At 53.6% G+C, this 212,144-nt stretch carries 183 protein-coding genes, 1 other RNA gene and 1 riboswitch; of the genes, 106 read left to right on the forward strand and 78 right to left on the reverse strand.

Going from position 1 to position 212,144, the window contains the following annotated elements; translation table 11 throughout:
• Window positions 1-717: 717 nt before the first annotated feature.
• The 4 genes from G506_RS0113195 to G506_RS20490 all read left to right on the forward strand — a co-directional run bounded on the left by G506_RS0113195 (window position 718) and on the right by G506_RS20490 (window position 5,333).
• On the forward strand, window positions 718-2,007 hold the full coding sequence (locus G506_RS0113195; RefSeq protein WP_028117263.1) for an NCS2 family permease: 1,290 nt from the start codon (window positions 718-720) through the stop codon (window positions 2,005-2,007).
• Between the two features lie 189 nt (window positions 2,008-2,196).
• Window positions 2,197-3,306, forward strand: a complete 1,110-nt coding sequence (gene proB, locus G506_RS0113200) for a glutamate 5-kinase (protein WP_028117264.1) — start codon at window positions 2,197-2,199, stop codon at window positions 3,304-3,306.
• On the forward strand, window positions 3,303-4,556 hold the full coding sequence (locus G506_RS0113205) for a glutamate-5-semialdehyde dehydrogenase (protein WP_028117265.1): 1,254 nt from the start codon (window positions 3,303-3,305) through the stop codon (window positions 4,554-4,556). Before proB ends, G506_RS0113205 begins: the two co-directional genes overlap by 4 nt.
• Window positions 4,557-4,661: 105 nt before the next feature.
• Window positions 4,662-5,333 carry a DUF998 domain-containing protein gene (locus G506_RS20490; RefSeq protein WP_156904904.1) on the forward strand — a complete coding sequence of 224 codons (672 nt, stop codon included), beginning with the start codon at window positions 4,662-4,664 and terminating at the stop codon, window positions 5,331-5,333.
• A gap of 69 nt (window positions 5,334-5,402) precedes the next feature.
• Here the strand turns inward: G506_RS20490 and G506_RS0113215 are convergent, their stop codons facing one another.
• Complete coding sequence (locus G506_RS0113215) at window positions 5,403-6,287, reverse strand: U32 family peptidase (protein WP_028117266.1); 885 nt, start codon at window positions 6,285-6,287, stop codon at window positions 5,403-5,405.
• On the reverse strand, window positions 6,284-7,279 hold the full coding sequence (ubiU, locus tag G506_RS0113220; protein WP_028117267.1) for a ubiquinone anaerobic biosynthesis protein UbiU: 996 nt from the start codon (window positions 7,277-7,279) through the stop codon (window positions 6,284-6,286). Before ubiU ends, G506_RS0113215 begins: the two co-directional genes overlap by 4 nt.
• 134 nt (window positions 7,280-7,413) lie before the next feature.
• Between ubiU and ubiT the strand changes: the two genes are divergently transcribed.
• Window positions 7,414-7,872, forward strand: a complete 459-nt coding sequence (gene ubiT / locus G506_RS19740; RefSeq protein WP_028117268.1) for a ubiquinone anaerobic biosynthesis accessory factor UbiT — start codon at window positions 7,414-7,416, stop codon at window positions 7,870-7,872.
• A gap of 65 nt (window positions 7,873-7,937) precedes the next feature.
• Here ubiT and G506_RS0113230 read toward each other — a convergent pair whose 3' ends face one another.
• The gene (locus tag G506_RS0113230) at window positions 7,938-8,189 is read right to left on the reverse strand and encodes a YfhL family 4Fe-4S dicluster ferredoxin (RefSeq protein ID WP_028117269.1); all 252 of its coding nucleotides are present in this window, start codon (window positions 8,187-8,189) and stop codon (window positions 7,938-7,940) included.
• 792 nt (window positions 8,190-8,981) lie between these two features.
• Here G506_RS0113230 and G506_RS20495 point away from each other — a divergent pair.
• Window positions 8,982-9,911 carry a YadA C-terminal domain-containing protein gene (locus G506_RS20495; protein ID WP_051202125.1) on the forward strand — a complete coding sequence of 310 codons (930 nt, stop codon included), beginning with the start codon at window positions 8,982-8,984 and terminating at the stop codon, window positions 9,909-9,911.
• 208 nt (window positions 9,912-10,119) lie between these two features.
• Window positions 10,120-10,740, forward strand: a complete 621-nt coding sequence (locus G506_RS19750; protein WP_051202126.1) for a winged helix-turn-helix domain-containing protein — start codon at window positions 10,120-10,122, stop codon at window positions 10,738-10,740.
• 442 nt (window positions 10,741-11,182) lie between these two features.
• Here the strand turns inward: G506_RS19750 and trhP are convergent, their stop codons facing one another.
• Window positions 11,183-12,532 (reverse strand): prephenate-dependent tRNA uridine(34) hydroxylase TrhP, encoded by a 1,350-nt coding sequence (gene trhP, locus G506_RS0113250; RefSeq protein ID WP_028117271.1) that lies wholly within the window; start codon window positions 12,530-12,532, stop codon window positions 11,183-11,185.
• Between the two features lie 191 nt (window positions 12,533-12,723).
• On the opposite strand from trhP, the gene G506_RS0113255 reads away from it, so the two are divergent.
• The gene (locus tag G506_RS0113255; RefSeq protein WP_028117272.1) at window positions 12,724-13,614 is read left to right on the forward strand and encodes an HDOD domain-containing protein; all 891 of its coding nucleotides are present in this window, start codon (window positions 12,724-12,726) and stop codon (window positions 13,612-13,614) included.
• On the opposite strand, the gene queF is transcribed toward G506_RS0113255, so the two are convergent.
• Window positions 13,586-14,443 carry an NADPH-dependent 7-cyano-7-deazaguanine reductase QueF gene (queF, locus tag G506_RS0113260; protein WP_240473434.1) on the reverse strand — a complete coding sequence of 286 codons (858 nt, stop codon included), beginning with the start codon at window positions 14,441-14,443 and terminating at the stop codon, window positions 13,586-13,588. The two genes, G506_RS0113255 and queF, sit on opposite strands and share 29 nt — an antisense overlap.
• 54 nt (window positions 14,444-14,497) lie before the next feature.
• Here queF and syd point away from each other — a divergent pair, with 54 nt between their 5' ends.
• Window positions 14,498-15,142 carry a SecY-interacting protein gene (gene syd, locus G506_RS0113265; RefSeq protein ID WP_035387353.1) on the forward strand — a complete coding sequence of 215 codons (645 nt, stop codon included), beginning with the start codon at window positions 14,498-14,500 and terminating at the stop codon, window positions 15,140-15,142.
• On the opposite strand, the gene G506_RS0113270 is transcribed toward syd, so the two are convergent.
• Complete coding sequence (locus G506_RS0113270) at window positions 15,139-15,918, reverse strand: Zn-ribbon-containing protein (RefSeq protein WP_028117275.1); 780 nt, start codon at window positions 15,916-15,918, stop codon at window positions 15,139-15,141. The genes syd and G506_RS0113270 overlap by 4 nt on opposite strands.
• A gap of 62 nt (window positions 15,919-15,980) precedes the next feature.
• Window positions 15,981-16,277, reverse strand: a complete 297-nt coding sequence (locus G506_RS0113275; RefSeq protein ID WP_028117276.1) for a hypothetical protein — start codon at window positions 16,275-16,277, stop codon at window positions 15,981-15,983.
• Window positions 16,278-16,449: 172 nt separating this feature from the next.
• Here G506_RS0113275 and G506_RS0113280 point away from each other — a divergent pair, with 172 nt between their 5' ends.
• Both G506_RS0113280 and G506_RS19755 read left to right on the forward strand, forming a co-directional pair.
• Window positions 16,450-16,845, forward strand: coding sequence for a DUF3192 domain-containing protein (locus tag G506_RS0113280; protein WP_051202127.1), 396 nt, complete (start codon window positions 16,450-16,452; stop codon window positions 16,843-16,845).
• A gap of 86 nt (window positions 16,846-16,931) precedes the next feature.
• Complete coding sequence (locus tag G506_RS19755) at window positions 16,932-17,546, forward strand: GNAT family N-acetyltransferase (RefSeq protein WP_051202128.1); 615 nt, start codon at window positions 16,932-16,934, stop codon at window positions 17,544-17,546.
• A gap of 1,304 nt (window positions 17,547-18,850) precedes the next feature.
• Here the strand turns inward: G506_RS19755 and G506_RS0113290 are convergent.
• Both G506_RS0113290 and G506_RS0113295 read right to left on the reverse strand, forming a co-directional pair.
• Window positions 18,851-19,267 carry a DUF3301 domain-containing protein gene (locus G506_RS0113290; protein ID WP_028117278.1) on the reverse strand — a complete coding sequence of 139 codons (417 nt, stop codon included), beginning with the start codon at window positions 19,265-19,267 and terminating at the stop codon, window positions 18,851-18,853.
• Between the two features lie 6 nt (window positions 19,268-19,273).
• Entirely contained in the window at window positions 19,274-20,287 is a 1,014-nt protein-coding gene (locus tag G506_RS0113295; protein WP_028117279.1) for a DUF3549 family protein, read from the reverse strand.
• Between the two features lie 115 nt (window positions 20,288-20,402).
• On the opposite strand from G506_RS0113295, the gene G506_RS0113300 reads away from it, so the two are divergent.
• The gene (locus G506_RS0113300; RefSeq protein ID WP_028117280.1) at window positions 20,403-20,732 is read left to right on the forward strand and encodes a YqcC family protein; all 330 of its coding nucleotides are present in this window, start codon (window positions 20,403-20,405) and stop codon (window positions 20,730-20,732) included.
• Window positions 20,722-21,477 carry a tRNA pseudouridine(65) synthase TruC gene (gene truC, locus G506_RS0113305; RefSeq protein WP_240473428.1) on the forward strand — a complete coding sequence of 252 codons (756 nt, stop codon included), beginning with the start codon at window positions 20,722-20,724 and terminating at the stop codon, window positions 21,475-21,477. The genes G506_RS0113300 and truC overlap by 11 nt, the downstream gene beginning before the upstream one ends.
• 11 nt (window positions 21,478-21,488) lie before the next feature.
• Here the strand turns inward: truC and G506_RS21260 are convergent, their stop codons facing one another.
• Entirely contained in the window at window positions 21,489-21,617 is a 129-nt protein-coding gene (locus G506_RS21260) for a hypothetical protein (RefSeq protein WP_276197669.1), read from the reverse strand.
• A 114-nt stretch (window positions 21,618-21,731) separates the two neighbouring features.
• Here G506_RS21260 and G506_RS0113315 point away from each other — a divergent pair, with 114 nt between their 5' ends.
• The 3 genes from G506_RS0113315 to G506_RS0113325 all read left to right on the forward strand — a co-directional run bounded on the left by G506_RS0113315 (window position 21,732) and on the right by G506_RS0113325 (window position 25,539).
• Window positions 21,732-22,211 (forward strand): flavodoxin, encoded by a 480-nt coding sequence (locus G506_RS0113315; protein WP_028117282.1) that lies wholly within the window; start codon window positions 21,732-21,734, stop codon window positions 22,209-22,211.
• A 9-nt stretch (window positions 22,212-22,220) separates the two neighbouring features.
• Window positions 22,221-23,672: a PTS transporter subunit EIIC gene (locus tag G506_RS19760; protein WP_051202129.1), complete on the forward strand. Its 1,452-nt coding sequence runs from the start codon at window positions 22,221-22,223 to the stop codon at window positions 23,670-23,672.
• 82 nt (window positions 23,673-23,754) lie between these two features.
• Window positions 23,755-25,539, forward strand: coding sequence for an acyl-CoA dehydrogenase C-terminal domain-containing protein (locus G506_RS0113325; RefSeq protein WP_028117283.1), 1,785 nt, complete (start codon window positions 23,755-23,757; stop codon window positions 25,537-25,539).
• A 190-nt stretch (window positions 25,540-25,729) separates the two neighbouring features.
• On the opposite strand, the gene dapD is transcribed toward G506_RS0113325, so the two are convergent.
• From dapD to map, 3 genes are read right to left on the reverse strand one after another with little or no spacing between them, the layout of a single operon-like run.
• Window positions 25,730-26,566: a 2,3,4,5-tetrahydropyridine-2,6-dicarboxylate N-succinyltransferase gene (gene dapD / locus G506_RS0113330; RefSeq protein ID WP_028117284.1), complete on the reverse strand. Its 837-nt coding sequence runs from the start codon at window positions 26,564-26,566 to the stop codon at window positions 25,730-25,732.
• Window positions 26,567-26,577: 11 nt separating this feature from the next.
• A complete protein-coding gene (gene glnD / locus G506_RS0113335; protein WP_035387354.1) occupies window positions 26,578-29,160 on the reverse strand; it encodes a [protein-PII] uridylyltransferase in 2,583 nt (860 codons plus the stop codon).
• Between the two features lie 33 nt (window positions 29,161-29,193).
• Entirely contained in the window at window positions 29,194-29,988 is a 795-nt protein-coding gene (map, locus tag G506_RS0113340; RefSeq protein ID WP_028117286.1) for a type I methionyl aminopeptidase, read from the reverse strand.
• A 284-nt stretch (window positions 29,989-30,272) separates the two neighbouring features.
• On the opposite strand from map, the gene rpsB reads away from it, so the two are divergent.
• The 19 genes from rpsB (at window position 30,273) to G506_RS0113435 (ending at window position 52,836) form a co-directional block, all read left to right on the forward strand.
• Window positions 30,273-30,998: a 30S ribosomal protein S2 gene (rpsB, locus tag G506_RS0113345; RefSeq protein ID WP_028117287.1), complete on the forward strand. Its 726-nt coding sequence runs from the start codon at window positions 30,273-30,275 to the stop codon at window positions 30,996-30,998.
• Window positions 30,999-31,111: 113 nt separating this feature from the next.
• Window positions 31,112-31,987 carry a translation elongation factor Ts gene (tsf, locus tag G506_RS0113350; protein ID WP_028117288.1) on the forward strand — a complete coding sequence of 292 codons (876 nt, stop codon included), beginning with the start codon at window positions 31,112-31,114 and terminating at the stop codon, window positions 31,985-31,987.
• A 137-nt stretch (window positions 31,988-32,124) separates the two neighbouring features.
• Window positions 32,125-32,847 (forward strand): UMP kinase, encoded by a 723-nt coding sequence (pyrH, locus tag G506_RS0113355; RefSeq protein WP_028117289.1) that lies wholly within the window; start codon window positions 32,125-32,127, stop codon window positions 32,845-32,847.
• Between the two features lie 40 nt (window positions 32,848-32,887).
• Complete coding sequence (gene frr / locus G506_RS0113360; protein ID WP_028117290.1) at window positions 32,888-33,445, forward strand: ribosome recycling factor; 558 nt, start codon at window positions 32,888-32,890, stop codon at window positions 33,443-33,445.
• Between the two features lie 89 nt (window positions 33,446-33,534).
• Window positions 33,535-34,281, forward strand: a complete 747-nt coding sequence (uppS, locus tag G506_RS0113365; RefSeq protein ID WP_035387355.1) for a polyprenyl diphosphate synthase — start codon at window positions 33,535-33,537, stop codon at window positions 34,279-34,281.
• 44 nt (window positions 34,282-34,325) lie between these two features.
• The gene (locus G506_RS0113370; protein ID WP_028117292.1) at window positions 34,326-35,174 is read left to right on the forward strand and encodes a phosphatidate cytidylyltransferase; all 849 of its coding nucleotides are present in this window, start codon (window positions 34,326-34,328) and stop codon (window positions 35,172-35,174) included.
• A gap of 66 nt (window positions 35,175-35,240) precedes the next feature.
• The gene (gene ispC, locus G506_RS0113375; protein WP_028117293.1) at window positions 35,241-36,431 is read left to right on the forward strand and encodes a 1-deoxy-D-xylulose-5-phosphate reductoisomerase; all 1,191 of its coding nucleotides are present in this window, start codon (window positions 35,241-35,243) and stop codon (window positions 36,429-36,431) included.
• The gene (gene rseP / locus G506_RS0113380; RefSeq protein WP_028117294.1) at window positions 36,431-37,777 is read left to right on the forward strand and encodes a sigma E protease regulator RseP; all 1,347 of its coding nucleotides are present in this window, start codon (window positions 36,431-36,433) and stop codon (window positions 37,775-37,777) included. Before ispC ends, rseP begins: the two co-directional genes overlap by 1 nt.
• A gap of 29 nt (window positions 37,778-37,806) precedes the next feature.
• Window positions 37,807-40,275 carry an outer membrane protein assembly factor BamA gene (gene bamA / locus G506_RS0113385; protein ID WP_028117295.1) on the forward strand — a complete coding sequence of 823 codons (2,469 nt, stop codon included), beginning with the start codon at window positions 37,807-37,809 and terminating at the stop codon, window positions 40,273-40,275.
• 44 nt (window positions 40,276-40,319) lie between these two features.
• Window positions 40,320-40,823 (forward strand): OmpH/Skp family outer membrane protein, encoded by a 504-nt coding sequence (locus tag G506_RS0113390; RefSeq protein WP_028117296.1) that lies wholly within the window; start codon window positions 40,320-40,322, stop codon window positions 40,821-40,823.
• A 6-nt stretch (window positions 40,824-40,829) separates the two neighbouring features.
• Window positions 40,830-41,867 carry a UDP-3-O-(3-hydroxymyristoyl)glucosamine N-acyltransferase gene (gene lpxD / locus G506_RS0113395; RefSeq protein WP_028117297.1) on the forward strand — a complete coding sequence of 346 codons (1,038 nt, stop codon included), beginning with the start codon at window positions 40,830-40,832 and terminating at the stop codon, window positions 41,865-41,867.
• 30 nt (window positions 41,868-41,897) lie between these two features.
• A complete protein-coding gene (gene fabZ, locus G506_RS0113400; protein ID WP_028117298.1) occupies window positions 41,898-42,347 on the forward strand; it encodes a 3-hydroxyacyl-ACP dehydratase FabZ in 450 nt (149 codons plus the stop codon).
• A 4-nt stretch (window positions 42,348-42,351) separates the two neighbouring features.
• Window positions 42,352-43,125, forward strand: coding sequence for an acyl-ACP--UDP-N-acetylglucosamine O-acyltransferase (gene lpxA / locus G506_RS0113405; RefSeq protein WP_028117299.1), 774 nt, complete (start codon window positions 42,352-42,354; stop codon window positions 43,123-43,125).
• On the forward strand, window positions 43,125-44,285 hold the full coding sequence (lpxB, locus tag G506_RS0113410) for a lipid-A-disaccharide synthase (RefSeq protein WP_028117300.1): 1,161 nt from the start codon (window positions 43,125-43,127) through the stop codon (window positions 44,283-44,285). Before lpxA ends, lpxB begins: the two co-directional genes overlap by 1 nt.
• Window positions 44,286-44,295: 10 nt before the next feature.
• Complete coding sequence (gene rnhB / locus G506_RS0113415) at window positions 44,296-44,865, forward strand: ribonuclease HII (RefSeq protein ID WP_051202130.1); 570 nt, start codon at window positions 44,296-44,298, stop codon at window positions 44,863-44,865.
• Between the two features lie 169 nt (window positions 44,866-45,034).
• Window positions 45,035-48,532 (forward strand): DNA polymerase III subunit alpha, encoded by a 3,498-nt coding sequence (dnaE, locus tag G506_RS0113420; protein WP_028117302.1) that lies wholly within the window; start codon window positions 45,035-45,037, stop codon window positions 48,530-48,532.
• Window positions 48,533-48,561: 29 nt separating this feature from the next.
• Window positions 48,562-49,521 (forward strand): acetyl-CoA carboxylase carboxyl transferase subunit alpha, encoded by a 960-nt coding sequence (gene accA, locus G506_RS0113425; protein WP_028117303.1) that lies wholly within the window; start codon window positions 48,562-48,564, stop codon window positions 49,519-49,521.
• Between the two features lie 14 nt (window positions 49,522-49,535).
• Window positions 49,536-50,885, forward strand: coding sequence for a tRNA lysidine(34) synthetase TilS (tilS, locus tag G506_RS19765; RefSeq protein WP_035387356.1), 1,350 nt, complete (start codon window positions 49,536-49,538; stop codon window positions 50,883-50,885).
• A 49-nt stretch (window positions 50,886-50,934) separates the two neighbouring features.
• Window positions 50,935-52,836 (forward strand): monovalent cation:proton antiporter family protein, encoded by a 1,902-nt coding sequence (locus G506_RS0113435; RefSeq protein ID WP_051202132.1) that lies wholly within the window; start codon window positions 50,935-50,937, stop codon window positions 52,834-52,836.
• Between the two features lie 240 nt (window positions 52,837-53,076).
• Here the strand turns inward: G506_RS0113435 and G506_RS0113440 are convergent, their stop codons facing one another.
• Both G506_RS0113440 and G506_RS0113445 read right to left on the reverse strand, forming a co-directional pair.
• Window positions 53,077-54,186: a patatin-like phospholipase family protein gene (locus tag G506_RS0113440; protein ID WP_028117305.1), complete on the reverse strand. Its 1,110-nt coding sequence runs from the start codon at window positions 54,184-54,186 to the stop codon at window positions 53,077-53,079.
• Window positions 54,187-54,274: 88 nt separating this feature from the next.
• The gene (locus G506_RS0113445) at window positions 54,275-55,987 is read right to left on the reverse strand and encodes a proline--tRNA ligase (protein ID WP_028117306.1); all 1,713 of its coding nucleotides are present in this window, start codon (window positions 55,985-55,987) and stop codon (window positions 54,275-54,277) included.
• Between the two features lie 137 nt (window positions 55,988-56,124).
• Here G506_RS0113445 and G506_RS0113450 point away from each other — a divergent pair, with 137 nt between their 5' ends.
• Window positions 56,125-56,787, forward strand: coding sequence for an acyltransferase (locus G506_RS0113450; RefSeq protein ID WP_051202177.1), 663 nt, complete (start codon window positions 56,125-56,127; stop codon window positions 56,785-56,787).
• 108 nt (window positions 56,788-56,895) lie between these two features.
• Here the strand turns inward: G506_RS0113450 and tsaA are convergent, their stop codons facing one another.
• From tsaA to G506_RS0113465, 3 genes are all read right to left on the reverse strand, one after another.
• Window positions 56,896-57,594: a tRNA (N6-threonylcarbamoyladenosine(37)-N6)-methyltransferase TrmO gene (gene tsaA, locus G506_RS0113455; protein WP_035387357.1), complete on the reverse strand. Its 699-nt coding sequence runs from the start codon at window positions 57,592-57,594 to the stop codon at window positions 56,896-56,898.
• Entirely contained in the window at window positions 57,591-57,962 is a 372-nt protein-coding gene (gene rcsF, locus G506_RS0113460; protein ID WP_028117309.1) for an Rcs stress response system protein RcsF, read from the reverse strand. Before rcsF ends, tsaA begins: the two co-directional genes overlap by 4 nt.
• A gap of 721 nt (window positions 57,963-58,683) precedes the next feature.
• Complete coding sequence (locus G506_RS0113465) at window positions 58,684-59,076, reverse strand: H-NS histone family protein (RefSeq protein WP_028117310.1); 393 nt, start codon at window positions 59,074-59,076, stop codon at window positions 58,684-58,686.
• 330 nt (window positions 59,077-59,406) lie between these two features.
• On the opposite strand from G506_RS0113465, the gene G506_RS19770 reads away from it, so the two are divergent.
• The 4 genes from G506_RS19770 to G506_RS0113485 all read left to right on the forward strand — a co-directional run bounded on the left by G506_RS19770 (window position 59,407) and on the right by G506_RS0113485 (window position 63,588).
• Window positions 59,407-60,105 carry an electron transfer flavoprotein subunit beta/FixA family protein gene (locus G506_RS19770; RefSeq protein ID WP_051202133.1) on the forward strand — a complete coding sequence of 233 codons (699 nt, stop codon included), beginning with the start codon at window positions 59,407-59,409 and terminating at the stop codon, window positions 60,103-60,105.
• A complete protein-coding gene (locus G506_RS19775; protein WP_051202134.1) occupies window positions 60,102-61,004 on the forward strand; it encodes an electron transfer flavoprotein subunit alpha/FixB family protein in 903 nt (300 codons plus the stop codon). The genes G506_RS19770 and G506_RS19775 overlap by 4 nt, the downstream gene beginning before the upstream one ends.
• Before the next feature lie 81 nt (window positions 61,005-61,085).
• A riboswitch (Lysine riboswitch) is annotated at window positions 61,086-61,284 on the forward strand.
• An 89-nt stretch (window positions 61,285-61,373) separates the two neighbouring features.
• Window positions 61,374-62,924, forward strand: coding sequence for a Na+/H+ antiporter NhaC family protein (locus G506_RS0113480; protein ID WP_028117311.1), 1,551 nt, complete (start codon window positions 61,374-61,376; stop codon window positions 62,922-62,924).
• 91 nt (window positions 62,925-63,015) lie between these two features.
• On the forward strand, window positions 63,016-63,588 hold the full coding sequence (locus G506_RS0113485; protein ID WP_028117312.1) for a thymidine kinase: 573 nt from the start codon (window positions 63,016-63,018) through the stop codon (window positions 63,586-63,588).
• A 79-nt stretch (window positions 63,589-63,667) separates the two neighbouring features.
• Here G506_RS0113485 and G506_RS0113490 read toward each other — a convergent pair whose 3' ends face one another.
• Entirely contained in the window at window positions 63,668-65,302 is a 1,635-nt protein-coding gene (locus G506_RS0113490) for an alpha-amylase family glycosyl hydrolase (protein ID WP_028117313.1), read from the reverse strand.
• Between the two features lie 621 nt (window positions 65,303-65,923).
• On the opposite strand from G506_RS0113490, the gene G506_RS0113495 reads away from it, so the two are divergent.
• From G506_RS0113495 to G506_RS0113520, 6 genes are all read left to right on the forward strand, one after another.
• Window positions 65,924-68,674 (forward strand): TonB-dependent receptor, encoded by a 2,751-nt coding sequence (locus G506_RS0113495; protein ID WP_035387358.1) that lies wholly within the window; start codon window positions 65,924-65,926, stop codon window positions 68,672-68,674.
• Window positions 68,675-68,796: 122 nt separating this feature from the next.
• The gene (locus G506_RS0113500; protein ID WP_028117315.1) at window positions 68,797-70,296 is read left to right on the forward strand and encodes a tryptophan halogenase family protein; all 1,500 of its coding nucleotides are present in this window, start codon (window positions 68,797-68,799) and stop codon (window positions 70,294-70,296) included.
• A gap of 23 nt (window positions 70,297-70,319) precedes the next feature.
• The gene (locus G506_RS19780; protein WP_084631392.1) at window positions 70,320-72,272 is read left to right on the forward strand and encodes an alpha-amylase family protein; all 1,953 of its coding nucleotides are present in this window, start codon (window positions 70,320-70,322) and stop codon (window positions 72,270-72,272) included.
• A 12-nt stretch (window positions 72,273-72,284) separates the two neighbouring features.
• Entirely contained in the window at window positions 72,285-74,729 is a 2,445-nt protein-coding gene (locus G506_RS0113510; protein WP_051202135.1) for a glycoside hydrolase family 31 protein, read from the forward strand.
• Between the two features lie 84 nt (window positions 74,730-74,813).
• Complete coding sequence (locus G506_RS19785) at window positions 74,814-76,328, forward strand: MFS transporter (protein ID WP_051202136.1); 1,515 nt, start codon at window positions 74,814-74,816, stop codon at window positions 76,326-76,328.
• Window positions 76,325-78,061: an alpha-amylase family glycosyl hydrolase gene (locus G506_RS0113520; RefSeq protein ID WP_240473429.1), complete on the forward strand. Its 1,737-nt coding sequence runs from the start codon at window positions 76,325-76,327 to the stop codon at window positions 78,059-78,061. Before G506_RS19785 ends, G506_RS0113520 begins: the two co-directional genes overlap by 4 nt.
• Window positions 78,062-78,097: 36 nt before the next feature.
• On the opposite strand, the gene G506_RS0113525 is transcribed toward G506_RS0113520, so the two are convergent.
• Window positions 78,098-79,117: a LacI family DNA-binding transcriptional regulator gene (locus tag G506_RS0113525; RefSeq protein WP_028117318.1), complete on the reverse strand. Its 1,020-nt coding sequence runs from the start codon at window positions 79,115-79,117 to the stop codon at window positions 78,098-78,100.
• Window positions 79,118-79,242: 125 nt separating this feature from the next.
• Between G506_RS0113525 and glk the strand changes: the two genes are divergently transcribed.
• Window positions 79,243-80,211 (forward strand): glucokinase, encoded by a 969-nt coding sequence (gene glk / locus G506_RS0113530; RefSeq protein ID WP_028117319.1) that lies wholly within the window; start codon window positions 79,243-79,245, stop codon window positions 80,209-80,211.
• 143 nt (window positions 80,212-80,354) lie between these two features.
• Here glk and G506_RS0113535 read toward each other — a convergent pair whose 3' ends face one another.
• The 8 genes from G506_RS0113535 to G506_RS0113570 form a co-directional block, all read right to left on the reverse strand.
• On the reverse strand, window positions 80,355-82,190 hold the full coding sequence (locus G506_RS0113535; RefSeq protein ID WP_028117320.1) for a DUF885 domain-containing protein: 1,836 nt from the start codon (window positions 82,188-82,190) through the stop codon (window positions 80,355-80,357).
• 133 nt (window positions 82,191-82,323) lie between these two features.
• Window positions 82,324-83,466 (reverse strand): radical SAM family heme chaperone HemW, encoded by a 1,143-nt coding sequence (hemW, locus tag G506_RS0113540; protein WP_035387360.1) that lies wholly within the window; start codon window positions 83,464-83,466, stop codon window positions 82,324-82,326.
• Window positions 83,463-84,059 (reverse strand): RdgB/HAM1 family non-canonical purine NTP pyrophosphatase, encoded by a 597-nt coding sequence (gene rdgB, locus G506_RS0113545; RefSeq protein WP_028117322.1) that lies wholly within the window; start codon window positions 84,057-84,059, stop codon window positions 83,463-83,465. The genes hemW and rdgB overlap by 4 nt, the downstream gene beginning before the upstream one ends.
• A 64-nt stretch (window positions 84,060-84,123) precedes the next feature.
• Window positions 84,124-84,561 (reverse strand): DUF4426 domain-containing protein, encoded by a 438-nt coding sequence (locus G506_RS0113550; protein ID WP_028117323.1) that lies wholly within the window; start codon window positions 84,559-84,561, stop codon window positions 84,124-84,126.
• 241 nt (window positions 84,562-84,802) lie between these two features.
• The gene (yggU, locus tag G506_RS0113555; protein WP_028117324.1) at window positions 84,803-85,096 is read right to left on the reverse strand and encodes a DUF167 family protein YggU; all 294 of its coding nucleotides are present in this window, start codon (window positions 85,094-85,096) and stop codon (window positions 84,803-84,805) included.
• 6 nt (window positions 85,097-85,102) lie between these two features.
• Entirely contained in the window at window positions 85,103-85,651 is a 549-nt protein-coding gene (locus G506_RS0113560; protein ID WP_028117325.1) for a YggT family protein, read from the reverse strand.
• Window positions 85,652-85,686: 35 nt separating this feature from the next.
• Window positions 85,687-86,511, reverse strand: coding sequence for a pyrroline-5-carboxylate reductase (gene proC, locus G506_RS0113565; RefSeq protein ID WP_035387361.1), 825 nt, complete (start codon window positions 86,509-86,511; stop codon window positions 85,687-85,689).
• A 1-nt stretch (window position 86,512) separates the two neighbouring features.
• The gene (locus G506_RS0113570) at window positions 86,513-87,199 is read right to left on the reverse strand and encodes a YggS family pyridoxal phosphate-dependent enzyme (protein ID WP_028117327.1); all 687 of its coding nucleotides are present in this window, start codon (window positions 87,197-87,199) and stop codon (window positions 86,513-86,515) included.
• A 33-nt stretch (window positions 87,200-87,232) separates the two neighbouring features.
• Between G506_RS0113570 and G506_RS0113575 the strand changes: the two genes are divergently transcribed.
• Entirely contained in the window at window positions 87,233-88,279 is a 1,047-nt protein-coding gene (locus G506_RS0113575; protein ID WP_028117328.1) for a type IV pilus twitching motility protein PilT, read from the forward strand.
• Window positions 88,280-88,289: 10 nt separating this feature from the next.
• Window positions 88,290-89,405: a PilT/PilU family type 4a pilus ATPase gene (locus G506_RS0113580; RefSeq protein WP_028117329.1), complete on the forward strand. Its 1,116-nt coding sequence runs from the start codon at window positions 88,290-88,292 to the stop codon at window positions 89,403-89,405.
• Window positions 89,406-89,662: 257 nt separating this feature from the next.
• Here G506_RS0113580 and G506_RS0113585 read toward each other — a convergent pair whose 3' ends face one another.
• The 3 genes from G506_RS0113585 to G506_RS0113595 all read right to left on the reverse strand — a co-directional run bounded on the left by G506_RS0113585 (window position 89,663) and on the right by G506_RS0113595 (window position 93,264).
• A complete protein-coding gene (locus tag G506_RS0113585) occupies window positions 89,663-90,088 on the reverse strand; it encodes an HIT domain-containing protein (protein WP_028117330.1) in 426 nt (141 codons plus the stop codon).
• Window positions 90,089-90,292: 204 nt separating this feature from the next.
• Window positions 90,293-92,341 (reverse strand): DEAD/DEAH box helicase, encoded by a 2,049-nt coding sequence (locus tag G506_RS19790; protein ID WP_051202137.1) that lies wholly within the window; start codon window positions 92,339-92,341, stop codon window positions 90,293-90,295.
• A gap of 299 nt (window positions 92,342-92,640) precedes the next feature.
• The gene (locus tag G506_RS0113595) at window positions 92,641-93,264 is read right to left on the reverse strand and encodes a glutathione S-transferase family protein (RefSeq protein ID WP_028117331.1); all 624 of its coding nucleotides are present in this window, start codon (window positions 93,262-93,264) and stop codon (window positions 92,641-92,643) included.
• A 68-nt stretch (window positions 93,265-93,332) separates the two neighbouring features.
• Between G506_RS0113595 and G506_RS0113600 the strand changes: the two genes are divergently transcribed.
• Window positions 93,333-93,869, forward strand: coding sequence for a YbaK/EbsC family protein (locus tag G506_RS0113600; protein WP_035387362.1), 537 nt, complete (start codon window positions 93,333-93,335; stop codon window positions 93,867-93,869).
• 236 nt (window positions 93,870-94,105) lie between these two features.
• On the opposite strand, the gene G506_RS19795 is transcribed toward G506_RS0113600, so the two are convergent.
• Together G506_RS19795 and G506_RS19800 are read right to left on the reverse strand one after the other, a co-directional pair.
• Window positions 94,106-97,243, reverse strand: coding sequence for an efflux RND transporter permease subunit (locus G506_RS19795; protein ID WP_051202138.1), 3,138 nt, complete (start codon window positions 97,241-97,243; stop codon window positions 94,106-94,108).
• Window positions 97,240-98,376: an efflux RND transporter periplasmic adaptor subunit gene (locus tag G506_RS19800; RefSeq protein WP_084631395.1), complete on the reverse strand. Its 1,137-nt coding sequence runs from the start codon at window positions 98,374-98,376 to the stop codon at window positions 97,240-97,242. Before G506_RS19800 ends, G506_RS19795 begins: the two co-directional genes overlap by 4 nt.
• Window positions 98,377-98,482: 106 nt before the next feature.
• Here G506_RS19800 and G506_RS0113615 point away from each other — a divergent pair, with 106 nt between their 5' ends.
• Window positions 98,483-99,106: a TetR/AcrR family transcriptional regulator gene (locus G506_RS0113615; RefSeq protein WP_035387363.1), complete on the forward strand. Its 624-nt coding sequence runs from the start codon at window positions 98,483-98,485 to the stop codon at window positions 99,104-99,106.
• Window positions 99,107-99,120: 14 nt separating this feature from the next.
• Window positions 99,121-100,002: a DUF6268 family outer membrane beta-barrel protein gene (locus tag G506_RS0113620; protein WP_028117334.1), complete on the forward strand. Its 882-nt coding sequence runs from the start codon at window positions 99,121-99,123 to the stop codon at window positions 100,000-100,002.
• A gap of 84 nt (window positions 100,003-100,086) precedes the next feature.
• On the opposite strand, the gene G506_RS0113625 is transcribed toward G506_RS0113620, so the two are convergent.
• The 6 genes from G506_RS0113625 to dinG all read right to left on the reverse strand — a co-directional run bounded on the left by G506_RS0113625 (window position 100,087) and on the right by dinG (window position 105,873).
• Window positions 100,087-100,665 carry a chalcone isomerase family protein gene (locus G506_RS0113625; protein WP_028117335.1) on the reverse strand — a complete coding sequence of 193 codons (579 nt, stop codon included), beginning with the start codon at window positions 100,663-100,665 and terminating at the stop codon, window positions 100,087-100,089.
• 91 nt (window positions 100,666-100,756) lie between these two features.
• Window positions 100,757-101,224 (reverse strand): DUF2919 family protein, encoded by a 468-nt coding sequence (locus tag G506_RS19805; RefSeq protein ID WP_051202140.1) that lies wholly within the window; start codon window positions 101,222-101,224, stop codon window positions 100,757-100,759.
• Window positions 101,225-101,363: 139 nt separating this feature from the next.
• A complete protein-coding gene (locus tag G506_RS0113635) occupies window positions 101,364-102,164 on the reverse strand; it encodes a DUF2057 domain-containing protein (RefSeq protein ID WP_028117336.1) in 801 nt (266 codons plus the stop codon).
• A gap of 110 nt (window positions 102,165-102,274) precedes the next feature.
• A complete protein-coding gene (locus tag G506_RS0113640) occupies window positions 102,275-102,904 on the reverse strand; it encodes a primosomal replication protein (RefSeq protein WP_028117337.1) in 630 nt (209 codons plus the stop codon).
• Window positions 102,905-102,938: 34 nt separating this feature from the next.
• The gene (locus G506_RS0113645; RefSeq protein WP_028117338.1) at window positions 102,939-103,715 is read right to left on the reverse strand and encodes a TSUP family transporter; all 777 of its coding nucleotides are present in this window, start codon (window positions 103,713-103,715) and stop codon (window positions 102,939-102,941) included.
• A gap of 82 nt (window positions 103,716-103,797) precedes the next feature.
• Window positions 103,798-105,873 (reverse strand): ATP-dependent DNA helicase DinG, encoded by a 2,076-nt coding sequence (gene dinG, locus G506_RS0113650; protein ID WP_028117339.1) that lies wholly within the window; start codon window positions 105,871-105,873, stop codon window positions 103,798-103,800.
• Window positions 105,874-105,936: 63 nt separating this feature from the next.
• On the opposite strand from dinG, the gene G506_RS0113655 reads away from it, so the two are divergent.
• The 12 genes from G506_RS0113655 to G506_RS0113715 all read left to right on the forward strand — a co-directional run bounded on the left by G506_RS0113655 (window position 105,937) and on the right by G506_RS0113715 (window position 121,791).
• Window positions 105,937-108,288, forward strand: a complete 2,352-nt coding sequence (locus G506_RS0113655) for a DNA polymerase II (RefSeq protein WP_028117340.1) — start codon at window positions 105,937-105,939, stop codon at window positions 108,286-108,288.
• A gap of 493 nt (window positions 108,289-108,781) precedes the next feature.
• The gene (locus G506_RS0113665) at window positions 108,782-109,738 is read left to right on the forward strand and encodes a porin (RefSeq protein ID WP_028117342.1); all 957 of its coding nucleotides are present in this window, start codon (window positions 108,782-108,784) and stop codon (window positions 109,736-109,738) included.
• A gap of 112 nt (window positions 109,739-109,850) precedes the next feature.
• Entirely contained in the window at window positions 109,851-111,005 is a 1,155-nt protein-coding gene (locus G506_RS0113670) for a porin (protein ID WP_028117343.1), read from the forward strand.
• A 265-nt stretch (window positions 111,006-111,270) separates the two neighbouring features.
• Window positions 111,271-114,147 carry a TonB-dependent receptor domain-containing protein gene (locus G506_RS0113675; RefSeq protein WP_028117344.1) on the forward strand — a complete coding sequence of 959 codons (2,877 nt, stop codon included), beginning with the start codon at window positions 111,271-111,273 and terminating at the stop codon, window positions 114,145-114,147.
• A 427-nt stretch (window positions 114,148-114,574) separates the two neighbouring features.
• Complete coding sequence (locus G506_RS0113680) at window positions 114,575-115,348, forward strand: DUF3450 domain-containing protein (RefSeq protein ID WP_084631401.1); 774 nt, start codon at window positions 114,575-114,577, stop codon at window positions 115,346-115,348.
• Window positions 115,348-116,715 carry a MotA/TolQ/ExbB proton channel family protein gene (locus G506_RS0113685; RefSeq protein WP_028117346.1) on the forward strand — a complete coding sequence of 456 codons (1,368 nt, stop codon included), beginning with the start codon at window positions 115,348-115,350 and terminating at the stop codon, window positions 116,713-116,715. Before G506_RS0113680 ends, G506_RS0113685 begins: the two co-directional genes overlap by 1 nt.
• Window positions 116,716-116,717: 2 nt before the next feature.
• Window positions 116,718-117,242, forward strand: coding sequence for a MotA/TolQ/ExbB proton channel family protein (locus tag G506_RS0113690; protein ID WP_028117347.1), 525 nt, complete (start codon window positions 116,718-116,720; stop codon window positions 117,240-117,242).
• Between the two features lie 12 nt (window positions 117,243-117,254).
• A complete protein-coding gene (locus G506_RS0113695) occupies window positions 117,255-117,659 on the forward strand; it encodes an ExbD/TolR family protein (protein ID WP_028117348.1) in 405 nt (134 codons plus the stop codon).
• A gap of 1 nt (window position 117,660) precedes the next feature.
• A complete protein-coding gene (locus tag G506_RS0113700; protein WP_028117349.1) occupies window positions 117,661-118,281 on the forward strand; it encodes an energy transducer TonB in 621 nt (206 codons plus the stop codon).
• Window positions 118,282-118,293: 12 nt separating this feature from the next.
• Window positions 118,294-119,544: a tetratricopeptide repeat protein gene (locus G506_RS0113705; protein ID WP_028117350.1), complete on the forward strand. Its 1,251-nt coding sequence runs from the start codon at window positions 118,294-118,296 to the stop codon at window positions 119,542-119,544.
• 64 nt (window positions 119,545-119,608) lie between these two features.
• Window positions 119,609-121,393: a DUF885 domain-containing protein gene (locus G506_RS19810; protein ID WP_051202144.1), complete on the forward strand. Its 1,785-nt coding sequence runs from the start codon at window positions 119,609-119,611 to the stop codon at window positions 121,391-121,393.
• Window positions 121,394-121,515: 122 nt separating this feature from the next.
• Complete coding sequence (locus G506_RS0113715; RefSeq protein WP_028117351.1) at window positions 121,516-121,791, forward strand: acylphosphatase; 276 nt, start codon at window positions 121,516-121,518, stop codon at window positions 121,789-121,791.
• 77 nt (window positions 121,792-121,868) lie between these two features.
• On the opposite strand, the gene G506_RS0113720 is transcribed toward G506_RS0113715, so the two are convergent.
• From G506_RS0113720 to G506_RS0113730, 3 genes are all read right to left on the reverse strand, one after another.
• A complete protein-coding gene (locus G506_RS0113720; protein ID WP_028117352.1) occupies window positions 121,869-122,837 on the reverse strand; it encodes a peptidoglycan binding protein CsiV in 969 nt (322 codons plus the stop codon).
• On the reverse strand, window positions 122,837-126,286 hold the full coding sequence (gene mfd, locus G506_RS0113725) for a transcription-repair coupling factor (protein ID WP_028117353.1): 3,450 nt from the start codon (window positions 126,284-126,286) through the stop codon (window positions 122,837-122,839). The genes G506_RS0113720 and mfd overlap by 1 nt, the downstream gene beginning before the upstream one ends.
• Window positions 126,287-126,357: 71 nt before the next feature.
• Window positions 126,358-126,933, reverse strand: coding sequence for a PilZ domain-containing protein (locus G506_RS0113730; protein ID WP_028117354.1), 576 nt, complete (start codon window positions 126,931-126,933; stop codon window positions 126,358-126,360).
• 72 nt (window positions 126,934-127,005) lie between these two features.
• On the opposite strand from G506_RS0113730, the gene G506_RS0113735 reads away from it, so the two are divergent.
• From G506_RS0113735 to ppiC, 5 genes are all read left to right on the forward strand, one after another.
• The gene (locus G506_RS0113735; protein ID WP_028117355.1) at window positions 127,006-128,196 is read left to right on the forward strand and encodes a lipoprotein-releasing ABC transporter permease subunit; all 1,191 of its coding nucleotides are present in this window, start codon (window positions 127,006-127,008) and stop codon (window positions 128,194-128,196) included.
• A complete protein-coding gene (lolD, locus tag G506_RS0113740; RefSeq protein WP_028117356.1) occupies window positions 128,189-128,875 on the forward strand; it encodes a lipoprotein-releasing ABC transporter ATP-binding protein LolD in 687 nt (228 codons plus the stop codon). The genes G506_RS0113735 and lolD overlap by 8 nt, the downstream gene beginning before the upstream one ends.
• The gene (lolE, locus tag G506_RS0113745; RefSeq protein ID WP_028117357.1) at window positions 128,868-130,091 is read left to right on the forward strand and encodes a lipoprotein-releasing ABC transporter permease subunit LolE; all 1,224 of its coding nucleotides are present in this window, start codon (window positions 128,868-128,870) and stop codon (window positions 130,089-130,091) included. The genes lolD and lolE overlap by 8 nt, the downstream gene beginning before the upstream one ends.
• Before the next feature lie 95 nt (window positions 130,092-130,186).
• Window positions 130,187-130,717: a spermidine N1-acetyltransferase gene (gene speG, locus G506_RS0113750; protein WP_028117358.1), complete on the forward strand. Its 531-nt coding sequence runs from the start codon at window positions 130,187-130,189 to the stop codon at window positions 130,715-130,717.
• A gap of 46 nt (window positions 130,718-130,763) precedes the next feature.
• Window positions 130,764-131,045 carry a peptidylprolyl isomerase PpiC gene (ppiC, locus tag G506_RS0113755; protein WP_028117359.1) on the forward strand — a complete coding sequence of 94 codons (282 nt, stop codon included), beginning with the start codon at window positions 130,764-130,766 and terminating at the stop codon, window positions 131,043-131,045.
• A 188-nt stretch (window positions 131,046-131,233) separates the two neighbouring features.
• Here the strand turns inward: ppiC and ssrA are convergent.
• Together ssrA and smpB are read right to left on the reverse strand one after the other, a co-directional pair.
• Window positions 131,234-131,594: a transfer-messenger RNA gene (gene ssrA, locus G506_RS20750) on the reverse strand.
• Between the two features lie 68 nt (window positions 131,595-131,662).
• A complete protein-coding gene (gene smpB, locus G506_RS0113760; RefSeq protein ID WP_028117360.1) occupies window positions 131,663-132,151 on the reverse strand; it encodes an SsrA-binding protein SmpB in 489 nt (162 codons plus the stop codon).
• An 86-nt stretch (window positions 132,152-132,237) separates the two neighbouring features.
• On the opposite strand from smpB, the gene G506_RS0113765 reads away from it, so the two are divergent.
• Together G506_RS0113765 and G506_RS0113770 are read left to right on the forward strand one after the other, a co-directional pair.
• Complete coding sequence (locus tag G506_RS0113765) at window positions 132,238-132,669, forward strand: type II toxin-antitoxin system RatA family toxin (protein WP_028117361.1); 432 nt, start codon at window positions 132,238-132,240, stop codon at window positions 132,667-132,669.
• Window positions 132,666-133,016 carry an RnfH family protein gene (locus G506_RS0113770; protein ID WP_028117362.1) on the forward strand — a complete coding sequence of 117 codons (351 nt, stop codon included), beginning with the start codon at window positions 132,666-132,668 and terminating at the stop codon, window positions 133,014-133,016. Before G506_RS0113765 ends, G506_RS0113770 begins: the two co-directional genes overlap by 4 nt.
• A 72-nt stretch (window positions 133,017-133,088) precedes the next feature.
• Here G506_RS0113770 and G506_RS19815 read toward each other — a convergent pair whose 3' ends face one another.
• From G506_RS19815 to nadK, 4 genes are all read right to left on the reverse strand, one after another.
• On the reverse strand, window positions 133,089-133,457 hold the full coding sequence (locus tag G506_RS19815; protein WP_035387365.1) for an outer membrane protein assembly factor BamE: 369 nt from the start codon (window positions 133,455-133,457) through the stop codon (window positions 133,089-133,091).
• A gap of 143 nt (window positions 133,458-133,600) precedes the next feature.
• A complete protein-coding gene (gene yiaY / locus G506_RS0113780; RefSeq protein WP_028117363.1) occupies window positions 133,601-134,752 on the reverse strand; it encodes an L-threonine dehydrogenase in 1,152 nt (383 codons plus the stop codon).
• A gap of 172 nt (window positions 134,753-134,924) precedes the next feature.
• Entirely contained in the window at window positions 134,925-136,586 is a 1,662-nt protein-coding gene (gene recN, locus G506_RS0113785; RefSeq protein WP_028117364.1) for a DNA repair protein RecN, read from the reverse strand.
• Window positions 136,587-136,766: 180 nt separating this feature from the next.
• Window positions 136,767-137,651: an NAD(+) kinase gene (gene nadK / locus G506_RS0113790; protein WP_028117365.1), complete on the reverse strand. Its 885-nt coding sequence runs from the start codon at window positions 137,649-137,651 to the stop codon at window positions 136,767-136,769.
• A 93-nt stretch (window positions 137,652-137,744) separates the two neighbouring features.
• Here nadK and grpE point away from each other — a divergent pair, with 93 nt between their 5' ends.
• A complete protein-coding gene (gene grpE, locus G506_RS0113795; RefSeq protein WP_028117366.1) occupies window positions 137,745-138,311 on the forward strand; it encodes a nucleotide exchange factor GrpE in 567 nt (188 codons plus the stop codon).
• A 28-nt stretch (window positions 138,312-138,339) separates the two neighbouring features.
• Here grpE and G506_RS19820 read toward each other — a convergent pair whose 3' ends face one another.
• The 3 genes from G506_RS19820 to G506_RS0113810 form a co-directional block, all read right to left on the reverse strand.
• Window positions 138,340-139,197, reverse strand: coding sequence for an alpha/beta fold hydrolase (locus tag G506_RS19820; protein WP_051202145.1), 858 nt, complete (start codon window positions 139,195-139,197; stop codon window positions 138,340-138,342).
• Window positions 139,198-139,229: 32 nt separating this feature from the next.
• Window positions 139,230-139,925 (reverse strand): L,D-transpeptidase family protein, encoded by a 696-nt coding sequence (locus tag G506_RS19825; protein WP_156904905.1) that lies wholly within the window; start codon window positions 139,923-139,925, stop codon window positions 139,230-139,232.
• A 179-nt stretch (window positions 139,926-140,104) separates the two neighbouring features.
• Window positions 140,105-141,016, reverse strand: coding sequence for a DMT family transporter (locus G506_RS0113810; RefSeq protein ID WP_028117367.1), 912 nt, complete (start codon window positions 141,014-141,016; stop codon window positions 140,105-140,107).
• Window positions 141,017-141,291: 275 nt separating this feature from the next.
• Here G506_RS0113810 and dnaK point away from each other — a divergent pair, with 275 nt between their 5' ends.
• Both dnaK and dnaJ read left to right on the forward strand, forming a co-directional pair.
• Window positions 141,292-143,196, forward strand: a complete 1,905-nt coding sequence (gene dnaK / locus G506_RS0113815; protein WP_028117368.1) for a molecular chaperone DnaK — start codon at window positions 141,292-141,294, stop codon at window positions 143,194-143,196.
• A gap of 87 nt (window positions 143,197-143,283) precedes the next feature.
• A complete protein-coding gene (dnaJ, locus tag G506_RS0113820) occupies window positions 143,284-144,417 on the forward strand; it encodes a molecular chaperone DnaJ (protein ID WP_028117369.1) in 1,134 nt (377 codons plus the stop codon).
• Between the two features lie 74 nt (window positions 144,418-144,491).
• On the opposite strand, the gene G506_RS0113825 is transcribed toward dnaJ, so the two are convergent.
• Window positions 144,492-144,866: a glutaredoxin family protein gene (locus G506_RS0113825; protein ID WP_051202147.1), complete on the reverse strand. Its 375-nt coding sequence runs from the start codon at window positions 144,864-144,866 to the stop codon at window positions 144,492-144,494.
• Between the two features lie 223 nt (window positions 144,867-145,089).
• On the opposite strand from G506_RS0113825, the gene G506_RS0113830 reads away from it, so the two are divergent.
• Window positions 145,090-147,039: a S9 family peptidase gene (locus G506_RS0113830; RefSeq protein ID WP_051202148.1), complete on the forward strand. Its 1,950-nt coding sequence runs from the start codon at window positions 145,090-145,092 to the stop codon at window positions 147,037-147,039.
• Window positions 147,040-147,110: 71 nt separating this feature from the next.
• Here the strand turns inward: G506_RS0113830 and G506_RS19830 are convergent, their stop codons facing one another.
• A complete protein-coding gene (locus G506_RS19830; protein WP_051202149.1) occupies window positions 147,111-148,199 on the reverse strand; it encodes a CNNM domain-containing protein in 1,089 nt (362 codons plus the stop codon).
• A gap of 382 nt (window positions 148,200-148,581) precedes the next feature.
• Between G506_RS19830 and rlmN the strand changes: the two genes are divergently transcribed.
• From rlmN to der, 8 genes are all read left to right on the forward strand, one after another.
• Window positions 148,582-149,703, forward strand: a complete 1,122-nt coding sequence (gene rlmN, locus G506_RS0113840; RefSeq protein WP_028117372.1) for a dual-specificity RNA methyltransferase RlmN — start codon at window positions 148,582-148,584, stop codon at window positions 149,701-149,703.
• Window positions 149,704-149,732: 29 nt separating this feature from the next.
• Window positions 149,733-150,500 carry a type IV pilus biogenesis/stability protein PilW gene (gene pilW, locus G506_RS0113845; RefSeq protein ID WP_035387366.1) on the forward strand — a complete coding sequence of 256 codons (768 nt, stop codon included), beginning with the start codon at window positions 149,733-149,735 and terminating at the stop codon, window positions 150,498-150,500.
• Entirely contained in the window at window positions 150,500-151,438 is a 939-nt protein-coding gene (locus G506_RS0113850) for a RodZ domain-containing protein (protein ID WP_028117374.1), read from the forward strand. Before pilW ends, G506_RS0113850 begins: the two co-directional genes overlap by 1 nt.
• Before the next feature lie 7 nt (window positions 151,439-151,445).
• Window positions 151,446-152,558, forward strand: coding sequence for a flavodoxin-dependent (E)-4-hydroxy-3-methylbut-2-enyl-diphosphate synthase (ispG, locus tag G506_RS0113855; protein WP_028117375.1), 1,113 nt, complete (start codon window positions 151,446-151,448; stop codon window positions 152,556-152,558).
• 59 nt (window positions 152,559-152,617) lie between these two features.
• Window positions 152,618-153,895: a histidine--tRNA ligase gene (hisS, locus tag G506_RS0113860; protein WP_028117376.1), complete on the forward strand. Its 1,278-nt coding sequence runs from the start codon at window positions 152,618-152,620 to the stop codon at window positions 153,893-153,895.
• A gap of 11 nt (window positions 153,896-153,906) precedes the next feature.
• Window positions 153,907-154,524, forward strand: a complete 618-nt coding sequence (locus G506_RS0113865) for a YfgM family protein (RefSeq protein WP_028117377.1) — start codon at window positions 153,907-153,909, stop codon at window positions 154,522-154,524.
• A gap of 9 nt (window positions 154,525-154,533) precedes the next feature.
• Entirely contained in the window at window positions 154,534-155,721 is a 1,188-nt protein-coding gene (bamB, locus tag G506_RS0113870; RefSeq protein ID WP_051202150.1) for an outer membrane protein assembly factor BamB, read from the forward strand.
• A 69-nt stretch (window positions 155,722-155,790) separates the two neighbouring features.
• Window positions 155,791-157,296: a ribosome biogenesis GTPase Der gene (der, locus tag G506_RS0113875; protein ID WP_028117379.1), complete on the forward strand. Its 1,506-nt coding sequence runs from the start codon at window positions 155,791-155,793 to the stop codon at window positions 157,294-157,296.
• 280 nt (window positions 157,297-157,576) lie between these two features.
• On the opposite strand, the gene G506_RS0113880 is transcribed toward der, so the two are convergent.
• Both G506_RS0113880 and torS read right to left on the reverse strand, forming a co-directional pair.
• The gene (locus G506_RS0113880) at window positions 157,577-158,032 is read right to left on the reverse strand and encodes a BLUF domain-containing protein (RefSeq protein ID WP_028117380.1); all 456 of its coding nucleotides are present in this window, start codon (window positions 158,030-158,032) and stop codon (window positions 157,577-157,579) included.
• A 51-nt stretch (window positions 158,033-158,083) separates the two neighbouring features.
• Window positions 158,084-160,849: a TMAO reductase system sensor histidine kinase/response regulator TorS gene (gene torS / locus G506_RS0113885; protein WP_028117381.1), complete on the reverse strand. Its 2,766-nt coding sequence runs from the start codon at window positions 160,847-160,849 to the stop codon at window positions 158,084-158,086.
• A gap of 82 nt (window positions 160,850-160,931) precedes the next feature.
• Here torS and torT point away from each other — a divergent pair, with 82 nt between their 5' ends.
• Window positions 160,932-161,885 (forward strand): TMAO reductase system periplasmic protein TorT, encoded by a 954-nt coding sequence (gene torT, locus G506_RS0113890; protein WP_035387367.1) that lies wholly within the window; start codon window positions 160,932-160,934, stop codon window positions 161,883-161,885.
• A 96-nt stretch (window positions 161,886-161,981) separates the two neighbouring features.
• Here the strand turns inward: torT and G506_RS0113895 are convergent, their stop codons facing one another.
• From G506_RS0113895 to G506_RS0113905, 3 genes are all read right to left on the reverse strand, one after another.
• A complete protein-coding gene (locus G506_RS0113895; RefSeq protein WP_156904907.1) occupies window positions 161,982-162,296 on the reverse strand; it encodes a hypothetical protein in 315 nt (104 codons plus the stop codon).
• The gene (locus tag G506_RS0113900; RefSeq protein ID WP_028117384.1) at window positions 162,259-162,996 is read right to left on the reverse strand and encodes an AAA family ATPase; all 738 of its coding nucleotides are present in this window, start codon (window positions 162,994-162,996) and stop codon (window positions 162,259-162,261) included. Before G506_RS0113900 ends, G506_RS0113895 begins: the two co-directional genes overlap by 38 nt.
• Window positions 162,997-163,166: 170 nt before the next feature.
• Entirely contained in the window at window positions 163,167-167,495 is a 4,329-nt protein-coding gene (locus G506_RS0113905) for a transporter substrate-binding domain-containing protein (protein WP_084631407.1), read from the reverse strand.
• Between the two features lie 288 nt (window positions 167,496-167,783).
• Between G506_RS0113905 and G506_RS0113910 the strand changes: the two genes are divergently transcribed.
• Window positions 167,784-168,374 (forward strand): HD domain-containing protein, encoded by a 591-nt coding sequence (locus tag G506_RS0113910; RefSeq protein WP_028117386.1) that lies wholly within the window; start codon window positions 167,784-167,786, stop codon window positions 168,372-168,374.
• A gap of 163 nt (window positions 168,375-168,537) precedes the next feature.
• Here the strand turns inward: G506_RS0113910 and G506_RS0113920 are convergent, their stop codons facing one another.
• The gene (locus G506_RS0113920; protein ID WP_276197721.1) at window positions 168,538-168,900 is read right to left on the reverse strand and encodes an HU family DNA-binding protein; all 363 of its coding nucleotides are present in this window, start codon (window positions 168,898-168,900) and stop codon (window positions 168,538-168,540) included.
• Window positions 168,901-169,245: 345 nt separating this feature from the next.
• Between G506_RS0113920 and rplY the strand changes: the two genes are divergently transcribed.
• Together rplY and G506_RS0113930 are read left to right on the forward strand one after the other, a co-directional pair.
• On the forward strand, window positions 169,246-169,533 hold the full coding sequence (gene rplY / locus G506_RS0113925; protein ID WP_028117388.1) for a 50S ribosomal protein L25: 288 nt from the start codon (window positions 169,246-169,248) through the stop codon (window positions 169,531-169,533).
• Between the two features lie 225 nt (window positions 169,534-169,758).
• Window positions 169,759-172,140, forward strand: coding sequence for a GGDEF domain-containing phosphodiesterase (locus tag G506_RS0113930; protein WP_156904908.1), 2,382 nt, complete (start codon window positions 169,759-169,761; stop codon window positions 172,138-172,140).
• Here the strand turns inward: G506_RS0113930 and G506_RS0113935 are convergent.
• Complete coding sequence (locus G506_RS0113935) at window positions 172,137-172,733, reverse strand: UPF0149 family protein (protein WP_028117390.1); 597 nt, start codon at window positions 172,731-172,733, stop codon at window positions 172,137-172,139. The two genes, G506_RS0113930 and G506_RS0113935, sit on opposite strands and share 4 nt — an antisense overlap.
• Before the next feature lie 493 nt (window positions 172,734-173,226).
• Between G506_RS0113935 and G506_RS0113945 the strand changes: the two genes are divergently transcribed.
• Window positions 173,227-173,640: a hypothetical protein gene (locus G506_RS0113945; RefSeq protein WP_028117392.1), complete on the forward strand. Its 414-nt coding sequence runs from the start codon at window positions 173,227-173,229 to the stop codon at window positions 173,638-173,640.
• Between the two features lie 17 nt (window positions 173,641-173,657).
• On the opposite strand, the gene tamB is transcribed toward G506_RS0113945, so the two are convergent.
• Together tamB and G506_RS0113955 are read right to left on the reverse strand one after the other, a co-directional pair.
• Window positions 173,658-177,398, reverse strand: coding sequence for an autotransporter assembly complex protein TamB (gene tamB, locus G506_RS0113950; RefSeq protein WP_028117393.1), 3,741 nt, complete (start codon window positions 177,396-177,398; stop codon window positions 173,658-173,660).
• Window positions 177,395-179,314, reverse strand: a complete 1,920-nt coding sequence (locus G506_RS0113955) for an autotransporter assembly complex protein TamA (RefSeq protein ID WP_051202151.1) — start codon at window positions 179,312-179,314, stop codon at window positions 177,395-177,397. Before G506_RS0113955 ends, tamB begins: the two co-directional genes overlap by 4 nt.
• A 189-nt stretch (window positions 179,315-179,503) precedes the next feature.
• On the opposite strand from G506_RS0113955, the gene G506_RS0113960 reads away from it, so the two are divergent.
• Together G506_RS0113960 and cysE are read left to right on the forward strand one after the other, a co-directional pair.
• Window positions 179,504-179,920, forward strand: a complete 417-nt coding sequence (locus G506_RS0113960; protein ID WP_028117395.1) for a CBS domain-containing protein — start codon at window positions 179,504-179,506, stop codon at window positions 179,918-179,920.
• A gap of 67 nt (window positions 179,921-179,987) precedes the next feature.
• Window positions 179,988-180,773: a serine O-acetyltransferase gene (gene cysE, locus G506_RS0113965; protein WP_028117396.1), complete on the forward strand. Its 786-nt coding sequence runs from the start codon at window positions 179,988-179,990 to the stop codon at window positions 180,771-180,773.
• Window positions 180,774-180,848: 75 nt separating this feature from the next.
• On the opposite strand, the gene G506_RS0113970 is transcribed toward cysE, so the two are convergent.
• A complete protein-coding gene (locus G506_RS0113970; protein WP_028117397.1) occupies window positions 180,849-181,094 on the reverse strand; it encodes a hypothetical protein in 246 nt (81 codons plus the stop codon).
• 294 nt (window positions 181,095-181,388) lie between these two features.
• Here G506_RS0113970 and G506_RS0113975 point away from each other — a divergent pair, with 294 nt between their 5' ends.
• On the forward strand, window positions 181,389-181,868 hold the full coding sequence (locus G506_RS0113975; protein ID WP_028117398.1) for a hotdog fold domain-containing protein: 480 nt from the start codon (window positions 181,389-181,391) through the stop codon (window positions 181,866-181,868).
• A 47-nt stretch (window positions 181,869-181,915) separates the two neighbouring features.
• Here G506_RS0113975 and G506_RS0113980 read toward each other — a convergent pair whose 3' ends face one another.
• Window positions 181,916-182,425, reverse strand: a complete 510-nt coding sequence (locus G506_RS0113980; RefSeq protein ID WP_051202152.1) for an Mpo1 family 2-hydroxy fatty acid dioxygenase — start codon at window positions 182,423-182,425, stop codon at window positions 181,916-181,918.
• 59 nt (window positions 182,426-182,484) lie between these two features.
• Here G506_RS0113980 and G506_RS0113985 point away from each other — a divergent pair, with 59 nt between their 5' ends.
• Entirely contained in the window at window positions 182,485-183,411 is a 927-nt protein-coding gene (locus G506_RS0113985; RefSeq protein ID WP_028117400.1) for a LysR family transcriptional regulator, read from the forward strand.
• Here the strand turns inward: G506_RS0113985 and G506_RS0113990 are convergent.
• Complete coding sequence (locus G506_RS0113990; RefSeq protein ID WP_051202153.1) at window positions 183,408-184,616, reverse strand: alginate export family protein; 1,209 nt, start codon at window positions 184,614-184,616, stop codon at window positions 183,408-183,410. The two genes, G506_RS0113985 and G506_RS0113990, sit on opposite strands and share 4 nt — an antisense overlap.
• A gap of 131 nt (window positions 184,617-184,747) precedes the next feature.
• On the opposite strand from G506_RS0113990, the gene G506_RS0113995 reads away from it, so the two are divergent.
• The gene (locus tag G506_RS0113995) at window positions 184,748-185,329 is read left to right on the forward strand and encodes a PhnA domain-containing protein (RefSeq protein ID WP_028117402.1); all 582 of its coding nucleotides are present in this window, start codon (window positions 184,748-184,750) and stop codon (window positions 185,327-185,329) included.
• Between the two features lie 64 nt (window positions 185,330-185,393).
• Here G506_RS0113995 and G506_RS0114000 read toward each other — a convergent pair whose 3' ends face one another.
• From G506_RS0114000 to G506_RS0114045, 10 genes are all read right to left on the reverse strand, one after another.
• Window positions 185,394-188,033 carry a polysaccharide lyase 6 family protein gene (locus tag G506_RS0114000; RefSeq protein ID WP_035387370.1) on the reverse strand — a complete coding sequence of 880 codons (2,640 nt, stop codon included), beginning with the start codon at window positions 188,031-188,033 and terminating at the stop codon, window positions 185,394-185,396.
• 183 nt (window positions 188,034-188,216) lie between these two features.
• On the reverse strand, window positions 188,217-189,323 hold the full coding sequence (locus G506_RS0114005) for a M20/M25/M40 family metallo-hydrolase (RefSeq protein ID WP_028117404.1): 1,107 nt from the start codon (window positions 189,321-189,323) through the stop codon (window positions 188,217-188,219).
• Window positions 189,324-189,461: 138 nt separating this feature from the next.
• Window positions 189,462-190,613, reverse strand: coding sequence for a saccharopine dehydrogenase family protein (locus tag G506_RS0114010; protein WP_028117405.1), 1,152 nt, complete (start codon window positions 190,611-190,613; stop codon window positions 189,462-189,464).
• A 113-nt stretch (window positions 190,614-190,726) separates the two neighbouring features.
• A complete protein-coding gene (locus G506_RS0114015) occupies window positions 190,727-191,257 on the reverse strand; it encodes an acyl-CoA thioesterase (protein WP_028117406.1) in 531 nt (176 codons plus the stop codon).
• Window positions 191,258-191,478: 221 nt separating this feature from the next.
• Window positions 191,479-192,192, reverse strand: a complete 714-nt coding sequence (locus G506_RS0114020; RefSeq protein WP_028117407.1) for a tellurite resistance TerB family protein — start codon at window positions 192,190-192,192, stop codon at window positions 191,479-191,481.
• Between the two features lie 57 nt (window positions 192,193-192,249).
• Window positions 192,250-192,873, reverse strand: a complete 624-nt coding sequence (locus G506_RS0114025) for an HAD-IB family hydrolase (protein WP_035387371.1) — start codon at window positions 192,871-192,873, stop codon at window positions 192,250-192,252.
• Window positions 192,842-193,288: a hypothetical protein gene (locus G506_RS0114030; RefSeq protein WP_028117409.1), complete on the reverse strand. Its 447-nt coding sequence runs from the start codon at window positions 193,286-193,288 to the stop codon at window positions 192,842-192,844. The genes G506_RS0114025 and G506_RS0114030 overlap by 32 nt, the downstream gene beginning before the upstream one ends.
• A 61-nt stretch (window positions 193,289-193,349) precedes the next feature.
• A complete protein-coding gene (gene cls, locus G506_RS0114035; protein ID WP_028117410.1) occupies window positions 193,350-194,810 on the reverse strand; it encodes a cardiolipin synthase in 1,461 nt (486 codons plus the stop codon).
• A gap of 4 nt (window positions 194,811-194,814) precedes the next feature.
• Window positions 194,815-195,624: an endonuclease/exonuclease/phosphatase family protein gene (locus tag G506_RS19835; RefSeq protein WP_051202154.1), complete on the reverse strand. Its 810-nt coding sequence runs from the start codon at window positions 195,622-195,624 to the stop codon at window positions 194,815-194,817.
• Window positions 195,625-195,691: 67 nt separating this feature from the next.
• Entirely contained in the window at window positions 195,692-197,755 is a 2,064-nt protein-coding gene (locus tag G506_RS0114045) for a M13 family metallopeptidase (protein ID WP_028117411.1), read from the reverse strand.
• Window positions 197,756-197,949: 194 nt separating this feature from the next.
• Here G506_RS0114045 and pdxH point away from each other — a divergent pair, with 194 nt between their 5' ends.
• The 3 genes from pdxH (at window position 197,950) to can (ending at window position 201,616) form a co-directional block, all read left to right on the forward strand.
• Window positions 197,950-198,588 carry a pyridoxamine 5'-phosphate oxidase gene (gene pdxH / locus G506_RS0114050; protein WP_028117412.1) on the forward strand — a complete coding sequence of 213 codons (639 nt, stop codon included), beginning with the start codon at window positions 197,950-197,952 and terminating at the stop codon, window positions 198,586-198,588.
• A gap of 124 nt (window positions 198,589-198,712) precedes the next feature.
• A complete protein-coding gene (locus tag G506_RS0114055) occupies window positions 198,713-200,920 on the forward strand; it encodes a sensor domain-containing diguanylate cyclase (protein ID WP_028117413.1) in 2,208 nt (735 codons plus the stop codon).
• 54 nt (window positions 200,921-200,974) lie between these two features.
• On the forward strand, window positions 200,975-201,616 hold the full coding sequence (gene can, locus G506_RS0114060) for a carbonate dehydratase (RefSeq protein ID WP_028117414.1): 642 nt from the start codon (window positions 200,975-200,977) through the stop codon (window positions 201,614-201,616).
• An 87-nt stretch (window positions 201,617-201,703) separates the two neighbouring features.
• Here the strand turns inward: can and G506_RS0114065 are convergent, their stop codons facing one another.
• Both G506_RS0114065 and G506_RS0114070 read right to left on the reverse strand, forming a co-directional pair.
• A complete protein-coding gene (locus G506_RS0114065) occupies window positions 201,704-201,886 on the reverse strand; it encodes a hypothetical protein (protein ID WP_028117415.1) in 183 nt (60 codons plus the stop codon).
• Window positions 201,887-201,912: 26 nt separating this feature from the next.
• Window positions 201,913-203,670: a M61 family metallopeptidase gene (locus tag G506_RS0114070; RefSeq protein WP_028117416.1), complete on the reverse strand. Its 1,758-nt coding sequence runs from the start codon at window positions 203,668-203,670 to the stop codon at window positions 201,913-201,915.
• A gap of 185 nt (window positions 203,671-203,855) precedes the next feature.
• Between G506_RS0114070 and hinT the strand changes: the two genes are divergently transcribed.
• From hinT to G506_RS0114120, 9 genes are all read left to right on the forward strand, one after another.
• Window positions 203,856-204,209 carry a purine nucleoside phosphoramidase gene (hinT, locus tag G506_RS0114080; RefSeq protein WP_028117417.1) on the forward strand — a complete coding sequence of 118 codons (354 nt, stop codon included), beginning with the start codon at window positions 203,856-203,858 and terminating at the stop codon, window positions 204,207-204,209.
• Window positions 204,209-204,703 carry a PaaI family thioesterase gene (locus tag G506_RS0114085; RefSeq protein WP_028117418.1) on the forward strand — a complete coding sequence of 165 codons (495 nt, stop codon included), beginning with the start codon at window positions 204,209-204,211 and terminating at the stop codon, window positions 204,701-204,703. The genes hinT and G506_RS0114085 overlap by 1 nt, the downstream gene beginning before the upstream one ends.
• On the forward strand, window positions 204,703-205,134 hold the full coding sequence (locus tag G506_RS0114090; RefSeq protein WP_028117419.1) for a PaaI family thioesterase: 432 nt from the start codon (window positions 204,703-204,705) through the stop codon (window positions 205,132-205,134). The genes G506_RS0114085 and G506_RS0114090 overlap by 1 nt, the downstream gene beginning before the upstream one ends.
• Window positions 205,135-205,247: 113 nt before the next feature.
• Complete coding sequence (locus tag G506_RS0114095; protein ID WP_028117420.1) at window positions 205,248-205,508, forward strand: YkoF family thiamine/hydroxymethylpyrimidine-binding protein; 261 nt, start codon at window positions 205,248-205,250, stop codon at window positions 205,506-205,508.
• Between the two features lie 18 nt (window positions 205,509-205,526).
• Window positions 205,527-206,360 (forward strand): DUF6279 family lipoprotein, encoded by an 834-nt coding sequence (locus G506_RS0114100; RefSeq protein ID WP_028117421.1) that lies wholly within the window; start codon window positions 205,527-205,529, stop codon window positions 206,358-206,360.
• 75 nt (window positions 206,361-206,435) lie between these two features.
• Window positions 206,436-207,032: an HvfX family Cu-binding RiPP maturation protein gene (locus G506_RS0114105; protein WP_028117422.1), complete on the forward strand. Its 597-nt coding sequence runs from the start codon at window positions 206,436-206,438 to the stop codon at window positions 207,030-207,032.
• Between the two features lie 64 nt (window positions 207,033-207,096).
• On the forward strand, window positions 207,097-208,536 hold the full coding sequence (locus tag G506_RS19840) for an Ada metal-binding domain-containing protein (protein WP_051202155.1): 1,440 nt from the start codon (window positions 207,097-207,099) through the stop codon (window positions 208,534-208,536).
• On the forward strand, window positions 208,508-209,002 hold the full coding sequence (locus G506_RS0114115) for a methylated-DNA--[protein]-cysteine S-methyltransferase (RefSeq protein WP_035387372.1): 495 nt from the start codon (window positions 208,508-208,510) through the stop codon (window positions 209,000-209,002). Before G506_RS19840 ends, G506_RS0114115 begins: the two co-directional genes overlap by 29 nt.
• 44 nt (window positions 209,003-209,046) lie before the next feature.
• Window positions 209,047-209,595 carry an NAD(P)H nitroreductase gene (locus G506_RS0114120; RefSeq protein ID WP_028117424.1) on the forward strand — a complete coding sequence of 183 codons (549 nt, stop codon included), beginning with the start codon at window positions 209,047-209,049 and terminating at the stop codon, window positions 209,593-209,595.
• Here the strand turns inward: G506_RS0114120 and G506_RS0114125 are convergent.
• Window positions 209,592-210,674: an SMP-30/gluconolactonase/LRE family protein gene (locus tag G506_RS0114125; protein WP_028117425.1), complete on the reverse strand. Its 1,083-nt coding sequence runs from the start codon at window positions 210,672-210,674 to the stop codon at window positions 209,592-209,594. The genes G506_RS0114120 and G506_RS0114125 overlap by 4 nt on opposite strands.
• A gap of 105 nt (window positions 210,675-210,779) precedes the next feature.
• On the opposite strand from G506_RS0114125, the gene G506_RS0114130 reads away from it, so the two are divergent.
• The gene (locus G506_RS0114130) at window positions 210,780-211,979 is read left to right on the forward strand and encodes an alkaline phosphatase family protein (RefSeq protein ID WP_028117426.1); all 1,200 of its coding nucleotides are present in this window, start codon (window positions 210,780-210,782) and stop codon (window positions 211,977-211,979) included.
• Window positions 211,980-212,144 lie beyond the last annotated feature (165 nt).

Genomic DNA, 212,144 nt, shown 5'->3' on the forward strand with positions numbered 1-212,144 from the left:
AAATCAGGGACGATGAATCCGCGCAGTGCCGAAAGGAGCAGCACAAGGAGTGAAGGGGTGTCGCCGTGTTGGAGGCATTAGGGATTGAAAAGGGTGGAACCCTTTCCCGCCGGAGGCTAATGGCTATGAAATGCTGACATATTGGCTATCTTCGGCATTCGCTACTGCCAGCGACGCTCGCGCTCTTACTATCGACTGCGAACTAATCACTGATAACTCTCTTACCTTTGCCTCCGGCGGCCAAGGGCTGTGCCCTTTGGAATCCACTGCGCCTCTAAGGTTGACGAAAGCCCCTCGTTCCCACCGCACTTCGCGGCAGCATCGGCTCGAGGCGGCATCCCTGCCTTCGCGAGCCTCTCGGGCATCCTGCCCTCGGCTTGCCGCTGCGTTTGCGGTTTCACTCGGCGTCAACAAGTCGGCGAGAGCACTCTGAATCACTGTTACCGAGTGTGCAAACCAATACAATTCATCGGTGAGGGTTGCGCCAACGGGCTGTATCCGACTCACGGCGCTGCAACACTTAGCTACGACACAGCTTTTTTTTGCGCATTGCTAACGTTTGCGCATTTGCCTTAATGCCTCACAAAGCGTTCGCTAATACGAACAATGGCCGAGGTAAAACCTCTTATAATCCCGCCGAAATTCTGCTGATGCTGTTATCTCACTGAAATAGCGTCGAATATTTTTATTCTTTCGAACCAGAAAGTAGGCCGCAAGATGCTAGAAAAGCTGTTTAAGCTCTCTGAAAACCGCACTACCGCTCGTCAAGAAGTGATCGCCGGTTGTACCACCTTCCTCACCATGGCGTACATCATCTTCGTCAATCCCGCGATGCTGGCTGACGCTGGTATGGATCACGGGGCGGTGTTTGTTGCTACCTGTATCGCGGCGGCCATCGGTTGTTTGATGATGGGCTTTATCGCCAACTACCCTATCGCTTTGGCACCAGGGATGGGCTTGAACGCCTTCTTCACCTACGCAGTGGTACTGGACATGGGCCACAGCTGGGAAACCGCGCTGGCGGCAGTATTCTGCTCTGGGGTGCTGTTTATGATTCTGTCGCTGCTGAAGGTGCGCGAATGGTTGATGAACGCCATCCCAACCGCACTGCGTACCGGCATCGCTGGTGGTATCGGTCTGTTCCTGGCGCTGATTGGTCTGAAGAACGCTGGGGTTATCGTTGATAACCCAGCCACTTTGGTTGGCATCGGTGATGTAACCAGTTTCTCTGTAATCATGGCGGCAGTCAGCTTCGCGGCGGTGATTGCGCTGGTGAAGTTTGGTTTCAAAGCGGCGGTAATGCTGTCGATTTTGGTGACCACCTTACTGGGTCTGATCTTCGGTGACGTGCAATACGCAGGGATCTTCTCAGCACCACCATCGGTTGCCCCAACCTTTATGGCACTGGATTTCTCCAGCGTGTTTGAAGTGGGCATGCTGTCGGTGATTTTCGCCTTCCTGTTTGTTGATCTGTTTGACACCTCCGGCACCTTGGTAGCCGTTGCTCAGCGCGGCAACATGCTGGATAAAGAGGGCAAGCTGCCACGCGCCGATCGGGCGATGTTGGCCGACTCTACCGCTACTATCGCTGGTGCTTGTTTGGGTACCTCCACCACTACCTCTTTTGTGGAGTCCACTGCTGGTGTGGCCGCGGGCGGTCGTACCGGTCTGACTGCGGTGACCGTTGGCCTGCTGTTTATCGCCTGTTTGTTTATCTCGCCGTTGGCGGGCATGGTCCCGGCGTACGCCACCACTGGTGCGCTGCTGTACGTCTGTATCCTGATGCTATCTGGTCTGCAGCAAGTGGAGTGGGATGACATCACCGAAGCGGCGCCGGTGGTTATTACCACCATTATGATGCCACTGACCTTCTCTATTGCTCATGGTATCTCCATTGGCTTTATCAGCTACGCGGCGATCAAGGTGCTGTCTGGCAAAGCCAAAGACGTGAGCCCTGCGGTGGCGATTCTGGCGCTGCTGTTTATCGCTAAGTTTGCCTTTAGCTAAATCGTCAAGGTTTCACACCGTTAGCGTGCGCGCCCCGAGTTTTACTCGGGGCGCGCTGTTTTATAAGCGCTGGCAATCGTAGCTGCTGTTTTTTGCGGCACTGATAGTGAAATTTACTCAGCGGTAGCTGTGCATTCACGCCGCTTGCGGTATAACGGTCAGACTGTTTTTAAAGCTTGTTTGTAGAAGATGAAGCAATCCCCAAAACGTGTGGTGGTTAAGCTAGGCACCAGCGTTCTTACCTCTGGCAGCCCGCGCCTCGATCGCGCTCATATGGTGGAACTGGTGCGGCAGATGGCACGTCTGCATCGCGCTGGTCACGAGATCATTGTGGTTACCTCTGGCGCCGTTGCCGCCGGCCGTGAACACCTTGGCTACCCCGAACTGCCCAACTCCATCTCCAGCAAACAGCTACTGGCGGCAGTCGGACAGGGACAGTTGATCCGCGTTTGGGAACAACTGTTTGAACTGTATGGTCTGCATGTCGGCCAGATGCTACTAACCCGCGCCGATCTGGATGATCGCGAACGTTACCTCAATGCCCGCGATACCATGCAGGCGCTGCTGGAACATCGGATCATTCCGGTGATCAACGAGAACGACGCGGTGGCTACCAGCGAAATCAAGGTTGGCGATAATGACAATTTGTCGGCGCTGGCGGCACTGCTAGCGCAAGCGGATCTGTTGCTGTTGTTGACCGATCAGCAAGGCTTGTACAACGCTGACCCTCGTACCAATCCCGATGCACAACTGATTGAACAGGTTGAGCTGATCAATGACGAACTGCGAGCATTGGCGGGTGGCAGCGGTACCAATTTGGGTACTGGCGGTATGGCCACCAAGCTGCAAGCGGCCAACGTGGCGATGCGCGCTGGCGTCGAGGTGGTGATTGCTGCCGGTCACCGTGAAGGGGTGATTGAGCAACTGGTGGCCGGTGAGGCCATTGGCACTCGCTTTATCGCCAAAGCTCAAGGGCTGGATGAGCGCAAACGCTGGATTCTGGCGGGACCGCCGCCAAGCGGCATTCTGCAGTTGGACGGTGGTGCGGTCAGTGCTCTGTGCGACAAAGGTTCCAGTCTGCTGGCCAAAGGGATCACGGCGGTCTCTGGTGACTTTAGCCGCGGCGATACGGTGTTGCTGCATGATGCCAATGGCCAAGCGGTGGCTCGCGGTATTGCCCGTTATGGCAGCAACGACTTACGCCGTCTGCAGGGGCAACACTCCCGCGATATCGAACCACTACTGGGCTTCTCTTACGGCCCGGTAGCCATTCACCGAAATGACATGGTGGTGCTATGACCGACAATCCATTATTGGCAATGGGCCAAGCGGCCCGCGAAGCCAGTTTTTCGCTACTTGGCCTAGGCCGTCGTCAAAAAGACGCGCTGCTGGCGGCGATCCGTGATCAGCTACTGAACGATCAGTACAGCATCATTGCCGCCAACGCCATCGATATGGCTGAGGCCAATGCCCAAGGGTTGGCACCAGCAATGCTTGATCGCTTGCTGCTGAATGAACAGCGGTTGGCGGCCATCTGCGCCGACATCGATACCGTGATTGGGCTGCCGGATCCGGTTGGTGAAGAACTGGAAAGCCGCTTGTTAGCCAACGGTTTGCGTTTGTCTCGTCGGCGCATTCCGTTGGGTGTGCTGGGAGTGATCTATGAAGCGCGACCGAATGTCACCGTTGATATTGCGGTGCTGGCGCTGAAGACCGGCAATGCCGCGATTTTGCGTGGTGGCAAAGAGACGTTGCACTCCAACCGCGCCTTGCTGAAATCGATTCACGCGGCGCTGCTAAGCCAAAATCTGCCAATCGAAGCGGTGCAGTTGATCGACTCACCGGATCGCGCCTTGGTGACCGCGCTGCTGCAGCTGGATCAATACGTCGATATGCTGATCCCTCGTGGCGGTGCTGGTTTGCATCAGCTGTGTAAGGAACAAGCGCGGATGCCAGTGATCACCGGCGGTATCGGCATCTGTCATATGTTTGTTGACAAAGCCGCGCAGCTGGACAAAGTGGTCGAGCTGGTGGTCAACGCCAAAGTACAGCGCCCAACAGTATGTAATGCGCTGGACACCTTACTGGTGCACGCAGAGGTCGCCGAGCAGGTGTTGCCACTGGTTCAGGCGGCGATGGTTGAGCATAGCGTTACCATCAAAGCCTGTCCGCAAGCCCTACCGCTGTTGCCAGGGGCACAGGCGGCTGGCGCTGACGACTTTGACCAAGAGTGGTTGGGGCTGACCTTAGGCGTTAAGGTAGTGGCGGATGTGAATGGTGCGATTGACCACATTCGTGCCCATTCCAGTGAGCATTCGGAAAGTATCCTGACCGATGACATGGCCACCGCTAACCGCTTTATCGCGGCGATCAACTCTGCCGCGGTGTACGTTAACGCGTCGACCCGCTTTACCGATGGCTCCGAGTTTGGCTTGGGCGCGGAAGTGGCGGTATCGACTCAGAAGCTGCACGCCCGTGGGCCGATGGGGCTGACCGCGTTAACTACCTATAAGTGGCTTGGCTTAGGCGATTACCACACTCGCAGCTAGTGCCGTCGCAGCGATGTGGTCGCCGCTAGGGAGCAGTCCTTGGCGACGACCATTGAATCGGATCATCAAGGGCGCTTGCGCCCTTTGTTAGTTAGAAAAGACCTTATGTCGATAAGCTATGGAAACCCTGTGCTGCTGCGGATCTCTAACCGTGTTGGCTTGTTCGGGGTGATGTTGCTGACCTTGTCACCGCTGCTGGCTGCGGTGGCTTACCGTGGTGATGCGGGCGAGTCGTTCAGTTTCTTGACTCACACTCTGTCTGAGTTAGGGCGCTACGAGGTATCGCAACTGGCGCTGCTGGTGAACGGTGGGCTGTTCTTTGGCGGTTTGTCGCTGGTGGTCGCCTTTGTCACGCGGCTATGGCTGGTCAGCGGCGTTGGCTTTCAAGCGGCGATGTACCTGTGCAACATCGTGTTGGCGTTGTCGATTACGGCGGTGGGCTTGTTTCCAGTGAACGTCGGCCGACTGCATATCGATGCCATGCTGTTTTTCTACCTGATGACCTTTATCTGTGGCGTGTTGTATTGCACCGCGTTGTGGCGTCATCCGCCGTCACGATTAGGGTTGATCCCAGCGATGATTGCCGGTGGCTTGGGGTTGAGCGCGTTTTGCAAAGAGGAACGCGATCTGCTGTTGATGGATCGCTACGCCTTTGGCTTGTTCGGTGCCGATCGTCCCAACTTGTGGTGGCCGGCGTTTGAAGGCTGGTTGATGCTGCTGTTTGTTGGGATCTGGCTGCTGTTTGCTTTAAGCGTGATTGAGCGGGCTGACAACTAGCAACGGAATTCAAAAAAGCGGTCGTTTCTTTCGGGAAACGACCGCTTTGGTTTTGTTGCCTCAACGGTTTTAATCAGCGCATAACTCGGCGCCGATGTTGGCACGGCGCCATAGCGGTGCTCGACCCGCTTCTGGGGCGTTAAATTGCGGTTGTTGCCGTTCGATGGCTTCGGCCAGTTCGGTTAACCAGTCAAGCGCGGCCAGTGACTGTGGCAAAATCCGCAGCCAATCGACGCCAAGATCGGTTAATTGGTTAAGGTAGGGCAGTAGGTCGACCGGACTGGCGGCTTGGATCTGGGTGCCGTTAACCGCAAACATCGGTTGTCCATCCAGTGAGTGTGCTAACTCTGCCCCTTGGCTTTGGCAGATCTTTTGACAGAGTTTGCGATTGCGCCCGTGTACTCGGGCGCTGGTACAACGGGCCGACACTGCCAAGGTAGGGTAGCCCCAACCGAGCAGTTCCAGCTCGAACTGCTGCCGTAGCCCAAGCTGCTGGCAGTCGTCCATCAAGGTTTGCAGGCTATCGTGGGTGATCTCCAGCGGTGGCTGATAGCCGACCATTCCCAAGCTTAATAGCCATTTGATGCTAGCAGCGTTATAGATATTAAGGCTGCTACCAGCGACAAACGGCAGCCCGGCCTGATGGGCAGCGGCGACCGCTGCCATGTCGTTGGCTTCGATGGTGATGTTGGGCAACGCGCAGATCCGCTCCAGCAAGCGAATATCTCGGTCTGAGGCGATGAGGTTAAGGCTGGAGATCACCAACTGCTTGTTATCGGCGGCCAGTACCTCGGCAAACTCCGCCAGCTCTCTTGGACTTAAACGGTCACGTTGGCTGCAGACGGTTTCGCCCAAATAGATCCGTTGTACCGGCAGGGTTTTCAGCTGTTCCAGCTGCGCCAGTTGTTGTTGGCGCGGTTGTGGCCAGCAGTTAAATGCCAGAGACAGTTTCATTGCCAGCCCTCCATGTATGGCCCGCAGGTCAGGGTTTGCCCTTCCGCTTGCAGTTGCAGCTGCCGCTGCCAAGCTGGATCCAAACGGAATTGTTGACCTTGTACCGCCAGCGTATCTAACGCTTGGCGCCATACCTGAGTGATCCGCTGACTGTAAGCGCCGCTGCGCTGCCGGCCTTCCAATTTGACCGCGGTGACCCCGGCATTTTTAAGCTGGGCGACCAACGGCAGGGTTGATAAACCGCAGGGGCTGCAAATAGCGTGCTGGGCTTTGCCTGCGATCTGATAACGGCCTTTGCAAACGGTCGGGTAGCCACCGGCGTGGGCGTTGTCGGTGCGATCTAATAGGAACTCGCCAAGCCACGCTTCGCGGCCTTGCGGGGTTTCTTTCCAAGTTACTCGTTCAGCCGGGGAACAGGCACCGCCACTGTTGGGGCTTTGGCCACTAAACCAGGTGGACAGTTGGCAACGGCCCTCGGCCATCACGCATAGGCTACCACTGGCGAACACTTCCAGTTCGACCGGGGAATCGGCGCCGATCCGTTCAATCTGTGCCATCGATAGCACCCGTGGTAACACGGCTCGGGTGATGCCAAAGTGTTGTTGATACAGCGTCAGGCTCAGCACGCTGGCGGAGCTGGCTTGCACCGATAGGTGACGTTCCAGAGCGGGGTGATGCTGTTGGGCGTAATCCAGTAGGCCTACGTCGGCCATGATCACCGCATCGACGCCGACATCGGCGGCCATATCGATGGCACTGTGCCAGCGTGATTCATTGCCAGCGCTGGGGTAGGTGTTGATCGCCACATACAGCTTTTTGCCTTGCTGATGGCACAGCGTAGCGGCTTGGGCTAATTCATCGCGGTTAAAGTTGATGCCGGCAAAGCGGCGGGCGTTGGTGTCGTCCTTAAGGCCAACATAGACGGCGTCGGCTCCGGCGGCGAGGGTGGGGGCGAGGCTTGCCAAGGTGCCCACTGGCGCTAGCAGTTCCATGCTGTTGTTACAATATTGCCAAGTTGTTAGCTAAAGATATCAATCCGGTAAGCACATTACTTTGCGCTAGCGCAGTTCTTTAGCATGACTAAATGGTTAGTCTGGTGGCGGAACGCATCATTAGGAGAACGTCGATGAACATCCGGCCGCCATTACTGCCATTGCAGTTAACGCTGTTACCACTGTTACAACAGCATTTTGCTAAGCCGATGGCCGATGGTGAATTGGACTTTTTAGCGGGCAAGGTGATTGCCCTTAATATTCGGCCGCTGCCGTGGGATCTGGGGCTGTCGCTGCAGGCGGGCAAACTAAAGTTGCTGTGGCCGCAAGGGCCAGTTGATGCCCGTTTTAGTGGCCACCCGAAGGCGATGGCCGAGTTCGCTTTTGGGCTAGAGGATGGCGATGCGCTGTTTTTTCGCCGCCAGTTAGCGATGGAGGGCAATACCGCTTTGGCGTTAGAGCTTAAAGGGCTATTAGGTCGGCACCCGTTGCCGTTTGCCTTTAAATCGCAACTGGCGTCATTGACCGAGTTGTTGGTTAATAAGCCACGGTTGCCGCTACCAAGCGAACTGCGCAAGCGTTTGGCGCTTTAAGATGGATAGCAAAACGCCGCTGATGTCAGCGGCGTTTTAGTTTGGCGAAGGCCTTGGTTTCGGACTTAGGCTTTGCCGGTCAAGATCAGGAACTTGGCCATTAGGGTGTCATGATCTTCGTTGTGCTCTGGATCCGGATCGATGCAGTCGATAGGGCAGACGCTCACGCAAGTTGGCTTGTCGTAGTGGCCAACGCATTCGGTGCAGCGATTTGGATCGATCTCATAGATCTCTTCGCCCATGCTGATCGCTTGGTTAGGGCATTCCGGTTCGCACATGTCGCAGTTAATGCAGCTGTCGAGAATATATAGGGCCATTTAAAACGAGTTCTCTACAAAAATTTCCACAACATCAATGTGTTATGTTTATGTCGCATCAGGGATTATTGCTAAGTGATATCTCGATTATACCCGCATTCTGTGGCCAAGCGATAGGAGTACCAGAATTGGTTGTTATGTTGATGGTCAGTGGTGGGCGCGACTAATCACAGGCTCCTACAATTTTTGACTAGAAACTGAAGTTAACTAAAGTAAAACTATAACAAGGCGGGTGAATTTTCGCCAATTAATTGAATTGACAATTCGATTGTTTATTTTTTGTGAGGGGTGGGGACGAAAAGTCGATCGGATAAACGCAAGTAATTTAAGTTTGTGGGTATCTGTCAGGCAAAGCAGTAGTAATGGATCTCTTTAATTATGATTTATTTTTTTAACAATCTTATTAACTTTGAAATTTGTAGGTGTCACCTAAATCGCTTGTCAAATCTCGTATTTAGGTGGGCTTACAAATAGTTATATTTCTTTTAAAACAGTCACTTATTGCTCGCGTCGGGCCTCTTTGGGGTAGTTTTTTCTAGGTGTGATAAAGCAGATGTAACTTACCTTTGTTGTTAGTCTAATTATTTAATTTTGATTTAAGTTATCAAATTCCGATGACATGTATAGCATGGCTGAGTTTTCTATTGAACTTCTTCCCAAGTAAGTTTGTAGATATATACTCTTGCTTTAGATATGCCTTGAAAAAGCAAGGTTTTTTATCTTGTTAGTCACCTATCTAAGCGTTTTAAGTAGCCTAGATTTGTGGGTGATTACATTTGTGTTTGATTCTATATGTTGAAACTTAAAAAATTAGTAATTTTATGTTCGATGATGGGTTTTGCCTCTTTGGCAAACGCGATTGAAGTCACATTGCCTGAAGGTTGGACCGCAGTTGCTTCACCAATCAAAGGTAAGGTGATTGTATATGATGCGTCCGGTAAAGAGCATTCTCATCACGCTATTAAAGATGACATGGTCATTAATAATACCGTTGGTGCTCCGGTTGTTAAGGTAACTGGTGCAGGGAACAACTTTGATAAGATCCATGCCGAAGCTTCCGGTTGGAATGAGCAGTTTAACAACGCGTATTTTGAAGAACAGAAGGAACTGTTTGACGGACGTCCAGAAGGTACTCCTGAATATGATGCTGGTGACCGCCCTCATCCAGGAGGTCAACCATCGTTACCTGATTTCAATAATCCATCAGAAGAACAGGTGCCAGATTTCACCAATCCATCAGAAGGAAATGGCGGAGATACTGCTTATGATCCTGATGCTGAGGTACCTGAACTGGAAAATCCAAGCGCAGGTGAGGGCTTTGGTGATGCTATTCAAGGTGCTCACGATAAAGCGGATGCTAATGCCGCAGCACTTGATGCTTACAAAGGCGATCAAGCGAAAGTTAACGCGGCACAAGATGAAGCTATTTTCAGTAACGCCATGGCAATCGAAAATCTGCAGCGTGAAATGGATAAGATCGATGAGCGCGTAGATGGCTTGGCTGCAGGTATGCATGCTGTCGCTAACGCTCGTCCACAGCTTAGCTACGTTGGTCAAACCGCTATCGGTGCTGGTGTTGGTTTTGCTGGTGCATCAGAAGCGGTAGCTGTTGGTGTGGCGCATAGCTTCACCAAAAATTTATCGATGTCTGCGACCTTTAATGTAACCACTGGTGGCACTTCAGACGTTTCTGGCGGTGCAGGTATTCAGTATTCATTTTAATTGAGCGTACGATTATTTTTTAGGCTCCGAAAGGAGCCTTTTTTATGTATTTCAAATAAGACATCGATTGAGTACTTATTTGTGGGTAGGCAAGTTTACTCAGGAAAATCTACAAATTGCATTTTGGGTCAACTGGTTTGACCTTTTGTTTTGAGGCTGTATAATTAGCGCCCGCTTTTGAATTACTCTTATTTAACAAGAGGGTATAATGCAAACGCAAAAGATTTATTTACTAGGGGGGGTTTATTGGGATCCGATAACTGGAATTTTGTATTCAAGTTTTAATCGCTCTTTTCCTAATGGTATTGAAGTTGGGAAATTGACCAATAAACAGCAAGTATTATTAAAATGCCTTTTGAGCGCCTGTCCTAACCCAATTAGGAATGAGTTACTCGCTTCTGAGGTGTGGCAAGGGCGCAAAATGTCGCCGGAAAGTTTGCCACAGTTGATTAATCGTACTCGATGTGCACTTGCTGATGATGACAAGTCGATCATCGTAAACCATCCGGGAGAAGGCTACACCCTGAGCTTTGAAGAGGTGGATGTGAAAGCGCTTATCGATAGCGCACCGGATGAGAAAATTAAGTTCGAATTATCGGTAAGTCTTCTAAAGCAATTGCTAATACTAGCTTTACTTGTTCTGACTCTTGCGAACTTGTATCGGCTGTATCATGCATATAGCAGCAAAAAGGCCTATCAGGAGGTGTTGCAGGCGGTGCCATACCCCTACATTGAGAGAGGCAACAAGGGGGAAGTGAAGTCGCTAATGGTTGGAGATGTAGTTTGTGATTATGATAAAGAGCAGGCGGCACTTACATGTGGTGTTTAGTCATCTAGTGGTTTCCTTCATCGTGGTGAATCTGTTGATTTTTTATGTGTCATCTCGACTTGTTGGATTGTATGCAGGATCGATAGAGTATGAAAATTTCAGTTGGACCACGTACTTAACACAGCGGCAAAATAACCTTGTTTACGAGGTTGTGCATACTGTTTTGGGAGAAGATTACGTTCAAGAGAATAACCAAATATTAGAGTTAGCATTCGTTCGCGAGAACGACAGCACCCTTTTATTAAAGAGTAAGACCGCAATAAATGAGTTGATTTTAAGGCGGGTGCAATATTATCGGCTTGATGACCGTTGTTCAGTAGCATTTCGAGGTACTGAGAAGATGACGATGCTTAATTTTAATATGTTGTGCCATTTTAAATGATAGGCATAAACAACAGCGCCAGCCCAAGGGCTGGCGCTGTTGTTTAGCATTATCAATAGCTTAAGCGCTGACTGGGTTACGAGTGGTTTGGCCATCTTCGAAGTTGCGCATCAGGATCGCTTTATCCAGTTGCAGCTCTTCGGCAACTGGCAGGTACACGGTGTGACCGTTACCTGGAGCCACTTCAATGCCTTGGCCTTTGCGGTTTTCGATGTGGCCCAGTTTCAGGTTAAGGTTGCCCTGTGGGGTCATCAGCTCAACGCTGTCGCCTACTTCAAAGCGGTTCTTCACCAATACTTCTGCCATACCTTGGGCGTTACGCTCACCGGTGAACTCGCCAACAAACTGTTGCTTGTCACTGATGGAGTAGCCGTAGTCGTAGTTTTGGTACGCGTCGTGGGTGTGACGGCGCAGGAAGCCTTCGGTGTAACCACGGTGGGCCAAGGATTCCAGACCGTGCATCAGGCTGGCATCGAACGGGCGGCCAGCAACCGCGTCGTCGATCGCTTTGCGGTACAGCTGGGCGGTACGAGCCACGTAGTAGAAGCTCTTAGTACGGCCTTCGATCTTCAGCGAGTGCACGCCCATCTTGGTCAAACGTTCAACGTGCTGAATCGCGCGCAGATCCTTTGAGTTCATGATGTAGGTGCCGTGCTCATCTTCAAACGCCGGCATGTATTCGCCTGGGCGGTTGGCTTCTTGCAGCAGTACCACGTCGTTGCTTGGCTGACCTAGGCCTAGTGCTGGCTCGGCTGGCTGCACTGCGACGATGTCACCGGCTTCGTTCTCTTTGGCTTGATGAACGTCGTACTTCCAACGGCACGCGTTGGTGCAGGTGCCTTGGTTTGGATCGCGCTTGTTGATGTAGCCGGACAGCAGACAACGGCCAGAGTAGGCCATGCACAGGGCGCCGTGAACAAACACTTCCAGTTCCATCTCTGGGCACTGCATGCGGATCTCTTCAATCTCATCCAGCGACAGTTCGCGGGACAAAATGGTGCGCTCGATACCCTGACGCTGCCAGAACTTCACCGTGGCCCAGTTGATGGCGTTGGCTTGAACTGACAGGTGTAGTGCCTGATCTGGCCACTTGTCTTTAACCATCATGATCAGGCCCGGATCGGACATGATCAGCGCGTCTGGGCCCATCTCGATCACCGGCTCCAGATCACGCAGGAAGGTTTTCAGCTTCGCGTTGTGCGGAGCGATGTTGGACACCACATACAACTTCTTGTTCTGGGCGTGGGCTTCTTCGATGCCGGTGGCCAGATTGTCGAGGTTGAAGTCGTTGTTTCTCACTCGAAGGCTGTAACGCGGTTGGCCCGCATACACCGCGTCAGCGCCATAGGCAAAGGCGTAGCGCATGTTTTTCAAGGTGCCAGCGGGAGAGAGAAGTTCAGGTTTAAACATGGGTGTCCTCAGGGGGCTTTCAGTGCGGCGGGCATTCTAGCGGGCGGCTGTGCCTGTTGCAAATGTAGTCAGTCGCGTCGGCCATGCAGATCGGTACTAAATTTATACGGTCTGGAGCCAGCGGTTGTTTAGTGGCGGCTGTTACTCCAAGCGGTTTGCTTAATGTCGTCGGGAATCAAGGATCGGAACCCATGGCCGTTGAACGTGCGTTGTTGGTGCAATTAGTAAATAAGATCAATCGTGGCCGTATTGTGCTGCCGAGTTTGCCAGAGGTGGCGATGGCGGTGCGAGACTTAAGTCAACGGGACGATTGCAGCGCCGAACAGTTGGTGGAAGAGATCAGTAAAGATCCAGGGTTGGCGACCACCCTTATCAGCATGGCCAATTCTGAAGGTTTTGGTGGCGAGCTCAAAGCCAACAGCGTGCAGTTTGCGGTGACCCGCTTAGGGTTGGAGCGGACCCGCGACTTAGCCGCCGCCGCTGCGATGCATCAGCTGTTTTATTCTGAACAGAGCATGATTTGGGACAAACTGGAACAGCTGCGCCGCAGCAACATTGAAGTGGCCAGTTGCGCATTGGCGGTGTTGGCCTGTGAGCATGAGCAGGGAAGGCTGATCAATCTGTCGGCGGAAACCCTGTTGTTGGCCTGTCAGATCCACAATATCGGCGTATTGCCATTGGTGGATCAGGCCGAGAAACATCCGCACCTATTTCGCGATGGTCAGCAATTAGAGCAGATCATCAAGCAATTGGGGGCGCCGCTAGGGCAGGCGGTGTTGCAGCAGTGGCGTTTTCCAGAAGAGTTGGTGGTGGTGGCGCGCTATTGGGCTGACTTGAGTTACCAAACCAGCACCCCCAGTTACCTTGATTTGGTGCGCTTGGGGGCGCTGTACAGTCGTCAACTGTTGTTGGATGAACCGCTGCCCAACAGCTTGCAGTTGTTGGTCGATAAAGGGGTGTTATCCGGATTGGAAGTGTTTGGCCGTGAAACCTACTTCCTTACTTTCAACGCGGTTCATAATCGGCTGTCGCAACATGAATTGCCGCTAAGCGTTACTGGCGTGCCAAGCGGTGATTGTTAGTTGGGACGGCTTCAAAGTTACTGCGAAACGGGTTGATGTCTAAGCCGCCGCGACGGGTGTAACGGGCGTACACGGTCAACTGCTGGCAACCACAGTAGCGCTGAATGTCAGTAAAGATCCGCTCGACGCATTGTTCGTGAAATTCGTTATGTTGGCGGAAGCTGATCAGATAACGCAGCAGCGCCTCACGGTCGATCTTTGGCCCTTGATAACGAATTTGGACGCTGCCCCAATCTGGCTGGGACGTGATCAGGCAGTTTGATTTCAGCAGGTTGGAGCGCAGGGTCTCGGTTACTACCTCATCGCTGGCGGCGTTTTGCAGGTAATCGGGATTAAACTCGTAGTTACTGATTTCGATATCCAGATCGTCAATTAACTCACCAGCCAGTTCCACAACCGGCTCGGCGGCAAAATCCGCAGGCAGGGTGATCTGCACCTGCACCTGGCCATCGGCGCAGGCGCTTAAGTCACGCTCCAGCATCTGCTTAAGGGCATCGACAGAATCGACCTTGGTTTGGTTAAAGCTGTTCAGATACAGCTTGAACGACTTGGACTCGACCAAGTTGCTGCTGTTGGCATCAATCACAAAATGCACCACGGCTACCATCGGCTTGCCTTTGGCGTTCAGCCAGGAGAGTTCAAAACCAGTCCATAAGTCGGCGCCAGTAAACGGTAGCGAGTCGGTGAGATCGATGGCATCACGGTTGAGTGAGCGCGGCACCGGTTGCAGCAACTGTGGGTTGTAGTGGTCTTGGTATTGGGTCTGTTGACCTAGGGTCAGCCCTTTTAAGGCGACCGCATCCTGATAGGGATCGGAATGTGACATGATTGCGGGGATTTTCTGGCAAACTAAGTCTCTCAGTTTACCAAATCTTTGAAACTCATGTCCGCAACCGCCCTTCATCAATTCCATCACCGTTATCAACAGCATTGGCTGGCCGAAACTCAAGGCTTACCGTTGACCTCGCATGCTGAGGATGGGCCAGCCAAAACCGCCGAACATCCCGATGGCCTGTCGTTCTGGCGTTGGCAACCGTTGCTGGAGAACAAACCTCGGATCAGCTTTGAAAATGTAGCTAGCGCGCTTGAGCTGCAACTGCACCCAAGCCTGAATGATTTTTATGGTGCCGGCTTTGGTGGGGCGTTGTTCTTCAGCAGTGATTTTGGCGATGGCGAGCTATTGCAGGTGTGGAACGAGGATGACTTGCAACGCTTACAGCAGAACCTGATTGGCCATTTGCTGATGAAGCAAAAGCTAAAGCAGCCAGCGACGCTGTTTATTGGGTTGCTTGGTCAAGGCGAGCAGATGATTGTGCTGGATAACCAAGATGGTAGCGTCTGGCTGGAAGTTCCTGGGCAGCTGCCCCAGCATCAATTGGCGCCGACGCTGCACCAATTTCTTGATCGCCTTAGCCCACGGGTGGAGATCCCTGAGGTTGTGGTGGAGGAGCCGCTGCCAGAAGCGGTGGGGCTGCGCCAGCGGTTGCAGGCGATGCTGGCGCACTTGTTGCCGAAGAAGCGCGGTTAGTTAAGCAGATCCCAAGACAGGTTGGAGACCAACCGGCAGTGATCACACTTAAAGTGGAATAGCTCGTGCAACGGCTCTGCTAGCGCCCAATCAGGGTTGCCACAGCGAGGGCAAGGGCGAGCACGCTCTTGCTCGATGCTGTCTCCGCCAACCCGATACAGGTAGTAGTAGGTCGGTACTTGGGTATGGTATTCGATGCGACCACGCAGATCCCAGCCGCGGCGGAACAACACCGAATCGACTTGGGTGATCTCATTTAACGCCGCAAACTCCACCGCGCCGCTGCCGGCCATCTGCAATTCATCGCAGGCTTGCCATTCGGTTTGCCATTTCACCAAGGCTTTGTGATCGCCATTAAAGGTGGCCGGCAACCGATACAGTGGTACCGGCATCAGGCTATCGCCATCGCGCAGCGGTGAACAGCTATGGACGTAGGTGGTGTACAGCACCTGCCAGTTTTCCGGCAGCGCTTCGGCGCTGGCCTCGGAATTAATATCCCGCCCCAGCAGCTTTACTCGTGGCCGCAGCAGTTTGGCCTCGCTTAAGGCTTCTAAGCAACGGTTGCCCCAGTCGGAGTTAAATTGGGGATTCAAGCTGTCGGTTTCTGGGCTCATCGCCCGCATCGAAAATTCTGCCCCTTGTTGCACTAGCGGAAACTCCCGACCGAGCAATTGGCCGTTGTGGCGCCATGCCTCCATCAAGCCATTGATCGCCCGCTCAACGGCGGTCAAGGTGGTGTCGGCAAAACATTCAAAGCGAATTTCCAGAAGATACATACAGAGCGAACCTAAGCGAATTTAAGGCGAGCGAGTATAGCGGTGCCGTGGCTATCCGCAACTTACTCTATCGATTTAGCCAATTGTTGCTGCAGTTCGCTAACTTGCTGTTGCAGCAACTCGATCTGCTGCGCCATCTGCGCCATCTGTTGTTGTATCTGCTCGATAGGCGAGGCTGCTGATTGTTGGCGCTGGTGAGCGCTGACTTGAATGTTATCCGGGTTGGCACTAAAGCGCTTTAACGCATCAATCAGTTGTGGCAACGGCATCCCGGCGGTGCGGTTTTTCAAAAGCGCTAGGGTTGGTTTTTTGCCTTCGGCAACGATCTGTTGCAAGGCATTGTAGAGTTCGGCGTCCATTGAGCTATCCGTTAGTGAATTTCCCCAGTAGTTTGTAATAGTTACTACTGAGTCGCGAGTGCTTTAAGTTAACTTTATGATTTAAATCGAGATTAAAACTTGGCACAGGTTTGGCTTAGTGATGGTGAACCAATCTGTTGGTGACTTCAGTTAGCATTATAAGGAGATAAAAATGGCAACAGTGATAGATGCAAAGTGGCTTCAAGGGGTGCTGGCAGCTGCCACATTGGCGCTAGGTTTGAGCGGCTGTGTTATATCGGTTAATGACGGCGATTGGGACGCCGACAATACCCCGTGGAGCAAAATCGAAAAGCAAAACCGGCAACAATTAGAATTAGTTGAAGTGGGAATGACTCAACGGCAAGTCTTTTCGATTATGGGGACGGCAGACTTTAACGAGATGGTGCAAACCGATGCGGGCGCGATTCAAGTGCTCTATTTTCGTACCCAGCACCGCAGCAGTGATGGCGAAACCAGTAAAGATGAGTGTACCCCGTTGGTTTTGAAGGACGGTAAGGTTGCCGGTTGGGGCGATGTGGCGCTTAGCAGCGCAATCAATAAGTTGTAGCGGTTAATCGTTGCAATTAAGTGGCAGAGTGGGGGATGTTGGACGAAGGTTGATAGTGGCACTTTAACTAACAGGTGAGTTTACTGATGGATCAGGCATTACTCGACTCTGCGACTTTGCGGCCGTTACGTGCCGACGATTTACGGTTGGCCAATTCGGTGTTGCTTAACGCGTATCACGACGACCCCTTTTTTAAAGCGGTGTTGCCGCAGGATGACTATTCCCAGCGTTTGCGGGCGGCGTTAAGAGAAGAACTGCATGAATTATGGCAGCGGCAACAACCGTTGTTTGGGATCTTTGCCGGCGACAGTTTGATCGCCGTGGCTTGTTTGCTCGATCAACATTATCCGCTGGGACAGACACGATTTTGGAACTGGCGCTTAAAAATGGCACTGGGTTCGGGTTGGAAACCGGCGCGCCAGTGGATGGCGCGAGAGCAGGCGGTGATTGACCAGTATCAGCTGCAATCGAGCTGGTTGCTGCAGTTTATTGCAGTTGCACCAAGCTATCAGCATCACGGTTTTGCCGAGCAGTTGTTGCCGATGGTGCAACAGCAGGCAGCAGTGAACCGGGTTGAGAAAATCGCCACTTTGGTATATCGACCGGAACTTTTTCCGTGGTTTAGGCGTCATGGTTTTTTGCCAATTTTTCAAGTAAATGAAGCAGATGTGACGGCGACCGTTTTCGTTTATGGCGGTTAGTGTTGCGACTTTACTATTGCAATCTGTAAGACATTGTCCACTACTGTTGTGCGCCTAAAACCTTGCTTGATTGGCGGAATGTTACGCTGAATTATCTTTGTTCTTATATAAATCAGAATGTTACCCAGATGTCCGCAAACTTTCGCTAACATTTGGTGGTGTATTTATTTACATGAGGGCTTGTGTGTCCAAGGCAAAACCTTAAAATAGCGTTTGTTCGGAACAGGCACTGCTAGACGCATTCGACAGGGAGTTGGTGTTAAAGGCAGCGTCGCTGCGAGAGTGACCTCTACAGGGAGTGGAGTTACCCAACCAGCACCGAACTCAAGGACCCCTATTGCAGGGTTGGAAGCTCGGATTGGCTTTCTACCAGGATGGTAAGTACTAAGGTACACGGAAGCTGCAGGATGCAGCTAGGGATGATGCAGGGACTGCATACTAACGCAAGGATGGGCCAGGGATTGGCGAAAATTTAAGCCGGATAGCTTAACAAGCGCTGCTGGGCCGCAACCTTTGGTTGCGGCCCAACTTTTTTGTCCGCTGCCCAGTAGCGATGACGTTGATTGTGCTAGCAAAGCCTCGGATAGAGATCCGAATATAGGTGCTTATACCAATTCTTTAGTTGATGTAAGAGATTGCCCATAGTGGCCGTTAACATTTTGTGCATTTGGGACAAATGTCCTTTTTTTACAGTAACTTGAATCGAATTCGTAAGTTGCCAGTGTCTACTGTGTAGATTTTAACCTGTGACATCGACTTGCCGCCTGTTGTGGTTTCGCTACACTTACTTACGTCAACGGGAACATGGATTGCGATTGCTTCACCAACGGATTTGGTGGCAATCACTGTTTCAAGGACGAGCTAAGGACATCTTCAGGACGAAGAGTGATCGATTACAGGAACAGTAGTCGTGGAATGGAAGCCAGTACGTTGAGCGTATCAGTCATCACGGAACGGTAATGGAATTATCACGATGACCCTTATCATGGATTGATAAGAGCAGGACGCGGATGCGGGAGTACACGGAAGCCGATGGATAGGCTTAGGGAATGTTGCAGGACGCAATAGTACGCATGGATGATGCAGGGAGCACCAATTCAACATAGGAATGTTGGCGTTAAAGTAAGACCCGAACCGCAACGGCTACGCTGTTGCGGTTCTTTTTTGTCGGTATAAAATACGCAGGCAATCGGCTTGGCGATCACTAGCCAACAAAAACGCAGACCTGCTGCGTTTTTTATTCAGTGTTAATGGGGGCTGGCTAGATCAGTTGTTGTCGCGAGGCTGGCACAGCGCTAAGAGAATTAACAGCTGCCACAGCCGCGTTTGTTGCTGCCACAACTGCTGCTTCCGCCGCCACAACCACCACCAACGCTGATCCGCCCCTGCGCGCTTGGCGCTTGTTGCCAATCTGGTTCGGGGTACAGCGGCATCTTAATGTCGGTTAACTTGCGGCCGCTGAAATGCAGCGTGGCTTTGAGATGATTGATGCCATCGGTGCTAAACTCCAGCTGATATTCACAGTGCCAGCCTAATCCTGACCCCGCGACTTTGCCGAGGCGGGCTTTGGTGCGGGCGACATTCAAAAATTGCAAGCGACGCTGCTGACACAAACGATACGCGTGCAATGTGGCCCCTTCAGATATCGGGCGCAGTTGCCAAAACAGCATGCCAACAGCGGCGCAGCTCATTAACAGCAGCAGGTCAAACAAGTTCAACATTCGGTACTAGCCTCGGATGGCGTTCATCAACTGGGAGATCGCCGCAGTAAGTTGTTCGCTTCGATTCGGATCTCGCAATGCGGCCAGCACCCAAGGGCGAGTATTGGGCTGGGCCACCAGATCCAGATACAGCTGATTAAATAGGTTTCCAGGGTGCTCGGCAAGTTGCTGTAAGAACGCGTTGACGTTGCTGTGATCCAGTCCTAGCCATAATCGAGCACTGATGGTGATCAGTGCATCGGCAGACAGTGGCTGCTGCAGCAGTTCGGTTAACGCTGGGGTTAACTGCGAAGGGTTACCGGCGAGGCCGCGCAGTGCCATCAGCATTTGCGCTTCGTCTTCAGCAACCGCTGCCCGCCGGCGTAATACCTGAGCGACAGATTCTGGCAGTTCAAAGTGTTCGGCCACGCTGATTAAGGCATTAAATGCCTCTGCTGGCAGTTGTGGCAGTGCCATCGCCAATTGCGCGGCGTCACTACTGGTCAAACGGCAACAGTAATCCGCTAATCCCTGCAAGCCCAGATGTTGCCAATTATCCCAGCCTCGCTGACCGGCAATGTATTCTTGCACCGCTTCAAAGTGAACGCTGGCGGGCTGCGCCAGTGCCAGTCGTACGCGAGCGTTAAATACCGCCATCTTTTCGTCGGTTGGGGCAAAGATGAATGGGTTAGATGCCAGTCGCTGTTGTTGCTGTTCGCTGATGTCGCCGGTGACATCGTTACCGAGAGCTTCAATCACCAACTGTAAAAATTGATTGCGAGCGGCAGGGTTGATCAGCCCTTGTTCATCCAACGGCAGCTTTAAAAACCACACGTAGTGCTGCATTGCGATGGTTGGATCCCAGAACAAAATCCCGATCCATGCGTGACCCGCACGAGGGAATGGGTAAGGCAGTCTGCCTTGCTCAAATTGGGCAAATTGTTCGCTGGCCAGTGGCGTTACGCGGCGGCCAAGATCGAAGACACGATATTGGGTGCCGGCGAGCGACAGAAACTGGTCAAGGGTGGTGATGTCGGCCATCGTTGGACTCACAGCAGCTAAAAAAATCGCCGCAGTATAGCACTTTCAGTATTGATAGGGTCGGATTGCGCAAGATGCTATCATCCGCCGCCCAGCGTTAACCGTGGAGTCATCAATGAATGCCTTGGTGCAAAATTCGCTAACCCAAATTGAACAACAACTGCGCCAGTGCGGTCGCTGGCAAACTACCCCGCCGAGTGCTGAGGCGTTGGCGAGCACCGCCCCGTTTTGTTGCGACAGCATGCCGTTTGAACAGTGGCTACAGTTTGTGTTGCTGCCACGGATGCAAGCGCTACTGGATAGCGGGGCAGCGCTGCCAACGGCAGTGGCCATCGCCCCGATGGCCGAGTACGTGTTTGGTGCCAATCCGGATTGTCAGACACTGATTGCACACTTGGCTGAATTTGATCGTTTATTAAGTGGGAGCGAACCCCGTGGAAATTGATGTGGCCGACGCCGCTGCAGTCGCACCGCAGCGACTGCTGAAGATATTATTTGAAGATGCGCATCTGGTGGCGATCCATAAACCGGCAGGGTTGTTGGTGCATCGCAGTTGGTTGGCACGCAAAGAAACTGAATTTGCGATGCAGATGACCCGCGATCAGATTGGCTGTCACGTATATACCGTGCACCGACTGGATCGTCCGACCTCAGGGGTATTGCTGTTTGCTAAATCGTCCGAGGTGGCCCGCAGTCTGAGTGAGCAGTTTGCCAATCACCAAGTCGATAAACGCTATTTTGCCCTTTGCCGTGGTTTTGTGGATGAGGGCGGAGAGCTTGATTATCCGCTGAAACAGGAACTGGATCGGATTGCCGATAAGTTTGCCGACCAAGACAAGCCGGCGCAGGAAGCGATGACTCACTATCAGCCGCTGCGCCAAGGTGAGATGCCGTTTCCAGTCAGTCGTTATCCCTGTGCTCGTTACACGTTAATGGAACTTAAACCGATCACCGGCCGCAAGCATCAGTTGCGCCGCCATATGGCGCACCTGCGTCATCCGATTGTGGGTGATACTACCCACGGCTGCCGTCATCAAAACCAACTGTTCCGAGACCGGTTTGCGATGCAGCGCTTATGGCTGATCTGCATGTCGATGAGCCTAACCCATCCGGTTACCGGTGAGTCGTTGTTGCTGGAAACCGAGCTTGAGGACGATTGGCAACAACCCTTTGCGGCGATGGGCTGGTAATCGTCGCCGAGCTAACTGGCGCCGCGGGCGACTGGCCCTTGTTCCCGCTGTTCAGTAACGAAGAACAGGTTACGACGCACCCGTCGCTTGTGGTGCACTTTTAAGTGGATCTGCCGGCGGCGGTGACTACGTTGCTGCATGGGACCTCTCAAATCGCGGATGTGCCCAATAGAGGACAGGCCATTGGGCAAAGATTGCGCGTGGCAGAAGCATAGAGTAACTTTCGCTACAGGTGTAGCTAAGCGGTTACTTTGATGCTAAATATTCGTTTGATTGTCGGTTCGGTTTATGGCGGCGCGGAGTACGTTGCCGAACAAGTAGAGGCAGTGCTGCTGGCTGCGGGCCACCAGGTTAGTTGGCTGGCGGAGTTAACTGAACAAGACTCAGCTGCGCTCAATGGCCAAGTGTTGCTGGTGATCTGTTCAACCACCGGCGCCGGCGATCTTCCGGATAATATCGCGCCGCTGTTCTTTGCCCTTAAAGATCGTTTCCCACTACTGCCACAAAGCCACTACGGCGTTATCGCCCTTGGTGACAGCAGCTATGGCGAAACCTTTTGCGGTGGCGGGCGTCAGTTTGATCAGTTGCTTGCTGAGCTGGGGGCGAAACGGGTTGGCGAGCCGCTACAGATTGACGCTTGTGAAACCATGGAACCGGAGATACCCGCGTTAGAGTGGCTGCAAAACTGGTTGGCGGCATTGTCACGCCAGCCCTCTGCCGACTCGACCTCTTAGGTTAGCGTTATGCGCAGTAAGCTGTTCCACCGCATGCAGCGGATGGGCAAGGCGCTGATGGTCCCAGTGGCGGTGCTACCGATGGCAGGGTTGCTGTTAGGGCTGGCACAATCTGGTCTTCCGTCACCGCTGTTGGCTTCACTGCTGTTTGCCACGGGGGAGGCGATTTTCACCCTGCTGCCACTGATGTTTGCCGTTGCCGTAGCACTGACCTTTTGTCATCAAGATGGTACGGCTGCCTTGGCGGCACTGACCGGGTTTGCGGCTAAGTTGGCGGCAATGGCAACCTTAGCTCAGCATTATGGCTGGGAAACCACCGATATTTTTGGCTTTAACACCCTCAATACTGGGGTGCTCGGCGGGGTGCTGATCGGCATCGTCACCAGTTGGGTTTATCGTGAATTTCATCAGATCCGCTTGCCAGAGCTGTTTGCTTTTTTTGCTGGGCGGCGGTTTGTGCCGTTGATCAACATTCTTGCTGGAATGGTGGTCGGGATTGTGATGGCACTGCTGTGGCCACTGTTGCAGCAGCTGCTGGCTCAATTCACCGATTGGACTTTGTATCAGCGGCCGCTGCTGGCGTGGGGGATCTATGGCGCTGGCGAACGGTTACTGATCCCATTGGGGCTGCATCACATCTGGAATCTGCCCTTTATGTATGAAGTCGGCTCTTTTAGTGCGGCCAATGGGCAACTGATCCACGGTGAAGTGAATCGCTTCTTAGCTGGCGATGCCAATGCTGGCCATCTGGCCGGCGGCTATTTGATCAAAATGTTTGGATTGCCTGCAGCGGCGTTGGCGATTTGGCGCAGCGCCGAACCGCGTCAGCGCAAACAGACGGCATCGATAATGTTGTCGGCGGCATTAACCAGTTGGTTGACTGGGGTGACTGAGCCGATCGAATTTGCCTTTCTATTTATCTCACCGTTGTTGTTTACCATTCACGCGTTGCTGACCGGACTGGCCTACATCCTTGCCAATTGGGTTGAGCTGCACCACGGCATCGTGTTCTCTCACGGGCTTATCGATTTTCTGCTCTATTTCCATTTGGCGGACAACTTGCAGCAACTGCTGTGGTTAGGGCCGCTGTTTGCACTGATTTACTACGTGGTATTTCGCAGCATTATCGTTGCCCTTGATCTGCCGACGCCGGGACGCAACCGTCGACCACCGAAATCGTTAGGTGATAAGCACCTTGAGCCATTGTTGCTGGCACTGGGCGGCGCGCAAAACTTGAAGAGTGTTGACGCTTGTTTAACGCGGCTTCGGCTGTCGCTGCATCAGCCCGAACTTATCGACAAAGAAGCACTGACTATCCTTGGCGCTAAAGGGGTGCTGGTTTATGGCGAAGGGGTGCAGATTGTGCTGGGACCGCAGGCCGAGCGGATCAGCGGCCTGCTGCAACAAGCCCTTAAAGGCGGCCAACACGCCGATAAAAACGATGGCATCAATGCCACTTAGGTTTGGCGTTTTTGGCTGTTTGGTTGCCAATAGCGCCATGCAACACTGGGGCAATTTGTAGCAACGACGTAAGGGACAACCGATGCGACACTATCAAGCGCCTCAGCGCGATACCCTGTTTGTGATGAAAGAGTTGCTGGGCTTTGAACAGCACTATCAAACCCTTGGCTTTGATGAAGCCAGCCCTGATATGGTGCAGGCGATCTTTGCCGAATCGGCCAAATTTGCCGAAAATGTGCTGTTGCCGATTGACGCTAATGGCGATGCCGGTTGTCAGTTTGATGAGGGCGTGGTGACTACCCCGGCGGGTTTTAAAGAAGCGTATCAGCAGTACGTCGAGAGTGGCTGGCCGGGGATGACTCATGAGTTAGAGTTTGGTGGTCAAGGTTTGCCTTACTCGTTGGCCGGGATGGTATCGGAGTGGAATTCGTCGGCCAACCACGCTTGGGCGATGTACCCCGGACTCACCCAAGGTTGCATTGAGACTATCCGCGAATATGCCCCAGAAACGTTAAAGAATAACTACTTACCTAAATTGGTTGAGGGCACGTGGACCGGCACCATGTGCTTAACCGAACCCCATTGTGGTTCCGATTTGGGGATGTTGAAAACCAAAGCTGAGCCAAATGACGATGGCAGTTATCGCCTTAACGGTACCAAGATCTTTATTTCCGCCGGTGAGCACGATCTGTCCGACAACATTGTTCATATCGTAATTGCGCGGTTACCGGATGCGCCGGCGGGCACCAAAGGCATTTCGCTGTTCGTGGTACCTAAGTTTAATGTTGATGAAGAAGGTGAACTGGCGGGACGTAATGGTGTGCACTGTGGCTCGATTGAACATAAGATGGGCATTAATGGCTCGGCGACCTGCGTGATCAATTTTGACGATGCCAAGGGCTATCTGATTGGTGAACCTAACCGCGGCCTGAATGCGATGTTTACCTTTATGAACGTCGCCCGTATTGGCGTTGGCGTAGAAGGGCTGTCAGCGTGTGAGGCGGCCTATCAAGGGGCGCTGAGCTATGCCAAAGAGCGTACGCAGTTCCGGGCTATGGATGGGGTGAAGAATCCCAATGCCGCTGCCGATACCATTATTCATCACCCTGATGTGCGGCGGATGTTGCTGACTCAAAAAGCCTTCGCCGAAGGCGGTCGGGCGTTGGTGCTGCACTGCATGCAATTGGCGGATCTAACCCTGTACGGCCAAGGCGAAGCCAAACAAGTGGCGGATGCAAAGTTGGCACTGCTGACCCCAATTCTTAAAGCCTTTATGACCGAAGTAGCGCAAGAGGCCACCAGCTATGGCATTCAGGTGTACGGCGGCCACGGTTTTATTAAAGAGTGGGGGATGGAGCAGTTGGCTCGTGACACCCGCATTTGTACTTTGTACGAAGGCACTACCGGCATTCAAGCGCTGGATCTGCTCGGTCGTAAAGTGCTGGGTTCGCAGGGCAAATTGCTCGAAGCGGTTGGACAGGATTTACAGCAGATTTTGGCCGAAGCCGGCCGAGTGCCATCGTTGGCGGCTTATGCGCAAAGCTTGGGGGGCCATCTGCAAGAGCTGCAGACCATCACCAAAACCGTGGCTGCGAAGGCCGCAGCCAATCCGCTGGAGGTAGGGGCCGCTTCGGTAGATTACCTGATGTACTGCGGTTATGTGGTGATGGGGCACATGTGGCTGAAGATGGCGATAGTGGCGCAGCAGCAACTGGATGCTGGCACTGATGAGGCCGATTTCTATCTAGCGAAGCTGCATACCGCTGCGTTTTATTTTGCGCGATTGCTGCCACGGGCCCAAACCCACAAAGCAGCGGCATTGGCGGGGATGGATAGCCTGATGGCGATGCCGGAAAGCCAGTTTTAACGCTCTATTAGTTGTCAGTTTGTAGTCAACAGCTATCAGTAAGAGCTTAGGGGCAGTTATTAGTCCGTAATTAACAGCGATTAGTAAAAGCAAAAAGCCCAGCTAGGTTAACCTAGCTGGGCTTTGCTATGACAGTAGCTCAGTCTTCTGAGCTGGTGCTCTTAACTAACCACGAATCACTGTTAACTGATTACTGCTCTTGAGCTTCCGCTTGACGCAGCAGTTCGTTGATGCCAACTTTAGAACGAGTCTTGGCATCCACTTTCTTAACGATAACCGCAGCGTACAGGCTGTAGGTACCGCACTTGGATGGCAGGCTGCCGGATACCACAACTGAACCGGCTGGGATGCGGCCGTAGCTCACTTCGCCAGTTTCACGATCGAAGATGCGGGTGGATTGGCCGATGTAAACGCCCATTGAGATCACTGAGCCTTCTTCAACGATAACGCCTTCTACCACTTCAGAGCGGGCGCCGATAAAGCAGTTGTCTTCGATGATGGTTGGTGAAGCTTGCAGTGGCTCCAGTACGCCACCGATGCCAACGCCGCCTGACAGGTGTACGTTCTTACCGATCTGAGCACAAGAGCCAACAGTCGCCCAAGTATCAACCATGGTGCCTTCGTCCACGTACGCGCCGATGTTGACGTAAGATGGCATCAGCACGGTGTTTTTAGCGATAAAGGCGCCTTGGCGTACGGTCGCTGGCGGTACTACACGCATGCCTTCAGCGCGGAAGCGCGCTTCGTCGTAATTAGCAAACTTCAGCGGTACTTTGTCGAAGTACTTGGTCTCGCTGCCTTCTATCACTTGGTTGTCGAACAAACGGAACGACAGCAGTACCGCTTTTTTCAGCCATTCGTTAACGACCCACTGACCATCAACTTTCTGTGCCACGCGCGCTTCACCGCTGTCCAGCATTGCCAGCACATGTTTTACATCGGCCGCCAGCTCGGCGGGGGCGTTGGCTGGAGTCAGTTCGGCGCGTTGTTCAAACGCCGCTTCAATGCGTTGTTGCAGTTCGGTCATGGATGACACTCCTAATTAGTTGGTTGAAGAGTTAACGCCTCAATCAGGGCGCTGTGAAGCCGTTGTTCCGCTTCACTGGATAGGGCTGTACCGCCGGGATTGGACAGTTGGAAGAAATCCTCCGCTTTTTCGCCGACGGTGGTGATTTTGGCGGCTTTTACCACCACATCACATTGTTCAAAAATTTCGCCGATATGAGCCAACAAACCGGGGCGGTCGAGGGTGACCAGTTCAATCATGCTGCTGTTTTTGCGCTGTGACGGCAAAAAACCAACCCGAGTCGGAACGTTAAACGATCGCAGCCGCCGTGGCAGTGCCCGCTTCGGCCGTGTCGGCGTTTGTTCGCGGGTCAGCGCTTGCAGCAAACTTTTACGAATGCTGGCGATCCGCGATGGGTTTTGGATTGGCGTGCCATCGTGCTCGTGAATGATAAAGCTATCAAGGGCAAAGCCATCTTTGGTGGTAAAGATCTGGGCATCATGCACCAGCACCTGCTTAGCGTCGAGTACCGTTAAGATGCGGGTAAACAATCCTTGGGTGTCGTGGGCATAGATAAACAGCTCGGTGCCACCACGGCTGTGCTCTGGGTGGATCTCCACCAGATAATCGGGGATCTGTTGTGCTAGCAGGCATTCACTGTGCTGTTGGATCTGTTGGGCATTAAAGCGCAGAAAGTAATCGGCGCTAAAACGGTGCCATAAGGTGTCGATCTCATCATCAACGAACCCCTGGCGAAGCAATTGTTTGCGCGCTTTGGCTTGATGTTCGCGGATCCGAGCGCGGCTATCCACCGGGATCGCCATCCCCGCATTTAAGCGGTCACGCGTGGTGTGGTAAAGCTCTCGCAGCAGTGAGCCTTTCCAGTTGTTCCACAATTTGTCGTTGGTGGCACAGATATCGGCAACCGTCAAACAGTACAGGTAGGCCAACTGGTTTTGGTCTTTGACCACCTGAGCAAATTTTTCAATCTCATCCGGATCGGTAATGTCACGGCGCTGGGCGGTGACCGACATCAGCAAGTGATGCTGCACCAACCACGCGACTAAACGGCCATCATGCTCGTTCATGTTGTGTTGCTGACAGAACAATCGCGCTTCTTCGGCGCCGATGTCGCTGTGATCGCCACCGCGACCTTTGCCGATGTCATGGAAGATGGCTGCCAGTACCAGTAAGCCTTTTTTTGGCAACTGTTCGATTAGGACGCTGCCAAGCGGAAAGATCTCTTTGTGCTCGGGGTCGGCGAATTTCTGGATAAATTGCAGCAGTCGATGGGTATGTTCATCAACGGTATAGGCATGAAACAGGTCAAACTGCATCTGTCCAGCAATATGCTGCCATGGCTTGAGGTAGGCCCCCATGATGCCGTGGCGGTGCATCAGTGACAGCGCTTTAATGCCATTACCATGGCGTAAAATCGCCATGAATTGTTTGCGATTGGCGGCATCTTCCGCCAACGGTTGCTTCAATTTGCGACGGGCATTACGCAGCAGCCGCAAGGTCGAGGCGGAGACAATCCGCAGCTCTGGATGCATTGCCAAGGCGACAAACAACTTAAGAATGTTTTGTGGGTCATCGAACACCCCATTGTGGCGCGCTTCGATGTATTTGCCACGGCGATAGAAGTGTTCGCAGATTGGCTCGGGCGCCGGCATCGCTTTATCGCCCAGTGTCTGCCGGAACAGCAGCAGCAACATCTGGTTCAGTTCCCGCACGGCCCGCACAGTGCGGTAGAAGCGCTTCATCAACTGTTCGACCGCTTTAAGCTGCTCACCGTCTTGATAGCCCATCAGCAAGGCAACGTCGCGCTGGTAATCAAACAACAACCGGTCTTCGGAACGGCCCGACACCTGATGCAGGGCAAAGCGCAAGCGCCACAGGAAATCGCGACAGGCATTCAGTTCTTCCAGCTCTTCGCGGGTCAGATAGTGATGGCTAACTAACTCGGCCAGGCAGGTGGCATTAAAGTGACGCAGTGCCACCCAAGTCACGGTTTGAATATCGCGCAGACCGCCAGGGCAGGATTTTAGGTTGGGCTCAAGATCAAATGGTGTGGCCTTTTTATGGCGGCCTTTTTGTTCATCAAATTTGGCTTTAAAAAATGCCGATGATGGCCAAAATTGGCGGTCACTCAGGGCTTCAGTCAGCTGTTGATAAAGGGCGTTGTCGCCACTGATAACTCGGGATTCAAGTAAATTAGTGGCGATGGTGACATCGTCGCTGGCTTGGCGCATGGTTTCCGCCACGGAACGGACGCTGTGGCCGATCTCCAATTTGGCGTCCCACAGGGCGGTCAGAAATTCACTTAACCCTTGTTCTTGAGCAGCACAGATCTGCTCGCTGGTAAGGATCAGCAGGTCAATGTCGGAGCGCGGGTGCAATTCGCCACGGCCATAGCCACCAACGGCGACTAACGTCAGCGGATGATCATTAAGGCCGCTGTCGTGCCAAAAGTCGCTTAGCAGCTGGTCGATGACGACCGCGCGCTCCGCCAACAATACCCCAATCGCTTGGCCTTGCTGAAACTGCGCTAGCTGTTGTTGATCCAGTTCAGTTTGACGGGCGCGACAGGCGGCGATCCGTTGCCGGTGTTCCATGATTGTGGTACCTCGGGTGGGCGCAGGTAGCGCTTAGCTGTGCTTGATGATCTGTGGCAGTTGTTCGGCTTCTTCGGCACGCCAAGTCAGCACTTCACAGCCATCTTCGGTGATCAGCAAGGTGTGCTCGAATTGCGCGGATGGTTGGCCATCTTTGGTGGTCGCAGTCCAGCCATCTTTTTTGCTGACTTTGCAGCGGTAATCGCCGGCGTTGATCATTGGTTCGATGGTGAAGATCATGCCCGCTTTCAACGCCAGACGTGCTTTGTTTTTGTAGTGAACGATTTGCGGCTCTTCATGGAAGCCTTCGCCGATACCGTGACCACAAAAATCGCGTACTACCGAGAACCCTTCACGTTCTGCGATAGGCTGGATGGTGCCGCCGATGTCCGACAAACACACGCCAGGCTTAAGCATCTTAATCGCGGCATACAACGACTGCTGAGTCACCTCGACCAGCTTTTTGTTGCGCGGCGTGGTTTGACCCACGATAAACATTTTTGAAGTGTCGCCATGGTAGCCATCTTTGATGACGGTGACGTCGATGTTGACGATATCACCCTCTTTGAGCTTCTTATGCCCAGGGATGCCGTGGCAGACCACTTCGTTGATGGAGATGCAGGTGGACTTTGGGAAACCGTGGTAGTTCAGCGGTGCCGGGATCGCCTTTTGCACCTTGGTGATGTGGTCATGCATGATTTGGTTGAGCTCATCGGTGGTCACGCCCTTTTGTACGTACGGGCCGATCATCTCCAATACTTCACCAGCCAAACGGCCAACTACGCGCATCTTTTCGATCTGTTCTGGGGTCTTGATGACAATACTCATTGGGCTACTCTTAAATTCGGTTTTGCTGGGCTAATTGAGGTCGACAGATTGAGCTTCGCGGCGGCTTGTGGTAATTTGCGCGCCGACTGTCTGCCCAGCCAGTTTCCCCGCCATTATGGCGAGGCGCCGGTTAGGACGCAAAGGCGGTCATTATATCGTTAAATTCATTTTATAAACCACACACGTACTGACACATGATTCGGGGTGCCCCAAGCACGTTTTAAACGTCGCTGCTATGGGTCGGATTATGGAGTATGTGGAGGCTTAACCCCATAGAGGTAATCATGGCTACTGTTTCCATGCGCGACATGCTGAAAGCTGGTGTTCACTTCGGTCACCAGACCCGTTACTGGAACCCAAAGATGAAGCCATTCATCTTCGGCGCTCGTAACCGCGTTCACATCATCAACCTGGAGCACACTGTTCCAATGATGAACGAAGCTCTGGCTTTCATCGAGAACATCGCTTCTAAGAACGGTAAAGTTCTGTTCGTTGGTACCAAGCGCGCTGCTGGTGCTGCGGTTCGTGAAGCTGCTCAGTCTTGCGACCAGTACTTCGTAGACAACCGCTGGTTGGGCGGCATGCTGACCAACTGGAAGACCGTTCGTCAATCTATCAAGCGTCTGAAAGAGCTGGAAATCCAGTCTCAAGATGGCACCTTCGAGAAGATGACCAAGAAAGAAGCCCTGATGCGTACTCGCGAAATGGCTAAACTGGACAAGTCTCTGGGCGGTATCAAAGACATGGGCGGCCTGCCAGACGTAATGTTCGTTATCGGCGCTGACCACGAGCACATCGCAATCAAAGAAGCGAACAACCTGGGCATTCCAGTTGTTGCTATCGTTGATACCAACACCAACCCAGATGGCGTTGACTACATCGTTCCTGGTAACGATGACGCGATCCGTGCTATCCAGCTGTACACCTCTGCTGTTGCTCAAGCTGTTAAAGACGGCCGCAACCAAGACGTAGTTGTTCAAGCTGAAGACGGTTTCGTAGAAGCTGAATAATTGGGTGGGGTGTTAGGCCCTTCCCCAACTAACCAAGTGTTATTTGGTTAAAGCGGGGGCCCTTTGTGGCCCCTGTTTTCTAAGTTAAGACTCCTGTCTAGAGGAATATGACAATGGCAGTTACTGCTGCTCTGGTTAAAGAGCTACGCGAGCGCACTGGCGCTGGCATGATGGATTGTAAGAAAGCCCTGGTTGAAGCGAACGGCGACATCGAGCTGGCTATCGAAGACATGCGTAAGTCTGGTCTGGCAAAAGCGGCTAAGAAAGCTGGCCGTGTTGCTGCTGAAGGCGTGGTAATCATCAAGCAAGAAGCTGGTGTTGCTGCCATGGTTGAAGTTAACTGTGAGACTGACTTCGTAGCTATGGACGCTTCTTTCCAAGCTATGGCGAACGGCATTGCTGACATCGCTCTGGCTGGCAAGATCACCGACATCGAAGCACTGCGCGCTGCGCCAATGAACGGTTCCGACGTTGAAACCGTACGTGCTGAGCTGGTTGCTAAGATCGGCGAAAACATGGCTGTACGTCGTGTTGAAATCGTTGAAGGCAACACCATCGGTGCTTACATCCACGGTCGTAAGATCGGTGTAGTAGCGATTCTGAACGGCGGTACCGAAGAGCTGGCTAAAGACATCGCTATGCACGTAGCTGCTTGTTCTCCACAGTTCGTTCGCGAGTCTGACGTTTCTGAAGAAGTGGTTGCTAAAGAGCGCGAAATCCAAGTTGAAATCGCAATCAACTCTGGCAAGCCAAAAGAGATCGCAGAAAAGATGGTTGAAGGCCGTATGCGCAAGTTCACCGGTGAGATCTCTCTGACCGGTCAGGCTTTCGTTAAAGACCCATCCATCACCGTTGCTCAGCTGCTGAAGCAGCACGGTGCAGAAGTAGTTAACTTCGTACGTATGGAAGTTGGCGAAGGCATCGAGCGTGAAGAAGTAGACTTCGCTGCTGAAGTAGCTGCTCAGGTAGCTGCTGCATCTAAGCAGTAATCGTCCGCTTTGGATAATAAAGACCGCAGTAATTCACTGCGGTCTTTGTCTATCACCCTGCCAGAGATTATCGCTAATCGCTTTAGGCTGTAAGCCATTACCGATGATGTTTGCTTTTCGCTACTAGGAAAATATCTATGACTACCAATCCAAAACCTGCCTTCCGCCGCATTCTGCTGAAACTCAGTGGCGAGGCCCTGATGGGCAATGAAGGTTTCGGCATCGATCCAAAAGTACTGGATCGTATGGCTGAAGAGATCAAAGAACTGGTTGAACTGGGCGTTCAGGTTGGGTTGGTGATCGGCGGCGGCAACCTGTTCCGCGGCGAAGGTCTAGCCAAAGCGGGCATGAACCGCGTTGTTGGCGACCACATGGGCATGTTGGCGACCGTAATGAACGGTTTGGCGATGCGTGATGCGCTGCACCGTGCCTACGTGAATGCCCGTCTGATGTCAGCCATCCCACTGAATGGCGTGTGTGACAACTACCAGTGGGCGGAAGCGATCAGCCTGCTGAAGTCTGGCCGGGTGGTGATCTTCTCAGCCGGTACCGGTAACCCATTCTTCACCACCGACTCGGCAGCCTGTCTGCGCGGCATTGAAATTGAAGCCGATATCGTACTGAAAGCCACCAAAGTGGACGGCGTTTACACTGATGATCCAGTTAAAAATCCAGACGCAGTTAAGTATGATAAGCTCAGCTACAACGAGGTACTGGATAAAGAGTTGAAAGTGATGGATTTGTCCGCATTCACTCTGGCTCGTGATCACCAGTTGCCGATCAAAGTCTTCAACATGAATGAAGCCGGTGCCCTGCGCCGAGTGGTGATGGGCGAAGCCATCGGCACTCTGATCAGCTAACCGCATAGCGACATACACGTTTTAAGTAGGAACTAGTCCCGTGATTGACGAGATCAAACAAGACGCGCAAGAGCGCATGGCGAAGAGCGTTGACGCAACTCGCAACCAGTTTTCCAAAATCCGTACCGGCCGCGCTCACCCAAGCCTGCTGAACGGCATCTCCGTATCTTACTACGGTGCTGATACCCCGCTGAATCAAGTAGGTAACGTGGGCACTGAAGACGCACGTACCCTGACCGTAACCGTATTCGATCGTTCGATGATCCAAGCGGTAGAGAAAGCGATCATGGCATCTGATCTGGGTTTAAACCCATCTTCTGCAGGTACCCTGATCCGCATTCCGTTGCCACCACTGACCGAAGAGCGTCGTCGTGATCTGGTTAAGATCGTTCGTGCTGAAGCGGAAGGCGGTCGTGTTGCAATCCGTAACATCCGTCGTGACGCCAATGCCGACATCAAGGCACTGGAGAAAGAGAAAGAGGTATCTGAGGACGACGCACGCCGTGGCGAAGACGAAATCCAGAAGATCACTGACAAATTTGTGAAAGAGATCGAAGTGATCTTGGCCGACAAAGAAAAAGAGCTGATGGAAGTCTAAGCAAACGCTTGTCTTTAATTAGAAATGACGCCGTGTAGGGTTATACTACACGGCGTTTGTTTATCTACCTTGCTATGAGTTGCCCATCCATGTCCGATAGTTTTACCTCCGCTACAGCAGTTCCGCGCCACGTCGCCATTATTATGGATGGTAATGGTCGTTGGGCTGAGACCAAGGGGCAGCCACGGGTGATGGGACACCGTGCCGGGGTAAAATCGGTGCGCGAGATCGTTCGGGTTTGCCGCGAACGTGGTATCGAAGCACTGACTCTGTTCGCATTTTCCAGTGAAAACTGGTCGCGCCCAGAGAGAGAGGTGCAGCTGTTGATGCGCTTGTTTATGGCGGTGTTGCGCCGTGAACTGAATGACTTGCATGAAAACAACGTACGCTTGCGGATCATCGGCGACATCAGTGGTTTTGATGATAAGTTGCAGCAACGCATTCGTGCTGCTGAAGCCAAAACGGCCGGTTGTGATGGCTTGCAATTGAACGTCGCTGCCAATTACGGTGGTCGCTGGGATATTGCTCAGGCCTCGCAGCAAATGGCTGTATTGGTACAACAAGGTGAACTGTCGGTTGAGCAGATCGACGAACAAACCATGGCGCGATTTATGACCTTGGCGGATCAGCCGGAAGTGGATCTGCTGATCCGCACCGGTGGTGAAAAGCGCATTAGCAACTTCTTGTTGTGGCAATGCGCTTACGCTGAGCTGTTTTTCTCATCGGTGCTGTGGCCTGAATTTGATGAAGCGGCAATGGCGGAGGCCCTAAGCTGCTTTGGTGGCCGTCAACGCCGTTTTGGCCTGACCGGCGCTCAGGTAACCAATAATTTATAAGTCGGACAACCGACCCCAATATCAGAAATACAATCGAGGTTCGTTTGCTGAAGCAACGTGTTTTGACCGCTCTGGCGTTAATCCCAGTGGCACTGGCAGCTATCTTTCTGCTGCCATTGCACGGGTTTGCCATTGCCGTGGCGGTGTTGATGGTCCTCGCAGGACGCGAGTTTGGTGCCTTTATTCTGCCGGATATGCCTGCGGCAAAGGTGGTTTATGGTGTCTCGATTGGCGCCATTTTGGCGGCCTTAGTGTTGCTGGTTCCTGCTGCAGAAATTTGGCACGACGGCCAATTGCACCCGCTCTACCAAGGGATCACCATCGCCGGGGCGGTTTGGTGGTTAGTTGCGCTGGCGTTGGTGCTCAGCTATCCGGGCAGTGCCAAAGCGTGGCAAGACCGACCAATGGTTAAAGCGATCTTTGGCCAACTGACCATCCTGCCGGCATTTACCGCGATGGTGGCACTTAAAGGCTGGCAAGGTGAATTTACCGGAGCCTGGTTAGTGTTGGCGGTGCTGCTGCTGGTATGGGGAGCTGATACCGGTGCCTATGCTGTTGGTAAAGCGATTGGCAAACGTAAACTGATCCCAAAAGTATCGCCAGGAAAAACCTGCGAAGGCCTTGCCGGTGGCATGGCGGTGTGTGCGCTGCTGAGCCTTGGAGCTTGGTGTTTTGTCCCGAGCTTAAATCCGCTGGAAGCCGCCATTCTAGGGATGGTGACCGGTTTGGCGTCGGCACTGGGCGATCTGACTGAAAGCATGCTTAAGCGTTCGGCCAACATCAAAGACAGTGGCCGGATGTTGCCAGGTCACGGCGGTGTGCTTGATCGCATTGATAGCGTGACTGCGGCGATGCCGGTATTTACGGCGCTGCTGTTATGGTTTGCGGCCTAAACTAGCGACCCGATTTTAGCCCCAAGGCGTGTGTCTTGGGGCGTTCGTTTTTACAGCGTGAGTTCGATGCAAAATTTGGCAATCTTCGGCGCTACCGGTTCCATTGGTAGCAGCACCCTCGACATCATTCGTCGTCATCCACAGCAATACTGCGCTTATGCGCTGACCGCCAACAGCAACGCCGAAGCGATGGCGAAGTTGTGTTTAGAGTTCAACCCAAAGGTCGCGGTGCTAGTGGACGCCGAGGCGGCGCAAACCCTAACCCAGTTGTTGGCCGGCAAGTGCGCCACTGAAGTGTTGGCTGGCGCCGATGCGCTAGTTACAGTAGCGCAGTTGGATGCGGTTGATACTGTGATGGCGGCGATTGTCGGGGCGGCAGGGCTGCCATCAACCATGGCGGCGGTGCGCAAGGGCAAACGAATTTTGCTAGCCAATAAAGAGGCGTTGGTGGTTTCTGGGCGCCTGTTTATGGACGAGGTAGCCAAATCCGGTGCCACCTTATTGCCGGTGGACAGTGAACACAACGCCATCTTCCAAAGCTTGCCGCTTGAGGTTCAGCAAAATCTCGGTCACTGCGATCTGGCGGCTAATGGCATCTCCCATCTGCTACTGACCGGCTCTGGTGGGCCATTCCGCACCACCCCGCTGGATCAGTTTGCTGGCATTACTCCGGCGCAAGCTTGTGCTCACCCGAATTGGAGCATGGGCCGTAAGATCTCGGTTGATTCTGCCACCATGATGAATAAAGGCTTGGAGTACGTTGAAGCCCGGTGGCTGTTTAATGCCAGTAGCGAACAGATCCAAGTGGTGGTGCATCCGCAATCGGTGATCCACTCGATGGTGCAGTATCACGACGGTTCGGTGCTGGCGCAACTCGGCCAGCCAGACATGCGTACGCCAATCGCCCACTGTATGGCCTATCCGCAGCGGATCCAGGCGGGAGTGGAACCATTAGACTTTTTCAAGGTCGGACAATTAACCTTTGAACGCCCCGATTTCGCCCGTTATCCGTGTCTGCAGTTGGCTATTGAAGCCTGTCAGCAGGGACAAGAGGCGACCACCGTGTTAAATGCCGCTAACGAACAAGCGGTTGCGGCCTTTTTGGATGGGGTGATTGGCTTTAGTGACATCGCCCGAGTAAACCGTTACTGTCTGGAAAACAGTGATTTAACCACCTGTTCGAGCCTTGAGGCATTAGCGGATCTGGATAGCCGCAGTCGGGGATTGGCGCAGCATTGGATTAAACGAGGACGTTAATGCTGGAATTTTTGTGGAACGCCGGTGCCTTTATTGTTGCGATTGGCCTACTTATAACCATCCACGAATACGGTCACTTCTACGTTGCCCGTCGCTGCGGCGTCAAGGTTGAACGCTTCTGCATCGGCTTTGGCAAAACGCTGTGGCAACGAGTGGGCAATGATGGCACCGAATACGCCATTGCGATGATCCCGCTGGGCGGTTACGTACGGATGCTTGATGGCCGCGTCAGTGACGTTGCTCCAGAGGATCAGCAATACGCCTTTGATAAAAAGCCAGTGGGACAGCGGATGGCGATCGTTGCTGCCGGTCCATTGGCCAACTTTGCCCTAGCGTTAGTGCTGTGGTGGGGGCAGTATCTGCTGGGGGTACCATCGGTTAAGCCGTTGTTGGCTGAACCGGTGGCGCAATCGATAGCCGCCAACGCCCAATTGCCAAGCAATGCCCTGATTACTCACGTCGATGATAAAGCGGTTTCCACCTGGGAAGGGTTAACGGTCGCGCTGGCTAACCAGATTGGCGCCGATACCATTATGTTGACCTTAGATGTTGATGGTCAGCCACAGCGTTTCCAATTAAACACCCGCGATTGGAAAGTTGATCCCGATACCGAGTCGTTGACCAATAGCTTGGGTCTAAAGCTGTGGACACCGGCGATCACCATGACCTTAGCGATGGTCAGCGAAGAGGGTGCTGCTTACCAAGCCGGCATTCGCCAAGGCGATCGAATCACCGCTATCGATGGCCAAGTTGCCGATGATTGGTTCAAGTTGGTGGACTTGGTATCTGCCAGTGCCGATAAACCACTGCAGTTTACCGTTGAGCGTGATGGCGCTCGCATCGATTACCAAGTAACGCCCAAAGGCGTGGTCGAAAACGATCAACTGGTTGGTAAGATTGGTGTCGCCCCGACCCGCGAAGCGTGGCCTGAAAGCTTAAAAGTGACTCAGCAGTTTGGCCTGTTTGGGGCGCTGCAACAGGCCGCGCAGAAAACCTGGGACTTTTCGGTGCTGACGGTTGGCACTTTTGGCAAGCTGTTCACTGGCGATCTGGGGTTAGATAATTTGGGCGGGCCGATAACCATTGCCCAAGGGGCAGGGAACTCTGCCGGCTTTGGATTGGTCTACTTCCTAGGGTTTATGGCGGTTTTGTCGGTAAACCTTGGGATCATCAACCTGTTCCCACTGCCAGTGCTTGATGGTGGTCACCTACTTTATTACGTTATAGAACTTTTCACCGGCAAACCGGTGCCTGAGAAGGTACAAGAGATCGGTTTTCGGATTGGCTCGGCGCTGCTGTTGTTGTTAATGTCCTATGCCATTTTCAACGACTTCGCCCGACTATAGGGACTTAGGAATAATAAGAACTCGCGGCTATGAGACTGAATAAAATTATGGCGTCGATGTTGTTGCTCGGCGCCACCTTTAGCGGTGCCGGTCAAGCGGCAGGCTTCGAGCCCTTCGTTGTTGAAGACATTAAAATCGAGGGATTGCAACGGGTCGCACTGGGTGCAGCGTTGTTGAACTTGCCGGTAAAAGTTGGCGACACCCTAGATGCTGTTGCCCTACAAGGGGCGATCAAAACCCTTTATCGCTCGGCTAACTTTGAAGATGTTCAGGTGATCCGTGATGGCGGTACGCTGATTGTTAACGTGCGCGAACGTCCAACCATTGCCAGCATCGATCTGGATGGCAACAAAGACATTAAAGATGAACAACTGCAAGAGAGCTTGCAGGGTTCCGGTATCAAGGTTGGTGAGTCGCTGGATCGCACCGTACTGACCGAGATTGAAAAAGGCCTGCAGGACTTTTACTACAGCGTTGGCAAATACAATGCCAAGGTGACGGCGCAGATCGTTAATTTGCCGCGTAACCGAGTTGAGCTGAAGTTAAAGTTCGATGAAGGTGATGCGGCTGAGATCATGCAGATCAACGTTGTCGGCAACAACGTTTACTCCGATGAAGAACTGCTGTCGCAGTTGCAACTAACCGACTACGTCGCTTGGTGGGATCTGTTTGGTCAACGCCGCTATCAAAAGCAGCAGTTGGAAGGGGATCTGGAAACCATCACCTCCTACTACCAAGATCGTGGCTACATCAAGTTCAAAGTCGATTCGACTCAAGTGGCGATGACCCCAGATAAGAAGGGGTTGTACGTTACCATCAACGTTGATGAAGGCGAGCAGTACAACGTCAAAGAGGTCAAGCTTAGCGGCGATCTGTTAGAGAAGCGCGAACTGCTGGAATCTCTGGTGCCGTTAAAGCCCGGTGCCTTGTATAACGCCGCCGAGATCACCTACACCGAAGAGCTGATCAGCAAGTTCTTGGGGCGTTTCGGTTACGCCTATCCAACCGTGAAAACTTATCCGGAAATTGACGATGAAACCAACGAGGTCACCCTCAACATCAATGTCGAACCGGGCAAGCGAGTTTACGTACGTAACATCAACTTTAGCGGCAACACCGTTACCAAAGATGAAGTATTGCGTCGTGAATTACGACAGATGGAAGGGGCGTGGCTCAACAGTCGCAATGTCGAACAGTCGGAATTTACCCTAAACCGACTGGGTTTCTTTGAAACTGTAGAAAGCAAAACCACCCCGGTACCGGGTACCGATGATCAGGTGGATGTTGATTTTGCCGTAAAAGAGCAGCCGTCTGGATCGTTTAACTTTGGTGTTGGCTTTGGTACCGAAAGTGGCTTAAGCCTGCAGTTGGGGCTGTCGCAAAGTAACTTCTTCGGCACCGGTAACAGCGTTGGCATCAACGTTAATACCCAAGATTACTCCAAGGGCATCGATCTGTCGTTTACCGATCCGTACTTCACTCGCTACGGAGTGAGTGCTGGGGTAAATGTCTATTGGTCATCCTTTGACGCTGACGAATATTACCTAGAGTCCTATAAGAACGAATCCTATGGGGTGGCGTTCAACACCTCATGGCCGGTCAACGAATACAACCGCTTGGGCTTAGGCACCGCTTATCGTCACAACGAGTTGTCTGATACCAGCGATTACTTCCAGATTATCCAGTTCCGCAACATCTTTGGCGCAGAGCCGGATGAGAATTTGGTATTCGATAACTTTGAATTGAACGCTTACTGGAACCGCAGCACCCTGAACCGTGGTCAGTTTCCAACTGCCGGTAACAGTCAAAAGCTGTCTGGTAAGATCACCACCCCTGGCAGTGACGCGGAATACTTTAAGCTGACCTTTGATCATAACTACTATCAGCCGCTCAATCGCCGACACAGCTGGGTCGTGCTGCTGCGTGGTCGCTTGGGCTACGCCAATGGTTATGGTACTGCCCCTGGTGGCGATCAGGTTCTGCCATTCTGGGAGAACTTCTACGCCGGTGGTAGCACCGTGCTGCGCGGCTTTGAGACTAACTCGGTGGGTCCGCGGCCAATCTACTTTGATTGCACTACGACTGGCAGCGGCGCCTCGCAAACCTGTGGCGAGCCGTATTCAGTGCGGGTTGAAGATGGCAGCGCCATTGGTGGTAACGCCATCGCTACCTTGTCAGCGGAACTGATTGTACCAACCCCATTCTTGGATGAGGCCTACAGCAACAGCGTTCGTACCTCGCTGTTTGTTGATGCCGGTAACGTGTGGGATACCGAGTTTAATTACGACGCCTTAATCAATGACCCGATTATCGGCGAGGAGGCTCGAGCAAATATTGCGGATTATTCCGATCCAGCACGGATCCGCGCTTCCTATGGCTTGTCGGTGCAGTGGCTGTCGCCAATGGGGCCGATGGTGTTTAGCTTGGCTCGCCCAATTAAAGAGTACGAAGGCGACCGTGCCGAGGTGTTCTCATTCAATATTGGCCGCACCTTCTAAGCGCGGTTTGCAATTTATAAAATCAGAAAAACAGGAGTTATCACATGAAGAAAATCATTGCTACCGCGGCGCTGGTACTGGCGACTTTGGCCCCAGCGGCACAGGCGGCGCAAAAGATTGCGGTTATCAATATGCAAGGCTTAGTGGCCCAGCATCCAAACGCTGAAGGTCTGCAACAGCGGGTGCAAGACGCCTTTGCTGAGCGCGTGACCGAGATGCAAAAGATGCAAGAGCAAGGCATCGAGATGCAGCAGAAACTGGAAAAAGACGGCGCCATGATGTCCGCCGATCAGCGCACCGAGATCGAGCGCAAGATGCAGTCGCTGCAAGCCGATATGCAGTTGAAAGGTAAAGCACTGCAAGAAGATATGCAGAAAAAAGGTCAGGAAGAGCAGCGTGTGATCCTGATGGAAATTGGCAAGGCGGTAGAAAAAGTAGCCAAAGCTGAAGGCTACGACATCGTTTTGGAAGCGCGTAGCGTGATGTGGGCGGATGAGTCCAACAATATCTCTGCTAAGGTTTTGGAAGCGGTTCAACAAGGCAACTAATCCACTATGAAATCTCTGTCCTTGGCGCAGCTTGCTGACGCCTTGGGCGCGCGCCTACAAGGCAACGGCGACACCCTCATCGAGGGTGTCGCTACGTTAGAGCGTGCCCAAACCGGTCAAATTGGCTTTTTGGCCAATCCGAAATATCGTTCACAGCTGGCGTCTACCAAGGCATCAGCTGTGTTGCTGTCTGAGGCCAACGCCGAAGGCTTTGCTGGCAATGCCCTGGTGATTGCCGATCCGTATGTGGCGTTTGCCCGAGTGGCGCAGATGTTGGATACCACCCCAGCGCAAGCCAACGAAATTCATTCCACAGCGGTGATTGCCGACTCGGCGCAGCTGGGTCAGGGCGTTCGCATCGGTGCCAATGCGGTGATCGAAGCGGATGCGGTGATTGGCGCTAACACCCAAATTGGTCCGGGTTGTGTTGTCGGTCAAGGGGCAACTTTGGGAGCCGATAGCCGTTTGTGGGCGAACGTTACGCTTTACCATGGCGTGGTGGTGGGTGACCGCTGTATCATTCACGCCGGCAGCGTGATTGGCTCTGACGGTTTCGGTTACGCCAACGAAAAAGGCAACTGGATTAAGATCCCGCAAACCGGTCGAGTTGTGATTGGCAATGACGTTGAGATTGGTGCCAACACCTGTATCGACCGCGGTGCCATTGATGACACCATTATTGAAGATGGTTGCATCATCGATAACTTGGTGCAGATTGCCCATAACGACGTCATCGGTGCCCATAGCGCGATTGCTGGAGCGACGGTTGTTGCTGGCAGTACTAAGATTGGTCACCACTGTATTATTGGTGGTAATAGCGCCATCGCCGGTCACATCGAATTGGCACCGGGCACTCATATCAATGGCATGAGTGGCGTTACCGGAAGCATCGATAAACCGGGGCTGTATGGTTCGATCCCGCCGCTGCAAGACGCCAAAACCTGGCGCAAGAACAGTGTGCGCATGCGTCAGCTGGACGATATGTATCGCCGCTTGCGTGCGCTTGAGAAACAACTGGCGAATGACGCCGACGACGCTAAGTAAATAATGAGTAACGCTTCAAAGGAGAACGCGATGTCCGAATCTGTAAGCACCATGGACGTAAACGCGATCCTGGAATACCTGCCGCACCGCCACCCGTTTATGTTGGTGGATCGAGTATTGGATTACACCGCCGGTGAACGCCTGACTGCGCGCAAGAACGTCAGCTACAACGAGCCGTTCTTCCCTGGTCACTTCCCGCAGGCACCGATTATGCCGGGGGTGCTGATCCTAGAAGCGCTGGCGCAGGCCTCTGCTATTTTGGCGTTTAAAACCTACGGTAAGCAGGAAAATAGTCTGTATCTGTTCGCTGGTATCGATAACGCTCGCTTTAAACGCCAAGTGGTACCAGGTGACACCCTGACCCTTGAAGTGGAATTTGTTAAAGAACGCCGTGGCATCGGTTTTTACAGCTGCCAAGCGTTGGTTGACGGCCAAGTAGTCTGCAGCGCCGATCTGATGTGCGCCAAACGAGAGATGTAAATCAGTGATTAGCGAACACGCGTTAGTACACCCAGAGGCTAAAATTGGCGCCAACGTCGAGATTGGCCCGTTTAGTTACATCGGCCCAGGGGTTGAGATCGGCGATGACTGCTGGATTGGCAGCCACGTGGTGATTAAAGGCCCTGCCAAGATTGGCAAAGGCAATAAGTTCTTCCAATTCAGCTCGATCGGTGAAGATTGTCAGGATAAGAAGTTCAAGGCCGATGAGGTGACTTGGCTTGAGATCGGCGACAACAACATCTTCCGTGAATGTTGTACCGTCCATCGTGGCACCACTCAGGACAACAGTTTGACCAAGATCGGTTCCAACAACCTGTTTATGGCCTATACCCACGTGGCCCATGACTGCATCGTTGGCAACAACGTGATCCTGGCCAACAACGCCTCTATTGCCGGCCACGTAAAAGTGGACGACTGGGCGATTTTGGGTGGCATGACCGGCGTCCATCAGTTCGTTCATATCGGCGCTCACGCCTTTACTGCAGGCTGCTCATTGGTGCTGCAAGACGTGCCGCCGTACGTGATGGTGTCTGGTCAAAGCGCGGCGCCACGAGCGATCAACTCCGAGGGCTTGAAGCGTCGCCAGTTCTCGAAAGAGACCATTTTAGCGATCCGTCGTGCTTACAAGGTGCTGTACCGCAGTGGTTTAACCTCCGCTGAAGCGTTGACTGAGATCCGAGCCATCGCCGCAGAGCATCCAGAAGTGGCGTGCATGGCCGATTTCGTTGAAGGCTCTGGCCGAGGCATTGTTCGCTAATGAGCCAAGCGCTCACTTTTGCTGTTGTCGCCGGGGAACTCTCCGGCGATATTTTAGGTGCCGGTTTAATTCGCGCCCTAAAAGCCAAACACCCGAATGCCAGTTTCGTTGGTATCGGCGGCCCATTGATGCAAGCCGAAGGCCTTGAAAGCCTGTATCCGCTGGAAGACTTGGCGGTGATGGGGTTAGTGGAAGTACTTGGCCGCTTGCCGCGTCTGCTGCAGATCAAAAAAGGCCTGATTGCCGAGCTAACTCAGCGCCAACCGGATTGTTATATCGGCATCGACGCCCCAGATTTTAATCTGCGGATTGAACTGGCGTTGAAGCAAGCGGGCATTCCGACGGTGCACTACGTTAGCCCGTCGGTGTGGGCGTGGCGACCAAAGCGGATCTTCAAGATCGCCAAGGCTACCGATCAGGTGTTGGCGTTGCTGCCGTTTGAAAAGGCCTTTTACGATCAGTATCAGGTTAACTGCTGCTTTGTCGGCCATACCTTGGCGGATGAGATCCCGGTTGAGATCGACACTCAGGCGGCGCGTGCTGAGCTTGGCATTAAGGGTAATGCCAAAGTGTTGGCACTGCTGCCAGGCAGCCGTGGCGGCGAGATGAGCCGCATTGGCCCAACCTTCTTAGAGTGTGCCCAGCGTCTTAATCAGCAGCACCCTGATCTGCAAATTGTGGTGCCGCTGGCGAATGAGCATCGCCGCGCTCAGCTTGAGCAGCTACTCGGTGCGATGGCAAACCCGCCAACACTGACCTTGGTGGACGGTAACTCCCGTACCGTGATGATGGCGGCCGATGCGATTATGCTGGCTTCCGGCACCGCCACCTTGGAAGCGATGCTGTGCAAAAAGCCGATGGTGGTGGCCTACAAGATTGCGCCGTTAAGCTATCGGATTGCCACCGGCCTGAAACTGATGTTGATTGAGCGTTACAGCCTGCCGAACCTGTTGGGTAAGCATTACTTTAACGATCAAGACTTGGTGCCGGAGTTTATCCAGCACGACTGCACCGCCGATAATCTGGTACCGGCGATTGAATCGCGTCTGTACGACGATCACAGCGCGGTGGTGGCCAAGTTCACCGAGCTGCATCAGCAGATCCGCTGTAATGCCTCCGCCCGTGCCGCCGATGCGGTGCTTGAATTGATCCAACCATAAGAGAATAACCATGCTGATTGCCGGTGTTGATGAAGTGGGCCGTGGCCCACTGGTGGGCGATGTGGTTACCGCAGCGGTGATCCTCGATCCCAATAACCCGATTGAGGGACTAGCGGACTCGAAAAAGTTGTCCGAGAAAAAGCGCTTGGCACTGTTTGCTGAGATCAAGCAAAAGGCGCTGGCGTGGTCCGTGGCTCGTGCCAGCGTGGCCGAGATTGACCAGCTGAACATCCTGCACGCCACCATGTTGGCGATGACTCGGGCGGTTGAAGGTTTGTCGGTGCGGCCCGATCTGGTGCGTATCGATGGCAACCGTTGTCCTGACTTAGGCGATCTGCCCGCTGAAGCGATCGTCAAAGGCGATAGTAAAGAGCCGGCGATCAGTGCCGCCTCGATCCTTGCCAAAGTGGTCCGCGACCAAGAGATGGTCGAGCTGGACGCTCGTTACCCGCAATACGGTTTTGCTGGCCATAAAGGCTACCCAACCAAGGCGCATATGGAAGCGCTGGCCGAGCACGGTGCTATCGCTGAGCATCGTCGTAGTTTCAGACCGGTGCGTAAGGCGCTTGGACTGGAGTAATCCCCAAGCTTGTCACTAGAAACCGACTCCGCTTCCTCGCCGAGTCGGTTTTTTTATGCCGACTAACGGACTGATTTAACTCTTGCCATAGCTGCCAACACCCCCAACAACTGCTATCATCCGCGGTTACCCCAAAGTTTTCTCCGTTTTCTCGATAACGCCTGTTTTCATGACCGATCCCAAGTTCGTCCATCTCCGAGTTCACACCGACTTTTCGATGGTGGATGGCCTGCCGAAAGTAAAATCCCTGATGTCCCGCACCGCGGAGCTGGGGATGCCTGCCATCGCCATTACCGATATGACCAACCTTTGCGGCTTGGTGAAGTTCTATGGCGGTGCCCATGAGAATGGCATCAAGCCGATCGTTGGCGCGGACTTTTGGGTACAGACCCCAGAGTTGCCAAAAGAGCAGTTTCGCATCACCTGCTTGGCGATGAACAACCAAGGTTACGCCAACGTCACTGAACTTATCAGCCGTGCTTACCTGCGCGGCCACGTCGGCGGTCGGCCAATTCTGGATAAGCAGTGGTTGGCCGAAAATGGCGAAGGGGTGATTGTCCTTTCTGGTGGCAAAGATGGTGATGTCGGTAAAGCGTTGGTTAAAGGCAACGATGCCTTGGCGAATAGCTTGGTTAGTTTTTACCAGCAGCACTTCCCAGATCGCTACTATCTGGAGCTGCTGCGCACTGGCCGTGCCGATGAAGACACCTATCTGCATGGGGCAATGGCGCTGGCCACTGCGCTCGAGTTACCGGTGGTGGCCACCAACGAGGTGGTGTTCCTGCATAAAGAGCAGTTTGAGAACCACGAAATCCGAGTTTGTATCCACGATGGCTACCCGCTGGATGACGCCCGCCGGCCGCGACTCTACTCTGAACAGCAGTACCTGCGCAGTGAGGAGGAGATGTGTGAGCTGTTTGCTGACATCCCCGAAGCGCTGCAAAACTCGGTGGAGATCGCCAAGCGCTGTAACGTTACCGTGCGTTTGGGCGAATACTTCCTGCCAGACTTCCCCACCGGCGACCTGAAAATCGAAGATTTTTTGGTGAAGGTGTCGCAAGACGGCTTGGAAGAGCGGCTTGAGTTTTTGTTTCCTGATCCTGCCGTGCGCGCCGAACGCCGTCCAGAATACGACGACCGCTTGATGATCGAGCTGGAAGTAATTAACAACATGGGGTTCCCTGGTTACTTCCTGATCGTAATGGAGTTTATTCAGTGGTCTAAGGACAACAACATTCCGGTGGGGCCGGGTCGTGGTTCTGGTGCCGGTTCGTTGGTGGCCTATGCCCTGAAAATTACCGATCTCGATCCCCTTGAATACGATCTGCTGTTCGAACGCTTCTTGAACCCAGAACGGGTATCGATGCCCGATTTCGACGTCGATTTCTGTATGGATCGCCGCGATGAGGTGATTGATCACACTGCTGAGTTGTACGGCCGTGATGCGGTATCGCAGATTATTACCTTCGGTACCTTGGCGGCGAAAGCTGCGGTACGCGACGTTGGCCGCGTACTTGGCCACCCGTTTGGTTTTGTAAACCGGATCACCAACCTGATCCCGGGCGATCCGGGCATGACCTTGAGCAAAGCGTTCGAGGTTGAGCCGGCGCTGACCGAGGTGTACGACCGCGATGAAGAGGTGCGTAACCTTATCGACATCGCCAAGGCGCTGGAAGGCACTACCCGTAACGCCGGTAAACACGCCGGTGGTGTGGTAATTGCGCCAACCAAGATCACCGATTTTGCGCCGCTGTACTGCGATGACGAGGGCAAAAACCCGGTAACCCAGTTTGATAAGAACGACGTTGAATACGCCGGTTTGGTGAAGTTCGACTTCTTGGGCCTGCGTACCTTAACCATCATCCAGTGGGCGCTGGATATGCTTAACCCCGCGCTGGAGCAGGAAGGTAAAGCGCCGGTGCGGATTGAATCGATCCCGCTGACCGATCAGAAAAGTTTCGACATGCTGCAGCGCAGCGAAACCACTGCGGTGTTCCAGCTGGAATCTCGCGGCATGAAAGAGCTGATCAGCCGCCTAAAGCCCGACTGCTTCGAAGATATGATCGCACTGGTGGCGCTGTTCCGTCCGGGGCCACTGCAATCGGGGATGGTAGATAACTTTATCGACCGTAAACACGGCCGCGAGGCGATCTCCTACCCGGATGAAACCTGGCAGCACGAGTCACTTAAGCCGATTTTGGATCCAACCTACGGCATTATTCTCTATCAAGAGCAGGTGATGCAGATCGCCCAGACCCTGTCCGGCTACACCTTGGGCGGCGCCGATATGTTGCGTCGTGCCATGGGTAAGAAAAAGCCGGAGGAGATGGCCAAGCAGCGCGCCACCTTCGAGCAGGGCGCTATCGACAACGGCGTTGATGGCGAGCTGGCGATGAAGATCTTCGACTTGGTGGAGAAATTCGCCGGTTACGGCTTTAACAAATCCCACTCCGCCGCTTACGCTTTGGTGTCCTACCAAACGCTGTGGATGAAGGCGCATTACCCAGCCTATTTTATGGCGGCGGTAATGTCGGCGGATATGGACAACACCGATAAGGTGGTGACCTTGGTGGATGAGTGCAACCGCATGGGACTGCCGGTATTGCCGCCGGATGTGAACCAAGGGTTGTACAAGTTCAACGTCAACGAGCAAAAGCAGATCGTTTACGGCATTGGTGCCATCAAAGGGGTCGGTGAGGGCCCAGTGGCGGAGATCCTCGCTGCCCGTGAACGTGGCGGTAACTTTATTGACCTGTTTGACTTCTGTAACCGCATCGATCTGAAAAAGGTTAACCGGCGCACCTTGGAAAACCTTATTCGTGCCGGGGCGCTGGACAACCTTGGGCCACGTTTGGCCGATGGCAATCCGCACCGCGCCTGTTTGATGGCAACCTTGGATGAAGCGATCCGCTCGGCGGCGCAAAACGCCCGCAACGTCGCCCAGGGGATTGATGATCTTTTTGGCTCTTTGACCCCAGAGCCAGAGCAAGCCCACAGCGCCTTTGCCAAGGTGCCGCCATACTCGGATCAAGAGTGGCTTAAAGGCGAAAAAGAGACCCTTGGTTTGTACCTGACTGGTCACCCGATCAATCAGTACTTAAAAGAGTTTAAAAAGATGGGCACCACCCGCATTCGTGATGCGGTGCCAACCGGTCGTGGCCGTACCGCCAAGATCGCCGGGCTGGTGATCGCCTCGCGGGTGATGATCACCAAGAAGGGCTCGAAGATGGGGATTGTCACCCTCGATGACGGCTCCGAGCGGATGGACATGACCTTGTTCGCTGAGGGCGTTGAGCAGTACGGCGAGCTGATCGGTACCGATAATATTGTGGTGGTTGAGGGAGAGGTCAGCTTTGATCATTTCAACGGCGGCAATAAACTGTCGGCCCGTGAAGTGCTTAGCATCGGTCAGGCGCGTGAACGTCATGGCAAAGCGGTGGTGTTAACGTTACAACAATCGCTGGCGACACCACAGCTGCTAGAGCAGCTTAAAGGGTTGCTGGCAGAACACGGTAATGGCGCTTGCCCAGTGCAGATCCATTATCAGCGTGAGGATGCCCACGGGGTATTGCAACTTGGCGATAGCTATCGGATCCTCCCAGCAGATGAATTACTTACGTCATTGCAAAAGCTGCTAGGACAGCAGCAGGTTGCGATGACTTTCTGATGAGCCTTGAACGGCGACGAGAAGAGAATATGAGCCTGGATTTTTTGGAATTTGAGCGGCCAATCGCAGAGCTGGACGCCAAAATCGACGAGCTGCGTAAAGTCTCGCAAAACGGTGAGCTGGAAGTGGATCTGGCTGACGAGATCGAGCAGCTGCAAAGCAAGCGCGACAACATGACTCGCAAGGTATTTTCCTCGCTCGAGCCATGGCAAGTATCGCAGATGGCGCGCCATCCGCAGCGCCCTTACACCGAGGATTACATCAAGCTGCTGTTTACCGAGTTTGATGAACTTTGTGGCGATCGTGCTTTTGCTAACGACGAAGCGATCGTTGGTGGTACTGCTCGTTTTAACGGTCAACCGGTGATGGTGATTGGTCACCAGAAAGGTCGTGATACCAAAGAGAAGATCCGTCGTAACTTCGGCATGCCGCGTCCGGAAGGCTACCGCAAGGCGCTGCGTCTGATGGAGATGGCCGAGCGCTTTAAGATGCCGATCATCACCTTTATCGACACTCCAGGCGCTTACCCTGGCGTCGGTGCCGAAGAGCGTGGTCAATCGGAAGCGATCGCCAAAAACCTGCAGGTGATGGCGGAGCTGAAAGTACCGGTGATCTGTACCGTGATCGGCGAAGGCGGCTCTGGCGGCGCGCTGGCGATTGGTGTTGGCGACCGAGTTAACATGCTGCAGTATTCCACTTACTCGGTGATCTCGCCAGAAGGCTGTGCCTCGATTTTGTGGAAAGATGCCGGTAAAGCGCCGCAAGCGGCGGAAGCGATGGGCATTACTGCGCCACGCTTAAAAGAGCTGGGCCTGATTGACCGGGTAGTGGAAGAGCCGATGGGTGGCGCCCACCGCGATGTCGAACTGATGGCGGCTAACCTTAAGCACCGCATCAGCGAAGATTTGGCGGCGCTGCAAGCGCTGGATAGCGATGACCTGTTAGAACAGCGCTTTGAGCGCCTGATGGGTTACGGCTACTGCCGTTAAGGTCACAGCAGTCGATGACTTCGGAACTATTAGCGCGGTTACAAGCCGCGCTTTTTTCGTTTTTAGCCGGCGCACCGAGAGTGGCGGTGGCCTTTTCCGGTGGAGTGGACTCCACCGTACTGGCTTACCTGCTGGGGCAATGGCAGCGTCAAAACCCGCAGGTTCGCTGCCGGGCATTGCACGTCCACCATGGTCTCTCCGCTAACGCCGATCACTGGTTAAATCACTGTCAGCAGCAAGCGGCGGACTTTGGTCTTGGCTTTGTTGGCCACCGCGCCACGCTAAAGCTGGGGGCACGGATTAGCGTCGAAGCCGCTGCCCGCGAAGCGCGTTATCAATTTTTCCGCGATACTTTAGAAGATGGCGAGTTACTGCTGACCGGCCATCATCTTGATGATCAAGCCGAAACCCTCTTGCTGGCGCTCAAGCGTGGCAGTGGCCCGACTGGCCTTGCCGCCATGGCTGTCCGTCAGCCGCTGGGGCAAGGACAATTGCTGCGGCCATGGCTGGGAGTAACCCGAGCCGAGATTGAACAAGCGGCGGCGCAGTTGGGGCTTAAGCACATCGAAGATGAGTCCAACGGCGATGACCGCTTTGATCGCAACTTTTTGCGCAATCAACTGCTGCCGCTGATGAGCGAGCGCTGGCCAGCGGTCAAGCGCAGCATCGCCCGCAGTGCGGAGCTGTGCGCCGAGCAGCAGCAACTGTGTGATGAACTGGCCGAACAAGATTGGCAACGCTGTCAGCTCAATGCCGAGGCGCTTAGCGTCAGTGCTTCGGCTGATTTGAGCAGTGCGCGCCGCAACAATCTGCTGCGTTACTTTTTACGTCGCCGCGGGGCGTTAATGCCGTCGCAGGTGCAGTTGAGCCAAGCAACTCAGCTGTGGCAGGCTCGGGAAGACAGCCAACCGCAACTGCGTTGGGGCGGCGTCAGTTTGCGGCGTTATCTCGATGGCATCTACGTACTCCGCGAGCCGATGCCGCCATTACCGCCCGCAAATCAAACCATGGCGTTTGGCGATGGCCGTCTAATAAACGGTCAGCAGTGGCAGCTGCAACCCTGTTATAGTTGCTTAAGACTGCGGCAACCGCGTGCCGATGAAACCGTGACGGTGCGCTTTGGCATAAGTGGCAGTACCAAGTTGCAACCCGCCGGTCGCGATCGCCGCCGCGAGCTAAAAAAGCTGTGGCAGGAACAGCAAGTGCCGCCTTGGCAACGGCCCCATGTGGCGCTGCTTTGTTATAACGACACGGTGGTGGCGGCACTGGGCTATTGGCTAGAGCACTCGGCGCTGGCAAATGGCGATGAAGCCGGGGTTGTGCCGGTGCTGGTCGAGCCTTCAATGGAGGCTCTGAAGATCTAATTTCAGCAGACAAGGAGGTTGTTTGGTTGAGACGTTAGCCCTCGCGGCGATGGCGATTGTGGCACTGTTGCTGTGCCGCCGATTGGCACTGCCGAGCATCCTTGGTTGGCTGGTGATCGGGGTGGCGGCCGGGCCACAGTGGCTGGCCTGGCTTAACAACGATCAGATCCATCTGGTGGCGGAAACCGGCATCGTGTTCTTGATGTTTTCGCTGGGGTTGGAGTTCTCGCTCCCCAGACTGTGGGCGATGCGCAGTCGGGTGTTTGGCTTGGGTTCCTTGCAGGTATTGGTCACCGGCGGCTTAGCGGCTGCGGTGGCCTTTTTATTGGGCATCGATCTGCGGGCGGCGATCGTCGTTGGCGCGGCGATAGCGCTGTCATCGACCGCGATTGTATTGAAACAGCTGGATGAACTGGGCTGGCTGAATCGTCGCCACGGTGAGCTGTCGGTCAGTATCTTGTTGTTTCAAGATTTGGCGGTGATCCCACTGCTGATTGTGATCCCGATGCTGGGCTCCGATACCCAAGGGGCCGCGCTGTTGTGGGAATTGACCTTAGCCGTCCTCAAAGGCGGCGCAGTATTTGCGTTGTTGTTGTGGGCCGGTGGTTATCTGCTGCCACGGCTGTTTGATCAGGTAGCGACGTCACGCTCGGAAGAACTGTTCCTGTTAACGACTTTGGTGGTGGCACTGGCGACCGGCTATCTGACCTTGGCGGTGGGCTTGTCGATGGCGCTGGGGGCTTTTCTGGCGGGGATGCTGCTGGGGGAGAGCCAATATCGGCAGCAATTGGAAGCGGATATTCGACCGTTTCGAGATCTGCTGATGGGGGTGTTCTTTGTCTCGGTGGGGATGCGCTTGGACTTTGCCACCGTCGCTGAATTTGGTGGCTTGCTGTTACTGCTGCTGCCGGCGCTGCTGCTGTTTAAGGCGGCGGTGATCGCCGCGCTGGCCAAGGCTACCGGTGAGAAAAGCAAAGACGCCATTGCCACCGGTTTATGTTTGGCGCAGATCGGCGAGTTCAGTTTTATTTTGATTGGCATGGCGCTGCAGTGGCAGGTGATCGACAGCGACATTGGCAACGTGCTGGTGGTCTCTGGGGTGATTTCGATGTGTCTGACCCCAGCGCTGGTCAATAACAGCATCGTTCTGGCCAAGCGACTGCTTGGCGGTGGTGCCAGAGGCACCAATGTTGATCAACTGGCACCGCCATTGCCGCTGCAAGACCATGTGTTGTTGCTCGGTTATGGTCGAGTCGGTCAAACCATTGCCCGTTTTTTGCGTAACGATGGCACTGCTTTTGTGGCGCTCGATTTAGATCCGGTGCGGGTGCGCGAGGCCCAGGCCGGTGGTGAGCCGATCCACTTTGGTGATGCCCGCCGTAGCGATATTCTGCGCCATGCCGGGATAGGCGATGCCAAGATGGTGGTGATCACCTTTGATAACCGCCGCACCGTGTTTAACTTGCTCGATTGCATTAAGCAGGAAAACCCGACGGTGCCGATCATTGTCCGTACCCGTGATGACACCACCCTAGAGGCGTTGGAAAGCGCTGGGGCTGATCAGGTTATTCCTGAATCGTTAGAGGGCAGTTTGATGATGGTGTCGCAAGTGCTTTATCGCCTTGGGGTGCCGCTGCCTAATATCTTAAAGCGACTGGAGCGGGTACGCCGCCGTCATTATCGGACCTTGCACGGCTTCTATGCTGGCGAGCAGGGCAATCGCGAGAATCTCCATTGGGTTAAATTACCGGCTAAGGCATGGGCGGTGGGCAAATCACTGAAACAAGTGTCGCTGGATCATTGGCAAGTCAGCATTGAAGGCGCCAAACGCGGCGACCGACGGATATCTGCTACCCCTGAGTTGTGCCTAAAGCCCGGTGATATGCTGCTCCTGCAAGGGGCATCGTCCAAGCTGGAACGGGCCGAACGGCGACTGTTGGATGGCTTTTGAACGGAACTTTCAGTTGTTAGTTGGTAGTGATTAGTCGGTAGTTTTTAGTTGTCAGTTGTCAGTTGTCAGTTGTCAGTTGTCAGTTGTCAGTTGTTAGTTGTTAGTTGTTAGTTGTTAGCTGCTCAGTGGCAATGGTGCTGCCACTGCGCTGCTCTTGAGCTCTGGTTCTTTCTAAAATCTAATAACTGCTAACTGCTAACTGCTAACTGCTAACTGCTAACTGCTAACTGCTAACTGCTCTTATCGCTTTAAAAACTGCTGCAGTGCCGGCTGTTGCGCCTTGGCGTCTTGCCTTCCTAGTTCTATCAATTCTTGGCAATAGGGGCCTTCAAACATCAGGTAGCTTAATAGGCTGGAATCGCTGTCGCCGTCGACGCCGATGGTGCGCAGCAGGTAGCGGACGCTGCGGGGCAGGTGTTGGTAGTGACTGCGGGCGATGGCATCGAGATCTTCGCTGGGCTTAACCACCAAGGTGTCGATGGTTTTTAGCGGTTGTTGGCTGCGCAGCTTTTCCGGCAATAGCGATAGGCTGTGGTTGATCCGAGTGAGCCGCTCCAGATCGGAATTGAGGGTATCGCTAAATACGGTATCCAACATGGTGCCGGTCAGCTCACTGATGTGGGGCGCGCGGCGCCGCTGTGCCAATGGTTGGGTGCGGTGCGGGCTTTCCAGATTGATGATCAAGATCTTATCGGCGCCCAAATGGATTGGTGGGCTCAGTGGTGCCAACTGCAATATCGAGCCATCGCCATAGTGATCGTCGCCTAAACGGATGCTGGGAAACACCAGTGGAATAGCGGCGGAAGCCAGCAGGTGCTCGATAGTGATATTGGCGTGTTGACCAAAACGGCGACTGCGTTGCCACGGCATAATTTGCCGTTGGCCTTGGAAAAAGTTAACGCTGCAGGGGTGATAGTAACGACTGGCGGATATGGTTAGCGCGGTCAGATGACTGCGCTCAATCTGCTCAGGTAGACGATCTAGTGGCAGGATCTCAGTCAGTAGTTGTCGCAGTGGTTGGTTGTCAAACAGGCTTGGAGGGCGGCGTTTACGGCGAAATAGCTGCGACAGCAGATGCCGACTGAGGCCGTGAAAGTCACTGCGATAGACTTGGCCGGTGCGAAACTGACGCCAAACAAAATCGAGTTTACGTACCCCCAGATGAAAGCAACTGGCGTGGCAGGCCAGTGCCGCGGCGTTGATGGCACCAGCGCTAGTGCCGCATAGGATCGGAAACGGCAAACCGTGATTGCGCGGATAAAATTCGGCAATGGTCTGTAGCACCCCGATCTGATAAGCCGCTCGGGCGCCACCGCCGCTAAGTTGTAACCCACATACCGGTTGATTCACGGGTACTCCGAAAAGTCTTTGATTATCAAAGTATAGATACAAAAATGCCGCATCCTAGGATGCGGCATTTGGCGTCAAGCAACGAGGCTTAGACCAGCAGTTGTTTGATGTGAGCGACGATAGCGTCGGTGGCGATCTCTTGTTTTTCGCCAGAGGCGCGAGATTTCAGCTCCAGTACGCCAGCATCGATGCCGCGCTCGCCGATAACGATGTTGTATGGAATACCCATCAGTTCGTGATCGGCAAACATTACGCCTGGACGCTCTTTACGATCATCGAACAGTACATCGATGCCGGCGGCGGTCAGTTCGGCGTACAGCTTCTCAGCCAGCTCTTCGACACGATGCGACTTGTGCATGTTCATCGGTACGATGGAGATCTGGTATGGGGCAATCGCCACTGGCCAGATGATGCCGCGATCGTCGTGGTTCTGCTCAATCGCCGCAGCGATCAGACGAGACACACCGATACCGTAGCAACCCATGATCAGGGTTTGTGCTTTGCCGTTTTGATCCAGCACGGTAGCGTTCATCGACTCGGAGTACTTGGTCCCCAGCTGGAAGATGTGACCAACTTCGATGCCGCGGGCAATTTCCAGAGTGCCGTTGCCACATGGGCTGGCGTCGCCGGCAACCACGTTACGCAGATCGGCAACTTCTGGCAGGGCAACATCGCGCTCCCAGTTGATGCCGAAGTGGTGCTTACCATCGATGTTCGCGCCAGCGCCAAAGTCGTTCAAAGTCGCGACAGAGCGGTCGATGACCAGCTTGATCTTCAGATCCACAGGACCCAGAGAGCCCGGACCGGCACCGATAGCCGCGCGGATCTCTTCTTCGGTCGCGAAAGTCAGCGGCGATGCAACATCGGCTATTTTTTCCGCTTTCACTTCGTTCAGTTCGTGATCGCCACGAACCATCAGCGCAATCAGCTGCTGCTCAGACTCTTCAGTGGCTTTGACGATCAGAGTCTTAACGGTTTTCTCGATGGCGATGCCGTGTTGCTCAACCAGCTCGGCGATGGTTTTGGCGTTCGGGGTGTCCACCAGAGTCATCTGCTCGGTTGGCTCGCCACGCTCGCCGATCGCCAGCGCTTCGGCTTTTTCGATGTTAGCGGCGTAGTCGGAAGCGGTGGAGTAGGCGATCGCATCTTCACCAGACTGGGCCAGTACTTGGAACTCGTGCGAGTTATCACCGCCGATGGCGCCGGTGTCAGCCAGTACCGGACGGAATGCCAGACCCATACGCTCCAGTACCGCGCAGTAGGCTTGGTACATGGCGTTGTAGGTTTGATCCAGTGACTCTTGGTCAGCGTGGAATGAGTAAGCGTCCTTCATCAGGAACTCACGGGCACGCATTACGCCGAAGCGTGGACGACGCTCATCGCGGAACTTGGTCTGGATCTGGTACAGGTTCAGCGGCAGCTGTTTGTACGATTTGATCTCGTTACGAACGATGTCGGTGATCACTTCTTCGTGGGTTGGGCCCAGAACGAAATCACGGTTGTGACGGTCTTTCAGGCGCGCCATTTCAGCACCCATCACATCCCAACGACCGGTTTCTTGCCACAGATCCGCAGGCTGAACCACTGGCATCAGGGTTTCCACCGCGCCAGCGCGGTTCATCTCTTCGCGTACGATCGCTTCGATTTTGCGCAGTACTCGTAGGCCGGTTGGCAGGTAGGTGTATAGGCCGGCGGCCAGTTTACGGATCATCCCCGCGCGCATCATTAGCTGATGGCTAACGATCTCGGCGTCAGCTGGGTTTTCCTTTAAGGTGGAGATCAGAGTTTGACTAGTACGCATCTCGCAATTCGCTTAGCTTCAGAAATAGCCGAGCATTTTAGCAGATGGCAGCGCCGTTGCAGAAGCGGCAATCTAGTCGAAGCGGTGATTGATGCTTTATCCTTGCCGACAATTTAGATTTTCCTTCCTGAATGCAAATGGCCAACGACATCGACCGCCCGTGGCGTAACTATCCGCCGGAACAATTGATTGAGCAGCACAAGCAGCGGCTCAACTTTATGCCGTGGCTGTATCCATCGTTAAAAGCCAAAGCATTGGCCTGGGCCCTGCCGTGGCAGCAGAGCTTACAAGCTCGGCTTAGCGCTTTTGAAACGGTCCACTTTGGCGAGCGCTGCTTTATCGCTGAAACCGCGCGGCTGTTTGCTGAACGCGGCCGCGATATTGTGGTTGGTGATGGCAGCCACATCGGTGCCGACAGCTTTCTGCACGGGCCAGTACGCATCGGCAAAGGGGTGGGCATCAATCATGGTTGCAGCTTTGATGGCGGCAAACTGGGGATCACCATTGGCGATCATTGCCGGATAGCTGCCAACGTGAAGATCTACGCCTTTAATCACGGCCTTGGCAGCAACGCCTTGGTGGTGGATCAACCGGTCACCAGCCGCGGTGTTACCTTAGGCAACGATGTGTGGTTGGGAACGGGGGTGTCAATTTGCGATGGTGTGGAGATTGGCGATCATGCGGTGATCGGCATGGGCAGTGTGGTCACCAAAGCGGTGCCCGCCTATGAGATTTGGGCGGGCAATCCAGCTAAGAAGATTGGCGATAGACGGGACAAGCCGGATTATCATCCGGGGTGAGCAGTTAAGAGCAGTTTAAAGCAGTTGTTAGTTATCAGTTGATAGTGAGAGCCAGAGCCAGAGCAACGGTTCATGGCTCACGACTAACTACTAATCGCTACCTACTGATTACGTAATTATCTCGACGGCGGTGACGCAATTTTCCCCATCGATCACTTGCCAGCGCAGATCCAGATCATGCAGTTGCACCCCATATTCGCGGTCATCCTGCTGCTGGTAAGCGGGTCGGGGGTCCTGCGCCAATACCTGCTGGGCAAGTTCGGCAAACTCTGGGTGACGCTGCTGGGCGGCTTGCCATTGACTTTCGGCCTGGGCGAGTACCCGCATCGGCATTGGCGCTGGGGCGCTGTCGGCGTAGCCGCCAATGGCATCGGGCAGCGCATCGGAGTAGGGGATATACGGCTTGATATCAAAAATTGGGGTGCCATCGAGCAGATCCAGCCCGGAGACCTCAATGATCTGCTGTTTGCCCTCGCATACTAGCCGATGCAATTTCACCACTGACATCGCTAGACCGTTGGGGCGGAAAGTGGCGCGTGAAGCAAACACGCCGATGCGCTGATTGCCGCCCAACCGTGGCGGTCGCACCATCGGTTTCCACCCTTGCTCCAAGTTTTGGTGGAAGCTCCAGATCAGCCACAGATGGCTAAATTGTTCTAATCCGCGAAGGCACTCAGCCCGGTTACACTCACCTTGAAGAAGCAAACGGCCAATCGCCGCTGGAACTAAGTTAGGTTGGCGCGGAATCGCAAATTTTTGTTTATAAGGTGACTGGCAGATCGCCACTGGGGTTATCGATTGCATCATGGTTGACTAATACCGAACGCTTCGGCGCTGCATTGAATGGCACTGAGGCAACCTGGCAGTTCAGCAAGGGCAACGCATTGGCGGATCACCACAGTGTTGGCGCCAAGGGTGGCTGCGGCTTTACGCAGCGCAGTGCGAGCGTCGGCCTCGTTGGCAACCGGTTGCTGGTTCCCGCTTTGGCAGCTTAACCCATCGACAAAGCCCAGTGATTGGGCGTGTGCCGGGGCTGCATCAGTCACCTGAACCTGACCAACGGCGAAGTATTGGTCTATCCGTTGACCGTCTAAGTTGCTGTTAAAGCTGTAGTTATTACTACATCCGAGCAATGCCGTTAGCAGCATGCTGGCGCTGAATAATCGGACGCGCATATCGACAACCTTGCGTTTGTATAAATAAGGTAATGGCCAATAGTATCAAAGTTTAACGATAATCGAGTGGGTTCAATTTTAAATACCAAAGTGGTTAGACTGACATTTATACAAGACATTGGCGTTGATTATCGCCAGTAAGGTAATTGCTGCAGTTATCTGGTGGCGCTAATTTGATGCTGGGTTACCGAAACTAACCAAATCGGTGATAGCAAAGGATCAATTGTCCTATTGCTAGCAATGAGCCAGTTTGATGAGGACTCGTGATTCTTAGGTTAAATAAAAACCAGCGGAGCAAGGCGCCAATAACTAAGCTAATTTGTGCAACTAAAAGTAACAAAGTTGCACTGACATTTTTGCCAGTTGCGCTAGTTGCATTTTTAGCAAGCGATTGTGCGCTGCTGATTGGGTTGTTCGGTAATCAATTAGTTTCGACTAACTATGCTCGTTGTTGTGTGAATTAGAGGCGAAGCAACCCTGTGATGAAGAATAACTAAGCGGGATGACCAAAATTTTATCAACGCGAATAGCGAATCTACTGAGTGACGATTAAGCAACAAGCCCACAGTTGGAGTGTTGATATTTGAACTGAAACTGAAGCAAAGCTAGGCTAAGTCTGGATTTGCTGGTAACGGCAAGGCTACAGCGGGTCTTACCTCAGTGGTGGGGTATAAAAAACGGCTGCAATTTGCAGCCGTTTTTGGGGAACTTTACTGATTAATTAGATCAGGAAGTCTTCCAATTTTGCACCAGCGTCCAAACGCTCTTTGATGGCTTTTGGAGTTCGACCTTGGCCGGTCCAAGTTACCATTTCGCCGTCAACTTCGATTTGGTATTTCGGTGGACGTGGAGCACGCTTTTTGCGAGCTTTAACTTCGACTGGGGCACCCAGGTCATCCATGGTGATACCATCTTCAGCCATCATTTTACGCAGTGCTTCGATTTTAGCGATGCGCTCAGCGTTGGCTTCCAGTTCTGCTTCCATCTCTTCAGCACGCTCTTCGGCGATGGCTTGCATTTTGGCAATCACTTCTTGCAGTTCATCCAAAGGCAGTGCTTTCAGTTGGGCTTTCAGACGACGACCATGAGTTAATACTTCTAGGAATTCAGCCATGGATTCTTCCCCTTCAATTTTTTAAAAAGTTAATAATTTAATATCCTGCAAAAAATAATAAGAGGTTTTGCAGGGAATGCAACTTTTATTCTGGTTTTGGCAAGTTGCTAGTTCACTGGTTGTAAATTAACTGACCAATGATTTATCGAAATAGTTTCTTGGGCAAGCGCTAGAAAAGTTTCCAAAGTGATTAAATGTGATCCAGATCAGTTTTTCTGGTCTGCTATTCGGGGGTCTTGGCAAGACATGTGATAATCGAAAGTTAGCTGAATTAACCCCCATTTAGGTTAATTCAATTTTAGTTAACTAATTGATTTTTTTGGTATCTAGATGAAGTGCTTGGTGGCGGTTAAATCGATTCCGCAGCAATCGCCGATTGCAAAAATAGGCCAAGATAAGTGGGTTATTGATCCATTTAGTGAAGTGGCAATCGAACGAGCACTGCAACTGCAAGAAGCGGGATTGTTAAGCGAAGTGGTTGCCATCAGTGTTGGTGAGCAAGAAGCAGCGTTACGCAGCGCGTTGGCGCTCGGGGTTAATCGTGCGGTGCGGATCGCGGCCGCTGGCGACGACGGTCATAACGTTGCTCGACTGTTGGCTGACTATATACAGCAGCAGCCGTTCGAGTTGTTGCTGCTTGGTAAGCAATCGGCGGACACCGATAACCATCAACTGCCACAGCGGTTGGCTGCCTTGCTTGGCTGGCCGCAATTTAGTGGCGTTGATCAACTGCTGATCGATCAGGGCCACATTATTGCCTCGGGCTTGACCCTAGGCGGGCGCGGCCAATACGTCGCCGCTGCGCCGGTGGTGGTGAGTGCCGATCTGCGTTTGGCTGCTCCTCGGTTTGCGTCGTTGCCAACCTTAATGAAGGCGCGGCGGGCGCCGATTGAGGTGCTCGAGGTGGCCACTGCCGCGTCGTCGCTCACTTGCTTGCAACAACAAGCGACTGTGATTCAGCGTCAGGGGACCCAATTAACCGAATTGTCGCAGCTGGCGGCGTTGCTGCAGCAAGGTGGTCGCTCATGAAACCATTACTTATCGTTCACCATTTGAATCATCGCCAGTGGCTATCGTTGCAAACGGCAGCGCAGCAGTTAGCGCCAGAGTTTGATCTGTTGCTGTGTGCGCCTGAGCCACAACCGCTAATGTCAGCTGCGGCATCGGTTAACCATTTGCCGTGGCAGCCAGCGTTGAGCAGCGAAACGCTGGTGGCGGCGCTGTTGCCGCTGTGCGTTGGCCGGCCGTTGGTGTTGATGGCTGCCGATCTGCTGGGTAAAGAGGTACTGCCGCAATTGGCAGCCAAGCTGGATTGGCCGATGCTCTCTGGTGTGACAGCCTTCACCGAACAGCAGTTTGTCCGCCATGGCTGGGCTGGCAGTGTTGAGCAGCATTGGCAACACCAGGGTGGCTCGTTGTGTTTAACTGTTGAGGCCAATGCGTTTAAGGCTTGTGCCGATCTGCAGCAGGTAATGCCAACGACGCTGCCGCAGCCAGCAGAGGATGGCCGAGTAACAAAGCAACTGCTGCCATTGACATCGCAGCGGCCACACCTGAGTGATGCCGATACCGTGATTGCGGTTGGCCGTGGTGTCATTGGTACCGACGCGTGGCTGCAGGTAGAAGCTCTGGCCGATCGTTTGGGTGCTGCCATCGGTGGGACCCGGCCGGTGATTGATGCGGGGCTACTGCCGCCGCATCTGCAGATCGGCCAAACTGGTCAGCAGATCGCGCCGAAACGCTACATTGGTTTAGGGGTGTTTGGTGCCAGTCAGCATCTTGCTGGCATAAAACAAGCGCAACTGGTCGTTGCCGTTAATTGCGATAATGAGGCACCACTGATGCAACAGGCCGATTACGCCTACTGTGGTGATTTACACCAAGTCCTGCCTGAGTTATTGAGCTTGTTAGAAAAAACTGAGATCTAATTCACAAAATGGCGTTATCTTCGGGGCAGGGGAACCTGCCTTGTGATTAGATAACGACTGTCGCTTACTAGGCGACAACCTACTTAATGTAGAGGTGCATTGCCTATCAGTAATTCAATCAAGGCTGACCGCCGTTGCGATTGAATGAAAGGAGTCCGTGCCGAAGTGACGATGGCCGTCAACCGTCGTTGCTGGGGTTGTATCGAATAGGTACAACACTGCCATAGTTATCTCTGTCAAGCAGACAGGTTCATTATAACTATGGAGCGCTACTGAAAAGGACGGTGAAACATCTCTTCTGCTTGTTTGCCCCCCTAGGCCATTCCTTGGCTGCGTCAGTGCCTCCATCTTAAATAACGATATAAAAAGATGGTTTCTTTCGAATTTACAAATAGCGTGTTTTCTTTGCTGCCGCCGCTGGTGGCGATTCTGATGGCGGTGCTAACCCGCAAAGTTCTGTTGTCTCTTGGTTTAGGTATTGTGGTTGGCGTGTTGATGCTGACCGGATTTAACCCGATTGATGGTGCGGTTGATATCGCCGGTCGAGTGCAAGGGCTGTTTTGGGATGACGGTGCGATCAACTCGTGGAACGTACCACTGCTGGGCTTCCTGATCTTCTTGGGGATGACCATTGCCCTGATCAACGTCTCCGGCGCTGCTCGGGCGTTTGCGACTTGGGCACGCAAGCGGATCAAAACCAAGCGTCATGCGCGTCTGATGACCATGATGCTGGGTTTCATCATCTTCATTGATGACTACTTCAATACCCTAGCGGTTGGCTCGGTAGCTAAGCCGGTGGCGGACGATCACCAGGTATCCCGCGAAGAACTCTCTTACGGCGTTGATTCGACTGCAGCACCAGTGTGTGTGATGGCACCGTTGTCTTCATGGGGGGCTTACATTGTTGGCCTGATTGGTACCATCTTCGCGGATAAAGCGATTGGTGGCAGCCCGCTGACCGCGTTCTTGGAAATGATCCCGATGAACCTGTACGCCATCTTTGCCTTGGCGACCCTGTTCTGCGTCATCATCTTTGACATCAAGTTCGGGCCAATGCGTGCGGCGGTAGAGCGTACTGAGACCACCGGTGCCCTGTGGGATACCAGCAAAGGCAATCCGCCGGGGGTGGATCAAGATCTGACCCCAGCTGATAACGGCTCAGTATGGGGCTTGTTGCTGCCGATTCTGGCACTGGTAGTAGCGGCGGTTTACTTTATGCTGGCCGTTGGTGCCGAAGCCATGGGGGATGCGCCATTTACTGTGATGGGTGCCTTGGAAAACACCAGCGCGACCATCGCCCTGTGTCAGGCGTCCGTGGTGAGTTTGCTGGTGGCGCTGGGCGTGGTGTTTGCGCAGCGTCTGCCGCTGGCGGCAATTGTTAATGCACTGGGGCGTGGCGCGGCGTCGATGATGCCGGCGGTATACATTCTGGTGTTTGCGTGGACCATCGCTGGGGTGATTGGCGATCTGGAAACCGGTAAGTTCTTGGCGTCGATGGTGCAATCCAGTCTGCCACTGTGGTTGCTGCCGCTGCTGATCTTCACCTTGGCGGGGATCACCGCGTTTTCGACCGGTTCCTCTTGGGGTACTTTCGCCATCATGTTGCCAATCGCCGCTGATGTGGCATTGGCGTCAGATATGGCGATGCTGCTGCCATTGATGTCGTCAGTGTTGGCTGGGGCGGTATTTGGCGATCACTGCTCGCCAATCTCTGACACCACCGTGCTCTCTGGTACTGGCGCTGGCTGTCACCACATTGATCACGTGACTACCCAGCTACCATACGCGCTGACGGCGGCATTTATCGCGGCCATGGGTTACTTGGCAGTGGGGATTACCGGCTCTGCGGTTATCGCTTTTGTTACCTCGGCGATCACTTTGGTTGTGGTGATTACTCTACTGCGCCGCCTGTACGCGTAAATTAATCCAGCGCAGATAAACGACCGGCGGGGGTAGTGACCTTTGCCGGTTTTTTTTATACTTCAAGCCCGAATTACTGGGGAGACTCCACTTGGCGCAACTGTACTTTTACTACTCGGCGATGAACGCCGGTAAATCCACCTCTTTGCTGCAATCGGCCTACAACTACCACGAACGTGGGATGAACAGCTTGGTGCTGACGGCCGCCATCGATGATCGTTACGGGGTTGGCAAAGTGACCTCACGCATCGGTTTAGAGCGTGATGCGCTGCTGTTTAATGGCAATGATGATCTGCACCAGATGATCGCCAACCAGCCGCACAAGCCCGATTGTGTGTTGGTGGATGAAAGTCAGTTCCTAAGTAAAGCCCAAGTGCGGCAACTGACCCAAGTGGTGGATTGCCTTAACATCCCAGTGCTCTGTTACGGTCTGCGTACCGATTTTCAAGGTGAATTGTTTGAGGGCTCCCAATACCTGTTGGCGTGGGCCGATAAGCTGGTGGAACTGAAAACCATCTGTCACTGTGGCCGCAAAGCGATCATGGTGGTGCGGATGGATGAACAGGGCAACGCTGTACGTGGTGGTGCGCAGGTGCAGATTGGCGGCAACGACAGCTACGTATCGATGTGTCGTAAGCATTACCGCGAACTGGCGTGGGATTGAGATCGCCCTAGGGCTGCCCAGAAGTTGCAAAAAGGCCTCCGTAATGGAGGCCTTTGTCGTTGCGAAATCGCGCCAATGGTTAGCGCGTTAGTTCGGCATAAAAAACACCGTAGGGCGGGAATTGCACACGGCCGTGCTGCAGCTGCGCACTGGCAAGGCCGTGATCCGTGACTACGGTGAGAGCACCAGGACCGAGGTTGACAGAGGTGGGCTCAAAATCGATTGGGGCGGCACTGAGGTTAAAACCACAAAGCAGGGTTTTGCCCTCGAAACTGCGGCTGAACAGCAGCAGTGGCTCTGGCGTTTCGAAAAACGCAATGTCGCCCCACTTCAGCGCAGGTTGGTCGCCGCGCCATTGGCTAAAGCGTTGAAACTGACGCAGCATCGACTGAGGATCCGCCAGTTGCTTGGTGACCGCCGCGGATTTTTGTAAGGCATCAACTGGCAGCCATGGGGTGTGACTGCTAAAGCCTGCGTGGGGCTGACTTGGATCCCACGGCATCGGCGTGCGGCAGCCATCGCGCCCTTTGAAGTTGGGCCAAAAGGCGATGCCATAAGGATCTTGCAGCAGTTCAAAGGGCACCTGCGCTTCGGTTAGTCCCAACTCCTCCCCTTGATATAGGCAGACGCTACCGCGCAGCGAACAAACCAAGGCGTTTAGCTGTTTGCCCTGTTCAACACTGGGTTCACCGTGGGCCCAACGGCTAGCAACCCGCACCACGTCATGGTTGCTAAGTGACCAACAGGGCCAGCCTTGAGTGACCCGCTGTTCAAAGGTGGCGACGGTTTTTTTAATGTATGCGGCGCTGTTGTCGTTGGTCAGTAGCTCAAAGCTGTAACCCATATGCAGGCGGCCCGGTTCAGTGTATTCGGCCATGGTTGCCAATGAATCTTCGGAGGAGATCTCTCCCAGCGCCGCGGTGTTAGGGTAACGATCCAACAGCGACCGCAGTCGTTCTAGGAATGCCAAATTTTGCGGCTGAGTATTGTTGTAGAGGTGCTTTTGATAGGCGTAGGGATTGTCATTACTAAAGCCACGGCCATCACGCTCATGGGGTAACTTGGCTGGATTGTCTCGTAACTGCTGATCGTGGAAACAGAAATTGATGGCGTCTAGCCGCAGTCCGTCGACTCCAAGCTTGAGCCAGAACTCAACGTTGTCCAACATTGCTTGTTGGACATCCAGATTATGGAAGTTGAGATCCGGTTGGCTGCTCAAAAAGTTGTGTAGGTAGTACTGCTCGCGGCGGGGTTCCCATTGCCACGCGCCACCGCCAAAAATCGACAACCAATTGTTTGGTGGAGTGCCGTCTGGTTTGGGATCAGCCCAAACGTACCAATCGGCTTTGTCGTTGCTCTTATCCTGGCGGCTCTCTAAAAAGTAGTGGTGTTGATCACTGGTGTGGCTAAGCACTTGGTCGATCATCACTTTCAGCCCCAGTTGGTGGGCCTTGGCCAGCAGGTGCTTAAAGTCTTCGAGGGTGCCAAACATCGGATCGACATCGCGGTAATCGGCAATGTCGTAGCCAAAGTCTTTCATTGGTGAGGTAAAGAATGGCGAGATCCAGATGGCGTCAACACCAAGGCTGGCAACGTAATCTAACTTGGCGGTGATCCCCGGCAGATCGCCGATGCCGTCGCCATTACTGTCAGCGAAGCTGCGCGGGTAGATCTGATAGATAAGGGCGCCTCGCCACCAGTCCATTGCACTCATCGGTTGTCCTTCAATATTGATTGTTTGCCAGTGGCACGCGCTGCGTTACGCCAATTGATATCGATGTACGTTACAGAGATGGTGGTTTTGAGTCACTGTGCATACGTATGCAGCGGTGGTTATTTGTTGTGGTAGTTGTGTAATAACGCAGGTGCAAGTTTAAGTATTTGATATTTATTGATTTTGTTTTTGTTTTCTGCTGCTGTGGTTGTGGCTGCGATATGCGGTTTGACTCAAGATAAGGCGCTGCGCCCCAACTTGGTGCAACGTCAGCCGGTGTGCGTGCGTTGTTACATTGGCGTTGTGAAATTGTGTGTCGCTGTTTGATTTTGTTTCGAGCAAATACTCTTAATGCCCATCATTGCTGGGAAATACTGTGATTACCTAACGGCTAACTTGTTCTTATATCGCCCCTTTTTGTGTCCATTTTGTGGCAAAATGGTTATGAATACGTATGCATGGCATTGTCCCCCGGTTTTGGCGCTGTTTATTCTCGCTGCATAACCAATTTGGCTGACAGGTTGTGGGCTGGATAGTTTGCTTAAGTGTTGCAGGTGAACTGTTTCAGTCAGGAGGTTGCGGCCAGACCATAAACCAAAACCTCAAAAGGGAGCAGGGAAGATGATCAAGTCACCGTTTAAGTTAAGCGCGATGACGATGGCACTGGTGGGTGCGGGCTTTAGCAGCGTGGCGTACGCCAACGAGCCGGCCGCCGAAAATGCCGTTGCCGATAACGTCGAAGTGTTGGAAGTGCGCGGCATTCGCCGTTCGATGGCAGAGGCGCAGGCGGTCAAGATGGAGGAGACCTCTATTGTCGAAGCGATCTCCGCCGAAGATATTGGCAAGCTGCCTGACGTATCGATTGCCGAATCCTTAGCGCGATTACCTGGTTTGGCGGCACAACGGTTGGATGGCCGCGCCAACGTCGTTTCGATACGCGGCTTAGCGCCGGATTTTACCACCGCGACCTTAAATGGCCGTGAGCAAGTCACAATCAGCGATAACCGTGGCGTTGAATTTGATCACTTCCCATCAGAATTGATTAATGGCGTAGTGGTATATAAAACCCCCGACGCTAGTGTCACCGCCCAAGCCATTGGCGGCACCATCGACATGCAGACCATTCGACCGCTGGCGTATGGCGAGCAAACTATCGTGGTTAATGCCCGCGGTGAATACAACGATCTGGGCAAGCTCAATTCAGATGGTGAAGAGTATGGTTATCGCGCTTCAATTTCGTACGTTGATCAGTTCTTCGACGATACCCTTGGTATCGCTCTGGGGTATGCCAAGATGTCCTCACCAAACCAAGAGGAGCGCTGGAATGCGTGGGGTTACCCGGAGGATGGCACTACCGGTGATTTGGAGCTAGGTGGTGCTAAGCCGTTTGTTCGTTCAAGCCTACTTGAGCGTGACGGTTACATGGGGGTGATTGAGTTTGCACCGAACGATAAATTTACCTCAACCATCGATGCGTTCTATTCCGATTTCCAAGATGAACAGCTGCTGCGAGGCATTGAGATCCCGGCGGCGTGGGGGACAGGGGTTGACCCAGTGGTTAGCGAAAACGGCTTGGTAACTCAAGGTTTGATCCCCAACGCTAAGGTGGTTGTCCGTAATGACGTTAACCGCCGAGAAGCGCAGACCTTTTCTTGGGGGTGGAATAATAAATTGGCGCTCACTGAACAGCTTACGGTTGAGCTGGATCTGAGTTATTCCCACATCGATCGAGTTGATTTTGGCTTAGAAAGTTACAGCGGTACCGGTCGCAGTGGCGTTGGTGCTACCGACAATATCGGCTACCAGCTGACCGCAGATGGCTCAGCGGTGTTCAGCCCCACTTTGGATTACAGCGATTATGACCTGATCCGTTTGGGTGGACCATTGTGCTGGGGGAACCCGCAGGGGCCTTGCAGCCAAGACGGTTTTATTAACCGTCCTGACGTTGAGGATGAATTAAGCGCGATTCGGTTAAGCGCCGAACATCTGTTTGACGAGGGAGCGATAAGCAGCATTGAGCTTGGTTTGAACTATTCCAACCGCGAAAAACAGAAGATCAACGAAGGCTTCTTCTTAACGTTGAATAGTTACGATGCCGATAACCCACAGGCGGATCTGTCCGTGGTGCCAGAGCAGTATCGTTTGGGTACGGTCAATCTGGGCTTTATCGGTATGGGCAACATGATTGCCTATGATTCGATGGCGCTCTTCAACGATGGCTTCTACAGCTTGGTTTCAGAAAACGAAACCGACCCAACTCGCTCCACCAATAGTTGGCTAGTTAATGAAGATGTCGCCACCTTGTTTTTCAAGGCCAATATCGATAGCGAATTATCAGGGATGGCGCTCAAGGGCAACTTTGGCGTGCAGTTTGTACACACCGACCAAAGCTCTGATGGGCTAGAGGTTGAAGTCGCGCAAAACGGTCAAGTGTTGGTGAATCCGGTGACCGATGGTGATGATTTCATTGAATGGCTGCCAAGCGGCAACATCGGTTTGGAACTGGTTGATGATATGTGGCTGCGATTTGCCACCGCCCGCACCATGGTTCGGCCGCGGATGGATCAAATGAACTCCAGCTTCGTGATTAATTTTGATAACTCGAAGAACAGCAACGAGGTCAGCGATGACTTTAATGCTTCACCTTGGAGTGCCGATTTGGGGAACGCCAAACTGCGCCCTTACATCGCTTGGCAGTATGATCTCAGTTGGGAGTACTACCTGGAAGAAAACGGCTATCTGTCGGCTGCACTGTTTTACAAAGACATCAGTGATTTCATCTATAAAGAATCCTTCGCCGGTAACTTCAGTGAGTATGCCGATCCAAGCTTTACGGAATGGACTTCAGGTACTTACAACCAATGGCAAAACGGTGACGGCGGCCATATTCAAGGGATTGAGCTGTCAGCGCACCTTAGTGGTGGTTTGCTAAGCGATAGCTTGTCTGGCTTTGGGGTGATCCTGTCCTCGGCCTTTAATGACTCGGCCATTAAAGAGACCAGCGATGCGGAAGAGATTGAAATGCCGGGTCTGTCAAAGACCGTGGTTAACGGCACGTTTTACTACGAAGACTATGGTTTCTCCGCCCGTATCTCGGCGCGCTATCGTGATGACTTTCTTGGTGAAGTAACCGGCCTTAGTTTACGGCGTGAGTTCCATTATGTGGCCGCAGAAACCGTGGTGGATGCGCAGATTGGTTACGATTTCTCCGAAGCGGGCATTGCCGGTCTTGAAGGTCTGAATGTCTTCTTACAGGCGACCAACCTGACCGATGAACCCTTTACCACCTACACCAACGAAGATAAGCGCCAAGTGCGCGACTACCAAGTCTATGGCACCAACTACATGTTGGGCCTGAGCTACACCTTCTAAGTCTGCACTTGGTCAACTTAAGCCCCTGTTAACTCAGGGGCTTTGTTGGTTAAGGCTTGGCTAAGGGAGCAGTTAAGTGCCCTTAGCCAAGCCAAATCCAAATCGGTTGGGAGCGAGTTACGATGAATGCAATCAAACGGGTGGTTATTGCCGGTGGTGGCAGTGCTGGTTGGATGGCGGCGGCCCTATTGTCTCGGACATTAGGTAAGCAACTGTCGATCACTTTGGTGGAATCAGAGCAGATCGGCACCGTCGGTGTTGGCGAGGCCTCAATCCCACCGTTGCGCAATTTCAACCAAGCACTTGGATTGAACGAGGCTGAATTTATGGCCTTTACCGGCGCGACTTTCAAACTCGGCATTCAGTTTGAAGGTTGGGGCGGCGCTGACGATTGTTACCACCATGCGTTTGGTGAAATTGGCACGCAGCTGGGACTCACCCCCTTTCATCAGCATTGGTTACGGGCGCAGCTAAATAGCGACAAATTTGATGGCCAGAGTCTGTGGCGTTACTCCCTTAACCAGCAAGCGGCGGTGGCCAACCGCTGCGGGCTGATTAACTATCCAGAACGTTGCCCAATTAGCCCACTGGAACACGCTTATCACTTTGATGCCGGTCGTTACGCCCAGTTTCTGCGCCAGTACAGCGAAGGCCGTGGGGTTAACCGAATTGAAGGCAAAATTATTCAGGTGCAGCAGCACGGCAGCGGCGATATCGCTGCACTGCAATTGGACAATGGCAGGGTAGTCGCGGGTGATCTGTTTATCGATTGCAGTGGTTTTCGGGCGCTGCTGATTGGTGAAACCCTTGGGGTTGGCTATCACAACTGGCAGCACTGGTTGCCTTGCGACAGCGCTTGGGCGGTGCCCAGCGAATTGGGGCAACAGCTGAAGCCTTACACCCGCGCGATCGCCCATGAGGCGGGTTGGCAATGGCGTATTCCGCTGCAGCATCGGCAAGGCAACGGCATTGTTTTTTCCAGCCGCGACATGACCGATGAACAAGCCAAAGCGAAGTTGCTTGATAGCCTTGATGGTAAACCACTGGCACCGCCTAAGTTGATCCGCTTTAGCACCGGTCGGCGGGATCAGATGTGGAGTCATAACTGCATCGCCATTGGTTTATCCTCCGGCTTTTTAGAACCGCTCGAGTCCACCAGTATCCATCTGATCCAATCGGCGCTGCAGCGCTTAGTGAAGCTGTTTCCGGCCAGCAGCGAGATGGCGGTTGAGCGGCAGCGCTACAACCAGCAAGCGCAACTGGAGATGGAGCAGATCCGTGACTTTATTATTCTGCATTACCATAAAAACCAGCGCCCGGAACCGTTCTGGCAGCGCTTGGCGCAGATGGCGATCCCAACCAATTTGCAGCGCAAGATGGCGCTGTTCCAACGTAGCGGTCAGCTAAGTCGTGATAACGACGAACTGTTTGCCGAGATGGCGTGGCTGCAAGTGCTGATCGGTCAAAATATGCAGCCGCAGCAGTATCATTTGTTGGCGGATGGCCTCAGTCAATCGCAGCTCAGCCAGTTGCAACAAGACTTGCAATCGATAGTGCGGCAACTGCAAGAAGCGTTGCCGCCGCATCAGGATTTTGTTCAGCGCTACTGCGCATCCAAGTAAACCCAATTATCAAGGAGCGATAAATGGCGTTGCTATCACAGCATACTCGCACCAGTAACAGGGCTGTTGGCCAGCGCAAGCGTGGCTTGGCGCTAACTGCGGCGTTGTTGGCAAGCGGTTGTCACAACGTTTCGAGTGTTAATTCGGTCGGCTCGAATGCCGATGTTACCGCCACCAACCGTCAAGCTAGCCAGCTGCAGAGCAGCAGTAACCAAGTAAAGCCGGTGGTGTACCAGATGTTTACCCGCTTGTTTGGCAATACCAATCAAACCAACAAGCCGTGGGGCACGCTGGAGGAGAACGGCGTCGGTAAGTTTGCTGATATTAACGATGCCGCGCTGGTGGGGATCAAGGAGCTCGGGGTCAGTCACGTTTGGTATACCGGGGTGCTGCATCACGCCACCGCCACCGATTACACCGATTACGGCATCAGTAACGACGATCCCGAGGTGGTCAAAGGCCGTGCTGGCAGCCCTTATGCGGTGAAGGATTATTACAGCGTCAATCCCGATTTGGCCGTCGATCCCGGCAATAGGATGGCGGAGTTTAAGGCATTGATTGACCGTACCCACCGCCACGGCATGCAGGTGGTGATCGACATTGTCCCTAATCACATCGCCCGCGATTATCACTCTTTGGGCAAGCCCGACGGGATCGCGGATTTTGGCGTTAATGACGATCCCAGCCAGGAGTATGCCCGCGACAACAGCTTCTATTACGTGACGGGGCAGGGGTTTGCGTTGCCACAGTGGCAACCGGGGTTCCAGCCACTGGGCGGTGAAGCGGATCCGCGCATTGATGGTCAGTTTGCCGAATTCCCAGCGAAATGGACCGGCAATGGCGCTCGCTCGGCGCAGCCGCACTACAACGACTGGTATGAAACGGTCAAGGTCAACTATGGCGTTCGTCCCGATGGCAGTCATGACTTTCCCAGCTTGCCCGCCGGTTACGATAAAAAATCCGCCGCTGATCATTACGCCTTTTGGCAACAGCAAGATGTCCCCGCCTCATGGGTCAAGTTCCGCGACATCGCCCTGTTTTGGTTAGCCCAAGGGGTGGATGGCTTTCGCTACGACATGGCCGAGATGGTGCCGGTGGAGTTTTGGAGCTACCTCAATAGTCATATTAAGCAGGTAAACCCGCAGGCGTTTTTGCTGGCGGAGATCTACAACCCCAAGGCGTACCGTGACTACATCCATCTGGGCAAGATGGATTATCTGTACGACAAAGTCGAGTTGTACGACACCCTTAAAGGGATTATTCAAGACAAGCAGAGCGTCGATGAGATCGACGCCATTCAAGCGGGTCTTGCGGACATTAATCAGCACATGCTGCACTTCTTGGAAAACCACGACGAGCAGCGGATCGCCAGCCCGGAATTTGCCGCTAAAGCGGAAAACGCTCTACCGGCGTTGGTGCTGTCGGCCACCATCGACCAAGCGCCAATGATGATCTACTTCGGCCAAGAGGTGGGTGAACCGGGCGCCCAAGACGCCGGATTTGGCAAGGCCAGCCGCACCACCATCTTCGATTACTTTGGGGTGCCACATCATCAGCGCTGGATGAACGATGGCAAATTTGATGGCGGCAAGCTGTCTGACAGTGAGCAAGCACTTCGAGGTTATTACGCTAAAGTGATGCAGTTTAGTGCCTCGCACCCGGCATTGGCGGGGCCGTTCCACAGCCTGCAAAGTGCCAACGCCAGTAATCCTAATTACCCCGATAAGCTTTATAGCTTTGCCCGTTGGCAAGGGGATAAGCGACTGCTGATCAGCAATAACTTCAGCCAAACCGATGGCGGCAAAGTGCGGCTGCAACTGGATAGCGAACTGATTAACGCTTGGCAATTGACCGAAGGTGAGTATCCACTGACTGACGCCTTGGCCAACGACAGCGCCACCTTGGTGGTTACCGCTGACGGCGCGTTCGTTGAGGCGCAATTTATCCCGCTGCAATCGCGCATTTGGCAACTTTAAAGGCTTGAAATAATGACAACAATAACAACAGCCCAAGGGGTAAGCGGTTATTTGGCGGCAGTGATCGCGCTGGCATTCAGCTCGCCCAGTTTGGCGGCGGTAGTCACTCAAGCGAGCCTGAGCGAGGATGGCAGCCAGTTGACGCTCAATACCGATGAGGGCCGCGTTAGCTTAACCGCTTATGGCGAGGGCACCTTGGCGGTGACTTACCATTTAGACGGCGAGCTGCCGTCGTTTGCGATTGCTGAAGACGCGCCACTGGGGCAGGCGAGCCTGAGCGAAATCGACGGCGGTTGGCGTCTGCAGTTGCCGGATCTGCGCGCCGAGATCCAAGCCGAGCCACTTCGCATCAGTTTCTATCGAGGTGAGCAGCTACTTACTGCCGAAGCGCCGGGATTGATTAGCCCTGCGCTGGATCGCAATCCAAGCGGTGGTGAGTCGTGGCAGGGGCAAACCGGCACCGGCTTTGCCTTTTCGCTTAGTGACGGCGAACAACTGCTAGGTGGTGGCCAGCGGGTGCTCGGGATGGATCGTCGTGGCCTGCGCATGCCGCTGTATAACAAGGCCAGTTACGGTTACGGCAACCATGCCGAGCAGATGTATTACAGCCTGCCAGCGGTGCTGTCGGATCGTCACTATCTGTTGGCGTTTGATAACAGCGCCTCCGGTTGGCTCGATATTGGTGCCAGCGAGCCAGATAGGCTCAGCTTTGAAGCGATATCGGGGCGGCAAAGTTATCTGATAAGTAGCGGCACTGATTACCCTGAATTGATTGAAAACTTTACCGCGACCGTTGGTCGCCAACCATTGCCGCCACGGTGGTCGTTGGGCAATTACGCTTCTCGTTTTGGCTATCGCAGCGAGGCCGAAACTCGCGATGTGGTGGCGCAGTTTCAGCAGCAGGATATTCCGTTAGATGCGGTGGTGCTCGACTTGTACTGGTTCGGGCCAGACATCAAAGGTCATATGGGCAACCTTGATTGGGATCGCCGTAACTGGCCGGATCCTGAGGGGATGATCAGCGATTTTGCCGCGCAAGGGATCAACACGATGATCATCACCGAACCGTTTATTTTGACCAGTTCCAGTAACTGGCAAGCCGCGGTCGAAGCCAACGCCTTGGCGGTCACGGCGGATGGCCAGCCGCAGACGTTTGATTTTTATTTTGGCAATACCGGTTTGCTGGACGTCTTTAGTGACGCTGGTCAGCAGTGGTTTTGGCAGGCTTACCAGCGCTTACTAGAGCAGGGCATTAGCGGTTGGTGGGGCGATCTCGGCGAGCCGGAAGTGCACCCCGATGGCACCCTGCATCAGCTCTCAGCCAGTAACCAACTAGTGCGCGGCGATGAGATCCACAACGCCTACGGTCATCAATGGGCCAAGATGGTGTTCAACGGCTTAAAGCAAGCGCAGCCACAACAGCGGCCGATGGTGATGATGCGCTCCGGTTTTGTCGGTTCGCAGCGCTACGGCATGATCCCATGGACCGGCGATGTCGACCGCAGTTGGGCCGGGCTGCAGCCCCAGGTGCAGTTATCGCTGCAGATGGGGATGTTGGGTTTGGGCTTTACCCATTCTGATCTCGGTGGTTTTGCCGGTGGCGAACAGTTTGATTCAGAACTGTATACCCGCTGGCTGCAATACGGGGTGTTTCAGCCGGTATTTCGTCCGCATGCGCAGGAACACATTGCCCCAGAGCCGATCTTTGCCGATGAGACTACTAAGGCGATCGTCCGTGATTTTATCAAGTTGCGCTACCGCTTGATGCCCTACCTGTATAGCGCGGTTTATCAAAACAGCCTCACTGGCTTGCCGCTAATGCGACCGCTGCTGATGGAGGATAACCGCTTGTTTGGCGTTGATGACGCGTACCGCTTTGGCGATGCGATGATCGTCGCGCCGGTGACCGATAAAGGGGTAACCCAAGTGACCTTCGATCTGCCGCAAGGAGTCTACTTCGATTGGTTTAGTGGCAAGCGTTATCAGGGCGGGCAGCGAGTTTCAGTGCCGGTATCACTGACTACCATTCCGGTGCTGATTGAAGCCGGAAAGTTTGTGCCGCTGGTGGCGGATCATAACCATGCTGGGGACTATTCCAGCGAGCAATTAACCCTGCACTACTACCATGATGACGGCGTTACCGAGGGATCTGGCCAGATGTACGAGGACGATGGCCACGATCCCAATGCCATCGTTAATGGCCGCTATGAGAAGCTGGAATTTATCAGTCAGTTCAACCAACAAGCCAATCAGCTGCGGTTTACCTTCAGTCGCCAAGGCGGTTATGACGGTATGCCGGCAACTCGGCAGTTGACGCTTAGGCTGCATCAGGTTGGCTCGGTGGCGGCCGTCAGCGTCGATGGCCACCCTGTACCGTTTACCCAGCAAGGCAACGATCTGCAACTGTCCCTTCGCTGGCAGCAGGCGTCGCTGCAACTGACGCTACAGCGGCAATAACCTGTGATGAATACGTATGCAGCGGTTTGCTGGTCAGTGACCGCTGTCGGTATGGTGGGATCACTTCCATAAAAGGATTACAAGATGGTTAAGGAAAAACCGCAGTTATCGTTCTGGCAGATCTGGAACATGTGTTTTGGCTTTTTGGGGATCCAATTTGGCTTTGCTTTGCAAATTGGTAACGTCAGCCGGATCTTTCAGACCTTGGGCGCTGATATGGATCAATTGCCGATCCTGTGGATTGCCGGTCCCGTTACCGGCTTGCTAGTGCAGCCGATCATTGGTCATTTCAGTGACCGCACTTGGACTCGCTTAGGTCGGCGGCGGCCCTATTTTCTTTATGGCGCCATCGCCACCTCGTTGTCGCTGGTGCTGATGCCTAACTCCTCGGTGCTGTGGATGGCGGCGGGGATGCTGTGGATTTTAGACGCCTCTTTGAATGTGTCGATGGAACCGTTCCGCGCTTTCGTTGGTGATAATCTGCCAAAAAAACAGCAGCCTCAGGGCTATGCGCTGCAAAGTTTCTTTATTGGCGTCGGTGCGGTGGTGGCGTCGATGCTGCCGTGGTTGTTTGATTGGGCTGGGGTCAGCAATACCGCTGCCGATGGTGCGTTGCCAGATACCGTGGTTTACTCCTTTTACGCTGGCGCGGCGGTGTTACTGCTGGCGGTATTGTGGACGGTATTTACCAGCAAAGAGTACAGCCCTGAACAGTTGGCGGCGTTTCATCAAAATGAGCCGGCGCAGCTCGAACCGGTCAACCGCAGTACCAGCAAATGGCGTAGTGGCGGTTTTGGTTGGTTACTGGCCGGTGTCGTTGCCACCGTGTTGGTGTGGTCGTTAAGCCTTGATAAAGAGCTCTACATTCTAACCATCGGCCTTGGGCTATTCGGCGTGCTGCAATTGTGGCAAGCGCAAACCTGCGATCAAGGTAAGCCCAGTGGCCTCAATATCATCATCAACGATCTGTTCGCGATGCCGCCGGTGATGAAGCGGTTGGCGGTGGTGCAGTTCTTCTCGTGGTTTGCGCTGTTTGCGATGTGGATTTTTACCACCTCGGCGGTCACCTCAAGCCATTTTGGTAGCAGCGATCCGACCAGCGAAGCCTACAACCAGGGGGCTAATTGGGTCGGGGTTCTGTTTGCCGGTTACAACGGCTTCGCGGCGCTGGCGGCGATATTTATTCCGATGATGGTCAACGCCTTGGGCATCCGGTTCACCCACCAAATTAACCTGCTGCTGGGGGCGCTGGGGTTGGCGTCATTCCTGTTTATTGACGATCCAGATTACCTGATGCTGTCGATGATTGGGGTTGGCTTTGCGTGGGCGTCGATATTGTCGTTGCCCTACGCCATGCTCAGCGGCGCGTTGCCGGTGCAGAAGCTTGGGGTGTATATGGGAATTTTTAACTTCTTTATTGTTATCCCGCAATTAGTGGCTGCGACGGTGCTCGGCCTGCTGCTGCGGTTGGGCTTCAATAACGATCCAATCTACGCCTTACTGCTGGGGGCGATCAGTTGGTTGATTGCTGCGTTGGCGGTATTTGCTCTGAAACCACAAACCGATTTGCAAACCAATGGAAAGGAAGCCCATCAATGAACCGGTTGCCAACAACGATGATCAAACCGCTGCTGGTAGCGATCAGCAGCGCCTGGTTGAGCGCTTGCGCCAGCACTGAGCCCCCGTTATCGGCGCCTGCTGCGGCAGGCAGCGTACAGCCAGCAGCTTTAGTCAGTGGCTCTGGCTTACCTGACCTACCAAGCTACTCTGATTTACCAAGCTACTATGGCACCTTGCACCCGTTTGCCAGTAAGGCGGTTTATTTTGTTCTGACCGACCGCTTTGTTGACGGCGATCCGGCTAATAATTTTGCCGATAGCAGCGGCTATAACCGTCCGATTGAATTGATTGCTGGCAGTCCCGCCAATGTTGGTTATCTGGGCGGTGATTTTAAAGGGCTGCTATCGCAGGCGGATTACATTGCCGAGATGGGCTTTGGGGCGGTATGGATGACTCCGATCGTAGATAACCCAGCGCAAGCGTTTAGCGGCGGCGATCGCATTCAACTGGATGGCTTTGGCATGGACTTAGGCAAGTCCGCTTATCACGGCTATTGGGCCAGTAATTTCTATCAGGTTGATGAGCATCTGCCCTCGGCCGATCTTAACTACCAACAGCTGACCGCAGGGCTTCAACAACATGGGCTGACCACGGTGCTGGATGTGGTCATTAATCACGGCTCACCGGCGTATAGCATGCCGACCAAGCAGCCGGAATATGGCCAAATTTTTGCTGAAGATGGCCGCTTGCTGGCGGATCACGGCAATCTGGCTCCAGAACAGTTAGATCGCAGCAAGCCGCTGCAGGCGATGTTTGCCAATAAGCGCGATTTAACCCAACTGGCGGATTTCGATTTCTCCGATCCGCAAGTGATGGATTATCTGGTCGGTGCTTATTTGAAGTGGCTTGGTCAGGGGGCAGGGGCGTTTCGTCTGGATACCGTTAAGCACGTCAGCCCCGAGGTGTGGCAACAGTTCAGTACCCGCATTCGTACCGAATACCCGGATCTGTTTATGTTTGGCGAGGTGTACTCCTTTGATGCCGAGGAGATTGGCAAGTTTACCTTCGACAACGCCGGCGGCATGAGCGTGCTCGACTTCCCGCAGAAGCAGGCGCTGGCGCAAGTACTGGAACAAGGCGCCGGCTTTGAAACGTTGTTGCCAACGCTGTTCCTTGATGGCAACCAAGGCACCTACGCCAATCCCTATGAGCTCACCACCTTCTATGACAACCATGATATGCCACGGGTTGATACCAGTGACGAGGGCTTCATTAATGCCCACAACTGGTTGTTCACTGCCCGTGGTATTCCGGTGATCTATTACGGTTCAGAGATAGGTTTTGAACGGGGCAAGGGCGAGCATCTGGGCAATCGTAACTACTTTGGCGTCGAGCGTATCGAGCAAGCCAAACAGCACCCGATCCGCCAAGCGATGATGCGCATTGCTAAGGTTCGGCAGCAAAGCGTAGCACTGCAGCGTGGCTTGATGTTGCCACTGGAGATGCAGGGCGATCGTGCCGCGTTTATGCGCGTCTATCAGCACGATGGCGTAGCGCAGCAGGCGCTGGTGTTGCTGAATAAAGGCAACAGCAAGCAGCGTTTTAGCCACCGTTTGCAAGCGGGCGATTGGCAAGAAGCGTTGTCGGCCGCGACCAGCAACGGCGTTATCGAGGTGGAACTGCCAGCCAATTCGGTGCAGGTGTGGCTGCTGGATGCGCCAGTTATGGACAGCAATCTGGCCGAGCAATTGCAGCCGCTGCTGCGGCTGTAATTGAACGCAAGAGCGGAAGAGCACTTGGCTAACTATTTAGTTTTCGCAGCTTTGGCGGATGATAAGTTCGGTCGGAATGGTGATATCACTGACGCGGTTACCGGCGATCTGTTGTACCAAACTTTCCACCAAGGCTTCACCGGCCAGATGCGGATCTTGGCGGACGGTGGTCAGTGGTGGCGAGGTAAATTGCGCCACTTGGATATCATCAAAGCCGACCACGGCGATATCAGCGGGGATTTTAAGACCGCGCTCTTTGATCCCCTGCATGGCGCCGATGGCGATCAGATCGCTGGCGGCAAAGATTGCATCAAACCGAATGTTGTCATCGAACAACTGGTTAACCGCATGATAGCCGGCGTTTTCGGTGGTGATGGCGCTTTGCTGCAAGCGCGGTTCTAACGCCATGCCATGGGCCACTAGCGCCTGCGCATAGCCTTGGTAGCGTTGTAAAAATTCCGGCGAATGCTCTGAAGCGTCGCCCAAGAAGGCGATCCGCTTTCGGCCCAGCTCCAACAGATGGGCGGTGGCATCGTAACCACCGCGCAGGTTGTCGCAGCCAACAGCGATGCCAAGGGCCGATTGCGGCCCCCAACGCACAAAGTGGGTGCCCTGTTGTTCAAGCTGTTTGAGCTTAGGTTGATAGTTCAGATCGTCGCCATAGCCGAGCAAGATCAGGCCATCGGCTTTGTGGTTATCGTCGTAATCGGCGGTCCAGTCGTCGGACAGTTGCTGGAATGACACCAGCAGATCGTAGCCATGACGGGCACAAGCACGGGTAATGCTGCCGAGCATCGCATGAAAAAATGGATTGATCAGCGAATCATCGCTGGTGGGATCTTCAAACAGCAGCAGCGCGAGTGTTTCAGCGCGTTGCAAACGCAGAGCGGAGGCGTTTTTATCGACTTTGTAGTTCAGTTGCCGCGCAATTTCATGGACGCGTTCAATGGTTTCCGCCTTGACCAAGGGGCTGTTACGTAGCGCACGAGAAACTGTGGATTGGGAGACACCAGCCAGATGGGCGATGTCGAACGAGGTCGCTTTTCCTTTGGTCATAGTGTTGTCCCGATAGACGCATGCCGAAGACCATCTTCATTGGCAAATCAGAAGCTTAACAAATTCATCACACTATAACTAAAGCGGTTAGGGAAGGTAATCCCCGTCGCCGATAAGGACAGCCAATGCAGCCTCATCATAAGCAACAAACCCTACTGGTGGCCGACGTTGGCGGTACCAATGCCCGTTTTGCCATCGCCAGCGACGGTGCCAGCCACATAACCCAAGTACGGCGCTTGGCCAGTGCCGATTTCACCTCGCTGTCACAAGCGCTGGCGACCTACGTTGCCAGTTTGCCGCCAACGATAACCCTCACCGGGGCCTGTTTGGCGGTGGCGGGGCCGGTCACCGCTGGCAGTGCCAATTTAACCAATCTGGGCTGGCAAGCCAGCGAAGCCCAGTTAAGCGAACAACTTGGGGTGCCAGTGCGGCTGATCAACGATTTTGTGGCGTACGCCTACAGCGTACCGCAACTGCCACCAGACCAGATCCAGTGCATTAAGGCGGGCGAGGCGTTGGCTGAGGCGCCGCTGGTGGTGCTGGGGCCCGGCACCGGCTTTGGGGTGGCGCGGTTGTTGCCGCAAATTGGCGGCTGGCAAGTGACACCCTGCGAAGGCGGGCATATGGGGCTGGCGGCGAACAATGACGTACAGGTGGCGATTTTAGGGCAGTTGCAGCAGATGTTGCCCCACGTCAACGTGGAGTCGGTGTTGTGCGGTTCGGGGCTTATCAATCTGTATCGGGCGATGGCGCGGATTGAGGGACAGGCCGCGCGTTTTGATATGCCGGCGCAGCTGACTAATGCGGCGGCCAATGGCGATTCGTTGGCGGTGCGCACGGTGGCGCTGTTTTGTCAGTGGCTTGGGACGGTCGCTGGCGACTTAGTGCTGGCTCACGGCGCTCGGGGTGGGGTGTGGTTGGGCGGCGGCATTTTGCCAAGAATTGTCGATGCGTTGCAGGCCAGCGGTTTTAACGACGCGTTTGTCGATAAGGGCTTAATGGTGGATTACATGACTCCAGTGCCGGTTCACTTGGCATTGAAAAGTGACACCGCCGTCATTGGCGCGGCGGCTTATTACCTCGACCGCCTGTAACTTTCAGGCTTAAAAAAGTGGCTGGTCAGAACCCTGACCAGCCACTATTGCATTAACGTGAAATTAGCACTTTATTGCTTGCCGAAAACGCGTTTTCGGCTTCAGCGCTTACTGATAACTAAACACTGCTGACTATCAACTTTTTACATGTTGAGTTCGATGTACGCATCCACCTGCTGTTCCAGCATATCCAGTGGCACTGGGCCATTGGCCAGAATCGCATCGTGGAAGTTTGGCAGGCTAAACTCATCCCCCAGTTGCTGCTTGGCGTGTTCTCGCAGCTGCAAAATTTTCATCATCCCCACCTTATACGCGGTCGCTTGCCCTGGCATCACGATGTAGCGCTCAATCGCTTTGACCACATCGTTGTATGGGTTTGGGGTGTTCTTGGCGAGGTAATCGATAGCTTGTTCGCGGCTCCACTGTTTGTCGTGGATACCGGTATCCACCACCAGCCGGCAGGCACGCCACAGTTCCATCGCTAGGCGGCCAAAGTCGCTGTAGGGATCTTGGTAGTAGCCCATCTCTTTTGGTAGCAGTTCGCTGTACAGACCCCAGCCTTCAGAGTAGGCGGTGTAACCACCAAAGCGGCGGAACTTCGGTAAGCCCTCCAGCTCTTGCGAGATCGCCAACTGCATATGGTGGCCGGGAATGCCTTCATGGAATGCCAAGGCTTCCATCTGATAGGTCGGCATATCGCGCATGTTGTAGAGGTTGGCGTAGTAGATCCCAGGGCGGCTGCCATCGGGCGCGGGGCGTTGGTAGAACGCTTTACCGGCGGATTTTTCGCGGAACTCTTCTACTCGTTTAACCTTGAGCGATGCCTGCGGTTTAAGGTTAAAGGCTTCATCAAGGCGCGACTCAAAGTCTTTGATGATGGCGGTCGCCTGTTGAATATATTGGTTGCGGCCGACTTGGTCTGAGCTCAGATAGAACTGCGGATCGGTGCGCATAAATTCAAAAAACGCCTGCATGTCGCCGTCGAAATTGACCTGCTGCATGATGTCGCGCATCTCGCTGTGGATCCGAGCGACTTCATCCAGCCCCAACTGGTGGATCTCGGCAGCGGATAGCGTGGTGGTGGTCATCCGCTCTAGGCGCATCTGATAGTACTTATCGCCGTCAGGCAGCTTCCAAGCACCATCGCGAGTGTCGGCGCGTTGCGCTTGGGCGCTTAAGAAGCCGATCAAGTTGTCGTAGCCGGCTTTGACTTCGGTCAGTAGTGCATTTTTGGCAGCAGCCAACAGTTCATCTTTGTCTGCTTGTGGGATCTGCAGTTTGTTGACCTTGCTTTTGAAGTTGGCCCACAGCGGACTGTCGGCGCCGTCATCAAACGGGGCTCCGCTGATGACGTTTTTGCTGTCACTTAAGACGTAATCGAAGGTGAACTTTGGTGCGATGACCCCCAACGATTCACGCTTTTGCAACTGTTCTATTGCTTGCTCAAAGCGCACCTCAATGCCTTTAAGGCGGCTAATGTAGGCTTTGGCGTCATCAACGTTAGTGATGTTGTGTTGGTTTATCAAAAACGCCGGAGTACCGGATTGGTAGCCGTACATCTGGGTTACCGGATAGCTGTGATATTGCCACTTAAAATCATCAACCTGCTGCTGCAGTTTGGTTTTAAGTAAGCGGTAGCTGATTAGGGTTTGTCCTGACAGTGCGGTTTCATCCACAGCCAACACTTGCGCCAGTTGCGCTTGCACACGCTGCTGATCTTTGGCATCGCCAGCCAAGCTCATATCGTCCCACTTGTCTTGGTCTTGTTTGATGCCCAGATAGGTTTGGTACTCTGGCGAGGCCATCACCGATTCCATAAACAACTGCTCGAACAGCGCTTCGGCTTGTTGATTGGCACTGGTCACTGAGGCCGTGGCGGCATTGGCAACCGGATCAGTGGCGGTAGTGACGGGATTGGTGGCGCTGCTGCAACCGCTGAGGGCGGCTCCAAGGGCAACGGCGAGGGCGAGTTTTTTCATCCGAGCGCTCCATGCAAATATTTGGTTATCAAGACCATTTTGCATGGAGCGATTTTGACTCGAAAGTGCAGTTATTAACAAAGATGTAACCGAGTGTGGCAACTGCACTAAACAGCGATTAAACCGAGTTTGGTTAATCCGGCAGGAATTGACCCAGCAGTTCGTTAAGGTAACGGTGTCCCAGGTCGGTGAGCTGCATCTGCACGTCATCGCGCTGGATAAGCCCCCGTTGTTGTGCCCAATCCAGCGGTTTGGCAACGTCGGCAGCGCTTAGGTTGGTGCGTTCGGACAGCTCGCTAAGCGGCATTGGCTCGAGCAGCCGTAGCCGGTTCATGTAGTACTCCAGCGCTTGGTCCTCAGCGGCAACCTCAGTTTGCTCATCCAGATAGGCGCGGCTTAAGTCTAAGTAGCCTTGCGGGTGTTTAACCTTAACGGTACGCAGGATCTTGCCATCGGCTTGGGTCAGTTTGCCGTGGGCGCCGCAACCGATACCAAGGTAATCCCCAAAGCGCCAGTAGTTAAGATTGTGCTCGCACTGATAACCCGGCTTAGCCCAAGCGGAGATCTCATACTGGCGGTAACCAGCGGCCTCTAACATCGCTTTGCCCTGCTCGAAGATCGCCCACTGGGTATCTTCATCTGGCAGCTGTGGCGGTCGCGACGCAAACTGAGTGTTGGGTTCGATGGTCAGTTGGTACCAACTTAAGTGCGGCGGCGCTAGCTCAATCGCTTGCGCCAAATCGTACAGGGCGTCGCTGACGGTCTGATTGGGCAGGGTGTGCATCAGATCAAGGTTAAACCGTTCAAAGCCAGCCTTGCGCGCTTCGGTGGCGGCGCGGCGTGCTTCATCGGCACCGTGGATCCGGCCTAAGATCTGCAGCTTGTCCTGCTGAAAGCTTTGCACTCCTACCGATAAGCGATTTACCCCCGCCTCGCGGTAAGGGCGAAAGCGATCCGCTTCCAGGGTTCCCGGATTGGCTTCCATGGTGACCTCGCAGTCGTCGCGCCATGGCAGCAAGGCTTTGGTGCCATCCAGTAGGCGTTTGATCCCCGCCGGTGAGATCAGCGATGGCGTGCCGCCGCCGATGAAGATGCTGTGAACCGGTCGAGCGCCAGCGAGTGGCAGATCGGTGGCGAGATCCTCCAGCAGGGCTTCGATGTATTGCGCTTCTGGGATCACCCCTTTACGGGCGTGGGAGTTAAAGTCGCAATAGGGGCACTTCTGCTCACACCACGGGATGTGGATATACAGCGACAGCGGTGGCAATGACTTCACAAGATGCCACGCTCTTTTAGGTTGGCCAGCAGCAATTTAAGCGCTTTGCCACGGTGACTGACGGCGTTTTTCTCATCGTCGGACAACTCGGCAGCGCTGCGAGTGTTGCCGCCGACTGTAAAGATTGGGTCATAGCCGTGGCCACCATCGCCGCTTTTCGCTTCGGCGATGGTGCCCTCCCAAGAGGCTTGAGCGATCACTGGGCTGGGATCGTCGCCGTGGCGCATAAACACCAGTACGCACTGAAAGCGAGCACTGCGCTGCGGCTCGCCTTGCATCACTTGCAGCAGTTTTTGCAGGTTGGCTTCGGCGTTGCCGTGTTCGCCGGCAAAGCGGGCGCTATGGATCCCTGGCTGACCATTAAGGGCGTCGACTTCGATGCCAGAGTCGTCGGCGATCGCTGGCAGGCCGGTGATCTTGGCGGCGTGGCGCGCCTTGATGATGGCGTTTTCGACAAAGGTGGTGCCATCTTCGACGGCATCGCTGACGTTAAATTGCGATTGCGGTACCACTTCAAATGGGGTGTCAGCCAGAAGATGGGCGAACTCTTTTACTTTGCCAGCGTTGCCGGTGGCCAAAACGATCTGTTGCATGGGGATCACATCGGGGAAAAACAGTGGCGAGAGTGTACCGTAAAATACCCTCTCGCGAGAGGGTTCAATCGACGTAGAACTTTTGCTTGAAGGTCAGGGTGGTGTTCAGATCGCTCTGATTATTGATGTCGATCTTAAACTGGTAGGTCTCTTCGTTGCGGTGGCTCAGTTCGGCGATGTAGTAGATCGCATCACCTTCACGTATCTCGCGAAACTCTAAGGCTTTGTTAATGCCGGTTAGATCGCGAGCGTTGCCAGACAAAGCCGCGGCGACGGCGGTTGGCATACTGCCGGGCTGACTGGTATCGATGACACTGATGTTGACCAAGCCGGTATAGCGGCTGCGTTCAATACCATAGCTTTTGGCAATTTCTGGGGTCAGGAAGGTGCTGCCAAAGGTCACGTAGTGAATGGCGTATTTGCCAACTTGCAGTTTCTGCTCGGCGTGAGCCGCAAGGCTTAACGTGGCGGTGATAATGACCGTGAGTAGGGCGCGTAGCATGGGGACTCCTTATAGTGGCTCCCGTTGCTACGGGAGCCTGATGCCCAAAAATACCAATCTGACTAAATCTCTGATCACTGTTGCTGGTTTACATCGTCTCACTCTGCGTTGCTCAACTCACTGGTAGAGCCACTAGCAGCTTCGTTGAGCGTCTTGATTGAGACGATTTTTCCTTCGCACTAGACAGACCATTTACCTAATCAAATTGGTATAACTGCTTAAGTGTAGCCAGCTAGCTTGGTTATAGCAGCGCGGCGATCTCTGGCGGCAGTTGCTTGGGTTCGATAATCCGTATCTGTTTATGGCGGCCAAGTTCGCCTTTAACGATCGCCACTTGGCCTTTAGCGACTTTAAACTGTTTGGCGAGGTATTTGGTTAAGTGGGCGTTGGCTTTGCCATCCACCGGCGGTGCGGTGATCGCCACTTTTAACTCGTCGCCATGCAGTCCTACCAGCGCATCGCGACTGGCTTTGGGCTGAATGTACAAATTCAGCAGCAGGTCATTGCCCTGCTGCTGTACTGCGATAGCACTCATTCGGGCTTAAACCATGCCCCAATACGGCACCAGATCGCTAAGCAGGATGTTAATGAAGTTCAGTGCCAAGAACATCACCAGTACCGACAGATCGATGCCGCCTAGATCCGGCAATACGCGACGGATAGGGCTCAGGAACGGTTCGGTCAGTTGCTGCATCACATATTCAATTGGGTTACGCCCTTGGGAAATCCAACTTAAGATGGCGCGCAGCAGCAGTACCCAGAACAGCAGCATGCCCGCCTCTTTGATTACCGTTAACACCCCCAGATAGACTTGCAGCATCGGCTCCAGTGATTGTTCGGCGATCAATGGGATCACGAACCAAAAACCGATACCCAGCAGCAGCGCCAGCACCAGCGAAGCGGTATCAAGGCTGCCTACCGATGGTAACGCCCGACGCATCGGCGCCAACACTGGCTGGGTGGCCTTAACGATAAATTGGCTGAAAGGGTTGTAAAAATCGGCGCGGGCGCTTTGCAGCCACAGCCGCAGCAGCACCACCATCAGATACAACTTAAAGATGGTTGAGACCAAAAAGATCATCGCGTTCATAGAGTTTTCCTTGATTGCCCGTCAAATTGGACGGTTTAAAACAGGGTGGCCATCTGCTCGGCGCGAACGATGGCGGCATTCATCGCCGCATCAACGCTGCCGCGCAGATCATCTTGTTCAAAGCTGTTGATTGCTGCTGCGGTAGTGCCACCTTTGGAGGTGACTTGCGCCCGCAGTTCGGCCAGTGACAATTCTGGGTTGGCTTTAACCATGGCCGCAGCCCCAACCGCGGCCTGCTGGATCATCAATCGAGAATCCGCTTCCGATAGCCCCAGTTTACCAGCGGCCTGCTGCATCGCTTCCATAAACAGGAAGAAATAGGCTGGTGAGGAGCCAGCGCAGGCGATCACCTGATTGATGTCGCTCTCTTGGGTAAGCCAGATGATCTCGCCCACCGCCGCCATCAGTTCGCCGGCAAAGGCGCGATCCGCCGCCGATACGTGAGTTTCAGCGTACAGACCGGTTAACCCGAGTCCCAGCATTGATGGGGTGTTAGGCATGGTGCGCACTAGGGTGATCGGCTGGCGCAGATAGCGACTGAGGCTCTGGCAACTGACGCCTGCGGCAATCGAGATAATCAGTTTTTGGCTTAAGTCCAAATGCGCCAGCGCGGCGCAGACCTCGGCCATCAATTGCGGTTTGACCGCCAACACCACCACCTCAGCGCTGGCGACGGCGGCGACGTTATCGTTACCGACGCGCACGCCATAATGTTGTGCGAGCGCATCGAGTTTCGGTTGGCTGGGATTGGTGGCGATGATCTTATCGCCGGGATAGCCGCTTTGATGGAGGCCAGCGATGATGCTGCGAGTCATGTTGCCAGCGCCGATAAAGGCGATGCTGCGAGGGCTGGATTGCACGTTAAGTCCTTGTTCCAAAAATGGCGGTGCCAATGCGAACCATGGTGCTGCCTTCTAAAATGGCCGCATCCATATCGCCGCTCATCCCCATTGATAGGGTGTCCATCTGGGGATGCTGTTGTTGTAGTTCAGTGAGTGCGTGGCGCAGCGCCGCAAATGCGCTACGTTGCTCGAGCGGATCGTCGCTTTCGGCGGGGATAGCCATCAATCCACGCAATCGTAAATTCGGCATTTTACTAACAGCATCAGCCAATTGTGGTAATTCTGCGACGCTAACGCCAGATTTGGATGGCTCATTGCTGATGTTGACCTGTAAGCAGACGTTAAGCGCTGCCATTGCTGGCGGGCGTTGATCATTCAGACGCTGGGCAATCTTAAGCCGATCAACGGTATGCACCCACGCAAAGGTTTCTGCAGCGGGGCGAGTCTTGTTCGATTGCAGCGGCCCGATAAAGTGCCAGACGATGTCGTTTTTGTCGGTCAGTTCAGCGACCTTATCTAACGCTTCTTGCAGGTAATTTTCGCCAAAGTTGCGACAACCGGCGGCGTAGGCTTCGGCGATCATGCCAGCGGGTTTGGTCTTACTAACCGCCAATAACATGATCTCATCTGGGGCGCGATTGGCCGCTTTGGCGGCATTATCAATTCTGGTGTGGGCTTGGGTTAGCCGCTCTGCTAAGGTTGTCATTGATTTAATTGGGAATTGTTTTCGGAAACCGATATGGAAATTACTGAATTATTGGCATTTAGTGTAAAGCACAATGCGTCGGATCTGCACCTTTCTGCAGGGGTATCGCCGCTTATTCGTGTTGACGGTGAGGTTCGAAAAATCAATCTACCGGCGCTGGATCACAAGGAGGTGCACGGCCTTATCTACGACATCATGAATGATAAACAGCGTAAGGACTACGAGGAGCACCTTGAAATTGACTTTTCGTTTGAGGTCCCGGGTCTGGCGCGTTTTCGTGTTAACGCCTTTAACCAAAGCCGTGGTGCTGGCGCGGTATTCCGGACGATTCCGTCGGAAGTCCTGACCTTAGAAACCTTGGGGGCGCCGGAGATCTTCCGCGACATCGCCGAGATGCCACGGGGCTTGGTACTGGTTACCGGCCCCACCGGTTCGGGTAAATCAACCACTTTGGCGGCGATGATCGATCACATCAACAAAACCCGCCATGACCATATTCTGACCATCGAAGATCCGATTGAATTTGTTCACCAGTCGCAAAACTGTCTGGTTAACCAGCGGGAAGTGCACCGTGATACCCACAGCTTTGAGGCGGCACTGCGCAGTGCTTTGCGTGAAGATCCAGACATCATTTTGGTGGGGGAGATGCGGGATCTGGAAACCATCCGTTTAGCGCTGACGGCGGCGGAAACCGGGCACTTGGTGTTTGGCACCTTGCACACCACCTCGGCGGCCAAGACCATCGACCGGGTGGTTGATGTATTCCCTGCTGGCGAAAAAGACATGGTGCGTACCATGTTGTCGGAATCCTTGCAGGCGGTTATCTCGCAAACCTTGTGTAAAAAGGTTGGCGGTGGCCGAGTGGCGGCGCACGAGATCATGATTGGCACGCCGGCAATCCGTAACCTTATCCGTGAAGATAAGGTGGCGCAGATGTACTCGGCGATCCAGACCGGGATGGCCCATGGCATGAAGACCTTGGAGCAGAGCTTGCAGGTGTTGGTTGATCGCGGCCTGATTTCACGTCAAGACGCGATCAGTAAGATGGGCAAACAATCGAACTCGATGAGCAATTACTGAGGGGCCGACCATGGATTTGGACTCGTTATTGGAGCTAATGCTAACGCGTAAGGCTTCGGATCTGTTTGTCACCGTTGGTTTCCCACCCAGCGCTAAAATCGACGGCGAGATGGTCAAACTGCACCATGAAGCGTTGACCCATGAGCAGGTGTTGGCGATGGTCGAAGGGGTGATGTCCGAGGATACCAAGCGCCAGTTTCACAAGCATCGTGAGGCCAACTTTGGCTATGGCGGCCCGAGTGAACACGCCCGCTTTCGGATTTCGGCGTTTTGGCAGCGTGATTATCCCGGCATGGTGATCCGCTCGATCACCACTAAGATCCCATCGATGGAAGAACTCTATCTGCCGGAGGTGATGAAAGAGATCTGCATGGCCAAGCGTGGCTTGGTGATTATGGTGGGCGCCACCGGTACCGGTAAGTCGACTTCGTTGGCGGCGATGGTGGGGCATCGCAATCGTAATGCCCGGGGCCACATCTTGACCATTGAGGATCCGATTGAGTTTGTTCATAAGCATGAGCAAAGCATTGTCACCCAGCGCGAAGTCGGACTGGATACCGAAAGCTTTGATGCCGCGCTGAAAAGCTCGCTACGACAGGCGCCGGACGTGATCCTGATTGGTGAAATCCGTTCGCAAGAGACCATGGAGTTTGCGCTGGCGTTCGCCGAAACCGGCCATTTGTGTATGGCGACGCTGCATGCTAACAACGCCAACCAAGCGCTGGAGCGGATTGCCCACTTAGTACCGAAAGAGAAGCACGAACAGTTGCTGTTCGACCTGTCGCTAAACCTGAAAGCGGTGATGGCGCAGCAGTTGGTACCGCGTCGGGATGGCACCGGACGTCGGGTGGCGATCGAAGTGTTGCTGAATACCCCACGGGTGGCGGACGTGATTGCCAATGGCGATCTGCACCTGCTGAAAGAGGTGATGAACAGCAGCCGTGAAATGGGGATGCAGACCTTCGACCAAGCGCTGTTCGAGCTGTATGACACCGGTGAGATCAGTTACGCCGATGCGCTGCACTACGCCGATTCGCCGAACGATCTGCGGTTGATGATCAAGCTGAAGCAAAGCCATCATGGCAGCGCTGGCTACCTAGAAGGCGTATCAATCGATCTGGACTGATGAAAACGGTAGAGGCGGCTGTCAGGCTGTAGTTATTAGTAATCAGTTTTCAGTTTTCAGTTTTCAGTTTTCAGTTTTCAGTTGTCAGTTGTCAGTTGTCAGTTATCAGTTGTCAGTTGTCAGTTGTCAGTTGTCAGTTGTCAGTTGTCAGTTGTCAGTGGCGCAGCGGTGGTTATCACCGCAGTGCCACTGCTCTTGCTTTGGCTCTTAACTGCTCACTAAAAACTAATCACTGACAGCTGCTCTTACTTTGGCTGTTAAGCCCGTTCAAACTCAACCAGTTGGCACAGGTGTTGATGCCAACCGTCGACCGTCTGCGACAGCGTCGCAGGATCGTAGGGTTGCATCGGCAACTGTCCCCAGATCGGTTTTGGCCAGCATGGGTCAGTTTGGAACCGCGCAACATGATGAATATGCAGTTGTGATACTACGTTACCGATGGCGGCAACGTTGATCTTGTCCGCTTGGGTATGCTGTTCCAGCATGGCAGCGATGGTGCAAGACTCTTCCATCAACTGCATCCGATCGTCGCTGTCCAGTTGATGCACTTCGGTGATGTCGGCACGCATTGGCACCAGAATCAACCAAGGGAACTGGCTATCACGGCTAAGGCGAACTTGGCACAGTGGCAGGGTGCCCAGCAGTACGGTATCGGCATCCAGCGTCGGGTGAATTTGAAACATAACAGTGTGCTCTTCGATCAACTTGGCAATTTATAGGCGATTTGTTGACACGCTAACTGATTGGCGAGACTGAATCCAGATCACAACATAATCATGCGGTTAAATGTGACAAAAACAACAAACCGGCTTCAAGAGCCGGTTTGTTCATCTAGTCAATCAGCACTACCGATTGATTTTGTTAAGCTAAAAGCAATGGCTTAGCGATTAACGGTTGCCGAAGCTGTCGTCACGACGTGGGCGACGCTCGCCACCTTCGCGGAAACCGCCTTCACGGCGCTCACCACGGTAGCCACCTTCACGACGCTCACCGCCTTCACGGTTGCCACGGTAGCCGCCTTCACGACGCTCACCGCCTTCGCGGTTGCCACGGCAGCCGCCTTCACGACGCTCGCCACCGTCACGGAAACCGCCTTCACGGCGCTCACCACGGTAGCCGCCTTCGCGACGCTCACCGCCTTCACGGTTGCCACGGTAGCCGCCTTCACGACGCTCACCACGGAAACCGCCACCATCACGACCGCCTTCACGACGACCACGGAAGCCGCCATCACGACGATCACCGCCTTCGCGACGTGGACGTGGTTCGATCACTTCGTCGGTACGCTCCGCGTTCAGCGCACGGCTACGTACGTTTACTTGCTTCAGCTTCGCCAGGGTTTCGCCAGCCATATCTTTTGGCAGTTGCACCAGGGTGTGCTCGTCGTGCAGACGGATTTGACCGATCAGGCCAGAGTCCAGTTGCAGTTCGTTCGCGATAGCGCCAACGATGTCTTTAACTTGGGTGCCGTGCTCACGACCCACTTCCAGACGGAAGGTGTCGAAGTCAACGTTGGCACGACGTGGGCCGCGCTCACGACGCTCGCCACGCTCTGGACGATCACCGCGTTCGAAACGGTCACCACGCTCGCCGCGCTCACGCTCGAAGCGTGGCTTTGGATCTGGCTGAGGGTTCAGAGGCTTGGTGCGCTGACGTTGGAACAGCAGGGCCGCAGCCAGCTGATCGATGGTCAGTTCGTTCTCTTCTGCCATTTTGGCGATCAGCGCTTGCATCTCAGCCAGTTCGGTAGAAGCGATGCACTCAGCCAGCTCTACGCTCAGCTTAGCGATACGGTGTTGGCCCAGCTCTTCTGCGGTAGGCAGTTCCATCATTTCGATGGTGCCAGCAGTCTGACGCTCGTAAAAACGCAGCTGACGCAGTTCGCGTGGACGGGCAAACAGGATTGCAGTACCGGAGCGACCTGCACGGCCGGTACGACCGATGCGGTGTACGTAGGACTCAGAGTCCATTGGCAGGTCGTAGTTCAGTACGTGGGAGATACGTGGCACGTCCAGACCGCGAGCTACTACGTCGGTGGCGATCAGGATGTCGATCTTACCTTTGTGCAGCTGCGCTACGGTGTGTTCGCGCTGTTGCTGGCTCATGTCACCGTTCAACGCTGCTGCTTTGAAGCCCAGGTTGTTCAGGTGGTTAGCCAGTTCCATGGTGTCGTTACGGGTACGAACGAACACGATCATCGCATCGTAGTCCAGGGTCTCAGACAGACGCTCCAGTGCGGTCAGTTTGTTCAGACCAGACACTTTCCATGCTTTCTGAGTGATGTTGGCTTTTTGCGCCTTGTCCGCTTGGATCTTAACGTGCTTAGGATCTTTCAAGAAGCGCTCAGCGATACGACGGATCTGAGTTGGCATGGTCGCAGAGAACAGCGCCATTTGGGTCTGTTCTGGCAGGTGCTCCAGAATCCACTCGATATCTTCCAAGAAGCCCATGTTGAGCATCTCGTCCGCTTCATCCAGTACACAGCACTGGATAGAATCTAGTTGCAGGCTGCCGCGACGGATGTGATCCATCAGACGACCTGGGGTGGCAACGATAACCTGAGAGCCACGCTCCAGATCACGCAGCTGTGGGCCGTATGGCTGACCACCGTACAGGGTGGTAACGCGCAGGCCTTTCATGTTTACGGCAAACTTTTCCAGTTCGGTAGAAACTTGGATTGCCAATTCGCGAGTTGGTGCCAGCACCAACATTTGTGAAGCGCGCTGACGCGGATCGATACCAGCCAGTGCTGGCAGACCGAAAGCTGCAGTTTTACCAGTACCAGTCTGAGCTTCGCCCAGAATGTCACTGCCATCCAGCATGTAAGGGATGGATTGAGCTTGGATCGGAGTAGGCTGAGTAAAGCCCATGGAAGATACGGCGTTCAGCAGCGCTTCGGGTAAACCGAGGCTGGAAAAATCACAGCTATTAGACATTAAAAATGCTCGATATAAAGGCAGAAGGGATCTGCGTAAAGATAGAGAGGTGCTAGCCCACCGACGGTCCCAGAAAAAACACGTAGTCTGATGGCGCTACTCACCCCGAGTTATACCAACACGGTGAGAGTACATTATTTACTCAATCAAATCGGTATTGCCGAGTCGGACGGTATCACCATCCAACTTGAGGGCGCGAATCATACCCGATAAAAATAAAAAGACAAGCGTTTTGGATGTTATCTGAACAATTGTGAGCAGACCAAGTTGGCAACTTAGTCTGCCCCTGTGCTTTGGCTCTAATTTTGCGCCGCTAGTTCTTTTGTTAACGACGATTGCGCCGCAGGGCGGGCACTGATGCGGGCGCGATACGCTTCGGCGTTAGCGCTCAGTGGCATCTCGAACCGTTTGGCCCAATTAAGGGTATGTGCCAGCAGGATATCAGCCACCATAATCTGTTCGCCAAAGAGGAATCCATTAGCGGGGATCTCGTGCTCTACCTCATTCATTATCTTGCTAAATTCCCAACTGGCGGTGGCCAACATCGCGGCCACCCGCTGCGCTTCTGGCAGGGCGAACTTATGTTTGCCGATGTTCCACAGCGGCTGTTCAATTTCGGCGATGATAAGGCTAATCAGTTGCTGGTGGCGGGCGGAATCGGCACTGCCGGGCTTGGGCAGCAACTGACCATTGCCATAGCGTTCGGCCAAAAACACACAGGCGGCCGCGGATTCGGTGATGACGATGTCATCGACCACCAAGGTTGGCACTTTGCGGCGAGGATTCAGTTGCTGGTATTGGTCGCTGCGCTGTGCACCTTCACGAATGTTGACCAGTTGATAGTGCCAATCCAGCCCCAACTCTTCCAATGTCCATGAAACGCGCCAAGAACGGGTTTGCGGAAAACCGTGCAGAGTGATCATGTGCTAGCTCCTTGCTGTGATAAATTTTTATAAGCTCATAAGATGACCAAAAAACAGCAGGATGGCTAATGGATCCGCAACGCCAATATCAACAGCGGCAACAGCTGCAACAACTCGTCGAGCAACTGCAGATCGCGACCGAGCGTTATCAGCATCCACCGCTGCAAACTTGTGCTGAGGCCGATCGCCTTGGCTTGGTGCGCTCCGGTCTGCGTACTAAGAACCTGTTTTTGCGCAGTGACAACGGCAAGCGTCACTTTTTGCTGGCGACCTTGTCAGAACAGCAAGTGGATTTAAAGGCCTTGGCCAAGACACTCGGCTTACGGCGTTTAGGCTTCGCCTCACCCGAGCGGTTGTGGCACTACCTTGGGCTAGAGCCGGGGCAGGTGTCACTGTTGGCACTGGGACACCCCGCCGCCAATCAGGTCGAAGTGCTGATTGACCAACAACTGTGGACCGGTGCCAGTGTGCAGTGCCACCCACTCGATAATTGCCAAACCTGGTGTGTGCCGCAACAAGGGCTGGTGCAACTGTTCGACCACTGGCAGGTGCGCTGGCAACTGTTGCCGGTGCCAGCGCTGAGTAATGATATTAGGGCGTGTTGATGTTTGGTGTTCAGAATTTGGCCGAGGATAGCGGCTGTCAATCGAGGATTGCGATTGAAGGCATAGTGGCTCTACGTCGAAATCGTACGACGAAGAGTGGCGGCCGCTAGTCCGGCCCTACAAGGCGCCCTTCGGTGATGAATGACCAGTCAAATTGACTGAGCGAGTCTAATTTGGCATTAGATATGGCCGATGATGGGCGCAAAAATATACGGCAAAGGTCAACACGCCCTTAGCTAAGCCGCTTGGGCGTTTTCCCTTGGCTTGCGTCGCTTCGGCGTCAACTGCACTACCTTGGGTAACCTCCGAGTGACTCGATAGGCCGCTGGCACCGCTAAAAACGACAACACTGTGGTCAGCAAGGTGCCGCCAGCAATGGCGATAGCGAACGGTGGCCAGAAGCCGCCTCCGGCCAGGATCAGCGGCATAAAGCCACCGATGGTGGTGATGGTGGTCGAGCCAATATGGCGGCTGCAACGGCCAACAGCCGCTAAGGTGGCATCGACATCGCCACGCCGTGCCGCAGTGCTTTGCTCCAGCTCCGCCAAAATCACAATGGCGGCGTTGATCGCCAATCCCATCAACCCCATCAAACCGATCATTACGTTAAAGCCAAACGGGAAACCACCAAGGTAGACCGACAACAGCCCTAAGCCAATTGATTGCAAGGCACTGGCCAGAATGATTGCGGTGATCCGAAACGAGTTAAACGACAACACTACGATGCTCACCAGTGCCACCATGATCAAGGTGACGCTGGAGAGCAGTTGACCAACGGCATTATCGCGCTCGGCACTCTCGCCGCCGATCTCTAAACGGATCCCTGCCGGCAGGGTGAAGTTCTGTGCGGCCATCTGCTGTTGCACTTGGTTAAGTACTTGTGACGGCAACACCCCAGCGTGAATGTAGGCCATGACGGTATTGATCCGTTCGCCGTTGCGCCTTGGAATGCTGCCGCGACTGGGCTCAACCGTTAACTGGCCCAGTGCCGACACCGGCAGATAGCGGCCTGAAGGGGTGACCAATGACAGGTTGCGCAGATCACTGCCATCTGCGCGTTGTTCATCGCTCAGTAGAACCCGCACCGGCACCGTTTCTGGGCCCTCGATGATGCTGCCGCCGACGCTGCCATCAAGGCCGCCACGGATCTGCTGGGTTACCTGTGCCAGATCCAGTCCTGCCGCTTGCACCGCTTGTTCATTCAGCTGCAACTGCACCCGCGGCAACCCAGTTTGCAGCGAACTGCGGGTGTGGCTGACCTCGGTTTGCTGCTGCAACATCAACCGCAGTTGTTCGCCGGTTTGCTCCAGTAGGGCTAACTCTTGGCCGACCAAGCGCAGCTCGACCGGGGCAAAGAACGGCGGCCCCTGCTCTAGGCGGCGAACAATCACTTGGGCCTGCGGGAAGCGCCGATCCAGCTCGGCTTGCAGCAGCGGCACCAATTGATTGGCGCGCTGATAATCGACGGCGGTGATCATGCCGTTGGCAAAGTTACTGACATTGCGTTCGCTTGGGCGCTGGTTGTAGTAAAACGACGGCATATTGCGGCCGATGTTCCACGCGGTTTGTTTAATTCCGGGTTGCTGCCGCAGCCAATCATCGATCTGCTGCGTGACGGCGGTGGTGGCCTGATGGCTGGCGGAGGCGGGCATCCACACATCGATCTGGAACATATCCCGATCCGATGGCGGAAAGAACTGCTCTGGTAACTGGGTTGCGGCCCAAAAGCCGGTAAGAGGCAAAAAGGTAACGATGGCGATGGTCAGTTTCGGGCGTAACAAGGCGCGGCGCATAAAGCGTTCAGCGGCGGCGCTAAATCGTGGCAGGTCAATACCGCTGCGCCACCAACTGGTTTTCTCTGGGGTTTGCTGGGCAATAAACCGTCCCGCAAGGCCGGCAATCAAGGTGTGACTAATCGCATAAGAGGCCAACAGGGCAAAGCTCACCGCTAAGGCGATACCGCCAACAAATTCACCGGCGGGGCCGGGCATCAAGAATATTGGCGCAAACGCCAACACCGTGGTTAGGGTGCTGGCCAACAGCGGCAACCACAGGTGGCTTAAGGTGCTGCGCACGGCGGCGACGGCATCCAAACCACGGCGTTTGCGTTGACCAATACCATCGACCACCACAATGGCGTTATCGACCATGATCCCCAGCGCCACCACCAGGCCAACCACCGACATCTGATGGATAGGCAGGCCGTAGTAGTACATGCAAGTGAGGGTAACCAGCACCGTCAGCGGCAACGCGGTTGCCACCAGCAGGGCGCTGCGCAGCCCCAGTGTTATCAACAGCACCAGCACAATTAGGGTAAAGCCTTGGGCTAAGCTCAGCGCCAGATCGCTTAACCGCTGCTCGGTGTATTGACGCTGGTTAAACAGGGTATCGATGGCGATATTGCTGGGCAGTTGCTGCTTAAGCTCAGCAATTTTTTGGTCCACTTGTGGATCCCAGCGGTCAATTCGCACCTGCGGCAGCATTCTTACCGCGACCAAGACTGCCGGCTCGCCGTTGACTAGAGCCACATCCAGCAGCGGTTGCTGATAGTCGCGACTGATGCTGGCGATGTCGCCTAAGCGGATCCCCTGATTGCTGCTGCCAACCCGCAGTGGCAGCTGCCGAATACGATCCAGTGAGTCCAGTTCGCCGGCGATCTCGACTTGGGCGCGGGCATCGCGGCCGCTTAGGCTACCTGCCGAACCTTTGCTGTCGGCGGCGGCGATGATCTGCGCTAGGCGATCATGGCTCAGCCCCAGCGCTTGCAGTTCGGCAGAACTTAAACGCACGCTGATCTGTTCTTGTTGGCGGCCATGCACCTTAACGTAATCGGTGCCGGATAAACTGCGCAGCCGATTGGCTAAGGCTTCGCTGTAACGCCCCAGAGCTAACAGGTCGACCTCGCCCGGTCCTTGCCAGCGCAGCGCCATGATCCGAGTAAAGGCGGTTGACACTTGGGTGTCGAGCAACGGCTCGAAGCTGCCGGCGGGAAACTCACTGGCGGCCTCACTGTTAAGTGCACGGACTTTGTTCCACACCTGCTCCATATCACTGATGCCATCGCGCAGCTCGATGGTGATCCGCGAGATCCCCGGCCGTGATGACGACTCGATCTTGACGATCTCCTCAAGGGTGCGCAACTTGGCTTCCAGCGGTTCGGTGATCTGCGCTTCAATTCGTTCGGCGGTGGCACCGGGGTAAGCGGTTTGTACTGCGGCAAAGCGTTCGCTAAAGGCAGGATCTTCGGTTTGCGCCAGTTGATTAAAGGCGCTGAATCCGGCGACTAAGATCAGCGCCAGTGACATGATCATCAAGCGTGGATTACGCACCAGAGCGGCGATGGCACCGGTCGGCTGTGCAGCGATGCGGTTCATAGCGCGGCCTTAGTCACGGTCACCTGCTGGCCGGCTACCAGTCGCTGCAACCCTTCGGTCACCAGCAGTTCGCCCTCTTCGATGGCACCTTGCACCAAGGCGTGACGATCATTGCTGTGAATAATCTGAATATCACGTCGTTGCAGATGCCACTGGCCATCGGTTGCGGTGGCAACCATCAGATTCCAGCGCCCGCGCAGACCGCTAATCAGGGCGGAGATCGGCACTTGCACCACCTCGGCGTCGATGTTCTCGGTTAGCTCCAAATAGATTAGGTCGCCATCAAACCACAGTTGTTGCTGCGGCAAGGCAAAGCGCAGATCGACGGTGCGGGTGGTGGCGTCAACCGCTTTACTGCGGCCGATTAACTGCGCCGAAATTGGTTGTTGTTGGTGGCTTAATTGGTAGTCAAACTGATTGCCAACCTTGTTAAGCAAAGTAACCGGCACGCCAATCTTCGCTTCTGCCCCTTGGTTGGGCACCAGGGTAAACAGCGTTTGTCCGGCACTGACCACCTGACCTGGCGCCAATTGTCGTTGCGATACGGTGCCGCTAAAGGGGGCTTTCAGCACGCTCTTGTCCAACTGCAACTGGTTGCTGGTAAGCGCCGCTTGCGCCTGCTGCAACTGCGCCTGCAGACTGCGTTTGGCGCTGTTAAGTTCATCCAACTGTTGCTGTGATTGATAGCCTTGCTGCTGTAGTTGTAGCTGCCGTTCGAGGGTGCTTTGGTTCAGTTCAAGTTGCGATTGCAGTTGTTCGATGCTGGCCAGCAGCCGCTGGCGGTCACTGCGCAGCAGCGCGGTGTCTAAGCTAGCTAACTGTTGACCGGCTGCAACGGTATCGCCGGCGGCGGCGTTGATGTTGGCGACTTTGCCGGCAAGCTCGAAACCGACATTACTGGTCTGTTGGTTGTTGATGGCGCCGACTAGCCGATGCAGACGTTGATAATGGCTTTGATACTCGATGGCGTGGGTAGTGACCGCAGTGGCTGCGCTGTTGCTGGTGGCCTCGGCTGCAGTGGGTTGGCAGCCGCTAATCAGGATCGGCCACAACATGGTGGCAGCAGCGAGAACCAGCGGTTTGCGGGACTTACGGGATGGCCGAGTAGGCGCAGTCTGAACTGAAGATGGCATCGTCTTGCGTCACTTTAAATCGCTTAAGTACTGGACAGTCTAGTTTGCAAAATACTGGACTGTCTAGTTTACTTGTAAATTATTGGTTAATGGTTAGTTGGCAGTTATGGAGCTAAAACTTTCCCCGCGAAGTTTGCGAAAGCGCGAGCAGATCATCGACGCCGCAGGCGAGTTGTTTACCAGTCACGGTTACTTTGAAACCAGCATGGATCAGATCGCCGCTGCCGCCGAGGTGTCAAAACAAACGGTATACGCTCACTTTGGCAGCAAGGATGAATTGTTCACTCATTGCATTGAACAGCGCTGTTCTGAGGTGTCGGTCACACCACCGCAAATATGTGCTGGGGAAGATCCCAACAAACAGATGGTTGAGTATTGCTTGCAGTTAAGCGAAATGATGCAATCTGAACCGGCGCTGTACGTGCTGAGGTTATGTGTAAGCCAAGCGGAAACTCACCCTCAGTTGTCACAGCGTTTTTTTGCCGCTGGACCTCGGTGTTTGGCGGATCAGTTAGCGGCATGGTTGACTGCCTTGGACGGTCAACATGGCTGGCAATTTACTGATCCCCACAGCGCCGCCGAGCAATTAATGGTGCTGATCAAAGGAATGGTTGGATTGCGCCTAGAATTAGGCTTGCAAGGAGAAACCGAAAGTCAGCGGCGACAACGAATCGAACAAGCGGTTCTGCTTTTTAGTCGAGGCTATCGACAGCAGGACGGCACATTCTAATTAAGTGAGATAGCATGAAAGCGATAGCAGCACTGTTGCTGGCGTCTACTGCGACCGCAGTAGCAGCCCAACCACATTACGCGCAAGGTGACTTTAACCTTTGGGCTCTGAAGGTATACGGCGTAAGCGGTTCTGAATCCGACGTTGAGCGTGGCGGTAAACTGAAAGAGCACGCCGTTGGCGGCTCGCTGCAGTACATGACTCCAATCGGCCACGGCCGCATGTTGGGTGGCGGTATCGAGATTGACAAACGTACTCTGGATTTCTCTGGTGCAACTGGCCTGCCTGCTGCGCTGGGTCAACTGAATGAGCGTCTGCGTTACCAAGCGGCCATCGCTTACATCCAGCCACTGAACAAAGAGTGGAGCATGATGCTAAGCCCAGCGATCAACTGGTCTTACGCTGATGAAGCCAGCGCTGCCGATGGCTTTGGTTACAGCTTGGTGGCAATCACCAACTACAGCGGCTTTGAAGGCATGAAACTGGGCTTTGGTTTGGCCTACAGCGATGGCCCTGCAGAGGACAACATCGCGCCGTTTATCTCCATCGATTGGCAGATCAACGACAAGTGGCGTCTGAGCAGCCCATTCGACGCGGGCTTTAACGGCAAGGCCGGTTTGGAACTGTCTTACCAATACAGCCCAAGCATCACCGTGGGTGCGGGTGCGGGTCTGCGTACTGACCAATTCGCGGTGGATGCCAACACTGCCATCCAGCAAGACATGCCTGTCGGTTACGTGCGCGCCAGTTACAACTGGAGCCCACAAGCGACTGTCAGCTTGCTGATGGGCTTCCGCAGCGCGGCTGATCTGACCGTGTACCAGAATGGCAACGAAACCGATTACGAGATCGATGCCAGCGGCCTGTTCGGTCTGTCAATGGATTACAAATTCTAAGTCGCTGACTTAGGGTTTTAGTTAACAAAAACGGCTCGTGGATTTCTCCGCGAGCCGTTTTTTATTGGCGCTAACCGGGTGGCCTTATTTGCCGAGCATCTTGTTCTTCAGCTTCTTATCGGCAGGATCGTCACCCAACCAGATGCTAAACAGCGTTTGGCGGAAGTCATCACCTTCGATTTTGGTCAGCAGTTGGCCGTTTTTGTAGGCATCGATACCAACCCCAGGTAGCGACACTAAAGTAAACTGGTCGCCAACCGCAATGGCTTCATCAAACACCGCCACAAAGGCGTCTAGACGTTGGCGCAGCGGTGCCACATTACCGTCGCTGGCTTGTTCAAAGCCCTCTTCGATGGTATCGATCATCCGCTCGGAAGTGATCATGTCGGATAGGATATTCAGGCGTACTGCACTGACGGCGTTACCGGCAATCACCGCTTCGGCGGATAAGCCGCTTTGCTCGGCATACAGTGCGCCAACATACAGATCCATAAAGAACTTAGAGCGCACACCTGCGCCGTAGTAGCTCAGTGACTGCTCGCCAACTTGGATTTGATTGGCCAGCGTTACGTCGGCGACGGTATGGGCTTGTGAGGCGGCGGTAGCGGTCATAGAGGTGGCAGAAGTAGCTGCCAGCATCAGCGCAAGTAGAGTCTTTTTCATCAGCGGTACATCATGCTGTTATCAAGGAAATTGCGCTAAGGGTGCATCCAGCCAGCGACGGCGGCAACACAAAACTGGCTCGACCAGTGGTTTACTGGTCGAGCAACTCCCCTTGGTGAGAAAACAGCAGTCGACAGCTGCGGCTTTTCAGCAAATACCATAGGCTCCAAAGGCTTAGCAGTAGCACCAGTGCCGGCCCCAATACAAACTGGCCATGATGTTGCCAGAACTGATACAACTGCAGCACCAGATCCAGCAGCAGTGAGGTTACTAGCAGCCAATAACCTTGGCGCCAAATTGGGCCGATCCACGCCAATCGATGCCGCAGCCCCTGCAGCCACAATAACAGTAGCGCCGGTATGCCAATCGCGAGTCCAAGATAAAACGCGCTGCGATTGGGATAGAACAGGGCAAGCAGATCAGAGCCGCTTTCGCCACTGCTGATAGCACCAATAAACAGCAGCCAAGTGCGGCACAGTAGCAGCAGGCACAGATACAACCATGGGCTGGGGCGAAACCAACCAAAGTCGTTTAAGCGGTGAAGAGGCAGATGGCGCACGGCAGTTCCAATAGGTTACTTCTAAGGTCGATATTGGGGATAACTGCCAGTAATTCAATACTGTTTCGCAGGTCGTGGCAAAAGTGAAAAACAGACGCCGAGCGAAAGCTCGGCGTTGTTGTTAGGGCATTAAGCCGAATTACAGGTTCTGTACCGCGTAGGTCATAAACGCCTTACGGGTCTGCTCATCAGACTTTTCGAACCAGTAGCGCAACATGCTCAGCGGTTGGCTGTCGCCTAGATGATCCATGGTGGCAATCCCGCCCATATATTGCACTGCCCAAGAGGCAAAGTTAGCGCGGGCGGATTTGTCCGCTTCGCCCCACCAGTAATGCAGCATGGTTTGTGGTTGACTGGCAGGCACGCTGATCGCAGGCGCAGTGGCAACGGCGGCGGTGCCGGTAGCGGCGACCACCGGATCAACTGGCGCCGCAGGTTGGCTTACTGCTGGTACCACGCCGCCGGTGGCGACGATCGCTTCAGCATTGGCGTTTGGATTTTGTCCCAACACTTGGTTAAAGATCCCGCTTGGTTTGGCTTCCGTCAGCAGCATGTCGAACATCACTTCGTTGCCATTGTTGTCCAGCAGCGTAACTTGCGGGTTAGCGGCGAACGCCTTGGCGCTTTTCTCATCGACCACGTTGCCGACGGCTTTGAGGTGATAATCCTGATCCGCTGCGGCGTCAAAAGTCAGCACAAAGGGGGCGGATTTCACTTTAAGGTGGCCATCGCCGATGCTTTCTGCCACTAGATCTTTGTAGATGATTGCCACTTTGTTGTTGCCATCTTGCAGCGCTTCGCTGTCGTTGTGGCTAAATAGGGAAGAGCTAACGGTTTTGCCGTTGATCGCCACAAATTCAAACTCTTGAGGAATGTTGAGATCGCCTGCTTGGGTCAGCGGAGCGACGGCCAGCAAGGCCAGTGACAGAGCCTTTTTCATGAAAGTTCCTATGGTGTTAGGGCGAATCGCCGATGATGGCCATTCTGCTGCCCTGAATGTGCAAATGCTATTCGACTTTGAGTGGGCGTAATGCCAGCGCTCAATTGCGCCTAGTCGCGATTCTTTTCAAGCCAAGCGATGCGTTGTTCGATATAGCTCATCGCTTGCCGACATTTCCCTAAACGAGCGTGCGTCTTTAGGATCAACTGCTGTTGTTCGATTTTGTCGGTGCCTTGATAAATGTCAAGTTGCTGTTCCATCACTGTGATCTTTTGCTGCAACTGGCTTTCCCAGTTCTGGTGCTTGCGCAGCTCCGCATACAGCTGGTGACTGGAATTCATTACCGATTTGGCAATCCATTGGTATTGGTTGTCTTGGCCGCTATACCGCCGCCGTCCCGCGGCTTGTTGTAAACCACGGGTGGCGGTGTCGGTGTTTGCCATAGCGTGCACAAGGGCTTCAAAGCGATCGCTAAAACGCTGACAGGCAAGTGCCAGCGCATCGCCGCTGGCGTTGATCTGCAGCAGTTGTTCAATCTGCTTAAGATCGCGCTTTAACACCTGCATGCAACCGCTAAGGGTCGCGCCTTGTTGCTCAAACAGCTGTTCATGGAAGCGGCTTTTGTGATTCAGCCATTTCTTATTGTTGTCTGACAGCGAGGCGTCATGCTGCTGCAGTTGCTGTTCTAACTGAGTGAGTTTGTCGCGTAATTGCTGCAGCTGTTTGACGCCAATGCTCATTCGCTTTCATTACCTTGGGTTAGGTTGATGCGGCCTATAGCCAAGCTTCGTAGGCCAGTTTAGCGGCGATGATCATCACCATGGTGATAAACACCGGCCGGATAAATTTGCTGCCAAACCGAATCGCCGAGTTCGCCCCTAAGAAGGCGCCGACCATGATCGATACCCCCATGATGATGCCGATGCCAAAATTAACGTGACCAAGGGCGATAAAGAACCCCAGTGAACAAGCGTTACTGACAAAGTTCATGCAGCGGGCGAGGCCAGAGCTTAACAGGATATTCATCTTGTACAGCCCCATATTCGATGCGGTCCAAAAGGCACCGGTGCCGGGACCGGCAAAACCGTCATAAAAGCCGATGGTCAGGCCTTGACCCCATTGGCGGCGGTACAGTTGCGCGGTGCGCTCTGGCAGATGGTCGTTGTCGGTTTTCGGGCTGCGGTTACATAGGCTGTAGATGGCGATGCCGATGATCAGCAGCGGCAAAATTTTATCCAGCCACGAGACACTGATTAAGTCGACCACTAAGGTGCCAATCACCGCGCCGATGGCGGTTGCCGCCACCGAGCGTTTCCAAAAATGCGGGTTAAACAGTTGCTTGCGATAGAAGGTCCAACCGGCGGTGGCGCTGCCAAAGCTGGCGGCCAATTTGTTGGTACCCAAGGCCAAGTGCGGTGGCAATCCGGCGGTGAGCAGCGCCGGAATGGTTAATAAGCCGCCGCCGCCGGCGATGGCATCCACAAAACCGGCAACAAAAGCCACCGCCGCCAGCGCAGCGATGACATCCATGGAAAGCAACAACTCCACAATCTGAATCTCTTTATGATTGGCAGCAATCACCGTGCCATCGCCATCAATTGTGGGCGATAACCAAGCGAAATGGCTGGCCTTATTAATATTCTATGTGACGGCGGTAGGGTGGCAGCGATTCCAGCAAAGAACTGCCGTAGCGCTTGCTGACGAGCCGTCGGTCGAGGATGGTGATAGTGCCATAGTCCTGTTCATTTCGCAGCAGACGACCGCAGGCTTGCACCAGTTTTTTTGCTGCATCTGGCACGGTTAACTGCAAAAACGGATTGCCGCCTTTGGATTGCACGTATTCGGCGTGGGCTTGATCCACCGGTGAGGTTGGTACCGAGAACGGCAAGCGGGTGATGATCAGGTTGGTCAGGTAATCCCCGGGCAGATCCATCCCCTCAGAAAAGCTGCTGGTGCCGAACAGAATTGATGGCTTACCAGCGTCAATGCGCTGCTTGTGTTGATCGATTAAGTCCTGCCGCGGCGCTTCGCCTTGCACCAGCACTGGCAGTCGCTTAAAGCGACGCAGCGATTCTGCCACCGCTTCCATCTGCCGATAGGAGGTAAACAGCACCAAACTGGCCTGCTGTTCATCCAGCAGTTCTGGGATCACCTTATTAAGTAGATCGCCAAAGCCATCGTCGCTTGGTTCCAGTGCCATCTTCGGGATCACCAAGGTGGCATTCTCTTGGTAGTTAAACGGCGAGGGCAGGTTGATAAAGCGGGTGCCGTCGTCGCTACGCAGTCCCACTTGATGACGGTAGTGTTCAAAGCTGCCAAGTGCCATTAAGGTGGCTGACATTAGCGCCACTCCAGCGGCTTTGCTCCACAGCAGTTCATCCAGCAAAAAGCCAATCTCAATTGGTGAGGCGCAGATCATAAAGTCGTCACGTTTGGCGTCGAGCTTATCAATCCAGCGCGCTTGTGGGGCGCCACGCTCCGGCACCGGTTTCGCCAGCATCAACCAGGTGGCGTATTGCCCCTCTAGCCGTTGCAGCGCGTAGCCGGTTTCGGCGACTAACGGTTCGGCTTTATGACTTTTAAGATCGCCATCTTTGATCGCTTCCATCAACATCTGCTGCAGTTTGTTCAGATGCTTGATCGCCTCGGCGGAGGCTTTTTTCAGGTTTTCCGCCAGGGTGACTAGTGCGTCAGGCAGCACCCCACCGACAAAGCGGTGGCGCTGATCTTCGTTATTAAACAGCTGCAGGTTGTTATCGCAGAATGATTGCAGATGGCCGATGCCGCTGGTTTGCGCGGCGATGGTTTCACTTAAGTCGCCGGCGATGATCGCCGCTTTATCGGTAGCCAACTCTTGCGCTAATTTGTGCGCCAGCTTTTCCAGCTTATTAAGGGCGTCAATTGAGCCTTTCAGTTGGCTGCTGGCGGCGGAGAAATCCCGCGCCACCTGCGGCAGGTGATGGGCTTCGTCCAGCACGTAATACATGCTGTCGGGATCGGGCAGGATCACCCCGCCACCCAGTTCTAAATCGGCCATCAGTAAGCTGTGGTTGATGATCAGCACATCCCAACTGTCGAGGTTTTCCCGGCTTTTATGAAATGGGCACTGGCGGTGCGCTGGCAGATTACGGTTGCAGCTGTGCTTGTCCGAGGCAATTTGCTGCCACAGGTACTCTGGCACCGGCTCTGGCACCGAATCGACTTCACCGTCCCACTGCCCCTCAAAGTAGGCCTTGTACAGCCGCTGCAATATTTTGATGTCGCCATCGGCGGGTTTTGACTCAAACAGCGCTTGCTGTTCACCACCGGCTTCGCCCGCCAGCAGTTCCAGTTTTGATAGGCACACATAACGCTGGCGACCTTTGACCAAGCCAAACTTAAAATTTAGTCCAGAGTGGCGCATCAACAGCGGCAAATCTTTGTTCACCAACTGCTCTTGCAGTGCCACCGTGGCGGTGGAGATACAGATCTTTTTACCCTGTGCCAATGCCAGCGGCAGTGCCCCTAAACAGTAAGCCAGAGACTTACCGGTGCCGGTTCCGGCTTGGCACACCACAATCCGTCGCTCTTTGCTATAGCTACCGGCAAAGGTTTTGGCGATTTCAGCGATCAGGTAGTTCTGCTCTTTACGGCGGACAAAGTTAGGGATCGCCTCGGCAATGTTGTTGTAGGCGGTACGGGTATGGCTTTTAACCTTGTCACTGAGCATCTATGATGGCCGCGTTAGGGGAAATGGCTGTACATATTACCAGTGGTTAAAGGCAATAGGCAGATGGCGACAGAACAAATTGTTGAAGGTTGGATCTTGACCCGCGAACAGCGGCCAAGTGCGCACGGGGCGGTGTTGCACTACTGGCTTGCTTGCGCCGATGGCGCTCGCTGTGTGCAGGTTAATGGTCAGCCTTGGCAAGGGTTTATTGCTAAGGCCCAGTTACCGCAGTGGCACACGTTATTAGAGCGTTATGACAACCACAGTTGGCGTATTCAAGCCATCGATGCCACCGACTTTGATCATCAACCACAGGCGGCGCTGTATATCTACGACCATTCGCTGTGGCTGGCGGTTGGCGATTTTGCCAAACGCCAAGGCTTAAGTTTACTGGAACGGGACATTCGGCCCTGTGATCGCTACCTGATGGAGCGCTTTATTCGCGGTGGTGGCCGTTTCCGGCTGCTGGATGATGCGCTGGTGGCGGCGAAACCAGCCGCGCCGACGCATCTGCCTACCATGGTATCGCTGGATGTTGAATGTTCGCGCGATGGCGTGCTGTACAGCATCGGGTTGTACGGTGAAGATCGCGCTGGTAAGCGCTTGCAGACGGTTTATATGGTTGGTGAACCACTACCCGAGCAATCGCAGCCTGACTATCTGTTGTTTGTCGTCGATGAAGCCAGTTTATTGCGCTGCCTGTTGGACTGGTTTGTGCAGCACGATCCCGATGCCATCATTGGTTGGTCGGTGGCCAGTTTCGATTTGGCGTTGCTCGAACGTCGCGCTAAGTTGCATCAACTGCGTTTTAGTTTGGGCCGCGATGGTAGTGAGCCGCAATGGCAACAGCGTGCTGGGCCCGGCCGTGAATGCCAGATTGCCGGACGCTTGGTGCTTGATGGTATCGAATGGCTCCGGGCGGCATTTTACCAGTTCGAGAGCTTCGCCCTCGATAATGTCGCCAAAGCGCTGCTGGGCGAGGGCAAAGCGGTGGATGACAACCACAATCGCATGGCTGAGATTGAACACAACTTTCAGCACGATAAATTGGCGCTGGCGCACTACAACCTCAAAGATTGCCAGTTGGTGTGGCGGATATTCCAGCACACCAAGTTGCTGCCATTTATCTTGGCGCGCGGGGCATTAACGGGGATTGAACTTGACCGCCTTGGCGGTTCGGTTGCGGCCTTTACCTTTCGTTACCTACCGCTACTACACCGCGCTGGCTTCATCGCTCCAGATCTGACCGACAGTAACATCGCCCCAAGCCCTGGCGGTTATGTGATGGATTCGGTACCCGGCCGCTTTGCTAATGTGTTGACGCTGGACTTTAAAAGCTTGTATCCGTCAATCATTCGTAGTTTTTTGATCGATCCAATGGGGATGGTTTGCGGCGCCATAGCGTCCGAAGCAGACCGGGTTGAGGGGTTTCGTGGCGCCTATTTTCATCGAACTCAGCATCGCTTGCCGCAATTGGTGGCGGAACTGGCGGAACTGCGGGAACTGGCCAAGGCCAATCAGGATCTGCCGTTGTCGCAGGCAATTAAGATTTTGATGAATTCTTTTTACGGGGTACTTGGTGCCGCCGGTTGTCGGTTCCACCATCCGCATCTGGCCAGTTCGATTACCCTGCGTGGCCATCAGATCATGCAGCAAACCAAAGCGTGGATTGAAGCCGAAGGCTACCGGGTGATCTACGGCGATACCGATTCCACCTTCGTTCATGTCGGCGATGATTTAGCGGCGGAGCAGGCCGATGCCATTGGTCAGCGCTTGGTGCAGTTGGTGAACAATAACTGGACCGCATCGCTGGCGGCACAAGGGCTGACCAGCGCGCTCGAGCTGGAATATGAAAGCCATTACCGTCATTTCTTTATGCCAACCATTCGCGGCTCGCAGCAGGGCAGCAAAAAGCGTTATGTTGGCGCTATCGCCAGCAAAATCGATAACAGTTTCGAGCTGGTATTTAAGGGAATGGAAACCGTCCGTTCCGATTGGACGCCGCTGGCGCGGCAGTTTCAAAAACGGTTGTATCAGGCGTGGTTTAACGATCAGCCGATCGCGCCATTGATTAAACAACAAGTACAACAGTTGTTGGCGGGTGAGTGCGATCCGTTGTTGATCTACAAAAAGCGGTTGCGCCGCCCGATTGCGGACTACCAAGCCAATGCCCCCCACGTGCGCGCTGCCGTGCACGCCAATCAGCGCCTAGGTCGCGAGCATTACCGCCGCGGCAGTTGGGTACGCTATTGGATCACCCCCCAAGGCGCCGCCACCATCGATACCCCGGGGCTGCAAATTGACTACCAGCACTATTTGGACAAACAGTTAGCACCAATCGCCGAACCGCTTTTGCAATTACAGGGCTTATCGGTTGCACAGCTGCTTGACCAGCAGCTGTTATTGGGGTTGTAACCATCGGCAAATTGGGTTGCGACTGAAATATTCATTTTTGCTTAATATTTCGAATTGGATTTATATCCATCCGCAGCGTAGATAATTGCTGATTAACCGCTCAAGCCGCTGATTTGGCTTATAAGTTGTTTTTAACTTTGTCGATTTTTAACTCAGCCATTCAGTATCAATTTAGCTTAGTTACATTGTCGTAATCACTCTGGTCATACCAATAACAGCGCTGTAGAGGCTTGATTAACTGAAAATTTTATTGAGTATGGCGGTTATCCATGGACTATCAGCGCGGCCGTGGATGATTTGTGTGCGAAATTTGTGATCTGTGTTTTTCTTTTGTTTAAAGCCGACTTGCAAGTAGAAAAGTGTGAGCTTGCTCGCTTTTGCGCTATTCCCGCCTTTGTTACTGTCCGACTCGTCAAGTGAATGACAGATAAAGTCCCCAAGGAATTGATAGGGGCGAAAGAATTTTTTCTGCTCGATTTGGTTAGGCATTCCAATGAAAAAGACTCTGCTTGCAGCCGCTATCCCGGCTCTGATGATGGCTTCTTCCGTATCTGCGGTTGAACTGTACAACGACGGCGCGAACTCCGTAGCCATGGGTGGCCACGTTTCTGTTGCGCTGATGAAAAAAGAAGGTGGCGAAACTGAAGTTACTGACAACTCTCCACGCATCAACTTCACTTTCAAGCGTGCCCTGAACGACGACCTGACTCTGGAAGCGAAAACCGAATGGGCAATGAACTTTGCTGATAGCGAAGGCGAGCAGTTCTCTAACCGTCTGGGTTACATCGCACTGCACTCCAAGCAGTTTGGTTCTGCCTCTGTTGGTCAGCAATGGTCTGCCTTCTACGACGTAGCTGCTGTAACCGATACTGCAATCATCTTCGGTAACGATTACCTGTACAACGTTGAAGATACCTACCGTTTCTCTGACTCTATCGTTTACCGTAAAGGTTTTGACTTCGGTGACATGGGTGCGTTGAACTTTGGTGTTCAGTGGAAAGGCGCCAAAGATGCGAACATCGACGACCGCATCGGTGGTAGCGTAGCGTACTCTGTTGCTGGCGTGACTCTGGGTTACGCACACATCTCTGGTGATGTTGCGACCGTAGAGCAGAAAATGGATCTGTTGAGCGTTAAATACGGTACCTACGGTAAAGGTATTTACGCTGCGGCTAACTACACCAAAGCAGAAAACATCCTAGAGTTTGCTGACTCCATCGCGATCGATGCTGTGGCTGCTTACGGTTTTGACAATGGTCTGAACGTGTCACTGAACTACGAAATCGTAGAAGATGACAACTCTTCAAAGGTAGACTACGAGACTATCGCTCTGGTTGCTGAGTACGCTGTTGCTAAGAACTTGGTTGTTTACGCTGGTTACCAAGACGCTCTGGAAGAGAACAAGGCCCAAGTTGATACCGCTACCATCGGTGCTCGCGTATTCTTCTAATCTGCGCTTAAGCTAAGATTTCTAAACCACCGCCATCTGGCGGTGGTTTTTTTTGGCCATTTTCCCGTGACCTCCTAGCTTTTGGGTAAGCCCCATTGCGAAGGAGAGCCCTATGCGCCGACTTGATATATCCATCGGCTTGTTTGCCTGTTGTGCCAGTCTGACGGCAGCAGCCACCACTATTTATGACGATGGTGCTAACCAAATTAAGCTTGGCGGCCATGCAGGACTGTTGTTGGTTGATGGCGGTGGTGATCTGCGCTTGGCTGACTCTAGTACCCGCATCAATCTGCAATTTCTACGACCCTTAAGCGCCGAATGGCAGGTTGAAGCCAAGTTAGAGTGGGGCTTTAACTTAGTGGATGCCGGCGAAAGCGTCACCCTAACCGGTGATTCGATTCAAGCTTCCCGCGAAGACAGTTTTCTGTTCAACCGTTTAGGTTATATCGCTGTCAAACATCAACAATACGGTCGATTCTCTGCCGGCAAACAGTGGGGCGTCTATTACGACGTTGCCCAATACACCGATAACTTTATGGTCAGTGGCGGCTTGGCGCTCGGCGTCTACAACTTTGATACCGACGGTGGCCTGTCTGGGACCGGCCGCGCCGACAGTGCTATCCAGTATCGCAACAGTTGGCATGGCGTCGATATCGCTTTGCAATATCAAGCACGTACCGAAGCCGAAGTCAGTGTGTTAGAACCCAGTGGCTGTGACAGTGCTACCCCGGCAGTTGGTTGTGATGCCAATGACGATCTGATGGTCTCTTATGACGACAGTTATGCCGCTGCCATCGGTTACCACTGGCAGCAGTGGTACTTGGGTAGCGCAATTAACTACAGCCGCATCGATTCCAGCCGAATCGGTGGCGTGACCAAAGAACAAGCCATTGTGGCGACGTTGGCGTACGGTCAACTGTATCAACCGGGCTTTCATGGGGCACTGTCGGCGGCGGTGAGTGAGGCTCACGAGCTTGATCAGAATAATCGCCTGTTTGATGCTAAAGGGGCAGAGTTATTGTTGTCATGGACTTTGGCCAATGGTTTAACCCTAATTGGCGGATTGAATTCGCTGCAATCTGACGATAGTCAATACGAAATAGCGAACGGCGACTTTAAACGCGAACTTTATATCGCTGGAGTGCATTATCGCTGGCAGCAATCACTGATCGTATTTATCGAAGGTAAATTGGATAACAGTGAATTTGGTTTTTCTGGTGAAGATGAAGAAAACTTGGTTGCTGCTGGTGTGCGATTCTATTTTTGAATTTTTATCTTAATTAACTGCATGTAAAGCCCAATATCTTCTGTATTGGGCTTTATTTTTGCATTTCAAAACCCTGCTCGATCGCTATTTCTATACGCAAGCGGCTGATTAATGTAACCAAAATGTAGCAAAAAGGTTGAACGAATCTTCTGCATCTGGTTTAGTTGGACACGACAGATTGGGGTAAACCCAACAACACCCTCGGTAGGTAAGCGGTCATCGAGGCTAGGGAATAAACACAATAAAAGTGTCCAGGGAGATAACCATGCTTAACAACAACACCGTATCTAAAGCGGTACGTTATGCGTTGATTACCGGCGCAAGCACAGCTGCGATAGCATTTGCTCCTTCCGTAATTGCGGAAGAAGATGGTGCGGACAGCGTTGAACGTATTGCAGTAACCGGTTCGCGGATTACTCGTACTGATTTGGAAACTGCGTCACCAATTACCACAATCACCGCCGAAGATATTTCTGCTCAAGGTATTCAGGATGTCGGTCAATTCCTGCAACAGAGTGCGGTAATGTCTGGTTCACCGGCGATGACCACCACTAACAATGGTGGTAACGGCGGCACCTTTATTGAACTGCGTGGTCTTGGCTCTTCTCGCACACTGGTGCTGGTAAACGGTCGCCGTCCAGTAAGCTCTGATTTCCAGAATATTCCAGCGTCAATGATTGACCGGATTGATATTCTTAAAGATGGGGCATCTGCCACTTACGGTGCTGATGCGGTAGCTGGTGTGGTAAACATCATCACCCGTAAAGATTTTGAGGGTGTAGAGATTAGCCTTCAGACCAAGGGTTCTTTCGACGTCGATGAATACAGCGAAGATAGCTTTAGCATTGTTGCTGGTAAGTCTTTCGATAAAGGTAACTTCGTCGTTGGTGTCGACTACGTCAAAATGGAAGAGGTCTACCAAGGCGATGTTGAAGATGTCGATTTCTTCCAGTTTCCTTGGCAGGTTTGGGGTGCTGATGCAGAAGAATCGTTTTGGCAGAACGGTCTGATTGGTACCGGTGATAACGCCAACGTGATCATTGTTGGTTCCGGTTCAGTGCCATGTGGTAACTTCTATCTGGCCGACGGTTCTCAGTGGACCAATGGTACATGTGATGGCGGCATCGCAACCGCTGATGATATGCGCCCATTTATCGGTAGTGGTGCAAACAACGACACCTACAACTACGCTCCGGTTAACTTCATCCAAACGCCTTACACCAAGATTAATGCGTTTGTGGAAGGCAGTTTTGAGCTAAACGACAGCACTACCATTTACAGTGAAACGCGCATTAACAAGCGTGAGTCTGCTCAAGAACTGGCCGCCGTACCTTATGACACTCGTTTCGATCCTGGCTACAGCGGGATCCTACCGGACGGTACACCATTTAATGGCATCTCTGCGGACAACTACTACAACCCATTCGGTGAGGACATCGTTCGCTCTCGTCGCCGTATGCTGGAAGGTGGTCGTAGCTTTGAGCAAGATATCCTGCGCTTCCAACAAGTGCTTGGTATCCAAGGCGAGATAACGGACACTTGGTCTTATGACGTTAGCTACAACTACGGCTATTCGCAGCAGACCGATACCGATTTTGGTCAGTTGTTTGGCCCTAACTTGGCCAAAGCAATGGGCCCATCTTACCAAGATGCTGATGGCAACATCATTTGTGGTACTCCAGACAGCCCAATTGCAGATTGTGTGTCATTGAACTTGTTTGGTGGCCCAGGCTCGATCACTCCAGAGATGCTAGATTACATCACCGCTCCTTTGGTTGATTCTAGCAATTACACTCTGCAACAGATTACCGGTTTCGTGTCTGGTGATTTGTTTGAACTGCCTGCTGGTGTAGTCGGTGCTTCTTTCGGTGTTGAATATCGCAAAGAGGAAGCGGAAGCTCAGGTGGATTCAGGCAAATTCATGGGCGAAGTAACCGGCAACAAATCCAAAGGAACCAACGGCGAGTTCGATGTAACTTCGTACTTTGCTGAATTCCGAGTTCCGCTGCTGGAAGATCTGCCATTTGCTGAGCGTGTAGAGATCCCAATGGGCGTTCGCTATGACGATTACAGCACCTTTGGTGGTGAGACAACTTATCAAGTTGGCTTGGAATGGAACGTCGGCTTTGGCCTGTTAGCCCGCGGTACGTATGGCACTGTATTCCGTGCTCCTGGTATCGGTTCTTTGTACGGTCCATCTATCGATTCATTCCCATCAGCGAGTGACCCATGTCGTGCCAGCAACTGGGGTTCACTGACTCCAACTCAGCAAGGCTACTGTACTGCTGACGGTGTGCCTGATGGCGGTAGTGCCAATAACGATTCACAGCAGTTGGCAGCTGCCGGCGGTAACCCGGATCTGCAACCCGAAGATGGTGATACCCTCACTGCTGGTATCGCTTATTCGCCGGAGTTCTTAGAAGGCTTTGATTTCTCCTTGGATTACTGGGCGGTTGAGATTGATGGTGTTATCGCTTCAATTGACGCTAAAGATAGCCTGAATGGTTGTTACCTCGGCGGCGTAGCATCGTTGTGTGGTAACGTTGCCCGTGATAGCGCTGGTGAAATTACCCGTGTTGATGAGCGTCTCACCAACCTGTCGCGGATGACCGCAAAAGGTATTGATTTCGATGCTAACTACAAGTTTGAATTGGCCGGTGGTGAACTGCACTTGAACCTGCAGTGGACTCACTTCTTAGAGCGTGAAAACCAAACTTATAACGATGGTACCTTTACTTTTGAAATGCAGGACGTTGCTGGTCGTTTTGACAACGACGTAAGCTATGCAGAAGATAAAGTTAACTTTATCGCTCGTTACGGTTGGGAAGATCTCACTGTTCAATATTCGGCGAACTACATTTCAGGTCTGACTTATGAAGACTTGCTGTACTGGGGTACAACTCCAGTTGATCCGAATAATCCCGACGGCCCTAAGCACCAGTACAAGGTTGATTCAGTGGTCTATCACGATCTGACAGCCACCTATAACCTGCCAACCAACACGGTTATCAGTGCTGGTGTCCAGAACTTGAGCAACGAATTGCCTCCGTACATCGAGCCAGCGTTCAATGGCAACACTGATGAGAGTACTTACCGTCTGTTTGGCCGTACTTACTTTGTACGTCTAACCCAGAAGTTCTAAGCCGTTTGGCTTATCCAAAGCCCCAGCATTTGCTGGGGCTTTTTTGTTTGTATGGGTTGACCATCTGCCTTTGCTGGGATTCGCTAACGGAAGTAAAAAATGTGGATTAATTAGGGTTTTATCCAAACTATTTAACGATCTTTATTGATAATCATGCATTTGGAATAAATTTCGACATAAAGCACTGTTCCGTAAGCGCATATACGTTAACCTAAATAAGAATAATTCAATCTGTGACCTCAGTAACATCCTTGACACATCTTCCGCCCCTATGGAATCATGCGAAAGCCTGCAATTGCACTGAAAAGTGTGATCTGGCGCACGACAACTACAAAGGGACTGGCCCCGGCGCCACGCTGGGCTAACACAGTGGAATGTGTTCGGGGCTTTGGACTCACAACAAGACTGGTTGGGAACTATGTCCGTGATGAAAAGAACCAAATTGGCCTCAGCAGTACTCGGGGCTTTCGCCCTCGCTGTAAGCGGCACTTCTTTCGCAGCTGACAAGCTGTCCGATATCCAAAACGCCGACAAGCAGATCCAAACCGATGCTGCTAAGTCTCAACAGAAGGTCAACAAGCTTTACGATCAGGCTCAAGACATGCTGTATGAGTACCGCTTGGTGGTGGATGAAACCGAAACCCTCAAAGAGTACAACGACTACGTTGCTACCTTGGTTAACGATCAACAGCAGCGCATTGAATCGCTGCAAAACCAAATCAACGGCATCGAGCGCACCAAGCAAGGCGTAGTGCCACTGATGACCCGCATGATCGAGTCGCTGGAGCAGTTTGTTGCTCTGGACGTACCGTTTGAAATTGAAGAGCGTACCGCTCGTGTTGCCCGCCTGAAGGAGGTAATGGGCGATTCAAACGTATCAACCTCCGAAAAGTACCGTTTGGTTCTGGATGCCTACCAGATTGAAAACGAGTACGGCAATAAGATGAACGCCTACGAAGGCAAGCTGGCCATCGACGGTAAAGAGATCGTAGTTGATTTCTTCCACTTGGGCCGAGTGGTGTTCTTGGCGCAATCTCTGGATCAGAAGCACGCTTGGGTATGGGATAACGACAGCCGCAACTGGACTGCGATGTCGGATGATTCTATGCGCAACGTATCCACCGCGATCAAGATGGCTCGTCGTCAAGCGGCACCAGACTTGTTCCGTGTGCCAGTTAAAACCGCGGAGAGTGCAGAATAATGAAAAAACTATTCACCACTGCCGTAGTGGCAGCCGCTATGACTTTCTCTGCTACCGCGGTAGCAGCAGATGCTCAGTTGAGCGCAACTCAAACCTTGGATCAGTTGCTTAACCAGATCCAATCTGAACGTCAGTCTGAAGCCCGCTTGAACAAGCAACGTGAAGCGGAGTTCGTTTCTGAGCGAGCTGATAAGCAAGCACTGCTGAAGCAAGCCAAAGCCGATCTGGCGGCGGAAAAGCAGCGTGGCAAAGACTTGCAAGATGCCTTTACTAACAACGACCAAGAGATCGATCGCTTAAGTGCTGATCTGGCTACCGCCACCGCCGATTACGGCGAGATGTTTGGGGTGGTTCGTCAGGTTGCCGGCGACATGTCTGGTCAGTTGGCGGGCTCGTTGGTTAGCGCCCAATACCCTGGCCGTGACCAGTTTATGATGCAGCTGGGGATGTCCAAAGACCTACCGACCATCGAAAAACTGGAAGAGCTTTGGTACGGACTGCAGACTGAGATGACTCAGTCGGGCAAGGTGGTTAAGTTCACCACCGACGTGACCTCCTCATCCGGCGAAGTGACCTCGATGGACGTTACCCGCGTTGGTGCGTTTACCTTGATGGCCAACGGCGAGTACCTCAACTTCAATCCAGAGACTGGCACCATTTTGCAGCTGCCAAAGCAGCCTGAAGGCTACAAAGTTGCCACTGTTGGCAAGTTCCAGAGCGCTGCCCCAGGTGAAACCACTCAGGTGTTTATCGATCCTTCCCGTGGCGGTCTGCTGCAGGTTTACACCCAAAAAGCGACGCTGGAAGAGCAGTTCGAAGCCGGTGGTATCGTCGGTAAGATCATTGCTGGCCTGTTGGCTTTCGGTCTGCTGATTGCTATCTGGAAGATCCTGACTCTGACTGCGGCTTCTGCGAAGATCCGCTCGCAGATGAAGAACGTCGACAACCCTGGCAACAACCCTCTGGGTCGTATCCTCAAGGTTTACCACGATTCTAAAGACGTTGACGTAGAGACGCTGGAACTGAAGCTAGACGAAGCGATTCTGCAGGAAACCCCACGAATTGAATCGGGCGTTAACCTGATCAAAGTACTGGCGGCAATCGCGCCAATGCTGGGTCTGTTGGGTACCGTAACCGGTATGATTGCCACCTTCCAAGACATCACCCTGTTTGGTACCGGCGATCCGAAGATCATGGCTGGCGGTATCTCGATGGCACTGGTAACCACCGTACTGGGTCTGGTTGCGGCATTGCCACTGCTGCTGATGCACGCCTTTGTGTCTGGTCGAGCTAAAGCGGTAACTGACGTGCTGGATAAGCAGAGCGCCGGTATCGTTGCAGCCCACGCTGAACAGCGAGGCAAGTAATTATGATTTACCTGGTAGAACTCTGGGAGTCTGTCAGGGACTTCATGGCCACAGGGGGCGATGTACTCTGGCTGGTCGCAGGAGCACTGTTTTTGATGTGGGTGCTGATGCTTGAACGCTACCTTTACGTAAGTTTCGTCTTTCCAGGCGTGCGTAAAGAGATTATCGGCAAGTGGAACGCCCGCGAAGACAGTACTTCCTGGTACGCCCATCGCATCCGTGAAGCGTGGATTTCCCAGGCACAAGAACAATTAAATGCACGTATGGGTTTGATCAATACCCTAGTTGCTATCTGCCCAATGCTGGGTCTGCTCGGTACCGTTACTGGGATGATTGCGGTGTTTGAAGTGATGGCAGTACAGGGGACTGGTAACCCACGTCTGATGGCTGGTGGTATTTCGATGGCCACCATCCCGACCATGTCGGGCATGGTAGCGGCGCTGTCTGGAGTATTCTTTAGCACTCGCTTAAAAGCGCGTCTGAAGATGTCCATTGAGCAGCTGATCGACAACCTACCGCATCATTAAAGAGAGTTTTTTATGGCACGTAGAAAGCATTCCGCAGGAGTGGAAGAAGCCGAAGTCGACATGACCCCGATGTTGGACATCGTATTCATCATGCTGATCTTCTTTATCGTTACCACCTCGTTCGTTAAAGAATCCGGTATTGATGTAAACCGTCCAAAAGCGCAGCAAGCTTCCAAGAAGCCATCTGCCAACATCTTCATCGCGATCAATGAAAACGGCATCGTTTACATGGAAAAGCGTGAAGTGGATGTGCAGCGTGTACGCGCAAACGTCGAACGGATGCTAGCCGAATCTCCTGAAGCACAAGTGATGATCCAAGCCGACGAACAAGCCAAGCATGGCATTGTGGTCAAGGTGATGGATCAGGTTAAAGCCGCAGGCATTGACCAAATCTCGGTCTCGGCGGAGGCTAATTAATATGTTGCGATCACTGTTAGCTCTACTGATTGGTGCTGCGGTGACCTTCGCTTTGTTCTCTTTCATGGCGTTTCTGGTTGGCGGCGGTGCAAAGCGCCACGACAACCAGTTTGAAACACCACCGATTGAGATTGTGATGGAACGGCAAGACGCTGAAGCGCAAAATCGTGACCGTCCAAAGCCGAAGCCGCCGAAGCCACCGCAGCAACCGCCAAAACCGGTTGAGATGGAACCTGATACCGCGGATCTAAGTGACGCCGTATCGGTCAATATCTCAGGTCCAGATCTTGGTGGTATCGATACCGGTCTTGGGGATCCAAGCAACGCCATGGCCCGTGATGGGGACGCCACGCCAATCGTTCGGATTGAGCCTCGCTACCCAGTTAAGGCCGCTCGTGATGGTAAAGAGGGTTACGTAATCCTCAGCTTTACCATTAACGAACTTGGCGGTGTGGATGATGTTCAGGTGATCCAGGCCGAGCCGCGTCGACTGTTCGATAAAGAAGCCCGTCGCGCCCTACGTAAATGGAAGTACAAGCCGAAAATCGTTGACGGCAAGCCGGTGAAACAGCCGGGTCAACAGGTACGGTTGGACTTCTCCTTGGATAAAGCTAACGGCTAAGGGGGAACAATAATGGCGATAAAAAGCAAACTCCTTCCTGCGCTGTTACTCAGCATCGCCGCTGGGGTTATCTCGACGCCAGCGATGGCGGCCAAGTGCCCCATCGACGAGCGTAAGAGTCGGGCGGTATCTGAGCGCGTTGGTAAAAAGGTCCAAAAGGCTTACGAGTTGTACAGCAACGAGCAAGTGGATCAGGCGTTGCAGATCCTGCTGGAGATTAAAACCAGCAGTGATTTTGATAAGGCCTACGTCGCGCGGATGATTGGTAGCCTCTATGCCGGTAAAGATGGCAAGGTGGATACCGCCATGAAGCACCTGAAAGTGGCGGTTGATATCAATCAGCTTGGCGGTAGCGATCACGCTAATGCGCTGAAACTGATTGCCGACTTAAGCATCTCTGAGCGTAAGTTTGACGATGCATTGAGCTACTACAACCAGTGGATGGACTTTACCTGTAAGGAAGACGTTAACGTCTACTTGCGGATGGCCAGCGCTTACTACGAGAAAAAACAGTACCCGCAAGCGATCAGCTTTGCTGATAAATCCATCGCGATGCAAACCAAGCCTAACAAGGCGCCGTTTAGCTTAAAGATGGGTGCCTACTACGAGACCAAGCAGTACAAGAATGCCGCCAAGATGGCGGAAGAGATTGTCCGCAACTTCCCGCAGGATGGCCGCTCTTGGGTACAGTTAGCGCAAATGTACATGCTGAGCGAAGACTACAAAAAGTCGCTCTACACCATGGACGTTGCCTATCGTAACGGCTATTTGGAAAAAGCCAGCGAATATAAGATGTTGGCGCAGTTGTATGCGCAAAACGACATCCCATTACAGTCGGCCAAAATCCAAGAAAAGTACCTCAAAGATGGCATGGTCGAGCGCGACGTTAACACCGTAGCGATGTTAGCCAACACCTACCATCAGGCCAAAGAGATCGACAAAGCGGTCACCTATTACGGTGAAGCTGGCAAGATGTCGAACAACGCCAAGCACTACATGCGCCAAGCAGGCTTATTGATGGAGAAAGAGCGCTATCAAGAAGCTAAGGCGGCGATCCGCAGTGCGATGGATGGCACTGGCCTGAAGAGTATCGGTGAAGCGCAAATGCTGTTGGCGCAGGCGCATTTCTATCTTGGTGAGTTCAAATCCGCTTACAAAGCGTGTTTTGCCGCAACCAAAGACAGTAAGACCGCCAAAAACGCCAAGAGTTGGTTGACCTACATCGAAGACACCGCCAAGCGCAATAAAGTCTCAGTTCGCTAAGCGACTGCTGACCAACAAAAGCCCCGCGATTGCGGGGCTTTTTACTAAAAGGGAATGATTAGGTATGGATAACCGCATTCAATTAGCTGGACTGCCGTTATTGCTGGCATTGGCCGGCTGCCAAGGGGTAGAACAAGCAACCGCCGCAGCGCAACCAGCGCCGGATTTCGATCAGTTAGCGCAACAGTACTTCGACGATACGGTCGACCTAAATCCGCTCTGGGGGACCTACGTTGGCCGCGCCCAATACAACAATCGCATGGCTAATCCGCTTAGTGATGAGCATTTGGCGAAAACTCGGCAACTGAATCAACGTTACTTAGCACTGGTGCAAAAGGTTGATGTCAGCACCTTGACCGAGCAGCAGCGGTTAAGTCGCGACATTCTTGAGTATCAGTTGCAGATGTCGGTCGATGGCGATGCGTTTGCTAGTGAACTGTTACCGCTAAATCAGTTCTACAACCGCGTTATTACCATGGTCCAGCTTGGCAGTGGACAAAGCGCCCAGCCGTTTGTGACCGAGCAGGACTACGACAATTACATCAGTCGTATGCACGATTTTGGCGACTGGGCAGACAGCGCGATTGCGCGGCTTAATCAAGGCAGCGCACAAGGGGTGGTATTACCGAAAACCCTAATCAACAAGTTGCTGGTGCAACTTGATGGCGTGACCTCGATGACGCTGGAGCAAAGTCCGCTGTATGGGCCGCTGAAAAAGTTACCGGCGAATCTAACTGCGGCAGACGCTGATGCGTTAGCCAGTCGTTATCGACTGGCGCTAACCCAAGTGCTGCTGCCATCGATTCAGCGACTGCAAGATCACATTGCCGGCAACTATTTGGCCAAGGGGCGTAGCAGCAGCGGCTGGGGGGCATTGCCGAACGGTGGTGACTGGTACCAATATTTGGCCAACACTCACACCACCACCACCATGTCGGTAGCCAATATCCATCAGCTGGGTTTGGATGAGGTTGCCCGGATCCGCAGCGAAATGGATAAGGTGCGTCAGAGTGTTGGCTTTGATGGCGATTTGGCCGGGTTCTTCAACTATATGGGCAACGACCCACAGTTCTTCTTTAGCGACGAGCAAGATCTGGTTGATGGTTACGACCAATACAAAAACACCATCAATGCGGTGTTGCCAAAGTACTTTGATTTGATGCCAAAGGCGGACTACATCGTTAAACCGGTAGAGAAGTTCCGCCAACAATCTGCGGCGGGTGCCAGTTACCAATCGCCGGCGCCGGATGGCAGTCGCCCTGGGATCTTTTACGTTAATACCTACAACCTAAAAGCGCAGCCGAAGTGGGGAATGATGACGCTATCCCTGCATGAAGCTGCTCCGGGGCATCATTTTCAAATTGCCTTGAAACAGGAACTTGAAAATGTGCCGGACTTCCAGCGCTTCGGTGGCTATACCGCCTTTGCTGAAGGTTGGGCACTGTATGCTGAGGAGTTGGGCATTGAGATGGGGCTGTTTAGCGATCCCTATCAGTATTTCGGTAAGCTTTCCGATGAGATGCTGCGGGCGATGCGTTTGGTGGTTGATACCGGTTTGCACGCCAAAGGCTGGAGCCGTGAACAGGCGATTCAATATATGACCGACAACAGTCCGATGGCCGAATCGGACGTCGTTGCCGAGGTTGAGCGCTACATGGCGATTCCAGGGCAGGCGTTGTCGTACAAAATTGGCCAACTGACCATTATGCGTCTGCGTGCCAAGGCCGAAGCGCAATTGGGTGACAAGTTCGATCTGCGCCAGTTTCATAATCAGGTGCTAAGCTCCGGCTCGCTGCCAATGGCGATTTTGGAAAACAAGATAGACCGTTGGGTTGCCAGCCAAGTGTAATATTGGTGCTAGCCTCTATGATCTAAGCCGCTGTTTCAGCGGCTTTTTAATGTTAACACGGCGTTAGTCTTTGGCGGTTGCTATGCTGTAGTAGCGGAGCGTTAAGCGGAAGGGATAGGGCGGTGAAACAGTTAATGGTTAAGGTGTCGGGCAAGGTGCAAGGGGTGTGGTTTCGGGCAACCACCCAGCGTCAAGCGCGGGCACTGGGGGTTACCGGTTATGTGCGCAATTTGGATGATGGTTCGGTAGAGATCCTCGCCCAAGGCGGCGACCAACCGGTGCAGCAATTGATTGATTGGGCTCATCAAGGTTCGGCTAACGCGCAAGTGGCCGAGGTCTTAGTCAGTGATTACGATGGCAGCGATCTCTATCTTGATTTTGAGATTGATGAGCGTTGATGAATAGGGCGTTTGATCGCGACTTAGAAACAACAAACCCACATCAATTGATGTGGGTTTGTGCTAATTGCCGGCGTTTATAGGTTAGTGCTGGCAGTATTTGGCTGCTCCATCCGCCGAATTTGAATCACCATGCCAAACTTCGGGTGATCGAAATAGTGGATCTCGCGGCTGCGAACCCGGCGGCTTTGCTTCATTGGAATGGTGGCAAGGTAAGCCTCGGTTTCTGCCTCTACCTCGATGGCGTTGGGATCTTCCAAGGCGTAGATCTCGACCCCACCAACTTGCGGTATCACTTCGGTACTGACTTCCTCAATCACGGCCAGTTCACGCTCCGCGGGTTGGCGCAGACCAAGGTTGGCATCGATATAGAGGAACTGATTTAAGTAGATCGTCAGCAAGCCATCAAGCTGCCATACCGGTGGCTGTTGCGGCTCTTCGCCGCTGGTTTCTAGCCAGCCATATTGCGCGAAGGGATCAGGCTGCTCAACCTTCAGGCTGCCATCAAGATTGAATTGGTCCTGAAAGTTTTTGCCACCAAATAGATGGAACGGCTGCGCTTGGCGTTTGCCGTAGACCGGCATCTGCCAACCGCTGTGCAGCAGAATTTGGCTACCGGCACGGCGCAGTTGGTTGGCCTGATCGCCAAATTGCAGTAGCTCGGCTTGCAACAGGTAAGGTTTGCCTTGGCTTGGATCACCGGCGTCGGCGGCCACGGCCATCATTGGCAACTGCGCTGGTGCTTGTGGTTCTTCCGCCAGCAGCTGTTGCATCTGGCACTGTTCTGGGGTGGCAATCCATTGCTGGTTATCACAGCCATTAAGGGCAAGTTGCAGCGACGATAGGTCAGGCAGCCAGATCTCACTAAATAGATCTTTGCCACCGCGCGTATCGACCGGTGGCACATCATCGGCGAACTGTTCGCTGCTGGTGCTGTTTTGGCTAAATACCAACACCTCCACTTCAAACCAAGTGGGTTGTTCGGCGGCGGCGCTGGCGCTGATTAACGTCAGCGCGGCGACCAGCTGTTTTAGGATTGGTTTCATCAGTTTAGATCCGCTGCAAATCGTTCCAGCCACTGCTCGATAGCAGTAAAGCGTTGTTCGGCACTTTCCATGGTTTCGGTAAAGCGCAGCTTGGTTGGACCCTCCATTCTAAGGCTAGTTGGGTTGCTCTGCAGCAGTTTAATCAAGGTGCTGGCTTCCACCGGCGTATGCTCAGAAAAGTCAAAGCTGCCGGATTGTGGCCCCGCTTCGATGCGGCGAATTCCCAAGGTGCTGGCTTTGAGTTTCAAACGCGCGGTGCTTAGCAGGTTTTCGGCGGCGCTTGGTAGGCGGCCAAAGCGATCGATCAGTTCCACTTTGGCTTGCAGCAACTCAGTTTCATTGGCGCAGGAGGCCACCTGTTTGTAGATCGCCAAACGGGTGTTAACGTGCGGAATGTAGTCATCCGGCAGCAGTGCTGGCAGGCGCAGCTCCAGTTCGGTTTGCTCGGCTAACAACGAGTCCAGCGACGGTTGTTGGCCGGCTTTGAGCGCCTCAACCGTTTGTTCCAGCATCTCCATATAGAGGCTAAAACCGATTTTGCTGATGTGGCCGCTTTGCTCATCGCCAAGCAGTTCGCCGGCACCGCGGATCTCGAGATCTTGGGTTGCCAGCATAAAGCCGGCGCCAAGATCTTCCAGTTGCTCAATCGCTTCTAAGCGTTTTTGAGCGTCTTTATTGAGTTTCTTCGACGGCGTCAGCAGGTAAGCGTAGGCTTGATGATGGCTGCGGCCAACTCGCCCACGCAGCTGATGCAGTTGCGCCAGACCGAATTTATCGGCACGTTCAATCAAGATGGTGTTGGCGGTCGGAATGTCGATGCCGGTTTCGATGATGGTGGTGCACACCAGCAAATTAAAGCGGCCGTGATGGAACTCGCTCATCACCTGTTCCAGTTGCCGCTCGCGCATCTGGCCGTGAGCGACCGCAATCCGTGCCTCTGGCACCAGCTCGGCCAGCTCTTTGGCGCAATCTTCGATGGTCTCGACGCTGTTGTGCAGGTAGTACACCTGGCCGCCGCGGAGGATTTCACGCATCAAGGCTTCGCGTACCAGAGCCCCCTCTTTTGGACGAACAAAGGTTTTTACCGACAGACGTCGCTTGGGTGGGGTGGCGATGATCGACAGATCGCGCATCCCCGACATCGCCATATTCAATGTGCGTGGGATTGGCGTGGCGGTCAGAGTGAGGATGTCGACTTCCGCCCGCAGTGCTTTGATCTGCTCTTTTTGACGCACGCCAAAGCGGTGCTCCTCATCGACGATAAGCAGCCCGAGATCGGTGAATTTAATGTCACTTTGCAGCAGCTTATGGGTGCCGATGATGATGTCGATCTTGCCCTCGGCTAATTGCGCCATCGCTTTTTTCTGCTCGCCAGCGGTCTTAAAGCGTGACATCACTTCAATCTGGACCGGCCAATCGGCAAAGCGATCGCGGAAGTTTTCGTAGTGCTGCTGCGCCAGCAGGGTAGTGGGCACCAACACCGCCACCTGTTTACCACCGTGAACGGCAACAAAGGCGGCGCGCATTGCCACTTCGGTTTTGCCAAAGCCGACATCACCACAGACCAGCCGGTCCATCGCTTGCGGCAGCTTCATGTCGCGGACTACGGCGTCGATGGCGTTGGCCTGATCTTCGGTTTCTTCAAAGGGAAAGCCGCTGCTAAAGCGCAGGTATTCACCTTGGTCGAGCTTAAAGGCAAAGCCTTTCTTAGCTTCACGCTGGGCGTAGATCTCCAGCAGTTCGGCGGCGACATCACGGACTTTTTCGGCGGCTTTGCGACGGGCTTTTTCCCACGCTTCGCTGCCGAGTTTATTCAGCGGGGCGCTATCTTCGTCGGCGCCGGAGTAGCGACTGATCAGATGCAGCGCACTGACCGGTACATACAGCTTGCTGCCGGTGGCGTATTCCAGCATCAAAAATTCGCTGGTCATGCCGCCGGCGTCGATAAGCTCTAAGCCGAGGTAACGGCCGACGCCGTGTTTATGGTGTACCACCGGCTGGCCGATTTTCAGCTCGGCGAGGTTTTTCACTAAGGTATCGGAGCTGACTCCGCGGGACTTACGCTGACTGCGTTGTCGCACGCGGTTGCCAAACAGCTGCGCTTCACACACCAGTGCCAGCTGCTCTTGTTCCAGCCACACCGAATGTTCCAGCGGCGATACAATCACCCCAAGCGGATCGCTGCTGTTTAGAAAATCCTGCAGATGTTCGAATTGCGGCGGTTTCAGACCACTGCTGCGCAGCAGTTCATACAGTGCTTCACGGCGACCTTCCGACTCTACCGAAAACAGCGTCCGCGGCCACTGGTTCTTTTGCTCTAGCAGCTGAGTAAGTGGTTGCTTCAGTTGGTGATTGGCTTCGATGCCAGTAATCGCAGTGCAGGCGCCTTGGCGTTCTTTGGCAATTTCGCTGCCAAGCGATTGCAGTTGCACTCGTCCGTGCGGCTTCATTGCCGCGAACAACTCTTCGCTGCGCAGGAACAGTTGCTCTGGTGGCAGCAGCGGCCGCAGCGGATCCACCCGCTGGTTGTCATAGCGGCTGCGGGCATCTTCTAGGTAGCGTTCGCAAGCCTGTTGAATGTCGCCGACGCTGAGTAGCTGTACTTGCTCCGGCAGAAATTCGAAGACGGTGGCGGTGTGGTCAAAAAACAGCGGCAGGTAGTTTTCGACGCCGGCCGGCATAATGCCTTTGCTGATCTGCTGATAGACCGATTCCGGTTCGTTGCTGATCCGGTCAAACTGGGCACGATAGTTGGCGCGGAAGCGATCGATGCCGGTTTGGTTGGTGGGAAACTCCCGTGCTGGCAGCAGCGATATGGCCTCGATCTGCCCCTCTGAACGTTGGCTGTCGATATCAAACGGCCGGATCGAATCGATCTCATCGTCGAACAGGTCAATTCGCAGTGGCTGCTCGGCTCCCATAGGGAAAATATCGATGATCGAGCCACGGACGGTAAATTCACCGTGCTCGTAGACTTGCTCAACAGTGTGGTAACCGGCGCGGGCCAACTGTGATCGCAGCGCATCCAAATTGATGGTTTGCCCTTGTTTAAAGGCCAGCACATTGCCAGCGACAAAATCCGCCGGACACAGTCGGGTTAGCGCCGTTGATACCGGCAAGATCACCAAGCCTTCGCGCATCGAAGGCAACGCATTGAGCGCCTCTAACCGCTGCGAGATGATGTCCTGATGGGGCGAGAAACTGTCGTAGGGCAGGGTTTCTCGATCCGGAAACAGTTGCACGGGATAGGCGTCGTTGCTTAAATAACGCAGCTCTTGTTCCAGCGCTAAGGCGGTCGGGGTATCACTGGTCAGCAGTAGGGTTAGCTGGCCATGTTGGCGGATCAATTGATCTGCGCTGAGACTTAACGAGCAACCGGTCAGTCCGGTTAATTTCAGTTTGCTACCGGCGCCGGCTTTTGGCGGCTTAAGCGGGGAGAAGCGACTCATTACAATTCCAGTTTCAGCGCCGCACGATGGCGGCGCTTGGTTGGTGAATGGATGGCGGGGCAGTTGACTAGTTATAGGGCATTGCTGCGCAGTTGTGCCCGTTGCCGCAGTTGTCGTTGCTGTACTTGCAGACTGGCGCGAACCAACTGCTCTTGGGCTTGTTCACTGATGCTGGTAAAACGGATAGTGGCGTTAAAACCGTGATCAGCGGCGTCGCAGCCAGTCACTTCACCGTGGGCGAAGATGGCGATGTTCTCCTCCCGCAGAAACAGCCGCAGACTTAAGGCGCTGCCTACCGCCAGTGGCGCTGCAACGTTAACCTCGATGGCCGAGCCACCAAAGCGCCGGCCTTGGCCGACAATGGCGGCGTTCGGATCTTGTGCCAGATGGTGCTGCAGTACCAGATCGATTTTGTCCGCTTGCAGCTTTAGGTACTGCGCTAGCGCTTTACTGTGTTGTTCTAGACCTTGCAACAGTGGTAAACACTGCTGTTCTAACTCCGTAACCTGACTCATTAAGCGAAATGCGGTCGGCATCGCTTGCGCTAATGCCTCGCTGTCTAGCCACAATTGGTCAGGGCTGATGGGATCGGCCAACAGCTCAAATGTGCCGGCGACACTAAAAAAAGAATCGTCACGATCTGACACGGTCAGTCCTTGTTAGCGATCGGGATTTGCCTTTATTATCAGCCAACTTATGCAATTCGCCAAGCTGACCCTATGATCTCTCCAGTGGCCGTTACCATCGGCCTGCGCTATTGGCGTGCTCGCAAAAATACCGGTTTTGTTTCTTTTATTACGCTGTTCTCGATGCTCGGTATCGGCATTGGGGTGGCGGCATTGATTATTGTCTCCTCAGTGATGAATGGTCTGGAAGATCGTCTAAAAGGGCAGATCTTAGGTTCGGTGCCACAGATCACCATTAGTGCTCCGAAGGGTGAGGCGATCCCCGTGGTCGAGGATCCGGCGGTGATCGCCCAAGTACCGCTGCTCTCTTCCGAAGCGCTGCTATCCAGTGGCAAGCAGATGGCCGGCGGCCTGCTGCTGGGGATTGATCCGCTACTCGAACAAGCGGTGTCACCGATTGCCAAGGCGATGAGCTTTGGCGAGTTTACCGCACTGCAAAGTGGCCAATATCGGGTGCTGCTCGGCAGTGGTTTAGCGCGTAAGCTCAATGTCTGGCCGGGGGATAAATTGCGATTGATGACCGCCAGCGGTGCGCGTTATACGCCGCTGGGACGAGTCCCGGGGCAACGCTTGGTGACGGTCGCAGGGGTGTTTGAGCTGGGCGCCGAGGTCGATCAAGCGATGCTGTTGATGCATATCGATGATGCGAAGCGACTGCTGCGCAGCGAACCACAACAGCGACTGTACCTGCAAGATGCCTTCACTGCACCACAGCTAAGCAGTGTCTTAACCCAGCAATATCCGCAACTGCAGATCAGTGATTGGCGTGCACGTTATGGCCAACTGTTTGCGGCGGTCAAAATGGAAAAGCGGATGATGTCGTTATTGCTGGGACTGATCATTGCGGTGGCGGCGTTTAACATCGTATCGGCGCTGGTGATGATGGTCACCGATAAAACCGCCGATATGGCGATTTTAAAAACCCAAGGGTTAAGCCGTGCGGCGATCATGCAGATCTTCTCGGTACAAGGGATGAGTAGCGCTGGCCTGGGTACCCTGATTGGGGCACTGGCCGGATTGGTTATCGCCGGCAATTTACAACCGATTTTATCACTGCTTGGGATCTGGCTATTGCCACCGGGCATGCCGTTACCGGTACTGGTTGATTACACGCAGCTTGCCATGGTGGTGTTTGGTGCGCTGCTGCTTAGTTTTACCGCCACCCTCTATCCCGCTTGGCGGGCGTCCCACGTCAACCCTGCGGAGGAACTGCGACATGAATAAGCCGATCTTGGCCTGCTATGGCCTTGGAAAAATCTACCAAGAGGGTAAACAGCAAACTCGCGTTTTGAGCGATCTGTCATTGGAGGTCCATGCCGGCGAGTTGGTGGCGATTGTTGGTAGTAGCGGTTCCGGTAAAAGTACCTTGCTGCATCTGCTGGGGACCTTAGACAAACCGACCGAAGGGCATATCGAATTTGATGGCGATAATTTAGCGACGCTGTCGGAATCGGCGCGCAACCAACTGCGAAATCAAAAACTGGGTTTTATCTATCAGTTTCACCATCTGTTGCCGGAATTTAGCGCGCTAGAAAACGTGGCGATGCCGCTGCGGATCGCCGGTGTTAACAATAAAGAAGCGCAGGCGCGGGCGCAGCAACTGCTTGATAGAGTCGGCCTTGCTCAGCGAACCAGCCATCGCCCAGCGGAGCTTTCTGGTGGCGAACGGCAACGGGTCGCGATTGCCCGGGCCTTGGCGAACAAGCCGAAGCTGGTGCTTGCGGATGAGCCGACCGGCAACTTGGATGAAACTACCGCCGAATCGGTTTATCAGTTGCTGCGCGAATTAGCCGCCGAGCAGGGCACCGCGTTTGTGGTGGTCACCCACGATCGCGCCTTGGCTAATAAGCTCGATCGGCAACTGGAGATGCGCGCCGGTCATCTGGAGCACGCCCATGGCTAAGCGATTAGCCCTGCAAATCGGTTGGCGTTTTTGGCGTGGTCGCAATAACAACGGCTTTGTGTCGTTTATTTCGCTCTCGTCGGTGGTGGGGATCGCCCTTGGGGTGGCGGTGCTGATTGTGGTGTTGTCGGCGATGAACGGTTTTGAACGCGAACTTAAAGATCGCTTGCTGGCGGTGGTGCCACACGGCGAGTTTATCGCTGGCGATGGCGCCTTACAGGACTGGCAAGGGTTGGCAGCCGCAGCGATGGCTGCGCCAGAAGTGGTGGCCGCAGCGCCAGTGGTGCCCATTCAAGGGTTGTTGCAACGCGGCAATGAGATGAAGCCGGTACAACTGCGCGGCATCGACATCGGCTTAGAGGATAAAGTCTCGGCAGTGCATCAATTCGTTGACTCGCAAGGCTGGAAAAGCTTGGCCAGCGGCGACGCCAACGTGGTGCTGGGTGGTGGTTTGGCTAAGATGCTGAACGCTAAAGTTGGCGATCGGGTCAGTCTGTTGGTGCCCAGTAGTGATGGTCGCCAAGGGCCGAAGCGGCAAGTATTGACGGTGACCGGCCTATTTGAGCTTGGCGGCGAAATTGACCGCGCCTTGGCCTTTACCAGCCTAAACACTGCCATGAGCATCGCTGGTTTATCCAATCCCAACGGGGTGCGCATTAAGCTTGATAATTTATTCGAGGCTCCGGCGGTGGTGCGCAAAATCGGCTTTGCCCAAAACGAATATCTGATTTTGCAAGATTGGACTCGTACTCAAGGGCATCTGTACAGCGATATTCAGTTGGTGCGGATGTTGACCTATCTGGTGTTGGTGTTGGTGGTAGCGGTCGCCAGCTTTAACATCATCTGTTCATTGGTGATGGCGGTGCGAGACAAACAACATGAGATCGCCATTTTGCGCACCATGGGCATGAGCCGCAGCGGCATTCTTACCGGTTTTGTGGTGCAAGGGGCGTTGATTGGCGCGATAGGCTGTCTATTGGGGGCACTGCTGGGATCATTGCTCGCCTGGCGGTTGCCACAGTTAGTGGCATGGCTCGAGCAGCAGTTTGGCGTGACGGTACTCTCTGGCGATGTCTACTTTATCGATTTTCTGCCATCACAATTGCATGCAACCGATGTCGCGATGGTGACCATCATCGCCTTTGTGGTGACGGTGATCGCCACCCTCTATCCCGCTTGGCAAGCCAGCCGGATGCAGCCGGCAAGTGTGTTGTAGTCATATCGTCAAAGTCTTTTATTGTCGCCCCGCAAAGCTTGTGGGGCGTTTTTATGTCAGTCTGTGTTTATCTCGGTTGATATTAAGGAATGACGATGACCGCATCCGTCCGTTTGCGCCCGATGGAGCGTGATGATCTGCGCTTTGTTCATCAGCTCAACAACAACCGCCAAGTGATGGCTTACTGGTTTGAAGAGCCGTACGAGGCTTACGTTGAATTGCAGCAGTTGTATGACAAGCATATCCACGATCAATCAGAGCGGCGCTTCATCGCCGAGAACAACCTTGGTGAATCGATAGGCTTAGTGGAGCTGGTTGAGATCACCCATATCCACCGCCGCGCCGAGTTTCAGATCATTATCGATCCGGCTCATCAGGGCAAAGGTTACGCCCGTCCGGTGATGGCCAAAGCGGTCGACTACGCGTTTAAGATGTTAAATATCCATAAGCTTTATCTGCTGGTGGATGTCGATAACTACAAAGCGGTGCAACTGTACCGTGACTACGGTTTCATCGAAGAGGGGGTGCTAGTGCAGGAGTACTTCAGCAACGGCTCGTACCGCGACGCGATTCGCATGTATATGCTGCAAGCCGATTACCTGCGAGATATCGCCGCCTCGGGTTAAAACTGCTAGGATCGGCGCCCGAAAATTTACACTGTAGGACTGACACATGGCCCATACCGCCGCTGCGCTGCACATTTTGGTGAAGCACGAAGAGAAAGCCAACGATCTGCTTAAGCAATTGGAAAAAGGCGCCAACTTCCAAACCCTAGCGAAGAAGCATTCTACCTGCCCATCAGGCAAACAAGGCGGCAGCCTTGGTGAGTTTCGCAAAGGCGACATGGTCGCCCAGTTCGACAAAGCGGTATTTACCGGCCCAATCCTGAAGCCAATCGGCCCAGTAAAAACCAAATTTGGCTACCACATCATCAAGGTGCTGTACCGTACTTGATTTGGTAATCCCGCATTAGCCCAAATAAGCTGGGCAAATCGATATCGTCACCAGACGCCGATTTGTTCCAGCTTTGTGGCCAGATATACCAATTGCTATACCAAAAGCCGTTAGCTTGGGCTCTCGTGCGCTGATAATTAGGCACAAAAAAGCCCAGAAACCTAAGTTTCTGGGCTTTTCCAAACGTTTGGTGGAGCTGGCGGGAGTTGAACCCGCGTCCAAAACATCTACGCCGTCGGCACTACATGCTTAGTCACTGTTTTATTTAACCGGTCAAGACCCCCAGCGACAGGGTTCCATCAGGTGAGTCCGATTAGCTTTAACGCTTCACCTACGGACAAAGGATCCACGCGATCTTGCAGGGTTTGACTACCGTAAATCTTCAGCCAGCAAGCGGGGCTTCAGCGGTAGGCACTACACAGCTTATTAGGCTGCTAGTGCGTAGTTTTCGTCGTTTGCGACTATTTTTTTGCGGCTTTTTACGTGGCCAACCGCCCCACGGCATGCTCCTAGGGTTTCAAATATTCTGTCGAATCCTGAATCAGCCCCAAGTACAACTGCAGTTTACCACTGATGGCTTCTGCCAGCCAATAGCAAACTGTACAGACAACCAGCAGTTAGCGTAGGCTGCCTTTCATTACTCGTGATTTTTCTCGTTCCCAATCGCGAGCTTTGGAATCTTCACGCTTATCGTGCAGCTGTTTACCCTGTGCCAGAGCCACTTCCAACTTAACGTTGGATTTGCTCCAGTACATCGCGGTTGGTACTAGAGTGTGGCCACTGCGCTCGACTTGACCGATCAACCGATCCAGCTCGCGGCGATTCAGCAGCAACTTACGCGGGCGCATCGGTTCGGCGATGACGTGGGTAGAGGCAACTTTCAACGGCGTGATGTTGCACGCAACAAGCCAAGCTTCGTTGCGTTGGATAATAACGTAGCAATCGGTCAGGTTTACTTTACCTTCCCGAATGGATTTGACTTCCCAGCCTTGTAAGACCAGACCAGCCTCAATCTTCTCCAAAAACTTGTATTCGTGCTTCGCTTTTTTGTTCAGCGCGATGGTTGAGGAGGTGGGCTTGGATTTCTTTGCGTTTTTCTTAGCCATAGGCGCCGCATTATACCTGTCTTTGGGCGTTTTGGTATCCGATTGCTTATGGCAGAATGGCGCCATGTGATCCACGGAGTACCCTGATGCCAGAGATTAATCGCAGCGCTTTAGTTCGGTTCAGTGCCGAGCAGATGTATGCGCTGGTGAATGACGTTGCTAACTACCCACAATTCCTTCCGGGCTGCAGCGGCAGTGAAGTATTGGAGCAATCCGATGAGGCGATGTTAGCCTCGGTTTCAGTAAAAAAGGCGGGGATAAGCCACAGTTTTACCACTCGCAACACCTTAGTTCCGAACCAATCGATCACCATGGCATTGCAGGATGGTCCGTTCAAGCGGCTCTCTGGCGGCTGGATCTTTACGCCACTGCGTGAAGATGCCTGTAAGGTCGAACTGTCATTGCAATTTGAATTTTCCAGTCCGCTGGTGGCATCGGCATTTGGCAAGGTGTTCAGCGACGTGGTGCAGAGTATGGTTCAGGCGTTTAGTGACCGTGCCAAGGAGATCTACAAATGAGCCAACAGATGCTGGTTGAAGTCGTTTACGCGCTGCCAAGCGAAGCTTTTGTGCGTAAGGTGACCTTGCCTGAGGGAGCTACCGCACAGCAGGCAATTGAGGCCAGTGGCGTATTGCAGCGCTATCCAGAGATCGATCTGGCCAAGCAGAAGATCGGTATCTTCAGCAACCCAGTTAAGCCGATGCAAGTGCTTAACGAGGGTGACCGGGTCGAGATTTACCGGCCGCTGCTGGCGGATCCTCGCGAGGTGCGTAAACGCCGAGCGGAGAAAGCCAAAGCGGAAGGCCGTGCTGATGCTGTGACTGGCGGTCGGCCTAACCCCCAGCGGGCTGATAAAGCGGAATGATTACGGCGTTTTGCATACTGAACGAGGAGGCCTAGGCCTCCTCGTAGTGATCTGGGTGATGGGTAACTGGGATCAGTTGGCGCTTTGCAGCGGGGTGTTGAACTGATCGCTAAGCGGATAATCGCCGGTTACGCTAATCACTTGCTCGTTGGCGAATTTCACAATCAATTGCTTTTCGGTGATTTCGTCAGTGCGGCCGCTTTTGAATTGGTAGACGTAGTACCAAGTGTCGTCGGCAAAACTGTCGCGCAGTACCGGACGACCAAGCACGTATTCAACTTGCTCTTTGGTCATCGCAATCCGCAGTTTGTCCACCTGGTTTTGCTCAATAAAGTTGCCCTGCGGCACATCAATTTTGTAGACCAGCCACTCCAGTTGAGCACAGCCACTCAGACCCGCGGCAACGGTGGCGGCAATCATCAGGTTTCTGAACTGCTTCATCCTAATTCTCTAAATTCCGTAAATTTACTTCGCGGGCATCATACCCAACCCCACTGTTAGTTGCCAAGGCGCAGCGGAAGTTCAATTTATGGCGGCCACAAAAAAGGGAGCGGCATCGCTCCCTGCTACTGCAAGTGGCTTATTTACAAAGCGTTGCTGAAGATCTGGCAGATCTCTTGATGAGTCGCTTGGCGCGGGTTGGTCAGGCCGCAGGCATCGTTAAGGGCATTGGTCGCCAACATTGGAATGTCTTCGGCGTCGACGTCCAGTTCACTTAGGTTCTTTGGAATGTTTACGTCAGCGGCCAGTCGGCGGATTGCCGCAATGGCAATTTCGGCAGCGTCGTCGGCGGCAAGCGCATCGACCTCTTCACCCAGCAGTTTGGCCACTAACTTGAGTTTTTCAGCTGCCAAAGGGGCGTTAAAGGCTTGCACGTGTGGCAGCAGTACCGCGTTGCAGACTCCATGTGGCAGATCGTAGAAACCACCCAGTTGATGTGCCATGGCATGCACGTAGCCAAGCGAGGCGTTGTTAAATGCCATGCCCGCTAAAAATTGGGCGTAAGCCATCTGCTCACGGGCGCTGATATCGGTACCATCGGCAACGGCATCGCGTAGGTGCTTGCCAATCAAACTGATGGCCTTTTCGGCGCAGGCGTCGGTAATTGGTGTGGCTGCGGTTGAGACCAGCGCTTCTACGGCATGGGTTAAGGCATCCATACCGGTGGCGGCGGTCAGTGCGGCAGGTTTTGCCAGCATCAATTCAGGATCATTGACCGACAAAATTGGCGTGGTGTTCTTATCAACGATGGCCATTTTAATGTGGCGAGCCTCATCGGTGATGATGCAAAAGCGAGTCATCTCTGATGCGGTGCCGGCGGTGGTGTTGATCGCCACCAGTGGCAGTTGTGGCTTGGTGGATTTATCGACCCCTTCGTAGTCGCGAATATCGCCGCCATTGGTGGCCACCAAAGCGATCCCTTTGGCGCAATCGTGCGGTGAACCGCCACCAAAAGAGATGACAAAGTCACAGCGATGCTTTTGCAGTAACGCAAGACCGGCAGCGACGTTGGCGGTGGTCGGGTTCGGTTGAGTGCCATCAAACACGACCGCAGTGATGTCATTGGCGACCAGTTTGTCGGTTAGTTTGGCCACCAAACCAAGTTCGACTAGCGGTTTGTCGGTAACCACTAACGCCCGCTTAAAGCCGAGATTGTTGATGTCGTCGATGGTGACATCGAGCGCGCCTTGGCCGAGGGAATTGACGGCTGGGATAAAGAATTTGGAGACGGTCATGGGCTTACTCCTTGGATCTGATCAAACAGTTCTTAACAGTAACGTTACCGTTATCAGATCCGCTGCTGTGTGATCTTGATCAGTTCGTGAGAATTTTTACTGCCGTTCAAGTTCACAATTCTCTCTGGTCATACCATGACGAGGCCAGCGCCAATCTGACCATTTCTTGCCTCTAGTGAGCAATCAATTCGGCAGCATTGGCGCGGGTGATGTCGGTGATGATGTCACCGCCCAGCAGCCGGGCCAGTTCATCAATTCGTTGGCTGTCGGTCAGTTTGGTCATCTGGGTTTCGGTGCTTTGGCCTTGGCTCTGTTTGCTGACAAACATGTGGTTATGGCCGTTCCCGGCTACTTGCGGCAAGTGGGTGACACAGAACACCTGGGTGGATTGCCCTAGCTGGCGCAACATGCGGCCAACCACTGCTGCCGTTGGGCCAGAGATCCCCACATCCACTTCATCAAAAATTAGCGTCGGGGTGGCGACCTTGCGGGCGGTGATCACCTGAATTGCCAAACCGATGCGCGACAGTTCACCGCCAGACGCGGTTTTGGCAATCGATTGCAGCGGTTGACCAGGGTTGGTGGTGACTAAAAACTGTACCCGATCACCGCCTAGTGGGCTTAGGCAATCGTCCTGGTAGGCCACCTCAATTTCAAAGCAGGCGTGTGGCATCGCCAGTTCTTTGAGGTTGTCGGTCACCAGCTTATTCAGTTCTTTGGCAAAGCGTTGGCGGCTTTTGTGCAGCTTTTGACTGTGCAGGCTCAGTTGCTCTAAAGCGTGGTCGCGATCACCGAATAGGTGCTCAAGCTGACTATCGGAATCCGCCAATGCGGCTAACTCTTCTGCTAGAGCTTGATGATGAGCCGCCAGTTCGTTGGCCGGCACCATGTGTTTGCGCGCTAATGACATGGCGCGACTGAGGCGATTTTCCAGTTCGGCAAAGCGTTCTGGTTCCATCTCTAGGCTGCTGTGGTAGCTGGAAAGTTCGTTGCTGCTTTCCTGAATTTGGATCATCGCCTCGTGCAACATCGCCAGTGGTTCATTGACCGCCGGGTCGGTGCTGCTTAGGGCTTCTACCTCAGCAATCGCTTGATGCAGCAGCGTCTGCACTGAGACTTCGTCGCCTTCGCTAAGCAGGAACAGCGCCCGCTGGCTTTGCTCCATCAAACTGCCGCAGCTGGCTAAGCGTTTGTGCTCCGCTTCGATCTCTTCAAATTCGCCTTGTTGGAGGGCGAATTCATCCAGTTCCTGTACTTGGTACTCCAACAACTGACTGCGCGCTTGACGCTGCTGCTGTTCTTGTTGCAACTGGGTAATTTGGCGGTCGATACGGCGCCACTGCAGATGACTTTGGCGACATAGCTCGAGCAGCCGCTGGTGACCGGCGTACTGATCCAGCAGATCAAGCTGAACGTCGCTGCTGAGCATACTGTGGTGGGCGTGTTGACCGTGAATGCTGACCAGCAGTTCGCCGAGGGATTTCAGTTGCGCCAACGGCAATGGGTGACCATTAACCCAAGCGCGACTGCGACCTTCGGCAGAGATGCTACGACGGATGATGCAGTTGTCTTCGTCGTGCAGTTCGTTGTCTTTTAGCCAGCGCTGCGCCGCTTCGATGTTGCTGATGTCGAAGCGGGCCGACAGTTCGGCGCGTTCAGCACCGGGACGCACCATGCTGGCTTCACCGCGGGCGCCCAGGCAGAGACTTAACGCGTCGATGGCAATCGACTTACCGGCGCCGGTTTCACCGGTGATGCTGGTCATGCCGCAGGCAAGATCCAATTCGAGGAATTTAACGATGGCGAAGTTGCTGATGGTCAGTTGGCTTAGCATGGTGCAGCCCTGTATAGGTAAACATAGGTACTGTATATAACGACAGTATATGTGTTTTTAACCAGTGGTAAAGAGGGCAGCGCAAAAAACCTTGCTGAGGTTGTGCCAGCGTTCACGAAAAATGTTTTTCTGGATATAAAAACGCCGTCTTGGCGACGGCGTAGAGCTTGCTTGGTTGGGTTAAAACAGCTTGCTGCCCCAACCGAGTTTCGAGCGCAGCACCTCGAAGTAGCTGTGGCCCTTGGGGTGCACCAGTCGCAGTTTGTGCTCGGCACGGCGGATGATGATCTCGTCGCCAGGCAATGCCGGCAGGGTGATGTGACCGTCGCAAGAGATCTCCAGCGGGCGATTGCCCATATCCGGTGACGCGATAAGTTTCACCACTGAACCGCCATCAACCACGATCGGGCGGCCCGATAGGGTGTGCGGGAACATCGGCACCAGGATCACCGCATTAAGGTTCGGAGTCAAAATGGCACCACCGGCGGATAGGGCGTAGGCGGTTGAACCGGTTGGGGTGGAAATGATCATCCCATCGGCTCGTTGGCTGTACATGAATTGGTCGTCGATATAGACCTCAAACTCAATCATGTTGGCGACCCGCCCCGGGTGCAATACCGCTTCGTTCATGGCGGTGTTGCTGGATTTTAACTGGCCGTGGCGATAAACCTCGGCTTGCAACAAAAAGCGCATCTCGGTGTCGTATTCGCCATCCAATACCGGTGCCAGAGTTTGCTCAAAGTCGTCTGGTGAGATATCCGTCAGAAAGCCTAAGTTGCCGCGGTTAACGCCGATAACTGCGACGTCATAGCGCGATAATACCCGGGCGGCGCCTAACATGTTGCCGTCGCCACCAACCACGATCACTAAGTCGCAGCGCTCGCCCAGATCGCACAGCGACAGCGCTTCGGTTTTATCACAGCCAAGTTGGCGGGCGATGCGCCGTTCGATCAGAATTTCGCAGTTGCGCTCTTTCAACCAGTAGAACAGCTTTTGTAGAGTTTGGTTGGCACCGCGATGATCGGGTTTGCCGATCAGGCCAATGGTGTTAAATGGCTTGGACATGAAAAAGTTAGCTGGGGTAGCCTTGAAGTGGGCATAGTGATCCCCATAATAGAGCCAGTGTTTACCTGTTTAAAGTGATTTCGCGGAGTTGTGATGAGCGACGAGCAGCAAAAAGTTGTCGATCAACAAGAAGAAGTAATTGCGGCCGAGACCGTAGAAGTGGAAGCCGAGATCGTCGATGAGCGTGATGAGCGCATTGCTCAGCTGGAGGCCGAATTGGCCGAAGCTCGCGATGCCATCGATGGCGAGAAAGACATTAAACTGCGCGCTGCGGCTGAGGTGGAAAACATCCGCCGTCGCGCTGCCATTGATGTGCAAAAAGCCCGTGATTTTGCGCTAGAGAAGTTCGCCAAAGAACTGCTGCCAATCATCGATAACCTAGAGCGCGCCCAGCAAGTGGGCAACGCCGAGGAAGAAGCGGTAAAAGCCATTGTCGAAGGCGTAGAGCTGACTCATAAGAGCTTTATCGACACCGTGGCTAAGTTTGGTATTGAAGCGGTGGGTACCGAGGGCGACGCCTTCAACCCAGAACTGCACCAAGCTATCTCGATGGTGCCAAGCCCAGATCATCAGTCCAACACCCTGATGGCAGTGATGCAAAAAGGCTACACTCTAAACGGTCGCCTGCTGCGTCCGGCGATGGTGATGGTTGCGCAATAAGCGTGACGTTGAGTTGAGAAAACCGAGCTTAGGCTCGGTTTTTTTGTGGCTGCAGTTGCCCTAGCTCGCGCAGCCCATCCACAATCAAGTCGGCGCAGATCTCCGGTGCCTCTAATGGCAACAGGTGGCCGTAACTGAAATCCTGTTTAAAGCGCCACGGCCGTTTTGGCTGTTGTAGCTGGCGCCACGTGTGTTCGGTAACAAAGGCCGAAGGCTTGCCCCTAATCGCCACGGTTGGCAGCTGCAGTTGAGTCAGCTGCGGCATGATGTCGCGCACTTCGCTGTAGTTGGCCGCTTCCCACTCTTTTCTAAAGACCAATTCAAACTGATTGTCGATAGGACGCACGGCGTGTTCAGCAAAGGCGCTTAGATGCTGGGTTGGGATCTGCCGAAACGGCTTTAGCTTAGCGAAATCACTAACGAACTGTTGTGGCGTATGCCAACGATCGCGCTTATTAAGGGTACTTTTGATCAGTGGGTGTTTGGCTTTGAGGCGGCGCGGAGCCAAGCGCAATAGCTGCGCTTGCCAGCGCGGGACGGTAATCGGTTCAATTAGCACCAGTGCCTGAAACAGATCCGGTCGCTTAATCGCCGCCAATGCGGTGCAACTGGCGCCGAGTGAGTGGCCGATGCCGATAATTGGCTGCGTATGGTGGCGTTCAATCTGATTGATTAGATCATCCACATACAGTCGCCAGCCGTGGTAACGGGGCGGTTTGCCAATGTTTGGCCAAGTTGGCCGCATCGGCAGGGCGTGCAGGTGCAACTGCTGCAGTTGATTAATCAGCGGTTGATAGACGCCAATGGGGAAACCATTGGCATGATAAAAATGTGCCTCTGGGCCGCTGCCGCCCAGATCCAGATAGTGATGGTGTGCGGTTGTCATTGGCGGATCCGTTGCCGTGACGGGGTAACTAGTTAATACCAAATTAGCGGGCGGTTGGCTTGCAGTTCGGCAACGCTTTGTTCAATTCGCTGGTATTTCTGCTCAACCCATTCTGGCACGCCGTGTTGCCGCTCTAGGATCCCATCGCGAGGATCGGTTGGGCTGATCACCACTTCGATGTTTTCTAGGCCAATGTCATGGGACAGCACGAACAGCTCTTCAATCGACGGATCACCAATGGCCAAGCAGCCGGTGGAGACATCACGGCCGTGAATAAAAATATCGCCACCGAGATCGTCCCGCTGCTCGAGCTCGCCGTAGTAACGGTCAAGACTGTTGGGGTAATTGATCCGCAGTGACAGGTGAAACTTGCTGTTGGGATTGGCGGCATCCAGTTGATAGACCCCTTCTGGCACCAGCATGTCCCCTTGGCGCATTTTTGGTCGCAGTGAACCACTGGCTTTTTCAATCGGGTAATCGCGCAGGTGATGCCAAGCGTTGTCGGCATCTTGCAGCCAGATTTCGAGCCGTTTTTCTGCTTTAACGGCGATGAACTTGGCCGCCTTCGGTGACAGTGATTGCGGTAACTGGGCAAAGTAGGGCGCCAGCCGCGATCGCGCATCTGCACCATAAATACCAATTACTGACTCTACTGTACGGGGAGAGGCGTTCGCCGAACCACAACACAACACTGCTGTTAAAACAGCACCAACAATCGACCAACGCAAACTACGACTCCTTAGAAAACGGCGGCAGTTTTTCATAGCCTGCCGACCGTCGCAACCATCCATGTCACCTTAAAAATATGTCATAACAGCTTACGCAATCGTCAAAAAAGCCTGCAAGGTGCAGGCTTAGTGTTCAGGTTGCTGATTTTTAATGGATCATCTAGTGGGCAAGAAGATCACTAGTGGGATCCACTGATCGCTTTGGTTGGTCGTAATTTCGGCCCAAATTTTTGCACCAGCAAGCCACTGACGATCATCACCAGTCCAATTACGGTAGTTTTGGCGATCGGCTCGCCCAAAATTTGCGAGATAAACAGCAGCGAGATAAACGGCCCCAAGAACACCAGGTTGGATAGGCTGGCGGTATGTTCTGCCGCCCGCAGGGCGCTGAGCCACAACACAAAGGTCAGGCCCATCTCAAACAGACCAACATAGGCGGCACCGGCTAAGCCCTGCCAGCTAGGCAAGGTCAGTACCCCTTGATACCAGCACAGCGCTGCCGAAAACGGTAATGACACCAAGAACCCCAGCAACAAGCCGATGACCGGATCGCCACTCTCTTTGGTATTGATGATCCAATACAGCGCCCACAGGATGGTCGACGCCATAATAAAGGCTAAACCGGTCGGGTTAGTGCTAGTAAAGGCGGCAAAGTTGCCGCCGGTGGCGATCACCACGACCCCAGCGTAGGCACACAGTGCGGCGATGATGTCCCAGCGTTTCAGTTTCTGGCCGAGCATCGGTACCGCGAGCAGGCTAAGCATGATTGCCCAAGTGTAATTAAGCGCTTGCGCCTGCTGAGCGGGCAGCAGGTCATAGCCGGCAAACAAGGCAAAGTAATACAGGAACGGATTAAGCAGGCCGCATTTAAGGTAATGCAGCGGCGCTTGTTGCCACTGACTCTTTAGTTTCGGCAACTGGCCGCGAACGGCAACAATCAACAGCAGCACCAATGTGGAGGCGATCGAGGCAAACAGCACCAGCTGACTTGGCGCCATATGTTCGAGCGATAATTTGAAGGCGGTGGCCACGGTCGACCAGCAAAGTACGGCGGCAAAGCCCAGTTGCATTGCCCGAGTTTGGTTTTTCAATTTAATTACGCGGTTAAACAGTAGGATAGACGCAGATTTTAGCCCAGCAATGGTTGCCACAAACTGCAATCAGTAAAAATTTTTAAAGCGATCACTTGAAAGCCTCATGGGCACCCCCATTTAGCTATTCAGATTGAGTTGGGCGGCGGTTTGGTGCGGTTTCAACCAGCCGAAAAAAATTAACGGCTTGCCCTTGAAACGCCAAACCCCGACCCCCAATTCCTAACCAGTTAAGTTAAACCTCATAAAGTTGCTAAAGTTTTCGGAGGCTTTCGATGGGTAAGATCATCGGTATCGATTTGGGCACCACTAACTCCTGTGTTGCGATTCTGGACGGCGATAAGCCACGTGTTATCGAGAACGCTGAAGGCGATCGTACTACCCCATCGGTAATCGCTTACACCGACGGCGAGACTCTGGTAGGTCAGCCTGCTAAGCGCCAGGCGGTAACCAACCCACACAACACCCTGTTTGCGATCAAGCGTCTGATCGGCCGTCGTTTTAAAGACGAAGTAGTACAGCGCGACATCGACATCATGCCGTTCAACATTGTTGAAGCGGACAACGGTGACGCATGGGTTGAAGCTCGTGGCAACAAGATGGCTGCTCCACAGGTTTCTGCAGAAGTTCTGAAGAAGATGAAGAAAACTGCCGAAGATTACCTGGGCGAGCCAGTAACCGAAGCGGTTATTACTGTTCCTGCGTACTTTAACGATGCTCAGCGTCAAGCAACCAAAGACGCTGGCCGTATCGCCGGTCTGGATGTGAAGCGCATCATCAACGAACCAACTGCTGCTGCTCTGGCTTACGGCATGGGTAAGAAAGATGGCGACAACATCGTTGCAGTGTACGACTTGGGCGGCGGTACTTTCGATATCTCCATCATCGAGATCGACCACGTTGACGGCGAGCAGACCTTCGAAGTTCTGGCGACCAACGGTGACACCCACCTGGGCGGCGAAGACTTTGACAACCGTCTGATCAACTACTTGGCCGAGTCCTTCAAGTCTGAGCAAGGCATCGATCTGAAGAACGATCCACTGGCAATGCAGCGTCTGAAAGAAGCCGCTGAAAAAGCCAAGATCGAACTGTCTTCTGCTCAGCAGACCGACGTGAACCTGCCGTACATCACTGCAGACGCGACCGGTCCTAAGCACATGAACATCAAAGTGACCCGCGCTAAGCTGGAATCTCTGGTTGAAGATCTGATCATCCGTTCTCTGGAGCCACTGAAAGTCGCTCTGCAAGACGCGGATCTGTCCGTATCTGACGTGAATGACATCATCCTGGTGGGTGGTCAGACTCGTATGCCTAAAGTACAGCAAGCGGTTGCTGACTTCTTCGGCAAAGAGCCACGTAAAGACGTGAACCCAGACGAAGCAGTAGCAATGGGTGCTGCGGTACAGGGCGGCGTACTGGCGGGCGACGTAAAAGACGTACTGCTGCTGGACGTAACCCCTCTGTCTCTAGGTATCGAGACCATGGGCGGCGTGATGACTGCTCTGATCGAGAAGAACACCACCATCCCAACCAAGAAGTCTCAGGTATTCTCTACCGCTGAAGACAACCAATCTGCAGTAACCATTCACGTACTGCAGGGCGAGCGTAAGCAAGCTTCTGGTAACAAGTCTCTGGGTCAGTTCAACCTGGAAGGCATTCAAGCGGCACCACGTGGCATGCCACAAATCGAAGTAACCTTCGATATCGACGCTGACGGTATTCTGAACGTGTCTGCCAAAGACAAGAACACCGGCAAAGAGCAGAAGATCGTAATTAAAGCGTCTTCCGGTCTGTCCGATGACGAGATCAACGCGATGGTGAACGACGCTGAAGCCAACGCTGAAGCGGATAAGAAGTTCGAAGAGCTGGTACAAGCACGTAACCAAGCTGACGGTCTGGTACACGCCACCCGTAAGCAAGTGGAAGAAGCGGGCGACGCGCTGGCAGCGGACGACAAAGCCAACATCGAAGCGGCTTGCAAGGCTGTTGAAGAAGCGGTTAAGTCTGACGACAAAGACGCGATTGAAGCGAAAACTCAAGAGCTGATCCAAGCTTCTCAGAAGCTGATGGAGCTGGCGCAAGCACAAGCGCAGCAAGCGGGCGGCGAGCAGCCACAAGCGAAGAAAGCGGACGACGACGTAATGGACGCCGAGTTCGAAGAAGTGAAAGACAACAAGTAATTGTTGCTTAACTTTGCCTAATTGAGCGGGCGTCCGGCCAACATACCGGCCGCCCGTTTTGCTATTAACGAATCTGCGATAATTACTATGTCTAAACGCGATTTTTATGAAGTCTTAGGGGTAGGCCGCGACGCCAACGAGCGCGACATTAAAAAGGCCTACAAGCGTCTGGCAATGAAGTATCACCCAGATCGCAATCCAGGTGATGCCGCTGCAGCCGAATCTTTTAAAGAAGCCAACGAAGCCTACGAAGTACTGACCGATAGCCAGAAGCGCGCCGCTTACGATCAGTTCGGTCACGCTGGGGTTGATCCAAATCGCGGCGGTGGCGGCGGCTTTGGTGGCGGCGGTTTTGAAGACATCTTTGGCGATGTGTTCGGTGACATGTTTGGTGGCGGTCGTCGTGGCGGCGGTCGTGCCCAAGCGCGCAGCGGTGCCGATCTGCGTTACAACCTTGAACTGAGCTTGGAAGAGGCGGTTCGCGGCGTTAAGAAAGAGCTGAAGATCCCATCGTTGTCCTCTTGTGACAACTGTAAGGGCAGCGGCGCCAAGCCGGGCACCAGTGCTGATACCTGTGGTACCTGTCACGGCAGTGGTCAAGTACAGATGCGTCAGGGCTTCTTTGCGGTGCAGCAAGCCTGTCCAACCTGTGGCGGTCGCGGCAAGGTGATCAAAGATCCTTGTAACGTTTGTCATGGCGATGGCCGCGTAGAGAAGACTAAGACGCTGTCTGTGAACATCCCAGCCGGTGTTGATACCGGTGACCGAGTACGTTTGGCCGGTGAAGGTGAAGCGGGTCAGATGGGCGCGCCAGCAGGTGATCTGTATGTGCAGATGCACGTTAAAGACCATCCAATCTTCGAACGTGACGGCAATAACCTTTACTGTGAAGTGCCAATCTCCTTCACCAGCGCCGCACTGGGTGGTGAGATTGAAGTGCCAACCTTAGATGGGCGCGTGTCGCTGAAGATCCCAGCAGAAACCCAAACCGGGCGGATGTTCCGTTTGCGCGGTAAAGGCGTTAAGTCTGTCCGCAGTCATGCGGTTGGCGATCTGATCTGTAAGGTGATTGTAGAAACCCCAGTCAACCTAACCAGCCGTCAGAAAGAGTTGTTGGAAGAGCTGGAAACCTCGTTTGAAGGCAACAGCAATAAGCATCGTCCAAAGGCCGAAGGCTTCTTTGACGGCGTGAAGAAATTCTTCGACGATCTGACCAAATAATTAGCTTTCCAAGCATACTAAAAAGGCCCGTTGCACATTGTGCAACGGGCCTTTTTATATCGGCGTCGTCGGCCTTATTTTTTTGCTTTGCCTTCGTGATCCTTGGGATCCACCAGGCCAACGGCAACCATGGTGTGGTACAGCTCGTTGTTGATAAAGCCCTGTAGTACCTTACCTTTCACAATCAGTACTGGGGTTGAAGTGCCACCGAACAGCTCCAGCTCAGCGATAAGCTCTGGATTGCCGTCGATCAAGATGCGCTTGTGGTCGACGCCAAAGTCATCCAAGAAGGTGTCGGCGCGTTCGCAGTAGTCGCAAGCGGCGGTAGAGTAGATCACGATGTCGGTGTCGTACTTTTCGTTCGCTTCAATGGCTTTTTTAAATACGGTCGCTTGTGCAGGGGCGGTAGCAGCAACTGCCAGCAGGGCAGCGGCAATAAATTTGTTCATCATTCAACCTATGCGCTTGGTTCACTAAAACGGCGTTATTGTGCCGTGTTTCAGACTGTTCAATGCGCAAATTGTTCGCCTGCCGTGGTAGAAGTGTGCGCTTGCCCAAGTGCAGCTAATGAAACGTGATCAGATCTATAACCTGTTGCTTTGATAGTGATTTGTGATTGCTAGTGATTTGAATTAGGGTGATGGCAGTATCAACACAACAAAGGATGGTTGTATGTTTGGTCGGCTGATATTGATGCTGGCATTACTGTGGTCCTTGCCAATATTGGCAATGCCTGAGGTCGAGTATTTCACTCAAGAGTCGAAGTATAAAGAGGCGAAGATCTCGCCTGACGGCGAAATTTTGGCAATCAAGATGCCACAAAACGGCCGCGACATGTTGGCGCTGATCAATATTGAAAGTATGCAGGTCCAGCATGTTGTGCGTTTTACCGATCGCAAAGAAATTGGCGATTTTTATTGGGTAAATCAGCAGCGCTTGATGTTTCAGTTGCTGGAAAATAAAGGTTGGTTAGCAGAGCCTCTATGGTACGGCGAGTGGTATGCGGTCAATGCCGATGGCTCGAAAGCGACGAATGTCTATGGCTATCGTGCTGGCGAAATGCAAACTGGCACTCGCTTACGTAAACAGCAATCGACATGGGGTATAGGGCAACTGATTGATCCACTGCTGGATGATGATAAGCACGTATTGATGGCCTCTACGCCAATGGGTCGCGGTGAACAGCGCCATGCCAATATCATTAGGTTAAACGTATACAACGGCCGGATTAAAAAATTGGGGCGTTCACCGGTTCAAAATGGCTATTTCTTGGCGGATGATGCGGGCAAAGTCCGAATTGCCGCTGGCACTAACATTGAGGGGGACTGGCAGCTGCATTATCGGTCTAAGCGCGGTGATAACTGGCGGCGGATTGATCTGGGTGACAAGCGCTTTGGTGATCTGCAGCCGCTGGCGTTTGCGGACCGTGACCATATTTATCTGATGAGCGATCACGACAGTGATATCAGTGGCTTATATAAGATGAATGTTAATAACGGGCAGATGACCTTGCTCTATCAAGACCAGCAAGTTGAGCCGAGCAAGTTTCACTTTAGCCCTGATGGTCGGGTGTTGTATGCCTTAGAGGTGGAACCGGATTTCCCTAACTACATCTTTATTCGCGGTAAGCATCAATCGGCGCAGATACTGAAAGGGTTGATGGCGGCATTTCCTGGCCAACAGGTCAGCTTAACCAGCCAGTCCGCTGATGGGAACCTTGCGGTAGTGGCGGTTTACAGCGATCAGCAACCAACGGATTTTTATCTTTATGATCATGCTAAAGCGAAAGTCCGTCCGTTGGTGGCCAGCCGAGATTGGGTCGATGCCAAACAATCCTCTCTGGTTGAACCAATCCAATTCAGTGGCCGCGATGGTTATTCACTGAGTGGCTATTTGACCTTGCCACCAGGGGTTAGGCTGGAACAGGCACGGCAGTTACCATTGGTTGTTAATCCCCATGGTGGACCTCGGTCTCGCGATTTTTGGCGATATAACAGTGAAACTCAATTGCTTGCCAGTCGTGGTTTTGCGGTGCTGCAAGTCAATTTTCGAGGCTCGGCTGGGTTTGGCAGCGGTCATATGCACGCTGGTGATAAGCAGTGGGGTGGGGTAAGTCAACACGACATCATTGATGGCACTCGTCATGTGATTGAGCAAGGCATTGCTGATCCTAAGCGGATCTGCCTGTATGGTGCCAGCTTTGGTGGTTATTCGGCGTTGCAAAGTGCCATCTTAGAGCCGGAGCTGTTTGCCTGTGCTGTGGGTTCGATGGGGGTCTATGACCTAGAGATGATGTTTGAACATGGAGATATTCAGCAAAACCGCAGCGGAATTAACTATCTAGAAGAGACGCTAGGCACCGACAAACAACAGTTGCGTGCGTTTAGCCCAGTTCACAATGTCGATAAGCTTAAAGCTCCGCTGTTGTTGCTGCATGGCGAAGAGGACGAACGTACGCCAATCGAGCAAGTTGATGCGTTGAAGCAAGCTTTGGATAAGCGCAAGTACCCTTATCAGTATTTTGAGATGGATAAAGAGGGTCATGGGCTGGCAGATCCGCAAACCCGTGCCGAGTATTACCGTACGGTATTAAGCTTCTTAGAAGAACACACGCGTCTATAGCCAGCAGCGGTGACAACAAAAAACACCGGCTTGGGTTACCCCGAAGCCGGTGTTTTTTTGCGTCTGACGGATCAGTTTACGTAGTGCTCTTTTTTGCGCTCTTCGCGATCGTCAGGTTCTTCGCTGACTCGGAATTTGCGCTCTTTTTGGCGATGTTCCCATAGGCGGCGCGCCAGTTGTTGCATGTCTTTGGATGGGTCTTTGTGATCGACAATTTCCAGCCCCAACATCGACTCAATGATGTCTTCCATGGTTACCAGACCACGAACATCGCCATATTCATCGGCAACAATGGCCAGTTGCGCGTGGCGAGTTAACAACAGCTCGAACAGAGTCATCAGCTTGGCGGTTTCTGGGATCACCAGCAACTTATGACGTACGCTGCGCAAGGTGGCATCGGGATCGGTTTTCTCTGTGATTAGCACTTCAGAACGGCTGACGTAGCCGACGATATCGTCAGGGCCTTCACAAAAGACCGGGATCCGCGAGAACGATTTCTTACCGTGCTGCTGGGCAAATTCACGCAGAGTCAGTGACTCAGGCAATGAGTGGATCACCGTACGCGGGGTCATGATAGCGCTCACCGGCAGGCTGCGGGCGCGCAGTAGTTGCTTCAGAATGCGTGACTCTTGCGCGTCCAGTTCGCCGCTTTCGGCACCGATGTCGGCCATTGCAGACATCTCGGCGCGGATGTGGGCTTCATCGCCGCCGTGAGTAAAGCGAGAGGTGATCCAGCCGGAAACGATGATCAGCGGCTTGGTAATGGTGACCAGTGCGGTCAGCATGATTGACGCTTGTGGCCCCAATTGACGCCAGTAACGGGCACCAATGGTTTTCGGCAAAATTTCAGACAGGAATAGGATTGCCAAAGTCAGCACCGCAGAAAACCAACCAAGGGCTTCGCTGCCAAACACTTTGGTCGCTTGGGCACCCGCGCCAGCCGCACCAGCGGTGTGGGCGATGGTGTTTAGGGTCAGAATGCCCACCAGTGGTGAGTCGATGTTTTCACGCAGGCTAGCCAGTCGGGCCGCAGCCTTAGGGTTAGTTTGCTTTAGGTTGGAGATATAAGCCGGAGTCATCGACAGTAGAGTGGCTTCCAACATACTGCAGATAAAGGAGATCCCGACGGCCACCAACACGTACAAGCCGAGCACTAACATAAGTTCTATTTTTTACCTCTGGTAAATGGTCCGCAGACCGGATGGAGTTTGGTCGGCAAAGCCGGCGCCAAGCGCTGGTAAAACTCCGCTGATGGGCAAAGGGATTTTTAAGTTATTGATAAGGTACCGTTTGCCATACTTCACGGCGATTGGATGTTTACAGTGCGCCGCAAAGCCGCGCTATTTGAGCATACGACAGCAGCAAGGTGTTAGCGGAATAATTGGCGCTGGTACAAATAAATTGATTGCTGAACCGCAGCCATAGCTCCGGTCGGCGTGGGCAAACCGCAGATAAATAGTGACTTAAGCGGTGCGCTTTACGAGTGCGCTAACAAGCGAGTACAATTGCGCGCCATTTTTCGGCGTGATGACGAGGCTTCCGATGACAGACAAGATCAATTTACTTAACTTCGATCGCGACGGGCTGCGTGCCTTTTTTAAAGAGAATGGTGAAAAACCGTTCCGCGCCGATCAGGTGTTTAAGTGGATCTATCACTTCGGCATCGATGACTTCGAGCAGATGACCAACATCAACAAACAGTTGCGGGCGATGTTGATGGACAAGTGCGAAATCGTTGCGCCAGCGATTGCCACCTCGCAGCACTCCGCCGACGGCACCATCAAGTTTGCCATCGATGTTGGCCAAGGCCAGTTGGTGGAAACCGTTTACATCCCTGAACCAGACCGTGCCACTTTGTGTATCTCTTCACAGGTGGGCTGTGCGCTGGAATGCTCGTTCTGCTCTACCGCTCAGCAAGGTTTTAACCGTAACCTGAACGTGGCTGAAATCATCGGTCAGGTGTGGCAGGTGGCTAAGTACATCGGCATTAACGGTGGCGATCCGAAAAAGCGTCCAATCACTAACGTGGTATTGATGGGCATGGGCGAACCACTGCTGAACTTAACCAACGTGGTGCCAGCGATGAACATTATGCTGGATGACTTTGGCTTTGGTTTGTCTAAACGTCGCGTAACCCTGTCTACCTCTGGGGTAGTACCGGCGCTGGATAAACTGGGCGACATGATTGACGTGGCATTAGCGGTGAGCCTGCACGCGCCAAACGATCCATTGCGTGACGAATTGGTGCCGATCAACAAAAAGTACAACATCGAGCAACTGCTGGCATCGATCCGTCTGTATCTGTCTAAGTCGTTTGCCAATAAAGGTCGAGTGACCCTGGAATACGTGATGTTGGATCACATCAACGACAGCACCGATCACGCTCATGAATTGGCAAAACTGATGAAGGACACCCCATGTAAGGTGAACCTGATCCCGTTTAATCCATACCCTGGTAGCCCTTACGGCAAGAGTTCAAACTCGCGTATCGACCGTTTCTCCAAGGTGCTGATGGATTACGGACTGACCGTTATCGTTCGCAAAACCCGTGGTGACGATATCGATGCCGCTTGCGGCCAGTTGGCCGGCGACGTGCGCGATCGCACCAAACGTGTGCTGAAAAAACGCATGCAAGAGCAATCCATTTCGGTAACAATGAGTTAAGAGACAAGCAATAACTCATCAAGGAACCGATGATTAGCAAAGCGTGGTGGTTAGCCGGAGCCGTTCTGCTCAGCGGCTGTGTGCAGCAAACCTATTCGGGCAAAGACCAACTGGTCACCCCTGGCATCGATGCCGAGTCAGCCAGCCGCGAGCGCCTGTCGCTTGGGATGGCTTACTTAAAACGGGGCAATGGCGAACAGGCCAAATACAACTTTGAACGCGCGTTGTTGCACACGCCAACGGATTCCGATGCCTTGCTGGCAATGGCCTATTACTATGAATCGGTGCGGGCGTTTGACCGTGCCGAGAGCTACTACCAAAAATCCGTTGAAGCGACCCCCTTTAACGCCGATGCCGCCAATAACTTTGGCGCTTTCCTTTGTCGTCAGCACAAATACCAGCAGGCCGATCAATGGTTTAACCGTGCGGTTTCCGCTCCCGGTTATATCCGCGTTAGTCAAACCTTTGAAAACCTTGGACTGTGTGCCGAGCAAGCCGGCTGGGCTGATAAAGCCGCCAGCTATTACGTGCAGGCACTAAACTACAATCCAAGACGTGCAACCAGTTTATTGCAATTGGCTAAGTTGAGATTTGATGGCGAGTTGTTGGCGGATTCGCGCAGCTACCTAGAACGTTATCATCAAAGTGGTCAACAAAGCGCCGACAGCTTGTGGCTGGGGGCGGAGTTAGAATTTGCGGCCAATAACACTGATGCCGCAAGGCGATATGGGGTATTATTGCTGGCCAAATTCCCCGCCTCGACGCAGGCTAAAGCGTATCGAACGAAGTATTACTAATGACAGACCAAGTCGACACTGAATCACAGTCTGAGGTTTCGGAGACTCCGGGACCGCTGTTGCGTGACGCGCGTGAGCAGTTGGGACTTTCTACCCAACAAGTGGCGCAGCGCTTGAACTTGCGCCATTCGGTGGTGCTTGGCATCGAACAAGACAATTACGAAGCGGGCATGTCGGTAACCTACGTCCGTGGTTATATTCGTAACTACGCTCGCTTAGTGGGGCTTAACGAACAGCGTCTTAACAGCGCGCTGGATAGCGTTTATAAGCCAGCGATCGACCCGTCAATGCAGAGTTTCTCTGAACGAACCAAGCGTGATCGCACCAACGGCCGCTGGCAAGCGCTCACCTGGTTGATTGCTGCGGCGTTGCTGATTGCCCTAGGTTGGTGGTTGGTAACCACCCAGTTAAGTAACAGCGAGCCAACCCGAGAATTGCCCGAGGCCGCCAGTTTGGTGACACCAGCGCCGATAGCCAGTGCCCCAAGCGTACCGGTACCAGCGGTGGGTGAACGGGCGACCGTAGCGATTCCTACCAGTGATGATAGCCAAGTGGCAGAGCCTGGTGAGGTCATCGCCGCGACGCCAGTGGCCGAGGCGACACCGCTTGTGGCGACAGATAGTGTCGTCGCCACGGCTGAGTCACCGGTGGCAGCAGAGGTTCCAGCCGCAGCCAGCGCCGATGAAACTGTGGCGGTGGTTGACAGCTTAACCATCAGCCTGAGCGCCGATTGCTGGATGTTGGTGCAAGATGCCGATGGGCAAACCCTGTTAGAGGGGCTAAAGCCCGCCGGTTACAGCACCATCCTAGCTGGTAATTCGCCCTATAAAATTCGCCTAGGAGCGCCTGAAGCCGTAAGCCTTAGCTATAACGGTGAAGCAGTCGATCTTTCTAAATTCCGCGCCGGCAAAGTCGCGCGCCTGACCGTACCGCAATAAAGTTACGATGCATCAACCTACGCCTATTGTCCGACGTAAGTCGACCCAGATTATGGTGGGCAATGTACCAGTCGGCGGCGACGCCCCGATTTCGGTGCAGTCCATGACCAACACCCGCACTACCGATGTCGATGCGACCGTCGCGCAGATCAAAGCGATTGAACGTGCCGGCGCCGATATCGTTCGGGTATCCGTACCAACCATGGATGCTGCCGAAGCGTTCAAGCTGATTAAGCAGCAGGTGGATATTCCGCTGGTGGCGGACATTCACTTCGATTACCGCATTGCCTTGCAAGTGGCGGAATACGGTGTTGATTGTCTGCGCATCAACCCTGGCAATATCGGCAATGAAAGCCGCATTCGCTCGGTCATTGATTGCGCCCGCGATAAGAATATTCCGATCCGTATCGGCATTAACGCTGGTTCGTTAGAGCGCGATATCCAAGAAAAATATGGCGAGCCAACGCCAGCGGCGCTGGTGGAATCGGCGATGCGTCATGTTGATATTTTGGATCGTTACAACTTTGACCAGTTCAAGGTTAGCGTTAAAGCGTCTGATGTGTTCTTGGCGGTCGAATCCTATCGGCAACTGGCTAAGCAGATTGTTCAGCCGCTGCACCTAGGCATTACCGAAGCCGGTGGTGCTCGGGCGGGGGCGGTAAAATCCGCAGTGGGTTTAGGCATGCTGCTGGCTGATGGCATCGGCGACACCATGCGTATTTCGCTGGCGGCGGATCCGGTTGAAGAGGTGAAAGTGGCTTTTGATATCTTAAAGAGTCTGCGCATTCGTTCTCGTGGCATCAATTTTATCGCCTGTCCGTCGTGCTCCCGTCAGGAGTTTGACGTAATCGGCACCGTCAATGCGTTGGAACAACGTCTGGAAGACATCATCACGCCGATGGATGTGTCCATCATTGGCTGTGTGGTTAACGGCCCGGGGGAAGCGCTGGTGTCCGATTTAGGCCTGGCCGGTTCCAACCGTAAGAGCGGTTTTTACTTGAATGGCGAGCGTCAGAAAGAGCGCATCGATAACAACGACATCGTAGATAGCTTGGAAGCTAAGATCCGCGCTCAGGTGGCCCTGAAGCAGCAGATGATCGACGTTAAGGAACAAGGTTAAGCCGAGCACTCGGCGGTTCCGAAAATTATTTTCCAACAGAATTAGATCAAGAGTTTACAGTGGCAAAACAGATCCAAGCTATTCGCGGCATGAACGATTGCCTGCCGGCCGACACCATCAAATGGCAACAGGTAGAAACTACCCTGCGACAACTGGTGGCCTCATACGGCTATCAAGAGATCCGCACTCCAATCGTTGAGATGCTCAACTTGTTCACCCGCGGTATCGGCGAAGTTACTGACATCGTTGAAAAAGAGATGTACTGCTTTGAGGATCGCAACGGCGACATGCTGGGTCTGCGTCCAGAAGGGACCGCCTCGACCGTGCGCGCAGGTAACGAACACGGCCTGTTGTACAACCAAGAGCAGCGTCTGTGGTACATGGGCCCGATGTTCCGTCACGAACGCCCACAGAAAGGTCGCTACCGTCAGTTCCACCAGTTTGGGGTGGAAGTGTACGGTTTGGCTGGCCCAGATATCGATTCCGAAGTGTTGTTGATGTCTGCTGCCCTTTGGGAGCAGTTGGGGATCAAAGAGCACGTTCGATTGGAACTGAACACTATCGGCAACGCCGATGAGCGTGCGCTGTTCCGCACCGCGTTGATCGCCTTCTTAGAGCAACATCTGGACAAGCTGGACGAAGACAGCAAGCGCCGTTTGCACAGCAACCCGCTGCGCGTGTTGGACTCCAAAGACGCTGGTGTGCAAGCACTGTTGGCTGATGCGCCAGCACTAACCGACTACTTGGGCGAAGAATCTAAGCAACATTTCCAAACGCTGTGTGAACTGTTGCACGCCGCTGGCATCGAATACACCGTAAACCCTCGTTTGGTTCGTGGTCTGGATTACTATAACCGCACCGTATTTGAGTGGGTTACTGATAGCTTGGGCGCTCAGGGCACGGTCCTGGCTGGCGGTCGTTACGATTCGCTGGTGGGGCAACTGGGTGGCAAAGACACGCCTGCGGTCGGTTTCGCGATGGGGATTGAACGTCTGGTATTGCTGCTCGATACCATGGGTAAGTTCGATAACCTGCCGCGTCAGGCCGACGTTTATCTGTGCGCCATGGGCGATGCCGCGGTTGCTGCGGGTCTGCAGTTAGCGCAGCAGTTGCGCCAACAAGTACCAGGCCTTAAGGTGATGAGCCATTGCGGTGGCGGTAACTTTAAAAAGCAGATGAAACGCGCAGATAAGAGTGGTGCCGAACTGGCACTGATCCTCGGCGAAGATGAACTGCAAAATGGCGTAATCACCGTTAAACCACTGCGTGGCGGTGAACAGAGCCAACAAACCAAAGAACAACTGATCGAGTCGCTCGCGGCGCTGGTACAGAATTAAGGGACAACGCTTTGGAACATTTCGAAACAGAAGAACAACAAGTCGAAGCGATCAAACGCTTTTGGAAAGAGTACGGCCTCTCCATCGTCGGTGGTGCGGTGATCGGCCTTGGCAGTCTGTGGGGCTGGAACTACTACCAGCAGCAGCAACTGGCTGGCCAAGAGGTTGCCTCGGTGGCGTTTGAAAACGTGTTGGCACAAAACGGCAGTGCCGACGAATTGGCGGCGGCTGCTGCGCAGTTTCAACAGAATTACGGTGACAGTGGCTATGCGCCACTGTCGGATCTGATGCAGGCTCGTGCGCTGGTTGATGAAGGCAAACTGGCCGAGGCACAAACGCTGCTGGAACGCGCGATTGGGCAATTGGACAACACCGCTAAGCCATTGGCGCAACTGCGTCTGGCTCGAGTACAGCAGGCACAAGAGAACCTTGAAGGCGCGCTCAATACCGTAAACGCGATCGATAACGCCGCTTTTGGCGCCCAGCGTGACGAACTGAAAGGTGATCTGCTGGTTGCCAAGGGTGATGTCACTGGTGCGCGTAGCGCCTACCAAGCGGCACTGGCTGCAGCCGGTCTGCAAGGCAACCCTGCGGTACAGATTAAACTCGACCAACTGGCTCAGGGCTAAGGGGCGTTTATGCTGCTGGCAAGAAAAGGATGGCTGGCTGGTTTGCTGGGTGCGGCGGTGTTAACTGGCTGCGCCTCTAGCGACAGCGAAGAGGTGGTGATTAAGCCGCTGCCAGAACTGACCGATCCGATTGAGGTTAACATCCAGTGGCGCGACAGCGTCGGTGATGGTGTTGCTCACTACTTCTCGTCATTGTCGCCGGCGGTACGCTACGACAAGCTGTTTGTGGCCGAGCGCTATGGTCTGGTGAAAGCCTTTGACCAAAAAAACGGTGATGAGATCTGGGAAAGCGATCTGCGCCGGGTATTTGCTGAAGGGCCGCTGAAGAAAAACGACGGTGCGCGCCTATCTGGCGGCATCGAAGTGGGCTTCGATAAGGTGTTTGTTGGCTCTGAAAATGGCGTGCTGTTTGCCTTATCTGCCGACAATGGCGAGTTGCTGTGGCAAGCGGATACCAAAGGTGAACTACTGTCCGATCCAGCCATTGTTGGGGCGCAGATCTTAGTCAATACTGGCTCCGGAAAAGTGCAAGCTTTTGATGTCGACAATGGCGAGTTTAAGTGGCAGATGGACATGACCATGCCGTCACTGGTGCTGCGTGGCACCTCGGGCATCGCTCAGTCACAAGGCGCGGCTTTTGTTGGTACTCCGGATGGTAAGGTCTCGGCGATGTTTGGTGAGAGCGGCGCGCCGATTTGGGAAGCGCGGATCGCTGAAGCCACCGGTTCTAATGAACTGGAACGGGTGGTCGACGTCGATACCAAACCAGAGATTGTCGGCAGCACGCTGTATGCGGTGGCCTACAATGGTGCCTTGGCGGCGGTGGACTTACGCAGTGGCCGGGTAAACTGGAGCCGCAAGTACTCCAGTTACAGCCCGTTTGTGATCCAAGGCTTTAATCTCTACCTCAGCGACTCCGATGGTACGGTTTACGCCATTGATCGTCGCAACGGTTTGGAAAAGTGGGCCAACAGCGATCTGCAAGGACGACAGTTGACCGCTCCGCAGATTGTCGGCGATTACCTGGTGGCCGGTGACTTTGAAGGTTATCTGCACATCTTTAGCCGCAACGACGGCAAATTGGTCGGGCGCAGCCAGATCGACAGCAGCGGTTTGTACGTGCAACCATTGCTGGATGGCGAGACCCTTTATCTGCAAGCGCGAGATGGTGATGTCACTGCGGTGACAATCCCTTAAACTCCATGTAGACTATGGCGCCCCCAATAATGGGGGCGTTTTTTATTGGTAACGAATGAGGTTTTATCGATGATCCCTGTGGTAGCCCTGGTTGGCCGTCCCAACGTTGGTAAGTCAACGCTATTTAACCGCTTGACCGGCACCCGCGACGCGCTGGTGGCAGACTTCCCTGGCCTGACCCGTGATCGGAAATATGGCCAAGCTCGTCTCGCCGGTCACGACTTTATTGTGGTTGATACCGGTGGTATCGACGGTACCGAAGAGGGTATCGAAACCAAGATGGCGGAACAGTCGCTGCTGGCGATTGAAGAAGCCGATGTGGTGCTGTTTTTGGTGGATGCGCGCGCCGGCCTAACCGCCGCCGATGAAGCGATCGCCAAGCATCTGCGCAGCCGTGAAAAGACCACTTTGCTGGTGGCCAACAAGACCGATGGTATCGACGCGGATGCCGCGGTGGGAGAGTTCTACGCCTTAGGCCATGATGAGATCCACCACATCGCTGCGGCGCAAAACCGTGGGGTAACGCAACTGATCAACCACGCGCTGGCGCCATTTGCTGAAGAGTTCGAATCGGATCAAGAGGGCGAGGAAGAAGAGCTCGACGAAAACGCCGCTTACTGGGCTGAAATTGAAGCGCAGCAAGCCGCGTCTGAACGCGAAGAGGAAACCGCCGAAGAGGAAGCGGAGCGTCTGCGTAACCAGCCAATCAAGCTGGCGATCATCGGTAAGCCAAACGTGGGTAAATCGACTCTGACCAACCGCATCTTGGGTGAAGAGCGCGTGGTGGTGTACGACATGCCGGGCACCACCCGTGATTCCATCTACATCCCGATGCAGCGTGAAGAGCGTGAATACGTGCTGATCGACACCGCCGGTGTTCGTCGTCGTAAGAACATGCACGAAGCGGTCGAGAAGTTCTCGGTGATTAAGACCTTGCAAGCGGTGGAAGACGCCAACGTGGTGCTGTTGATCGTTGACGCTCGCAGTGGCATCACCGATCAAGACTTATCCTTGCTGGGCTTTGCTCTGAACGCCGGTCGTGCGGTTGTGATTGCGGTAAACAAGTGGGATGGCCTGAGCACTGACGTTAAAGACGCGATCAAGAACGAACTGGATCGCCGTCTGGGCTTCGTTGATTTTGCTCGTCTGCACTTTATCTCGGCACTGCACGGCACTGGCGTTGGCCACCTGTTTGAATCAGTGCAAGAGGCTTACGACAGCGCAACTCGCCGTACTTCGACCTCGATGCTGACTCGCATCATGCACATGGCGCAAGACGATCACCAGCCGCCGATGGTACGTGGTCGCCGAGTGAAGCTGAAATACGCTCACGCCGGTGGTTACAACCCACCGCGTATCGTTATTCACGGTAACCAGGTGAAAGATCTGCCAGATGCTTACAAGCGCTACCTGATGAACTACTTCCGTCGTTCATTGAATGTAGTGGGCACCCCAATCTTGATGCAGTTTGCTGAAAGCGCTAACCCGTTTGAAGGCAAACGCAGCAGCATGACCGCCGCCGAGCAACGTAAGCGTCGTCAATTGCTGAACCACATCCGCAAACGTGGTGCATAATACCAATTAACCTAAATATCTGATCACTATTGCTGGTTTAAATCGCTTCACTCGGCGTTACTCAACTTACTGGTAGAGCCACTAGCAGCGGCGTTGAGTGCCTTGATTGAAACGATTTCTCCTTCGCACTAGGTAGGCCATTTACTTAGGTGAATAGGTATAACTCACGCAGGGCGTAACCAGCCGACCACTTGGGCGGTTATCGCTGTAAGTGCTGGCACTGATAACGGCCTCCTTGGAACTGTCCGGGGAGGCCGTTTTGCTTTAGATACTGCTGCCGCTAGCGCCAATGATGATGGGGATTGAGTTGTTGTTGATAGGCGTGAGCCAATTGGTCGATGTCACGAAACAACTTGGTTTGCCAAAGCTTGGGATCGGTAAAGGTTTGGGTCAACAGTGCTGGTGCGCCGCTGTGCTGCAGATCGCCCCAGAGCTGTTGCAGTTGCGAGCATGAGATCCGCTGCATCTGCCAACTGGGGAAGCGGCGCTGCTCCAGTTGTGGCTGCTCAAACAGCGTTAAGATCCGATGACGTGGATCTTGCTCAATGCTTGCCATTAACTGTCGAACCGCCGTTGCCGGTCCCTCTATATATTGAAAGAAGCGATCATCGTCGAAAAACAGACAGCCACTGATCTGCTGTTCGCTGTTATTCAGCGCCGCCATATCCACCAATTCATCCAATTCGGCTGGTCGAAACAGCGCAGTGGCTTGACTGACATAAACCATCGCGAGCATTGCTCAATTCCAAGGTTGTTTTGTTATCAAACCTAAGAATAGCGGCTATTGTCACGCTTGAGTCAACCACTGCTGCAGAGCTACCAGACTGTGTTGCTGCAGCTCGATGAGTTCATCTATCAAGCTCAGATCGGCGGCCAATTTTTCCAGTTGCTGACAACGGTGGCTTAACGCAGTTAACCCAAGCGCACTGGCACCACCTTTAAGTCGGTGCAGGGTTGACTGCCAATCGGCGCCGGTTTCCAGCGCCAGCAGCAGTTGGTCACTGTCGTCGATAAACTCAGCCAGCATCTGCGCGATGGTGTTGGCACCGAGTATCTGCAGATCCTGCTGCAGTTGCCGTTCATCAAGCAGTGTTGGCGTTTGCGCGGCTGGTGCGGGTGCCACGCTGGAGCTTTGCTGCCTCAGTTGTTCAGCCAGTTGCGGCAAGCGCAGTGGTTTGGGCAAAAAACCGTCGAAGCCAGCGGCTAGAAAATCGTTGATCTGTTCAGTAAATACGTGCGCTGACATGGCGATGCAGGGCAGCGGTTGATGATGCTGTTGCTGCTGCAACGCTTTTAACTGCCGCTGTAGTTCGCTGCCATCGCCATCGGGCAGATTGATGTCCACCAACGCCAAATCAAACCGCTGGGCGGTGATTGTCGCCAGCGCGCTGGCAGCGTTGCCACAACTCACGTACTGCTGACCAAGTTTGTCCAGAAAGCCTTCGATGACCAGTTGATTGATGGGATTGTCCTCTACCACCAAGATCTGTTGTTGCCGCAGTTGTGGCAGTGGCGTGGCGCTGGTGACGGTAGGAATGTCGTCGCTTATCTGCAATGGAATATCAAGGGTAAAACAGCTGCCGTGACCAAGTTGACTGCGAACGCTAAGGTTACCGCCCATCGCCTCGGCGAGACGGCGACTGATCGGTAACCCTAAGCCGGTACCACCGCGGCTCTGGCCCAAATGGGTCTGGACGAACGGATCGAAGATCGCGGTTAACTGTGATGCAGCGATGCCGTCGCCGCTGTCCTCAACCGTGACCGTTAGCCACTGCTGTTGCTGGTCGACACGGCCATCACAGCGGATTTGGATGGCGCTGTTGCGGCTAAATTTGATGGCATTGCCGATCAGGTTAAGCAAAATCTGCCGCAGTTTGGTTTGATCCCCCAGATAGTTATCGGCCAGCGCCTCTGCAAAGTGGCTGCGTAAGTGCACTGCTCGTGCATGAGCGCGGGGGCTGAGCAGTTCGATGATCTCATTGATGGTGGCGCGCAGCTCAAATGGTTGGCAGTGCAGTTCAATCTTACCGGCTTCGATTTTGGAATAATCCAAGACGTCGTTAAGGATCTGCAACAACCCTTCACCAGAGCGGCGGATCACCGCCAGATAGTGGCGCTGTTTGGGATCGAGAGTGGAACCATCCAGCAGTTCGGCAGTGCCTAAAATGCCATTCATTGGCGTGCGAATTTCGTGGGATATGGTCGCCAAAAACGTGCTTTTGGCGCGGCTGGCGGTTTCCGCTTCCCGTCGTGCTGAAGCGGCCACTTGCAGCTGCTGATTCAGCGCTTCGGTGCGTTCGGCGACGGTTTGTTCCAGTTGTTGATGCTGCTGTCGCAGTTGCTGCTCGGCATCCAGCTTCGCTTGACTGGTGGCTTTAAAAGCGCCGATTGCCTCGGCTAAACGGGTGAGCTCGTCATCGCCATCGGCTTGTACCTCGACGGAGAGATCGCCGTTGCTCAAACGCTTTAGGGCATCGCTGTAGTGGTCGATGCGACGGATCACATCACGGTAGACTAAGCGCCAAACGACAATCAAACTTAGCAGCACGGCGGTGATACCAATCAGCCATAACCGCAGTCGCGCTTGCTGTTGGGCGTTATCGGTGGCGGTTTGGGCGTCGACAATGGCTTGATTGGCGACCGCCGATGCTTGGCTCAAACGGGTATTAAGCAGGGTCAGTTGTTGCTCTAGTTGTCGCGCTTGGTTGTGGATCGCCGCTTGAGTTGTCAGTTGCTGCTGGCGGTTGCTGAATAGCTTTTGGCCGCGTTCCAGCTCTGCTAGTGCCTGTGAGAATTGCTGTTGGCGCTGGGGATCGGGCAGGTCGGTTTGTTGCTGCGTCAGTTGTTCGGTCAGCCCTTGATAGTGGCTAAGGCGCTGGGCGATACCTTGTTGGTCGTTTAAGTAAGGCAGATCCAGCAACTGCTGCTTAAGTAAAATCACCCGATGCTGCAGTTCGCTCAAACGCTGTGTTTGTGGCAGATCCAGCTCCAGCAGATCATCGAGCTGTTGTGGCTCTGATTGACGGTACAATCCAAGGCTGCGAGCCACTAAGGCGGTTTGGGCGTTGGCCAGTTGGCTGTCAATCAGATCCGCCAGTTCGGTCGTGCGTCGGTTTAGTTGCTGGTAGCGCTTTTGAAAATCGCTATAAAGCTGGATTTTTTGGCCAACTTTCTGATTAAGTGCGGCCAGTGCTTGCTGCAGTTGTTCGGTTAATTGCGCCAGTGCTGGTCGATCTAGCGATTGCGCCGAGTTTGGGATCTGCGCTAATTGGGCTTGCAGTTGGCTCATCTGCTGCTGTAGCTGGCGTTCGACTTGGTGCAACTCCTCGGCGTTGGTGATCTGGGTTAGGAAGCGACCAGTAATGATGATGTTGCTGCCGCTTTGGGCGATATTCGCGGTCAAGTCCAGCAGTGGTAAGGCGCTGTTATTCAGCTCGCTTTGGCGCTGGCGAATGTCATCTAGGGCGTGCCAACCGACCAAGGCGGCGGCGCCAGAGAGCAGAGTCACAAACAGAAACGCCAACAATAACTTGGCGGCGATAGATAATTTCAAAGGCAACGATCATTGCTGGCAGCGAATAGCGCCATTGTAGCCTGTTCGGCGCCAACGACACTAAACCTAAGAGAACAACAGCTTGAAATACCTGATTAGTTTTTTAGCGATATGGAGTCTGGCTAACCCGGCATGGGCACAGGTTAAGATCTGTGCGTTGCTGCCGCACATCAAAGATTCCTACTGGTTGAGTGTCAATCAAGGCCTGGTGGAACAAGCCCGCCAAGCGGGGGTACAACTGTGGGTGCAGGATGCCGGAGGCTATCCCAATCAACAGCAACAACAGCAGCAGTTTCTGCAGTGCCAGCAGTGGCAGGCAGATGTCGTGTTACTGGGCAGCGTCAGTTTGCGGTTGCCGCCAGCCATGGCAGAGTTGGTGGCGCAAACACCAACCATCAGTTTAGTTAATCAGATTGAACAAGCGCCATTGGTGGGGCAGGTAGGGGCGTCGTGGTTGCGAATGGGGCAGCAGATCGGCGACTACATCAACCAGCATTACGCTCAGCACTCTACGCCCATTACTACCTTACTGATGTTAGGACCTGCCACTAATGGCGGCAGTCGTGCGCTGCAACGAGGGATCGAGCAGCAAGTATCGGCGCAACGATTGGATATTCAAGCGGTGTTAAATGGCAGCAACAGTGTCGAGGTGCAGCGGCGCTTGTTGCGGCAATACCTTGCGGATAATCCGCCGCCGCAATTGATTATTGGCGGGGCGGTGGCGATCGAAGTAGCGATTGCCGAATTGCGTCGACTGGGTATTGCGGAACAGGTGGATCTGATCGCCAGTTATCTGAGCCATGGGGTTTATCGCGGTTTACTGCGGGGTAAGGTGTTGATGACCAACGATGATCAGATGCGCCAGCAGGGGCAGTGGGCGATTACTCAAGCGCTACGGTATCTGGCGCAAGGCCAAGTGTTACAGCCGTTGGTGCCGACGCCTAAGTTAATCAGTCGCGACCAGTCGCTAGCAACCTGGTCTGACAGTTTGTCGGATCCGGATTTTCGTGCCAGCTATCGGGTCGGCGGCGACTAAGCCGGTTTCGCTGGGCGTGGGCAGCAACCAAAAAAAACGGGGTCTTCCCTCCATCGACCAAATTGGCTTTCGACCCCGATGGCTCTTCCCCTAAGCCTAACGCACTGAGTGCTCGTTTAGCAGTCGTTGCTGCTGTGGTTTGGATAACGCATCAAAATGGTTGATTAAGATCCGTAGCAGCCGTGAGCGACTTATCTGTTGACGTTTAGCGTGCACAATCAGTCGCTGTCGCAACGGTTGGCTCAGTCGAAAACCGCTGCTTACCATCGGTTGCTGGCGACTTGGTAGCAGCGCCAGTGGCGGTGGGGTTAGGCCATTGGCGTAGGCTTCTGCGCCTTCGAGAAATTGTTCCAATGACGCCACTGTGCAGGCTTTATTGGTGGCTGATCGCGATAGATTGGCGAGTGTCATACTGCGGCTCCAACTGCTTATTACTGTGGGCGTAGCGAAGCTCAATTGCTCGTTGATTGGGTTGCTGCAACAACTGATTAAAGATCTGCCGCAGTTCAGCGGCGGCTTTGCCATCCGGTTCGAGTTCCAGCACTGAACAGCCAGCTTCTTCGGAATCGTCGTAGATATTGCGCTGGTAAGTGATGGCATCGAGCACTCGATGATCCCAAGTGCCAACGACCTCTTTGGCTTCTAGGATGCGCCGTGCCTGATTGGGCAGCGAAGGGCATTGCGACAGCACAAAAGCGCACTCCAATTTGGGGTTAAACATCAGACTGTTGTTGATTAAATCGTCAACGTGCTCGAGGGTTTGTAGATCTCGTCGCTTTGGCCGCAGCGGTAGCAAGGCGAAATCGGCTACCGACATTGCGGCTCGCAGTGCGACGCTGTCTTGGCCACCGCAGTCGATCACCACCGCTTCATAATGACCGCCAAGGCTGAGTAGATCTTCTCGGATCTTACCGTACATCTGCACGCAGTTAATCCGCGTTATCGCGTCATTGTCGTTGCGGGCTTGCACCCATTTAGAGGTGGTGCGTTGTGGGTCGCAGTCAACCACCATCACGTTGAGCCGACACTCTTGCTGCAGATAAACCGCCAAATTTTGCGCCAGGCAACTCTTGCCGCTGCCGCCTTTTTCGCCGCCGATCAAAATAATCATGATACCTCCGTGTGGCGTTGGCGCTGTAAAGCGCGAATGGCGAAAGTATATGAACTGCGGCTGATACTGCGGTTATATCGCTAGATTTGTTGGTTATAGAAATATCCTAAGTTGTTCTAATAAAAGAAAAATGCCAGCTTTTTGACGCTGGCATTTTTTTGACCGTCGCTTTAGCTCGCTTCGGCGTAGCGGCTGTGCAGTTGTTGCTGCAACTGCGCTAGCCGCAATTGCACTTGGCGCAGACAAGCTTGGTAGTTGTGGCCGTTGACGCTGGCTCGTTGCAGTTGTTCCAGCGGTTCGACTAACGCCGAGCACGACAGCATCTTAGCTGCGCCAGCCATCCGGTGCGCGGTTAGCTTTACCTGATGATGTTGTCGCTGCTCTATCGCTTGACTCAAAAGTGTCAAATCATCGTTTTGGCACTGGACAAAGTCTTGCAACAACTGTTCGGTCAGCAGTGGATCGCCATAGATGGTTTGCACCAAGTTGATGTCGAGCAGTGCCGTTTCGGCGGTTTCTGGGGTGACGACGGCCTCACTCTCAGTTGGCAGCCAACTGTTGACGATATCCCGCAGTTGTTCCAGCTCGACCGACTTGGTGAGGTAGGCATCCATACCGGCGCTGATGCAGCGCAGATCGTCGCCTCGTTGGTTGTTGGCAGACAGGGCGATAACCGGCAATCGTGGCAAGCGTTTGGCAAACTCGCGGCGGCGGATCTGTTTGACCAGAGCGAAGCCATCCATATTGGGCATGTAACACTCGGTTATTAGTAGTCCATAGCGTTGCTGAGCCAGTGCCAGCAATGCTTGTTGGCCGTCGCTGACGCTGTCGGCGTAAAACCCCAGTTGCTGCAGTTTGGTCATGATGATGCGGCGGTTGACGGGGTGATCCTCTACCACCAGCAGCAAGCGACCATTGGCGATGGCTTGTTCGCGCCCTTGCTGATAGTGATCCGCTTGGCTACTGGCGACCTGCTGGTCATCAATGGCGTTGGGGTTGCCGATTGCACTCAGCAGATGTTGTGGCAACAGTGGCTTGGCGCAGATTGACCAATGACCGTGGCGCAGTTGCGGCGCCGCCTGTGACCGCTTTTCCAACAAGATGCAGCGCAGATTCGGCAGGTGTTGCTGCAGCCAGGTGCCATCCAATTGCAGTCGCTGATACTCCTCAGTGGCGATAACCAACAAATTGATCTGCTGTTGTTGGCACAGTTCGCGCAGCTGCTGGTGATCCGCCAGTGCCTCAGTGCTGACGCTGGCGTGCCAATTTTCTAGATGGCGCTTGGCGTCGCTAAATATCGCCGCCTCAAAAGTAGATTGCGCCAGTAACGCCCGACAGCAACTGAGATCGGGGCTGGTCGCGGCTTGCACCAGATCGGCACTGAGGCTGATGGTCACCACGGTGCTGAAGTCAGGCTGCAAATTCAGCTCGATGCTAGCACTCAGTAGATTCAGCAATTGGCGGCACAGCGGCAGCCCTAATGCTTGGCTTTGTTGCTGCAATTGGTCGGGGCTGTCAGGAAACAGATCGCTGCTACCGTCGCGGGGCATAGGCCACTGACAATGTAAGGTAAAACGCAGTTGCTGTTTGCCATCTTGTTGTCGCTGCAACTCGCAGGTTAAGTTCAGCGGTTTGCCGGCAGATTGTTTGATGGCGTTGCCCAGCAGATGATTGAGCGCCTGACTGAAGCGCGATTTATCGAAGGTCAACTGCGTGCCGATTTGCGGATCTATCCAATGCAGCACTGACACTCCTTTGCGGGCGGCCTCCTCGATATGGGGTTGCAGCAGTTCGGTTAGCATTGGGCGGATCTCAACCGGATTAAAAGTGAGGTAGCTTTGCTCTGCCGCCAGCGACGACAACTGTTGAAGGTCTTGGCTAAGGCTTAACAACTTGTGTGCTGATTGATTCAGGTTGCTGTAGATACCGTGAAAGCCTGCGGGTTTGGGGCAGGTACTGGCCAGTGCCAACTGTTCGATGATCTCCTTGATCGGGATGTGAATATCGGCACTGATGTTAGCCAACAGTCGCGATTTCATTTGGCTGGCGGTATCTGCGGCCTTACGCGCTTGCTCCAGTTCCCAATGCTGCTGTTGGAGGCTGCTGCTGTCGGTCAGGATGGTGGTCCACAGGTAGTGTTCACCTTGCTGCTCTACCTGCGCTTGAATGGTTACCCATTGCTTACGGCCGTTGCTGAACAGCTGCGTTTGTTGTGACATCGAACCACGACTGATCGCATCGCGCATGGCATGGACCATCTGCACTCGCATCTCAGGTACAACCAGATGCAACAGTCCTTGGCCGCTGTCTAGCAGGGTTTTGGGGTTGATGTTAAATAGATTACGAACGCCATTGCTCGCATAGAGAAAACGGACGTCGTTTGGGTTATCACTTAACTGCAAATGCTGTATCACCGCACCGTTAATGATATCGGCGATCCGTCCCATTTGCGCTTGCGCGGCTTGTGCTTGTTGTTCGGCTTGGCGCAAGGTGGTGTGATCTTGGATAACCGAGATAACACCAAGGATCTGTTGTTGTTTATCGCGGTAGGCGGCTTGTTTCAGATTCAGATGGTGCGACTGCTGCTCTATTTGAAGCTGCAACTCTTTGTTAATCGACTGATTATTGTTAAATGGCTGAGACTCCAAGGCACCACGCAACAACTGCCGTTGCCAATCCGGCAGTTCATCAGCATCGCTGGCAAAGTACTTTTGCGTAGGCTTTAGCCCGTACAAGCGCTTAGCGGCCTGGTTGCAACTTTGCAATTCGCCTTGGGCATTACTTAACAGTAGCGGAACCGGGATGGCGTCCAGCATCGCGCGCTGTTGTTGCAACTGTTGCTCTAAGGTTTTTTCGACCGCTTTACGACGGCTGACTTCGCGGCGCATCGCCAGCGTCCAGCTGACTACCGCTAAGGTTAACAGCAGTAACAACACCCCGACGTGAGTGAGCCAACGACGAATGTCATCACGGCTGAGGCCATTGTTGAACTGAGTGTGATCGCGCCAGCGTTGTTCGATCTCTCGATAGCGGCTTGGGGGGATTGCCGCTAGGGCTTTGTTGATTACCTGCAACATCAACGGATCGGCTTTATGGATCGCAAAGGATACCGGGATAAAGGCTGAACGATCGACGCTACTGATGACCTTAAGTTGACCTAAGTAGTGCTGTTGCAATTGGTTCGAGGCGCGGTACAACGATGCCACCGCGAGATCAACCTCGCCGTTGTTGGTGGCCTCTAACAGTTCGCTGATGTCGTCGTAGGGCTGAAGGGGGCAGTTATTGCAATAGCGTTTGGCCATTTGCGAGCCATAACTGTCACGAACAATACCGATTACTGCATCGTTTTCGACCACATCCAGCGACAGCGCAAACTGGTGTTCGCTGCTGCGACCGATGGCTCCCCAAGGTTCGCTTAGGTATGGCTGGGTGAACAACATGGTGTGCCGCCGCAGTGGCGTCGACGACAGCCCCGCTAGCATTTGGTACTGGTTATTCCAAAAGCCCTTTAGCTTATTGCGATGTAAGGTAGTGGCGGTGATTTTGAACTGCAGTCCGGTCAGGGCACTGATCTCGTTGAGTACATCAATGCTGATACCACGAAAGTTCTGCTGCATATCAACAAACTCCAGCGGCGCGGAATCGCCCTCAACAGCGATGGTGATCGTTCCCTGTGCTGCCAGCCAATCGCGTTCGGCCTGGGTTAAATTGAGCTGATTGGGCTGTTGCAGTCTTTTGAGCTGCGCTGCACTGAGCCAGCGTTCAAGTATCGCTTGGCGCTGTGGCGAGTTCGCCAAAGTGGTGATCGCTTGATTCAATTTGGCCAGCAACTCGGTTTGATTGGGAGCCACGGAAAGGTAATTGATGTCCAGTGGCAGATCTTTCAGCTCTGATAAAACCAGCTGTTGTTTGTCCGAACTTTGTTGCCACTGCTGAGACAGCAAGATGGCATCGCCAATCTGGGCGTCAGCTATCCCTTTGGCTACCGCATTAAGCGCCGCCTGTGGCGTCGGCAGCTCGATCGGTTTGGCATCCAGCAGATAGTTGGCGATCACCGCGCTGTCGGAAAAACTGTTGACGGTGGCGATAGTGGCCTGCGCCAATTCAGTCGAACTGGCCAACGGTTGACGACTGACGGCCAGCCGTTTTACTGCCAACAACGGTTCACTGAAACTCATATAGCTGCGTCGGTCTAGGGTCGAACTAACGCCGATCATCACGTCAATTTCACCCCGTTGAAACGCCGCCAGCACGTCGCTGAAATGGGGCAGTGCCACAAACTCGACGGTACTGTCGATCTGTTCTGCATACAGCCGCATCAGATCCGGGAATAACCCTGTTAAATCGCCATCTGCAGTGCGGATGGTGTAAGGAGCAAACTCATTTTCCGGTAAGCCGACTAACAGTCTTTTAGGGGAAGGCGTTGGATGAGCGGGAGCGGCATAACTGCCAAAAGCTGCAGCGAGCAGCACAATCAGACAAAGCAGTAGACGGAGCATGATGTCAACGAGATGCGATTACAGTTATCCCAGAGGGCGCGATCAATAAAGACGAACATCTTTTCACAGTGGCGTTTTTTGAACCTTGATCGCCGCCGCAATTGTTGCATTCTTATACCTACTTTTGGGGCGTATAGTTAAAACCCGCTAAATCAGTTATTTGAAGACAATTACTGGCATAATCGACTGCACTTCTTGGCACATTGTTGTGCCATGCGATTGGTTGGCTAATGTGATTAGTTAAAAGTATCGTCTTGAATGTTCTCTGTTTCTTAAGGATGCCCTGATATGTCGTTGACTCTGCCACTCGAATTTTTATTGGAGATCGACAAACTGAAGGCGGTTTACCGTCAGACTACCGTGGCCTGTGATAACAACCGTTTTGAGAATAGTGCCGAGCACAGTTGGCATATCGCGTTGTTGGCACAAGTGTTGGCGCCTTATGCCGAGCAGCCAATTGATGTTAGCCGAGTCACCTTGATGTTGCTGTTGCATGATTTGGTTGAGATTGACGCTGGCGATACATTTGCTTTCGATACTCAAGTGGATATGGCTGCGCAGTCGCAGCATGAGTTGCAGGCGGCGCAGCGCTTATTTGGGCTGTTGCCCGCCAAGCAAGCGCAGGCTTGGACTGCGTTATGGCAGGAGTTTGAACAAGCTCAAAGTGCCGATGCCCAGTTTGCCAAGGCGATGGATAGGGTGTTGCCACTGATCCAAAATATGCACAATCAAGGCGGCAGTTGGGCCCGCCATCGAGTGAGCCGTAGCCAAGTGCTGGCGCGCAATCGCTACTTGGAATACAGCGCGCCGAAGCTATGGCAGTTTGCTTGCGAGCAGATCGAGTTGGCGGTTAGCAAAGGTTGGCTAACCGCGGAATAAAGGGATATTTAGTGTTTAGTTGGTAGTCGTTAGTTTTTAGTAAGAGCCAGAGCTTGCGGTTGGCAGTAGCTTGGCCACAAATCTGTCCAACTGCCAACTGCCAACTGCCAACTGCCAACTGCCAACTGCCAACTGCCAACTACCAACTACCAACTACCAACTACTAATTATTAACCGCTTTTTTCAGGTCACTGGCTGGTTTGAACGCCGCGACGGTACGTAATGGAATTTCAATCAGTTCGCCGGTTTGTGGGTTTCGGCCAGATCGTGGCAGATGATGACGTACTTCAAATACCCCAAGTTTGGGTATGTAGACGGTTTCACCTTCATGCAGGGCTTGGCAGAGACTTTGTTGTAGATGTTGCAGCACCAGGCGGCAGGTGGTTTGAGGCAGCTGGCTGCGTTCGGCCATCTGTTTAAGTAGTTCAGAGCGGTTCATAAGGGTTGTAACGATGACAGCAAGCCGCTGGTTATACCGCAGCGCTGGGAACGGTGCGAGTGACCCGCTTGATGATTGCCGCTTCACTGAACAATTACTGGTTTTTAAGCACAAAAAAACGGCAGTCTTAGTCAAGGCTGCCGAAGGTAACCATTAAGGTTTCAGTTTGGGAAGGACAAGCTTCGAGTTTCATATTACTTAGTCTTCTGAAAAAAAGGATGATCTGGCGCATTTTTTCTATCGACAGAATGTGATTTGGATCGACTTTTTGGGTGGCGTAGAGTCGGCACTGCCAACATCTGCTTTTTGCCGTGCCGCGCTACTTGTTTCCGCAGAAATTGCCGTGCTAATATCCGCGCGCTTTAACTAAGCCACAACAACGGACCTTGGTCGCAAAGGTCCGTTTTTATTTTTATGACTGAGGTATAAACCATGTCTTTCGTTTTTGAAGCTACCGTACGCGCAGACCTAGGGAAAGGTGCGAGCCGCCGCCTGCGTCACGCGAACAAAATCCCAGCGATCATCTACGGCGGTGAAGCTGCTGCAGTTTCTATCGAAATGGAACACGATCCAATCCTGCACGCTCAGGAAAACGACGCGTTCTACACCTCTGAGCTGACCATCAAGGTAAACGGCGAAGAAGTGAAAGTTAAGGCGCAAGCTATGCAGCGTCACCCGTTCAAGCCAAAAGTAACTCACGTAGACTTCGTTCGCGTGTAAGCTACTTGCTTGGATAGAAAAAGGCACCCTTCGGGGTGCCTTTTTCGTTTCTGCACTCCCCTGTAGCTCGTTGCTGGCCGCCGCCGTCGTTTAAGTTGGCCGAAAACCAACCGGCTTGCGCTAATCCGCTCTATAGTTTTTAGCAGCGGGCAGTTTTGCATAAGGAAGTGCAACGATGGTGCGGTCTTGGAGCGTGGATATTGGTGGGCGCAAGGAGTGCGACTGGTGAGGCTGAGGTGGTTACCGATAGCTGCACTGTTGGTGCTGCTGCTGCCATTGCTGTTAGACAGCTTGGATGGCCCAACACCGTGGCGTAATTGGCATCAGCAGCTGCAGCAACAGCGTTTTAGCCAGCAATTGCAACCGCTCCTGAAGCAACTTCAGCAACAACATGGCGACCAACCTCTGCCGCAGCATTCTGTACTGCGCCAATCGTTGCAGCAATTTGAGCAACTTCCCTTTGTCGAACACTACTGGCTGCTGGACCAGCAACAACTGGTGCAACTTAGCAGTGATCCCAGCGTGGAAGGGCGGCATCGGTCGCTGCTGCCGCTGGCAATAAATGACCATTTGAATCATCAACAGATCGCCGAGCCACAGTTTTGTGTGCACGGGGGCCAGCGGTTTTGGAGTGCCGCCGTAGGCAATCTGTCACTGCTATTAGCGATGCCGTTGGGTGCCAGTGACAGTGAAAACTACCAGCCGCTCTATCAAAAAATCCGTTGGCTTTGGCTCGGATTTGCGCTGCTGGCGGCCGCTGCGCTGGCAGTACTGCTGGGCTGGAGCATCACCAAGCCGCTACGTCAGCTAAATCAGCAGCTACAACAGGTTATCGCTAACTCCCAGTGGACGCCGTTGGCCTTAAAAAGCTGGTTCGAGCTTCGCAGCCTAAGCAGCACCATCGCTACCGCGGCCAACACCATTATTGATTTACGCCGGCAGCTGCAGCATCTGGATCAATCTACACAGATGCTATACCAGCGGATCCACGATGGTGTACTGGTGGTTGATGGCGAAGGTTTGATTGAATACATCAATCCTCAAGGGGTGCAGATGCTGGGGGTTGAAGATGCCAGTGAATTGCTGCAACAACCGTTAAACAGATTGTTGCCGGAAGGCTTGTTGCACAATCAAGCCGAACATTTTGAATGGACACATCGTTTGCCGGATGGCCGCCGCCGCCTGATGCGAGTCAACATCGAGATTGGTCGACAAGAAAACGGCTATCGGCAGCAACTGTTTTTGCACGACATCAGTGCCCAGCATCAGGCCGAGCAGCAACTGCGTAAGCAAGCGCATTTCGATGCCAGCGGCATCTACAACCAAAATGGTTTACAGCAAAAGTGGCGTGAGCTGTCGTTGGCCGGTGCCGATGCCGAGCTGTGGATTATGGTGGCGGTCGGTATCGACCGATTGCGTGACATCAACCTGTCGTTTGGCTTAGCGGTGACAGAACGATTAACCCACTATGTTGCCAGCAGCTTACAAAAGTTGGCGCCTCGCGGTGGTTTTTGTGGCCGGTTATCTCGAGAGCGTTATCTCATCGCCTATCCCTTGCAGGAACAGCAGCAAGATCCCAATAGACTTTGCCAGCAGTTAAGCCGCCATTCGTTGTTACGATCGATGCCAGTCGGTGGCAAAGCGGTGCGCTTTAGCGTCTCTTGTGGCTATGTACGTTTGGTCCATACCCATCAATTTTCGTCGGCGCTGCAGCGCTGTTTAACCGCATTGGATCTGGCTCAGGAGCAGGGGTTGGGGGTGGTTCAGCATATCACTGATCAGCAGTTTGATCGCTATGCACAGCAAAACCGCACGTTACTGCGGTTGCACAACGCCATTACCAAGCAGCAGTTGTTGCTGTACATCCATCCTAAGTTGCGCCTGAGTGATGGTGCAATTATTGGCGGTGAAGCGCTGGTGCGCTGGCGCGATAATGGCCAGTGGGTATCGCCAGCGGATTTTATCCCGTTGGCCGAGCGTGCCGACATCATCCACTTTATCGATCAGTACATGATTAAAGCGACTTGCCAATTGATCGTGCAGCTGCGCGGCAAGGCCCCAGGGTTGTCGTTGGCGGTGAATGTGTCCGCCAAGTTTTTTGGCCGGGAGGATTTTCGCCGCTACATCCGTGAAATTGCTCGGCAGCATCAATTACGCTCTGGCGAGTTGGAGGTAGAGATCACCGAATACAGTCTGTTGCAAGACAACGACGGCATTCGGCAATCGATAGAGTTGTTGGATAAGCTTGGGATCAGTTTGGCCATCGATGATTTTGGCACTGGCGCATCGAATCTGCAGAGCTTGATCGATCTGCCCATTAAACATCTGAAGATCGACAAAAGCTTTACTGAGCAACTGGTGCTCGATGGTCGCGGTAAACCGGTGGTGGAATCGATTTTTGCTTTTACCAAGCCGCTGCAGATCGCGGTGACCGCAGAAGGGATTGAAACCGAGCAACAGCACCAAGCGCTAAAGGCGCTGGGCTGCGATTATGCGCAGGGATTTTTGTTCTTCAAACCGTTGCCGGAAGCGGAGTTCATCCGATTGGTCGAGCACAGCGTGGCGGACTCGGGGCACCACGCTGCGGCATCATCGTCGTGCAGTTAGTGCAGTGTCTGGCTTGATTTTTGTTGGCTCCAGACTGCCATCAGCGCCTGTTCAAACGCCAGCAGCAGATCATCGGCGCTTGGTTCACCGCCGGCACGCCATGCCAGCGCATGCTCTTCGTCTGAACCAAGGGTCGCCAGATAGCCGACCATGCTGATGCACTCATCCAGTTCCTCAAACTGTTCGCCTTTTAGCTGTTCTTGCCACTTATCTTTGAGAAAGCGGAAACCAAATACGTAACCGGCACACCAGTTGCGCAGTGGTTGCGTTAACTGACGCTGTTGAAACAGTTCAATGGATTCATCCAGCGCCGATGGCAGCAGTTGTTGTTTTTGGTGCAGTTGCTCGTGGATCTGGTTGTAGAGCACGAACAGCAGATCCATATCCGCCTCATCAAACGGCCAATGGGTTTTGCTTGGTTGCATGGCGGCGATGGCGCAGCTCCAACCGCTGGGATCGAGGCTCAGCGGGTAGCAATGTAAGTGGGCGAGAAAGCCTTGGGTTTGCCAAAAGTTCAAACCACCGTGTTGGGCAGCTTGGTCGAGTACCTCAATCAGGCGTTTTTGATCAGATTTGGTCAGTTTGTTTTTCATAACTTAAGGGTCGCTATCGGTTGGCGGTTACCGCAGACGTGTTTTAGGGCATGTTGACCTTTGCCGTATATTTTTGCGCCTGTTATTGGATGTATTTAACAGCAAATTGAACTTGAAAGGTTGATTTGACTGTTGATTCGTCACTGGTGGAGCCTTGCAGGGTCGGACTAGCGACCGTCACTCTTCGTCATACGATTTCGACGTAGAGCCACTATGTCTTCAATCGCAATCCTCGATTGACAGCCGCTAGTCTCGACCAAATTCTGAACATCAAACGTCAACACGCCCTAGCAAGCATTGCAGATCTTGAAAAAATTGACATCGCAGCGGCCAATCGTTGTGAACTGGATCAAGAACGCCCAAGTTGGGCATTCGAGACGGCGATTCATAAGGCTCAAAAATGTCGTTTAGATCCAATTTATCAGCTTTGTTTTTGCGATTTAAGGAGGCATTACTCACAATTTAGGCCGCTTAAAAAATCCAGTCTGAAGATATGATCGATCCAACCATCCCACTCAGTGTGCAAGCGTTTAATGGTGACGACCTGCGTCAAGGCGACAGTGTTGTTGACGGTGTGTATGCACTGCTGCTAAGTACCGCGGTGGTCTGTTTTGCGGCGGCCTGCATCCATCTGTATCTGTACTTGCCAAGCGTGTGTCAGCAGGGGATCACCTACGATAACATCAAGGGCACTTGGGTATTTTGGATGTTTTTGCTGTCAGCAGTAGTGGCGATCCCAACCACGGTTAAGCTGCTTATGCGCTGCATTCGCGCTACCCATGAAGTGTCGTTTTACGCTTGGACCGTGGTGCTTATTGGTGGGGTGTTAAGTTTTGTCTATATTGTGTTCGGTATGAACATGATCAGCCGCGCCATGGCGATCATTTTGAGCAAATTCTTTAGTTAGTTCGCAGCCGGGGTTGCTCAGTTAATCTCAAACAGATAGTAGATGTCGAGCGACTGATTATCGTCCTCTTCCGAAACGGCGCTGACCGCCTCTAACCACAAACGTTGCAGTAAATAGTAGCGGACGGTCAGCTCCGATAACCCCTCGCCAAACACCTCGACCCCATATTTCACAAACAAGCGATCGCCAATATAGCCACTGACGGTGACTTGGGTTTGATCGCCGCTGCCTTCGGCATCCAGCTTAACCTGACGCAAGCCTAATTCTTCGCCGATGGCGGAGACCAAACCGCCAGTGGTGCCTACGCCTACGCTTAAGGCGGCCGCCGCCCACAGCGAGCTATCGCCATCGGCATTAAGTCCCTGACCACGGATCAGGTAGGAGAGGATCTCTTGCTGCTCCATGCTGCGATCAGCAAACAGGGTCAGTTTGGGTTGTTGCGGTACCCCAGTTAAGCGCACGCCAACGGTGAGATCTTCACTGTCGATTTGGCGCTGCGCTTCGACGTCCAGATTAGGAATGGTTGGTGGACCGTTGAAAACCAACTGACCACGGGCGATCTGTAGACGTTGGCCGTAGGCGTCGAACTGACCATCTTGCAGTTTCAAATTGCCGTAGACCTGCACCGGTTGGGTCGGCAACTGTCGTACCTGCAGATTGCCGCCCATCACCCCGCTTACCCCCAGCGCATCGACCTGCATCTGTGGCGCCAGGGCTAAGCGCAGATCCAAGGTGGTGCGCTGCAGAGCGCTGCGCTGCTGTTCAATACCACCATCAATGAAGACCACATCGTCGCTCAGACTGACCGCTCCTTTTGGCAACTCTTGCACCTGTAAGCGACCGCTATCAATGCCGATATCGCCGGTGATACTCAGTAGGGTGGGCGCCCAAATTAGGTTGAGTGTCGGCGACGCTTTGGCTTGCAGCAGAGGGGGGTAGAGAATATCCAGCTGTTGGCCGGTGAGTTTCGCCTCCAGTGCCAGAAGCTGCTGCCAATACAGCTTGCCGCTGAATTTCGCTAACCCTTCGCCAACCAAACTCTGCCCCTGAAATTGGCCATGATCGCCGTTGAAGTTAACACTCAGTTGCAGCTGCTCGAGCGTTGTTGGATTGATAAGGGTGCTGATTTTGCCGTCGCTCAGGGTTAATTGTCCTTGAAGCTGTGGTTGCTTCAGGCTGCCGCCGATCGTGATCTCGCCATTGAGTAGCAGCTCCGATTCGGTCAATTGCGGTAACCACACCAATAGCGGCGCTAGCTGCAACTGCTTGACTGATAACTGTCCTTGAAGCGGCCGCTCATCGTTGGTGCCAAGCAGGCCGCTTAACTGCAATGAACGCTGGTTATCGACCCGCAATTGGCTTTGATAGCGCAGCTGTTGCTGCTGCAAATTCAGTTTCAGCTGGCTGCTTAGCCATTTGAAGTTAGCGGGTGCTTGGCCAAAGCCTCGTTGCAGGCTGACGCTGCCGCCGCTATCACCAATATCGGCGGTAAGCATCGGATGTTGTTCTGGTGACCAGTTCAGTGCTAGTGAGCCAGTCACTTGCTGCTGGATCTGCATCTGTTGCGGTAACAGTGGCGCCAGCAGTTGTTCAATGGCGACATCCAACTGCCAGCTCATCGCGCCCCGTTGTCCCAGCAGTGATGGGCCGCGGGAGCAGGCACTGCCGCCTTGAGTTAACCAACAGTGTTGGCCGACGATGGCCTCAAACCGTTGCAGATCGGCCTTGATGTCGGTGGCCTGATTTAGACGTAGCCACCACTGCTGCCAGCGCAATTCCAGCTGTTGCAGTTGCCCATGCCAGTGTTGTTGATCCTGTAACTCACCAGCCAGCGCCAGTTGACCATCAATATTACCGCCAAGGCGGGCGGTTAGCCGTTGCTGGTTGATATCACCGCTAACTTCAGCACTGACCTGAGTGAGTGGTTGCTCAGCAACTAGGATCTGACCGGTAGTCACCGTCGCGTTAAGGCTGTGCTGGCGCAGCGGCAAGTAGTCGCCACTCACTCGCAAACTGGCCAGTTCGAGCTCTCGGTAAGCGAGTTGTTCGGCCAACAGTTCAATGCTGACTTGCGGATCGTTCTGGTTGCCAGCGACGCTAAAGTCAGCGTGTAGTTGGCCGTTAAGCTCGGCTAGCCACGGGCTTAGATCGGCGCTGTAGAGACTGCCATTAAGTTGCCAGTTGCCTTGCTGTAAGCCGCCGTTGATGGCAACGGCGGTGCCATTAAATTCGCCACTTAGACCGTCGCTCTGCAGTTGCCATTGGCTGTTTAAACTGCCGTTGCCCCGCAGCGCCAGCGGTAATTGCTGCCAACTGCCGCTGAGGTTCGCTTGTTCAACGGCAACCGTCCAATCGTTAGCATCGATAAAGTGCCCCTGAGAGCGGGCTTGGCCACTGAGTTGCAGCGGCAGGCGCTGATCCAGCTTAGCCAGGTCCAATCCTTGCGAACTCAGTTGGCCATCCCAGCGCACGCCGTGGCTAAGATCGATCTGGCCACTGCCGCTGGCTTGGCCGAGACCGCCGTCGATGGCAAAGGACTCAAGGGTAAAACGTTGCTGCTGGTGGCTGCCGCGAGCGCGGATCTGGGTTTGCGGATAGCCGGCGATCAGCAGTTGACCGTCTGCGTCAAATTGTTGCGCCAACAGGTCGCCCTGACTCTCCAAATTCAGCCCTTGAGCCTGATATTGAATCGGGCCCTGCAATGGCCAGCGCAGGGCGGCGTTAGTCAGTGCCAGCTGGTAGGGGAGCTTGGCATCGGTGAGATCCAGCTTGCCAGACAGCTGCCCCTGCCAGGGGGCGATAAACTCGGCGGTTAGCTGCGGCTTGCCGATGCTGTCGCTGATCTGCAGTGCCAATTCTAGACCTTGCAGTTGCGCCGCCCACGGCAGCTGCTTGATGGTGCCGCGCAAGCTGGCTGTCGCCGGGTAGTGATCACGAAACTGCATCTGATAGTCACCGCGCAGATTGGCCCATTGATGCTCAAGTTGTAGCTGGGTTAGCTGCAGTTGATGGCGGCGCCAGTGACCGTCAAACCCGGCGAATGCGATGCTCTGCTTAAGTGAGCCGGTGTTGATCTGCGCCTGAGTTACCCGGGCGGCGGCAACATTGATGGCGAACGGCAAGGCGACCTCGGGCAATGACGCCAAAGGTCCTAGCGTTGTTGTTGGCTCAGACGCCGGCGCGGTGGCTGGTGCTGCGGATGTTGCTTCGGCTTGGACTGGGATCTCGACCAACAGTTGGTGAATGTTGGGGGCGGCCAGGTTAAGCGCGGTTGGGCTGAACTCCAGCCCGGTGTCCAGTTCGGCGGCGCTGATAAGGATCGAACCCACTTGCACTCGCGTGTTGCTCAGCTGGGCATCGTCAACGTCAATCACGAACGGCAGTGGGATGCCATCGCTGCCAGTGGTCGCGGCGTCGCTATCTTGGCTGTCTCGGCGCTGTGGCAATTGCACATTGACATCGACGCCATCGGCTATCAGTTGTTCAGCACAGAGGCGACCATTGATAAAACACCAAGGTCGCCAAGTGAGTGCGGCTTTGGCAAAGCGCACCTGAACCTTGCCGAGATCCAGCTGAAACTGCTGCAGGGTGATCTGTTGATGTAAGGTGCCGCTGACGTACTGTACCTGTAAAAACGGCAGGGTTTTATCCACTAGCCAGACGGTGGCTTGACTGCCGGTAGCGGTGGTTAATGCCAGTTTGAGCAGCAACAGCAGAGCGATTAGGGTCAGCAGTGGTGCCAATAACCAACGGTTCATAGCTCGGCTCCGATGGTTAAGTGCAAGCGAATTGGTGGATCGTCTTCGCTGATGCCATAGCCGACATCGGCGCGGATCGGGCCAATGGGAGAGATCCAATGCAAGCCGACGCCGACCGAGTAAGCCCAGTCGATCGCTTTGCCATCGCGCTCATTAAAGGCGTTACCACCATCGGTGAAGGTGGCGATGCGCCATTTATCGGTTAGGTAGTATTGATACTCGATACTGGCTGCCGCCATATAGCGGCCGCCAATGATTAGTTCCGAGCCATCGTCATCTAAGCGTGGTGCCAAACTTTGGTAGGCAAAACCCCGAACCGTTTGATCACCACCGGCGAAGAACCGTAACGACGGTGCCAGTTGGTCGGTATTAGCGTCAGTAACATCGTTGATACCAAAATCCACGCGGCTGGTGATCCGGTGTCGATCCCATGGGGTGGTTACCCAGCGCCATTGTCCGCGAAAGCGGGTGGTTTCCTCACCATCGCTGTTCAGCGGTGTGCCGAACTCCAACAGATAGAACTGGCTGAAGCCATGAGTAGGATCCAGTGGCGGCCCACGCCTGTGGGTGCGACTGAAGCTGATCCCTGGCAGCAGATAGTCGGCCTGGTTACTGCGACCGGCCTGATCCCACTCCTCTTTGAGGTAACGTAGGAAGTAGCGGCGGGTCCAACTGTTGGTCAACACCGTTTGCCGGGCTACGCTGGCCTGCGCTTGGGTGCTGTCCAGATCGCCAAATGGCTCGCGGCCGAAGCTTAAGCCCAGTTGCAATTGATCGTTAATTGGGTGCTCTAGCGGAATTCGGTAACTGTGCGCCAGTTCTGGATTGATCCGTGAGATCTCCAGTCGAGTTTGTTGTGAATGGCCAAAGCGGTTGATCTGTGGCGTGCGCCAAGTGACCGAGGCACGCTCTTCAGTGTCGGTGGCGTAGCCTAGACCCACTTCAAAAGAGTGTCGTGGTGCCTTGCTGAGCGTCACATCAATTGGCACTTGATTGCTACTGCCTTCGCCTGGTTGGGGCAATACTCGAACTTCATTGAAATAGCCAACACTGGTGAGATCGCTGGTGAATTGGCTGATGGCATCGTTGTGATACAGGCTGCCAGGTTCAAATGGCACCAGCGATTGCAGTAACTCAGGTTCGAGATCAGAGCCGCTGAAGTTCACTTGGCCAAAGCGAAAGCGCTTGCCGCTTCGATAATGCAGCACGAGCTCGGCTTGGTTATTGGCGCGATCAACCGCAAGGCGCTGGCTAACCATGGCGCCATTAAAATAGCCCCGCAGCAAACCGGTACTGATCAACTGATTTTTCAGCGCCTCGTAGCGGCCATGATTGGCAATGTCGCCAACGGCAATCGGCGTCTGTTGCTGCAGTGCCAGCAGTACCGGATCCTGCTGGCCTTCACCATCGATGATCACCGACACCTTGCGATAGCGCGTGGGCTCACCGGCATCAACCGCGATGGTGATCTGCCACGGTTCGCTTGATTGGTCGAGGCTACTGCGGATCTGTGCTTGGTAGTACCCCAGAGCCTGCAACGCCTGTTGTACCTTGGTTTCCAGGGTAAATAGATACGCCGCTCGCTCTGGTGGCGTTGTCGGGAGTGGCAGTAAGAAAGCCGAGATGTTGTCTTTCAAGGCTCCTTTAACGCCGTTGACGATAAACACCAAGTTTGGCGTTTGCGTTTCGTTTAATCGTTGCCGTACCTCTTGACCAATTTTGCGACTTTCATTGCGGGTGGCGTCAATGACTCGTTCGGTGGTGTCCAGCACTTTGATGGTTGGATCAATCAGCACTTTATCAGCGAGCGTATGGCCTTCGTCCGCAAGGGCAGTAAGGATTGGTCGTTCGGTTGCAGTTGCAGTGCTGATGCAGGTAACCAACAGCAGCGCGAGCAGCCGAATTACATGGTACAAGGCGGGACTCCCAAGCGAGGCGGTGTTGACGGGCTGTTAAGAGTGTAAGGGGAACAGCGTGACCAACCAAGGGCTTTGCATTGATAACAATGAAATATCGAGCACGCTAATCGGCTTATTTGGGGTTTCGACACCGCAATAAACCGCTACAGTGAATAGAGTAGCTTGGTGTTTGTAGAGGGATGCTCGATGGAATCGTTACTAATTGGCAACTACATGGTACGCCACCCGTTGGTGTTGACGGTGACGATGTCACTGGATCAAGCCGCCGAGGCGTTATTGCATTCGGGTCAATCGGGCGCGCCGGTTACCAATGACCAGCAGCAGGTCGTCGGCTTTGTTTCAGAGCAAGAATTGTTGAAACTGATGGTGAAAGATGTCTATCACTGTGAATTGCACGCCACCGTTGCTGATGTAATGCGCACCGATGTGTTGACGGTCTCGCCGCAGGACTCGATCTTAGCGTTAGGGGAACAGATGCTTTGCGATAAGCCGAAGATCTACCCAGTGCTGGACGAGGGCAAACTGGTGGGGATAATCAGCCGCAGCCGAGTGTTAGCGGCGCTGAACGACCATATGAAGCAATGTTTTCGCAATAGCGCTTGAACCGGGCTGAAGCGTCGATTGCTTTGGATTACAATAACCTGAATTTGAATCGTCAGGTACAAAAGGAATGAAAGACCAAGTCTGGGCTCAACTGCGTGATGAAGCGACGGTTGTTACCCAAAACGAACCGTTGCTGACCAGCTACGTTCACACCTGCATTCTTAGCCACAAAAGCCTAGGGGCAGCGTTGAGCTTTATTCTGTCCAATAAGATTGCTGACGATGTGATGTCGGCGTCGGTAGTGCGTGAGTTATTGGAAGAGGCTTACGCGGCCGAACCGGAGATCATCGCCAACGCCGCTTACGATATTGATGCGGTGTTCCATCGAGATCCGGCCATCAAGCAGCAACTGACCATCTTACTGCACCTTAAAGGGTTCCAATCGCTGCAGGTGCATCGTTTGGCCCATTACTTGTGGCGCAACGGCCGCGAACCGCTGGCGCTGTTGCTGCAAAGCCGCAACTCTGAAGTGTTTGGGGTTGATATTCACCCGGCGGCACGAATTGGCAAAGGGGTGATGTTTGATCACGCCACCGGCATTGTCGTTGGCGAAACCGCCATCATTGAAGATAACGTCTCGATTTTGCAGTCGGTTACCTTAGGTGGCACCGGTAATGAATCGGGCGATCGGCACCCGAAGATCCGTACCGGGGTGATGATTGGTGCCGGAGCCAAAGTGCTTGGTAATATCGAAGTTGGCGAAGGCGCCCGTATTGGCGCTAATTCCGTGGTGTTAAATGCGGTACCAGCGCATGCGACCGTGGTTGGGATCCCGGCGCGAGTGGTTGGCAAAGGCGGGTGTAAAACGCCCTGTGAAACCATGGATCAAAACTTTTTATCCGAAGGGATCTAGGCCGCAGTTATCTGAACCTAGCTAGAAAAACGCCGCCAAAGCTCAGCTTTGGCGGCGTTTTGCTGTCTGTGCCGGTTAACAAGCCAGCGCGACGCGGAGATCTTTGAAAAACTGTTTTCGACCAGGGCAGTGGTCGTCGCCGTGTTTACGATTCAGTTGATAGCAGCGGTTGGGCAGATTGATCGCTTTCCCCCAAAGCACTTCGCCACGGGGATTGGTGGGATAGAGTAGGGTTTGATTCTTGGCTTGCACCACGGCCACCGGAACTGGGCCAATGCTTTTTAAGTAAACTTGCCCATCGGCGTAAATGCTGTCTTTCATCTGCGACTCCCTATATTGCTGCTGACCGAGTTTTATCCTCTTACCTTTCATAGAGTTAACTTGGCTTACAACTACCTTATCAAGTTCCGTTTGCGCGGTATACACAGTAGTGTTACATGATTATGACATCGAGTTAATTTGTGATTGCCATCAATGGCAGTGTAGCCAATCTTGAACGCACTGGCGCTGCTGGTATGCCGTCACCGTGGTTTTTGCTCTGCGCAGTCAACACGCCCTAGTGTGATTGCTCTAGGTGTTGTTATAGTGGTCACATCAACCACTGGGAATGTGATAATGGTTATGGAAAACAACTACGTATTAAAACTGTGGCGTAAGGTTAAAAGCTGGCCGTTTGGCTCGCGATTGATGGCGATGGCGATTGAGCGGCAAGCGCCCTATTTCAAAACCGTGGCGGTCAAGGTGTTGGATATCGTTCCCAACCGCGCTGAGGTGTTGATCACCAAGAAGCGCAAGGTGGAGAACCACATTGGTACTGTGCATGTGATTGCCATCTGTAACGGTTTGGAGTTTGCCATGGGGACCATGGCTGAAGCCTCGATCCCCAAGCATCTGCGCTGGATCCCCAAAGGCATGAGTTTGGATTACGTGGCGAAGGCCGACAGTGACATTCGCTGCGTTGCCAAAGTAAATCCTGATGATTGGCAGCCCGGGGATCTTTATGTCGAAGTCATTGGCTATACCGCGAGTAACATCGAAGCGGTGCGCGGCACCATTAAACTGTGGATCAGCGAAAAACCAGCCAAAGCCGCGTAGCACAAGGACAATCGGCGAGCATTAGGCTCGCCGATTTACGGTCTAGCTCAGTTAGCCGAGACTGGCTTTGGCTGGTAGTTAATCCCTAGCTTTTGATAGATAAAGCTCAGCAGCCAGATTGGGCCAATCAACAGAAACTGCACATCTTCTAAAAAGCTCGGTTTGGCACCTTCGATTTTGTGACCCACAAACTGCACCACCCAAGCGATCACAAACAGTAGCAACGCGGTTTGCCACAATGGCACGGCAACGGTTGCCAGATGCCATTCGATAATGCCCCAGTTGATGGCTGTGACCACAATCATCCCCAATGCCAGCGGTGGCGATAACCGAAAGTAGAATGCCAAGCTAACCAGCATCAGCACGGTAGCGCCATTGACCAGTGGTAGTTGTGGTAACTGCAGATGCCACAGCAGCGCCAATACAGTCCAGACGATCACCGGCACGCATAGCCAGTGGATCAGTTTGTTGGTTGGATTTTGGTGACTGACGCCGTAAGCATCCAGCCACTGTTGCACGTTCTTGTTTAGCATGGTGACCTCAATATCGTGTGACATTAATCACACCCTATGTCAGCCTTACCTATTAATCCAATGCTGGTTTGTCAGGGTTATGTATGACAGATATTCATCAGTTGCCAACGTCATCGCGGCTTGATCTTAATTTGTATCGGATCTTTCGAGCGGTGGCTGAGACCGGTTCTACCGGCGCGGCGGCGCAGCAGTTGCACCTAACCCAATCGGCGGTATCTCACGCCTTGGCGCGGTTGCGGCAACAGGTGGGGGATCCGCTGTTGGTCAAGCAGGGGCGTGGTTTGGTGCTAACTCGATTTGGTCGCGAAGTGTTGCCGCAGGTGGCGACCGCCTTGGATCTGCTTAATCGCTGCCAGCGCAGCGATAATGGTTTTGACCCAGCCAGTTCGCAATTGGAGTTCCAGTTGGGATTTCGCGATCTATTGGAAGCGCTGTTGTTGCCACCACTGGCAGCGAAATTACAGCAACTGGGGGCGACGATCCGGTTGCGATCACAGCGGGTCTTAGGGGCGCAACTGCAGCAGCAACTGCTGGATGGCAAGCTGGATCTGGTGGTCGACATTGAACGTCCAGTATCGGCCCAGATCGCCAGTGCGCCGTTTCGGCAGGAACCGCTGACTTTGTTGCTGCGTGATGATCACCCGTTGCTGGCGCAGCCACTGACGATGAGTGATTATTTGGCCGCGCAGCACGTATTGGTGACCTTAGAACCGAATGAACGCACCTTCGTTGAGCAGCGGATGCAGGGCTTATCGGCCACGCGGAAAGTCACCGTCAGTTGTGAAAGCTACTTTGCTGCGGCAACGGTAGTGGCCAACAGCGACCTATTGCTGACCATGCCGTTGGGCTTTGCCAAGCAGTTGCAGCAACTGTTGCCGCTGCAACTTCGACCATTGCCATTCGCCTGCGAACCCTTACCGGTGCGGTTATATTGGCGTCGCAGTCACTCGGATGATCCTGCCACCCGGTGGCTGATTAACACCATCCGTGAACTGGCACTGCGCGTTTAAAAACTGGCGCTGAGCCACAACCACAGCTTATCGGTATCCACCTTACCCGCAGCGGCATCACCGGCACGGTAATAGGCATACTTGATCCCCGCTTGGTAGTACTGAGCGAAACGGCGGCTGAAGCTGAGATCGATCTCATCGCCCAGATCATCAACGCCAGCGCGAGCGGTTTCGGCGCTAAAACGGTGGTAATTAAGCGCCCAGCTGCCGGCTAGCGCGTTGCCGCTAACGCCAACGTAGTAGTCCTCTAGCCCTTGCTCTGGGGTCGTTAAAAATTGGTCGCTCCAGCCATTGAATTTATGCAGCGTCGCCAATGGGGTGGCAAAGCCGTAGTTGCCACCATCGGAGCCGAGTACTTCAAGGCCGGCGTGGAAATGCAGTTGCTGCCATAACACCCCAAGTTCAAGCAAATAGTAGTTGGCATTAAAGCTGCCACTGCTGCCGTCGGCTTGCTGCCATGCAAATTCCAGTTGGTAATCAAAGGTGGCTTGTTGCCCCGGTTGTTGGCCTTGAAAGCGCAGGCCATAACTGTCCAGTTGACTGTCAGCGTCTTGGTCATCCAGCAGGTAGGCGTAGCTGCTGAAATTGCCTAGGCTAGTTTGCCAATTGAGATTCAGTAGGTGGTCATTGGCATCGATGTCCCGTGCTTCGGCGAAGATCCGGTTGCGCTGGTTAAGGTAGTAGTAGCGCAGCGTTAGGCCAGTGAGCGGTTGCCAACGCAATGCCGCGGCATCAAAGGTCTGTCGGTCTTGACGCCAACCTACGTCACCGATGAAACGCTGGTTATCTAATAGCACCGCTTGGCGGCCGATTGTGGCTTGCCACAGGCCGTTGTCATAACGAATAAATCCTTGATCGAGTTCGGTCGTTTCTGGGTCGGCAATGGTGGCGTAGTTGGGGCGCGAACCTAAACCATCGTTATAGTCATCGATGCCAAGTTGGCGCGAGTCTTCAAACTCTAGCAGTGCCGACCAGCCCTGCCATTGGCCGCTGGCTAGACTTAAACGGGTACGTAGGGTTAAGCCATCTGCGTTATTTAACGCGTTGTCTTGATTGACATATTCATAGCGAACCCGCGCATCAAGCTTGAGCGTAGCAGCGCGGATGGCGTCGGTAATGGTGTCGTTGGCTAAGGCAGGGCAAGCCAGTAAGGCGCTACAGGGCAAAGTGGCAGCCAACAGGTGCAAGGTAGGTCGTATCGTCATAGTGATTCTCCTTTGCGGCTATGACGATTTTAGTCGGCATCACGGTAGCGCACCGTTTTGCGCGGTCAGGCTATTCTCATTGGGTAGGTGGATGGGCATAATACGCCGTCGCAAATTTGAGGAACCTGATTATGGCAATTTTAAAAGCCTTGACCGAACGCTCTGGTAACCAATGTGAACTGTGTGCCGCTACGGACACCCTGAGCGTTTACGACGTGCCACCATCAGACGGTGCCGATTCAGATAAAGCGGTTCTGGTATGTGCTACCTGTGCGGCGCAGATTGCCGACACCGACAACATGGATGGCAACCACTGGCGCTGCCTGAATGACGCTATGTGGAGTCAGGTACCTGCGGTACAAGTGATGGCGTTTCGCCAGCTGAACATGCTGGTAAACAACGGTCAGACTTGGGCGCAAGATCTGCTGGATATGCTGTATCTGGATGAAGAAACCCAAGCGTGGGCGGATCTGGTTGTTGCTAAAGTGGCCGCAGAGCAAGGCGAGGCATGTTACGACGAGCTGGGCGTAAAACTGTCTGCCGGTGACAACGTTTACATCATCAAAGATCTCGACGTAAAGGGTTCTTCATTGGTGGCTAAGCGCGGCACCACCGTGCGCGGCATCTCGCTGACCAATAACCCAGAGCACATCGAAGGCCGCGTTGACGGTCAGCGCATCGTGATCATCTCTAAGTACGTGCGTAAAGTGTAATACTTACGATTTACTGAGATAAAAAAACGCGACCATTTGGTCGCGTTTTTTGGTTGTACAACGGTTATTCGATGAGGCGGCTAACCAGGCGAATATCGTCGAAGTAGGCTTTTGCATCCTCCGGCGTTGGTTGTTGATGCTCTAGCACAAAGTGATCGAGGCGAACTTGCAATTCATCGTTAGTGAACTGCTCATGAGTAAGAATTTCCTCGCTGCTGTAATTTTTGGTATCAACAATCAAATGAGCGCCAATAGTAACCTGTTGATTACTGCCTGAATTAAAAGGAAGTTTGACCTGCTTGAAACAGTCTTTTACCGAACCGGAAGGATTGTTTTCGATATCGGCAGCGTGAAAATCGGCTTTGGCTAGCAGTTGTCCATCATTCCCAGTGGCCGTCACTTGCACCGTGGTTAATGAGTCAGGGCCTTTGGAATCGCAGATATATAGTGATAGTGTTATGTCTGTGTTTTGAGGCACGTTAGAAACTAGCTGACTTAGCCCTGGTTTTGACTCAAAGTCATGATTTATTGAGGTTTTCTTGAACCTTATGCGGGCAGAGGCGTTTTCCGGTTGATCGCTGAATGCGCTGTCTCCCGAACTGCCGACATCACCTAATCCATTATCGCTGTCTTCGTCAGTAATCCAGACATTACTGCTACCTTTATTAGCTTTAAACTCGGCAAAGTTATGATCGGCTACAGGTACAGTGGCATTGATTTTTTCAGGTAAGCAAAGTTGCAAAGTGACCTCGCCATCAATAGTGCTGTCAAATTCTGTGGCGCTCCATTGATAATTGCTGCTTGACCCAGCAAGCGTTGCCACTTCACCGATTTTAATTTGGTAATTTCCTTTAGCAAATGCAGAAATTGCATATCGACGTTGACTTTCCAAGGTTACGATTTGACTTAATGTGCTGCTTCCCGTCAGCATGACGCTGCTGTTGCGAGAAAACGCATCATTATCATGAACTAGTTCGGCCCCGTTTGCCTGCCATTGCTCTAACTCATTATCGAAAGCCGCATTGGCAATATTGCTCACTGCAATTATTGGTTGTGGTTTTGGTACACGGTAACTAACAGGGCCGACATCGGGGTAATTTAGTGGTTTTAACTGGGATGGTAGAGCTTGACTGTCATCTGCACCCACGTAGGTCAGTTCACCGCGTTGTTGACCATCCATATCGATACTGACTGCATCGAAATTGCCTTTTTCATAATCATGATCCGTGGTTAACAATTCTAAATCAGGCTTAGGCCGATAAAGATTGTCATCTTTCTCAAGTTGTAATCCAGCACTAGTAAAATGGAATTCTGGACCACCTTGCGAAATTTCATCGGTATCAGAGAACATTTGCCCAAATACGATATTATTGCTGACGTTAGAGTCCGGAGATATTCCTCGCTCCGTTCCAACTACCGCCGCACCAATGGCATGGTCAATTAAGTTATTAGCCAAGAAAATATTTTTAGGTTGACGGCTCTTGTCTCCACCATCAATATTTAAGCTGTTTACGCTGTCGACCACGGTATTAAATGCAATATGGACATTTTCAGTTTGTTGATAACCATTGCTCCCATCTCCAGCCCCATCAGAACCTAATATTACAATTCCGCCATGATGACTGCTGTTTAGGTAACGAGCACCTTCAATATAGTTATTGGTTACAGTATGGCCATCATCTACAATTCGAATTCCGCCGGAAAAAGGATAGTCGTCGCTTAAAATAAAGTTGTTACTTATTTGATTGCTATTTCCATGGCGATTGGTGAGCGACCCAAAACTATTTCTAATAGTATTGCCAGCAATGACGTTATGGCTGGCTTTATTCGATATTACTTCTGCCTCACCTTGGATCCCTTCGAATAGATTGCCGACGATGAAAGAATCTCCTCGATATTGATGAGTATCGCTTAATCCAGTTCTGATCGCTTCATAATCATTATCATCGTTGCTTGGATACAGTTTGTTTCCTGTTGGAGCTCGGTTCGCGATGTAATTGCGATAAACAATTATATTTTTCGCCAATTCATTTTCTTTTGTTGCCTCATCCCAATCCTTATCAACCCATCGATTGAAAGAAATCATTGGGTTTTTTGATTCTTTGCCGCTAATGACGCTGTGATCAAGCCAATTACCATCACCATACAGATGTACCAAAATACCATATTCCTTGGTCGCTTTGGCGTTGATGATCGAAACTTCGGTTATACGACAGTTTTTGCAAAGATTATGCGTTGCTAGGCGGGTGCTTATCAGTGAGTCGGTGTAATTTACATTATTAAAAATGAATCCTTGAAAGCGGCTATGTTCGCCCCCCATGTGAATTGTGATTTCACCACCATTAAAAATTACTTTTCCTGAGTTTTCGGCTGCTATAACGATAGGATTTTCTTCACTCCCTTGGCCGCCAAACCTAAGCTCTAAACTTTCATTGTAAGTACCATCTGCCAAGCAAAGAGTAGTTCCAGCGGGTAACTCTGTAGTCGCTGCTCGTTCTAATTCATCAGGTGTTTCATATACAACGGTGCAATTAACTTCTGGAACAGTTAAGACTTTTTCAGGAAGGCCAAAATCTATCGGTTCAGACACCGGCGGTGGTGTCACTGGTGGTGGAATTTGTCCTGGAGAATCTGCATTGTTTTTATCAGAACCACATCCAAATAAAAGCATAAAAATAGCGATATTCAATGATTTTTTTAACATAATTCTAACCTATGAAATGGCATTTCAATCGTATTGGTACGGCATTTCTTTATTTTGGTAAATAACTTGCTGATGGGTTACTTGATCTGGGTCATTAGATAAGTTGTAAAATTAAATTCGAGTGTCACAATGCATAAAAAACGCGACCATTTGGTCGCGTTTTTTGTGGGCGTTTGTCGATGATTAAGCGGTTAGGTACTGCTCAATCATGGTGGCGATGGCCACCATATCGGCGATGGCGATATATTCGTCGGTGGTGTGCACCTTGGCCATCCCGGTAGACAGGTTTACGGTGGTTAAGCCTTTTTCGTTAAAGATGTTGGCGTCGGAACCACCGCCGGTAGAACCCAGAATTGGGGCGATGCCACAGGCGGTAAAGGCGGCGGATACCGCCACCACCAGCGGATGCTCGGCGGCAATCCGGTATGGGTTGTAGGAACGATTTACGTCGATGTCGATGCCGGCACCGTGCTTATCGGCCGCCGCTTGGAAGGTCGCCACCATGTGTTCAACTTGCGCCGCCAGCTTACCCTCATCCAACGAGCGGGCTTCGGCTTGCAGTTTGAGTTCTGGCATCACGATGTTGGTCGCCAGACCACCGGCAACCACGCCGATGTTGGCGGTGGTTTCGGCATCGATACGTGACAGCTTCATATTGGTGATCGCATCCGCCGCCACCGTCAGGGCATTGATCCCTTGTTCTGGGGCAACACCGGCATGGGCAGGTTTACCTTTGATGGTGACATTGATGTTCTGCTGACCTGGTGCGGTGGTAATGATGGTGCCGATTGGGCCGCCAGAATCCAATACGATGGCGTGGTTGGATTCAATTAGACTGGTATCGAACAACTTGGCACCGTACAGGCCACGCTCTTCATCGATAGTAAATGCCAGCTCCAGTGTCTTATGGGCTTTGCCACTGTCTTGGATGGCGCGAACCGCTTCGATGATGGCGGCGATGCCAGACTTATCGTCACCGCCTAAGATGGTGTCGCCAGCGCTGGAGATGATGCCGTCGTTGATCACCGGCTCAATGCCGTTGCCTGGGGTTACGGTATCCATGTGGCAGCTCATAACCACGCTGCCTGGCAGGGTGCCGTTTAGCTTGGCATACAGGTTAAAGCCGTTGCTGCGTTCCGCTGGCACCGCTTGTTTGGTAATGGTAAAGCCCAACTGACCCAGTTGCTCGGCGAGGGTCTCGGCGATCTGCTTTTCATTGCCAGATTCGCTGTCGATCTTTACCAGTTCAATAAAATGATTAACCAAACGGTCTTGGTTGATGGCGGTCATGGTTCACCCTGTTTCTTTATGCTTAGCCAGCCAATCTAACCAATCTGAAAGACAAATTTGGTGAAGCACATTGCAAAAGCGGCAACTTTTGCCAAGTTGCCGCTTGATTACTGCGCATAAGTGAAGCTTTTTCAGCGGTTACTGAAATCGCAGTACCTGTTTCTCTGCCAGTCTGGCGATCAACGGCTCAGCCATGGCGCTGGCGGGCGTCCAGAAACCACCGGCGACCTGTTGCTGTAACAGACACAGCGCCGCTTCGCTGATCATCATGCTGGTGCAACCGTAACCGGGATCTTTATCGCCAGACACCGCCACTCGCAGCGTTTCACCTTGGTGCTGGCCGTAAAACGCTAAGGTAAAGAAGCCATTCTCTTGCTCCTCTGGGGTTGGTCCTTCTCCGGGTTTTGGCGGCTTACCTTGGCCAACTAAACCATCGCCTTTGGCCAGCGCTTGGGCTACCTGCTGACCCTGCTCGCCGGCACCGGTGCTGATCATCTCATCATATTGAAATTGCTCGCCGTAGGGGTGGCCTAATAGCCAGTTGGTGCGGTGAACGTTTTTGCAGTTGATCAGCGCCATCACAAAGGGGCTAGCCCAGCGACCCAGATCGTCGTCGTACTTAGGTTGGCTGCCATCGGGTTGTTGGCTGCCGTGAAAACCCGGGGTTAGGGCGAATGGATCAAGCATCCACTGGCCAATTTGCGCGTCCGCCTGCGCGGCTTGCTGTGACACCATAAAGCTGGCAACGGTGCCACCGGATGGCCCGCCTTGCATCGCTTCAACCCGGCCTTTGACTTGTGGCAAGGTCTGACCAAAGCGGCTGAGCGCCAATTGCTGCAGTTGATACACCCCTAAGTCGCTTGGGATCGAATCAAAGCCGCAAGAGTGAACAATGACCGCACCACTGTCGGCCGCGACCGCGTGATACTTGTCGATCATCTGTCGCATCCATGCGGGCTCGCCGCACAGATCCAGGTAGTGGGTCCCCGAGTGAGCACAGGCGGCCAGCAGCGGTTCGCCATAACGTTGGTAGGGGCCAGCGACGGCGATAACCGCTTTAGTTTGTGCTACCAGTTGTTGTAATTGCTCAGGGCTATCAGCGCTGGCGCTGATGCAGCTGACCTCGTCACCGAGCTGCAACTGTTGATGCAGCTGAGCCAGTTTGTCTGCATTGCGACCAGCAATGGCCCAACGCACTTGGCCATGATAGTGCTGCTGCAGGTAGCGACAGATAAGCTGGCCGGTAAAGCCGGTGGCGCCGTAAACGATCAGATCAAATGGGGCGGTCATAAACAGTGTCCTTTGCATCGGTCCATATCAGAGAGTTGACCCAGCCTATGCTAACAAGGCATTTATCGCTTCAATGGTGCCAAAGGTGTCAACAACGCGGTCGCAATGGCCACTCAGCGTTGTGGCGGCCACGGTCGGTGCTGTTCCGAATCGATCCATTCGCCGATCCACTCTGGTAGGGTGAAATCGAGCCCTTCGGCGTTCATTGCCTGTTTGATCTGATCGGGACTGATTAGCCCTTGTTTACCGGTGACGCCACCGCGGATAAGAATTGACGAGGCGGGCTCACCATCAACCCACATCGATTGCTCCAGATACATCCAACGGTCATCAAAGCCGACGAAGCGACTGTGCATCGTGATCTTGTTAAACATGTGGATGCGCTTGCGATAGCGAACGCTGCTTCCGGCGACCACCAGCGACCATTTGTTGCGGATCAGCGCTGGTAGCAGGCCGCCGCGGATCGACAGATCGATACGACCCAGATCGTACAGGGTCGCGACCCTGCCATTGTTCATTTCGTTGAAAATATCCAGATCCCATGGATGACAATGAAACTCGATGCTGCTGGAGTCGGTGTAGTTGATCGGGGCGCGCCGACGCGCCTTGAAAATGGTCTTGGCGAGACGAAAAAACGGGTACATATCCCTGCCTGTGGGTAACTGCCTTGTTAATCACTGCATCATAAGCGAATAACAAGGCAAGAGCAGTATTATCAGTTACCAGCCGTTAGTTTTCGGTTTTCAGTTTTCAGTTTTCAGTTTTTAGCTGTTAGCTGTTAGTAAAAGCCAAAGCCAGAGCTTGCGGTTGGCGGTCGCTTGGCAATAACCAGCCCAACTACCAACTACCAACTACCAACTAATCGTTAATCACCAAGTTGCTGCTCGAGTTGCTGCGCCAGTTCCGGGCTGATATTGAGCTGCCTAGCAAGTTCCTGCAGATAGCTTTTTTCCATAAAGTTTTGCTCATCGACCATCAACACTGAGGCGAGGTAGATCTCGGCGGCAAGCTCTGGGCTGTTGACACCGGCGGCAATCTCGCTGGGATCCAGTGGTTTGCTCAGCTCGGTTTCGACAAATTGACTGACACTCGCGCTGGCACCAGATTGACTGATCGCTTGCTGTAGGCGGGCTCGTTCCTGTTCATCGACGTGGCCATCGGCTTTGGCGGCGCCGATCATCGCTTTAAGCAGCAGTTTCGAATGACCATCGTCCAGCGGCGGCAATTGTGCCGCGCTGGCGTTGACCGTTGTTGTCTGCGGGGATGTGGCCGTTGTTGCTGGCGCTGAAGTGGCGGTTTGGTTTTGCTGCCAGCTTTGATAGGCCTTGAGTGCTAATGCACCAAGTGCCGCGGCTCCGCCAATTTTGGCGGCTCCTTTCCCCATCTTGCGGCCTTTTTTACTGCCCATTAGCATCCCCATTAAGGTGCCGCCAAGTGCGCCAGAGGCAAGCCCAGTGAGCGCCGGACTAATGCTGGAGTTGGCGCTTGGGGCACTCTGCGGGTGGCCCTGCACCGTTTGGTTTGGGGTTGAGTTTTGGCTCGCTCCTAAGACTTGGTTGAGTAATCCCTGAAAATCCATGATTGGCCTCCTGTTAATGACATTAACCAGTGTAGCCAATCATTGAGAGGCTAAGGATTACAATGCTTTACCGTTGAGAACACGGTAACTGGCTAACGCCAGCATTGGCCGGTCTTCATCGCTGTCGCCATAGGCGTAGATGCTATCGAACTGGCTTAGATCAAAGCGTTGTTGTATTCGCTTGGCCTTGTAGTGATTGGCACAGTCGCCGTTTTGATAGATGCCGCTGGCGATGCCGCCAAGGTAATGGAGCTCGGAACACAGCAGTTCGATGCCCAGTTGCCGGCATAGAGGGGCGAGGTAGCAGTCGAGGGACGCCGACACCAATACCACCGTATCGCCGCGCTGCTGATGCTGCTGCAGTCGAGCTAGCAATTCGGGGCGAAAGATCTGTGGTGTCCGTTCTGCGATGTAACGGCGGCCTAACCCTTCAAGGGTGGTCTGACGACGACCGCTGTAAGCGATGGCGGTAACGATACGGCGGGTAATGGCACTGGAAAGCACACCGCTACGCCACAGCCATTTCAGCGGCAGCAATACAGGCAGTCCCAGTAGCAAGCGCCACGATGGGGTGGCGAAGTATAGAAAGGCGCTGAAATTGTCGTTGTGGGTTAGGGTGCCATCAAAGTCAAACAGCGCCAGTGCCGGCCTATTGCTTGGCGGCGGTAAAGATGACTGCATCGGTGTCTTGGGCAAACATCTGGCCAAATTCCACTTTGCCGTCGCTCAGTTGGTACGGCACAAACACCATCATTGCCAAGCCATCTTGGTGATCGAGGTTGATCCCTACTGCATCTTGCGGTTCACCGTTTTCTTCGGTAACGATGCCGGTGTCATACACCACGGCGGTGGCAACATATTCACCCTCGCTGGCGGCTTGTCGCAGCACCACCTGCAGATCCACCAGTTTGGCCTCGCTTGGGTTCTCTTCCTCTTGATCTTCTGGCACATCAACGCTGACGAAATCGCCGCTTGGGGTGATGGCCGCCGCGAACGGCATAAAACCGCCGTGCTCTTTTAGCTGTTGGTAAGCCAATGGCATCACGGTATCCAGCAGTTGCTGGGCTTGCTGTTGACCATTATCGGCGCTGGACATGATCGGACTCCTTTGCGGGGACGGATAAAAACGCGCTGACTTTAGGGGAGATACGAGGCAGTTACAAGAGTGGCGCAAACATGTAGAAAAACTGCTCTAGCAGTTTGCTTGGCAGCGGCCGTTGCCGCCAAAGATGGTAATTCATGGCGTAACTGCTGTTGCGATAGCCAGCCAACAGCTGTTTGAGCTGCAAACACAGGGCAGGATCGTCCAGTGCCAAGGTTACCTCGCTATTAAGCTGTAGGCTGCGCATATCCAAGTTAACGCTGCCGATCAGACAGTGCTCGTCGTCAAACAGCACCGCTTTGGTATGCAGCAGTCCGCCTTGAAAGCGATAGATGCTGACGCCAGCCTCCAGCAACTCGGCAAAGAAAGAACGGCTGGCCCAACCGACCATCAGCGAATCGTTTTTATCCGGTAAGATGATCTCGACTTCAACGCCGCGAGCGGCGGCGGTGATCAACGCCTCCAGTAGGTGTTCACTGGGGACAAAATAGGGCGCACAGAGAGTGATCCGTTTGGTCGCGTGATAGATCCCAAGCAGCAGCACCTGTTGAATTACATTGCTTGGCAAGGCCGTTCCAGAGGGGATCACTTGCAGTGCAAATTCGCTGCAGGCGCCGTGATCGTCGGCAAAACTGTCGGGCAGCAGCGGCTGCATCGCCTCGCCGCCCTCAACTTGCCAGTCCCATGCGTGAATAGCCCCTAAGGTGGTGACGGCCGGGCCATTGATCCGCAACATCACATCAATCCACTGACCGACCCCAGCGTCTTGTTTGAAGAAGGCGGGATCGACCATATTCATCGAACCGCTGTAACCAATTTGGTTATCGATCACCACAATCTTGCGATGTAGGCGGATATCCATGCGCCGCAGGAACATCTTCAGCGGGTTAACGGTAAGGGCGCCAATCACGTGGATGCCTGCGGCGGTCATTGCCGCTGGCCAGCGACTGTTGAAAAAATCGCGACTGCCGGCGGCATCTAAGATCAGATGCACCTTAACCCCACGTTTGGCGGCAACCATCAACTGTTCTGCTACCACGTCGGCCTGGCCTCCGGGATGCCAGATATAAAACTCTAGCTGGATGCTTTGCTGGGCGTTGGCGATGTCGTCTAAAAAGCTGGCAAAAATCAGTTCCGGGCTGGTTAACAGTTGTAGCCGGTTGCCTAAGGTGCTGGGGATCCCCAGTTGTTTGACGCAGAGACGGTGGATCGGGTGAGCGTGCGGCCCTAGGTTGCTGCGATACCGTGGGTTTTGCTGTTCCAACTGGCTAAACCACAATCGCAGTTGGTTGTAGAGTTTGCTGGCGCGGCGTTTGCGTTTGCGCCCTAAAAAGCGCTCACCAAACAGCATGTAAACCAATACGCCGACGATGGGAATGATAAAGATCAGCAACAGCCAAGCAAAGGAGACCCCAACCACCCGCCGTTTCAGTGCTACCCGTAACGCCACGACCGCTACCAGCAGATAGTAGCTGGCGGCGATGGTCCATGTGGCGATCTGAAACAGCTGTTCCATAGCGTTAGCGCAGCTCCAAGGTGGCGATCATTGGAATGTGGTCGCTACTTTGATAGCTCGGCAGCGCTTGGGCGTCAATAACGCTGAAGTGGTTGCTGACATAGATGTGATCCAAGCGATGGCCGAAGAACGCTTTGATTTTTTGCTGCTGGTTGAAGGTTACAGGCTGCAGCTGCAGTTTGGCTATCTGCTGATTGAGGATGGCGGTGCGACTGTCGCTCCAACTGTTGAGATCGCCGCCAAGGATCAACGGCCCTTGGTGAGCCTCAGCGGCGTTAACAATTTGGCTGAGTTGTCGCCGGTAGCTGTCGTCGTCAACAAAGTTGATGGCGTGAATATTGATTACCAGTAGCCGTTGGTCAGCCAGTTGATACTCGCAAAACAGGGCCACTTTGGGAGTGTTGCTCAGCGGTTCAGTTGGTGTACTAAGGTAGGTTTGGGCGCTCAAGGCTGGGCTGCTGGCGGCGGTTAGTACCCCAGAGTAGGGCGCATGCAGGCCAAGATTAGGGGCGAAGTTGGCAGGCAATGGACTGGGATCGCCTTGTGCCGGTTGCAATGCCACTTCTTGCAGCATCAATAGCAGTGGCTGCTGGCGCTCTAGGATCTCGGCCAACTGCTGCTGCCACTGGGGTTCATAGCTGCGTTTTTGGATGTTCCAATTCAATAAGGTAAAACGCCGTGGCAGTGGTGTGCTGGTGGATTCTGGCAGGGCAATCACTTGTGGCGCAGCGGGTTGTGGTAACTGGTGGTAACCAATACCAATAGCAAGGCCGATGGCCAATAGCAGCGCGACTGCAGCAACAATGCGTTTCATTGACGTTCTCTGAAAAATAACCCCCTGAACTTAGGCAAGCACAGGGGGTTAGATGGTTAACGGTGACTTACCAGATCTTCACCCGTTTATCCGGAGCGATATACATCTTGTCGCCGGGTTGAACATTATAGGCTTCGTAGAACTCCGGTACGTTCGATAGTGGCCCATTGGCGCGGAATTTGGCCGGCGAGTGCGGATCGGTAGCTACCTGATTACGCATCGCTTGCTCTTTTTTCTTGGAGCGCCAGATCTGGGTAAAACCAACAAACAGACGTTGCTCGCCGGTCATGCCATCAATCACCGGTGCTGGCTGGCCACCCAGCGACAGATTGTAGGCTTTAAGGCCGATGGTAACGCCGGACAGATCGCCGATATTTTCGCCCAAGGTAAGCTTGCCGTTAACGTTAAGATCGTCAAATACCGCAAAGCTGTCGTACTGGTTGATTAGCTCACCCCCCAAGGCTTTAAAAGCGGCTAAGTCTTTATCAGTCCACCAGTTATTGAGGTTGCCTTCGCCATCGTAGCGGGATCCTTGATCATCAAAACCGTGGCCCATTTCGTGGCCAATGACCGCGCCAATACCGCCGTAGTTAACCGCATCGTCGGCGTCCATATTAAAGAATGGCGGCTGCAAAATAGCGGCTGGGAATACGATTTCGTTGGCGGTTGGGCTGTAGTAGGCGTTGACCGTTTGCGGGGTCATATGCCACTCCCAAGTGTGAATTGGCCCGCCAATCTTAGCGATATCACGCTGGTGGTTCAGCAGCGCGGCGCGCTTGCGGTTACCAACCAAATCATCGGCTTTGATCTCTAATGAAGAGTAGTCTTCCCATTTATCGGGGTAACCAATTTTCGGGGTAAAAGCCGCCAATTTGGCTTTGGCTTTGACTTTGGTTTCTTCGCCCATCCAGCTCAGCTCATCAATCGACTGACCGTAAGCTTTGCGCAGGTTCTCCACCAGTTCGGTCATCCGCGCTTTGGCCTCTGGCTTAAAGTGCTTGGCGACATAGACCTTACCAACCACTTCACCGAGATCGCGGTTAACGATACTGACCGCGGTTTTCCAGCGTGGCTTCATCTCTTGTTGGCCTTGCAACTTACGGCTGAAGAAGTCGAAGTTTTCCGCTTCGAGCTCTGCTGACAACAGTGCCGCGGTGCTGTTGAGCAGATGCCAGTTTTGGTAAGTTTGCCAATCGGCGACGGAGAACTGCTTGAGGATCCCGCCCAGTGCTTTGAGGTACTTCGGTTGGTTAACGATGATGTAATCGATGTTGCCTAAATCGGCGGCGGTCAGGTAGGCGTCCCAATCAAAATCTGGCTGCAGCGCCTTTAATTCGGCGATAGACAGTTTGTTGTAGGCTTTAGCGCGATCGCGGTTTTCAACTCGAGTGTTGTGATACTCCGCCAGCGCGGTTTCAATTGCCATCACGGTTTTAGCCGCTTGCGTGCCGTCGCCCAGTTTAGCCAGTTCAAACATGTTGGCGATGTGCTGTTGATAGTCGGCACGCAGCGTCCGCGATCGTTCATCGTCTTTGAAGTAGTAGTCACGATCCGGCAGCGCCAAGCCAAATTGATAGATGTGTGCCGCGTAGGTGCTGGAGTTTTTGGCATCAATCGAGACGTACGGTACGAACGGGGTAACGACGCCATAGGTGCTGGCTTCGCCGAAGTAACGAGCTAGCTCTTGGTAGGAGTCTATCGCAGCGATTTTATCCAGTTCGGCTTGAATTGGGGTGATCCCAAGGCGGTTGATGGTCTCGGTGTCCATCACGCTGTTATATAGGGCAGCTACTTTCTGTTCGTCGCTACCGTCAATCAGATCGTCACGGGCGGCAAGATCATTGATGATGGTGCGAACGTCTTTGTCGGCTTTTTCCCGCAGGTCATAGAAGATCCCGGTGCTGGTGCGATCGGCGGGAATTTCATTGTTCTTCAGCCAAGTGCCGTTGACGTAATCGTAGAAGTCGTCCTGTGGGCGCACGCCGTAGTCAAAGGCGGTCATATCGATGCCGGACGACAGCGCCTGATTAACCGCCACCGCACTGGCGCTTGGTTCCGGTGCACTGGTTTGGCTGCAGCCGGTCAGTGCAATTGCACCGGCACAGAGGCTGCTGAGTATTAGCTTTTTCATCCCATGGTCCCTTTGGTGTTTGTTGTCATTGTGCTCAACCATACTAGATCTGCGCGCTTCTAATGGTCAAAAGCCTTTGATTTATATCCACAAGCAAATTTGTAATTTGATGTGAGAGTTGCCGAGCTAGACTGCTGCGGCGATGATTACCACTGAGGTACACTTAGCGCGTCTGAACTTACAAGGAATCTAAGTTGAAAGAGTTAACCGCCATCCGTCGCGAATATCTGCAAGGGGGGTTGCGACGCCAAGATCTGCCGTCAACGCCGTTACCATTGTTTGAACAGTGGTTAGAGCAAGCCAATCACGCTGAGCTATTGGATCCAACCTCGATGAGTTTGGCGACGGTCGACAGTGACGGCCAACCATTTCAGCGCATTGTGTTGTTAAAGCAATTTGATCAGCGCGGCTTGGTGTTCTTTACCAATCTAGGTAGTCGCAAATCGCAGCACATTGCTGACAACAATCAGGTCAGTTTGTTATTTCCTTGGCATGCGTTAGAACGCCAAGTGCACATTACCGGCAGAGCAACCCGGTTAGCCACCACCGAGGTGCTGAAGTATTTTGCCAGTCGTCCGCGTGACAGCCAGTTGGGGGCTTGGGCATCATCGCAGAGCAGTAAACTCAGTGCCCGTTCGGTGCTGGAAAGCAGCTTTATGAAGATGAAGCAAAAGTTTGCTGACGGTGAAGTGCCGTTACCGGACTTTTGGGGCGGCTACCGGGTCGAAGCCGACAGTTTCGAGTTTTGGCAGGGCGGGGCCAAACGTTTGCATGACCGTTTTTTATATCAGCGTCATGGTGAAGAGTGGCAAATTGACCGCTTAGCCCCATAAATTACGTTTACAAAACAAATAGTAAACGCGGCTTTGGCCGCGTTTTTTATGACCAAGAATGGGGCTAATTCTCACCAATGTTGATACCATGCGGCTAATTTCTTCGCTATTGAGTCGTGCGCCAATGACAGATCCTCGCTCGGGCGCTCTGGCTGCAAGCTTGGTCAAATCGCCAATTAGTATACTGCTCGCGGTGCTGCTGGGCGGCGCTGCGGCGCTGATTAATGCTTGGCCGTTGCCGCTATTTGCCAGCGCACAATTGATGCTTGGTGCGGCATTGGTGATGCTGGCGGTAAGTCGATTAGGGTTAGTCGAAGCCCTGCTGTCGGCGGCAGTTGCTGGCAGCGTGATAGCTTGGCAATGGCAGCATCCACTGCCGCTGCTACTGTTGATGTTAGAAGCGGCGGTGGTATGGGGACTGTGTCATCGCGGTGTGTTGTTGCTATACGCCGATGCGGCGTTCTGGCTGTTGTTGGGGATGCCGTTGCTGTATGTCGCTGTTATGGTGATTGCACCGGATGATCCATCGCTGACCTTTGTGGTGCTTAAACAGGGCTTTAATGGGTTAATTAACGCCGCAATTGCGTCGCTGTTACTGTTGATGTTACCCAGTCGCTGGTGGCGCAGGGTATGCACTCAGCCGCTGTTTAAACGAGGCTTTCGGGAGAAGATCAGTTACGTCACGGTGTTATTGTTGATGCTGATCAGTATGAGCACCATGCTGATCTACAGCAGTTACTTGATCAATTCCCAGCAACAGTTGCTGCTGACGCAACTGCAGCAAGATGGCAATCGCATTGCTGATAACGCTCACCGCTTTTTGGGACGCTACCTGTCGCTGACTCGCAGCGCTGGCCAATGGTTGCCCAACGATCTCGCTGCTCAGCAGCAACAACTGCAACAGCTACATCAACAGCTGCCACAGTGGTTAACGATGTTAGTGGCGGATCGCACCGGCAACGTTATCGCCACCAGTCCGTTGCGCCCCGAGCTATTGGGGGTAAGCGTGGCACAGCGGGATTACTTCATCGAGGTGCTTGCTGGTGCCGACCAATATGTCTCAGGGGCCTTTCAAGGGCAGGGCTTTGGCGATGAGATCATTGTTGCGATCAGCGCCCCTTGGTTTGACGAGTTTGGCCAGGTGGCTGGGATCATTGAGGGGTCGGTGGATCTACAGGGCATGGTTGAGGTGCTCGATCCGGCGCCGGATCAATTTTATTTGATCACCGATGGCCAACAGCGAGTGGTGGTCGCCTCTGAGCAGCTAGGGCTTAAGCCTCTAACGCCAATTAGCGCAGGCCAGGGGCAGTTGTTACACCCTGATAGTCTGGTGCAGCGGCGGCAATTGACGGCGCCATTTGCGCTGGCAGAGGAGGTCTATCAGATTGATTATCCTTTGGGGCATGGTTGGACTTTGCAGCTGATGCAACCCCTCCAGCCGATTATGGCGCAGGCGCAGCAGCAATTTATTATCGGCTTAGGGATCTTGGCGCTGGGGCTGCTGGTGGCGGTGGCGGTAACGCGTCGGCTTTGTGGGCTGTTGACCAGCCCATTGGAGCAACTCGCGCGGCAGATGGCGCTGCCATACCACCCCGAACAATCACAGCGACCACTCAATAGCTACGCTGCCAAAGAGTTGCAACTGCTGCAAAGTGAATTAACCAGTCAACGCCGTAATCTTTATGCCTACCAGCAGCAGTTGGAGCAACAGGTAGCGGCGCGCACCAAAGAGCTCTCTGAAGCCAACGCCCAGTTGAAAAAGTTGGCGATGCGCGATGGTTTAACCGAGGCCTTTAATCGACGCTATTTTGATATCAGTTTTGAATCTTATCGTCAGCACAGCATGCGCTCTGGGCAGCCGTTGCTGCTGGCGATGGTCGATATCGATCATTTTAAGTCGGTTAATGATTGTTTCGGCCACTTAGTTGGTGATGATTGTTTGCGCACGTTGGTGCAACGAATGAATCAACTGTTTTCCCGAGAGAACGATCTGGTGGCACGTTACGGTGGAGAAGAGTTTGTGTTGCTAGTACCCTACGTCGGCTTCGAGGCGGCGCAGCAGATGCTGGAACGATTGCGACTGCTGGTAGCGGAGAAACCGATTGCCGTGAGCGAGCAGGGGCAACCGATCAGCATCACTATCAGCATTGGCGCGGTCTACGCCGATGCGCGTTTCAGTAAGCGCCAAGCTCGTTGGTTACAGCGGGCGGATAAAGCACTCTATGAAGCCAAGCAAGCCGGGCGCAACCGCGTCCGGCTGTACAACCTTGCAAACCACGACAATGATGTCGGCAGCCACATGGACAGTCAGGCCCAATTGCACAGCAGCTAATCTCGTGCCCAGCGCTGGATGTTGCGCAACAACAATAATGATTAAAGGGGCAGCATGGCTGAACTTCTACACCTTCTGCAGCGCAATCGCGCGTGGGCTGATCGGATTAAATCCGACAAGCCCGATTTCTTTTCCCATTTAGCGCAGCAGCAGTCGCCGGAATATTTGTGGATTGGCTGCTCCGACAGTCGGGTGCCGGCTAACCAGATCATCGATTTGGAACCGGGCGAGGTGTTTGTTCACCGAAATATCGCCAATGTGGTCAGCCATAACGATCTCAATGCATTGTCGGTACTGCAGTACGCGGTGGACATTTTGCAGGTGAAGCACATTTTGTTGGTAGGTCATTATGGTTGTGGCGGGGTAAAGGCCACCTTACAAGACAAACGCTTGGGGTTAGCGACCACCTGGCTGCGTTCGGTTAAAGCGGTTTATGAGACCCATTGTGAACAGTTGGAGCAGTTGGACGAAGAGGCCCGCTTTCGTCGCTTGTGCGAGCTCAATGTGATTGCGCAGGTGATGAATACCTGTCAAACCACCATCGTTGAGGCCGCTTGGGAGCGCGGGCAGGAGTTGTCGATCCACGGTTTGATCTACGATGTCGCTGACGGTCTGCTGCGGGATCTGTCAGTGAAGATCGATTGTCGCAGCAAAGCCCTGCAGGTGTGCAATCGCGCTATCGCTGGATTGAAATAAACGCCAGCGCTTGATGCAAAAACGCCACTGCGGGTTAGCCTGCAGTGGCGTTTTGGTTTTTAGCTCATCGCTGATAGCGGTCTAGGTTCAGTAACTGTGGTGGTCGATGTCGCTTTTTTCGCGATCAGCAAAGCCAGACAGTTCATCGGCAAAGGCGGCGTGCAGTTCTTCTTCGATGTCGCGCAGACGCTCGCGCAGCTCAGCAATGGATTTTGCGTCTTTAAATCGTTGTTGTAACAAGGATTGCAGCTCGTTGTTGGGTTGCGTCATAGTTACCTCCAAAATCCATCATTTGCCTAAAGCCAGCGAGATAGCAGCGCCTCGTCGCTGATGGTGATACTGACAGTATCGGGCTCTGCGGCTCGCAGTTCAAGGATGCTGGTCATTAATTCGTCGCGACGGAACCAATGGATCGGTAGCCGCTGACCTTGACGATATTTCGCCAGCATCTGCTCGACATCGCCGCTGACTTGCAGATTGTTGATGGCAATCAGTTTATCACCGGCAGCTAAACCGGCTTGGTGGGCGGCACTGCCGTTGCGGACGGTGGTGATCTCGGCGCCGTTGCTGCCGCTGCTGTAGCGTGCCCCCAGATCCAGTTGGTTAACGTTGCTGGCCTTGCCACCTTTGTCATTGGCACCGGCGTGGTTACGCAGAGTCATCTGGCAGCCAAATTGCGCCAATAACTCTGGCAATGGCAAGTCATCGCTATTATCTAACCAGGCGAACAGGTCATCGGCGTTGCGCCCCAGCAACGATTCGACAATGCGCTGGTGGCTGTTATCGTTGGTGCCAATCCCTGTTTGGCCGTATTGGCGCCACAACTGCACCATCACATCATCCAAACTGTGGTTGTTATAGGTCTCTAGGCGAATGGTTAGATCCAAGTACAGCGCAAACATCGAGCCTTTGGTGTAGTAGCTGACGATGGCGTTTTGCGCGTTTTCATCTTGTTTGTAGAACTTGGTCCAAGCATTGGTGCTGGAATCACGCAGGGTTTGCAACAAGCGACCGGGGCCGCGAGTAACCCGAGTCATTAGCTGTGAAACCTGTTCAAGGTAGGTTTCGGCATCGATGCAGCCGGCGCGATAGACGGTGAGATCGTCAAAATAGGAGGTGATCCCCTCATAAGCCCACAACTGATTGGTGTAGCTTTCTTGGCTCAGATCGTACGGGGTAAACACCGCCGGTTTGATGCGTTTGATGTTCCAGTTGTGAAAGTATTCGTGGCTGCACAGCGATAAGAAGGTACGGTAGCCCTCACTTAGCTCAGTTTCGGTTACCGATGGCAAATCGTTACGGCCGCACACCAGCGCCGTTGAAGCGCGATGCTCTAGGCCGCCAAAACCACTGCCCACCACCTGGGTCATAAACAGATAACGGTCGAACGGCGCGCCGCCAAACAGTGCGATCTGCTTTTCACAGATCTTTTTAAGATCGGCGCAAATGCGGTCGGTGTCAGCCCAGTGGCGGCCACTCAGGACCAAGTCGTGGGGCACGCCAGCCGCTTCAAAGGTTGCCACAGTAAAATCGCCGATCTCCACCGGGTGATCGATAAGCTCGGCGTAATCCGCCGCCCGATAACGACCAAATCCATACAACTTTGCGCCATCAAGTGGCATCGCCGTCGCAACTTTCCAGTCGTCATAACCATCACCAACAGGGGGCAGAAGCTCCATGGTTACCGGCTTATCTTCGAGGCCGTGCAGCGCCACAAAGGTCGCCGAGCCATTGAAGAAGCCGTGAGTTTGATCCAGGTGGGCACCGCGCACCGACAGATCCCAAGCGTACACCTGATAGCAGATCGTCAAGCTGCCGCTGTGGTTGTCGGCCTGCCAGGTCTGTTTATCAAGCTGGGTTAGTGCAATCTCTTCGTCGTTACTATCAAAGGCGCGAATGTCGATTAGGTGACGGGCGAAATCGCGGATCATGTAGCTGCCGGGCAACCAGGCCGGCAGTGAAAATTGCTGCTGTGAGGCGGCGATATCAGTGCGGATCTCGACGCGAAACAGGTGCGCGTGGGGATCGCTGGCTTGAATTTGGTAGTGAATCATGGCGGCTGTTGTAGTTGTTGAATTTGTTGATGATTGTAGACAGAAGTCAGTGCCGTTGTCAGTGCCAACTCGGCCAACATAAGCGGCTGGCTGTAAACCATGTCGCAGGTGAGTTTATGTTGGTGATACAGGCTTTTATACTTACCTTAAGAAACCTTATTTGACCCTTGTTAAGGACCATGCCCGTGGCTGAAGAAACCATCTTTTCCAAAATCATCCGTCGTGAAATTCCTGCTGACATCGTTTATCAAGATGAGTTAGTGACCGCCTTCAGTGACATTAGTCCGCAGGCACCAACCCACGTGTTGATTATCCCGAATGTATTGATCCCAACCATTAACGACGTCACTGCTGAGCATGAACCGGCGCTGGGGCGGATGATCACGGTAGCCAGCCAAATCGCAGCAGAGCGCGGCATCGCCGATGACGGCTATCGCTTAATCATTAACTGTAATCAGCATGGCGGCCAAGAGGTGTTCCATATCCATATGCATCTGGTTGGCGGTAAGCCACTGGGGCGTATGCTGGCGCAGCAGTAATGGCCATTCCGCGCCGAGGCCAGGTCAACCTAACCGCATACGCGCAGCGCTTTGTTAGTCAATTGGCGCAGTGTCGCAGCTTGGGGATCCGCACCGTTGAAGCCAGCGAACGCCATGTGGTGTTGGAGTTGCCCTATCAAACCCGGATCATCGGTTATCCGGACACTGGAGTGATCCACGGCGGGGTGATCACCACCCTTGCGGATACCGCTTGTGGGGCGGCGGTGGTGTGCGCGCTGCGTCACGCTACCGCTGCGGTTGAATTGTCACCGACCTTAGATCTGCGGGTTGATTACATGATGGCAGCGATCCCAGAGCAGCCGGTATTTTGCTTTGCCGAGTGCCATAAATTGACCTCTAGCATCGCTTTTGTGCGGGCGGTTTTGTATCAGCAGGATATCAGTGATCCGTTAGCGCAAGCGGTCGGCTCCTTTATGCGGATTGGCCCAGAGTTAGTCACCGATCGTTTTCGTGCAGATATGGAGGGGGGCTAATGGCGTTCGAGATGCAACTGCAGATGGCTTCGATCAACAAAGATTTTGAAGCCTTGCTGCAACTGGTGCCCTACGCCCAGTTTATCGGCATGCAGTGCCAGCAATTTGGTGACGAGATGGTGTTCCGCTTACCACCGAAACCGGAGAATATCGGCAATCCGATGTTGCCCGCGCTGCATGGCGGGGTGATTGCTGGCTTTATGGAGATGTCCGCAATCATCCAATTGATGGTGATGATGCGGGCCCCCAAAGTGCCGAAGATCGTCGACTTCTCCATCGATTATCTGCGCGCTGGTCATCTGCAGGAAAGCTATTGCGAGTGCAGCATTACTCGCCAAGGTCGACGGGTGGCCAACGTCAATATTGTCTGTTGGCAAAGCAGCCGCAAACAGCCGATCGCCACCGCCAGAGCCCATTTTTTACTGGGGTAGTTCTGAATTTGTGGCGGCGTCAGAAACCAGCCCCTGTGGCTGGTTTTTTGTCGACTGGAGCTTGCTGAGCAATTTGGTTAGGTTGATGAGACCATCCCGAACAAGGAGAGCCGATGAAACTGGCCGTTGAGTTAAGCCTTTATCCCCTGACCGACAATTACTTGGAAGTGATCCAATACTTAGTAGAGCGATTAAAACAGTATCCGCAGATAGAGCGACACACCAATGGCATGAGCACTCAGTTGCAGGGCGACCATCAGGCGGTGATGGCGTTATTGGCAACCGAGTTGGCTGCCTGCCATCAGCGCTTTGGCAAAAATGTGCTGGTGTGTAAGTTCATTACCGGTGGGGTCAACTTGAATCACAGCGAATAGGGATGAGAAGGAGTAGGGATGCGCAAATGGATTGTCGCAATCGGCTTGCTGCTGTTAAGTGGCTGCTCGGTCAAATGGACATACAACTGGCTAGATTGGCTGATCCCCTGGCAACTGGATGATTACGTCGAACTTAATGACCGCCAAAGTGAGCAACTCGATAGCTTAATTGCCACCACCTTAGCGTGGCACCGGCAAAACGAATTGCCCCGCTATGTTGAGCACCTGTCGCAGCTGCGGCGAGACTTGCAGCAACCGCTAACCGCTGCCGAGATCCAAGCCCATCGTCAACGGCTTAATCAGCATTGGGATCGGCTTTATCAGCACGTGATCCCCAATCTTATCCCGCTGATCCAGAGTTTGTCTGACCGCCAAGTGGCGCAAATCATTGACACCGTTGCTGAGCAAGAGCAACAGCTGAAACAAGAGGAGCTTGAGCTAACGCTGGCCAAACGGATTGTGCGTTCCAATAAGCAGATGAAACAAGGGATGGAGAAGCGACTTGGGGCGCTTACCAAGCAGCAGCAGCGAGACATTGAGCAATACAACAGCGATCGCCATCGTTCAGTTGAGATGTGGTTTGCCTATCGAGGCCATTACCAGCAGTTGCTGGAAACCGGCTTACGTCAGCGGGCGGATACCGCCGAGTTGCAGCGAGTATTGAACCTGCTTTTGGTCGATTACGACCGGTTAAAGTCGCCAGAGCTGCTAGCCATGCGTGATGCCAACGAGCAACTGCTGCTGAGAGCATTGACCGACATCCAGCACAGCTTAACCGCCAAACAATCCGCTAAATTAGATAAGGAACTGGCCAAGTTCCAGCAGGATTTTGCCGAGCTGCATCGTCAGTAATAGTTGTTAATTAGGGCGTGTTGAAAGAAAAATGAAATCGGCTGGGTCTTGATAAGCATACTTCGTTAATAGGAAATGCCGATGAACAGCCTTATCCAATTGTGGCACCGCACCTTTACTAAAACTCAGGCGTTAGAAGGGATTGCGTCGCTGGCACTGCGCCTGTATCTGGCGCCGGTGCTGATCCAAGCCGGTTACAATAAGTTGGCCAATTTCAGTGACACTGCCGCGTGGTTTGGTAACCCCGATTGGGGGCTCGGCTTGCCGATGCCGGAATTAATGACCGCGTTGGCGGCGGCAACCGAATTTTTCGGCGGCATACTACTTCTGGTCGGGTTGTTAACGCGGCTAGTGGCGCTGCCGATGATGGTTACCATGTTGGTGGCGGCGTTTGCGGTGCATTGGCAAAACGGCTGGTTGGCGATTGCTGATGCCTCGTCGTGGTTGGCCAACGAGCGAGTACTGGAATCGGTTGAAAAATTGGATCGGGCCAAGGCCATCTTGCAACAACACGGCAATTACGACTGGCTGACCAGTTCTGGCAAATTGGTGATCCTGAATAACGGCATTGAGTTTGCCATGACTTATTTCGTTATGCTGTTGGCGCTGTTTTTCCTCGGCGGCGGTCGCTATACCAGCATTGATTATTACCTGACGCGCAATCGTGTCTAATCGCGCGTAATAGCATGTCCGAAATTGGCTAGTGGTCGTCAGACAACTGGATTAAGCTGTGGCGATGACTACCGCCATACTCTGCCCCGAACAATGTCGCCAAGCGCGACTCAGTAAAGATCGCCGTTTCGATGGGCGATTCTTTACTGGCGTCCACAGCACCGGCATCTACTGTCGCCCGATCTGCCCAGTGCGTCCGCCGCTGGAACGCAACGTTCGTTACTACGCCAGTGCTGCCTTAGCTGAACAGGCTGGGTTGCGTCCTTGCCTGCGCTGCCGGCCAGAGTTGGCGCCAAGTGCCGGTGATTGGCGGGCCCGGACACCCCGATTGACCAGAGCGCTGCAGCGCCTAAAGCAACAACCACAACTGACGGTGGCGCAACTGGCAGCCGATTGCTTTGTTAGCGAACGACAATTGCGGCGCTGGTTTGTTGAAGATCTTGGGGTATCGCCGCTGCAATTGCAGCAAACCGAACGATTACTGCAAGCCAAGCAATTACTGACCGACAGCAACATGACGATCACCGACGTGGCGTTGGCTTGCGGCTTTAACAGCGTGCGCCGCTTTAACGATGCCTTTAGTCAACACTACCGCATGGCGCCGCGCACGTTTCGCCAGCAAACCGCGCCAGTGGCTGCGACCACGCTGCAATTGCGCTTGCCGTTGCGGCCACCATTTGCCCCGCAATACCTACTCAAGTTTTTTGCCGAACGCGCCATCGCGGGCGTTGAGCAAGTGACCGATGGCCGTTACCAGCGTTGGCTAGCGCCGGATCAGTGGTTTTCAGTTGAGCCGCAATCAGAGCAACTGCTGCTGCAATTGCAGGGGATTGAAGCGACGGCATTGCCACGGCTGCGAGCCACCATCGAACGGATGTGGGATTGCGCTTGCGATAGTGAGGCGGTTACTCAACATTTGGCGCTGCAACCACAGCTTCAAGCATTGTCGCAGCGCTATCAAGGCATTCGGGTAGCCAGTTATTTTGATGAGTGGGAAACGTTGTTGCGGGCGATCCTTGGCCAACAGATCACCATCGCCGCTGGGCGCCAGTTGCTCCAGCAACTGGTGGCACTGCATCAGGCCCAAGGTGGTTTTGGGATCCCTACCGCCGAGGTAGTCAGCCAGCTGGATTTAACGCCGATGAGGATGCCCCACAGCCGCAAGGCCAGTTTGCAACTTGCGGCGCAGACCGTAGCCAGCTGGCAACCTCAGGATTGGCTTGATCTGGATCGCGTTCAACAGCAGTTGTTGGCGCTGAAAGGGATTGGGCCTTGGACAGTAAACTATTGGCGGCTACGTTGCGGTCACGATGCCGATGCACTGCCGCTGGGGGATGTGATTTTACGCAAAGCGGCGCAGCAACAGCAGTTGGCCGACAATGATAAAGCGCTAGCGCAGGTTAGCCAGCAGTGGCGCCCCTGGCGCAGCTACGCCACCACCTTGTTGTGGCAATCGATGGTAAAAGACGATGCAAATGACCCAATCTTCACTGCGCTACAGTGAACTGACGACCCCGCTAGGGCCGCTGTTACTGGTAGCAAATCAGCACGGCCTAGTGGCGGTGAATTTTCAACACGGCAGCGAACCGCTGCCAATTGCCGAACACTGGCAACGGGACGATCAGGCTTTGGCGCTGGCGCGGCAGCAATTGACCGAGTATTTTGCCGGTCAGCGCCAGCAGTTTCAGTTGCCATTGGCCGCTAACGGCACCGACTTTCAGCAGCAGGTATGGACGGCCTTAACCACCATCCCTTATGGCGTCACTGCCAGTTACGGTGAGGTGGCCAAGCAGATTGGCCGTCCTAAAGCGGTTCGCGCCCTGGGCGCCGCCAATGGCAAAAATCCATTGGCAGTGGTGGTTCCCTGCCACCGGGTGATTGGGGCCAACGGCAGTTTGACTGGCTACAACGGCGGATTGGCGATTAAGCAGTTTCTTTTGGCGTTGGAACAGAGCCATAAGCCACGCTAAATCCGCTAGGATGGCAACAGTTGGAATTGAGTTAAGGAGTCGCCATGGATGCGCAGCAACTGTTACTGAATCGCCACTCTAATCCGCGCCTAAGCGAACCGGCACCGAATGCTGAGCAGCTGCAACTGATTTTACAAGCGGGGCTGCGGGCACCGGACCATGCCATGCTTAAACCCTATGAATTTGTGGTGGCGCAGCAGCAGGGGCTTAATCGCCTCGGTGACATCTTTTATGCCGCCGCCAGCGCCAATGGCGAGCAAGGGCAGGCTTTGGCGCGGGCGCGGTTATTGCCAACCCGAGCGCCGATGGTGATCACGGTTATTGCCAAGGTTAAAGCCCACCCTAAAGTACCGGCGCTTGAACAACACATTACTGCCGGCTGTGCGCTGTTGCAGATGCAGCAGATGGCCCAAGCGCTGGGGCTTGGCGGTATTTGGCGTACCGGCAGTTACGCTCGTGATCCGTTGGTACGACAGGCGCTGGGAGTGGATGGCGACGATGAAATCGTCGGTTTTCTTTACCTTGGTACGCCGCAAAAATCGCTGACGCCATCGACGCCTAAAGCGGTCAGTGACTACTGCCGATTGCTTTAACGTTGCCAGATGCCAATGGCACTGTCGTGCAGACTGGACAGATAGAGCTTGTCGCCATGGGCTGCTGCGCCGGTGACAAAGGCAAAGCGGCCGCTGGGATCTTGCAAATTAGCGCGGATCTCGGCGTTGCTGTTCAGTCCCAGCAGATGGCCATAACGCTGAGGCTTAGGACGCAGCCAAGCGGGTAGGCGCTCGACCACGGTACGCAGAACTGGCTTATCCGCCATCCAATCCAGTAGGCCATTGCGCGGGGAGACCAGCCCAAGCCAATAGGTTCCGTCGGCGCCACGGCTCAGGTTGTCGGGAAAGCCGGGTAAGTTATCGATAAACACCTCGGTTTGCCCTTGGCGAGCGCCAGTTAGGTGCAGCTTTAACAGCCGGTAACTGCCGGTCTCCACCACCAACAATCCTTGCTCGTTGTCGATAAGTTCAATGCCGTTGGCAAAGTTGATTCCGGAATAAAGCTGTTCACTGTGACCATCACTGGGACGATAGCGGATGATGCGGCCACTGCCGCGATGTTCATTGATGTCTAATAGGCTGGCGGCGAAAACGCCATATTGTGCAGCACTGTGGCGCTGGCTCGATTCCGATAGATAGATGCTGCCGTCGCGGCTAATGGCTACTGAGTTGGCGTAGAGCAGCGGCTTACCGGCCACCTCGGTTAGCAGCGTTTGCAATTGGCCGTCACGGCTAAGCCGCAGCAGTCCGCGCAGAGGATCGGCGATATACAAATTGTCGTGCTTATCAAAGCGCAGCCCCAAAGGACGGCCGCCGGTATTGCCGACGATCTCCACTTGCTGACCATTAAGCCGAGCAATGTCGCCATTGCTAAGGCCAAAGTAGAGTTGCCCATGACGATTGACCGCGACCGCTTCTGGGCCTGCGCTTGGGGTCGTAATTAAGGTTAACTGGCTTAATTTATCGTTAGCCTGATACACCCCTTGATAGCCAAGATTGGTCGGTGGTTGCCATGCGGTTGGGCTTATCGCTACCGGCCACAAACTTAAGTAGGCTAGTAGGGCGACGATAACCGTCATAATGGCGAGTTGCTGACGATTGAAGCGACTGGCGGGCATCCGTTCCACCCCTTGTGTGGTTGCTTATTGAACGCGGTTCTCTGATGCTAGGGGAAAGCCAATCAAAGGGGTAGTGTTTTGAAACGACGGTGGTTTTTTGGATTGATGCTGCTCATGCTGGTGATGCCGTTGACGGCCAACAGCACAGCTTCGTCATCAGCAAAGCTGCTGATTATCTCAATCGATGGGCTGCGCTGGGACTACCTTAGCCTGCATCAACCGCGGTTTTTACAACAACTGGCAGCGCAAAGTGCTCAAGTGCAGCGACTGCAACCGGTTTATCCCAGTAAAACGTTTCCCAATCATCTGTCATTGGCGACCGGACTTTATCCAGAACATCACGGCATTGTTGCCAACCGATTCTATTCGCCGCCATTGCAGCGCGCTTATAAGTTATCGGATCCCAAGGCGGTAACCGATGCCGCGTTTTATCAAGGGACGCCAATCTGGTCACTGGCCGAGCAACAAGGGCGCACCAGTGCGGTGTTCTTCTGGCCGGGATCGGAGGCCAAGATCGCCGGTTTTCGCCCTAGCTACTTTAAACAATACGACAGCAAAACCAGTCATCGTCAGCGCATTCGGCAAGTACTGCAGTGGTTTCGGCAGCGACAGGTGGACTTGGCGATGGTGTACTTTTCTAGTGTCGATCGTGCCGGTCACGATTGGGGCCCAGAAAGTTTTTGGACCAAACGGGCGCTGCGCAGTTTAGATAGCAAATTGGAGCAGCTGTTTACGGAACTGGCCAAGTTGCCGCTGGCGGTAAATGTGATCATCACTGGCGATCACGGTATGCGCGACGTTACCGCTATGCCAACGCTACTGCTGGATCAGCGCTTGGCCAGTTGGCGCCAGTTTCGGCAAATATTCCGCATCAGCGGCAGTGGCTCGACCGTTCGTTTTTATCATCGTGGCGGCGCCAATAAAGCCGCCGATCTGCGCCGCTTAGCGCAGTTGCTTGGTGACCACAGCGACAGTCAATTTTTTCTGCAACCGCAGATCCCAACCGAGTTGCACTACCGTGATCACCCAGCGGTGGGGGATGCCTTGTTAATCAGTAACAGCCACTTCATCACCTTCAGCGATGCCAAATCGCCGCCGGCGGGTTTTCATGGCTTTGATCCCAAGGTTGATGACCAGATGGATACTCTGCTGCTTGGTTTTGGGCCAGCCTTTGCCGCTGGCAGCCGTGTTGATAAAGCCACCGTGGTCGATGTTTATCCGCTGGCGGCTAAAGTGTTGGGGCTTGAGATCAGCGAGCCGATTGACGGCAGGTTAGCGAACCTAGCTGGTTTGCTGGCAGAGTAGGGCATTGCGGTAGATGTTGCTGGCAATGGTGGCGTTGAAGTGAGGGGATTGGGTTATGCTTTTCATCAATCTCTGGCGGTCATGCCGCTGCGCGGCGGTGCTGCGCACCTAGGAGAGATTTCGCCTGCGGCGATCTCCTCGCTGCGCTGGTTGATGGCGAACTGA

Source organism: Ferrimonas senticii DSM 18821 (genome assembly GCF_000422665.1).
Classification (GTDB): domain Bacteria; phylum Pseudomonadota; class Gammaproteobacteria; order Enterobacterales; family Shewanellaceae; genus Ferrimonas; species Ferrimonas senticii.

What these genes read in the sequence shown, in the direction of transcription:
- trhP (WP_028117271.1), bottom strand. Translation starts at nt 12,532, where the DNA reads ATGTTTAAACCTGAACTTCTCTCTCCCGCTGGCACCTTGAAAAACATG.
- nadK (WP_028117365.1), bottom strand. Translation starts at nt 137,651, where the DNA reads ATGTCCAAGCCATTTAACACCATTGGCCTGATCGGCAAACCCGATCAT.
- tamB (WP_028117393.1), bottom strand. Translation starts at nt 177,398, where the DNA reads ATGAACCGTTGGTTATTGGCACCACTGCTGACCCTAATCGCTCTGCTG.
- G506_RS0114000 (WP_035387370.1), bottom strand. Translation starts at nt 188,033, where the DNA reads ATGTTAAAAAAATCATTGAATATCGCTATTTTTATGCTTTTATTTGGA.
- G506_RS0113490 (WP_028117313.1), bottom strand. Translation starts at nt 65,302, where the DNA reads ATGAGTGCAATGGACTGGTGGCGAGGCGCCCTTATCTATCAGATCTAC.
- G506_RS0113700 (WP_028117349.1), top strand. Translation starts at nt 117,661, where the DNA reads ATGTTGCGATCACTGTTAGCTCTACTGATTGGTGCTGCGGTGACCTTC.
- G506_RS0113450 (WP_051202177.1), top strand. Translation starts at nt 56,125, where the DNA reads ATGGCCAACGACATCGACCGCCCGTGGCGTAACTATCCGCCGGAACAA.
- G506_RS0113980 (WP_051202152.1), bottom strand. Translation starts at nt 182,425, where the DNA reads ATGTCACACGATATTGAGGTCACCATGCTAAACAAGAACGTGCAACAG.
- speG (WP_028117358.1), top strand. Translation starts at nt 130,187, where the DNA reads ATGACCGCATCCGTCCGTTTGCGCCCGATGGAGCGTGATGATCTGCGC.
- smpB (WP_028117360.1), bottom strand. Translation starts at nt 132,151, where the DNA reads ATGGCTAAGAAAAACGCAAAGAAATCCAAGCCCACCTCCTCAACCATC.
- rplY (WP_028117388.1), top strand. Translation starts at nt 169,246, where the DNA reads ATGTCTTTCGTTTTTGAAGCTACCGTACGCGCAGACCTAGGGAAAGGT.
- dinG (WP_028117339.1), bottom strand. Translation starts at nt 105,873, where the DNA reads ATGCTCAGTGACAAGGTTAAAAGCCATACCCGTACCGCCTACAACAAC.
- G506_RS19780 (WP_084631392.1), top strand. Translation starts at nt 70,320, where the DNA reads ATGGCGTTGCTATCACAGCATACTCGCACCAGTAACAGGGCTGTTGGC.
- G506_RS0114065 (WP_028117415.1), bottom strand. Translation starts at nt 201,886, where the DNA reads ATGACGCAACCCAACAACGAGCTGCAATCCTTGTTACAACAACGATTT.
- G506_RS0113480 (WP_028117311.1), top strand. Translation starts at nt 61,374, where the DNA reads ATGGTTTCTTTCGAATTTACAAATAGCGTGTTTTCTTTGCTGCCGCCG.
- lolD (WP_028117356.1), top strand. Translation starts at nt 128,189, where the DNA reads ATGAATAAGCCGATCTTGGCCTGCTATGGCCTTGGAAAAATCTACCAA.
- G506_RS0113595 (WP_028117331.1), bottom strand. Translation starts at nt 93,264, where the DNA reads ATGATCACTCTGCACGGTTTTCCGCAAACCCGTTCTTGGCGCGTTTCA.
- G506_RS0113655 (WP_028117340.1), top strand. Translation starts at nt 105,937, where the DNA reads ATGGCGACAGAACAAATTGTTGAAGGTTGGATCTTGACCCGCGAACAG.
- uppS (WP_035387355.1), top strand. Translation starts at nt 33,535, where the DNA reads ATGTCCGATAGTTTTACCTCCGCTACAGCAGTTCCGCGCCACGTCGCC.
- G506_RS19750 (WP_051202126.1), top strand. Translation starts at nt 10,120, where the DNA reads ATGCAAACGCAAAAGATTTATTTACTAGGGGGGGTTTATTGGGATCCG.
- G506_RS0113735 (WP_028117355.1), top strand. Translation starts at nt 127,006, where the DNA reads ATGATCTCTCCAGTGGCCGTTACCATCGGCCTGCGCTATTGGCGTGCT.
- G506_RS0113280 (WP_051202127.1), top strand. Translation starts at nt 16,450, where the DNA reads ATGGCAACAGTGATAGATGCAAAGTGGCTTCAAGGGGTGCTGGCAGCT.
- G506_RS0113945 (WP_028117392.1), top strand. Translation starts at nt 173,227, where the DNA reads ATGATCGATCCAACCATCCCACTCAGTGTGCAAGCGTTTAATGGTGAC.
- G506_RS0113520 (WP_240473429.1), top strand. Translation starts at nt 76,325, where the DNA reads ATGAACCGGTTGCCAACAACGATGATCAAACCGCTGCTGGTAGCGATC.
- G506_RS0113675 (WP_028117344.1), top strand. Translation starts at nt 111,271, where the DNA reads ATGCTTAACAACAACACCGTATCTAAAGCGGTACGTTATGCGTTGATT.
- G506_RS0113255 (WP_028117272.1), top strand. Translation starts at nt 12,724, where the DNA reads ATGGCCGTTGAACGTGCGTTGTTGGTGCAATTAGTAAATAAGATCAAT.
- G506_RS0113640 (WP_028117337.1), bottom strand. Translation starts at nt 102,904, where the DNA reads ATGAGCATTGGCGTCAAACAGCTGCAGCAATTACGCGACAAACTCACT.
- rnhB (WP_051202130.1), top strand. Translation starts at nt 44,296, where the DNA reads ATGCTGATTGCCGGTGTTGATGAAGTGGGCCGTGGCCCACTGGTGGGC.
- lpxB (WP_028117300.1), top strand. Translation starts at nt 43,125, where the DNA reads ATGAGCCAAGCGCTCACTTTTGCTGTTGTCGCCGGGGAACTCTCCGGC.
- G506_RS0114095 (WP_028117420.1), top strand. Translation starts at nt 205,248, where the DNA reads ATGAAACTGGCCGTTGAGTTAAGCCTTTATCCCCTGACCGACAATTAC.
- proB (WP_028117264.1), top strand. Translation starts at nt 2,197, where the DNA reads ATGAAGCAATCCCCAAAACGTGTGGTGGTTAAGCTAGGCACCAGCGTT.
- G506_RS0113830 (WP_051202148.1), top strand. Translation starts at nt 145,090, where the DNA reads ATGTTTGGTCGGCTGATATTGATGCTGGCATTACTGTGGTCCTTGCCA.
- G506_RS0113315 (WP_028117282.1), top strand. Translation starts at nt 21,732, where the DNA reads ATGCTAAATATTCGTTTGATTGTCGGTTCGGTTTATGGCGGCGCGGAG.
- der (WP_028117379.1), top strand. Translation starts at nt 155,791, where the DNA reads ATGATCCCTGTGGTAGCCCTGGTTGGCCGTCCCAACGTTGGTAAGTCA.
- G506_RS0113765 (WP_028117361.1), top strand. Translation starts at nt 132,238, where the DNA reads ATGCCAGAGATTAATCGCAGCGCTTTAGTTCGGTTCAGTGCCGAGCAG.
- G506_RS19830 (WP_051202149.1), bottom strand. Translation starts at nt 148,199, where the DNA reads ATGTTAGTGCTCGGCTTGTACGTGTTGGTGGCCGTCGGGATCTCCTTT.
- G506_RS0113205 (WP_028117265.1), top strand. Translation starts at nt 3,303, where the DNA reads ATGACCGACAATCCATTATTGGCAATGGGCCAAGCGGCCCGCGAAGCC.
- G506_RS0113680 (WP_084631401.1), top strand. Translation starts at nt 114,575, where the DNA reads ATGAAAAGAACCAAATTGGCCTCAGCAGTACTCGGGGCTTTCGCCCTC.
- fabZ (WP_028117298.1), top strand. Translation starts at nt 41,898, where the DNA reads ATGTCCGAATCTGTAAGCACCATGGACGTAAACGCGATCCTGGAATAC.
- ispC (WP_028117293.1), top strand. Translation starts at nt 35,241, where the DNA reads ATGCAAAATTTGGCAATCTTCGGCGCTACCGGTTCCATTGGTAGCAGC.
- G506_RS0113300 (WP_028117280.1), top strand. Translation starts at nt 20,403, where the DNA reads ATGAATGCCTTGGTGCAAAATTCGCTAACCCAAATTGAACAACAACTG.
- G506_RS0113295 (WP_028117279.1), bottom strand. Translation starts at nt 20,287, where the DNA reads ATGGCCGACATCACCACCCTTGACCAGTTTCTGTCGCTCGCCGGCACC.
- G506_RS0113880 (WP_028117380.1), bottom strand. Translation starts at nt 158,032, where the DNA reads ATGCTCGCGATGGTTTATGTCAGTCAAGCCACTGCGCTGTTTCGACCA.
- rseP (WP_028117294.1), top strand. Translation starts at nt 36,431, where the DNA reads ATGCTGGAATTTTTGTGGAACGCCGGTGCCTTTATTGTTGCGATTGGC.
- yggU (WP_028117324.1), bottom strand. Translation starts at nt 85,096, where the DNA reads ATGAGTGCTATCGCAGTACAGCAGCAGGGCAATGACCTGCTGCTGAAT.
- glnD (WP_035387354.1), bottom strand. Translation starts at nt 29,160, where the DNA reads ATGGAACACCGGCAACGGATCGCCGCCTGTCGCGCCCGTCAAACTGAA.
- G506_RS19815 (WP_035387365.1), bottom strand. Translation starts at nt 133,457, where the DNA reads ATGAAGCAGTTCAGAAACCTGATGATTGCCGCCACCGTTGCCGCGGGT.
- map (WP_028117286.1), bottom strand. Translation starts at nt 29,988, where the DNA reads ATGAGTATTGTCATCAAGACCCCAGAACAGATCGAAAAGATGCGCGTA.
- glk (WP_028117319.1), top strand. Translation starts at nt 79,243, where the DNA reads ATGCAGCCTCATCATAAGCAACAAACCCTACTGGTGGCCGACGTTGGC.
- G506_RS0114005 (WP_028117404.1), bottom strand. Translation starts at nt 189,323, where the DNA reads ATGACCGCCATCAACCAAGACCGTTTGGTTAATCATTTTATTGAACTG.
- G506_RS0113575 (WP_028117328.1), top strand. Translation starts at nt 87,233, where the DNA reads ATGGAAATTACTGAATTATTGGCATTTAGTGTAAAGCACAATGCGTCG.
- G506_RS0114090 (WP_028117419.1), top strand. Translation starts at nt 204,703, where the DNA reads ATGGCGTTCGAGATGCAACTGCAGATGGCTTCGATCAACAAAGATTTT.
- G506_RS0113500 (WP_028117315.1), top strand. Translation starts at nt 68,797, where the DNA reads ATGAATGCAATCAAACGGGTGGTTATTGCCGGTGGTGGCAGTGCTGGT.
- rcsF (WP_028117309.1), bottom strand. Translation starts at nt 57,962, where the DNA reads ATGCGCGTCCGATTATTCAGCGCCAGCATGCTGCTAACGGCATTGCTC.
- G506_RS0114100 (WP_028117421.1), top strand. Translation starts at nt 205,527, where the DNA reads ATGCGCAAATGGATTGTCGCAATCGGCTTGCTGCTGTTAAGTGGCTGC.
- G506_RS0113665 (WP_028117342.1), top strand. Translation starts at nt 108,782, where the DNA reads ATGAAAAAGACTCTGCTTGCAGCCGCTATCCCGGCTCTGATGATGGCT.
- G506_RS0114115 (WP_035387372.1), top strand. Translation starts at nt 208,508, where the DNA reads ATGACCCAATCTTCACTGCGCTACAGTGAACTGACGACCCCGCTAGGG.
- G506_RS19810 (WP_051202144.1), top strand. Translation starts at nt 119,609, where the DNA reads ATGGATAACCGCATTCAATTAGCTGGACTGCCGTTATTGCTGGCATTG.
- bamB (WP_051202150.1), top strand. Translation starts at nt 154,534, where the DNA reads ATGCTGCTGGCAAGAAAAGGATGGCTGGCTGGTTTGCTGGGTGCGGCG.
- G506_RS0113195 (WP_028117263.1), top strand. Translation starts at nt 718, where the DNA reads ATGCTAGAAAAGCTGTTTAAGCTCTCTGAAAACCGCACTACCGCTCGT.
- G506_RS0113910 (WP_028117386.1), top strand. Translation starts at nt 167,784, where the DNA reads ATGTCGTTGACTCTGCCACTCGAATTTTTATTGGAGATCGACAAACTG.
- G506_RS0114120 (WP_028117424.1), top strand. Translation starts at nt 209,047, where the DNA reads ATGGATGCGCAGCAACTGTTACTGAATCGCCACTCTAATCCGCGCCTA.
- G506_RS0113975 (WP_028117398.1), top strand. Translation starts at nt 181,389, where the DNA reads ATGGTTATGGAAAACAACTACGTATTAAAACTGTGGCGTAAGGTTAAA.
- mfd (WP_028117353.1), bottom strand. Translation starts at nt 126,286, where the DNA reads ATGAGTCGCTTCTCCCCGCTTAAGCCGCCAAAAGCCGGCGCCGGTAGC.
- cls (WP_028117410.1), bottom strand. Translation starts at nt 194,810, where the DNA reads ATGGAACAGCTGTTTCAGATCGCCACATGGACCATCGCCGCCAGCTAC.
- G506_RS0113215 (WP_028117266.1), bottom strand. Translation starts at nt 6,287, where the DNA reads ATGAAACTGTCTCTGGCATTTAACTGCTGGCCACAACCGCGCCAACAA.
- ubiT (WP_028117268.1), top strand. Translation starts at nt 7,414, where the DNA reads ATGAACATCCGGCCGCCATTACTGCCATTGCAGTTAACGCTGTTACCA.
- G506_RS0113625 (WP_028117335.1), bottom strand. Translation starts at nt 100,665, where the DNA reads ATGAAAAAGACTCTACTTGCGCTGATGCTGGCAGCTACTTCTGCCACC.
- lpxD (WP_028117297.1), top strand. Translation starts at nt 40,830, where the DNA reads ATGAAATCTCTGTCCTTGGCGCAGCTTGCTGACGCCTTGGGCGCGCGC.
- G506_RS0113445 (WP_028117306.1), bottom strand. Translation starts at nt 55,987, where the DNA reads ATGCGTACTAGTCAAACTCTGATCTCCACCTTAAAGGAAAACCCAGCT.
- G506_RS19755 (WP_051202128.1), top strand. Translation starts at nt 16,932, where the DNA reads ATGGATCAGGCATTACTCGACTCTGCGACTTTGCGGCCGTTACGTGCC.
- cysE (WP_028117396.1), top strand. Translation starts at nt 179,988, where the DNA reads ATGAAAGACCAAGTCTGGGCTCAACTGCGTGATGAAGCGACGGTTGTT.
- G506_RS0113620 (WP_028117334.1), top strand. Translation starts at nt 99,121, where the DNA reads ATGAAAGCGATAGCAGCACTGTTGCTGGCGTCTACTGCGACCGCAGTA.
- G506_RS0113695 (WP_028117348.1), top strand. Translation starts at nt 117,255, where the DNA reads ATGGCACGTAGAAAGCATTCCGCAGGAGTGGAAGAAGCCGAAGTCGAC.
- G506_RS0113900 (WP_028117384.1), bottom strand. Translation starts at nt 162,996, where the DNA reads ATGATTATTTTGATCGGCGGCGAAAAAGGCGGCAGCGGCAAGAGTTGC.
- dapD (WP_028117284.1), bottom strand. Translation starts at nt 26,566, where the DNA reads ATGACCGAACTGCAACAACGCATTGAAGCGGCGTTTGAACAACGCGCC.
- G506_RS19795 (WP_051202138.1), bottom strand. Translation starts at nt 97,243, where the DNA reads ATGAACCGCATCGCTGCACAGCCGACCGGTGCCATCGCCGCTCTGGTG.
- G506_RS19785 (WP_051202136.1), top strand. Translation starts at nt 74,814, where the DNA reads ATGGTTAAGGAAAAACCGCAGTTATCGTTCTGGCAGATCTGGAACATG.
- rdgB (WP_028117322.1), bottom strand. Translation starts at nt 84,059, where the DNA reads ATGCAACAGATCGTTTTGGCCACCGGCAACGCTGGCAAAGTAAAAGAG.
- G506_RS0113325 (WP_028117283.1), top strand. Translation starts at nt 23,755, where the DNA reads ATGCGACACTATCAAGCGCCTCAGCGCGATACCCTGTTTGTGATGAAA.
- G506_RS0113275 (WP_028117276.1), bottom strand. Translation starts at nt 16,277, where the DNA reads ATGGACGCCGAACTCTACAATGCCTTGCAACAGATCGTTGCCGAAGGC.
- G506_RS0113935 (WP_028117390.1), bottom strand. Translation starts at nt 172,733, where the DNA reads ATGAAAAACAAACTGACCAAATCTGATCAAAAACGCCTGATTGAGGTA.
- ispG (WP_028117375.1), top strand. Translation starts at nt 151,446, where the DNA reads ATGCATCAACCTACGCCTATTGTCCGACGTAAGTCGACCCAGATTATG.
- dnaJ (WP_028117369.1), top strand. Translation starts at nt 143,284, where the DNA reads ATGTCTAAACGCGATTTTTATGAAGTCTTAGGGGTAGGCCGCGACGCC.
- G506_RS0113560 (WP_028117325.1), bottom strand. Translation starts at nt 85,651, where the DNA reads ATGAACGCGATGATCTTTTTGGTCTCAACCATCTTTAAGTTGTATCTG.
- dnaE (WP_028117302.1), top strand. Translation starts at nt 45,035, where the DNA reads ATGACCGATCCCAAGTTCGTCCATCTCCGAGTTCACACCGACTTTTCG.
- recN (WP_028117364.1), bottom strand. Translation starts at nt 136,586, where the DNA reads ATGCTAAGCCAACTGACCATCAGCAACTTCGCCATCGTTAAATTCCTC.
- G506_RS0113495 (WP_035387358.1), top strand. Translation starts at nt 65,924, where the DNA reads ATGATCAAGTCACCGTTTAAGTTAAGCGCGATGACGATGGCACTGGTG.
- G506_RS0113825 (WP_051202147.1), bottom strand. Translation starts at nt 144,866, where the DNA reads ATGAACAAATTTATTGCCGCTGCCCTGCTGGCAGTTGCTGCTACCGCC.
- G506_RS0114105 (WP_028117422.1), top strand. Translation starts at nt 206,436, where the DNA reads ATGCCGATGAACAGCCTTATCCAATTGTGGCACCGCACCTTTACTAAA.
- G506_RS19760 (WP_051202129.1), top strand. Translation starts at nt 22,221, where the DNA reads ATGCGCAGTAAGCTGTTCCACCGCATGCAGCGGATGGGCAAGGCGCTG.
- G506_RS0113600 (WP_035387362.1), top strand. Translation starts at nt 93,333, where the DNA reads ATGGATCCGCAACGCCAATATCAACAGCGGCAACAGCTGCAACAACTC.
- G506_RS0113435 (WP_051202132.1), top strand. Translation starts at nt 50,935, where the DNA reads ATGGCGATTGTGGCACTGTTGCTGTGCCGCCGATTGGCACTGCCGAGC.
- G506_RS0113535 (WP_028117320.1), bottom strand. Translation starts at nt 82,190, where the DNA reads ATGAAAAAACTCGCCCTCGCCGTTGCCCTTGGAGCCGCCCTCAGCGGT.
- G506_RS0113580 (WP_028117329.1), top strand. Translation starts at nt 88,290, where the DNA reads ATGGATTTGGACTCGTTATTGGAGCTAATGCTAACGCGTAAGGCTTCG.
- G506_RS0114055 (WP_028117413.1), top strand. Translation starts at nt 198,713, where the DNA reads ATGACAGATCCTCGCTCGGGCGCTCTGGCTGCAAGCTTGGTCAAATCG.
- G506_RS0114085 (WP_028117418.1), top strand. Translation starts at nt 204,209, where the DNA reads ATGGCCATTCCGCGCCGAGGCCAGGTCAACCTAACCGCATACGCGCAG.
- G506_RS0113390 (WP_028117296.1), top strand. Translation starts at nt 40,320, where the DNA reads ATGAAGAAAATCATTGCTACCGCGGCGCTGGTACTGGCGACTTTGGCC.
- G506_RS0113670 (WP_028117343.1), top strand. Translation starts at nt 109,851, where the DNA reads ATGCGCCGACTTGATATATCCATCGGCTTGTTTGCCTGTTGTGCCAGT.
- G506_RS21260 (WP_276197669.1), bottom strand. Translation starts at nt 21,617, where the DNA reads ATGCAGCAACGTAGTCACCGCCGCCGGCAGATCCACTTAAAAGTGCAC.
- rlmN (WP_028117372.1), top strand. Translation starts at nt 148,582, where the DNA reads ATGACAGACAAGATCAATTTACTTAACTTCGATCGCGACGGGCTGCGT.
- G506_RS0114015 (WP_028117406.1), bottom strand. Translation starts at nt 191,257, where the DNA reads ATGTACCCGTTTTTTCGTCTCGCCAAGACCATTTTCAAGGCGCGTCGG.
- rpsB (WP_028117287.1), top strand. Translation starts at nt 30,273, where the DNA reads ATGGCTACTGTTTCCATGCGCGACATGCTGAAAGCTGGTGTTCACTTC.
- G506_RS19835 (WP_051202154.1), bottom strand. Translation starts at nt 195,624, where the DNA reads ATGAAACGCATTGTTGCTGCAGTCGCGCTGCTATTGGCCATCGGCCTT.
- G506_RS0113635 (WP_028117336.1), bottom strand. Translation starts at nt 102,164, where the DNA reads ATGAAAAAGGCTCTGTCACTGGCCTTGCTGGCCGTCGCTCCGCTGACC.
- G506_RS19790 (WP_051202137.1), bottom strand. Translation starts at nt 92,341, where the DNA reads ATGTCTAATAGCTGTGATTTTTCCAGCCTCGGTTTACCCGAAGCGCTG.
- G506_RS0113290 (WP_028117278.1), bottom strand. Translation starts at nt 19,267, where the DNA reads ATGTTGAACTTGTTTGACCTGCTGCTGTTAATGAGCTGCGCCGCTGTT.
- G506_RS0113690 (WP_028117347.1), top strand. Translation starts at nt 116,718, where the DNA reads ATGATTTACCTGGTAGAACTCTGGGAGTCTGTCAGGGACTTCATGGCC.
- grpE (WP_028117366.1), top strand. Translation starts at nt 137,745, where the DNA reads ATGAGCGACGAGCAGCAAAAAGTTGTCGATCAACAAGAAGAAGTAATT.
- yiaY (WP_028117363.1), bottom strand. Translation starts at nt 134,752, where the DNA reads ATGACCGTCTCCAAATTCTTTATCCCAGCCGTCAATTCCCTCGGCCAA.
- G506_RS19775 (WP_051202134.1), top strand. Translation starts at nt 60,102, where the DNA reads ATGAAACCATTACTTATCGTTCACCATTTGAATCATCGCCAGTGGCTA.
- G506_RS0113270 (WP_028117275.1), bottom strand. Translation starts at nt 15,918, where the DNA reads ATGTATCTTCTGGAAATTCGCTTTGAATGTTTTGCCGACACCACCTTG.
- bamA (WP_028117295.1), top strand. Translation starts at nt 37,807, where the DNA reads ATGAGACTGAATAAAATTATGGCGTCGATGTTGTTGCTCGGCGCCACC.
- G506_RS0113960 (WP_028117395.1), top strand. Translation starts at nt 179,504, where the DNA reads ATGGAATCGTTACTAATTGGCAACTACATGGTACGCCACCCGTTGGTG.
- pilW (WP_035387366.1), top strand. Translation starts at nt 149,733, where the DNA reads ATGATTAGCAAAGCGTGGTGGTTAGCCGGAGCCGTTCTGCTCAGCGGC.
- G506_RS0113970 (WP_028117397.1), bottom strand. Translation starts at nt 181,094, where the DNA reads ATGAAAGACAGCATTTACGCCGATGGGCAAGTTTACTTAAAAAGCATT.
- tsaA (WP_035387357.1), bottom strand. Translation starts at nt 57,594, where the DNA reads ATGATGCAATCGATAACCCCAGTGGCGATCTGCCAGTCACCTTATAAA.
- G506_RS0113990 (WP_051202153.1), bottom strand. Translation starts at nt 184,616, where the DNA reads ATGACGATACGACCTACCTTGCACCTGTTGGCTGCCACTTTGCCCTGT.
- can (WP_028117414.1), top strand. Translation starts at nt 200,975, where the DNA reads ATGGCTGAACTTCTACACCTTCTGCAGCGCAATCGCGCGTGGGCTGAT.
- G506_RS0114130 (WP_028117426.1), top strand. Translation starts at nt 210,780, where the DNA reads ATGCTGCTCATGCTGGTGATGCCGTTGACGGCCAACAGCACAGCTTCG.
- G506_RS0114045 (WP_028117411.1), bottom strand. Translation starts at nt 197,755, where the DNA reads ATGAAAAAGCTAATACTCAGCAGCCTCTGTGCCGGTGCAATTGCACTG.
- G506_RS19840 (WP_051202155.1), top strand. Translation starts at nt 207,097, where the DNA reads ATGACTACCGCCATACTCTGCCCCGAACAATGTCGCCAAGCGCGACTC.
- G506_RS0113905 (WP_084631407.1), bottom strand. Translation starts at nt 167,495, where the DNA reads ATGCTCCGTCTACTGCTTTGTCTGATTGTGCTGCTCGCTGCAGCTTTT.
- ubiU (WP_028117267.1), bottom strand. Translation starts at nt 7,279, where the DNA reads ATGGAACTGCTAGCGCCAGTGGGCACCTTGGCAAGCCTCGCCCCCACC.
- G506_RS20490 (WP_156904904.1), top strand. Translation starts at nt 4,662, where the DNA reads ATGTCGATAAGCTATGGAAACCCTGTGCTGCTGCGGATCTCTAACCGT.
- G506_RS0113985 (WP_028117400.1), top strand. Translation starts at nt 182,485, where the DNA reads ATGACAGATATTCATCAGTTGCCAACGTCATCGCGGCTTGATCTTAAT.
- tilS (WP_035387356.1), top strand. Translation starts at nt 49,536, where the DNA reads ATGACTTCGGAACTATTAGCGCGGTTACAAGCCGCGCTTTTTTCGTTT.
- G506_RS0113510 (WP_051202135.1), top strand. Translation starts at nt 72,285, where the DNA reads ATGACAACAATAACAACAGCCCAAGGGGTAAGCGGTTATTTGGCGGCA.
- ppiC (WP_028117359.1), top strand. Translation starts at nt 130,764, where the DNA reads ATGGCCCATACCGCCGCTGCGCTGCACATTTTGGTGAAGCACGAAGAG.
- dnaK (WP_028117368.1), top strand. Translation starts at nt 141,292, where the DNA reads ATGGGTAAGATCATCGGTATCGATTTGGGCACCACTAACTCCTGTGTT.
- tsf (WP_028117288.1), top strand. Translation starts at nt 31,112, where the DNA reads ATGGCAGTTACTGCTGCTCTGGTTAAAGAGCTACGCGAGCGCACTGGC.
- G506_RS19820 (WP_051202145.1), bottom strand. Translation starts at nt 139,197, where the DNA reads ATGACAACCGCACACCATCACTATCTGGATCTGGGCGGCAGCGGCCCA.
- G506_RS0114020 (WP_028117407.1), bottom strand. Translation starts at nt 192,192, where the DNA reads ATGGATTTTCAGGGATTACTCAACCAAGTCTTAGGAGCGAGCCAAAAC.
- G506_RS0113770 (WP_028117362.1), top strand. Translation starts at nt 132,666, where the DNA reads ATGAGCCAACAGATGCTGGTTGAAGTCGTTTACGCGCTGCCAAGCGAA.
- G506_RS0113570 (WP_028117327.1), bottom strand. Translation starts at nt 87,199, where the DNA reads ATGACAACCTTAGCAGAGCGGCTAACCCAAGCCCACACCAGAATTGAT.
- G506_RS0113230 (WP_028117269.1), bottom strand. Translation starts at nt 8,189, where the DNA reads ATGGCCCTATATATTCTCGACAGCTGCATTAACTGCGACATGTGCGAA.
- G506_RS0113685 (WP_028117346.1), top strand. Translation starts at nt 115,348, where the DNA reads ATGAAAAAACTATTCACCACTGCCGTAGTGGCAGCCGCTATGACTTTC.
- G506_RS0113550 (WP_028117323.1), bottom strand. Translation starts at nt 84,561, where the DNA reads ATGCTACGCGCCCTACTCACGGTCATTATCACCGCCACGTTAAGCCTT.
- G506_RS19800 (WP_084631395.1), bottom strand. Translation starts at nt 98,376, where the DNA reads ATGCCATCTTCAGTTCAGACTGCGCCTACTCGGCCATCCCGTAAGTCC.
- G506_RS0113850 (WP_028117374.1), top strand. Translation starts at nt 150,500, where the DNA reads ATGACAGACCAAGTCGACACTGAATCACAGTCTGAGGTTTCGGAGACT.
- G506_RS0113995 (WP_028117402.1), top strand. Translation starts at nt 184,748, where the DNA reads ATGGCAATTTTAAAAGCCTTGACCGAACGCTCTGGTAACCAATGTGAA.
- lolE (WP_028117357.1), top strand. Translation starts at nt 128,868, where the DNA reads ATGGCTAAGCGATTAGCCCTGCAAATCGGTTGGCGTTTTTGGCGTGGT.
- G506_RS0114010 (WP_028117405.1), bottom strand. Translation starts at nt 190,613, where the DNA reads ATGACCGCCCCATTTGATCTGATCGTTTACGGCGCCACCGGCTTTACC.
- G506_RS0113615 (WP_035387363.1), top strand. Translation starts at nt 98,483, where the DNA reads ATGGAGCTAAAACTTTCCCCGCGAAGTTTGCGAAAGCGCGAGCAGATC.
- G506_RS0113465 (WP_028117310.1), bottom strand. Translation starts at nt 59,076, where the DNA reads ATGGCTGAATTCCTAGAAGTATTAACTCATGGTCGTCGTCTGAAAGCC.
- G506_RS0113895 (WP_156904907.1), bottom strand. Translation starts at nt 162,296, where the DNA reads ATGACACTCGCCAATCTATCGCGATCAGCCACCAATAAAGCCTGCACA.
- G506_RS0113720 (WP_028117352.1), bottom strand. Translation starts at nt 122,837, where the DNA reads ATGAAACCAATCCTAAAACAGCTGGTCGCCGCGCTGACGTTAATCAGC.
- pyrH (WP_028117289.1), top strand. Translation starts at nt 32,125, where the DNA reads ATGACTACCAATCCAAAACCTGCCTTCCGCCGCATTCTGCTGAAACTC.
- G506_RS0113525 (WP_028117318.1), bottom strand. Translation starts at nt 79,117, where the DNA reads ATGACCAAAGGAAAAGCGACCTCGTTCGACATCGCCCATCTGGCTGGT.
- G506_RS0114070 (WP_028117416.1), bottom strand. Translation starts at nt 203,670, where the DNA reads ATGATTCACTACCAAATTCAAGCCAGCGATCCCCACGCGCACCTGTTT.
- G506_RS0113705 (WP_028117350.1), top strand. Translation starts at nt 118,294, where the DNA reads ATGGCGATAAAAAGCAAACTCCTTCCTGCGCTGTTACTCAGCATCGCC.
- accA (WP_028117303.1), top strand. Translation starts at nt 48,562, where the DNA reads ATGAGCCTGGATTTTTTGGAATTTGAGCGGCCAATCGCAGAGCTGGAC.
- G506_RS0113585 (WP_028117330.1), bottom strand. Translation starts at nt 90,088, where the DNA reads ATGTTTCAAATTCACCCGACGCTGGATGCCGATACCGTACTGCTGGGC.
- G506_RS0114125 (WP_028117425.1), bottom strand. Translation starts at nt 210,674, where the DNA reads ATGCCCGCCAGTCGCTTCAATCGTCAGCAACTCGCCATTATGACGGTT.
- syd (WP_035387353.1), top strand. Translation starts at nt 14,498, where the DNA reads ATGTCCGCAACCGCCCTTCATCAATTCCATCACCGTTATCAACAGCAT.
- G506_RS20495 (WP_051202125.1), top strand. Translation starts at nt 8,982, where the DNA reads ATGTTGAAACTTAAAAAATTAGTAATTTTATGTTCGATGATGGGTTTT.
- G506_RS0114030 (WP_028117409.1), bottom strand. Translation starts at nt 193,288, where the DNA reads ATGTCCAGCGCCGATAATGGTCAACAGCAAGCCCAGCAACTGCTGGAT.
- G506_RS19770 (WP_051202133.1), top strand. Translation starts at nt 59,407, where the DNA reads ATGAAGTGCTTGGTGGCGGTTAAATCGATTCCGCAGCAATCGCCGATT.
- G506_RS0114025 (WP_035387371.1), bottom strand. Translation starts at nt 192,873, where the DNA reads ATGCAGTCATCTTTACCGCCGCCAAGCAATAGGCCGGCACTGGCGCTG.